Annotated in this window: 217 protein-coding genes, 4 pseudogenes and 1 riboswitch (2 of these 222 running past the window's edge); of the genes and pseudogenes, 124 read left to right on the forward strand and 97 right to left on the reverse strand. The window is 74.7% G+C overall.

Annotated features, from left to right (window positions below; all coding sequences use genetic code 11):
* Window positions 1-2723, forward strand: the 3' portion of a protein-coding gene (mobF, locus tag H6H00_RS15470) for a MobF family relaxase (RefSeq protein ID WP_255425776.1). The gene continues 1663 nt to the left of window position 1, outside the view; 2723 of the gene's 4386 nt are visible here — the last part of the coding sequence; its start codon lies beyond the left edge, outside the window; its stop codon occupies window positions 2721-2723.
* A 9-nt stretch (window positions 2724-2732) separates the two neighbouring features.
* Here mobF and H6H00_RS15475 read toward each other — a convergent pair whose 3' ends face one another.
* Together H6H00_RS15475 and H6H00_RS15480 are read right to left on the reverse strand one after the other, a co-directional pair.
* Window positions 2733-3161, reverse strand: coding sequence for a hypothetical protein (locus H6H00_RS15475; protein WP_185721930.1), 429 nt, complete (start codon window positions 3159-3161; stop codon window positions 2733-2735).
* Window positions 3162-3366: 205 nt separating this feature from the next.
* Entirely contained in the window at window positions 3367-4278 is a 912-nt protein-coding gene (locus H6H00_RS15480; protein ID WP_185721931.1) for a LysR family transcriptional regulator, read from the reverse strand.
* Window positions 4279-4371: 93 nt separating this feature from the next.
* Between H6H00_RS15480 and H6H00_RS15485 the strand changes: the two genes are divergently transcribed.
* The 3 genes from H6H00_RS15485 to H6H00_RS15495 all read left to right on the forward strand — a co-directional run bounded on the left by H6H00_RS15485 (window position 4372) and on the right by H6H00_RS15495 (window position 7917).
* On the forward strand, window positions 4372-5526 hold the full coding sequence (locus tag H6H00_RS15485) for a TDT family transporter (RefSeq protein ID WP_185721932.1): 1155 nt from the start codon (window positions 4372-4374) through the stop codon (window positions 5524-5526).
* Window positions 5527-5814: 288 nt separating this feature from the next.
* Window positions 5815-6456: a uracil-DNA glycosylase gene (locus H6H00_RS15490; protein WP_185721933.1), complete on the forward strand. Its 642-nt coding sequence runs from the start codon at window positions 5815-5817 to the stop codon at window positions 6454-6456.
* 261 nt (window positions 6457-6717) lie between these two features.
* Entirely contained in the window at window positions 6718-7917 is a 1200-nt protein-coding gene (locus H6H00_RS15495; protein WP_185721934.1) for an NAD(P)/FAD-dependent oxidoreductase, read from the forward strand.
* Between the two features lie 424 nt (window positions 7918-8341).
* On the opposite strand, the gene H6H00_RS15500 is transcribed toward H6H00_RS15495, so the two are convergent.
* The gene (locus tag H6H00_RS15500; RefSeq protein WP_185721935.1) at window positions 8342-9700 is read right to left on the reverse strand and encodes an MBL fold metallo-hydrolase; all 1359 of its coding nucleotides are present in this window, start codon (window positions 9698-9700) and stop codon (window positions 8342-8344) included.
* A gap of 93 nt (window positions 9701-9793) precedes the next feature.
* On the opposite strand from H6H00_RS15500, the gene H6H00_RS15505 reads away from it, so the two are divergent.
* The 5 genes from H6H00_RS15505 to H6H00_RS15525 all read left to right on the forward strand — a co-directional run bounded on the left by H6H00_RS15505 (window position 9794) and on the right by H6H00_RS15525 (window position 13827).
* A complete protein-coding gene (locus H6H00_RS15505; protein WP_185721936.1) occupies window positions 9794-10597 on the forward strand; it encodes a GntR family transcriptional regulator in 804 nt (267 codons plus the stop codon).
* A complete protein-coding gene (locus H6H00_RS15510; RefSeq protein ID WP_185721937.1) occupies window positions 10594-10935 on the forward strand; it encodes a rhodanese-like domain-containing protein in 342 nt (113 codons plus the stop codon). Before H6H00_RS15505 ends, H6H00_RS15510 begins: the two co-directional genes overlap by 4 nt.
* Window positions 10935-11783, forward strand: a complete 849-nt coding sequence (locus H6H00_RS15515) for a sulfite exporter TauE/SafE family protein (RefSeq protein ID WP_185721938.1) — start codon at window positions 10935-10937, stop codon at window positions 11781-11783. The genes H6H00_RS15510 and H6H00_RS15515 overlap by 1 nt, the downstream gene beginning before the upstream one ends.
* 45 nt (window positions 11784-11828) lie before the next feature.
* Window positions 11829-12419 (forward strand): rhodanese-like domain-containing protein, encoded by a 591-nt coding sequence (locus H6H00_RS15520; protein ID WP_185721939.1) that lies wholly within the window; start codon window positions 11829-11831, stop codon window positions 12417-12419.
* A gap of 499 nt (window positions 12420-12918) precedes the next feature.
* Complete coding sequence (locus tag H6H00_RS15525; RefSeq protein WP_185721940.1) at window positions 12919-13827, forward strand: DUF4394 domain-containing protein; 909 nt, start codon at window positions 12919-12921, stop codon at window positions 13825-13827.
* 470 nt (window positions 13828-14297) lie between these two features.
* Here H6H00_RS15525 and H6H00_RS15530 read toward each other — a convergent pair whose 3' ends face one another.
* Window positions 14298-15551: an IS110 family RNA-guided transposase gene (locus H6H00_RS15530; RefSeq protein WP_255425777.1), complete on the reverse strand. Its 1254-nt coding sequence runs from the start codon at window positions 15549-15551 to the stop codon at window positions 14298-14300.
* Between the two features lie 490 nt (window positions 15552-16041).
* Here H6H00_RS15530 and H6H00_RS15535 point away from each other — a divergent pair, with 490 nt between their 5' ends.
* Window positions 16042-16554, forward strand: a complete 513-nt coding sequence (locus H6H00_RS15535) for a hypothetical protein (protein WP_185721941.1) — start codon at window positions 16042-16044, stop codon at window positions 16552-16554.
* Window positions 16551-16892 carry a hypothetical protein gene (locus H6H00_RS15540; RefSeq protein ID WP_185721942.1) on the forward strand — a complete coding sequence of 114 codons (342 nt, stop codon included), beginning with the start codon at window positions 16551-16553 and terminating at the stop codon, window positions 16890-16892. The genes H6H00_RS15535 and H6H00_RS15540 overlap by 4 nt, the downstream gene beginning before the upstream one ends.
* Before the next feature lie 181 nt (window positions 16893-17073).
* On the opposite strand, the gene H6H00_RS15545 is transcribed toward H6H00_RS15540, so the two are convergent.
* Together H6H00_RS15545 and H6H00_RS15550 are read right to left on the reverse strand one after the other, a co-directional pair.
* Entirely contained in the window at window positions 17074-17787 is a 714-nt protein-coding gene (locus tag H6H00_RS15545; protein WP_185721943.1) for a MerR family transcriptional regulator, read from the reverse strand.
* 45 nt (window positions 17788-17832) lie between these two features.
* The gene (locus tag H6H00_RS15550) at window positions 17833-18534 is read right to left on the reverse strand and encodes an IclR family transcriptional regulator (protein ID WP_185722476.1); all 702 of its coding nucleotides are present in this window, start codon (window positions 18532-18534) and stop codon (window positions 17833-17835) included.
* Window positions 18535-18613: 79 nt separating this feature from the next.
* Between H6H00_RS15550 and H6H00_RS15555 the strand changes: the two genes are divergently transcribed.
* Together H6H00_RS15555 and H6H00_RS15560 are read left to right on the forward strand one after the other, a co-directional pair.
* Window positions 18614-19858: an alpha-amylase family protein gene (locus H6H00_RS15555; protein ID WP_185721944.1), complete on the forward strand. Its 1245-nt coding sequence runs from the start codon at window positions 18614-18616 to the stop codon at window positions 19856-19858.
* 36 nt (window positions 19859-19894) lie between these two features.
* A complete protein-coding gene (locus tag H6H00_RS15560; RefSeq protein ID WP_185721945.1) occupies window positions 19895-20104 on the forward strand; it encodes a dodecin in 210 nt (69 codons plus the stop codon).
* Between the two features lie 7 nt (window positions 20105-20111).
* Here H6H00_RS15560 and H6H00_RS15565 read toward each other — a convergent pair whose 3' ends face one another.
* Window positions 20112-20606, reverse strand: coding sequence for a hypothetical protein (locus H6H00_RS15565; RefSeq protein ID WP_185721946.1), 495 nt, complete (start codon window positions 20604-20606; stop codon window positions 20112-20114).
* A gap of 41 nt (window positions 20607-20647) precedes the next feature.
* On the reverse strand, window positions 20648-21088 hold the full coding sequence (locus tag H6H00_RS15570; RefSeq protein WP_185721947.1) for an ATP-binding protein: 441 nt from the start codon (window positions 21086-21088) through the stop codon (window positions 20648-20650).
* A gap of 198 nt (window positions 21089-21286) precedes the next feature.
* Between H6H00_RS15570 and H6H00_RS15575 the strand changes: the two genes are divergently transcribed.
* Window positions 21287-22108 carry a DedA family protein gene (locus H6H00_RS15575; RefSeq protein WP_185721948.1) on the forward strand — a complete coding sequence of 274 codons (822 nt, stop codon included), beginning with the start codon at window positions 21287-21289 and terminating at the stop codon, window positions 22106-22108.
* Here H6H00_RS15575 and H6H00_RS15580 read toward each other — a convergent pair.
* Window positions 22093-23076, reverse strand: coding sequence for an alpha/beta fold hydrolase (locus H6H00_RS15580; protein ID WP_255425779.1), 984 nt, complete (start codon window positions 23074-23076; stop codon window positions 22093-22095). The genes H6H00_RS15575 and H6H00_RS15580 overlap by 16 nt on opposite strands.
* Before the next feature lie 87 nt (window positions 23077-23163).
* On the opposite strand from H6H00_RS15580, the gene H6H00_RS15585 reads away from it, so the two are divergent.
* Window positions 23164-23694 (forward strand): pyridoxamine 5'-phosphate oxidase family protein, encoded by a 531-nt coding sequence (locus H6H00_RS15585; RefSeq protein WP_185721949.1) that lies wholly within the window; start codon window positions 23164-23166, stop codon window positions 23692-23694.
* An 11-nt stretch (window positions 23695-23705) separates the two neighbouring features.
* Here the strand turns inward: H6H00_RS15585 and H6H00_RS15590 are convergent, their stop codons facing one another.
* The 3 genes from H6H00_RS15590 to H6H00_RS15600 are packed head-to-tail and all read right to left on the reverse strand — an operon-like array spanning window position 23706 to window position 27566.
* Window positions 23706-25463, reverse strand: a complete 1758-nt coding sequence (locus H6H00_RS15590) for a helix-turn-helix domain-containing protein (protein ID WP_185721950.1) — start codon at window positions 25461-25463, stop codon at window positions 23706-23708.
* A 10-nt stretch (window positions 25464-25473) separates the two neighbouring features.
* The gene (locus H6H00_RS15595) at window positions 25474-26811 is read right to left on the reverse strand and encodes an MFS transporter (RefSeq protein ID WP_185721951.1); all 1338 of its coding nucleotides are present in this window, start codon (window positions 26809-26811) and stop codon (window positions 25474-25476) included.
* Between the two features lie 17 nt (window positions 26812-26828).
* A complete protein-coding gene (locus H6H00_RS15600) occupies window positions 26829-27566 on the reverse strand; it encodes a 3-hydroxybutyrate dehydrogenase (RefSeq protein WP_185721952.1) in 738 nt (245 codons plus the stop codon).
* 146 nt (window positions 27567-27712) lie between these two features.
* Between H6H00_RS15600 and H6H00_RS15605 the strand changes: the two genes are divergently transcribed.
* The gene (locus tag H6H00_RS15605; protein WP_185721953.1) at window positions 27713-27970 is read left to right on the forward strand and encodes a hypothetical protein; all 258 of its coding nucleotides are present in this window, start codon (window positions 27713-27715) and stop codon (window positions 27968-27970) included.
* A 139-nt stretch (window positions 27971-28109) separates the two neighbouring features.
* Window positions 28110-29108, forward strand: a complete 999-nt coding sequence (locus H6H00_RS15610; protein ID WP_185721954.1) for a cation diffusion facilitator family transporter — start codon at window positions 28110-28112, stop codon at window positions 29106-29108.
* Between the two features lie 1206 nt (window positions 29109-30314).
* On the opposite strand, the gene H6H00_RS15620 is transcribed toward H6H00_RS15610, so the two are convergent.
* Together H6H00_RS15620 and gltB are read right to left on the reverse strand one after the other, a co-directional pair.
* Window positions 30315-31766 carry a glutamate synthase subunit beta gene (locus H6H00_RS15620; RefSeq protein WP_185721955.1) on the reverse strand — a complete coding sequence of 484 codons (1452 nt, stop codon included), beginning with the start codon at window positions 31764-31766 and terminating at the stop codon, window positions 30315-30317.
* A gap of 44 nt (window positions 31767-31810) precedes the next feature.
* Window positions 31811-36361: a glutamate synthase large subunit gene (gene gltB, locus H6H00_RS15625; RefSeq protein WP_379539688.1), complete on the reverse strand. Its 4551-nt coding sequence runs from the start codon at window positions 36359-36361 to the stop codon at window positions 31811-31813.
* Between the two features lie 424 nt (window positions 36362-36785).
* Here gltB and H6H00_RS15630 point away from each other — a divergent pair, with 424 nt between their 5' ends.
* On the forward strand, window positions 36786-37496 hold the full coding sequence (locus H6H00_RS15630; protein ID WP_185721956.1) for a (2Fe-2S)-binding protein: 711 nt from the start codon (window positions 36786-36788) through the stop codon (window positions 37494-37496).
* Here H6H00_RS15630 and H6H00_RS15635 read toward each other — a convergent pair.
* From H6H00_RS15635 to H6H00_RS15645, 3 genes are read right to left on the reverse strand one after another with little or no spacing between them, the layout of a single operon-like run.
* Window positions 37493-37858, reverse strand: coding sequence for an Asp23/Gls24 family envelope stress response protein (locus H6H00_RS15635; protein ID WP_185721957.1), 366 nt, complete (start codon window positions 37856-37858; stop codon window positions 37493-37495). The genes H6H00_RS15630 and H6H00_RS15635 overlap by 4 nt on opposite strands.
* The gene (locus tag H6H00_RS15640) at window positions 37855-38439 is read right to left on the reverse strand and encodes an Asp23/Gls24 family envelope stress response protein (protein WP_255425781.1); all 585 of its coding nucleotides are present in this window, start codon (window positions 38437-38439) and stop codon (window positions 37855-37857) included. Before H6H00_RS15640 ends, H6H00_RS15635 begins: the two co-directional genes overlap by 4 nt.
* A complete protein-coding gene (locus H6H00_RS15645) occupies window positions 38430-39026 on the reverse strand; it encodes an RNA polymerase sigma factor (RefSeq protein ID WP_255425782.1) in 597 nt (198 codons plus the stop codon). The genes H6H00_RS15640 and H6H00_RS15645 overlap by 10 nt, the downstream gene beginning before the upstream one ends.
* Window positions 39027-39243: 217 nt before the next feature.
* Between H6H00_RS15645 and H6H00_RS15650 the strand changes: the two genes are divergently transcribed.
* From H6H00_RS15650 to H6H00_RS15690, 9 genes are all read left to right on the forward strand, one after another.
* Window positions 39244-39447: a CsbD family protein gene (locus tag H6H00_RS15650; RefSeq protein WP_185721959.1), complete on the forward strand. Its 204-nt coding sequence runs from the start codon at window positions 39244-39246 to the stop codon at window positions 39445-39447.
* A gap of 95 nt (window positions 39448-39542) precedes the next feature.
* Window positions 39543-39866 carry a hypothetical protein gene (locus tag H6H00_RS15655; RefSeq protein ID WP_185721960.1) on the forward strand — a complete coding sequence of 108 codons (324 nt, stop codon included), beginning with the start codon at window positions 39543-39545 and terminating at the stop codon, window positions 39864-39866.
* A gap of 130 nt (window positions 39867-39996) precedes the next feature.
* Complete coding sequence (gene tig, locus H6H00_RS15660) at window positions 39997-41490, forward strand: trigger factor (protein WP_185721961.1); 1494 nt, start codon at window positions 39997-39999, stop codon at window positions 41488-41490.
* Between the two features lie 168 nt (window positions 41491-41658).
* On the forward strand, window positions 41659-42291 hold the full coding sequence (locus H6H00_RS15665; RefSeq protein WP_185721962.1) for an ATP-dependent Clp protease proteolytic subunit: 633 nt from the start codon (window positions 41659-41661) through the stop codon (window positions 42289-42291).
* Entirely contained in the window at window positions 42288-42917 is a 630-nt protein-coding gene (locus H6H00_RS15670) for an ATP-dependent Clp protease proteolytic subunit (RefSeq protein ID WP_185721963.1), read from the forward strand. The genes H6H00_RS15665 and H6H00_RS15670 overlap by 4 nt, the downstream gene beginning before the upstream one ends.
* Before the next feature lie 177 nt (window positions 42918-43094).
* Window positions 43095-44378: an ATP-dependent Clp protease ATP-binding subunit ClpX gene (gene clpX, locus H6H00_RS15675; RefSeq protein ID WP_185721964.1), complete on the forward strand. Its 1284-nt coding sequence runs from the start codon at window positions 43095-43097 to the stop codon at window positions 44376-44378.
* Window positions 44379-44507: 129 nt separating this feature from the next.
* Window positions 44508-45905, forward strand: a complete 1398-nt coding sequence (locus tag H6H00_RS15680; protein WP_185721965.1) for an OFA family MFS transporter — start codon at window positions 44508-44510, stop codon at window positions 45903-45905.
* On the forward strand, window positions 45902-46042 hold the full coding sequence (locus H6H00_RS15685) for an MFS transporter small subunit (RefSeq protein ID WP_185721966.1): 141 nt from the start codon (window positions 45902-45904) through the stop codon (window positions 46040-46042). Before H6H00_RS15680 ends, H6H00_RS15685 begins: the two co-directional genes overlap by 4 nt.
* Window positions 46043-46057: 15 nt before the next feature.
* Complete coding sequence (locus H6H00_RS15690) at window positions 46058-46330, forward strand: DUF6457 domain-containing protein (RefSeq protein WP_221775885.1); 273 nt, start codon at window positions 46058-46060, stop codon at window positions 46328-46330.
* A 3-nt stretch (window positions 46331-46333) separates the two neighbouring features.
* Here the strand turns inward: H6H00_RS15690 and H6H00_RS15695 are convergent, their stop codons facing one another.
* Entirely contained in the window at window positions 46334-46756 is a 423-nt protein-coding gene (locus tag H6H00_RS15695) for a PPOX class F420-dependent oxidoreductase (protein ID WP_185721967.1), read from the reverse strand.
* 198 nt (window positions 46757-46954) lie between these two features.
* Here H6H00_RS15695 and H6H00_RS15700 point away from each other — a divergent pair, with 198 nt between their 5' ends.
* The 11 genes from H6H00_RS15700 to H6H00_RS15750 all read left to right on the forward strand — a co-directional run bounded on the left by H6H00_RS15700 (window position 46955) and on the right by H6H00_RS15750 (window position 57169).
* Window positions 46955-47692, forward strand: a complete 738-nt coding sequence (locus H6H00_RS15700; protein ID WP_185721968.1) for a hypothetical protein — start codon at window positions 46955-46957, stop codon at window positions 47690-47692.
* A gap of 36 nt (window positions 47693-47728) precedes the next feature.
* A complete protein-coding gene (locus tag H6H00_RS15705) occupies window positions 47729-50344 on the forward strand; it encodes a valine--tRNA ligase (RefSeq protein WP_185721969.1) in 2616 nt (871 codons plus the stop codon).
* Window positions 50341-51801 carry a bifunctional folylpolyglutamate synthase/dihydrofolate synthase gene (locus H6H00_RS15710; RefSeq protein ID WP_185721970.1) on the forward strand — a complete coding sequence of 487 codons (1461 nt, stop codon included), beginning with the start codon at window positions 50341-50343 and terminating at the stop codon, window positions 51799-51801. The genes H6H00_RS15705 and H6H00_RS15710 overlap by 4 nt, the downstream gene beginning before the upstream one ends.
* A complete protein-coding gene (locus tag H6H00_RS15715) occupies window positions 51798-52175 on the forward strand; it encodes a DUF4233 domain-containing protein (RefSeq protein ID WP_255425783.1) in 378 nt (125 codons plus the stop codon). The genes H6H00_RS15710 and H6H00_RS15715 overlap by 4 nt, the downstream gene beginning before the upstream one ends.
* Before the next feature lie 35 nt (window positions 52176-52210).
* Complete coding sequence (locus H6H00_RS15720) at window positions 52211-52765, forward strand: DM13 domain-containing protein (RefSeq protein WP_185721971.1); 555 nt, start codon at window positions 52211-52213, stop codon at window positions 52763-52765.
* Window positions 52766-52789: 24 nt separating this feature from the next.
* Complete coding sequence (ndk, locus tag H6H00_RS15725) at window positions 52790-53200, forward strand: nucleoside-diphosphate kinase (protein WP_185721972.1); 411 nt, start codon at window positions 52790-52792, stop codon at window positions 53198-53200.
* On the forward strand, window positions 53182-53697 hold the full coding sequence (locus tag H6H00_RS15730) for a GNAT family N-acetyltransferase (RefSeq protein ID WP_185721973.1): 516 nt from the start codon (window positions 53182-53184) through the stop codon (window positions 53695-53697). The genes ndk and H6H00_RS15730 overlap by 19 nt, the downstream gene beginning before the upstream one ends.
* 67 nt (window positions 53698-53764) lie before the next feature.
* Window positions 53765-54688, forward strand: a complete 924-nt coding sequence (locus tag H6H00_RS15735; RefSeq protein ID WP_185721974.1) for an ABC transporter ATP-binding protein — start codon at window positions 53765-53767, stop codon at window positions 54686-54688.
* Window positions 54688-55506, forward strand: coding sequence for an ABC transporter permease (locus H6H00_RS15740; protein WP_185721975.1), 819 nt, complete (start codon window positions 54688-54690; stop codon window positions 55504-55506). Before H6H00_RS15735 ends, H6H00_RS15740 begins: the two co-directional genes overlap by 1 nt.
* A gap of 56 nt (window positions 55507-55562) precedes the next feature.
* Window positions 55563-56309: an ABC transporter permease gene (locus H6H00_RS15745; protein ID WP_185722482.1), complete on the forward strand. Its 747-nt coding sequence runs from the start codon at window positions 55563-55565 to the stop codon at window positions 56307-56309.
* Between the two features lie 68 nt (window positions 56310-56377).
* Window positions 56378-57169, forward strand: a complete 792-nt coding sequence (locus tag H6H00_RS15750) for a TspO-related membrane protein (RefSeq protein ID WP_185721976.1) — start codon at window positions 56378-56380, stop codon at window positions 57167-57169.
* Between the two features lie 42 nt (window positions 57170-57211).
* Here the strand turns inward: H6H00_RS15750 and H6H00_RS15755 are convergent, their stop codons facing one another.
* Complete coding sequence (locus H6H00_RS15755) at window positions 57212-59320, reverse strand: hypothetical protein (protein ID WP_185721977.1); 2109 nt, start codon at window positions 59318-59320, stop codon at window positions 57212-57214.
* Between the two features lie 101 nt (window positions 59321-59421).
* Between H6H00_RS15755 and dapA the strand changes: the two genes are divergently transcribed.
* From dapA to H6H00_RS15770, 3 genes are all read left to right on the forward strand, one after another.
* Entirely contained in the window at window positions 59422-60297 is an 876-nt protein-coding gene (gene dapA / locus H6H00_RS15760) for a 4-hydroxy-tetrahydrodipicolinate synthase (RefSeq protein ID WP_185721978.1), read from the forward strand.
* A gap of 40 nt (window positions 60298-60337) precedes the next feature.
* A complete protein-coding gene (locus H6H00_RS15765) occupies window positions 60338-61006 on the forward strand; it encodes a maleylpyruvate isomerase family mycothiol-dependent enzyme (RefSeq protein WP_185721979.1) in 669 nt (222 codons plus the stop codon).
* A 447-nt stretch (window positions 61007-61453) separates the two neighbouring features.
* Entirely contained in the window at window positions 61454-62986 is a 1533-nt protein-coding gene (locus H6H00_RS15770; protein ID WP_185721980.1) for a DUF222 domain-containing protein, read from the forward strand.
* A gap of 16 nt (window positions 62987-63002) precedes the next feature.
* Here H6H00_RS15770 and H6H00_RS15775 read toward each other — a convergent pair whose 3' ends face one another.
* From H6H00_RS15775 to H6H00_RS15785, 3 genes are read right to left on the reverse strand one after another with little or no spacing between them, the layout of a single operon-like run.
* Window positions 63003-63881, reverse strand: coding sequence for an alpha/beta fold hydrolase (locus H6H00_RS15775; protein WP_185721981.1), 879 nt, complete (start codon window positions 63879-63881; stop codon window positions 63003-63005).
* A gap of 33 nt (window positions 63882-63914) precedes the next feature.
* Entirely contained in the window at window positions 63915-65453 is a 1539-nt protein-coding gene (locus H6H00_RS15780; RefSeq protein ID WP_185721982.1) for an AfsR/SARP family transcriptional regulator, read from the reverse strand.
* Between the two features lie 32 nt (window positions 65454-65485).
* Window positions 65486-66295 (reverse strand): class I SAM-dependent methyltransferase, encoded by an 810-nt coding sequence (locus H6H00_RS15785; protein ID WP_185721983.1) that lies wholly within the window; start codon window positions 66293-66295, stop codon window positions 65486-65488.
* A gap of 69 nt (window positions 66296-66364) precedes the next feature.
* Between H6H00_RS15785 and H6H00_RS15790 the strand changes: the two genes are divergently transcribed.
* From H6H00_RS15790 to H6H00_RS15835, 10 genes and pseudogenes are all read left to right on the forward strand, one after another.
* Window positions 66365-68308: a TIGR03960 family B12-binding radical SAM protein gene (locus H6H00_RS15790; RefSeq protein ID WP_185721984.1), complete on the forward strand. Its 1944-nt coding sequence runs from the start codon at window positions 66365-66367 to the stop codon at window positions 68306-68308.
* A complete protein-coding gene (locus tag H6H00_RS15795) occupies window positions 68301-68795 on the forward strand; it encodes a GNAT family N-acetyltransferase (protein WP_255425784.1) in 495 nt (164 codons plus the stop codon). The genes H6H00_RS15790 and H6H00_RS15795 overlap by 8 nt, the downstream gene beginning before the upstream one ends.
* 52 nt (window positions 68796-68847) lie before the next feature.
* Window positions 68848-69624, forward strand: coding sequence for a TIGR03936 family radical SAM-associated protein (locus tag H6H00_RS15800; RefSeq protein ID WP_185721985.1), 777 nt, complete (start codon window positions 68848-68850; stop codon window positions 69622-69624).
* A gap of 162 nt (window positions 69625-69786) precedes the next feature.
* A pseudogene (locus H6H00_RS33005) lies at window positions 69787-69918 on the forward strand (translation initiation factor IF-2 N-terminal domain-containing protein); the annotation flags it as partial.
* Window positions 69919-70240: 322 nt separating this feature from the next.
* The gene (locus H6H00_RS15810; RefSeq protein WP_221776062.1) at window positions 70241-73186 is read left to right on the forward strand and encodes an Rne/Rng family ribonuclease; all 2946 of its coding nucleotides are present in this window, start codon (window positions 70241-70243) and stop codon (window positions 73184-73186) included.
* Window positions 73187-73308: 122 nt separating this feature from the next.
* Complete coding sequence (gene rplU, locus H6H00_RS15815) at window positions 73309-73617, forward strand: 50S ribosomal protein L21 (RefSeq protein ID WP_141278010.1); 309 nt, start codon at window positions 73309-73311, stop codon at window positions 73615-73617.
* A gap of 13 nt (window positions 73618-73630) precedes the next feature.
* Window positions 73631-73888 (forward strand): 50S ribosomal protein L27, encoded by a 258-nt coding sequence (gene rpmA / locus H6H00_RS15820; RefSeq protein WP_185721987.1) that lies wholly within the window; start codon window positions 73631-73633, stop codon window positions 73886-73888.
* An 81-nt stretch (window positions 73889-73969) separates the two neighbouring features.
* Window positions 73970-75655, forward strand: coding sequence for a GTPase ObgE (gene obgE / locus H6H00_RS15825; protein ID WP_255425839.1), 1686 nt, complete (start codon window positions 73970-73972; stop codon window positions 75653-75655).
* A complete protein-coding gene (gene proB / locus H6H00_RS15830; protein WP_185721989.1) occupies window positions 75652-76764 on the forward strand; it encodes a glutamate 5-kinase in 1113 nt (370 codons plus the stop codon). The genes obgE and proB overlap by 4 nt, the downstream gene beginning before the upstream one ends.
* 62 nt (window positions 76765-76826) lie before the next feature.
* Window positions 76827-78116, forward strand: a complete 1290-nt coding sequence (locus tag H6H00_RS15835) for a methyltransferase domain-containing protein (RefSeq protein ID WP_185721990.1) — start codon at window positions 76827-76829, stop codon at window positions 78114-78116.
* Here the strand turns inward: H6H00_RS15835 and H6H00_RS15840 are convergent.
* The 3 genes from H6H00_RS15840 to H6H00_RS15850 are packed head-to-tail and all read right to left on the reverse strand — an operon-like array spanning window position 78059 to window position 81495.
* Window positions 78059-78490: a nitroreductase/quinone reductase family protein gene (locus H6H00_RS15840; protein WP_185721991.1), complete on the reverse strand. Its 432-nt coding sequence runs from the start codon at window positions 78488-78490 to the stop codon at window positions 78059-78061. The two genes, H6H00_RS15835 and H6H00_RS15840, sit on opposite strands and share 58 nt — an antisense overlap.
* 18 nt (window positions 78491-78508) lie before the next feature.
* Window positions 78509-79804, reverse strand: a complete 1296-nt coding sequence (locus H6H00_RS15845; protein ID WP_185721992.1) for an acyl-CoA dehydrogenase family protein — start codon at window positions 79802-79804, stop codon at window positions 78509-78511.
* 11 nt (window positions 79805-79815) lie between these two features.
* On the reverse strand, window positions 79816-81495 hold the full coding sequence (locus H6H00_RS15850; protein WP_185721993.1) for a PucR family transcriptional regulator: 1680 nt from the start codon (window positions 81493-81495) through the stop codon (window positions 79816-79818).
* Between the two features lie 115 nt (window positions 81496-81610).
* Here H6H00_RS15850 and H6H00_RS15855 point away from each other — a divergent pair, with 115 nt between their 5' ends.
* Together H6H00_RS15855 and H6H00_RS15860 are read left to right on the forward strand one after the other, a co-directional pair.
* Window positions 81611-82702 carry an LLM class flavin-dependent oxidoreductase gene (locus H6H00_RS15855; RefSeq protein WP_185721994.1) on the forward strand — a complete coding sequence of 364 codons (1092 nt, stop codon included), beginning with the start codon at window positions 81611-81613 and terminating at the stop codon, window positions 82700-82702.
* An 81-nt stretch (window positions 82703-82783) separates the two neighbouring features.
* The gene (locus tag H6H00_RS15860) at window positions 82784-83389 is read left to right on the forward strand and encodes a TetR/AcrR family transcriptional regulator (protein ID WP_185721995.1); all 606 of its coding nucleotides are present in this window, start codon (window positions 82784-82786) and stop codon (window positions 83387-83389) included.
* Here H6H00_RS15860 and H6H00_RS15865 read toward each other — a convergent pair.
* Genes H6H00_RS15865 through H6H00_RS15880 form a run of 4 tightly spaced genes read right to left on the reverse strand, consistent with a single transcriptional unit; the run spans window position 83367 to window position 87491 of the window.
* Window positions 83367-84101 (reverse strand): SDR family oxidoreductase, encoded by a 735-nt coding sequence (locus tag H6H00_RS15865; RefSeq protein ID WP_255425785.1) that lies wholly within the window; start codon window positions 84099-84101, stop codon window positions 83367-83369. The two genes, H6H00_RS15860 and H6H00_RS15865, sit on opposite strands and share 23 nt — an antisense overlap.
* Before the next feature lies 1 nt (window position 84102).
* The gene (locus tag H6H00_RS15870; protein ID WP_185721996.1) at window positions 84103-84912 is read right to left on the reverse strand and encodes an alpha/beta fold hydrolase; all 810 of its coding nucleotides are present in this window, start codon (window positions 84910-84912) and stop codon (window positions 84103-84105) included.
* A gap of 18 nt (window positions 84913-84930) precedes the next feature.
* Complete coding sequence (locus H6H00_RS15875) at window positions 84931-86466, reverse strand: long-chain-fatty-acid--CoA ligase (RefSeq protein WP_185721997.1); 1536 nt, start codon at window positions 86464-86466, stop codon at window positions 84931-84933.
* Window positions 86463-87491 carry an LLM class flavin-dependent oxidoreductase gene (locus tag H6H00_RS15880; protein WP_185721998.1) on the reverse strand — a complete coding sequence of 343 codons (1029 nt, stop codon included), beginning with the start codon at window positions 87489-87491 and terminating at the stop codon, window positions 86463-86465. The genes H6H00_RS15875 and H6H00_RS15880 overlap by 4 nt, the downstream gene beginning before the upstream one ends.
* Before the next feature lie 125 nt (window positions 87492-87616).
* Between H6H00_RS15880 and H6H00_RS15885 the strand changes: the two genes are divergently transcribed.
* Window positions 87617-88708, forward strand: a complete 1092-nt coding sequence (locus tag H6H00_RS15885; protein WP_185721999.1) for a phosphotransferase family protein — start codon at window positions 87617-87619, stop codon at window positions 88706-88708.
* A gap of 13 nt (window positions 88709-88721) precedes the next feature.
* Here H6H00_RS15885 and H6H00_RS15890 read toward each other — a convergent pair whose 3' ends face one another.
* The 3 genes from H6H00_RS15890 to H6H00_RS15900 all read right to left on the reverse strand — a co-directional run bounded on the left by H6H00_RS15890 (window position 88722) and on the right by H6H00_RS15900 (window position 92305).
* Window positions 88722-90866 carry a RecQ family ATP-dependent DNA helicase gene (locus tag H6H00_RS15890; protein WP_185722000.1) on the reverse strand — a complete coding sequence of 715 codons (2145 nt, stop codon included), beginning with the start codon at window positions 90864-90866 and terminating at the stop codon, window positions 88722-88724.
* Window positions 90867-90908: 42 nt separating this feature from the next.
* Complete coding sequence (locus tag H6H00_RS15895; RefSeq protein ID WP_185722001.1) at window positions 90909-91583, reverse strand: hemerythrin domain-containing protein; 675 nt, start codon at window positions 91581-91583, stop codon at window positions 90909-90911.
* Window positions 91584-91663: 80 nt separating this feature from the next.
* A complete protein-coding gene (locus H6H00_RS15900) occupies window positions 91664-92305 on the reverse strand; it encodes a hypothetical protein (protein ID WP_185722002.1) in 642 nt (213 codons plus the stop codon).
* A gap of 65 nt (window positions 92306-92370) precedes the next feature.
* Between H6H00_RS15900 and H6H00_RS15905 the strand changes: the two genes are divergently transcribed.
* From H6H00_RS15905 to H6H00_RS15915, 3 genes are read left to right on the forward strand one after another with little or no spacing between them, the layout of a single operon-like run.
* Window positions 92371-95154, forward strand: a complete 2784-nt coding sequence (locus H6H00_RS15905; RefSeq protein ID WP_185722003.1) for an ATP-binding protein — start codon at window positions 92371-92373, stop codon at window positions 95152-95154.
* A gap of 41 nt (window positions 95155-95195) precedes the next feature.
* Window positions 95196-96743 (forward strand): PEP-utilizing enzyme, encoded by a 1548-nt coding sequence (locus H6H00_RS15910; RefSeq protein ID WP_185722004.1) that lies wholly within the window; start codon window positions 95196-95198, stop codon window positions 96741-96743.
* A 54-nt stretch (window positions 96744-96797) separates the two neighbouring features.
* A complete protein-coding gene (locus H6H00_RS15915) occupies window positions 96798-97673 on the forward strand; it encodes an AAA family ATPase (protein ID WP_185722005.1) in 876 nt (291 codons plus the stop codon).
* On the opposite strand, the gene H6H00_RS15920 is transcribed toward H6H00_RS15915, so the two are convergent.
* The 4 genes from H6H00_RS15920 to H6H00_RS15935 are packed head-to-tail and all read right to left on the reverse strand — an operon-like array spanning window position 97670 to window position 99503.
* Window positions 97670-98131 carry a hypothetical protein gene (locus tag H6H00_RS15920; RefSeq protein ID WP_185722006.1) on the reverse strand — a complete coding sequence of 154 codons (462 nt, stop codon included), beginning with the start codon at window positions 98129-98131 and terminating at the stop codon, window positions 97670-97672. The genes H6H00_RS15915 and H6H00_RS15920 overlap by 4 nt on opposite strands.
* Window positions 98132-98140: 9 nt before the next feature.
* Entirely contained in the window at window positions 98141-98626 is a 486-nt protein-coding gene (locus H6H00_RS15925; RefSeq protein WP_185722007.1) for an SRPBCC domain-containing protein, read from the reverse strand.
* A complete protein-coding gene (locus tag H6H00_RS15930) occupies window positions 98623-98961 on the reverse strand; it encodes an ArsR/SmtB family transcription factor (RefSeq protein ID WP_185722008.1) in 339 nt (112 codons plus the stop codon). The genes H6H00_RS15925 and H6H00_RS15930 overlap by 4 nt, the downstream gene beginning before the upstream one ends.
* A 32-nt stretch (window positions 98962-98993) precedes the next feature.
* The gene (locus H6H00_RS15935) at window positions 98994-99503 is read right to left on the reverse strand and encodes an ester cyclase (RefSeq protein ID WP_255425786.1); all 510 of its coding nucleotides are present in this window, start codon (window positions 99501-99503) and stop codon (window positions 98994-98996) included.
* Between the two features lie 76 nt (window positions 99504-99579).
* On the opposite strand from H6H00_RS15935, the gene H6H00_RS15940 reads away from it, so the two are divergent.
* Window positions 99580-100230, forward strand: a complete 651-nt coding sequence (locus tag H6H00_RS15940; protein ID WP_185722009.1) for a TetR/AcrR family transcriptional regulator — start codon at window positions 99580-99582, stop codon at window positions 100228-100230.
* On the opposite strand, the gene H6H00_RS15945 is transcribed toward H6H00_RS15940, so the two are convergent.
* The 3 genes from H6H00_RS15945 to H6H00_RS15955 are packed head-to-tail and all read right to left on the reverse strand — an operon-like array spanning window position 100196 to window position 103343.
* Complete coding sequence (locus H6H00_RS15945) at window positions 100196-101668, reverse strand: DUF4153 domain-containing protein (RefSeq protein ID WP_185722010.1); 1473 nt, start codon at window positions 101666-101668, stop codon at window positions 100196-100198. The genes H6H00_RS15940 and H6H00_RS15945 overlap by 35 nt on opposite strands.
* Window positions 101665-102666, reverse strand: coding sequence for a HAMP domain-containing sensor histidine kinase (locus tag H6H00_RS15950; RefSeq protein ID WP_185722486.1), 1002 nt, complete (start codon window positions 102664-102666; stop codon window positions 101665-101667). Before H6H00_RS15950 ends, H6H00_RS15945 begins: the two co-directional genes overlap by 4 nt.
* Window positions 102666-103343 (reverse strand): response regulator transcription factor, encoded by a 678-nt coding sequence (locus H6H00_RS15955; protein ID WP_185722011.1) that lies wholly within the window; start codon window positions 103341-103343, stop codon window positions 102666-102668. The genes H6H00_RS15950 and H6H00_RS15955 overlap by 1 nt, the downstream gene beginning before the upstream one ends.
* A gap of 128 nt (window positions 103344-103471) precedes the next feature.
* Here H6H00_RS15955 and H6H00_RS15960 point away from each other — a divergent pair, with 128 nt between their 5' ends.
* The 13 genes from H6H00_RS15960 to H6H00_RS16020 all read left to right on the forward strand — a co-directional run bounded on the left by H6H00_RS15960 (window position 103472) and on the right by H6H00_RS16020 (window position 116181).
* Window positions 103472-103834, forward strand: a complete 363-nt coding sequence (locus H6H00_RS15960) for an SPW repeat domain-containing protein (RefSeq protein ID WP_185722012.1) — start codon at window positions 103472-103474, stop codon at window positions 103832-103834.
* Between the two features lie 79 nt (window positions 103835-103913).
* On the forward strand, window positions 103914-104483 hold the full coding sequence (locus H6H00_RS15965; protein WP_185722013.1) for a TetR/AcrR family transcriptional regulator: 570 nt from the start codon (window positions 103914-103916) through the stop codon (window positions 104481-104483).
* A gap of 37 nt (window positions 104484-104520) precedes the next feature.
* Window positions 104521-105954 carry a vWA domain-containing protein gene (locus H6H00_RS15970; protein ID WP_185722014.1) on the forward strand — a complete coding sequence of 478 codons (1434 nt, stop codon included), beginning with the start codon at window positions 104521-104523 and terminating at the stop codon, window positions 105952-105954.
* Window positions 105955-106000: 46 nt separating this feature from the next.
* Window positions 106001-107437 (forward strand): M20/M25/M40 family metallo-hydrolase, encoded by a 1437-nt coding sequence (locus H6H00_RS15975; protein ID WP_185722015.1) that lies wholly within the window; start codon window positions 106001-106003, stop codon window positions 107435-107437.
* A 101-nt stretch (window positions 107438-107538) separates the two neighbouring features.
* A complete protein-coding gene (locus H6H00_RS15980; RefSeq protein WP_255425787.1) occupies window positions 107539-108162 on the forward strand; it encodes an alpha-ketoglutarate-dependent dioxygenase AlkB in 624 nt (207 codons plus the stop codon).
* Window positions 108163-108176: 14 nt separating this feature from the next.
* Window positions 108177-108773: a nicotinate-nucleotide adenylyltransferase gene (nadD, locus tag H6H00_RS15985; protein WP_185722017.1), complete on the forward strand. Its 597-nt coding sequence runs from the start codon at window positions 108177-108179 to the stop codon at window positions 108771-108773.
* Window positions 108770-109579, forward strand: a complete 810-nt coding sequence (locus H6H00_RS15990; protein ID WP_185722018.1) for an ATP-binding protein — start codon at window positions 108770-108772, stop codon at window positions 109577-109579. The genes nadD and H6H00_RS15990 overlap by 4 nt, the downstream gene beginning before the upstream one ends.
* Before the next feature lie 95 nt (window positions 109580-109674).
* Window positions 109675-110061 (forward strand): ribosome silencing factor, encoded by a 387-nt coding sequence (rsfS, locus tag H6H00_RS15995; protein ID WP_185722019.1) that lies wholly within the window; start codon window positions 109675-109677, stop codon window positions 110059-110061.
* On the forward strand, window positions 110058-110684 hold the full coding sequence (locus H6H00_RS16000) for a histidine phosphatase family protein (protein WP_185722020.1): 627 nt from the start codon (window positions 110058-110060) through the stop codon (window positions 110682-110684). The genes rsfS and H6H00_RS16000 overlap by 4 nt, the downstream gene beginning before the upstream one ends.
* Entirely contained in the window at window positions 110681-111409 is a 729-nt protein-coding gene (gene octT, locus H6H00_RS16005; RefSeq protein ID WP_185722021.1) for a diglucosylglycerate octanoyltransferase, read from the forward strand. Before H6H00_RS16000 ends, octT begins: the two co-directional genes overlap by 4 nt.
* A 9-nt stretch (window positions 111410-111418) precedes the next feature.
* The gene (locus H6H00_RS16010; protein ID WP_185722022.1) at window positions 111419-112285 is read left to right on the forward strand and encodes a DegV family protein; all 867 of its coding nucleotides are present in this window, start codon (window positions 111419-111421) and stop codon (window positions 112283-112285) included.
* A 444-nt stretch (window positions 112286-112729) separates the two neighbouring features.
* Window positions 112730-113749 (forward strand): ComEA family DNA-binding protein, encoded by a 1020-nt coding sequence (locus tag H6H00_RS16015; RefSeq protein ID WP_185722023.1) that lies wholly within the window; start codon window positions 112730-112732, stop codon window positions 113747-113749.
* Window positions 113746-116181, forward strand: coding sequence for a ComEC/Rec2 family competence protein (locus tag H6H00_RS16020; protein WP_185722024.1), 2436 nt, complete (start codon window positions 113746-113748; stop codon window positions 116179-116181). Before H6H00_RS16015 ends, H6H00_RS16020 begins: the two co-directional genes overlap by 4 nt.
* On the opposite strand, the gene thrC is transcribed toward H6H00_RS16020, so the two are convergent.
* Window positions 116087-117367 (reverse strand): threonine synthase, encoded by a 1281-nt coding sequence (gene thrC / locus H6H00_RS16025; protein ID WP_439653257.1) that lies wholly within the window; start codon window positions 117365-117367, stop codon window positions 116087-116089. The two genes, H6H00_RS16020 and thrC, sit on opposite strands and share 95 nt — an antisense overlap.
* A riboswitch (SAM riboswitch) is annotated at window positions 117361-117497 on the reverse strand. (Overlaps the previous gene by 7 nt.)
* 103 nt (window positions 117498-117600) lie before the next feature.
* Between thrC and holA the strand changes: the two genes are divergently transcribed.
* Window positions 117601-118566 (forward strand): DNA polymerase III subunit delta, encoded by a 966-nt coding sequence (holA, locus tag H6H00_RS16030; RefSeq protein WP_255425840.1) that lies wholly within the window; start codon window positions 117601-117603, stop codon window positions 118564-118566.
* Between the two features lie 52 nt (window positions 118567-118618).
* On the opposite strand, the gene rpsT is transcribed toward holA, so the two are convergent.
* Window positions 118619-118882, reverse strand: coding sequence for a 30S ribosomal protein S20 (rpsT, locus tag H6H00_RS16035; RefSeq protein ID WP_185722026.1), 264 nt, complete (start codon window positions 118880-118882; stop codon window positions 118619-118621).
* Window positions 118883-119074: 192 nt separating this feature from the next.
* Between rpsT and H6H00_RS16040 the strand changes: the two genes are divergently transcribed.
* The 3 genes from H6H00_RS16040 to H6H00_RS16050 are packed head-to-tail and all read left to right on the forward strand — an operon-like array spanning window position 119075 to window position 122606.
* Window positions 119075-120817 carry a circularly permuted type 2 ATP-grasp protein gene (locus H6H00_RS16040; RefSeq protein ID WP_185722027.1) on the forward strand — a complete coding sequence of 581 codons (1743 nt, stop codon included), beginning with the start codon at window positions 119075-119077 and terminating at the stop codon, window positions 120815-120817.
* Window positions 120817-121761 (forward strand): alpha-E domain-containing protein, encoded by a 945-nt coding sequence (locus H6H00_RS16045; protein ID WP_185722488.1) that lies wholly within the window; start codon window positions 120817-120819, stop codon window positions 121759-121761. Before H6H00_RS16040 ends, H6H00_RS16045 begins: the two co-directional genes overlap by 1 nt.
* A gap of 2 nt (window positions 121762-121763) precedes the next feature.
* Complete coding sequence (locus H6H00_RS16050; RefSeq protein ID WP_185722028.1) at window positions 121764-122606, forward strand: transglutaminase family protein; 843 nt, start codon at window positions 121764-121766, stop codon at window positions 122604-122606.
* 9 nt (window positions 122607-122615) lie between these two features.
* Here the strand turns inward: H6H00_RS16050 and H6H00_RS16055 are convergent, their stop codons facing one another.
* Window positions 122616-124427 carry a diguanylate cyclase gene (locus H6H00_RS16055; protein WP_185722029.1) on the reverse strand — a complete coding sequence of 604 codons (1812 nt, stop codon included), beginning with the start codon at window positions 124425-124427 and terminating at the stop codon, window positions 122616-122618.
* 214 nt (window positions 124428-124641) lie between these two features.
* On the reverse strand, window positions 124642-125106 hold the full coding sequence (gene cynS, locus H6H00_RS16060; RefSeq protein ID WP_185722030.1) for a cyanase: 465 nt from the start codon (window positions 125104-125106) through the stop codon (window positions 124642-124644).
* Window positions 125107-125232: 126 nt separating this feature from the next.
* On the opposite strand from cynS, the gene lepA reads away from it, so the two are divergent.
* Together lepA and H6H00_RS16070 are read left to right on the forward strand one after the other, a co-directional pair.
* On the forward strand, window positions 125233-127089 hold the full coding sequence (gene lepA, locus H6H00_RS16065) for a translation elongation factor 4 (protein WP_185722031.1): 1857 nt from the start codon (window positions 125233-125235) through the stop codon (window positions 127087-127089).
* Window positions 127090-127094: 5 nt separating this feature from the next.
* Window positions 127095-127469, forward strand: a complete 375-nt coding sequence (locus H6H00_RS16070; RefSeq protein WP_185722032.1) for a hypothetical protein — start codon at window positions 127095-127097, stop codon at window positions 127467-127469.
* A gap of 4 nt (window positions 127470-127473) precedes the next feature.
* On the opposite strand, the gene H6H00_RS16075 is transcribed toward H6H00_RS16070, so the two are convergent.
* Window positions 127474-127902 (reverse strand): MarR family winged helix-turn-helix transcriptional regulator, encoded by a 429-nt coding sequence (locus tag H6H00_RS16075; protein ID WP_185722033.1) that lies wholly within the window; start codon window positions 127900-127902, stop codon window positions 127474-127476.
* Between the two features lie 137 nt (window positions 127903-128039).
* Window positions 128040-129005 (reverse strand): zinc-binding dehydrogenase, encoded by a 966-nt coding sequence (locus tag H6H00_RS16080; protein ID WP_185722034.1) that lies wholly within the window; start codon window positions 129003-129005, stop codon window positions 128040-128042.
* A 44-nt stretch (window positions 129006-129049) separates the two neighbouring features.
* Between H6H00_RS16080 and H6H00_RS16085 the strand changes: the two genes are divergently transcribed.
* Entirely contained in the window at window positions 129050-129214 is a 165-nt protein-coding gene (locus tag H6H00_RS16085; RefSeq protein WP_185722035.1) for a hypothetical protein, read from the forward strand.
* Here H6H00_RS16085 and H6H00_RS16090 read toward each other — a convergent pair.
* Together H6H00_RS16090 and H6H00_RS16095 are read right to left on the reverse strand one after the other, a co-directional pair.
* Entirely contained in the window at window positions 129201-129755 is a 555-nt protein-coding gene (locus H6H00_RS16090; protein ID WP_185722036.1) for a GNAT family N-acetyltransferase, read from the reverse strand. The two genes, H6H00_RS16085 and H6H00_RS16090, sit on opposite strands and share 14 nt — an antisense overlap.
* Window positions 129752-130558, reverse strand: a complete 807-nt coding sequence (locus tag H6H00_RS16095) for an NAD-dependent protein deacetylase (RefSeq protein ID WP_185722489.1) — start codon at window positions 130556-130558, stop codon at window positions 129752-129754. Before H6H00_RS16095 ends, H6H00_RS16090 begins: the two co-directional genes overlap by 4 nt.
* A 71-nt stretch (window positions 130559-130629) precedes the next feature.
* On the opposite strand from H6H00_RS16095, the gene H6H00_RS16100 reads away from it, so the two are divergent.
* On the forward strand, window positions 130630-131202 hold the full coding sequence (locus tag H6H00_RS16100; protein ID WP_185722037.1) for a TIGR03086 family metal-binding protein: 573 nt from the start codon (window positions 130630-130632) through the stop codon (window positions 131200-131202).
* Between the two features lie 9 nt (window positions 131203-131211).
* Here the strand turns inward: H6H00_RS16100 and H6H00_RS16105 are convergent, their stop codons facing one another.
* The 5 genes from H6H00_RS16105 to H6H00_RS16125 form a co-directional block, all read right to left on the reverse strand.
* Window positions 131212-131985: an enoyl-CoA hydratase-related protein gene (locus H6H00_RS16105; RefSeq protein ID WP_185722038.1), complete on the reverse strand. Its 774-nt coding sequence runs from the start codon at window positions 131983-131985 to the stop codon at window positions 131212-131214.
* Window positions 131982-133874 (reverse strand): ABC transporter ATP-binding protein, encoded by a 1893-nt coding sequence (locus H6H00_RS16110; protein ID WP_185722039.1) that lies wholly within the window; start codon window positions 133872-133874, stop codon window positions 131982-131984. The genes H6H00_RS16105 and H6H00_RS16110 overlap by 4 nt, the downstream gene beginning before the upstream one ends.
* A gap of 69 nt (window positions 133875-133943) precedes the next feature.
* Window positions 133944-134735 carry a helix-turn-helix domain-containing protein gene (locus tag H6H00_RS16115; protein WP_185722040.1) on the reverse strand — a complete coding sequence of 264 codons (792 nt, stop codon included), beginning with the start codon at window positions 134733-134735 and terminating at the stop codon, window positions 133944-133946.
* Window positions 134736-134835: 100 nt separating this feature from the next.
* Window positions 134836-135291, reverse strand: coding sequence for an OsmC family protein (locus H6H00_RS16120; protein WP_185722041.1), 456 nt, complete (start codon window positions 135289-135291; stop codon window positions 134836-134838).
* A gap of 198 nt (window positions 135292-135489) precedes the next feature.
* Window positions 135490-136599, reverse strand: a complete 1110-nt coding sequence (locus tag H6H00_RS16125) for an LLM class flavin-dependent oxidoreductase (protein ID WP_185722042.1) — start codon at window positions 136597-136599, stop codon at window positions 135490-135492.
* Window positions 136600-136793: 194 nt separating this feature from the next.
* On the opposite strand from H6H00_RS16125, the gene H6H00_RS16130 reads away from it, so the two are divergent.
* Both H6H00_RS16130 and H6H00_RS16135 read left to right on the forward strand, forming a co-directional pair.
* On the forward strand, window positions 136794-137534 hold the full coding sequence (locus H6H00_RS16130; protein WP_185722043.1) for an N-formylglutamate amidohydrolase: 741 nt from the start codon (window positions 136794-136796) through the stop codon (window positions 137532-137534).
* 155 nt (window positions 137535-137689) lie between these two features.
* Window positions 137690-139555 carry an FAD/NAD(P)-binding protein gene (locus H6H00_RS16135; protein ID WP_185722044.1) on the forward strand — a complete coding sequence of 622 codons (1866 nt, stop codon included), beginning with the start codon at window positions 137690-137692 and terminating at the stop codon, window positions 139553-139555.
* A gap of 98 nt (window positions 139556-139653) precedes the next feature.
* On the opposite strand, the gene H6H00_RS16140 is transcribed toward H6H00_RS16135, so the two are convergent.
* The 15 genes from H6H00_RS16140 to H6H00_RS16205 form a co-directional block, all read right to left on the reverse strand.
* Window positions 139654-139887: a hypothetical protein gene (locus H6H00_RS16140; RefSeq protein ID WP_185722045.1), complete on the reverse strand. Its 234-nt coding sequence runs from the start codon at window positions 139885-139887 to the stop codon at window positions 139654-139656.
* 114 nt (window positions 139888-140001) lie between these two features.
* Window positions 140002-141108, reverse strand: coding sequence for a YeiH family protein (locus H6H00_RS16145; protein WP_255425789.1), 1107 nt, complete (start codon window positions 141106-141108; stop codon window positions 140002-140004).
* Window positions 141105-141239 (reverse strand): hypothetical protein, encoded by a 135-nt coding sequence (locus H6H00_RS32325; protein ID WP_255425790.1) that lies wholly within the window; start codon window positions 141237-141239, stop codon window positions 141105-141107. The genes H6H00_RS16145 and H6H00_RS32325 overlap by 4 nt, the downstream gene beginning before the upstream one ends.
* Window positions 141226-142164 (reverse strand): sulfite exporter TauE/SafE family protein, encoded by a 939-nt coding sequence (locus tag H6H00_RS16150; protein WP_185722047.1) that lies wholly within the window; start codon window positions 142162-142164, stop codon window positions 141226-141228. The genes H6H00_RS32325 and H6H00_RS16150 overlap by 14 nt, the downstream gene beginning before the upstream one ends.
* A gap of 212 nt (window positions 142165-142376) precedes the next feature.
* On the reverse strand, window positions 142377-143273 hold the full coding sequence (locus tag H6H00_RS16155) for an ABC transporter permease (protein ID WP_185722048.1): 897 nt from the start codon (window positions 143271-143273) through the stop codon (window positions 142377-142379).
* Window positions 143257-144060: an ABC transporter ATP-binding protein gene (locus H6H00_RS16160; protein ID WP_185722049.1), complete on the reverse strand. Its 804-nt coding sequence runs from the start codon at window positions 144058-144060 to the stop codon at window positions 143257-143259. Before H6H00_RS16160 ends, H6H00_RS16155 begins: the two co-directional genes overlap by 17 nt.
* A 35-nt stretch (window positions 144061-144095) precedes the next feature.
* Complete coding sequence (locus tag H6H00_RS16165) at window positions 144096-145172, reverse strand: ABC transporter substrate-binding protein (RefSeq protein WP_185722050.1); 1077 nt, start codon at window positions 145170-145172, stop codon at window positions 144096-144098.
* Between the two features lie 454 nt (window positions 145173-145626).
* Window positions 145627-146391: a sirohydrochlorin chelatase gene (locus tag H6H00_RS16170; RefSeq protein ID WP_255425215.1), complete on the reverse strand. Its 765-nt coding sequence runs from the start codon at window positions 146389-146391 to the stop codon at window positions 145627-145629.
* Between the two features lie 2 nt (window positions 146392-146393).
* Window positions 146394-147656, reverse strand: coding sequence for a sulfate adenylyltransferase subunit 1 (locus H6H00_RS16175; protein WP_185716598.1), 1263 nt, complete (start codon window positions 147654-147656; stop codon window positions 146394-146396).
* On the reverse strand, window positions 147657-148559 hold the full coding sequence (cysD, locus tag H6H00_RS16180; RefSeq protein ID WP_185716599.1) for a sulfate adenylyltransferase subunit CysD: 903 nt from the start codon (window positions 148557-148559) through the stop codon (window positions 147657-147659). It abuts the gene before it with no gap.
* Window positions 148556-149260, reverse strand: a complete 705-nt coding sequence (locus H6H00_RS16185) for a phosphoadenylyl-sulfate reductase (protein ID WP_185716600.1) — start codon at window positions 149258-149260, stop codon at window positions 148556-148558. The genes cysD and H6H00_RS16185 overlap by 4 nt, the downstream gene beginning before the upstream one ends.
* Window positions 149257-149403 carry a PDDEXK family nuclease gene (locus H6H00_RS16190; RefSeq protein WP_170183721.1) on the reverse strand — a complete coding sequence of 49 codons (147 nt, stop codon included), beginning with the start codon at window positions 149401-149403 and terminating at the stop codon, window positions 149257-149259. Before H6H00_RS16190 ends, H6H00_RS16185 begins: the two co-directional genes overlap by 4 nt.
* Window positions 149404-149464: 61 nt before the next feature.
* Window positions 149465-151129, reverse strand: coding sequence for a nitrite/sulfite reductase (locus tag H6H00_RS16195; protein ID WP_185716601.1), 1665 nt, complete (start codon window positions 151127-151129; stop codon window positions 149465-149467).
* A 234-nt stretch (window positions 151130-151363) separates the two neighbouring features.
* On the reverse strand, window positions 151364-152584 hold the full coding sequence (locus tag H6H00_RS16200; protein ID WP_185716602.1) for a molybdopterin molybdotransferase MoeA: 1221 nt from the start codon (window positions 152582-152584) through the stop codon (window positions 151364-151366).
* Window positions 152584-154716, reverse strand: coding sequence for a molybdopterin-containing oxidoreductase family protein (locus H6H00_RS16205; RefSeq protein WP_185716603.1), 2133 nt, complete (start codon window positions 154714-154716; stop codon window positions 152584-152586). The genes H6H00_RS16200 and H6H00_RS16205 overlap by 1 nt, the downstream gene beginning before the upstream one ends.
* A 141-nt stretch (window positions 154717-154857) precedes the next feature.
* Here H6H00_RS16205 and H6H00_RS16210 point away from each other — a divergent pair, with 141 nt between their 5' ends.
* From H6H00_RS16210 to hemW, 3 genes are read left to right on the forward strand one after another with little or no spacing between them, the layout of a single operon-like run.
* The gene (locus tag H6H00_RS16210; RefSeq protein ID WP_185716604.1) at window positions 154858-155808 is read left to right on the forward strand and encodes an AraC-like ligand-binding domain-containing protein; all 951 of its coding nucleotides are present in this window, start codon (window positions 154858-154860) and stop codon (window positions 155806-155808) included.
* A complete protein-coding gene (locus tag H6H00_RS16215) occupies window positions 155805-156662 on the forward strand; it encodes an alpha/beta fold hydrolase (protein WP_185716605.1) in 858 nt (285 codons plus the stop codon). The genes H6H00_RS16210 and H6H00_RS16215 overlap by 4 nt, the downstream gene beginning before the upstream one ends.
* Window positions 156663-156702: 40 nt before the next feature.
* Window positions 156703-157845, forward strand: a complete 1143-nt coding sequence (gene hemW, locus H6H00_RS16220) for a radical SAM family heme chaperone HemW (RefSeq protein ID WP_255425216.1) — start codon at window positions 156703-156705, stop codon at window positions 157843-157845.
* A 95-nt stretch (window positions 157846-157940) separates the two neighbouring features.
* On the opposite strand, the pseudogene H6H00_RS32840 reads toward hemW, so the two are convergent.
* A pseudogene (locus H6H00_RS32840) lies at window positions 157941-158039 on the reverse strand (hypothetical protein); the annotation flags it as partial.
* 50 nt (window positions 158040-158089) lie between these two features.
* On the opposite strand from H6H00_RS32840, the gene H6H00_RS16230 reads away from it, so the two are divergent.
* Window positions 158090-158869 carry an esterase/lipase family protein gene (locus H6H00_RS16230; protein WP_185716607.1) on the forward strand — a complete coding sequence of 260 codons (780 nt, stop codon included), beginning with the start codon at window positions 158090-158092 and terminating at the stop codon, window positions 158867-158869.
* Here the strand turns inward: H6H00_RS16230 and H6H00_RS16235 are convergent.
* From H6H00_RS16235 to H6H00_RS16250, 4 genes are all read right to left on the reverse strand, one after another.
* Window positions 158859-159689 carry an ABC transporter permease gene (locus H6H00_RS16235; RefSeq protein WP_185716608.1) on the reverse strand — a complete coding sequence of 277 codons (831 nt, stop codon included), beginning with the start codon at window positions 159687-159689 and terminating at the stop codon, window positions 158859-158861. The two genes, H6H00_RS16230 and H6H00_RS16235, sit on opposite strands and share 11 nt — an antisense overlap.
* On the reverse strand, window positions 159686-160657 hold the full coding sequence (locus H6H00_RS16240; protein WP_185716609.1) for an ABC transporter ATP-binding protein: 972 nt from the start codon (window positions 160655-160657) through the stop codon (window positions 159686-159688). Before H6H00_RS16240 ends, H6H00_RS16235 begins: the two co-directional genes overlap by 4 nt.
* A gap of 2 nt (window positions 160658-160659) precedes the next feature.
* On the reverse strand, window positions 160660-161772 hold the full coding sequence (locus H6H00_RS16245) for a sigma-E factor regulatory protein RseB domain-containing protein (RefSeq protein WP_185716610.1): 1113 nt from the start codon (window positions 161770-161772) through the stop codon (window positions 160660-160662).
* A gap of 104 nt (window positions 161773-161876) precedes the next feature.
* Entirely contained in the window at window positions 161877-162497 is a 621-nt protein-coding gene (locus tag H6H00_RS16250; protein WP_185716611.1) for an ASCH domain-containing protein, read from the reverse strand.
* A 58-nt stretch (window positions 162498-162555) separates the two neighbouring features.
* On the opposite strand from H6H00_RS16250, the gene hrcA reads away from it, so the two are divergent.
* The 7 genes from hrcA (at window position 162556) to H6H00_RS16285 (ending at window position 170037) form a co-directional block, all read left to right on the forward strand.
* Window positions 162556-163575, forward strand: coding sequence for a heat-inducible transcriptional repressor HrcA (gene hrcA / locus H6H00_RS16255; protein WP_185716612.1), 1020 nt, complete (start codon window positions 162556-162558; stop codon window positions 163573-163575).
* 52 nt (window positions 163576-163627) lie between these two features.
* Window positions 163628-164779, forward strand: coding sequence for a molecular chaperone DnaJ (dnaJ, locus tag H6H00_RS16260; protein WP_185722491.1), 1152 nt, complete (start codon window positions 163628-163630; stop codon window positions 164777-164779).
* 10 nt (window positions 164780-164789) lie between these two features.
* A complete protein-coding gene (locus H6H00_RS16265; RefSeq protein ID WP_185716613.1) occupies window positions 164790-165542 on the forward strand; it encodes a 16S rRNA (uracil(1498)-N(3))-methyltransferase in 753 nt (250 codons plus the stop codon).
* Between the two features lie 266 nt (window positions 165543-165808).
* On the forward strand, window positions 165809-166645 hold the full coding sequence (locus H6H00_RS16270; RefSeq protein WP_255425218.1) for an alpha/beta hydrolase family protein: 837 nt from the start codon (window positions 165809-165811) through the stop codon (window positions 166643-166645).
* Window positions 166646-166661: 16 nt separating this feature from the next.
* Entirely contained in the window at window positions 166662-167195 is a 534-nt protein-coding gene (locus H6H00_RS16275) for an isochorismatase family protein (protein WP_185716615.1), read from the forward strand.
* A 129-nt stretch (window positions 167196-167324) separates the two neighbouring features.
* Complete coding sequence (locus H6H00_RS16280; protein WP_185722492.1) at window positions 167325-168341, forward strand: PhoH family protein; 1017 nt, start codon at window positions 167325-167327, stop codon at window positions 168339-168341.
* Between the two features lie 82 nt (window positions 168342-168423).
* Window positions 168424-170037, forward strand: coding sequence for an alpha/beta hydrolase (locus H6H00_RS16285; RefSeq protein ID WP_255425219.1), 1614 nt, complete (start codon window positions 168424-168426; stop codon window positions 170035-170037).
* On the opposite strand, the gene H6H00_RS16290 is transcribed toward H6H00_RS16285, so the two are convergent.
* Window positions 170025-171245 carry a D-arabinono-1,4-lactone oxidase gene (locus tag H6H00_RS16290; RefSeq protein WP_185716616.1) on the reverse strand — a complete coding sequence of 407 codons (1221 nt, stop codon included), beginning with the start codon at window positions 171243-171245 and terminating at the stop codon, window positions 170025-170027. The two genes, H6H00_RS16285 and H6H00_RS16290, sit on opposite strands and share 13 nt — an antisense overlap.
* Before the next feature lie 41 nt (window positions 171246-171286).
* On the opposite strand from H6H00_RS16290, the gene ybeY reads away from it, so the two are divergent.
* From ybeY to H6H00_RS16315, 5 genes are read left to right on the forward strand one after another with little or no spacing between them, the layout of a single operon-like run.
* Entirely contained in the window at window positions 171287-171823 is a 537-nt protein-coding gene (ybeY, locus tag H6H00_RS16295; RefSeq protein ID WP_185716617.1) for an rRNA maturation RNase YbeY, read from the forward strand.
* A 49-nt stretch (window positions 171824-171872) separates the two neighbouring features.
* Window positions 171873-173216, forward strand: a complete 1344-nt coding sequence (locus H6H00_RS16300; protein WP_185716618.1) for a hemolysin family protein — start codon at window positions 171873-171875, stop codon at window positions 173214-173216.
* A complete protein-coding gene (lhgD, locus tag H6H00_RS16305; RefSeq protein WP_185716619.1) occupies window positions 173213-174442 on the forward strand; it encodes an L-2-hydroxyglutarate dehydrogenase in 1230 nt (409 codons plus the stop codon). The genes H6H00_RS16300 and lhgD overlap by 4 nt, the downstream gene beginning before the upstream one ends.
* A complete protein-coding gene (gene era / locus H6H00_RS16310) occupies window positions 174439-175365 on the forward strand; it encodes a GTPase Era (protein ID WP_185716620.1) in 927 nt (308 codons plus the stop codon). The genes lhgD and era overlap by 4 nt, the downstream gene beginning before the upstream one ends.
* Before the next feature lie 41 nt (window positions 175366-175406).
* Window positions 175407-175790, forward strand: coding sequence for a PPOX class F420-dependent oxidoreductase (locus H6H00_RS16315; RefSeq protein ID WP_185716621.1), 384 nt, complete (start codon window positions 175407-175409; stop codon window positions 175788-175790).
* 3 nt (window positions 175791-175793) lie between these two features.
* Here the strand turns inward: H6H00_RS16315 and H6H00_RS16320 are convergent, their stop codons facing one another.
* Window positions 175794-176516, reverse strand: a complete 723-nt coding sequence (locus H6H00_RS16320; RefSeq protein WP_185716622.1) for a HugZ family pyridoxamine 5'-phosphate oxidase — start codon at window positions 176514-176516, stop codon at window positions 175794-175796.
* Between the two features lie 93 nt (window positions 176517-176609).
* Between H6H00_RS16320 and recO the strand changes: the two genes are divergently transcribed.
* The gene (gene recO, locus H6H00_RS16325) at window positions 176610-177383 is read left to right on the forward strand and encodes a DNA repair protein RecO (RefSeq protein WP_185716623.1); all 774 of its coding nucleotides are present in this window, start codon (window positions 176610-176612) and stop codon (window positions 177381-177383) included.
* Here the strand turns inward: recO and H6H00_RS16330 are convergent.
* Window positions 177380-177922 carry a TrmH family RNA methyltransferase gene (locus tag H6H00_RS16330; RefSeq protein WP_185716624.1) on the reverse strand — a complete coding sequence of 181 codons (543 nt, stop codon included), beginning with the start codon at window positions 177920-177922 and terminating at the stop codon, window positions 177380-177382. The genes recO and H6H00_RS16330 overlap by 4 nt on opposite strands.
* A complete protein-coding gene (locus H6H00_RS16335; protein WP_185716625.1) occupies window positions 177886-178503 on the reverse strand; it encodes a class I SAM-dependent methyltransferase in 618 nt (205 codons plus the stop codon). Before H6H00_RS16335 ends, H6H00_RS16330 begins: the two co-directional genes overlap by 37 nt.
* Here H6H00_RS16335 and H6H00_RS16340 point away from each other — a divergent pair.
* Together H6H00_RS16340 and H6H00_RS16345 are read left to right on the forward strand one after the other, a co-directional pair.
* Window positions 178492-179316, forward strand: coding sequence for an isoprenyl transferase (locus H6H00_RS16340; RefSeq protein WP_185716626.1), 825 nt, complete (start codon window positions 178492-178494; stop codon window positions 179314-179316). The two genes, H6H00_RS16335 and H6H00_RS16340, sit on opposite strands and share 12 nt — an antisense overlap.
* A complete protein-coding gene (locus tag H6H00_RS16345) occupies window positions 179313-179696 on the forward strand; it encodes a hypothetical protein (protein WP_185716627.1) in 384 nt (127 codons plus the stop codon). The genes H6H00_RS16340 and H6H00_RS16345 overlap by 4 nt, the downstream gene beginning before the upstream one ends.
* A 10-nt stretch (window positions 179697-179706) precedes the next feature.
* On the opposite strand, the gene H6H00_RS16350 is transcribed toward H6H00_RS16345, so the two are convergent.
* From H6H00_RS16350 to H6H00_RS16360, 3 genes are all read right to left on the reverse strand, one after another.
* Window positions 179707-180390, reverse strand: coding sequence for a hypothetical protein (locus tag H6H00_RS16350; protein WP_255425220.1), 684 nt, complete (start codon window positions 180388-180390; stop codon window positions 179707-179709).
* A gap of 87 nt (window positions 180391-180477) precedes the next feature.
* The gene (locus tag H6H00_RS16355) at window positions 180478-180900 is read right to left on the reverse strand and encodes a Fur family transcriptional regulator (RefSeq protein WP_185716628.1); all 423 of its coding nucleotides are present in this window, start codon (window positions 180898-180900) and stop codon (window positions 180478-180480) included.
* Window positions 180897-181262 carry an ArsR/SmtB family transcription factor gene (locus tag H6H00_RS16360; RefSeq protein WP_185716629.1) on the reverse strand — a complete coding sequence of 122 codons (366 nt, stop codon included), beginning with the start codon at window positions 181260-181262 and terminating at the stop codon, window positions 180897-180899. The genes H6H00_RS16355 and H6H00_RS16360 overlap by 4 nt, the downstream gene beginning before the upstream one ends.
* 91 nt (window positions 181263-181353) lie before the next feature.
* Here H6H00_RS16360 and H6H00_RS16365 point away from each other — a divergent pair, with 91 nt between their 5' ends.
* Both H6H00_RS16365 and H6H00_RS16370 read left to right on the forward strand, forming a co-directional pair.
* The gene (locus tag H6H00_RS16365; RefSeq protein WP_255425221.1) at window positions 181354-181680 is read left to right on the forward strand and encodes an antibiotic biosynthesis monooxygenase; all 327 of its coding nucleotides are present in this window, start codon (window positions 181354-181356) and stop codon (window positions 181678-181680) included.
* 58 nt (window positions 181681-181738) lie between these two features.
* Window positions 181739-183136, forward strand: a complete 1398-nt coding sequence (locus tag H6H00_RS16370) for a glycine--tRNA ligase (protein ID WP_185716631.1) — start codon at window positions 181739-181741, stop codon at window positions 183134-183136.
* Here the strand turns inward: H6H00_RS16370 and H6H00_RS16375 are convergent.
* From H6H00_RS16375 to H6H00_RS16385, 3 genes are all read right to left on the reverse strand, one after another.
* Window positions 183133-183318, reverse strand: a complete 186-nt coding sequence (locus H6H00_RS16375) for a hypothetical protein (RefSeq protein WP_185716632.1) — start codon at window positions 183316-183318, stop codon at window positions 183133-183135. The two genes, H6H00_RS16370 and H6H00_RS16375, sit on opposite strands and share 4 nt — an antisense overlap.
* A gap of 70 nt (window positions 183319-183388) precedes the next feature.
* Window positions 183389-184384 carry a hemolysin family protein gene (locus H6H00_RS16380; RefSeq protein WP_185716633.1) on the reverse strand — a complete coding sequence of 332 codons (996 nt, stop codon included), beginning with the start codon at window positions 184382-184384 and terminating at the stop codon, window positions 183389-183391.
* Window positions 184381-185730 (reverse strand): hemolysin family protein, encoded by a 1350-nt coding sequence (locus H6H00_RS16385; RefSeq protein ID WP_185716634.1) that lies wholly within the window; start codon window positions 185728-185730, stop codon window positions 184381-184383. The genes H6H00_RS16380 and H6H00_RS16385 overlap by 4 nt, the downstream gene beginning before the upstream one ends.
* Before the next feature lie 231 nt (window positions 185731-185961).
* Between H6H00_RS16385 and H6H00_RS16390 the strand changes: the two genes are divergently transcribed.
* The 5 genes and pseudogenes from H6H00_RS16390 (at window position 185962) to H6H00_RS16410 (ending at window position 189857) form a co-directional block, all read left to right on the forward strand.
* A complete protein-coding gene (locus H6H00_RS16390) occupies window positions 185962-186966 on the forward strand; it encodes an XdhC family protein (RefSeq protein WP_255425222.1) in 1005 nt (334 codons plus the stop codon).
* The gene (locus H6H00_RS16395; protein WP_185716636.1) at window positions 186963-187643 is read left to right on the forward strand and encodes a YdcF family protein; all 681 of its coding nucleotides are present in this window, start codon (window positions 186963-186965) and stop codon (window positions 187641-187643) included. Before H6H00_RS16390 ends, H6H00_RS16395 begins: the two co-directional genes overlap by 4 nt.
* 1 nt (window position 187644) lies before the next feature.
* A complete protein-coding gene (locus H6H00_RS16400; RefSeq protein ID WP_185716637.1) occupies window positions 187645-188898 on the forward strand; it encodes a deoxyguanosinetriphosphate triphosphohydrolase in 1254 nt (417 codons plus the stop codon).
* A gap of 17 nt (window positions 188899-188915) precedes the next feature.
* Window positions 188916-189110 (forward strand): annotated as a pseudogene (locus tag H6H00_RS32330) (YccF domain-containing protein); the annotation flags it as partial.
* Between the two features lie 180 nt (window positions 189111-189290).
* A complete protein-coding gene (locus tag H6H00_RS16410) occupies window positions 189291-189857 on the forward strand; it encodes a carboxymuconolactone decarboxylase family protein (RefSeq protein WP_185716639.1) in 567 nt (188 codons plus the stop codon).
* On the opposite strand, the gene sigJ is transcribed toward H6H00_RS16410, so the two are convergent.
* From sigJ to H6H00_RS16425, 3 genes are all read right to left on the reverse strand, one after another.
* The gene (gene sigJ / locus H6H00_RS16415) at window positions 189805-190683 is read right to left on the reverse strand and encodes an RNA polymerase sigma factor SigJ (protein ID WP_221775554.1); all 879 of its coding nucleotides are present in this window, start codon (window positions 190681-190683) and stop codon (window positions 189805-189807) included. The genes H6H00_RS16410 and sigJ overlap by 53 nt on opposite strands.
* Entirely contained in the window at window positions 190680-191396 is a 717-nt protein-coding gene (locus H6H00_RS16420; protein ID WP_185716640.1) for an HNH endonuclease family protein, read from the reverse strand. Before H6H00_RS16420 ends, sigJ begins: the two co-directional genes overlap by 4 nt.
* Before the next feature lie 122 nt (window positions 191397-191518).
* Window positions 191519-192838, reverse strand: coding sequence for a DEAD/DEAH box helicase (locus H6H00_RS16425; protein ID WP_185716641.1), 1320 nt, complete (start codon window positions 192836-192838; stop codon window positions 191519-191521).
* Between H6H00_RS16425 and H6H00_RS16430 the strand changes: the two genes are divergently transcribed.
* Window positions 192837-193016 (forward strand): hypothetical protein, encoded by a 180-nt coding sequence (locus H6H00_RS16430; protein ID WP_185716642.1) that lies wholly within the window; start codon window positions 192837-192839, stop codon window positions 193014-193016. The two genes, H6H00_RS16425 and H6H00_RS16430, sit on opposite strands and share 2 nt — an antisense overlap.
* A gap of 199 nt (window positions 193017-193215) precedes the next feature.
* Here the strand turns inward: H6H00_RS16430 and H6H00_RS16435 are convergent, their stop codons facing one another.
* Window positions 193216-194121 carry a serine protein kinase RIO gene (locus H6H00_RS16435; protein WP_185716643.1) on the reverse strand — a complete coding sequence of 302 codons (906 nt, stop codon included), beginning with the start codon at window positions 194119-194121 and terminating at the stop codon, window positions 193216-193218.
* Between the two features lie 206 nt (window positions 194122-194327).
* Between H6H00_RS16435 and H6H00_RS16440 the strand changes: the two genes are divergently transcribed.
* Together H6H00_RS16440 and H6H00_RS16445 are read left to right on the forward strand one after the other, a co-directional pair.
* Window positions 194328-195245, forward strand: coding sequence for an NADP-dependent oxidoreductase (locus tag H6H00_RS16440; RefSeq protein WP_185716644.1), 918 nt, complete (start codon window positions 194328-194330; stop codon window positions 195243-195245).
* 56 nt (window positions 195246-195301) lie between these two features.
* A complete protein-coding gene (locus H6H00_RS16445) occupies window positions 195302-195760 on the forward strand; it encodes an ester cyclase (protein WP_185716645.1) in 459 nt (152 codons plus the stop codon).
* A 16-nt stretch (window positions 195761-195776) separates the two neighbouring features.
* On the opposite strand, the gene yaaA is transcribed toward H6H00_RS16445, so the two are convergent.
* A complete protein-coding gene (gene yaaA / locus H6H00_RS16450; protein WP_185716646.1) occupies window positions 195777-196526 on the reverse strand; it encodes a peroxide stress protein YaaA in 750 nt (249 codons plus the stop codon).
* Between the two features lie 178 nt (window positions 196527-196704).
* Between yaaA and H6H00_RS16455 the strand changes: the two genes are divergently transcribed.
* Both H6H00_RS16455 and metX read left to right on the forward strand, forming a co-directional pair.
* Window positions 196705-197997: a bifunctional o-acetylhomoserine/o-acetylserine sulfhydrylase gene (locus tag H6H00_RS16455; RefSeq protein WP_185716647.1), complete on the forward strand. Its 1293-nt coding sequence runs from the start codon at window positions 196705-196707 to the stop codon at window positions 197995-197997.
* Between the two features lie 7 nt (window positions 197998-198004).
* On the forward strand, window positions 198005-199141 hold the full coding sequence (metX, locus tag H6H00_RS16460; RefSeq protein ID WP_185716648.1) for a homoserine O-acetyltransferase MetX: 1137 nt from the start codon (window positions 198005-198007) through the stop codon (window positions 199139-199141).
* Between the two features lie 6 nt (window positions 199142-199147).
* On the opposite strand, the gene H6H00_RS16465 is transcribed toward metX, so the two are convergent.
* On the reverse strand, window positions 199148-200503 hold the full coding sequence (locus tag H6H00_RS16465) for a serine/threonine-protein kinase (protein ID WP_185716649.1): 1356 nt from the start codon (window positions 200501-200503) through the stop codon (window positions 199148-199150).
* Window positions 200500-202599 carry a protein kinase domain-containing protein gene (locus tag H6H00_RS16470; RefSeq protein WP_185716650.1) on the reverse strand — a complete coding sequence of 700 codons (2100 nt, stop codon included), beginning with the start codon at window positions 202597-202599 and terminating at the stop codon, window positions 200500-200502. The genes H6H00_RS16465 and H6H00_RS16470 overlap by 4 nt, the downstream gene beginning before the upstream one ends.
* Before the next feature lie 142 nt (window positions 202600-202741).
* On the opposite strand from H6H00_RS16470, the gene H6H00_RS16475 reads away from it, so the two are divergent.
* Window positions 202742-204487 carry a proline--tRNA ligase gene (locus H6H00_RS16475; RefSeq protein WP_185716651.1) on the forward strand — a complete coding sequence of 582 codons (1746 nt, stop codon included), beginning with the start codon at window positions 202742-202744 and terminating at the stop codon, window positions 204485-204487.
* Between the two features lies 1 nt (window position 204488).
* Here the strand turns inward: H6H00_RS16475 and H6H00_RS16480 are convergent, their stop codons facing one another.
* Entirely contained in the window at window positions 204489-206345 is a 1857-nt protein-coding gene (locus H6H00_RS16480; RefSeq protein ID WP_185716652.1) for a serine/threonine-protein kinase, read from the reverse strand.
* Between the two features lie 205 nt (window positions 206346-206550).
* On the opposite strand from H6H00_RS16480, the gene H6H00_RS16485 reads away from it, so the two are divergent.
* The 3 genes from H6H00_RS16485 to H6H00_RS16495 are packed head-to-tail and all read left to right on the forward strand — an operon-like array spanning window position 206551 to window position 210232.
* The gene (locus H6H00_RS16485; RefSeq protein ID WP_185716653.1) at window positions 206551-208125 is read left to right on the forward strand and encodes an FAD/NAD(P)-binding protein; all 1575 of its coding nucleotides are present in this window, start codon (window positions 206551-206553) and stop codon (window positions 208123-208125) included.
* A gap of 9 nt (window positions 208126-208134) precedes the next feature.
* Window positions 208135-208554, forward strand: coding sequence for a hypothetical protein (locus H6H00_RS16490; protein WP_185716654.1), 420 nt, complete (start codon window positions 208135-208137; stop codon window positions 208552-208554).
* A 1-nt stretch (window position 208555) separates the two neighbouring features.
* Window positions 208556-210232, forward strand: a complete 1677-nt coding sequence (locus H6H00_RS16495) for an FHA domain-containing protein (protein ID WP_185716655.1) — start codon at window positions 208556-208558, stop codon at window positions 210230-210232.
* Window positions 210233-210548: 316 nt separating this feature from the next.
* Here H6H00_RS16495 and H6H00_RS32845 read toward each other — a convergent pair.
* Together H6H00_RS32845 and H6H00_RS16505 are read right to left on the reverse strand one after the other, a co-directional pair.
* Window positions 210549-211517 (reverse strand): annotated as a pseudogene (locus tag H6H00_RS32845) (DUF222 domain-containing protein); the annotation flags it as partial.
* Window positions 211518-212195: 678 nt separating this feature from the next.
* The gene (locus H6H00_RS16505) at window positions 212196-214244 is read right to left on the reverse strand and encodes a cation:proton antiporter (protein ID WP_185716656.1); all 2049 of its coding nucleotides are present in this window, start codon (window positions 214242-214244) and stop codon (window positions 212196-212198) included.
* Between the two features lie 84 nt (window positions 214245-214328).
* Between H6H00_RS16505 and H6H00_RS16510 the strand changes: the two genes are divergently transcribed.
* Complete coding sequence (locus H6H00_RS16510; protein ID WP_221775556.1) at window positions 214329-215159, forward strand: protein kinase domain-containing protein; 831 nt, start codon at window positions 214329-214331, stop codon at window positions 215157-215159.
* 30 nt (window positions 215160-215189) lie between these two features.
* Here the strand turns inward: H6H00_RS16510 and H6H00_RS32690 are convergent, their stop codons facing one another.
* The 3 genes from H6H00_RS32690 to H6H00_RS16525 form a co-directional block, all read right to left on the reverse strand.
* The gene (locus H6H00_RS32690; protein ID WP_304633109.1) at window positions 215190-216944 is read right to left on the reverse strand and encodes a serine/threonine-protein kinase; all 1755 of its coding nucleotides are present in this window, start codon (window positions 216942-216944) and stop codon (window positions 215190-215192) included.
* Between the two features lie 79 nt (window positions 216945-217023).
* On the reverse strand, window positions 217024-218412 hold the full coding sequence (locus H6H00_RS16520; RefSeq protein ID WP_185716659.1) for a hypothetical protein: 1389 nt from the start codon (window positions 218410-218412) through the stop codon (window positions 217024-217026).
* A gap of 53 nt (window positions 218413-218465) precedes the next feature.
* Window positions 218466-218876: a secondary thiamine-phosphate synthase enzyme YjbQ gene (locus H6H00_RS16525; RefSeq protein ID WP_185716660.1), complete on the reverse strand. Its 411-nt coding sequence runs from the start codon at window positions 218874-218876 to the stop codon at window positions 218466-218468.
* 29 nt (window positions 218877-218905) lie between these two features.
* Between H6H00_RS16525 and H6H00_RS16530 the strand changes: the two genes are divergently transcribed.
* Window positions 218906-219916 (forward strand): aminotransferase class V-fold PLP-dependent enzyme, encoded by a 1011-nt coding sequence (locus tag H6H00_RS16530; RefSeq protein ID WP_185716661.1) that lies wholly within the window; start codon window positions 218906-218908, stop codon window positions 219914-219916.
* A gap of 19 nt (window positions 219917-219935) precedes the next feature.
* Here the strand turns inward: H6H00_RS16530 and H6H00_RS16535 are convergent, their stop codons facing one another.
* Both H6H00_RS16535 and H6H00_RS16540 read right to left on the reverse strand, forming a co-directional pair.
* Window positions 219936-220376 carry a DUF4439 domain-containing protein gene (locus H6H00_RS16535; protein WP_185716662.1) on the reverse strand — a complete coding sequence of 147 codons (441 nt, stop codon included), beginning with the start codon at window positions 220374-220376 and terminating at the stop codon, window positions 219936-219938.
* A complete protein-coding gene (locus H6H00_RS16540; protein ID WP_221775557.1) occupies window positions 220373-220855 on the reverse strand; it encodes a hypothetical protein in 483 nt (160 codons plus the stop codon). The genes H6H00_RS16535 and H6H00_RS16540 overlap by 4 nt, the downstream gene beginning before the upstream one ends.
* A gap of 175 nt (window positions 220856-221030) precedes the next feature.
* Between H6H00_RS16540 and rimP the strand changes: the two genes are divergently transcribed.
* From rimP to rbfA, 6 genes are all read left to right on the forward strand, one after another.
* Window positions 221031-221609, forward strand: coding sequence for a ribosome maturation factor RimP (gene rimP / locus H6H00_RS16545; protein ID WP_185716663.1), 579 nt, complete (start codon window positions 221031-221033; stop codon window positions 221607-221609).
* Window positions 221606-222643, forward strand: a complete 1038-nt coding sequence (gene nusA / locus H6H00_RS16550) for a transcription termination factor NusA (RefSeq protein WP_185716664.1) — start codon at window positions 221606-221608, stop codon at window positions 222641-222643. Before rimP ends, nusA begins: the two co-directional genes overlap by 4 nt.
* 158 nt (window positions 222644-222801) lie before the next feature.
* Complete coding sequence (locus H6H00_RS16555; protein WP_379539693.1) at window positions 222802-223047, forward strand: YlxR family protein; 246 nt, start codon at window positions 222802-222804, stop codon at window positions 223045-223047.
* Between the two features lie 93 nt (window positions 223048-223140).
* Entirely contained in the window at window positions 223141-226173 is a 3033-nt protein-coding gene (gene infB, locus H6H00_RS16560; RefSeq protein WP_185716665.1) for a translation initiation factor IF-2, read from the forward strand.
* A gap of 57 nt (window positions 226174-226230) precedes the next feature.
* Window positions 226231-226527, forward strand: a complete 297-nt coding sequence (locus tag H6H00_RS16565) for a DUF503 domain-containing protein (protein ID WP_185716666.1) — start codon at window positions 226231-226233, stop codon at window positions 226525-226527.
* 9 nt (window positions 226528-226536) lie between these two features.
* Window positions 226537-226951 carry the 5' portion of a 30S ribosome-binding factor RbfA gene (gene rbfA / locus H6H00_RS16570; RefSeq protein ID WP_185716667.1) on the forward strand. Its footprint extends 44 nt past the window's final position, so 415 of the gene's 459 nt are visible here — the first part of the coding sequence; it begins with the start codon at window positions 226537-226539; its stop codon lies off the right edge, out of view.

Below are 226951 nucleotides of genomic sequence, written 5' to 3' on the forward strand. Positions count from 1 at the left end.
TCGTCGGCCCGGCCGGCACCGGGAAGTCGTTCGTCGTCGGCACGCTCGCGCGCGCCTGGACCGACCCGGAGCTGACCGGCGGTCCGCAGCGGCGGGTCTTCGGACTGGCGACGTCCCAGATGGCGACCGATGTGCTGGCGGGGGAGGGGCTCACCACCCGCAACGTCGCGCGTTGGCTCGCGACGCAGGACCGCTTCACCGCTGGTGCTGCCGAGAGCCGCGCGCTCGACGAGGACGCACCATGGCGGCTGCGGGAGGGCGACCTCGTCGTCGTCGACGAGTCGGCCATGACCGACACGCCGGCCCTGGCCGCGATCCACCGCCACGCCGCCGCCGCCGGCGCGAAGCTGCTGCTCGTCGGCGACCACCGCCAGCTCGCCGCCGTCGGCGCGGGTGGCGGGATGGAGCTGCTCGCCACGGCCGGCGCACGCTACGAACTCGCCGAGGCCCGCCGATTCACCGCGGAGTGGGAACGCGAGGCGTCGCTGCGGCTGCGGTCCGGCGACGACGGCGTGCTACGCGAGTACCACCAGCACGGCCGGCTCCGCGACGCCGGTACCCGCGAGCAGGCCGAGTCGGCCGCCGCCGGCGCGTGGCTCGCCGACACCCTCGCCGGGCATCGCTCCCTGCTGCTCGTCGACACCAACGAACAGGCCACGCGCCTCTCGGCCGAGCTGCGCGCGGAGCTCGTCCGCCTGGGCAAGGTCGACGAGCACGGCGTTCCGCTGGGGATGCAGGGCACGTACGCCGGGGTCGGTGACCTGGTCCAGGCCCGCCGCAACGGGTGGGACCTCGCCGGGCACGAGGGTAACCGTCGCGGCCCGATCAATCGCGAGACCTACCGCGTGCAGGCCGTCCGCGACGACGGCGCCCTCGAGGTCGCCCGAATCACCGGACACGGCGCCGACGGCGAGGTGCTGGGCGAGCCGATCGTCCTGCCTGCCGGCTACGTCAGTGAGCACCTCTCGCTCGGCTACGCGTCCACGGTGCACGCCGCGCAGGGCGTCACCGTCGACACCAGCCACAGCGTGATCACCTCCCGCACCGGTCCGGCGGCGCTCTACGTCGGCATGTCCCGCGGCCGCGACGCCAACACCGCGCACGTCGCCACCGTGACCGTTGTAGAGGACGCCGCGCAGGGCCGCGACGAGCACGCCCTGCACCGCGACCCCGTCGCCGTCCTGTCCGGCATCTTCGACGACTACGACCAGGCCATCGCGCGGTCCGCGCTCGCGACGGCGACCGAGTCCGCCGACGAGGCCGGCACCGTCCGCACCGCGGCCGAGCTGCTCGCCGACGCCGCGCAACTCGCGGCCACCGAGCGCACCGCGACGTGGCTCGACCAGCTTGCTGACGAGCAGATCATCACCCCCGAGCAGCGCGCGCGGATCGCCGCCGAGGACGGTGCCGCGTCCCTGACCCGCGTTCTGCGCCGCGCCGAGCTCGCCGGCCACGACCCGCACCAGGTCCTCCACGACGCCGTGGCCGACCGACCGCTCGACGGCGCCCGCAACACCACGAACGTGATCTACAGCCGGATCACCGACGGCAGGAGCTTCGACCCGGTGGGGGAGGCGTGGACCAGCTGGACCCCGCAGACGGACAACCGCGAGTGGGCGACCTACCTCGAAGCCCTAGCCGCCGACGCGGACCGCCGCGCCGCCGAACTGGGCCGCGAGGCGGCCGCGGAGCGGCCGGCCTGGGCGGTCGAGGCGCTCGGTCCGGTCCCGGCCGAGCCCGGCCCGGCGCGCGACGAGTGGGAGCAGCAAGCCGGACTTGTCGCGTCCTATCGGGAACTACGGCGCCACGACGACCACGCCGAGGCGCTCGGCCCGGCGCCCAAGCCGGGCCAGGTCGAGGCGTACGCCGCCTATCGGGCCGCGTGGCGTGCGCTGGGCCGCCCGGAGATCGAGCGCGAGGAGACGGAGATGTCCGATGGACAGCTCCGGATGCGCGTTCGGGCGTGGGAACGGGAGCAGGCGTGGGGGCCGCGGTACGTCGGCAACGAACTCGCCGGCACCCATCAGGCCGCAGCGACCCACCGCCAGAACGCCGCTCTCCGAGCCGCCGAGGCCGCCGCGACACCCGACGCCGAGCCGCGGTCTGAGCTGGAACGCGCCGCCGCCCAAGCCGCGGCGCTCGCCGACACGCTCGACGCCCGCGCCGCCGAGCTGCAGCAGCTCGACGACGCTCGCGCGCGGTGGCTTGTCCACACCGCATGGACCCGCGGGGCCGCCGACCGCTCCAAGGCCGAACTCGCGGTGCGGCATACCGACGACGCCGAGCCGGAGGAGCGAGTCACCGCCGAGGAATGGCTCGATGCGCACCGCGAGGCGACAGCCGAGGACGACGTGCACCGCGAGATCACCGAGGCTGACGTCGTCAACGATCACATGGACGAGCAGGCGCCGACCCGCGATGTCACCGAAACCGGTGTGTTGGACATCCGCGAGGCGGCTACAGCTGAACCTCCGCAGCGAGGTGAGGACGCCGTGCGGGTCCCGTCAGCGGCCGAGACCGCGGACTCGACCAAGCGCGCTCAGCGCACGCTGGCCGAGATCACCGCACGCGAGGCCGTCGACGCCCATGAGGTCGAGCAGCAGCGTGCCGAGGAACTCACCCGCTGGCACGCGGCCGATGAGGCAGCACGCGAGGAAAAGACGGCCGAGTACAGCGACGTCGACGACTACATGACCGGCCTCGACCGGGCGGACGTGCCGTGAGGTTGCCGCTCAGGCAGTTGCCTGCGGTGCCGGGACCTGGAGCGGTGCCGGCCCGCTGCGCCGCCACGCCCACCTCAACGTCGCCCGAATGCCCTCGCACCAGCCCGGCCGCGACGCCAGCAGATCGGGCCGGCGCACGTCGAGCTGCTCCGCGGCCAGGTACTCGGCCTCGATCCGCTCCTCGTACGCCAACGAAGTCAAGCGCGTGACTGGCGACCGGGCAGCGAATGGTCGGCCTGAGATGGGCCGCACGGTGGCGGTGGCGATCCATGCGCAGGTGACCGCCACTCCGGCGGGATACCAGTCATCGGTCACTCCCCGCTCACCCAGCTCGGTACACCGACGCTCGGCCGCGGCCCACACCGCGGCGAAGTCGCCCCGTGGAACGCGGAGATTCCCCACGGGGATTCGTGCGATGTCGTGCTCGGTCACCTCCATGCATCCTAGGGTGGCACGACACACCGACGCCTTGCGTCGTCCAAGACGGGCCGTCGGGCCCGTGGGCGTCCGCGAGCTGCGTCCGCCAGCGAGCTGGCCCCGGATCGCGGCCACCTCATTCCAGGACGAGGCGACCGGCCGGCCGGGGTATCCGCTGCCCGACGACGGTGGCCCGCGTTCGAACCGAAGTGGCGTGTTGGGGAGGTCAGCGGCCGTGGGTGGCGATGCGAAGCAGGTCACGGGCCGGGCCGGTGGGGGTGGAGCCGTCGGGCCAGACCGCGGACAGCGTCCTGTCGAGGGCGAGGCCGGGGACCGGGACGGCGACGAGGCGGCCGGTGGCCAGGTCGTCGTGGACGGCGAGGTCGGACAGGACCGCGGGACCGGCCCCGGCGAGCACGGCGCCCCGGATCGCGGAGGTGGAGGAGAGCTCGACCGCGGGCGGAGCCGGCGTGGCGGGGGCGACGGCCCGTTCGTAGGCCCTGCGGGTGCCGGAGCCGGCCTCGCGGGCGACCAGCGGGGTGGCGGCGAGGTCCCTGGGGCCGGGCGGCCGCCGGGTCCACGGGTGACCCGGCGGGACGACGACGACGAGCTCGTCGCGGGCGACGACCCGATGGGCGAGCCCGGCGGGGAGATCGGGGCCCTCGACGAAGCCCAGCTCGGTGCGGCCGTCGAGGACCTCAGTGACGACCTGCTCGCTGTTGTGGACGGCAAGGTGCACGGCGGTGCGGGGCAGGCCGGCTGCGGCCTGCTCGGTGGACAGAGCGACGAGCCAGCCGGGGAGCAGGTACTCCGCGACGGTGTAGCTGGCGGCGATCGTGAGGTGGTCGTCGCGGCGTTCGCGCAGGGAGTCGATGCCGGCGTCGAGTGCGGCGGCGGCGTGTAGGACCGGCGCGGCCCAGTCCACGACCAGCCGTCCGGCGTCGGTGAGGCGGCTGCCGCGGGGCCCGCGGTGCAGCAGCGCGACCCCGATGAGGCGTTCCACGGTGCGGATGCGGGCCGACACGGCCTGCTGGGTCAGCCCGAGCTCGCGTCCGGTCGCTCCGAGGCTGCCGGTGTGCGCCACGGTGGTCAGCAGTTCCAGCGAGCTCAGCTCGGGGACGTGCGGGGACAGCACCACGAAGAGATCCTAGGCCGGTCACAAAGCTGCTTTGGGTATGCCTCGGATCGGGACGGCTACCGGGTGGCCGGGGACGAGCCGATGCTCAATGCCATGACCACGTTCGTCCCCATACCGCCCACGGCCACCCCGCACCCGCTGCACCGGATCGGCCTGTTCGGCGACCTGGACCATCCCCGACAGGTCATCGCCCACCTCGGACCGAACTGGTACGCCTCGATCATGGGTACCGGGATCGTCGCCAACGCGGCGGTGACGTTGCCGCTGCAGTTCGTCGGCCTGCGCGCAGCGGCCACGGTGGTGTGGGGGATCGCCTCGGTCATGCTGGTCGCGCTCACTGCCGCCTGGGCGGCGCACTGGATCCGCCACCCCGGGACCGCGCGTGGTCACGCGGCGAACCCGGTGATGGCGCAGTTCTACGGCGCGCCGCCGATGGCGCTGCTGACCGTCGGCGCCGGCACGCTGCTGCTGGGCAAGGACATGCTGGGGGAGAGCCTGGCCGTGCACATCGACTGGGTGCTGTGGACGCTGGGCACCGTGGCGGGTCTGGCCAGCGCGGTGGTGATCCCGTTCCTGATGATCACCCGTCACGAGCTGGGGTCGGACTCGGTCTTCGGTGGCTGGCTGATGCCGGTGGTCCCGCCGATGGTCTCCGCGGCCACCGGTGCGCTGCTGATCCCCCACGTCGCGCCGGGGCAGGCCCGGCTGTCGCTGCTGCTGGCCTGCTACGCGATGTTCGGGCTCAGCCTGCTCGCCTCGCTGATGATCACCACGTTGATCCTCTACCGGCTGGCCGTGCACGGCACCGGCCCGGCCGCGACGGTGCCGACGATGTGGATCGTGCTGGGGTGGCTCGGGCAGTCGATCACGGCGGTGAACCTGCTCGGCGGGGTGGCGCACCTGGCCCTGCCCGTTCCGCTGTCCACGGCGCTGGAGGTGTTCGGGGTGGTCTACGGGGTGCCGGTGTTCGGGTTCACGCTGCTGTGGATCGCGCTGGCCGTCGCGGTCACCGTGCACACCGTTCGGGCGGGGATGCCGTTCTCGTTGACCTGGTGGTCGTTCACGTTCCCGGTGGGCACGGTCGTCACAGGTACCAGCGCGCTGGCCCTGCACACCGGGGATACGGTTCTGGCCGTGCTCGCCGTCCTGTTCTATGTCGGACTGCTCGGCGCGTGGGCCACCGTCGCGACCCGGACGGCCCGGGGCAGTGCCCGCGGAGGCCTGTTCCTGCCCCCGGCCCCGGCGTGACACGCCGACCTCGCTGTGCCGTCCCCGCCCTGCCTGCGCTGGTCGTCACCACCGATCGGCGCCCGGGTGAGCCGGGCTGGCCCCGCTCCGGGGAGCCGGTCGATCTACGCCCATCGACCGGTCCTGGTCGTGCGGCCCGGCGCCGCACGGTGCTCGCCGGTACGGTCCGCGGTCTCTCTCCGGCCCCTCAGCGACGGCCCGTGACGTCGGGCGTCCCGCCAGCGCGCCCGACATCGGGGGCCCTGATCCGCGGTCGGGCAGCCTGGGCCGGATCGCGCAGGAGGATCGGTGACAGACGAGGTGTCCGCGGTGGCGCGGGCGATCGTGTCCTGCACCCGGTGCCCGCGCCTGGTCGCCTGGCGGACCGAGACGGCCGGGCCGGCCGGGGTGGGTTCGCCGGTCGCGGGTTTCGGCGATCCGCAGGCCGGGGTGTTCCTGCTGGGTATGGCCACCGCCGCGGCCGGGGGCAACTGCACCGGCCGAGCGTTCACCGGCAACCGTTCGGCCCGCACGCTCGTCGCCGCCTTGCACCGGGCGGGCTTCGCGAACCAACCCACCTCCGAACACGTGGGCGACGGCCTGCGGCTGGACCGGGCATGGATGGCGTCCGCGGTGCGCTGCCCGCCGCCGGGCAACCGCCCGCTCGCCGCCGAACGGGACGCGTGCCTGGGGCACCTGCGGGCCGAGCTGGCCGCGCTGGGGCGGGTGCGGGTCGTGGTGTGCCTGGGTGTGTTCGCCTGGGACGCCGCGCTGCGCTGCGTGGACGCCGACCCGCGGCCGCGGTTCCGACACGGCCGCGAGCATGTCGGCCCCGATGGGCTGGTCGTACTGGGCTGCTACCACCCGAGCCCGCAGAACACCGCGACCGGCCTGCTGACCCCCCCGATGCTCGACGCGGTGCTGCACCGGGCGCGGGAACTGATGGTTTGAGGCCGCCGTGCGCGGCGTACGCCGCACCCACCGCCTGCTCGTTTCCCAGCTCTGCGCGCATCACCGCCCACCTCCATCAGGGAATACCGGCGTTCGGTCCTCGTTGACGACGACCTCCGCGTTGACCATCGGACCAGTAGGGCGGCCGCAGTTTGTCGTCGACCGCGGAGAACTGGCGGCGGCGACACCTGTGCGCCACGGGTTGTGATCCCAACCACTGAAAAGGTACGGTTATTTGACCGGACATATGGAGGATTCATCATGGCGGCTGTACATCACCGGATAGTGATCGTGGGCGGGGGGAGCGCGGGCATCACCGTGGCTGCTCGGCTCCGGCGGCGGGGCGAGGACGGTGTTGCGGTGATCGATCCCGCGGCGACGCACTACTACCAACCGTTGTGGACCCTCGTCGGCGGTGGCTGTGCACCGGTGGAGAGCAGTGCGAAGCCACAGGCCTCGGTGATGCCGAAGGGGGTGACCTGGATCCGGCAGGCCGCCGTCGCCGCGGATCCGGACGCGAAGGAGATCACGCTCGACGACGGGTCGACGGTCACCTACGACTACCTGGTGATGTGCCCGGGGATCCAACTGGACTGGTCGAAGATCACCGGTCTGGGGCAGACGCTGGGCCGCGACGGCGTGTCGAGCAACTACCTGTACGAGCTCGCGCCGGCGACGTGGCGGTTCATCCGCGAGGCCCGCTCGGGCACGGCGGTGTTCACGATGCCGTCGGGTCCGATCAAGTGCGCAGGGGCGCCGCAGAAGATCGCCTACCTGGCGGCGGACTACTGGCGCGAGCAGGGCGTTCTGTCGAAGATGGACGTCCATCTCGTGCTGCCGACGCCGGGCATGTTCGGGGTGAAGGAGTTCTCCGACGTCCTGGTCGGGGTCGCCCGGCGCTACGGGATCACGGTCCACCTGCAGAGCGAGGCGATCAGCGTCAACCCCGACGCGCGCGAGGTCACCATCGCGGACAAGGCAGCCGGGACCGAGTCGACGCTGGGCTACGAGGTGATGCACATGGTGCCGCCGCAGAGCGCCCCGGACTGGGTGAAGAAGACCGCGCTGGCCGACCCCGCGAACCCGGCCGGCTACGTCGAGATCGACAAGCACACGATGCAGCACACCCGGTTCCCCGAGGTGTTCGCCCTGGGGGACGCCGGTTCGAGCCCGAACTCGAAGACCGGAGCCGCGATCCGCAAGCAGGCCCCCGTGGTCGTGCAGAACCTGGTCGACGTAATGGCCGGCAAGGCTCCCAGCGCGCGCTACGAGGGGTACGCCTCGTGCCCGTTGACGACCTCACGTCACGCAATGCTCCTGGCGGAGTTCGACTACTCGATGAAGCCCACCCCGTCGATCCCCTACATCAACACGATCAAGGAGCGGCGGGACATGTGGTACCTCAAGCGCTACGGCCTGCCTGCCCTGTACTGGCAGGGAATGCTGCGCGGGGTCGCCTGACAGGTCGCCGCCCCGGTCGTGACTGGCCGGGGCGGCGTTGCGTTCACCGGCGTCGGAATGGTCCACTGGTGCCATGACCGCCGGAGCGTCGTGGAAGGCGCACACGTTCTGTGTGTGCCTGCTCGCGATGGACCAGCTGTCCATCGATGATCGGCTCTGTTGTCAGGACTCCCACACCCGCTGAGCGGGCCTACGGCCCTGCGGTGTGGCGCGTTCGTCCTGTCGACCTTCGAGCCGAGGATCCTCCATGATCTCGACGTCCATGTCTCCCCGCAGGCCCCGGCCCGTGACCGAGCGCCCACGCTCCGGCACAGACGCCGTCGAATCGGCGCCGCGTCGGTCCGTACGGTGGCGCCGGCTGATCGCCCGGATCAGCGCGGCGGCCGCCGCCGCACACACGGCCTCCGTGCCGTTCTGACCCGGCTCAGCCGGTGGCCAGCCCGCTGCTCACCGCACCGGCGTACTCGTCGTCGACGAACACCACGTCATAGCCTCCGCGGTCGAGCAGGCTTGCGGCGATGCTCGCCCGGAACCCGGCCGCGCAGTGCACCCACAGCTGACCTTCGGGAACGTCGTCGAGGCGCTCCAGCAGCGAGTGCATCGGGATGTGGACCGAGCCTGGGATGTGGCCGTGGGCGCGTTCGTCGTCGCGGCGCACATCGAGGACGACGACCCCGTCGCGGCCGCGGGCTTCGGCCACGTCGGCGAAGGTCACCTGTGGGTAGCGGCGCAGCTCGTCGGACCCGGCCAGGTCGCGGGGTGAGCCCAGCGCGGACCCGTCGGGCCGGTCGATCCCGATGCGCACCAACTGGCGCTGCGCGGCGGTGACCTGGCCGGCGTCCTCGCCGATCAGGGTCAGCGGGGTGCCCCAGGGGATGAGCCAGCCGAGGTAGGTGGCGAACTGCTGGCCCAGCGCGATGCCGATGCTGCCGGCGAGGTGCTCGGCGGCGTAGGCGGTGCGGTCGCGCAGGTCCACCACCCATTCCCCCGCGGCGATCCGCTTGCGCAGTTCCTCGGGGGACACCTCCTCGACCGGGGACAGGTCCGCCGGGCCGGGGCCCTGGCGGTTGCGGGCGCCCATGTGGGCGTAGTAGCGCGGGTAGGCGGTGAGCCCGGCGACCAGACGGGCGACGAAGGCGTCCTCGTCGGTCTCAGTGAGCGCGTCGTTGTGCCGGCGCTCGTCGCCCATCGTGCCGCTCGCGGCGCCGGTGGACGATCCCGAGGAGCAGAAGCTGCCGAACCCGTGGGTGGGGTAGACCGCGTCCTCGGCGCCGCTGATCTCGGAGAGCCGCCGCGCGGAGCGGAACTGCGCGCGGGTGAGCTCCTCGGTGCGGTCGGGGTCGACCAGGTCGGTGCGCCCCACGCTGCCGTAGAGCAGAGACCCGCCGGTGAACACCGCGGCGGGCCCGTCGCCGTCGTCCACCACGTAGGCCAGGTGGGTATCGGTGTGCCCGGGCGTGGCCACGACCCGCACCCGCAGCCGCCCCGCCGTGAGCTCGTCACCGTCGCGCACGGCGTGCCGGGCGAACGCGACGTCGTCGGCGGCCGCCACCACGTACCGGGCACCGGTGCGCTGCGCGAGGGCGAGACCACCGGTCACGTAGTCGTTGTGGATGTGGGTCTCCACCACCATCACGCACGTCAGACCACGTGTGTCGAGAAGCTCCGCGACGCGGTCGATGTCGCGCTGCGGGTCGACCACCACGGCGCTCACGCCATCGTGGGCGATGTAGCTCCGGTCTCCCAGCTCACTGGTCTCGATCACTTCGACCTGCGGACTCATGCGGACCCTCCTTGCTCTCGCGGCCACAATGACCGTACATTACGATGACAGTATCCGAGATGTGGGACAAGCGGACGTGACGAAGGATGGGACATGGCAGGCAAGCAGGACAGGGGACCCCGATCCCTGGACAGGGCGTCGGGACAGCCGCTGTGGATCCAGCTGCTCGCCGACCTGCGTCGCCGGCTTGACGCCGATGAGTTCACCGCGGCGTTCCCGGGCGAGCTGACACTCGGTGCCGAGTACGAGATCAGCAGGCACACCGTCCGCGAGGCACTGCGCGTGCTGCGCGAGGAAGGACGGGTCACCGCGGCCCGCGGCCGGGCGCCCCGGCTCGCCGAACCGGCCGAGATCCAGCAGCCCCTCGGCGCGCTCTACAGCCTGTTCGCCTCGGTGGAAGCCGCAGGACTGGCCCAACGCAGCATCGTCCGCACGCTCGATGTCCGGGCCGACGGGGTCATCGCCGCTCGACTCGGGCTGGAGGAGTCCACCCCGCTGGTCTACCTCGAACGTCTCCGGTTGGCCGGCGCCGACCCGCTCGCGGTGGATCGCGTGTGGCTCCCCGCATCGCTCGCCGCTCCCCTCCTGGATGCTGATTTCAGCCACACCGGCCTCTACCAGGAGTACCGCGAACGGTGCGAGATCACCGTCACCGGCGGCCAGGAGAGCATCCGTGCCGTCATGCCCAGTGATGCGGAGCGGCAGTTGCTCGGGATCGGCTCAGATATCGCGACCTTCTCGATCGAACGTCTCGGTTGCTCCTACGGGCAACCCGCCGAATGGCGTCACACCCTCGTACGCGGAGACCGGTTCGGCGTCACCGCGCAGTTCTCGGCCCGCAGCGGTTACCAGTTCGAGATGTCCGCTCCCCACCGATACGAAGGACACCAGCGATGAACACCTCTGACCAGATCCACCAGGTCGATCCGACCGAGGCGCGGCAACTCGCCGCCGACGGCGCGCTCCTGTTGGACGTTCGCGAGCCCGACGAATGGGCGGCCGGACACGCAGCCGACGCCACTCACATGCCGCTGGGAGACCTCGATCCGGACAGCGTGCCGCGCGACCGGATCGTGGTGGCGGTCTGCCGCTCCGGAAACCGCTCCGGGAAAGCCGCGGTCGCGCTCGCCGAGGCCGGCATCGACGTCCGCAACATGGCGGGCGGCATGAACGCCTGGGCCGAGGCGAACCTGCCGATCACCCGCGACGACGGACAACCGGGCACGGTCGCCTGATGCTCGCCGCGGTGCTCGGGCTGGTCATCGGCGTCGTCATCGGCGGGTTGGGCGGCGGCGGGGGAGTGCTCACCGTCCCCGCACTCGTCTACGTCCTCGGCCAGACCGCGCAGGATGCCACCACCAGCAGCGTCATCATCGTCGGCATCACCGCCGTCGTCGGCGTGCTGGCCCGGGCACGTGGCGGACTCATCAAGTGGCGCACCGGCCTGGCCTTCGGCGCTGTCGGCATCCCGGCGGCGGCGGCGGGAACTCTGCTCAACCAGCGCGTCGCCGAGCCCGCGTTGCTGTTGTCGTTTGCCGCATTGACCGTCCTCGCCGCGATCGCGATGATCCTCGACTCACGTCGGGCGCCGAATACCGGCCCAGCCGATTGCAGCGAAACCGACTCGGCGGGAGCACCCGAGCGACCGGGTAGCGCCGGGACAGCTGTCGACGTCGCCGTCGAACCCGCAACCCGGACGGCATCCCCCGCCATTGGGAACGCCGTCAAGATCATCCTGTGTGGGATCCTGATCGGCTTTCTCACCGGGTTCCTGGGCGTTGGCGGCGGGTTCTTGATGGTTCCCGCTCTGGTCATCGTCCTGCGCATGCCCATGACCTACGCCGTCGGCACCTCACTGCTGATCATCGCCATCAACTCCGCGGCGGCGTTCGCCACGCGAGCCGGCGTCGCCGAGTTCGACCCGGCCCTCCTCATCCCGTTCACCGCGGCCGCGGTGATCGGCAGCTTCGCCGGGAAGCTGGTGTCCGACCGCGTCTCGGGCACCACGCTGACCCGAGCCTTCGCCGTCATGCTGCTGCTGGTCGGAGCCTTCGTCGCCGTCGAGAGCGTGCTCTCCCTCTGAGCGGCCGCCGCTTCCACTTCACACACCCCGACCGATAGGAAATCTGTGCCTTCCACCCGCCCCCACCACGTCGATGCAGACACGGTTCGCACCTGGCTCAGCCAGCCCGAGACGGTGACCGTCATCGACGTCCGCGGCCCCGCGGAATTCGAGACGGTGCACATCCGCGGCTCCCACAACGTGCCGCTGCACATGGTCGGCGATCACACCGAGCAACTCGCCGCCCGGCTCGACCGGCCGATCGTTCTTGTGTGCCAGTCCGGCACGCGAGCCGCCCAGGCCCATCAGCGTCTCGCCGGAGTCGGCGCCGACCACCTCCACATCCTCGACGGTGGCATCGCGGGATACACCGCCGCCGGTGGCGAGGTCCGACGTGGCCGCGCCCGCTGGGCCCTGGAGCGCCAGGTCCGCCTCGTCGCCGGGACACTCGTACTCGCCGGCCTCACGGCCGGGCTCCGCGCACCGAAGGCGCGTCTCCTCGCCGCCGGAATCGGTGCCGGCCTCACATTCTCCGCCCTGACCGACACCTGCACGATGGGTCGGATCCTGTCCGCGCTGCCCCACAACCGCGGACCCAAGGACCGGACACTGCTCGAAGTGCTCTCGCAGTTGCCGACAGGACCAGCGGCGGCATGAAGCAAGCGCGTCAATCACGGTCCGCGGTGGTTGGCGCACTAGCGACGGACCTGAAGACTTCGCGGTGCACGACAGGGCCTCGATCGTCGAATCGATGATGGTCTGCCGGGCGTCGGGTCGGATCTCATGGCACAGCGGACCGAGACTCTTCTCAAGCACGCGCTCAAGGCCGCGCGGGCCGAGGACCTCTTGTTCGACGCCTCCGGCGGGGCCTGCCGGCCCTCAGAGCCCTGTGTCAACCCCCGTCGTGTGCTACTACCGGTGACTCCCAGGTGTGTGCACGGCCGGGCGGGCCTCACCAGTACCGGCGATCACCACGACGGTCAGGCCGGCGTCGAGGAGGGTGTCGACCATCTGCCCGTCGCCGCGGTCGATAGCGACACCCATGGTGTGACGCCTCGGGCAGCTCTCTCACCCGATCGTGAACGTTGCGGAGGTCGGAACCGTAGAAGGAGGTGGCGCACTAGCGCCCTGACTCATCGATACGCGAGGGAACATCATGCGTGCACCTCTTCGGTCCGGTCTGATCGCTCTGATCACCGGTGTCCTGCTCGCGGCCCCGGTCGCCGCCGCATCCGCCCAGGAGGACTCGGACCGCCGCGACTCCTCGCGCGATTCCTCCCGCGGCTCGTTCGACGATCGGCGTAACCGTCTCGACATCGTCGGGCTGGTCGATGGCACCAAGCTGGTCTCCTTCAGGTCGGACAGCACCCGGATCGGCGACAATCGGGACCGTCGAGGCGGTGGCAGCCTCGACGTTCGCGGGCTCTCCGGCGACACCCGCCTGGTCGGCATCGACTACCGGGTCCAGGACGGGCGGCTCTACGGCGTCGGCAACGCCGGTGGGGTGTACTCCATCGATGACCGCGGCCGGGCCCAGAAGGTCAAGCAGCTCACGGTCGCGTTGAACGGCAGTAACTTCGGGGTGGACTTCAACCCGGCCGCGAACGCGTTGCGGGTCATCAGCGACTCCGGCCAGAACCTGCGCCAGCCCTTCGCCGACCTGAACGCGGCCACCATCGCCGACGGTGGCCTCAACTACGGTGGCACCCCCGCTGCCGGGGTCGCCGGCGCGGCCTACACGAACAACGATCTCGACCCGAACACCGCCACCGTGTTGTTCGACCTCGACACCAACCGCGACCAGCTCGCCACCCAGAACCCGCCCAACAACGGCACGCTCGTCCCCACCGGCCCCCTCGGGGTAAACGCCGGAGCCGATGCCGGACTCGACATCTACAGCACCGTCCGCAACGGCACCACCGTCGACCTGATGGCCTTCGCCACCATCCGGGTCGGCAACCAGTACAGCCTCTACCGCATCTCCCTGTCCGACGGCCGCGCCAACCGGGTCGGCGGATTCGACCGCAATGTGACCGACATCGCCATCCCGCTCAACCAGCTCTGAATCCTGCGCACCCCCGAGGCACCCACCCGAGCACCCGACGGGCGGGTGCCTCGTGCGGTTGAAGTGTGGGTCCGACCGGTCCCTCCGAGCCGGTAACGCCCGCAACGTCGTCCTGTCCCGCTGGCGTGAGCGTCCCGGGGTCCTGCTTCTCCGGCTTGGCCGAGTAGGAGCGTCGCTGTCCGGGCCCGTCGGGTGCGGGGTCTCTCCTCGCGTCGGCGCTGCGACGGTGCCCGGGAACCCGGTGACGATCCAGGCCCTCCCGGCCGCTGCGCGGTCGCCTCCGGCGAGCCTGGACCGCCACCGGAACCCCGGGCAGGGACCCGTCGCGCCGACGCGAGGAGAGACCCAGCTGATCACCCGGCCGCAGGTGTGCCCGGTGTCGAGTTCAGAGCACCGGCCCTGGCGGGCCGGCTCCCTCCGGGGGCCGGGCGCCGCCCTGGACCCGGCCTCGCTTCAGAGAGCCGCCAGGGTCAGGCCGCGGTCACCTCCGTCGGCGAGGTGGCCTGGTGCAGGACGGCTTGGAGCGCGCGGTGGCGGGCGGGGTCGTAGGGCTGGTGGTCCTGCCAGCAGCGCCAGATCACGTGCAGCCAAGCCCGCGCGACGATCCGAACCGCGTGAGGGTGGTGGTGCCCGCGGGCCCGGGCCCGGTCGTAGAGGCCGGCGGCCCAGGGGTTGGCGTGCCGGGAGTCGGCGGCGAAGTCGCAGACCGCGTCGCGCAGCTGTTTGTCGGCCGACCACCGGAACGAGGTGATCTTCATCTTCCCGGACTGCCGCGTCGACGGGGTGGTCCCGGCGAGGGAGGCGAGGGATTCGGGGGTGGGGAACCGACCGCGACAGTCCCCGATCTCGGCCAGCAACCGGGCCGCGCGCAGCGCTTTCGCGCGCGGTAGGGACAGGAAGATGTGCGCGTCGGCGTGCTCGGACAGCAGCGCGGCGATGTGGGCGTCGAGGGTGTGGATCTGGGTGACGATCACGGTCAACGCGGCGACGAACGCGCCGGTCACCTGGGCGGCCGCGGCACCGGCCGGCCCAGTCGCGCCGGGCGCGGCCGCGCGCAGGTGGGCGTGCAGCGCGGCGGGGTCCTTGCGGCCGGTATAGCCGACGGAGCGTAGCCAGGTTGCCAACCGGGACGGGGTGAGCCAGTCGGTGTCGTCCTGGCAGGTGAACCGGCCCAAGAACCGCAGGCTGGTCACGGCGTCGAGGTCGGCGAACAGCCCGACCGGGCCGGGGTGGAAGAACCGCAGATGCGCCCGGAGCTGATTAGCCAGCCCGACCCGGTGGGCGAGCAGATCCTTCCGGGCCCGCACTGCTGATCGGAGCATGAGCGTGGCCGCGGTGTCGGGGACGAGCGGGCGCAGCCGGGCACGGTCGGTGCGCAGGGTGTCGGCCAGGACGAACGCGTCGAACCGGTCGTCCTTGTTCCCGGCCGAGCCGTAGCGTCCGCGCAGGTTGTGGACCTGGTTGGGGCTGATCACCACGACGGTGAGCCCGGCGTCGAGGAGAGTGTCGACGACCTGTCCGTCGCCGCGTTCGATCGCGATCTCGCCGACGCCGGCGCGGCGCAGCCGGCGGACGAGCTCGCGCAGCCCGGCGCCGGTGGCGTCGATGAGGAACTGCTCGGTGACCGTGCCCTTGTTGTTCACGATCGCGACGGCGTGGTCGGCGGTGGCCCAGTCCAGGCCGGCGGTGACGTCACCAGGCGGGAACTCCGGCAGAACGGTCACCGATGGCGCGGTCGCGCTGGGGGAGCGGGTCGGGGTGGGCGGCATGTCGTCCTTCGTGCAGCGGTTGCAGGCGCGCCCGTGGGGAAGGTGCTGGGTCGCGGCTCCCGCATCGCTCACTGTTAGGCGCTCACGGTGGCGCTCAGCCCTTGTCGACGGTCCGCGCGACCCAGGTGACCACCAGGTCCCGCGTTTCTAAGGGGGGACGTCGACTCGTCGCGTCGGCTTACCAGGGCGGTGACCGGGTGGCACCTCGGGTGCATCGACGACGAGATCGCCGCCGACACCTACCGATAGTGGCCCAGTGGGCTTACCACGGCCTGACTCCCGGTAAAGGGCACTCCGCTGCGCTCCGTGTCGCTGCGCGACGGCCTTCGGCCGCCCTTGACCGGCAGCCTCCACGGCCGTGGTTGGTCGCCTTACGGCGGCGGGGGAAACAACTCCCCGCCGCCCCAAGGGGACGGGCCACCAGGCCCAACCAGAGGAGGCCACGATGCCCGCACGTACCCGCCCGCCCGCCGAGCAGACCGCGCAGGCGCGGATGATCACTGCCTCCTCCGTCGTGACGAATCTCGTCGTCCGAGCTGCTGGACTCGTCCCTGCGCGGCTGGACCTGGCGCACGTCGGTACGCCGGAGCAGCAGCTGGGGCTCACTCTCGGCGGGGTGCTGATCTACATGCGGGCTGGGGCCACCGCCCGCGCCGCAGCGGACGGCTGGACGGGCGCGGCGGTGCTCGCGCAGTCGCTCCCGCCGGCCATCGCGGGACGGCGTCCGCTGTTGATCGGCCCGACGACCGTGGCCGCGATGGTGCGGCTGGCTGGGCTGCCGGAGGTCGGGGCGATCTTCGTGCCGTCCCGGGCCAGCGGCGCGGTCCCTGCGATGCTGCGGCTGCAGATGGGGCCCGTCACGTGGGAGATCTGCGACGCGACGGCGTATACGTCGATGCTGCGCGCGTGGCGGCAGGCCGCGCAGCTGCTCGGCGACAACCCGACCGAGGACGAGTGACCGACGCTGTGGACTACCCGGCCCGGCTGCAGTGCAGCCGGGCCGAGGCGCGTCATCATCGGCGCATGGGTGTGTTGTGGACGGTCGGAGTGCTTCCGGCCGGGGTGGAGAACGTGCAGCCGCTGGCGAGTGGCGTGGAGGAGAGCTGGGCGGCCGCGATCGACGAGGCATCCGGCGCTCTCGTCGTGGCCGCCGCCGATCGCGGCCGCGCGGAGTACCGGGTCTCCGTGGCCGGCGCTGAGATGATGGTGATTCCCGGACTGACCGAGGACGGCGAGGTCGACCTGTCCAGCCTCCAGGACACGCTGACGTCGATTACGCGCGGCTACGGCGACTGATCGCTCGTGGGATCAAATGTGGTGCGAAACAGCGGAGGCGAGCGTGAACGGAGACGCCCATAGACGGGTCGCGTGCGGCTGTCGTCGCAGGTGGAGGCCCTGGTCTACAACGATCGGATACCTTCCAAACTAGCTACGCGGGTTCGATTCCCGTCGCCCGCTCCACGTCCCCGCGGCACCGTCAGCGCAGGAGCTCGCCCGCCCGCCGCAGCACGTCGAGCTGGGCGGGGTTGTAGAGCTCCCGCATCGCCCGCTGCGCGGTCTGCTCGACGAAGCGCGCGCCGCGCGGGGAGTCGGAGTGCGGGGCGGTCAGGCCGGGGTGGTCGGCGTGCAGCCTGCGGATGTAGGGGGCCAGGCGCTCGGCCAGGTCCCGGCGGGTCGGCTCGTCGGCGTCGGCGGGGAGGTCGTCGAGCTCGCGGGCCACGGGATCGACGGGGAGGTCCTCCAGCACGTCGGCCCAGGCCTGCATGCGCTGCGGCCCGAGCACCCGGCTCAGCACGACGACGAACGAGCGGTCGGCGTCGGTCAGCCCGGCCGTGGCGGCCGGGGCGAGCTCGGGCGGGAGGTCCAGCGGCGCCGACCGGTCCAGGATGAGCGCGAGCTCGGCCCGGGCGCGCTGGAGCCGGTCGACGGTGGCGGCGAGCTCGGCGTCGAGCGCGCGCAGGGCGTCGGCCGGGTGGCCGTCGTCGCCCATCTCGGCGATCTGGGGCAGGGAGAACCCGAGGTCGGTGAGGCGCCTGATCCGCAGCAGCCGGACGAGGTGGGCCACGCCGTACTGCTTGTAGCCGTTGGCGCGCCGCTCGGGCTCCGCGAGCAGCCCGACCTCGTGGTAGTGCCGGACCGCCCGCACGCTCGTGCCGGCGAGCTCGGCGATCTCGCGGGTGCTCCAGGCCACGGGGCCAACGTAGGACCACGGGGACGCCACCGGGGCCGGGGGTCGTCAGCGGAGCATGCGCGTGATGCCCAGCGCGGCGGTGCGGACGGCGGGGGCGAGGCGCGCGGTGTCGAGGCGGTGGGCCCAGCCGGTGATGGACACCGCCGCCACCGCGTACCCGTCGCCGTCGAGGACCGGGGCGGCGACGCAGGCGATGCCGACCGTCGACTCCTCGTGCTCCTCGGCGATGCCGCGCTCGGCGATGCGCGCGAGGTCGCGGGCCAGGTGCCCGGGCGCGACGACGGTGCGGGGCGTGCGCCGGACCAGCCCGGCGTCGACGACGGCGGCGAGCCGCCCCGGCGGGGCGAACGCGAGCAGCGCCTTCCCGACCCCGGTGCAGTACGCCGGCATCCGCCCGCCGACGCGCGACGGCACGGACGGGCCCTGCCTGCTGTCGATCTTCTGGACGTAGACGACCTCGACGCCGTCGGGCACCGCGAGGTGGACGGTCTCGTGGGTGGCCTCGAACAGGTCGGCGAGGAACGGTGCGGCGGTCTCGCGCAGCCCGCGCTGGCGCGGGGCGAGTGCGCCCAGCTCGAACAGGCGCATGCCGAGCCGGATGCCTGTGGGGGTCCGCTCGACGACGTCCCACGCGGCGAGCTCCGCGATCAGTCGGTGCGCGGTGGGCTTGGGGATCCCGGTGCGGCGGGTGAGCTCGGCGAGGGTGACCTCGGTGTCGCCCGGGCCGAACGCGGCGAGCAGCGTCATCGTCCGGCCGATGACGGAGTTCGGCTCGCCGGGGGGCACGGCCCGAGTCTCGCACCCGGCCCGGTGGGAGGCTCACCGCATGCAGGACAAGTGGATCGACCACGCGATCTGGTGGCACGCGTACCCGCTCGGGTTCGTCGGCGCCGAGCGCGACGCGCTGCCCGACGGCGCCGCCCCCGTGCACCGGCTCGCCCGGTTCGAGCCGTGGCTCGACCACCTCGTCGGGCTGGGCTGCTCAGGCCTCGCGCTGGGGCCGGTGTTCGCCTCGGAGACCCACGGCTACGACACCGTCGACCTCCTCCGCATCGACCCCCGCCTCGGCGACGACGGCGACTTCGACGCGCTCGTCGCCGCCGCCAGGGAGCGGGGCGTCCGGATCCTGCTCGACGGCGTGTTCAACCACGTCGGGCGCGGGTTCGAGCGGTTCCGGGCGGCGCAGGACGGCGACGCCGAGGCCCGGCGCTGGTTCCGCTGGGACGGCGACCGGCCCGCCGACTTCGAGGGCCACAGCCGGCTCGTCGAGCTCAACCACGACGAGCCCGCGGTGCAGCGGCACGTCACCGAGGTCATGACGCACTGGCTCGGCCGCGGCGCCGACGGCTGGCGGCTCGACGCGGCCTACCGCGTGCCGCCGTCGTTCTGGCGGGCGGTGCTGCCCCCGGTGCGCGAGCGCTTCCCCGAGGCGTGGTTCGTCGGCGAGGTGATCCACGGGGACTACCCGGCGTACGTCGCGGAGTCCGGGCTCGACTCCGTCACGCAGTACGAGCTGTGGAAGGCGGTCTGGAGCGCTCTCAACGACCGCAACCTGTTCGAGCTGGCCCACGCGCTGGAGCGGCACTCGACCGCGGTGGAGTCGTTCGCGCCGCTGACGTTCCTGGGCAACCACGACGTCACGCGGCTGGCCAGCCGGCTCGACGTGCCCGAGCACATCGGGCTCGCGGTCGCCGTGCTGATGACCGTCGGGGGAGTGCCGAGCGTCTACGCGGGCGACGAGCAGGCGTTCACCGGCGTCAAGGAGGACCGCGAGTTCGGCGACGACGCCGTGCGCCCGCCGTTCCCGGACACCCCCGACGACCTGGCCCCGTTCGGCGCCCCGGTCCAGGAGGTGCACCAGCGGCTGATCGGGCTGCGCCGCCGCCACCCGTGGCTGGTGCGGGCGCGCACCACCGTCGAGCACCTGACGAACACCACGATCGCCTTCCGGTCCTCCGGCGGGCCGGGGGAGGAGCTGGTCACGCTGCTGTCCGTCGACGACGCGCCGCAGCGCCTGCCCGGCGTGGACGAGGTGCTGGCGCCGCACTCGTGGCGGGTGCTCGGGGCCTGAGGTTTGGCGGACGCACCCGGCCGGGAACGGAAGGGCATGTCTGACCACGTGTACCGAGTGACCGAGATCGTCGGAACGTCCCCCGACGGCGTCGACACGGCGATCCGCAACGGCGTCAAGCGAGCAGCCACGACCCTGCGCGGGCTGGACTGGTTCGAGGTGACCGAGGTGCGGGGCCACATCGTCGACGGCGAGGTGGAGTACTTCCAGGTCGGCCTGAAGGTGGGGTTCAAGCTCGAGGACTGACCCCCGGTCAGCTCCACTCGAGGACGAGCGAGCCGCCGACGGGCAGCGCGTGCCAGTCGGGGGCGATCCCGTCCAGCACGTCGACGACGGCGTCCAGCGCGGCCGGGTCGACGCCGGCGCCCGCCTCGTCCGTCCACGCCCGGACGCCGGGCGGGACGGGGCGGTCGGCGTGGCGGATCTCCCACGCCGACTGCGCCGCCCGCGTGAAGGCCTCCGACCGCCGCATGTCGACGCCGTCGGTGCGCCGGGCGTTCCGGCGGGCCCACTTCTTCGTGTAGGGCTCGTCGACGGGGCGGAACGTGCCCGCGTCGCCGCCCGCGACGAGCGAACCGAAGATGCCGTCGCGCAGCCGGAAGTGCCGCTCGACGACGAAGTGCACCAGGTCGTGCGGGACGTGCGCGTGGTAGCCGGGGGCGGGGTCCATCCGCACGCGGTCACCGACCGGCCGGACCGCCGTCACCGCGTAGCGGCGCTGCCCGGTGCGGGTGAAGGTGACCTGCATGCCCCCGACGATAGGTTCCCGCGGGAGCGCCGACGACCGGTTTACCCCGGTCCGGTCCCCGCCGTCGTGACCGGCAGCGGCCGGCTGACCAGGACCACCTCGGTGCCCGCCGCGCCGGGGCGCACGTCGACGTCGGCCATGCACCCGCGCATCACCAGGAGACCGCGGCCGCGGTAGCCCGGGTCGCGGGGAGGTCGCCAGCGGCCCTCGTCGCGGACGACGAACCGCACGCGCTGCCGCCCGCCGTCGACGATCCGCTCGCCGGTGACCTCGACGTCGCCCGCCGCGACCCCGCCGTAGCCGTGCTCGACGGAGTTGGCGACCGCCTCGTGCACGGCCAGCACCACGTCGTCGGTCTCGTCGTCGGGCCAGCCGAGCCCGGCGAGCCAGTCGCGGATCCGCCTGCGCACGTCCCGGGCCGCGGCCGGCACCCCGACCAGGCGGACCTGCAGGGGAGTCGTGTGGAGGCGTCCGGGTCCCATCGACGCGGAGTGTGCCAAGGATCCCGGCACTACGCCGGACGGGGGATCGACGGATGCGCCGGTCCACACTGCGGAACCGCGACGGCTCCGGCGTAACCCCGGCGGGCCGGTGGGCGACGCCAGTGGTGGGGCGTCGCCGACGTCTGTCACTCTGGACCCCGAACGGGTTGCGGAGCACGAACCGGAAGGGACGGCCGAGTGGACGTCGTGGCTGTCCTGCAGGCCGTCGTGCACAGCGCGTGGCTGCTGCCGGTGCTCGCCCTGATGATCGCCGCCGACGGCCCGCTGCCGATGCTGCCGAGCGAGACCCTGCTGATGACGGCCGCGGCCGTCGCCTTCACCGAGGGGGACGTCGCCCTGCTGGTCGGGCTGTTCCTGGCCGCGGTGCTCGGGTCCGTGGCGGGCGACCTGCTCGTCTACGGGCTGGGGCGCACGTCGAACAAGCTCATCGCGGGCTCCTCGGAGGGCAGCTGCTCGGCGTGGGTGCGGCGGCACCTGCTGAAGCGGCCGGGGGCGGTGCTCGTCGGCGCCCGGTTCGTGCCCGGCGGGCGGCTCGTGAGCACCGCGGCCGCGGGCCGGTTCGGGCTGCCGCTGCGCCGGTTCGTGCCGTGGTCGCTGGCCAGCTCGGCCGCGTGGGCCGCCTACATGCTGGTGGTCGGGCGGGTGCTGGAGCCGATCACGGGCGGCAACCCGCTGCTCTGCGTGGCCGGGGCCGGGGTGCTCGCGGTGCTCACCGCCGGGGTGTTCGCGCTGGCGCGGCGGGTCACCCGGGGGCGGGTCCTGCCTGCCGACGTGGATCGACCGGTGTCGGCAGAGGCTCCCCGTTCCGCCGACACCGGTCATGAGCCTCAACGGCTCCCGGTGCGCGGGGATTCGGCCCTTTCTCGCTCTCCGTCGAGCGGGGCATCACGATCGGTGACCGGTCGAGTGGCTGTTGCCCGATCAACGGTCTCCGTCGAGCGACGGACGGCGGCCGACAGGCGCCCCGTCCGCGCGCCGCTCCCTCACGTGGGGGAGTAGCGGTCCGGATCCGTGGCGAAGGCCACGAGGGCGGCGTCCACCTCCGCGGCCCGTTCCTGCTGGGTCCAGTGCCCGCACCCGGGCAGGAGCCGCGCCTCGCGCAGGTCGGTGCAGGTGCGGCGCAGGGTCGCGGTGAGCGCGTCGAGGCCGATGCCGGCGACGACGGTGTCGCGGTCGCCCGCCAGGTACAGCGCGGGCGGGGTGATCGGGGCGCCGTGCCAGGCCGCCGTCAGCGCGTGGTTGCGGTCGAGGTTGCGGTACCAGTTCAGACCGCCGGTGAAGCCGTGGCGCGCGAACTCCGCGACGTAGACGTCGAGGTCGTCGTCGGTGAGCCAGTCCGGAAGCTCCGGGCGGTCGTCGAGGGTGTCGAGGAACCCGCCCCCCGGCGGCACGACGAGCGGTCCGGCGCCGCCGATCCCGGTGAGGATGCGGCGCAGGGAGCGGCGGGGGTCGGCGGCCAGCTCGGCGTCGGCGGGGCCCGGTTCCTGGAACCACAGCTGGTAGAACCGCTCGCCGAAGCGGCGGGCCATCAGCGGCGTCGGCGGGCCCGCGGTGCGCGGGAGGTGGGGGACCGACAGCGCGGCGACCCCGCGCACCCGGTCCGGGCGCAGCAGCGCGGTGTGCCAGGCGACGGGGGCGCCCCAGTCGTGGCCGACGACCACCGCCCGCTCCGCCCCCACCGCGTCCAGCACGCCCACGGCGTCGCCGACGAGGTGCAGGATCGAGTAGTCCTCGACCGCGGCCGGGGCGTCGCTGCGCCCGTAGCCGCGCTGGTCCGGTGCCACGACGCGGAACCCGGCGGCACCCAGCGCGGCGAGCTGGTGGCGCCAGGAGTACCAGCACTCCGGGAACCCGTGCAGGAGCAGGACGACCGGGCCGTCGGCGGGGCCGGACTCGGCCAGGTGCAGGTCGATCCCGTTGACGGCGACGGTGCGGTGGGTGATCTCCGTGATCTCCGTGGTGTCCACGGCGCCGAACCTACGCCCGGGAGCCCGGTCGACCGAGCGGGTGAGCCGCCCCGATGAGTCCGGGACGTCCACGTCGTCTCCTACGGTATGGACACACGGAACCTCGCGGACCGCTACGCGCTGCCGGCCCTGGACTGGTCCTCGGTCACCGACCGTCTCGGCGCCGGCTTCGGGCAGGCACCCGGTGCGGGTGGCCCCGACCGGCACACGACCTGGCTCACCACCCTCGATCCCGACGGAGGCCCGCACGTCACCGCGGTCGGTGCGCTGTGGGTCGACGGCTGCCTGTGGTTCGAGACCGGCGAGACCACGCGCAAGGGCCGCAACCTGGCGCGCGATCCGCGGTGCACGGCCGCGATCTCCACGCGGGAGTTCGACCTGGTGGTCGCGGGCACCGCCGAGGTGGTGACCGAACGCGACACGGTCGCCCGGTTGGCCGCGGCCTGGGCCGAGGACGGCTGGCCGTGCGAGGTCGACGAGTCCGGCACGGCCCTCACCGCGCCGTTCAGCGCACCGTCGGCCGGTGGGCCGCCGTGGGCGGTCTACCGCCTGACCGCCCGGTCGGCGCACGCCGTCGCCACGGTCGAGCCGGGGGGCGCCACGCGCTGGACGTTCTGACCCGGCGGGCCCTACGGGGTGCGCAGGCGGCGCAGGTGCAGGGCGAGCTGGATCTCCAGGGCCCTGGCCGGCCCGGACCAGTCGGCGCCGAGCAGGACGGCGACGCGCTCCAGGCGCTGGGTGACGGTGTTGACGTGCACGTGCAGCTCGCCCGCCGCCCGCCGCGGGCTGGCCCCGGCGGCGAAGTACGCCTCCAGGGTGCCGAGCAGGTCGCTGCCGCGCCGCGCGTCGTAGTCGACGACGGGTCCGAGCATGTCGTGCACGTAGTCGCCGACGTCGGCCGGCTCCCCGACGAGCCCGGCGAACCCGATCTCGCGCGCCGATCCCGCCCGCCGCCCGAGCGCCACGAGCGCCCCCGCGGTGCGCCGGGCCCGCTCGTGGACCTCGCGCAGGCCGCCCCCGGGCACCACCGGGCCCGCGGTGCCGATCGTCGGGCCGTCGCCGAGGCGGCGCGCGAGGGCCGCCGCCACGGCGGACGGGTCGGTGCCGGGCACGACGGCCACGAGGTCGTCGCCGTGCGGCCCGGCCAGCCCGCCGCCGTCGCCCGCGACCACCGCGAGACCGCGCACCGGACCGCGGCACACCGCCACCACGTGCGGGACGCCGAGCTGCAGCCCCAGCAGCCGGCCGCGCTCCACCAGCGCGGGGTCGGGCTCGCCGCCGTCGCGGGCGAGGAGCTCGGTGAGCAGGTCGGTGCGCACGCGCTGGTCGGACTCCGCCGCGCGCAACCGGAACAGCAGCACCAGCGCGGTGACCATCGCCGCGCGCTCCACGGTGCGGACCTGCCCGCGGTCGAGCTCGTCGACCCCGCCGAGCACCAGCGTGCCCAGCCGCTGCCCGGCCGCGCTGACGGCCACCGCCCACCCGTCGCCCGCGCGCGTCAGCCGGCCGGACCCCTCGGCCGCGACGGGGCGCGGGACCGGCCCGTCGCCGTAGGTGGCGAGGCAGTGGTCGTCGACGTCGAACACGGCCACCCGGCAGGCGAGCAGCTCGCCGAGGGTGGCGGCGATGTCGTCGACCCCGCCGCCGGACAGCACCACCTGGGAGAACCGGTCGTGCGCCGTGGCGGCCTGCTCGATCCCGGCGTGGGCGGCGGACAGGGCGGCGAGGGCGTCGGCGGTCTCGGCGACGCGGCGGGCCTGCACGAGCGACACCGCGGCCAGCGCCGCGAGCGAGCCGAGCAGCGCCACCTCGTCGCGCCGGAACACGCGGCGGGCGCGGTGCGAGGCGAACAGCACCCCGACGAAGTCGCCGTCGACGAGCAGCGGCGTCCCGCAGATCGCGACGAGACCCTCCTCGCCGACCGCGCCGTCGATCTCGGGGGTGTGGTCGTAGCGCTCGTCGGCGGGGTAGTCGGCGGTCCAGTACGGGCGCCGCGTCTGGGCGACGAGCCCGCCGAGCCCGGCCCCGAGCGGGAGCCGCAGGGTCTGGAACCGCGCCGACACCGACCCCGCCGTCGCCCGCATGAACGTGTCGCCGAGATCGGGGTCGAACAGCGTCAGGTAGGCGACGTCGGTGCCGAGCAGGCTGCGGGCCCGGCGCACGATGGCGTCGAGGACGCCGCGCGGGTCGGCGACCGAGGCGAGGTCCCTGGCGGTCTCGACGAGCGCCGAGAGCTCCGCCTCCCGGCGGCGGTGCTCGTCGATCCCGGCCCGGATCCGCAGCGCGAGCTCGCGGGCCTCGGGATGCTGCTGCGCCTGCTCGGAGATGCGGTCGGCGGACGCATCCTCGGCGAGCAGGCGCAGCAGGTCGAGCGCGGTCTGCGGCACGCGGGAGAACTTAGCGCGACACGGCCTTCGGCAGCGCCGGGTCGTCGGCGAGGTCGCGGTGGCGCGTCTCGGAGTAGGTGGCCACCGCGAGGATCGTCAGCACCGCCGACGCCGCGACGTACACCGCGACCGGGTACCCGCTGCCGTACGCCGTGATCAGCGCGACCGCGATCAGCGGGGCGAGACCACCGGCGAGGATCGACGCGAGCTGGTAGCCGATCGACACGCCCGAGTAGCGCACCTTCGTGCCGAACAGCTCGGACAGGAACGCCGCCTGCGGCCCGTACATGGCGCCGTGGAAGACCAGCCCGCCGACGACGGCGAGCACGGCAGCGCCGAAGCTGCGCGTGTCGAGCAGCGCGATGAACGCGAACGCCCACACCCCGACGCCGACGGCCCCGAGCAGGTAGATCGGCTTGCGGCCGAACCGGTCGCTCAGCGCACCCCAGATCGGGATGGTCACGAAGTGCACCGCCGCACCGATCAGCACCGCGCCGAGCACGAAGCTCGTCGAGAGGTCGAGCTGCGTCGTCGCGTAGGTGCTGACGACGATCGTGAAGATGTAGTACGAGACGTTCTCGGCGAACCGCGCGCCCATCGCCGTCAGCACCTCGCGCGGGTAGCTGCGCAGCACCTCGAGGATCGGCATGGCGTCGGCGGCGCCGTCGGCGGCCCGCTGCTTCGCGAGCTCCTGCGCCTCGCGGAAGACCGGCGACTCCTCGACCGACAGGCGGATGTAGAGCCCGATCAGCACGAGGACGGCGGAGAGCAGGAACGGGATGCGCCATCCCCAGGACAGGAAGTCGGCCTCGCTCTGGAACGCCGCGAGCAGCGCCAGGATGCCGTTGGCGAGCAGCTGCCCGCCCGGGGCGCCGGCCTGCGGCCAGCTCGCCCAGAACCCGCGGCGCTTCGGGTCGCCGTGCTCGGAGACGATGAGCACCGCCCCGCCCCACTCGCCGCCGAGCGCGAAGCCCTGCACGAGCCGCAGCAGCACGAGGATGATCGGCGCCGCGATGCCGATGGTGGCGTAGCCGGGCAGCAGCCCGATGAGGAACGTCGCGACGCCCATCATCAGCAGGCTGACGACGAGCAGCGTCTTGCGGCCGATCTTGTCGCCGTAGTGGCCGAACACCAGCCCGCCGACCGGGCGGGCGATGAAGCCGACGGCGAACGTGCCGAGCGAGAGCAGCACGCCCGTCGCCGGGTCGTTGCCGGGGAAGAAGACGGTGGGGAAGACGAGCGCCGCGGCGACGCCGTAGAGGAAGAAGTCGTACCACTCGACCGTGGTGCCGGCCATGCTCGCGCCGACGACCTTGACGATGGAGCTGCGTGGCTGGGTCTCAGCCATGGGGCAACCCTTTCTGACTAGTGGGCGGTCCAGCCGCCGTCCATGAGCAGGGAGGTACCGGAGATCGAGCCGGACGCCGGGCCGTAGAGCACGGCGGCGAGCTCGGCGACCTCCGCGGGTTCGACGAGCCGCTTCACCGCCACGGGGGTGAGCATGATCCGTTCCAGGACCTCGGACTCGTCGATGCCGTGCGTGCGCGCCTGGTCGGCGATCTGCTTCTCGACCAGCGGTGTGCGCACGTAGGCGGGGTTGAGGCAGTTGCTGGTGACGCCGTGCGCCGCGCCCTCCAGCGCGATCACCTTCGACAGTCCCTCCAGCCCGTGCTTGGCGCTGACGTAGGCCGACTTGAACGGGCTCGCGCGCACCCCGTGCACGCTGGAGACGTTGACGATCCGCCCCCAGCCGCGCTCGTACATGTGCGGCAGGACCAGCCGGGAGAGCCGGAACGGCGCCTCCAGCATCACGCGCAGGATGAACCCGAACCGCTCGGGGTCGAACTCGTGCACGGGCGCGACGTGCTGGATGCCCGCGTTGTTGACGAGCACGTCCACCGCCGACGGCAGCGCGTCGACGGCGTCGAGGTCGGAGAGGTCGCACACGACGCGCTCCACCCCGTCGAGCGCCTGGAGGCCCGCCTCGTCGCGGTCGACCGCGATGACGTGAGCCCCGTCGTCGACGAGGCGGCGCGTGATCGCCGCCCCGATCCCGGACGCCGCACCCGTGACCAGCGCCGTCCGTCCCGCCAGAATCGTCATGGGCCGAGACGTTAGGGGAGTGTGAGGCGCATCGCCGTGTGTCGTCGGCCCATATCCGCGTGCACTCGCATGTGCGAGGAGGCCACCAGCCGATTCCGTCTCAGGATGAGAACGTGCCGGTGATCACGGCCGGTGATACTTCCGCCATGAAGAGCGATGTGTGGGAGGCCGAGGTCGGGATCGACCACGCCGCGTGGCTCGCCACGGAGAGCCGCACCGCGGGTCTGGCTCGGGAGTACCGGCCGATCGACATCGGGGAGGGGCGGATCCGCTACAGCTACCTCGCCCTCGGGGCCGCCCGTGAGCTGGGCGAGGAGGAGGACGGCTACCTCACCGACGACGCCGAGGGTCTGCGCGTCTGGATCGGGGACGACGCCTTCGAGCTGGAGCTGACCGACGGCTGAGACTTCGCGGCCCGGGCGGTCATCGTGCGCGTGATACGTGAGATACCGAACCAATCGATGTCGAACGGAAGGCGCACGATGACCCCCACCCCGGTCGTCGGACGGCTCGCGGGGGCGCTGAGCGCGTAGCGTTCCCGCCGTGCCGGAGCAGGAGAAGACCGGGGGCGGCGAGAGCACGCTCACCGTGCTCGTCGCGCTGGGGGCGAACGCACTGATCGGCGTGCTCAAGCTGGTGGCCGGCGTGCTCACCGGCTCCGCGGCGATGCTCGCGGAGGCGGCGCACTCCGTCGCCGACACCGCGACCGAGGGGCTGCTGCTCACGGCGCTGCGCCGCTCGGAGAAGCCCGCCGACCGCCGTCATCCCTTCGGCTACGGCAAGGAGCGGTTCTTCTGGGCGCTCATCGCCGCCGTCAGCATCTTCGTCTCCGGCGCGGTGTTCGCGATCTACGAGGGACTCTCGACGATGCTCGGCGAGGGCGAGGAGCAGACCCTCGTCTGGGTCGCCTACGCCGTCCTCGGCGGGTCCTTCCTGCTGGAGGGCGTCTCGTGGCTGCAGGCGGTCAGGCAGGTCCGGAACGAGTCGCGCGCCCACGACCAGGGCTTCGTGCAGTTCCTGCGCACCACCGACGACCCCACCGTCAAGACGGTGTTCTTCGAGGACAGCGCCGCCCTGGTCGGTCTGCTGCTGGCGCTGGGCGGGATCGGGCTGCACCAGATCACCGGGTCGAGCTTCTGGGACGGGCTGGCGTCGCTGCTGATCGGGGTGCTGCTCTCCGGCGTCGCCTACGTACTGGGGGCCACGAACAAGGGCCTGCTGATCGGCCGGCAGGCCGACCCCCGGCTCGTGTACGCGGTGCGCGACCACCTCGCCGCGCGGCCGGAGGTCGAGAAGGTCGTCGACCTGCTCACGATGACGCTCGGCACCGACCGCGTGCTGGTCTGCGCCCGCGTCGACTTCGACGACGCGCTGGGCGCGGCCGACCTCGAGCGCGCGTGCGTGGAGATCGACGACTCCCTGCGCGAGCGGTTCCCGCAGCTCGACGAGATCTTCCTGGAACCGGTGCCCCGCACCGACGAGCGGCTGCGGGCGCGGGTGCTGGACCGCTACGGCGCGGGCATCGCCGCCCCGCCCACCTGACCCCGGCCCGTCGGTGATCGGCGCGTGCCGCACGGTGCGGCCCTCGGGAGGGCGCTGGGGTGCGGCCGGCACCGATCACGGTCCGGTCGGGGTGTCGCGCGGCGGCACGGGCGGAAGGCGTCGGGATGGACGGAGCCGGTACCGCTCCCGGTCCCGTGATCGTCGTTCACCGCACGGTGCTGCCCGGGACCACGGTGTGCGGGAGGGAAGGATCGTGGGCGGGAGGGAACCGCGGGCGGTCCCGTTCCGTCCAACCCGCCGTGAACCTGTGCCGACCGTTCCGCGGAACCCGGGCCGTCGCCTTCGGGATCCTCACCCCGACGATGCTGCGCGGCCCGCGCTTCCGTCGCCTGTTCCGCGACGTCTACGGCTGCGCCGACGTCGAGGTCGATCTCGCGCTGCGCTCCGAGGCCGCGTACCTGCTCGTCGAGGGCACCGGGTTGCTCGGCGGGTACTCCGCGGCCGAGCTGCTGGGTGCCTCCTGCGGACCGGAGGACGCCCCCGCCGAGGTCGTCAGCCCGACGCGGATGCGGTCGCGGCCCGGCCTGCTCGTGCGGGAGGAGGCGGTCCCGCCCGGCGAGCGGTGGCGGGTGGGGGAGGTGCGGGTGACGTCGCCGCTGCACACCGCCTTCCGCCTGGCCTGCAGGCTCCCGCTCGTCGAGGCGGTGGTGGCGGTCGACGCGCTGGCGCACCGGTTCTCGCTGGACCCGTGGGACGTGGCCCGCTTCGGCCACCACCACCTCGGCGCGCCCGGGAGCGGGCGGCTCCCCGACGTCGCGCGGCTCGCCCACCCGCTCGCGGAGTCCCCGATGGAGACGCGGATCCGGCTGGCCATCGCGTTCGACGGGCTTCCGCCACCGGTCCTGCAGCACCCCGCGGGCGCCTACGACCTCGACACGCCCTACCCCGACGTGCTGCTCGCGGGAGTACGACGGTCGGGAGCACCGCACGCCCGAGCGCGCGCGACGGGACCTCGCCCGCCAGGCGTATCTGTCGTCGGCCGGCTGGACGGTGCTCCGCTTCGGAGCCGCTGACGTGCTCCACCGGCCGCGGACGGTGGCGGCCGCGGTGCGGCGGGCCCTCGCCGCCCGCTCCTCCATGCCCCGACGATCGCCGCGGTCCGCACGGCAGCGCCCCGACGCGGGCGCTGGGGTGCGGCCGGAGCCGATCACCGGCCGCACCCCCGGGGGAGGTGCGGCCGGTGACTCAGACGAGCGGGCGGTCGGTGGGGTCGATCGGGCGGGGCAGGACGTCGCGCCCGGTGAGGTAGGCGTCGACCCCGGCGGCCGCGGACCGACCCTCCGCGATCGCCCACACGATCAGCGACTGGCCGCGGCCCATGTCGCCGGCCGAGAACACGCCGTCGACGCTGGTCATGAAGCTGCTGTCGCGCGCGACGTTGCCGCGCTCGTCGAGCTCCACGCCCAGCTCGGAGAGCAGCTTGCCCTTCTCCGGGCCGACGAAGCCCATCGCGAGCAGCACCAGCTGGGCCGGGAGCTCCCGCTCGGTGCCGGGCACCTCGTCGAAGCCCTTCTCACCGCGCGTCACCTCGACGATGCGGATGGCCTGGAGCTTGCCGTCCGCGTCGCCGACGAACTCGGTGGTGTTGACCGAGAACAGGCGGTCGCCGCCCTCCTCGTGCGCCGAGGTGACCCGGTAGACCATCGGGTACGTCGGCCAGGGCATGCCCTCGTCGCGCTTCTCCGGCGGCGTCGGCATGATCTCCAGCTGCGTGACCGACAGCGCGCCCTGGCGGTGGCTGGTGCCGAGGCAGTCGGCGCCGGTGTCCCCGCCGCCGATGATCACGACGTGCTTGCCCTCCGCGGTGATCTCCGGCGCGTCGATGTCGCCCTGCTGCACGTGGTTGGCCCACGGCAGGAACTCCATCGCCTGGTACACGCCCTCGACCTCGCGGCCCTTCGCGGGCAGGTCGCGCCACGCGGTGGCCCCGCCGGCGAGCACGACGGCGTCGAAGTCCGCGCGCAGCTGCTCCACCGTGACGTCCACGCCGACGTCGACCGAGGCGCGGAACAGCGTGCCCTCGGCCTTCATCTGCTCCAGGCGCCGGTCGAGCCGGGACTTCTCCATCTTGAACTCGGGGATGCCGTAGCGCAGCAGCCCGCCGATGCGGTCGGACCGCTCGAACACCACGACGTCGTGACCGACGCGGGTGAGCTGCTGCGCGGCCGCCAGCCCGGCCGGCCCGGACCCGACGACGGCGACCTTCTTGCCCGTCTTCGTCTGCGCGGGCTGCGGCGGGACCCAGCCCTCGTCCCACGCCCGGTCGACGATCTCGATCTCGACCTGCTTGATCGTGACCGCGTCGTCGTTGATCGCCAGCACGCAGGCCGCCTCGCACGGGGCGGGGCAGAGCGTGCCGGTGAACTCCGGGAAGTTGTTCGTGGCGTGCAGCCGCTCGGTGGCCTCACGCCAGTCCTTGCGGTAGACGAGGTCGTTCCACTCCGGGATGAGGTTGCCCAGCGGGCAGCCCTGGTGGCAGAACGGGATGCCGCAGTTCATGCAGCGCCCGGCCTGCTTCTCCAGCTTGCCGCGCTCGAAGTCCTCGTAGACCTCGCGCCAGTCGCTCAGGCGCAGGTCGACCGGGCGGCGCGTGGGCCCCTCCCGCTTGGTGGTGAGGAATCCCTTCGGGTCACCCATGTGCGGCCTCCCCCGGTGTGATGGTGGCTTCGTCGACGTTCGACCTACCCATGTGCCGCCTCCATGATGGCTTCGTCGACGTTGCGGCCGTCGCGCTCGGCGGCCTCGCGGGCCTGCAGCACGCGCTTGAAGTCGCGCGGCATGATCTTGCCGAAGCGGCCGACGCTGTCGTCCCAGTCGGTGAGCAGGGCCTTCGCGACGGCGGAGTCGGTCTCGGCGTAGTGCCGTTCCACGGTCTCGCGCAGGAACGCGCGGTCGTCGTCGTCGAGGGGGTCGATGTCGACCATCTCGGGGTTGACGCGGTGGGTCGGCAGGTCGAGCACGTAGGCGACGCCGCCGGACATGCCCGCGGCGAAGTTCCGCCCGATCCGCCCGAGCACCACGACGCGGCCGCCGGTCATGTACTCGCAGGCGTGGTCGCCCACGCCCTCGACGACGGCCAGCGCACCGGAGTTCCGGACGCAGAACCGCTCGCCGACGATGCCGCGGACGAAGATCTCGCCCGAGGTGGCCCCGTAGAGGATCACGTTGCCGGCGATGATGTTGTCCTCGGCGACGAACGGCGCCGTCGGGTCGGGCCGCAGGGTCAGGCGACCGCCGGACAGGCCCTTGCCGAAGAAGTCGTTGGTGTCGCCGACCAGCCGCAGCGTGATGCCCTTCGGCACGAACGCGCCGAAGCTCTGGCCGGCCGAGCCGGTGAGCGTGACGTCGATCGTGTCGTCGGGCAGGCCCTCGCCGCCCCACTGCTTCGTGAGGTGGTGGCCGAGCATCGTGCCGACCGTGCGGTTGACGTTGCGCACCGGCAGGTCGAGCCGGACCTTGTCGCCGGAGCGCAGCGCACCCTCGCACAGCTGGATCAGGGTGTTGTCGAGCGCCTTGTCCAGACCGTGGTCCTGCGCGGTGGTGTTGTGCCGCGGTGCGCCCGCGGGCAGCTCCGGGACCTCGAAGATCGGGGACAGGTCGATGCCCTCGGTCTTCCAGTGCCGCACGGCGTCGTCGGTGTCGAGCAGCTCCGCGTGGCCCACGGCCTCGGCCAGCGTGCGGAAGCCCAGCGCCGCCAGGTACTCGCGCACCTCCTGCGCGACGAACCGCATGAAGTTGACGACGTACTCCGGCCGCCCGTCGAAGCGCTTGCGCAGCACGGGGTTCTGGGTGGCGACGCCGACCGGACAGGTGTCCAGGTGACAGACGCGCATCATGATGCAGCCGCTGACGACGAGCGGGGCGGTGGCGAAGCCGAACTCCTCCGCGCCCAGCAGCGCCGCGATCATGACGTCGCGGCCGGTCTTGAGCTGCCCGTCGGCCTGCACGACGATGCGGTCGCGCAGGTTGTTGCGCAGCAGCGTCTGCTGGGTCTCGGCCAGGCCGAGCTCCCACGGGCCGCCCGCGTGCTTGATCGAGCTCAGCGGTGACGCGCCGGTGCCGCCGTCGTGCCCCGAGATGAGCACGACGTCGGAGTAGGCCTTCGCCACGCCCGCCGCGACCGTGCCGACGCCGACCTGGCTGACCAGCTTCACGTGGATGCGGGCCGTCGGGTTGGCGTTCTTCAGGTCGTGGATGAGCTGCTTGATGTCCTCGATGGAGTAGATGTCGTGGTGCGGCGGCGGCGAGATCAGCCCGACGCCCGGCGTGGAGTACCGGGTCTTCGCGATCCACGGGTAGACCTTGCCGCCGGGCAGCTGCCCGCCCTCGCCGGGCTTGGCGCCCTGCGCGATCTTGATCTGGATGTCGTCGGAGTTGACGAGGTACTCGCTCGTGACGCCGAAGCGCCCGGACGCCACCTGCTTGATCGCCGAGCGCCGCGAGTCGCCGTTGGCGTCGGGCGTCCAGCGGTCGGAGTCCTCGCCCCCCTCACCGGTGTTGGACTTGCCGCCGAGGCGGTTCATCGCGATGGCGAGCGTCTCGTGCATCTCCTGGCTGATCGAGCCGTAGGAGATGGCGCCGGTGGCGAAGCGGGTCACGATGGAGTCGACGGACTCGACCTCCTCGATCGGCACCGCCGGCCGCACGCCCTCCCGGAACGCGAACAGCCCGCGCAGCGTGTTGAGCCGCCCGGCCTGCTCGTCGACGGCCCGGGTGTAGTCCTTGAAGACCTCGTACTTCCCGGCCCGCGTGGAGTGCTGCAGCTTGAAGACGGTCTGCGGGTTGAACAGGTGCAGCTCGCCCTCGCGGCGCCACTGGTACTCGCCGCCGACCTCCAGCGCCCGGTGCGAGGCGCGCACCTCGTCGGACGGGAAGGCGTGCCGGTGGTGGCGCAGGACCTCCTCGGCGAGCACGTCGTAGCCGACGCCGCCCAGGCGCGACGTGGTGCCGCAGAAGCACTCGTCGACGATCTCCTTGCCCAGCCCGATGGCCTCGAAGATCTGCGCCCCGGTGTAGGAGGCGACGGTGGAGACGCCGATCTTCGACATCGTCTTGCGGACGCCCTTGCCGAGCGCCTTGACGAGGTTCTTCGCCGCGGTGGCGGGGTCGACGCCGGGGATGTCGCCGCGCTCGGCGAGGTCCTCGACGGTGGCCATCGCCAGGTACGGGTTGACCGCGGCCGCGCCGTAGCCGATGAGCAGCGCGATGTGGTGCACCTCGCGGGCGTCGCCGGACTCGACGACGAGCCCGACCCGGCTGCGGGTCTTCTCGCGCACCAGGTGGTGGTGGACCGCGCCGGTGAGCAGCAGCGACGGGATCGGGGCGTGCGTGGCGTCGACGCCACGGTTGGACAGCACGATCAGGCGTGCGCCGTCCTCGATGGCCTCGGACACCTCGCGGCAGATCTCGTTGAGCCGCCTGCGCAGCCCCTCGCCGCCCTCGGCCGCCTTGAACACGCCCTTCGCCGTGACGCACGCGAAGCCCGGCAGCTCGCCGTCGTCGTTGATGTGGACGATCTTCGCGAGGTCGTCGTTGCCCAGCACCGGGAACGGCAGCACGATCGTGCGGCAGTTGGCCGGGGTGGCGTCGAGCAGGTTCTGCTCCGGTCCGAGCTGGCTCTGCAGCGAGGTGACGAGCTCCTCGCGGATGGCGTCCAGCGGCGGGTTGGTGACCTGGGCGAACAGCTGGGTGAAGTAGTCGAACAGCAGCCGCGGGCGCTCCGACATCGCCGCGATCGGCGCGTCGTTGCCCATCGAGCCGATCGGCTCCGCACCGGCCGAGGCCATCGGCTTGAGCAGGAGGTTGAGCTCCTCCTCGGTGTAGCCGAAGGACTGCTGGCGGTGGGTGAGCGCCGCGTGGCTCGGGACCTCGCGGTCGCGCGCGGGCAGGTCGGCCAGGTGGATCAGGCCGGCGTGCAGCCAGTCGGCGTAGGGGTGCTCGGCGGACAGGGCGCCCTTGATCTCGGCGTCGTCGACGAGCTTGCCCGCCGCGGTGTCGACCAGGAACATCCGGCCCGGCTCGAGCCGGCCCTTGCGCACGACGTTGGCGGGGGCGACGTCGAGGACGCCCACCTCCGACGCCAGCACGACGGTGCCGTCGTCGGTGACCCAGTAGCGCGCGGGGCGCAGGCCGTTGCGGTCGAGGACCGCCCCGATCAGCGTGCCGTCGGTGAACGCGACGAGCGCGGGACCGTCCCACGGCTCCATCAGCGTGGAGTGGAACTCGTAGAAGGCCCGGCGGGCCGGGTCCATCTCGTCGTGGTTCTCCCACGCCTCGGGGATCATCATCAGCACCGCGTGCGGCAGGCTGCGCCCGCCCAGGTGCAGCAGCTCGAGCACCTCGTCGAACGTGGCGGAGTCGCTCGCGTCCGGGGTGACGACGGGGGACAGGCGGGACAGGTCCCCGGGGATCACCTCCGACCGGAGCAGCGCCTCGCGCGAGGCCATCCAGTTGCGGTTGCCGCGCAGGGTGTTGATCTCCCCGTTGTGCGCGACGTAGCGGTAGGGGTGCGCGAGCGGCCAGGCCGGGAACGTGTTCGTCGAGAAGCGGGAGTGCACGACGGCCAGCGCCGAGGTGACGCGCTCGTCGGACAGGTCCGGGTAGAACGCCTCGACCTGGGGCTCGGCCAGCATCCCCTTGTAGACGATCGTGCGCGGCGACAGCGACGGGAAGTAGGTGCCCGTGCCGTGCTCGGCCCGCTTGCGCAGGCAGAACGTGAGGCGCTCGAGCTCGATGCCCGACTCGTCGTTCGCGCCCGCCAGGAACAGCTGGCGGAAGGCCGGCATCGCGGCCCGGGCGGTGGGGCCGATGTCGGCGCCGTCGGGGTCGACGGGGAGCGCGCGCCACCCGAGGACGGTGAGGCCCTCCTCGGCGGCGAGGCGGTCGATCTCCGCGACGGCCGCGTCGGCCTCGGCCTCGTCGGTGGGCAGGAACGCGGTGCCGACGGCGTAGGCGCCCTCGGCGGGGAGCGGGAAGTCCACGACCTCCCGGAAGAAGGCGTCCGGCAGCTGGATGAGGATGCCCGCGCCGTCGCCGGTGTTGGCCTCGGCGCCGCGCGCGCCCCGGTGCTCCAGGCGCAGCAGGGCCGTGAGGGCCTTGCGCACGATGGAGTGGTCGCGGCGGCCGGCCAGGTCGGCGACCATGGCGACGCCGCAGGCGTCGTGCTCGAAATCCGGGGCGTAGAGCCCCTCCGAGGTGACCGCTGTGCCGGTTCGCTTCGTGATGGCAGCCAACAGTGCCTCCTGTCGTCTCGGTGCACCCCGACACTGACACCCAGGATCTGTGGGCGATCGGGACGACGTGATGGTGGGGGTTGACGATATCCGACGCGCCCGTCGGGACGCGGGTTGCTGGTCCGAACGGGTGCATCTGGGTGCACCGAACCCGGTGGTGGTGGTGACCGGTTCCGGCACGACGACCGGTCACCTGGTGGGGAGTCGGCCGGGACGTCTCGTGGCGCGCAGGCACGCGGCGATGGGTGCACTTGCGCGCCGAACAGCGTCGCACGCGATGGCTCGCGTCCGCCAGTGCTGCGGACGTGAGCACGGTGACCAGGGCGGGAGCCGACGTCGGGGGGTCCGGGCAGGTAGCGTGTACGCCGCCCGCGGAACGGCCGTCCGGGTGTGTCGCGACGCCCGTCCGGGGGACACTGGTCCGGTGGAGACCGACGTGCGGGACGTGCTCGCCGACGTGGGCCGGCTCAGCCCGTTCTTCCTCGTCCGGACCGGCCCGGACGCCGGGGGACCCGGCCGGCGCCCCCTGCGCGACCTCTACACCGACCCGGAGCCGCTGCGGGCCCGCATCGCCCACGTCCGGACGGTGCTGCACAGCGACGACCGGGTGGCGGCGTCGATCGCGTTCCAGGGCATCGCCGCACTGGTCCTGTCGCCGCCGCTGGCCGCGGTGGCGGTGCACGGCGTGCTGCCCCACCTCGGTCCCGACGTGCTGCACTGGCGCCCCGTCGAGGGCGGCCCGTGGGAGCTGTGGTGCCCCGACCCGACCGGCACCGCCGTCGCGGACGGGGCCGCCGCGCTGGCCGGGGCCCTGTTCGAGGACCACCTGCGGCCGCTGGTCGCCGCGGTCCGGGCCCAGGTGGCGGTCTCCGAGCGCGTGCTGTGGGGGAGCGTGGCGTCGTCGGTGGCGAGCGGGAAGCGGCTGATCGGCGCGCAGCGGCCGCAGGCGGCGGACGCGGCGGCCCGGGTCGCGGAGCGGCTGCTCGACACCGGCCCGCTCGCCGGCACCGGTGAGCGGCGCGCCCCGACCGGGCCCGACCACGGGTGGACCTTCCGCCGCCGGTCCTGCTGCCTGTACTACCGCGTGCGCGACGGGGGGCTGTGCGGCGACTGCGTGCTGAACCGGGACGGCTAGTCGAGCAGCACCTCGGCCACGACGACGCTGACGACGGCGTCGAGCCCGGTGTAGGCGGCCACCTCGGCGGCCACCTCGCGCTGCACGGACTGGGCCACGTCGCGGCAGTTGTGGCCCAGCCGGGTGGCGAGGGTGATCGTGACCTCGACGGAGCCGCCGTGCACCTGGGCGTGCACGCCGTCGGCGGGCAGCGCGCCGGTGTCGCGGTCGGGGTGCAGGACGGAGTCGGCGAGGCCGAGCAGGGCCTGTGTGAGGTCGGCGCGCAGGGCGACGACCCCGGGGACGCGGCGGGCGCGGTGCGCCGCCACCCGGGCCACGACGGCGTCGCCGACGTGCACGCGGACCTCCGGTGCCCCGCTCACCACTCGCCCCCGAACACGTCCACGACCTCGATGTCGACCCGGCGCACCGGCACGCCGAGCGCCTGCTCGCCCGACGCCGCGACCATCTGCCGCACGCGGGCCGTCACCGAAGCGAGGTCGACGCCGAACCGGGCGGTGACGGTGATCCGCACGTCCGCGGCGTGCCCGGGCTCGCCGGAGAACGTGTCGGTGACCTGCTCGATCCGGCAGCTGCGCGCCCGCACCCCGGCCATACCGTCGACGGTGTGCCGCAGCACCGACGCCGCGGCGGCGCGGGAGAGCCGGGCCGGGCCGTGCGGGGACGGCAGCGTGAGGACGTCGTGCGGGCGCAGCTCGGTGCGGACGGCGACCATCACCCGGTCCAGCACCGACGGCGGCGGCTCCGGCCGGTCCTGCGCCATCCGCTGCACCAGTGCGCCGAGGCCGCGGGCGTCGGCGGCGGCCGCGGTGCAGTGCGGGCAGTCGCGCTCGTGCGCGTCGGCGGGCTCGCCCGCGACGGCACGCTCCCACACCGCGGCGGCGTCGCGCCCGCAGGCGAGGCGGCCGTCGGGGTCGGGTCCGGGGGACGGGTTCAGCGCCACGACCGCATCGCCTCCGCCAGCTTCGTGCGGGCCCGGTGGATGCGCCCGCGCACGGCGTCCTCGGTGGCCCCGGTGATCGCGGCGATCTCCGCGTAGCCCTGGCCCTCCATCTCGCGCAGCACCCAGGCGACGCGCAGGTCGTCGGGCAGCGTGGCGATCGCGCGGTGCAGCGCGGCCATCCCCGCGTCGCGCTCGGCCGCGCGCTCGGGGGAGTCGTGCGCGGGGGCCGGGGCCTCGATCTCCTCGACCGGCAGCGGGCGGCGCTTGCGCAGCATGCCCAGGCACCGGTTGGTGACGACGCGGTACATCCACGTCGAGAACGCGGACTCGCCGCGGAAGCGCCCGATCCGCCGCCACGCGTCGAGCAGGGCCTCCTGCAGCGCGTCCTCGGCCTCGGCCGGGTCGCCCATCACGCGGACGGCCAGTCGGTAGAGCGCGTCCTGGTGGCGCCGGGCGAGCATCTCGAAGGCCCGCGCGTCGCCCTCCTGGGCGCGCACCACGAGCGTCTGCTCGTCGAGCTCGTCGGGCACCGGGACGTCCTCCCGCACCTCGGGGACGACGACCGCGAGGCCGACCGGGGTGGTCACCTGAACCGCGCTCCGATCCGTGGCCGTGCGATCCGTGGCTGTGAGATCCGTGGCTGTGCTGATCCGTGCGTGTGACATTCGTGCCTGCGCGATCGGTGGCCGTGTGACGCGCCTCACCGTGAGGACGGCGGCCGGCGCGACGTCTCACCACCAGTGGGACACGGTAGCCGTCCGGAGAGCCGGCCGCGCGCGACGTCCCCCGACAGGAGGGAGCACCATGAGCTTCGTCGACAAGGCCAAGCACAAGGCCGAAGAGGTCATCGGTGAGGTCAAGGAGAAGGTCGGCGAGCTGACCGGCAACGAGAAGCTCCAGGCCGAGGGCCAGAAGGACCAGCTCAGCGGCAACGTGAAGCAGACCGGCGACTCCGTCAAGGACGCCGCGTCGAACCTGGGCGACAAGCTCAAGGGCGACCGGAGCTGAGCCGCCGCGACGGCCCGACGAGCGGCCCGCCACTGCACGTGGCGGGCCGCTCCGCCGTGTACCCGGACGGGTCCGGTCCGGGCTACCGTGACGCCGTGCCCCCGCCGCCCGACGCCGTCGCCGCCACGGCCCGCGCCGTCGCCGACGCCGTGGCCGCCCACCCCGCCGTCGCCCGGCTCGACGGCGGCCCGTGGGGCACCGTCACCTCGCACCTGCCCGGGCGCGGCCGCGTCGACGGCGTCCGGCTCGGCGTCGGCGACGAGCCCGTCGAGGTCGCGGTCGTCGCCCGCCTGGGTCTCCCGCTGCCGCAGCTGGCCGACGAGCTGGCCGCCGCCGTGCGCGGGGTGCTGGGCCCGGTGCCCGTCGACGTCACGTTCTCCGACGTCGTGCCCGCGCTCGCCGCCGCCCCCGCGCTGTAGCGGCCGGGCGAAGGTCCGGACACCGCCTCACCTAGACTCGCTCGGAATGCCGTCGGCACGGCGTCGTACGTGCCGCAATCGCGTCTGTGTTCCGCAGAATGAGGAGTATCCCCACCGTGAAGAGCCGATCGTGAAGAGCACCGTTGAGCGCCTGAGCCCGACGCGGGTCCGGATCGCCGTCGAGGTGCCCTTCGACGAGCTCAAGCCGGACTTCGACCGCGCGTACAAGAAGATCGCGCAGCAGGTCTCCGTGCCCGGGTTCCGCAAGGGCAAGGTCCCCGCGCGGATCATCGAGGCCCGCCTCGGCCGCGGTGTCGTCCTCGACGAGGTCGTCAACGCCGCTGTCCCGACCAAGTACTCCGAGGCCGTCTCCGCCGCCGAGGAGAAGGTCACGCCCATCGGGCGCCCGGACATCGAGGTCACCGAGATCGCCGACGGCGAGCACCTCTCGTTCACCGCCGAGGTCGACGTCCGCCCCGAGCTGACGCTGCCCGACCTCGACGGCCTGACGGTCACCGTCGACGACGTCGAGGTCACCGACGCCGACGTCGACGAGCAGCTGGAGAACCTGCGCGCGCGCTTCGGCACGCTCGCCGGCGTCGACCGGGCCGCGGCCACCGACGACTTCGTGCTCATCGACCTCTCCGCCACCGTCGACGGCGTCGCCGTCGAGGAGGCCACCACCAGCGGGTTCTCCTACCAGGTGGGTCAGGGCGGCCTGATCGACGGCCTCGACGAGGCCGTGCGCGGCATGTCGGCCGACGACGAGAAGACCTTCAGCACGAAGCTCGTGGCCGGCGAGTACGCCGACAAGGACGCCGAGGTCACCGTCAAGGTCACCGCGGTCAAGGAGCGCACGCTCCCCGACGCCGACGACGAGTTCGCGCAGCTGGCCAGCGAGTTCGACACGCTCGACGAGCTCACCGCCGACCTGCGCGAGCGCATGGCCCGCGTCAAGCGCATGGAGCAGGTCTCGCAGGCCCGCGACAAGGTGCTCGACGCGCTCGTCGACGGCACCGAGGTGCCGCTGCCGGAGAGCATCGTCGCCGCCGAGGTCGAGTCCACCACGCACGACGCGATCCACGGCTTCGACCACGACGAGGACAAGTTCGCCGCGCAGCTCGAGAGCGACGGCAGCAGCCGCGAGCAGTTCGACGCCGAGACGCGCGAGGAGGCCGAGAAGTCGGTCCGCACCCGCCTCGTGCTCGACGCCCTCGCCGACGCCGAGCAGGTGAGCGTCAACGACCAGGAGCTCACCGAGCGCATCGTCTACCAGGCCCAGCAGTACCGGATGCCGCCCGAGGAGTTCGTGCGCCGCATCCAGGAGGCCGGGCAGCTCGGCGCGATCTACGCCGACGTGCGCCGCACCAAGGCCCTCATCACCGCGGTCCGCGCGGCCACCGTCACCGACGCCTCGGGCGCCACGATCGACCTCTCCGACCTGCTCGGCGACGAGGACGACGGCATCGAGGTCACCGAGGTGCCCGGCGAGGTCGTCGAGACCGAGGACGCGGCTGCGGACACGGAGACGGACGCGGCCACGGACACGGACGCGGACACGGACGCGGCCACGGACGAGGCCGCCGCCGAGCCCACCGACGAGAAGACGCCCAGCGGCTCCTGAGCCGGGCAACACGCCCAGAGCGAACAACCGGTCCGAACGCGGCGGGCACGACGCCCGTCCGCGTAGGGTCGGCCAGGACGAACACGCGAGCTGATCAGCAGAAGGCAGGGTGAAGTGAGGACCCACGAAACCGGTTCGCGTACCGCGGACCGTCTCCTCGGAGCCGACATGCGACGCGGCGGAGCGCCGGCGTCGCTGACGCTGTCGGACTCGGTGTACGAGCGGTTGCTGCAGCAGCGGATCATCGTGCTCGGCCAGCAGGTCGACGACGACATCGCCAACCGCATCGCCGCGCAGATGCTGCTGCTGTCGGCGGAGGACCCCACCGCCGACATCCAGCTCTACATCAACTCCCCGGGCGGCTCGGTGTCGGCCGGCATGGCCATCTTCGACACCATGGAGTTCGTGCCCTGCGACGTCGCGACGTTCGCGATGGGGCTGGCGGCGTCGATGGGGCAGTTCCTGCTCTCGGCCGGGGCGCGGGGCAAGCGCTACGCCCTGCCGCACGCGCGGATCATGATGCACCAGCCGTCGTCCGGCGTCGGTGGTCAGGAGTCCGACATCGTGATCCAGGCCGAGCAGTCCCGGCTGCTCAAGCGCGAGCTGGCCGAGCTGATCGCCGAGCACACCGGCCAGACGGTCGAGAAGGTCACGGCCGACTCGGAGCGCGACCGCTGGTTCCGCGCCCCCGAGGCCAAGGAGTACGGCTTCGTCGACCACGTCATCACGCGCGCCGGGCAGCTGCCCGACGGCAACGAGAGCATCGGCAACGAGTCCAACGGGAACGGGAGCGCGAAGTGAGCCAGTTCCACTCGCCGCAGTCGCGGTACGTGCTGCCGTCCTTCGTGGAGCGCACGAGCTACGGGGTCAAGGAGTCGAACCCGTACAACAAGCTGTTCGAGGAGCGCATCATCTTCCTCGGCGTGCAGATCGACGACGCGTCGGCCAACGACGTCATGGCGCAGCTGCTGTGCCTGGAGTCGGCCGACCCCGACCGCGAGATCAGCATGTACATCAACTCGCCCGGCGGGTCGTTCACGTCGCTGATGGCCATCTACGACACCATGCAGTTCATCCGCCCCGACATCCAGACGGTCTGCCTCGGGCAGGCCGCGTCGGCCGCGGCCGTGCTGCTGGCCGCCGGCACCCCGGGGCGTCGCCTCGCGGTGCAGAACGCCCGGGTCCTGATCCACCAGCCCGCCACGGAGGGCACCTACGGCCAGGTCTCGGACCTCGAGATCCAGGCCGCGGAGATCTCCCGGGTGCGCAAGCTGATGGAGGCCACGCTCGCCAAGCACACCGGCAAGAGCGAGGAGCAGGTCCGCCTCGACGTCGAGCGGGACAAGATCCTCACGGCCGTCGAGGCCAAGGAGTACGGGATCGTCGACGAGATCATCCAGAGCCGGAAGCTCTCCGCCGTCTCCTAGTGCGGATCGGCTGCACCACCTGCGTCGGTACCGGGTTCCTACGCCCGGTACCGACCGTCCGCCGACACGTCGCCGAATCGGAGCACCGTGATGCTCCCCCGGGGACGGGTCGGGCGGGTACCGTCACGAGGGCGTGTCCGACCCAGGGCGCGCCAGATGGGACTGGGGTCTGCACTCATGGCACGCATCGGTGATGGCGGTGACCTGCTCAAGTGCTCGTTCTGCGGCAAGAGCCAGAAGCAGGTCAAGAAACTGATCGCCGGACCTGGCGTCTACATCTGCGACGAGTGCATCGATCTCTGCAACGAGATCATCGAGGAAGAGCTGGCCGAGGCCGGTGAGGTGAAGCTCGACGAGCTCCCGAAGCCCGCCGAGATCCACGACTTCCTCGACCAGTACGTGGTGGGCCAGAGCCGCACGAAGCGCACGCTCTCCGTGGCGGTCTACAACCACTACAAGCGGATCCAGGCGGGCGACAAGGGCCGCGGGCCCGACGGCGACGGCGTGGAGCTGTCGAAGTCCAACATCCTCATGCTCGGCCCCACGGGCTGCGGCAAGACCTACCTGGCGCAGACGCTCGCGAAGCTGCTGAACGTCCCGTTCGCCATCGCCGACGCCACCGCCCTCACCGAGGCCGGGTACGTCGGCGAGGACGTCGAGAACATCCTCCTGAAGCTCATCCAGGCGGCCGACTACGACGTCAAGCGGGCCGAGACCGGCATCATCTACATCGACGAGGTCGACAAAATCGCCCGCAAGAGCGAGAACCCGTCGATCACGCGCGACGTGTCCGGCGAGGGTGTGCAGCAGGCGCTGCTGAAGATCCTCGAGGGCACCACCGCGAGCGTCCCGCCGCAGGGCGGCCGTAAGCACCCGCACCAGGAGTTCATCCAGATCGACACGACGAACGTGCTGTTCATCGTGGCCGGGGCCTTCGCGGGCCTGGAGAAGATCATCGGTGATCGGGTCGGGCGCCGCGGTCTGGGCTTCGGGGCGGAGATCCGCTCGAAGAACGACCTGGAGTCCGCCGAGAGCTTCGGCGACACCATGCCCGAGGACCTCATCAAGTTCGGCCTCATCCCCGAGTTCATCGGCCGCCTCCCCGTCGTCGCCTCGGTGACGTCGCTCGACAAGGAGGCCCTGGTCAAGATCCTGACCGAGCCGCGCAACGCGCTGGTGAAGCAGTACTACAAGCTGTTCGAGATGGACGGCGTGGAGCTCGAGTTCACCGACGACGCGCTGGAGGCGGTGGCCGACCAGGCCATCCTGCGCGGCACCGGGGCCCGCGGGCTGCGCGCGATCATGGAGGAGGTCCTCCTCCCCGTCATGTACGACATCCCGAGCCGCGACGACGTCGCCAAGGTCGTCGTCACCGAGCAGACGGTGCGCAGCAACGTCAACCCGACGATCGTGCCGCGCACCCCGGCCCGCCGCGAGCCGCGCCGCGACCGCTCCGCGTAACCGCCCGACCGCACCGCGCGACACGCCGGCCCCGATCCGTCGGGGCCGGCGTCCTGCGGTTGCGGGGGCGGGTACCCCGACTTACGTTCACCCCCGGTTCAGCGGTGACGCACGACTAAGGGGTAGACGATGGCAGCAGGGTTCCTGCAACGCGAACGGATCGTCGCCCCACCGGGGTGGAGTCGCTGGCTGATCCCGCCGGCGGCACTCTCGATCCACCTGGCGATCGGCCAGGCGTACGCGTGGAGCGTGTTCAAGACGCCGCTGGCCGACACCATCCTGGCCGGCAACCCGAGCGCGGGCGTGCTCAGCGCGCTGCCGTTCACCCTCGGCATCATCATGCTGGGGCTCTCGGCCGCGCTGTTCGGCACGAAGGTCGACGCCAACGGGCCGCGCTGGGCGATGGTCGTGGCGACCTCGTGCTTCGTCGCCGGGTTCCTCATCTCCGCGCTCGGGATGTTCCTGGGCCAGTTCTGGCTCGTCGTCGTCGGGTACGGGTTCGTCGGCGGCATCGGCCTGGGCGTCGGGTACATCTCGCCGGTGTCCACGCTGATCAAGTGGTTCCCGGACCGGCCCGGCCTGTCCACCGGCATCGCGATCATGGGCTTCGGCGGTGGCGCGCTCATCGCGACCCCGCTGACGACGTCGCTGCTCGGGGCGTTCGGCGGCTCCGGCGAGGGTGCGCAGGCCGGTGGCGTCGGGCAGACGTTCCTCGTCATGGGCCTGATCTACGCGGTGTTCATGTCGGTGGGCTGGATCCTGATCCGGGTCCCCGCACCGGACTGGAAGCCGGAGGGCTGGGAGCCCTCGCAGCAGAAGACCGGCTCGCTGATCAGCACCGCGAACGTGTCGGCGGCCAACGCGATCAAGACGCCGCAGTTCTGGCTGCTCTGGGTCGTGCTGTGCTTCAACGTCACCGCCGGCATCGGCATCCTGGAGCGCGCGTCACCGATCTTCCAGGACTTCTTCCGCGACTCCAGCCCCGCCGAGACCATCGCCGCGTCGGCGGCCGGGTTCGTCGCGATCCTGTCGCTGGCCAACGCGCTCGGCCGGATCCTGTGGTCGTCGCTGTCGGACGTGCTGGGCCGTAAGAACATGTACCGGATCTACCTGGGCGTCGGCGCGCTGCTCTACCTGCTGATCACGCTGACGACGAACTCGAACCGGGTCGTCTTCCTGATCAGCGCCCTGTTCATCCTGTCGTTCTACGGCGCCGGCTTCGCGACCGTGCCCGCCTACCTGCGCGACCTGTTCGGCACCTACCAGGTCGGCGCGATCCACGGCCGGCTGCTCACCGCGTGGTCCACGGCCGGCGTGCTCGGCCCGGTGATCGTCAACGCGATCGCCGATGCGCAGATCGCCGCGGGCGTCGAGGGCCCGGGGCGCTACACGCTCGCGTTCTCGATCATGATCGGGCTGCTGGTGATCGCGTTCGTCTGCAACGAGCTGATTAAGCCGGTCGACCCGAAGCACCACGAACCCGCGGCCGAGGACAGGGCCACCACCACGGCAGGAGCACAGGCATGACCACCCTCGGCTCGGCGGGCAGTCGCACCCCGCTGTTCTACGTCCTGATCGTCCTGGCCTGGCTGTGGGTGGCGGTGCCGTTCGCTTACGGCCTGTTCCAGCTGCTCGTCAAGATCCCGGCGCTGTTCGCCGGGTGAGCTACGGTCGGCACCGTGAGTGGAAGCCCTGATGCGAACGCCCTGTCCGAGTGGGTCACCGCGGTGTCCCGGGAGCTGGGCCTGGAGGGCGCGGTCGACTCCGTCGGGATCGTCGACCTCGTCCTGGACCTGACGGCCGACGTCGCCCACGGCGTCAGCCGTCCGGGGGCCCCGGTCACCGCGTTCCTGATCGGGGTGGCCGCGGGCCGGGCCGAGGACCCGGCGGTCGCCGCCCGCGACCACGCCGCGCGGATCTCCGAGCTGGCCGCGGGGTGGGGGAAGTCCTGACGGTCAGGCCGTCATGTCCAGCTGGGCGATGACCTTCGTCGGGACCAGCCGCACGAGCAGCTCACCGGGCACGCCGTTGCGCCGGCCGAACTCCTCCGCGCGGTCGGCGCCCATGTAGCGCCCGCCGATCTCGGTGGCGCTGCGCAGCAGCTCGGCCGGGTGATCCGACGTGTGCGCGACGCCCTGGACCTGGACGAACCCGAACGGCGGCACCTCGGAGTCGACGCAGATCACCAGGCGGGGGTCGCGGGCGATCGCCCGCCCCTTCGCCGTCGCGGCGCCGGTGTTGAACAGCAGGTCGTCGCCCTCGACGACGAACCAGATCGGCGCCACCAGCGGGCGGCCGTCGGCGGCGACGAAGCCGAGCTTGCCGGTGCGGGTGCCGTCCGAGAGGAACGCGCGGATCTCGGGGGTCAGTTCGCTCATGCCGCGAGCCTAGGGTCGGCCGCGCGGGGTGCGGTGTGCCCGGTGCCCGCCGCGCCGGAACGGTCGTCACGCAGCACGGACCGCCCGGTCACGAGCCGTGGCGACGAGTCGGCGGCGCGGCACCGGTCCCGGACGCGGGCGCGCAGCCCCGACGGTCGTTAGGCTTGCTCCCGAGAGCTGTGGCGGAGGGAGACGGGCATGCGCACGGTCAGCGGGATCGCCCGTCGGATCCAGGTGCTGGGGCGCTCGTTCCGGCCCGCGGTGGTGCCCGTCGCGGCGGTGCGGCCGCTCGCGGCCGGGCGCACCCCGCTGCTGTCGGACCGCATCGGCGACCAGCGGCGCGCGGGCGTGGTGCTCGACCAGATGGACGGCACCACCTGCGGCAGCGCGGTGCTCGTCGCGCTCGCGGCGTGGGCCGACCCGGAGGAGATGCGCCGCCTCGACGGGCCGTCGGGCGCGCCGGGGGGCCTGGCCGCGGTGGGGGAGCGCGGCACCGCCACCGCCCCCGCGGTGAGCCCGGGGTTCTCCGCGCGCTACGACGCCCGGCAGAAGCAGGTGCACCGCGAGTCGGCCGGGCTCTGGCCGCGGGCGTTCGGCACCCCGCCCTGGGGGATCGTGCGCTGGCTGCGGCGCAACGTGCCCGCCGCCGGCCCGTACCGCGTGCGGCTCGTCGACGACCGGGACGCGCGGGACGTCGCCGGCGTCGTCGACGCGGTCGGGGTGGCGCTGCGGGCCGGGCGCCCGGTCCCGCTGCTCGTGGGCGCGGCGATCCCGCGGCACTACGTCATGGCGATCGGCCTGCACGAGGGCGGCTGGAAGGTCTACGAGCCCACCAGCGGCCAGGTCCGGGCGCTGGACCCGGCCCGGATCGGCGCCCGCACGCTGGGCCGGACCCTGGGCTTCGACCGCCTGCACGCCGCCTTCCTGCCCTCCTGAACAAGCCGGTCGACGGCGGCTCGTAGACTTGGTGGGGTGACCGACACCCTCCCTCCGCGCACGGCCGACCTCCCCGCCCAGTGGAACCCGGGCGAGGTAGAGGGCGGCATGTACCAGGGCTGGGTCGACGCCGGGTACTTCACCGCCGACGCGGCGAGCGACAAGCCGCCGTTCTGCATCGTCATCCCGCCGCCCAACGTCACCGGCAGCCTGCACATCGGGCACGCGTTCGAGCACACGCTGATCGACATCCTGGTCCGGCGCCGCCGCATGCAGGGCTACGAGACGCTCTGGCTGCCCGGCATGGACCACGCCTCGATCGCCGTGCACGCGCTGGTGGAGAAGGCGCTCGCCGCCGAGGGCACCAGCCGCCGCGAGCTGGGCCGGGAGGCGTTCATCGAGCGCACCTGGGAGTGGAAGGCCGAGCACGGCGGCGCGATCCTGTCGCAGATGCGGCGGCTCGGCGACAGCGTCGACTGGAGCCGTGAGCGCTTCACGATGGACGAGCGCTCCAACCGCGCCGTCCTCACCATCTTCAAGCGCCTGTTCGACGAGGGCCTGATCTACCGCGCGGAGCGGCTGGTCAACTGGTCCCCGGAGATGCGCAGCGTGCTCTCCGACGTGGAGGTCGAGCACCGCGAGGTCGAGGGCGAGCTCGTCTCCATGCGCTACGGCGACGGCGACGCCGCGATCGTCGTCGCCACCACCCGCGTCGAGACGATGCTGGGCGACACGGCCGTCGCCGTGCACCCCGACGACGAGCGCTACGCCCACCTCGTCGGCACCGAGATCGAGCTGCCGCTGGTCGGGCGCATGATCAAGATCGTCGCCGACGAGCACGTCGACCCGGAGTTCGGGACGGGTGCGGTCAAGGTGACCCCGGCCCACGACCCCAACGACTTCGAGATCGGCCGCCGCCACGGCCTGCCGATGCCGACGATCATGGACGAGTCCGGGCGGATCACCGGCACGGGCACCGAGTTCGACGGCATGGACCGGTTCACCGCGCGGGTCAAGGTCCGCGAGGCGCTGGCCGCGCAGGGCCGGATCGTCGCCGAGAAGCGGCCCTACCTGCACAGCGTCGGGCACTCCAGCCGCGGCACCAAGGAGCCGATCGAGCCGCGCCTGTCGCTGCAGTGGTGGGTGAAGGTCGGGCCGCTCGCGCAGGTCGCGGGCGACGCCGTGCGCGACGGCTCCGTCGCGGTCCACCCGAAGGAGATGGAGGCCCGCTGGTTCGGCTGGGTCGACAACATGCACGACTGGTGCATCTCCCGGCAGCTGTGGTGGGGCCACCGCATCCCGGTCTGGTACGGCCCCGACGGAGAGGTCGTCTGCGTCGGCCCCGACGAGCAGCCGCCCGCGGGCTACACCCAGGACGAGGACGTCCTCGACACCTGGTTCTCCTCGGGCCTGTGGCCGTTCTCCACGCTGGGCTGGCCGGACGCGACGCCGGACCTGGAGAAGTTCTACCCGACGTCCGTGCTGGTCACGGGCTACGACATCCTCTTCTTCTGGGTCGCCCGGATGATGATGATGGGCCACTACGCGATGGGCGAGCGGCCGTTCGACACCATCGCCCTGCACGGCATGGTCCGCGACGCGCACGGCAAGAAGATGTCGAAGTCGGCAGGCAACACCGTCGACCCGGTGGCGTGGATGGACGCCTACGGCACCGACGCCGTGCGGTTCGCCCTGGCCCGCGGGGCCAACCCGGGCACCGACATGCCGATCGGTGACGAGGCCGTCCTCGCCGCCCGCAGCTTCGGCACGAAGCTGTGGAACGCCACGCGCCTGGCGATCGGCAACCACGCCTCGCCCGCGCTGCCGCTGCCCGCGGAGCCCACCGACGCCGACGCCTGGATCCTCGGGCGGCTGGCGCAGGTCCGCGAGCAGGTCGACGCGCTGCTGGAGGACTTCCAGTTCGCCAAGGCCACCGAGGCGCTCTACCACTTCACGTGGGACGAGTTCTGCGCGTGGTACCTGGAGCTGGCCAAGCCGCAGCTGGCCGACGAGGCCACCGCCGACGGCACCCGCGCCGTCCTCGGCCACGTCCTCGACGCCCTGCTGCGCCTGCTGCACCCGGTGATCCCGTTCATCACCGAGGCGCTGTGGCAGGCCCTGACCGGGGGCGAGTCGGTCGTCGTCGCCGACTGGCCCGTCGACGCGGGCCGCCCGGTCGACGCCGGCGCCGCCGCCCGGATCGCGGCGCTGCAGAGGCTGGCCACCGAGGTGCGCCGGTTCCGCACCGAGCAGCGGGTGCCCGACGCGCGCCGCGTCGCCGCCCGCCTGGTCGGGCTGGACGAGGCCGGGCTCGGGGCGCACCGCGCGGCGCTGGCGTCGCTGGTCCGCCTCGACGCCCCGGGCGAGGACTTCACGGCCACCGCCACGCTGGAGGTCGCGCTCGGCGGCGGCACCGTCCACGTCGAGCTCGACACCTCCGGCGCCATCGACGTCGCCGCCGAGCGGGCCCGCCTGGGCCGCGACCTCGCCGCAGCCCAGAAGGAGCTCGACGCCGCCGACAAGAAGCTCGGCAACCCGAAGTTCGTCGGGGGCGCGCCGGAGAAGGTGGTCGAGGGGATCCGCGCCCGGCGGGCCACGGCCGTCGCCGACATCGAGCGGGTCACCGCGCGCCTGGCCGCGCTCCCCTCATGACGGGTCCCGAGGGCGACGGCGCGATCCCCGAGCCCGAGGACGCGGTGATCTCGCACGTCCTCGACGCCATCCGCGGCGGCGACACCCCGGACGTCATCCCGGCCACGTCGAGCGTGGCGAGCTTCGCCGAGTTCCTCGCGGTCGAGGCCGAGCTCGACCGGCGCTGGCCCGAGACGGTCATGGAGCCGTCGACGGAGCGGATCGCGGCACTGGTCGACGTGCTCGGTGAACCGCACCGCGGCTACCCGATCGTGCACCTGACCGGCACCAACGGGAAGACGTCGACGGCCCGGATGGTCGACGCCCTGCTCACCGAGATCGGCCTGCGCACCGGCCGCTACACCAGCCCGCACCTGCAGCGGGCCACCGAGCGCATCAACATCGACAACCGGCCGGTCACGCCGGAGCGCTACGTGGGCGTCTACCGCGACGTCGAGCCGTTCCTGGAGATCGTCGACGCGAAGCACGGGACGCTGAGCAAGTTCGAGGTCCTCACCGCGATGGGGTTCGCCGCCTTCGCCGACGCGCCCGTCGAGGCCGGGATCGTCGAGGTCGGGCTGGGCGGGCGCTGGGACGCCACCAACGTCGCCGACGCCACCGTCGCCGTCATCACGCCGATCGGGCTCGACCACGCCGAGTTCCTCGGCACCGACGTCCTCGGCATCGCCCGGGAGAAGGCCGGCATCATCAAGCCGGGCTCGGTCGCCGTCCTCGCCACCCAGGACAAGGACGTGGCGGCGGTGCTGCTGGAGCGCTGCGTCGAGGTCGACGCGCAGGTGGCCCGCGAGGGCGCCGAGTTCGGGGTGGCCGAGCGGGAGATCGCGGTCGGCGGGCAGCGGCTCGCGCTGCGCGGCCTGTCCGGCATGTACGACGACATCTTCCTGCCCCTGCACGGCGAGCACCAGGCGTCCAACGCCGCCATCGCCCTCGCCGCGGCCGAGGCGCTGATCGGCGCCGGGCCCAAGCAGCCGCTGGATGCCGACGCCGTGCGCGCCGCGTTCGCCGGGGTGTCCTCGCCCGGACGGCTGGAGCGGGTCGCGGCCGGGCAGGGCGTGCCGACGGTGCTCGTCGACGCCGCCCACAACCCGCACGGCGCCCGGGCGCTGGCCGCCGCGCTGATGAGCGAGTTCCGGTTCACCCGGCTCGTCGGCGTCGTCGGGGCGATGCGCGACAAGGACGTCCGCGGCATCCTCGCCGAGCTCGAGCCGGTGCTGCACGAGGTCGTCGTCACGGCCAACTCCTCGCCGCGCGCGATGGACGCCGACGAGCTGGGAGCGCTGGCCACCGAGGTGTTCGGACCCGAGCGCGTCAGCGTCGAGCCGGTGCTGCGGGCGGCGATCGAGCAGGCGGGGGAGCTGGCCGAGGAGGCGGGCGAGTCCGGGGTCGGCGTGATCGTCACCGGCTCCGTCGTCACGGCGGGCGAGGCGCGCACGATCTTCGGCCGGGAGCCGTCGTGACCGCCCCGGATCCGATGAAGGGGATCCGGGGGGTGTTCGCGGCCACCCTGGTCCTCGAGTCGATCGTGGTGCTGCTCGCGCTGCTGGTGCTGCCCAAGTTCGGCGACGGCGCCACCCCGCTCGGCGTCGGGCTGATCGCCGCGGTGGCCGTCGGGATGATCGTCGCGTCCGGGCTCCAGCGACGGCCGTGGGGGCTCGCGGTCGCCCTCGCGCTGCAGGTCGCGGTGCTGCTGTGCGGGTTCCTCGTGCCCGCTCTGGCGATCATGGGGATCGTGTTCGTGCTGGTGTGGGCCGGGCTGCTGTTCCTGCGCCGCGACGTCGCGCTGCGGATGGAGCGCGGCGAGCTGCCCAGCCAGCAGGTTCCCGAGTCGTAAGGGACGGACGGCTCGGTTCCGGGCATCATCGTCGCGTGACCCTCCTCCGTCGTCCCGCCGTCCTGATCGGACTCGGCGTCGCCGCCGTGCTCGCCGTCGTCGCGCTGTCGGTGTTCCAGCCGTGGAAGCTGTTCGTCGACCGGACGGTGGACGAGGCGCTGCCGACGGCGGCCGCCCCCGTCTCCGTCGCGGTGCCGGCCGAGCCGGTCGCGGCCGGGCCGGTCGCGGCCGGGCCCGTCGAGCTCGCCCGCGGGGAGCTGATCAGCCACGAGCACGCGAGCTCCGGTTCGGTGGTGGTCCTGGAGCTGCCCGACGGCTCGCGCGTCCTGCGGCTGGAGGACCTCGACACCAGCGACGGCCCGCTGCTGAAGGTCTGGCTCACCGACGCCCCCGTGATCGAGGGCCGCGCCGGCTGGCACGTCTTCGACGACGGCGAGCACGTCGACCTCGGCGAGCTGAAGGGCAACATCGGCAGCTCCAACTACCCGATCCCGGCCGGCGTCGACCTCGCGCAGCTGACCAGCGTCAGCATCTGGTGCGACCGGTTCGACGTCTCCTTCGCCGCGGCGGCCCTGGCCCCGGTGGCCTGACCGGTCGCCGATACCCTCGACCGCGTGACTGAACGCACCCTGGTCCTCGTCAAGCCCGACGGCGTCTCGCGCAAGCTCATCGGGGAGGTCCTCGCCCGCATCGAGCGCAAGGGCCTCGACATCGTCGCCCTCGAGCTGCGCACCGTCGACCGCGAGACGGCCGCCCAGCACTACGCCGAGCACGACGGCAAGCCCTTCTTCGAGTCCCTCCTGGAGTTCATCACCTCCGGCCCGGTGCTCTCCGCCGTGGTCGAGGGCCCGCGCGCGATCGCGGCGTGGCGCCAGCTCGCGGGCGGCACCGACCCCGTCGAGAAGGCCACCCCCGGCACGATCCGCGGCGACTTCGGACTGGAGACGCAGTTCAACCTCGTGCACGGCTCCGACTCGCCGGAGAGCTCGGCCCGCGAGATCAAGCTGTGGTTCCCGAACCTCTGATCGAGGTCGTCCCCCAGGCGCCGCCGGTGGCCGCGCTGCACCGCCTCTGGCTGGCGGTCAGCCGCGCCGGCGGCGCCGTCGCGTTCGTGCCCGACTCGCCGGAGCAGGAGATCCGCGCGGCCGCGCAGCACGCCGTCGACGAGGTCGCCGCCGGTCGCCTGCACCTGCTCGCGATCCGCGAGGGCGACGAGCTGACGGGCACGGTGTTCCTACGGCCCGGACCGGGTCCGCGGGTCGCGCACCGGGCGGAGGTGGTGCGGCTCATGGTCGACCCGTCCCGGCAGGGCCGCGGCCGGGGCACCGCGCTGCTGACGGCGGCCGTCGCCCACGCCCGCGCGCTCGGCCTGGAGCAGCTGCTGCTCTCCGCCCGCGGCGGGACACCCCTGCCCGCGTTCTACGCCGCGCGCGGCTGGACCGCGGCCGGTGTCTGGCGGGACGCCCTGCACCTGGGCCCGGACGACCGGCGCGACGAGCACTGGTTCCAGCTGCGCCTGTGAGCACCGGCCCGGGACGGCGCCGGAACGTCCACGCGCTCTGTCGGGGGTGCGGGTTACCGTGCCTCCCATGGGGGACGGACTGGTCCAGGCCCGCGGCCTGAGGAAGCGCTTCGGGGAGTTCGAGGCCGTGCGCGGCGTCGACGTCGACGTCGCACCGGGGGAGGTGTTCGGCTTCCTCGGGCCCAACGGCGCCGGCAAGTCGTCCACGATGCGGATGATCGCGTGCGTGTCGCCGCGCACCGGCGGCACGCTGCAGGTGCTCGGCATGGACCCCGACGTCGACGGGCCGCGGATCCGCGCCCGCATCGGCGTCGTCCCGCAGCTCGACAACCTCGACGCCGAGCTCACCGTGCGGCAGAACCTGCAGGTCTACGGCCGCTACTTCGGGCTGTCGAAGGCGCACGTGCGCGCGAAGGCCACGGAGCTGATGGAGTTCGCCCAGCTCACCGACCGCGCCGACGACCCCGTCGAGCCGCTGTCGGGCGGCATGAAGCGCCGCCTCACGATCGCGCGGGCGCTGGTCAACGACCCCGAGCTGCTGCTGCTCGACGAGCCCACCACCGGGCTCGACCCGCAGGCCCGGCACCTGCTGTGGGAGCGGCTGTACCGCCTCAAGCGCGAGGGCGTCACGCAGATCATCACCACCCACTACATGGACGAGGCCGAGCAGCTGTGCGACCGGCTCGTCGTCATGGACGGCGGGGTGATCGCCGCGGAGGGGTCGCCCGCGGAGCTGATCGACCGGTACGCCACCCGCGACGTGCTGGAGCTGCGCTTCGCCCCGGAGGACCGGCCGCCTGCGGAGGCGTTCGCGCGGCTGGCCGACCGCGTCGAGGAGCTGCCCGACCGGCTGCTGCTCTACGCGGCCGACGGCGAGCACGTCCACACCGAGGTCACCCGCGCCGGGCACCGGCCGCTGTCGGCGCTGGTGCGGCGCTCCACGCTGGAGGACGTGTTCCTCCGGCTCACCGGCCGGACGCTGGTCGACTGATGGCCGCGATCCCCACCGCCACCCGCTCCGCGGGCCGCGCGCCGACGCCGGTCGGGGGCGTGCTGCTCGTCGTCGAGCACTTCTGGACCTGGTACCGGCGCAACTGGCGGGCCACCGCGGTCTCCTCCATCCTGCAGCCGCTGCTGTTCCTGCTGGCGTTCGGCGTGGGCTTCGGGTCGCTGGTGGGCGACTCCGGGGCCACGGGCGGCGCGCCCTACCTCGTGTGGCTGGCCCCCGCGCTGCTGGCGGTGTCGGCGGTGCAGAGCGCGGCGTTCGAGTCGACCTACCCGGTGCTGTCCGGGTTCAAGTGGCAGCGGGTCTACCACGCGATGGCGGCCGGGCCGATCACGCCGGGCCAGGTCGCGCTCGGCCAGCTGGGCTGGACCACCGCGAAGATCACCGGGTCCGGGGCCGTCTACATCGGGGTGATCGCGGTGTTCGGCGGCGTCGCGCGGCCCACCATCGTGCTGTCGCTGCTGGCCGCGGCGCTCACCGGGGCCGCCGTCGCGGCGCTGGTCACGGCGTTCGCGGCCACCGTCGAGAGCGAGGGGGCGGCGTTCAACTCGCTGTTCCGGTTCGTCGTCGTCCCGATGACGCTGTTCTCGGGCACGTTCTTCCCCGTCGACCGGCTGCCCGAGTGGATCCGGCCGGTCGCGTGGATCTCACCGCTGTGGCACGGCACCGAGCTGGCCCGTGACGCCGCGCTCGGGATCTGGCGCCCGCTCGCCGTGCTCGGCCACGTCGCGGTGCTGGCGGCGCTGCTCGCCGTGGGCACCGCGCTGTCGGTGCGGTTCTTCCGCCGGAGGCTGGCGCTGTGACGATCTTCGCGGGGATCGGCTTCCTTCCGCGCGGCGGCTACGCGGGCCGGTCCCGGATGCTGCTGGAGCGCTCCGCGCTGATCTCGCGCCGGGGCTGGCTGGTGTTCGTCTCCGGGTTCTTCGAGCCGGTGTTCTACCTCGTCGCGATGGGCCAGGGCCTCGGCTCGCTGGTGGGCGCCCTGCCCGGGCCCGACGGCGCGCCGATCAGCTACGCCGCGTTCATCGCGCCGGGGCTGCTGGCGGCGTCGGCGATGAACGGGGCGGTGTTCGACTCCACGTTCAACGTCTTCTTCAAGCTCAAGTACGCGAAGCTCTACGACGCGATGCTCGCCACGCCGCTCGGCCCGGTCGACATCGCGCTCGGCGAGATCGGCTGGGCGCTGATCCGGGGCGGGCTCTACGCGCTGGGCTTCCTGTCGGTGATGGCCGGGTTCGGGCTGCTCACCTCGCCGTGGGCGCTGCTGGCCCTGCCCGCGGCGCTGGTCGTCGCGTTCGCGTTCGCCGCGGTGGGGATGGCGGCCACGTCGTTCATGCGGTCCTGGCAGGACTTCGACCTGGTCACCCTCGCGATCCTGCCGATGTTCCTGTTCTCCACCACGTTCTTCCCGCTCTCGGTGTACCCGCCGGTGCTGCAGACGGTGGTGCAGTGCCTGCCGCTCTACCACGCCGTCGAGCTGATGCGCGGCCTCACGACCGGGGCGGTGCACGTGGGGATGCTCGGCAACCTGGCCTACTTCGCGGTGATGATCGTGCTGGGGGTGGCGGTGGCGTCGCGGCGGTTGGACGCGCTGTTGTTGCGCTGATGTCGCGGGGTTGCAACCGTCGGGCGACTCGGGTGGCCCGGGCCCGCCGAGGGGCCGATGATGTGGCCATGACCGTCACGTCCCGGCGCTCCGCCACCGCCGACCTCGTCCGTGGATCCGTCGTCGCGGTGCTCGCGGTCGTGCAGATCGTCGTGTCCGGGCTCGGGGGCTCCGGCGCCGTGGGGGAGTCGGTCGGCGTCGTGGCGCGCGACTACGCCACGCCGCTGCTCGCGGCCGGCTGGGCGTTCGTGATCTGGGGGCCGATCTACGTCGGGTTCCTGGCCTACGCGGTCTACCAGCTCCTGCCCTCGCAGCGCGGCCGCGAGGTGCACCGGCGCACCGGGTGGTGGCTCGTCGCGTCCGCCGTGCTGAACCCGGCCTGGATCCTCGCGTTCGGGGCGCGGCTGATCCCCGTCGCGGAGCTGATGATCGTGGGCCTGCTGATCTGCCTGGCCACCGTGTTCGGGCGGCTGAGCCGCGAGCCCGCGTCCGGGGTGCTGGAGCGGATCGTGTTCCGCGGGCCCGTCGCCCTCTACACCGGCTGGGTGTCACTGGCCACCGTGCTCGGCACCGCCGCCACCGGCGTGTGGGCGGGCCTGCCCGGCACCGGGGCGCTCCCGGCCATCGCCGCGGTCGTCGTGCTGCTGGCCGCGGCCGGGATCCTGATGTGGGTGGTCCTGTCGGGCACCGCGGTCGTCGGGTACGCCGCGGCCGCCGTGTGGGCCCTGGTCGGGATCGTGCTCGGCGACGCGCCCGTCGCCGTCGCGGGGGCCGGGGTGCTCGCGATCGTCGCGGTCGTCGGGGCCACCGCGCGCCGCATCACCACCGCGGGCAACCCGGTGCGGGCCGCCTTCGGCTGAGCCCGGCCGGGGCGGGTCGATCCGTCGGGGCAGGTCGATCCGTCAGGGCAGGTCGATCCGCAGCAGCACCCCGTCGACCGACTCGACGAGCCCGCCCTCGACGGTGAACGGCGCGTCGAGCCGGGGGTCCTGCGCCACCACGGTGACGGCCCCGGCGTCGTCGACCCGCAGCACCACCCCGTCGGCGACGACGACCGCGCGGCCGTCCGCGCCCAGCCCGACCACGGCCCGGTCCAGGGCCAGCCGCTCCGGGGCCACGCCCTTCGCGAGCTGCACCGGGACCGGGGAGCCCGGGCCGGCCGCGGGGTCGATCACGGGGCCGAGCACCCGGTCCCTCTCGAGGGCCAGCAGCCGCCCGCCCGCGAGGACCCAGCCGCGGCCGTCGGCGCGCACGACCCCGGCCGCCACGTCCCCGTCCAGCACCCGGACCGGGGCGCCGCCGTCGATCCGGTACGCCCCGGCCGCGGTGGCCAGCAGCGGCGGGCGCCCGCCCAGGTCGGGGACCAGCGCGGCGCCCTCGCGCGGGGCGGGGTGCCGCACCGGCGCGGACCGCACCTGCTCCCCGCCGGGGAGCGCGTGCACCAGCGTCAGCAGCTCGCCGTCCGGGCCCGCGACCTCCAGCCACCACGCGCCGCCCCCGCCGTCGGGCCAGACCTGCCCGAGGTGGCCGTCGCGGCGCGGCCCGAGGGTGACCGGCCCGCCCGGGCCGACCACCGCGAGGTCGCCGTCGATCCGCCCGCTCGCCCACCGCCCGTCGACGCCGAGGGGCACGCCGAGCGCGTCGCCGCCGGTGTTGGCGACCGGCACGAGCCCGACGGGCGGGCCCGCCGCGGGCGGGTCGGCGACGCAGCCGGCGGGGACGGGCGGGAGGTCGGCGAGCGCGGTGGCGGCGTCCGGGAGCCGCCACAGCGCGTCCGCCGTGCCGAGCACGATCGCGCCGTCCGGCAGCGCGACCAGGGCGTACGGGGTCCCCGGGAGCGGCGACGGCACCGCCCGCACGCCCCCGGCGGGATCGACGCGCGCGAGCCGCCCGTCGACGGCGAGCCAGATCCCGCCGTCGGCGTCGACCGCGGTCGGGCCGGGGGAGGTCAGCGCGCTCGTCCGGGCGCCCGCGTTGAGCCCGCACGTCGGGTCCGCCGCGCCGGCCAGCACCTGGGCGGCGATCCCGGTCGAGGTGGGCGCGAGGCGTTCGAGACGGGGTCCGGCGGCGAACCGCAGCGCCGCCCCGCCTGCCGTCGGGAGCACGTCGGGCAGGTCGACGCCGTCGGCGCCGTCGGGGTCGCGGATCGTGACGACCGGCAGGTAGACCGCGGGGACCTGGTGCGCCCCGCCGTACGCCCCGAGGTCGAGGCGGCGCACGGTGCCCCGGGGGTCGGCGCGGGCGTGCAGCCACACCGACCCGTCGGCGCCCACCCGGCTGACCGGTCCGACGTCGTCGACCCGCACCCGGGTCGGGTCCCCGGGCGCCGTCCCGGTGACGAGCAGGGCGTCGCCGCCGACCAGGCGCGCGACCCGCCCGCCCGCGACGCCCAGCACCACGTCACCGTCGGTCCGGGCGACGACCCGCGCGCGCCCGGACGCGTCGGGGGCGACCAGGCCGTCGGCGCCGAACACGACGGGCACCCCGTCGAGCTCCCCGAGCCCGGACCCCGCGACGGTCACCGACGCGGGCAGCGTCGGCTCGCCCGAGCGCAGCGGCCGGTCGGGGTCGAGCACCGCGATGCGCACGAACGGCCCGTCGACGACGCGGGGCGGGACCCGCGGCACGCCCGGGAGCACCGCCGTGCCGACGGCCGCGACGAGCGCGCACGCGAGCATTGCGCGGCCCGGCGGGCGGGCGACGAGGGCGAGCACGGCCAGGCCGGCCATCCCGGCGACGACCGGTCCCGGCACCGCGGCGACGCCCCAGGCGGCCACGGCCACCGCGACGGCGCTGACCGTCGCCGCCCCGGACGCGGCGAGGAGCACCCGCCCCGCCGCGGGCCGCGACACGGCGGCGGCCGCGACGACGGCGAGCGCCACGACCGCGACCGTCACCGACGGGCCGAGCACCTCCCAGCCCGCCCACGGCCCGCGCCACCAGGGCAGCGCGAGCGCGGCCGCGCCGACCAGGGCGAACGCCGCGGCGACGAGGAGCGCGCGACCGCTCATCGGGCACCCCCTCGGACCGGACCGGCGACCGCACCGGCCGTCCTACCGGAGTCCGATCACGAGCGGGTAACGTCCCGGGCCTATCCACCCCAGGAGGGCTGATGATCACCGGAAGCCTGGTCGCACTGGTCACCCCGATGCGGGAGGACGGCGCGGTCGACCACGAGGCGCTCGCGAAGGTCGTCGACCGTGCGATCGAGGGCGGCACGGCCGCCATCGTGTCGGTCGGGACGACGGGCGAGTCGGCGACGCTCGACGTCGCCGAGCACACCGACGTCATCCGCCGCACGATCGACGTCGCGGCGGGACGCGTGCCGGTGATCGCCGGCACGGGCGCGAACTCCACCGCGGAGGCGATCCACCTCACGAGCGCGGCGAAGCGGGCCGGTGCCGACGGGGCGCTGCTCGTCACGCCGTACTACAACAAGCCGCCGCAGGAGGGCCTGTACCGGCACTTCCGGGCGATCGCCGAGGCCGTGGACATCCCGCAGTACCTCTACAACGTGCCCGGCCGCACCGCCGTCGACATGCTGCCGTCCACGGTGGAGCGGCTCGCGTCGGTGCACAACATCGTGGGGCTCAAGGAGGCGCTCGGCGACCTCGACCGCGTGCGCGATCTCGTCGCCCTCGAGCTGCCCGACTTCGCCCTCTACTCCGGCGACGACGGCACGGCCCGCGCCAGCATCCTCGCCGGCTTCCACGGCGACATCTCGGTGACGGCCAACGTGGCCCCGGAGATGATGGCGCGGATGTGCGCGGCCGCGCTCGCCGGCGACGCGGAGCTCGCCGCCCTGATCGACGGCGACCTCGCCGGGCTGCACCGGGCCCTGTTCGCCGAGCCCAACCCGATCCCGGTGAAGTGGGCGCTGGCCGAGCTGGGCCTCATCCCGCCGGGCATCCGGCTGCCGCTGGTGCCGCTCGACGAGGTGCACCACGACGACGTCCGCGCGGCGCTGCGGTCCGCGGGGCTGCTGTAGCCGGCCCGACCCGGCCGCCGCGCCGTGCGATCATGGCGCGGTGAGTCGGCAGCCGGATCCCGTCGAGGAGTGGTCGCGCGCGCAGCGGCGCGTGATCGAGCTGGTGTCCCCGCTGGACGCGGAGCAGGCGCGGGTGCGCGTGCCGTCGTGTCCGGACTGGACGGTGCGCGACCTGTTCTCGCACATGGTCGGTCTCGGGTCCGACGTCGTCGCGGGCGACGAGCCGGACGACCACAACGAGGCCTGGACCACCCGCCAGGTGGAGCGGCGGCGCGACCACGACATCGCCGAGCTCGTCGCCGAGTGGGAGGCGACGGCCGCGCCGCTGGTGGCGTGGATGGGCGAGAACGGCCCCCGGCCGCTCGGCGACGTGATCATCCACGAGCAGGACCTGCGGGGCGCCCTGGAGGTGCCGGGCGGGCAGGACAGCGCCGGCGTCGCGATCATCCGCGACCGGTTCGCCGACCGCTTCGCCGCCGCACTGCCCGACGGCGCCTCGCTGGCCCTGTCCGGTGAGCGGTGGACGTGGGGCGACCCCGCCTCCGCCGACACGGTGCTGCGGGCCTCCGACTTCGACCTCGCCCGCGCCCTGGTCACCCGCCGCTCCGCCGCGCAGCTGCGTGCGTGGACGGTCCGGGGTGACGTCGAGCCCTACCTCGACGCGTTCGCGCTGCTCGGACCCCTGCCCGCGGCCGACCTGGTGGTGTGAGCGGCGGGGCGTCCCGCCCTCGACGCTGCCGGTCGGCCCGCGGCGTCGAGGGGTGACACCGGTCGGCGCGACAGCGCGGCCCGCCCGCGCGTCCACCGGGCCCGAGGTCGTCGATGATCCCGGTGCGGTCCGACCGGCACCCTCGGCCGCCCTCCGGACGGCCCGGCACCGTCCCGGCCGTCCGGCTGCCTCGACACGGCATCGCCCACGCGGGCCCGAGCGCTGGTCGGCCACGACGGGTCCGGGACGGGCGCGGGTGCACAGGGTCGAGCGCGGCACCCCCGACCGGGGTGTGCGGACCCGGTCCGACGGCCACGCCCGGACCACCCCGGTCGGCGGCTGCGCCCCGTCGGGCCCGGTGTCGGCCGGGACGGGCACCGCGTCGGGGACCGGACTCGAATCGAACAGATGTTCGCATCGAGGCACAATTCTTGGTAGAATCGCAGCATGCCCACGAAGCGTTCCGCAGTGCCTTCCGAGGCGCTGCTCATCGAGCGGATCGCGTGGCTGGAGGAACGGAAGGCGGCCATCGCCGCCGAGCAGTCCGATGCCGTTCTGGCATTCGCGACAGCACACGCCGAATCGCAGACCGCGGCCGGTGAGGTCGACCCGGAGGCGCTCGAACGCAGCATTGCCGCCCAGATCGGGTTGGCCTGTCGGGTGTCGCCCACCGAGGGCCGGCGGCGGGTCCGGATCGCGCGGGACCTGCACGCCGGGCACGCCCGGGTCCGGGAGCTGTTCGCCGCGGGTCGGCTGAGCGAGTACCAGACCGCGACCATCGTGGCCGCCACCACGCACCTCTCACCCGCCGAACGGGCGGAGGTCGACCGAGAGCTGGCCGAGCGGCGGGTCGAGACCCTCGGCGTGCGCCGGATCCACGACCTCACCCGGTCCCTCGCCGCCCAGGTCGCCCCGGAGAAGTTCACCACCCGCTGCCGGGCCGCCCGCACCGGCCGCCGCGTGTCGGTCCGGCCCGCCGCGGACGGCATGGCCGATCTGACCGCCCACCTGCCCGTCGAGGAGGCCGTGGCCTGTTACGCCGCCCTCGCCGCCGCGGTGAACGACGCCGCCGTTCGGCCCGAACCGGTCACCCGGGGGCGCGGTCAGATCCTGGCCGACACCCTCGTCGAACGCCTCACCGGACAGGCCACCGCCCGGGACGTGAACATCGAGATCCAGGTGCTGGTCCCGGTCGAGGCTCTGATCGATCCGGACAGCCCGCTGCCCGCGCAGATCGCCGGCCACGGCCCCGTCCCGGTCGAGCTCCTCACCACCGGCGGTGGCCGGAGGACCTGGCGACGGCTGATCACCCGCGACGGAGTGGTGATCGGCGGGGACTCCCGCAGTCGGCTGTTCACCGGGCGGTTGGCCGCGTTGATCCGGGCCCGGGACGGCCATCGCTGCCGCGAACCGTACTGCGGCTCCCCGATCGCCACATCGACCACATCCACCGCTGGAAGGACGGCGGCCGTACCGAGTTCACCAATGGTCGCGGTCTGTGCGCATTCCACAACCTGGTACGAGAAACGCGGGGATGGAAAGCGGAGGTCACGGAAAGGGGAATCGTCACGACGACCCCAGCCGGGAGTTCGTACATCTCCGATATCGGAACCCGGGCGAGAGTTCCGGCCCGCGAAGTTCGAGCAGCGGCGCTCGTCGGTGTGTAGGTGTCCGCCGCGACCCAGATCGAGACCGATCCTGCGCTCGAAGGAAGTGCTGCGGGCGGATCGGGGTGCACGCGCAGAACGTCGGCCGGCCCCGCGGCCGAGATCGGAAACGAGCGCCCGGTTCCCGCGGCTGCCGGCCGCAGGTCCGCGGCAGAGCCGTGCGGTCCGACCGGATCACACCGAGCGAGCGGGCCGACCGGACCTCCGTCACCGCCGGTCCGGCTGGCGCCGCGCCGACCTCGGCGTCGTCCCGTGGGAGGCGGCGGTCAGGCCGCGTCCGTGTCCGACGCAGCCGCCGCCCCGGGCGCGATGACCGCGCCGCGCCCGGCCTACGACGTCGTCCGGTCCTGAGCGCGCGCCGCCGTCCGCTCGATGCCGTCCAGCACCGTCGGCCAGACCCAGCGGGCCAGGTCGTGGCCCATCCGCGGCACCTCCAGCAGCTCCGCACCGGGGATCGCGGCGGCGGTCGCGCGCCCGCCGGAGGGCACGATGACCCGGTCGCGCTCGCCGTGCAGCACGAGCGCGGGCATCGTGAGGCGGGCCAGGTCGGCGGTGCGGTCGCGCTCGCCGACGCACGCGGCGAGCTGGCGGCTGCTGCCGTCCCCGGTCTCCCGGGACATCGAGCGGCGCATCGTCACGCGCACGTCCTCGTCGTCCTGCGCGCTGCGGTCGGCGGACCCGATCCGGCGGAACGCCGCCACCATCCCCTCGACCGGGTCGGCCGACGGCGGGCGCAGGAAGTCGGGGATGCGGGTCCAGTGGACCTTGCCGGTGCGGCCGTCGCCGGGCCGTCCCATGATCGAGACGAGCGAGCGGGTGAGGTGCGGGTGCCGGATCGCCACCTCCTGCGCCACCATCGAGCCCAGCGACGCCCCGACGACGTGCGCGCCCCGCGGGTCGACGTGCGCGATCAGGCCCGCGGCGTCGTCGGCCATGTCGCCGAGCGTGTAGACGGGGCTCGCGCGGCGGCGCAGGAACTCCCACGCGGTGATGCCGGGCCCGCGGACGTGGGTGGACCGGCCGACGTCGCGGTTGTCGAAGCGCACGACGTGGAAGCCGCGGGCGACGAGATCGGCGCAGAAGTCGTCGCGCCACCAGTCCATCGACAGGTTCAGGCCCATGATCAGCAGGACGGTGGGGTGCTCCGGGTCGCCCAGGGACTCGTAGCAGAGCTCGACGTCCCCGACCCGCACGAATCGCTCGTTCATCGCGCGGACGTTCGACGCCGGGCGCGCGCCGGTTCAGCTCCGCAGGAGGGCCGGGTTGTCGAACCGCCCCGCCCGCGCCCGCTGCTCGCGGACGGCGTCCCGGTCACCGAGCCGAGCCCGGTGCCGCGCGGCGCGGACGGCGAACTCGCCCAGCCCGACCCGGTCGGCGCGCTCGGCCAGCACCCGGCACTCCGCGACGGCCGCGGGCTCGTCGAACGACGCGGTGACCGCGCACAGGGTGTCGCGGACGTGCAGCTCGATCCAGCAGCACACGTCGGCGTCGGCGACGAGGGTGTCGCAGGTGGAGCGCAGGGCGGCGGCGGCGCCCGCGGGGTCGCCGAGCCGGGCCCGCGCCGACGCGAGGCCGCGGCCGGTGAGCGCGACCCAGCAGGCGTCGCCGAGGACCTCGGCCAGGGTGCGCGCGTCGGCGAACACCGTCTCGGCCTCGGCGGTGCGGCCCGCCCGGAGCAGGAGCTCGCCGTGCAGGAACTCCACCCACGGGCGCATCGCGGTCCAGTCCAGCTCGGCCACCATGGTCCGGGCCCGCGCGACGTCGGCCTCGGCCTGCTCGTCCTCGTCGCGCTGCAGCCGGGCCCGGCCGCGCATGGCCAGGGCCGCCGCGGTGGCGCGGGGCCGGTCGCCGGTCTCGGTGAGCGCGACCGCCCGGTCCAGCTCGCGCACCGCCCCGCCCGAGGCGAGCGTGTCGACGAGCGCGAACCCGCGCCCGTAGGCCACCCCCGCCTCCTGCTCGGGCCGCCCGGCCGCGGCGGCCTCGGCCCGGGTGAGCTGAGCCAGCGCGCCCTGTTGGTCGCCGGTGGCGGTCGCGACGAACCCCAGCTCCCGGCGGGCGAGCGCGGCGACGTCGGCCAGTCCCTCCCGGGTGGCGATGCGGTCGGCCTCGCGCAGCGCCGCGGCCGCCCCGCGGTCGGTGCTGGCGACGGCGTGCACGTACCCGCGGCCGTAGTGGGCGAGCGCCTCGGCGAGCACGGCGTCGTCGCCGAGCGCCCGGGCGCGGCGCACCGCCCCGGCGAGGATCGCGGTGCCGTCGCGCGGCGCGCCCGCGTCCATCACCTGCTCACCCACCCGGACCAGGTCGCGGACCGCACCCCGGCCTGCCGGGGAGAAGGTCCGTGCGCGGTGCGCCCGCTGCAGCCGCGTCCCGGCGGCGGCGAGGTCGAGCCGGCGCCCGTGCAGCCACGCCGCGAACTCCGGCACGTCGGGCTCCGCGCCCTCGAGCAGCGGCAGGGTGGCCTCGGCGACCGGCCAGCCGACGGGGGCCCGCCCGGCGAGCACGTCGAGCACGTCGACGCGCACCCCGTCGGCGACGGTGCAGGTCAGGGGGTCGCCGCCGAGGCGGACCGCGTCGCCGAGCGCGCGCCGGGCCTGGCTGAGCGTCCAGCGCAGCGCCGCCTGCGGGTCGGCGGCGTCGGGGAACAGGAGGTCGATCACGCGGCTGCGGGGGACCGGGCCGGTGGAGCACAGCAGCAGCGCGAGCAGCGCCCACGGCTTGCGCCCGCGCGGCGGCGCCGCCCCGTCGAGGCGGGGCGGCCCCAGCAGCCGCACGACCGTCACGCGCCCATCCTCCCGCCCGTCGGGGCCCGCCGTCAGGTCCGAACGGAGGTGACCAGCAGGTACTCCGCGTCCCACACCCCGCCGGTGCGCGTCTGCTCGAGCATCCGCAGGAACGCGGCGTCGAGCTCGGCCGCGCGGTCGGCGTCCAGGCCGCGGTAGACGGCGATCGTGGGTCCGTAGTGCGTCTTCCACCACTCGCGGAAGGCCACCGCCGAGTCGGCGACGGCGAACGTCGTGGTGCGCCGCTCCGCCCGCAGCTCGCGCACGCCGTCACCGAGCAGCGTCCGGACGTGCTCCTCGCTGCCCCACAGCGGCGCGGGCGACGCACCGGGGGGAGGAGCGGGGGCGAACGGCTTCATCGTCGCGAACAGGCGCCCGACGAAGCCCTCCGGCGTCCAGCTGAGCAGCCCGATCGTGCCGCCGGGCCGGCAGACGCGCAGCAGCTCGCCCGCCGCGCGCTCGTGGAACGGCGCGAACATGACGCCGACGCAGGACAGCACGGTGTCGAACTCGCCGGTCTCGAACGGCAGCGCATGGGCGTCGGCCTCGACCCACTGCAGGTGCGCGCCGCGGGCGGCGGCGATCTCCGCGCCCGCGTCGAGCAGCTCCGGGGTCAGGTCGGAGGCGACGACGTCGGCCCCGGTCAGCGCCGCGGGGATGGCGGCGTTGCCGGTGCCCGCGCCGACGTCGAGGACGCGCTGCCCCGCGGTGACGCCCGCCGCCTCCACGAGCGTCGCCCCGAGGTCGGGGATGAGGTCGGCGGCGACCGCCGGGTAGTCGCCCGACGCCCAGAGGGCGCGGTGCCGGGAGCCGAGGGTGGACAGGTCCGTCGATGTGGTCATGCGCCCACCGTGCGGGGCGGGCGTGTGCGGGAGCGTGTGCGCCGGGAGCGGGGGCTACCCTGGGGCAGCGTGACTGCCGCGTCCGTGTTCCCTGACCTCGAAGCGCTGCTCCCGCGCGTCTCCAAGCCCGTCCAGTACGTGGGCGGTGAGCTGAACGCGCAGCTCAAGGACTGGGACGCGGCCGACGTCCGGTGGGCGCTGATGTATCCCGACGCGTACGAGGTGGGGCTGCCCAACCAGGGCGTCCAGATCCTCTACGAGGTCCTCAACGAGCGCGTCGACGCCCTCGCCGAGCGCTGCTACTCCGTGTGGCCCGACCTCGAGGCCCTCATGCGGGAGCACGGCGTGCCCGCGTTCACCGTCGACGGGCACCGCCCGCTCGGGGCGTTCGACCTGCTCGGCATCAGCTTCTCCACCGAGCTCGGCTACACGAACCTGCTCACCTCGCTCGACCTCGCCGGGATCCCGCTGCACGCCGCCGACCGCGACGAGACCCACCCGGTCGTCGTCGCGGGCGGGCACGCCGCGTTCAACCCCGAGCCGATCTCGCGGTTCGTCGACGTGGCGGCGATCGGCGACGGCGAGGAGGTCGTCGGCGACATCACCGACGTCGTCCGCGACTGGAAGGCCGAGGGCCGCCCGGGCGGGCGCCGCGAGCTGCTGCTGCGCCTGGCCGCCACCGACGGCTGCTACGTCCCGAGCCTCTACGACGTCGCCTACGGCGAGGACGGCGCGATCGCGTCGGTCACGCCCGTCGACGAGCGGGTGCCGCGGACGGTCACCAAGCGCACCACCACCGAGCTCGACGAGTGGCCCTACCCGAAGGCGCCGCTGGTGCCGCTGGCCGAGACCGTGCACGAGCGGGCGTCGGTCGAGATCTTCCGCGGCTGCACCCGCGGCTGCCGCTTCTGCCAGGCCGGGATGATCACCCGCCCGGTGCGGGAGCGGTCGCTGGAGGGCATCGGCAAGATGGTCGACGCCTCGGTGCGCGCGTCCGGGTTCGACGAGGTGGGCCTGCTGTCGCTGTCCTCCGCCGACCACTCCGAGATCGCCGAAATCACCAAGGGCCTGGCCGACCGCTACGAGGGCACCAACACCTCGCTCTCGCTCCCCTCGACGCGGGTCGACGCGTTCAACATCGACCTCGCCAACGAGATCTCCCGCAACGGCCGCCGCTCCGGGCTGACGTTCGCCCCCGAGGGCGGCTCCGAGCGCATCCGCCGCGTGATCAACAAGATGGTGTCGGAGGAGGACCTGATCCGCACCGTCTCCGAGGCGTTCGCGCAGGGCTGGCGCCAGGTGAAGCTGTACTTCATGTGCGGGCTGCCCACCGAGGAGGACGAGGACGTCCTGGAGATCGCGGGCATGGCGCACCGCGTGATCAAGGCCGGGCGCATCGCGTCGGGTCGCAACGACGTCCGCTGCACGATCTCCATCGGCGGGTTCGTGCCCAAGCCGCACACCCCGTTCCAGTGGGCCGCGCAGGCCCATCCCGACGTCGTCGACGACCGGCTGCGCAAGCTCCGGGCCGCCGTCAACAGCGACCGCAAGCTCGGCCGCAACATCGGCATGCGCTACCACGACGGGCAGCCGTCGCTGGTGGAGGGCCTGCTGGCCCGCGGCGACCGGCGCGTCGGCGCCGTCATCGAGCGGGTGTGGCGCGCGGGCGGCCGGTTCGACGGCTGGAGCGAGCACTTCTCCTACGAGCGCTGGATGACCGCGGCCGCGGCCGAGCTGGAGCCCCTCGGCGTCTCCGTCGACTGGTACACCACCCGCGAGCGCGGGCAGGCCGAGGTCCTGCCGTGGGACCACCTGGACTCCGGCCTGGAGCGCGACTGGCTCTGGGACGACTGGCAGGACGCGCTGTCCGGCCGCGAGCAGGACGACTGCCGGTGGACGCCGTGCTTCGACTGCGGCGTGTGCCCCTCGACCGGCACCGACATCGAGGTCGGGCCGAGCGGCACCACCCTGCTCCCGCTGACCGTGGTCAATCCCCTCACCCAGAGTGGCTGACGGCCCCGACTTCACCGTCCGCGTCGCCGACGAGCGCGACGTCGACGCGCTCGCCCGGCTGCGCCGCGCGTGGCTGGAGGAGCGGGCCGGGCGCCCCGTCGACGACCCGGCGTTCGAGGCGTCGTTCGCGCAGTGGTGGCGCACGGAGCTGCCGCGGCGCACGTTCTGGATCGCCGAGACCGGCACCGAGCGGGCCGGGTACACCGCGGTGGGCTCGCTCAACGTCGTCGAGATCGCGCACATGCCGCGGCCCGGGGCGCGCGGGGGAGCGATCGGGCACGTCGGCAACGCGTTCGTGATCGCCGCGTGGGCCGACCGCGGGGTGCCGCGCGCCCTGCTCGGTCACGCCGTCGCGCACGCCCGGCAGCGCCGCTACCGGCGGCTCGTGCTGGCCCCGACGCCGGGCAGCGCGCCGTTCTACCGGCGGGCCGGGTTCGCGCCCGCCGGGGAGTCGCTCCTGGTCCTGGACCCGGCCGTCCCGGCCTGACGGCCCGCCTCCTGCCCGGCCGGTCCGTCGGCGGCTGACCTATCCTCGGCCAATGGCCCGAGTGAAGGCGGGGGAGGCGGCGAACCCGGCCCCTCCCACGGTGCAGCGGATCCGCGTCCGGTTCGCCAAGCGCGGGCGGCTGCGGTTCCTCTCGCACCGCGACGTCGCGCGCAGCGTCGAGCGGGCCGTCCGCCGTGCCGGGGTCCCCGTCGCGCACTCGCACGGCTTCAGCCCGCACCCTCGCCTGTCCTGGGTCGGTGCGGCCCCCACCGGCACGGCCAGCGAGGCCGAGTACTTCGAGGTCGGCCTGACCTCGCCCGTGGAACCGTCGGCGCTGGTCAGCGCGCTGGACGCAGCCCTGCCCGACGGCATCGACATCCTCGACGCGGTCGTCGCCGAGGCCCCGTCGCTGGCCGACCGGATCGACGCCAGCCGCTGGGTCGTCGAGCTGCCCGGGGTGTCCGTCGCCGACCTGAGCGCCGCGGTCGAGGCGCTGCTGGCCCTCGACACCCTGGTCGTCGACCGCGTGATGCCCTCGGGGCGCCGCCAGATCGACGTCCGGGCCGCGGTGGCCTCGGCCTCCGCGACCGCGCCGGACTCCCGCGCGAGTCACACGTCCGCGGGGGGAGACTGTGCGATACTGACGGCGGTCGTACGGCAGACGACACCCGCTGTTCGACCCGATGACGTGTTGGGTGCACTCGACGTTGTCGCAGGCCTCAGGCCTCCGGTGCCCGCCAAGGCCACCAGGACGGCTCAGGGACTGCTCGACGACCGGGGTGAGCTCGCCGATCCGCTCGGACCGCCCCGGGTCACCACCCAGGTCTGAGCGGTACGGACGCCCACGTCGTCGAGCAGACCAGGATTGCTGCCCGCGCACCGCGCGGGGAGAGACGTACGCGGCCCCTGAGCGGCCGCCTCCCTCACCGGAGGCGCCCGGGGGCGAAGGAGCTCGATGTCTGACATCGCCACACCCGAACTGCCCGACAAGATGCGGGTGCACGCGCTCGCCCGGCTGCTGGGGCGCACCAGCAGGGAGGTGCTGGCCGCGCTCGCCGATCTCGACATCGCCGCCCGCAGCCCCCAGTCCAGCATCGACCGCAAGGCCGCGGAGCTGGTGGTGTCGGCGCTGCAGGGCGACGCCCACCCGGCCGCGGACGCCGCCGCCCCGGTCACCCCGGCGCCGGTCGAGGCCGCCCCCGTCGAGGCCCCCGTCGAGGCCGTGCCGGTGGAGGTCGCCGCGCCCCGCACCCGGCGCCGCCGGGCGACCCGCGCCGCCGCCCCGGCCGGTGCCACCCCGGCCGAGGCCGCTCCCGAGACGGCCGCTCCCGAGGCCGCCACCCCCCCAGGCCGCCACCCCCGAGGCCGCCACCCCCGAGGCCGCCACCCCCGAGACGGCCCCCGCCGGCACCCCGGCCGAGCCGGCCGCCGACCTGGCCGCCGCCGTGGCCGCCGCCGACCTCTCCGCCCCCGAGCTCCCCCTCTCCTTCGGGTCCGAGCCGGCCGCCCGGAGCGCCGCCGACGCCCCGCTGGCCCCCCTGTTCGCGCCGCCCGCGCCGCTGTTCCAGGCCCCCGCCCGGCCCACCCGTGGCCGTCGTCGCGCCGCCGAGGAGCCCGCGGAGCCCGCCGTCGAGGAGACGGCCGGGTCGGCCCCGGAGCAGGAGGCCCCCGCCGCGGCCGTCCCCGCCTCGCCCGGTGCACCCGCCGAGCCCGAGACCGCCGCTGCGGCGTCGACGGAGGCCCCGACCGGCGGGCCCGACGCCGACGGCTCCGACGACTCCGACGACGACGGGTCGCGCCGCCGCCGCCGCCGTGGCCGCCGCGGCCGCGGTCGCGGCCGGGGCGCCGACGACGAGTCCGACGACGAGACCACCGACTCCGACTCCTCCGACGCCGCGGCGACCGCCGACGGCCCGGACGAGTCCGACGCGTCCGGCGACGACGCCGCGCAGGACGGCGACGCCGCGGACTCCGGTCCCGACGAGGACTCCGGCGACGAGGAGGGCTCCGGCTCGCGCCGCCGCCGTCGGCGCCGCCGCCGCGGGTCGGGCGACGACGCGGGCGACGAGACCGACCCGCCCGGCACCGTCACCCGCATCCGCGCGCCGCGCGAGCGCTCCGAGCGGTCCTCCGACGACTCCGACGGCGACGGCGTGCAGGGCGTCCGCGGGTCCACCCGCCTGGAGGCCAAGCGCCAGCGCCGCCGCGACGGCCGCGACGCCGGTCGCCGCCGCGTCCCGATCCTGTCCGAGGCCGAGTTCCTGGCCCGCCGCGAGGCCGTCGACCGCGTGATGGTGGCCCGGGAGCGCGGCGACCGCGTCGAGATCGGGGTGCTGGAGGACGACGTCCTCGTCGAGCACTTCGTCGCCGACGGCGGCGGGCGCGACGGCGGCACCGGCCGCTCCATGGTCGGCAACATCTACCTCGGCCGCGTGCAGAACGTGCTGCCGTCGATGGAGGCCGCGTTCGTCGACATCGGCCGCGGCCGCAACGCCGTGCTCTACGCCGGTGAGGTCGACTGGGACGCCGCCGGACTCGGCGGCAAGGCCCGGAAGATCGAGCAGGCCCTGCACAGCGGCGACCCGGTCCTCGTCCAGGTCACGAAGGACCCGGTCGGGCACAAGGGTGCGCGGCTGACCACGCAGATCAGCCTGGCCGGCCGGTTCCTGGTCTACGTGCCCAGCGGCGGCGCCGCCGGGATCAGCCGCAAGCTGCCCGACGTCGAGCGCAAGCGGCTCAAGGACATGCTCAAGGAGATCGTCCCCAGCGAGGCCGGGGTGATCATCCGCACCGCGTCGGAGGGCGTCAGCCACGAGGCGCTCGAGCGCGACGTCCGCCGCCTGCAGGCGCAGTGGGAGGTCATCGACGCCAAGGCGAAGGCCACCGGCCCGAACAAGCCCAAGGCGCCGGTGCTGCTCTACGAGGAGCCCGACCTGCTGATCAAGGTCGTCCGCGACCAGTTCAACGAGGACTTCTCCAAGCTCGTCGTCCAGGGCGACGACGCCTGGGACACCCTGCACAACTACATCGGCCACGTCGCGCCCGAGCTGGTCGACCGGATGCACCGGCACGTCGGCCCGAAGGACGCGTTCGCCGAGTACCGCATCGACGAGCAGCTGCTCAAGGCGCTCGACCGCAAGGTCTGGCTGCCGTCGGGCGGCACGCTGGTGATCGACCGCACCGAGGCCATGACGGTCATCGACGTCAACACCGGCAAGTACACCGGCTCCGGGGGCAACCTGGAGGAGACGGTCACCCGCAACAACCTGGAGTCGGCCGAGGAGATCGTGCGCCAGCTCCGGCTGCGCGACATCGGCGGCATCATCGTCATCGACTTCATCGACATGGTGCTCGAGTCCAACCGCGACCTCGTGCTGCGCCGCCTCACCGAGTGCCTCTCCCGCGACCGCACCCGTCACCAGGTCGCCGAGGTCACCTCGCTCGGCCTGGTCCAGATGACGCGCAAGCGCGTCGGCGGCGGGCTGCTGGAGCACTTCTCCACCACCTGCGAGCACTGCCGCGGCCGGGGCGTCCTCGTCGACGCCGACCCGGTCCCGGAGAAGCAGCCCGACACCGGCCGCGACCAGGCCCGGCCCGGCGAGGGCCGGCGCACCCGAGGGGGCCGCGGCCGTCGGGACGGGGAGGACCGCAACGGGTCCGACCGCAACGGGGAGGACCGCAACGGGAGCGACCGCAACGGGTCCGACCGCAACGGCGGCGACGCGCACGGCGGCGACGCCGACGGCCGGGACCGCAACGGGCACGCCGCCGTCGACACCGGTCGCAACGGGCACGGCCCCGGCGAGGCCGCCGGGACCGTCGAGGTCGCCGAGACCCCGGCCGTCGTCGACGTGGGGGCGCCCGCGGTGGTCGCCGAGGCGGAGTCCGCCGCGGTCGTCGCGGGCGGTGTCGAGGACGCCGTCGAGGAGGCCGTGGTCGAGCGGGACGTCGCGCGGACCCGGCCCGTCGCCGGGCCCGTCCTCACCGACGTCGACCCCGGCGTGGGTGGCGAGGGCGACGGCCACCAGGCCCGCCCGGCCCGCCGCCGCGGCCGCGTCACCCGCACCGCGGGGGCGCCCACGGCGACCGAGGGCGACAGCCCGGCCGCGGTGGTCCTCACGGTGCCCGCGCCCGAGACCGCCCCGGCCCCGGTGTCCCAGACGCCGGTGTCCCAGACGCCGGTGTCCCAGACGCCGACGTCCCAGACGCCGGTGTCCGGGACGCCCGCGGCGCAGCCCGCCCTCGTGCCGGACCCGGCCCTGGCCGCGGTGCCCCCGCAGCCCGAGCCGGCACCCGCCACGACCCGGGTGCGCCGCACCCGGCGTGCGGCGTCGCGCCCGGCGGGTCCGCCGCCCGCCGTCGACCCGACGGGTGGGGGAGACCCGGTTTGACCCCCGCTCCAGCCCTTCCGTACCCTGGGACCCCTGCGCCGCACTCCGTGAACCCTGCGAGTGGCGGCCCGCGAGGAGGAAACTCTCCGCTTCGTCCCCCGAGCTTCAGGAGCAGTGCGTCCATGTACGCGATCGTCAAGACCGGCGGCAAGCAGTACAAGGTGGCCGTCGACGACGTGGTCACCGTTGAGAAGATCAACGGGAAGCCCGGCGCCGAGATCACCCTCCCGGCCCTGCTCCTGGTGGACGGCGACGACGTCACCAGCGCGGCCGACGCGCTGGCCGGTGTCACGGTGGCCGCGAAGGTCGTCGAGCACGCCAAGGGCCCGAAGATCCGCATCCACAAGTTCAAGAACAAGACCGGTTACCACAAGCGCCAGGGGCACCGTCAGCCCCTGACGCGCGTGCAGATCACCGGCATCTCGAAGTAGGGGAGACGCAGCCATGGCTCACAAGAAGGGTGCGTCCAGCTCCCGCAACGGGCGCGACTCGAACGCCCAGTACCTCGGCGTCAAGCGGTTCGGCGGCCAGGTCGTCAAGGCGGGCGAGATCCTCATCCGCCAGCGCGGCACCAAGTTCCACCCCGGCATCGACGTGGGCCGGGGCGGCGACGACACGCTGTTCGCGCTCGCCGAGGGCGCCGTCGAGTTCGGCTACCGCCGCGGCCGCAAGGTCATCAACATCGTGCCGGTCTCGGTCTGAGGCTGCACGACCAGATACATCTCGACGACGGCGGGCCGCCCTTGAGGGTGGTCCGCCGTTCGTCGTGCGAGGGAGAAACAGCTGATGTCGAGGTTCGTGGACCGCGTGGTGCTGCACGCCACGGCGGGGGCGGGCGGCAACGGCTGCGCCTCGGTGCACCGCGAGAAGTTCAAGCCGCTGGGCGGCCCGGACGGCGGTAACGGGGGGCGCGGCGGATCGATCGTGCTCGTCGTCGACCCCGGGGTGCACACCCTGCTCGACTTCCACCACCGCCCGCACGCGCTCGGCCGCAACGGCAAGCAGGGCCAGGGCGGGTTCAAGATGGGCGCCAACGCCGAGGACATCGAGCTCCTCGTGCCCGACGGCACCGTCGTGTTCTCCCCGGACGGCGAGATCGTCGCCGACCTCACCGGCCCGGGCACGCGGTTCGTCGCGGCCGAGGGAGGCCGGGGCGGGCTGGGCAACGCCGCGCTGTCGTCCAACGCGCGCAAGGCGCCCGGCTTCGCCCTGCTCGGGGAGCCCGGCGAGCAGCGCGACCTCGTGCTCGAGCTGCGCTCGATGGCCGACGTCGGCCTGGTCGGCTTCCCGTCGGCGGGCAAGTCGTCGCTGGTCGCGGCCCTGTCGGCGGCCCGGCCCAAGATCGCCGACTACCCGTTCACCACGCTGGTGCCGCAGCTCGGCGTCGTCACGGCGGGGGCCGAGGTCTTCACCGTCGCCGACGTGCCCGGCCTCATCCCGGGCGCCTCGCAGGGCCGCGGCCTGGGCCTGGACTTCCTGCGCCACATCGAGCGCTGCTCGGTGCTCGTGCACGTCGTCGACTGCGCCACGTTCGAGCCCGGCCGCGACCCGGCCGCCGACATCGAGGCCCTCGAGGCCGAGCTCGCGCAGTACACGCCCGCGCTCGGCGGCGAGCTGGCCGACCGGCCGCGGCTGATCGCGCTCAACAAGATCGACGTCCCGGACGCGGCCGACATGGCCGAGATCGTGGCCGCCGACCTGAAGGAGCGCTTCGGCTGGCGCGTCCTGGCGATCTCGACGGCCACGCACGCCGGCCTGCGCGAGCTGACGTTCGCGATGGCCGAGGAGGTCGCGGCCTACCGCGCAGCGCAGCCCGTCGTCGAGGCCACCCGGATCGTGCTGCGGCCCACCGCCGTCGACGACTCCGGCTTCACGATCGAGCCCGACCCGGAGATCGAGGGCGGGTTCCTCGTGCTCGGGGCCCGGCCGGAGCGCTGGATCCGCCAGACGTCCTTCGACAACGACGAGGCCGTCGGCTACCTCGCCGACCGCCTCGCCCGCCTCGGCGTCGAGGACGCGCTGGCCCGGGCCGGCGCGCACCGGGGGTCTCCGGTCACGATCGGCGACGTCACGTTCGACTGGGAGCCCAGCACGCCTGCCGGTGTCGCGGTGCTCATGTCCGGGCGCGGCACCGACCGCCGACTGGAGACCGACGACCGGATCCCCGCCTCGGAGCGGAAGGTGGCCCGCAACGCGCGCCGCCTGCACCGCACCGACGAGGAGCTGGCCCAGGAGCGCGCCGAGGCGGAGGCGGCCGACGAGCTCGACCGCCTCGCCGCCGCGGCGCGGGAGGACGCGTGGGAGGAGGGGGTCTGGGACGACGCCGCCCTTGATCCCGCAGCCCCCCGACCCCGCAGCCCCCGACCCCGCTGCCCCCGACCACGCTGCGCGGTGAGCGGCTCCGCCGCCCGTGCGCGGAAAGGCGTGCTCCGGCCGCCTCTTCCGCGCACGACCCGGAGGGAACGGTGAGCGGGGCCCGTGAGGCGCTCGGCGCGGCGCGGCGGGTCGTCGTCAAGGTCGGGTCGTCGTCGCTCACCTCGCTGTCCGGCGGGCTCGACCCGGCCCGGCTCGACTCCCTGGTCGACGCCCTCGCCGCGCGCCGGGCGACCGGCAGCCAGGTCGTGCTGGTGTCCTCGGGCGCGATCGCGGCGGGCCTCGCGCCGCTGGGGCTGACGAAGCGCCCGCGCGACCTCGCCACCCAGCAGGCCGCGGCCGCGGTCGGCCAGCTGCTGCTCGCGCAGGCCTACGGCGCCTCGTTCGCCCGGCACGGGCGGGCGATCGGGCAGGTGCTGCTCACCGCCGACGACATGATCCGCCGCGCCCACTACCGCAACGCCCAGCGCACGCTGGAACGGCTGCTCGGCCTCGACGTGCTCCCGGTGGTGAACGAGAACGACACCGTCGCCACCGACGAGATCCGCGTCGGCGACAACGACCGGCTCGCCGCGCTGGTCGCGCACCTCATCGGCGCCGACGCGCTCGTGCTCCTGTCCGACGTCGACGGCCTCTACGACGGCGACCCCCGCCGCCCGGGCTCCGTCCTCGTCCCCGAGGTCGGTGCGCCCGACGAGCTGGGAGCGGTCCGGATCGCGGCGCCCGGGCAGGGCAGCCTGGGGCGCGGCGGGATGGCCACGAAGATCACGGCGGCGGCGATGGCGTCGGCGTCGGGGATCCCGGTGCTGCTCGCGGCGGCCGAGGACGTCGCCGACGCACTGGACCCGGCCGGGCCGAAGGTGGGCACCGCGTTCCGGCCGTCCGGGCGGCGGATGTCGGCGCGCCGGTTCTGGCTGCTCCACGCCGCCGACGTGCGCGGGCGCCTGGACCTCGACGAGGGCGCGGTCGCCGCGGTGATCGGGCGGCGCCGCTCCCTGCTCGCCGCCGGCATCCACGGGATCTCGGGCGACTTCGTGGCCGGCGACGTCGTCGACCTCGTCGGGCCGGACGGGGCGGTCGTGGCGCGGGGGGTCGTCGGCTTCGACGCCGCGGAGCTGCCCGCCCTGATCGGCCGCCGCAGCCGCGACCTCCCCGCGGAGCTGCGCCGCGAGGTCGTGCACGCCGACGACCTCGTCCCGGTGTAACCCGGAGCCGTCCGGGCCGGTCCGGGTTGTCCGCCGGCAGGGGTCCGGCCACACTCGGCGGGGTGTCCGATGTCGACCGTGCCCGCGCCGCGCTGGTCGACGGGCTCGTCGCGACCGGCCGGATCCGGTCCGCGGCCGTCGAGGACGCCTTCCGGGCCGTGCCGCGGCACCTGTTCCTCCCCGACGCCGCGCCCGCGACGGCCTACGCCGACGACGCGGTCGCGGTGCAGCGCGTCGGCGGGGTGCCGACCAGCTCGGCCTCGCAGCCGTCGATGGTGGCGGTCATGCTCGAGCAGCTGGACCTGCGGCCGGGGCAGCGGGTGCTGGAGATCGGGGCCGGTACCGGGTGGAACGCCGCGCTGACGGCGCGGATCGTCGGCGCGTCCGGGCAGGTCACGACGGTCGACATCGACCCGCACCTGGTCGACTCCGCCGGGCGGCACCTCGCCGCGGCCGGCGTCACGGGCGTGCGGCTGCGGTGCGGCGACGGCGTCGCGGGGGAGCCCGACGGGGCCCCGTACGACCGGATCGTGCTCACCGTCGGCAGCGACGACGTGTGGCCGGCGTGGGTCGCGCAGCTCGCACCGGGCGGGCGGCTGCTCCTGCCGCTGGCGGTGCGCGGCAGCCAGCTCTCGGCGGCCCTCGACCTCGGCCCGGACGGCGTCCTGCGCAGCCACTCCCTGCGCAGCTGCGGGTTCATCCGGATGCGCGGCCCCGGAGCCGTCGACGACCGGCCGGTGGCGCTGCCCGGCGGCGGTGCGCTGTGGACGGTCCCCGGCGGTCCCGGCGCCGACCCGGCCGCGGTCGCGGCGGCGCTGGCCGATCCCCGGGAGGCGGCCGCGTCGCCGGTCGGGCTGGGCCCCGCCGACGTCCGGGACGGGTTCGGGCTCTGGCTCGCCCTCACCGAGCCGGGGGCGGGCCGCCTGCTGGCCGATCCGGGCGGTGAGCTGCCCGCGGGTCTCGGAGCGGGGTCCGCCGTGCCGGTGCTGGTGACCCCGCCGGATGCGGCCGCACCGGGTCTCGCGGCCGCCGTCCCCGGTCCCCGGGCGCGGGTGCCGGCCCCGCAGCCCGGGGGCGAGCCGGGGCGGGGACCGGCGGGCGGCGAGGTGCGGGTGTTCGGGCCCGGGGGCGCCGAGCTCGGCCGCCGGCTGCACCGCGCGCTGGACGCGTGGGCCGCGGCCGGGGCGCCCGGCGGGCCGGACTGGGCGCTGACGGTCGTCCCCGACGGCGTCCCGGCGCCGGCTGCGGGCGCGGTCACGGTCCGGACCCCGCACGCCCGCCTGCTGCTGGAGCCTCAGGCGCGGGGTTCGAGCACCACCAGCGGGATCTCACGGTCCGTGCGCTTCTGGTAGCCCGCGTAGTTGGCGTACTTCCCGGCGATCTGCGGCCACATCCGGGCCCGCTCCTGCGCCGTGACGATCCGCGCGGTCATCGGGGTGCGCGGACCGCCCTGGATCGACACCTCGACCTCCGGGCGGTCGCGCAGGTTGAGGAACCAGGCGGGGTGGGTGTCGTCGCCGCCGCGCGAGGCGACGACCACCGGGTGCCCGTCCTCGTGCAGCGGGGCCGTCAGCATCACCGACCGCGGCTGCCCGCTGCGCCGGCCGATCGTCGTCAGCTCCAGCACGGGCATGCCCATCGCGTCGTAGCCGACGCGTCCGCCGCTGAGCTTCAGCAGCGCTCGGTGGGCGGTGTTCATGGCCTTGAGCACGAAGTCGGCGGGCATGGGCCGAGTGTGTCACCCCTACAGCGCCGCCACCTCGTGCTCCAGGCGCGCGGCGAGGTGGCGGCGGGCGGCCTCGGTGCGGGTGGGCAGGTGCCCCGACCCGAACAGCGGCTCCCCGGGCTCGACGTCGCGGAGCACCTGACGGGCGAGCGTCTGCCGGTGCACCTCGGTCGGGCCGTCGGCGGTGGCCATGACCTGGGCGTCGACCATCATCGCCGAGAACGGCATCTCGTTGGAGATCCCCAGCGCGCCGTGCAGGTGCATCGCCCGCTGCACGACGTCGTGGTAGACGCGCGGCATCGCGACCTTGACCGCCGCGATGTCCTTGCGGACGGCCCGGTAGTCCTGGTGGCGGTCGATCAGCCAGGCCGTGCGCAGCAGCAGGAGCCGGAACCCCTCGATGTCGATCCAGCTCTCCGCGATCTTGTCCTGGGTGGACTGCATGTCGGCGAGGCGGCCGTGCCGGGTGGTGCGCGAGACCGCGCGCTCGGTCATGAGGTCGAACGCGCGGCGCATCTGCGCGATGGTGCGCATCCCGTGGTGGATGCGGCCGCCGCCGAGGCGGGTCTGGGCGATCGCGAACGCCTCGCCGGGCTCACCCAGCAGGTTCTCCGCGGGCACCCGCACGCCGGTGAAGCGCAGGTAGCCGTGGCTGGAGTGCTCGGGCGACTCGGTGCCGATCCCGGCGTCGCGCAGGTTCTCCAGCCCGGGCGTCCCGGCCGGGACGATGAACATCGACATGCTGCGGTGCGGCCCGGCCTCGGGGTCGGTCACGACCATGACCAGCAGGAACGCGGCGTGGCGGGCGTTGGAGGAGAACCACTTCTCGCCGTCGATGACCCACTCGTCGCCGTCGCGGACCGCGCGGGTGGTGAACAGCGTCGGGTCGGCCCCGGCGTGCGGCTCTGTCATCGAGTAGCAGGAGGAGATCTCGCCGTCGAGCAGCGGCTGCAGGTAGCGGGCCTTCTGCTCGGCGGTGCCGTAGCGCGCGAGGATCTCGGCGTTGCCGGAGTCGGGGGCCTGGCAGCCGAACACCGACGGCGCCCAGCGCGAGCGGCCGAGCAGCTCGTTGAGCAGCGCCAGCCGCACCTGTCCGTAGCCCTGCCCGCCCAGCTCCGGGCGCAGGTGGCAGGCCCACAGCCGGCGCTCGCGCACCTGCGCCTGCAGCGGCCGGACCAGCCGCCACGCGCGCTCGTCGGACTTGTCGTACGGGTCGCCCAGCACGAGGTCGAGCGGCTCGACCTCGTCCCGGACGAACGCGTCGACCCAGTCCAGCTCCGCCTGGAAGGCGGGCTCGGTCTCGAAGTCCCACATGCCGGGCGACGCTAGGAGCGGTACCCGCGGGGGACAACCGGGTCGCGGGTCGCGGTTGTCGAGGTCTCCACACCGCCGACGAGCCCCTCCACCTGGAACGCGAGCTGCGCCGCGAGCAGGGTGTCGAAGCGGCGGACGTCCATCCCGGTGACGTGCTCGATGCGGCCGAGCCGGTAGCGGACGGTGTTCTCGTGCACGCCCAGCGCCGCGGCCGTCGCGCGGACCTGCGCGCCGCAGTCCAGGTAGCTGCGCAGGGTCTCGACGAGGCCGCCGCCCCCCGCGTCGTCGCTGCGGCGCAGCGGGCCGAGGCACTGCTCGGCGAACCGCAGCGCGACGTCGGTGCGGTCGCCGTTGACCACCAGCCGCAGGGTCGACAGCTCGGTGACCGCGACGACGTCGGCGCGCCCGCCCAGCGCGTCGACGATCCGGTCGACCTCCCGGGTCTCGGCCAGCGCGGGCGGGTAGTCGCCGACGTCGTGGCACACCCCCGAGACGACGGCCCGCCGGACGCCCGTGTGCCGGGCCACCGCGTCGAGGGCGGCGCGCAGACCGGCGTGCACCCCGCGCAGCGCGGGCGGGCCGGGATCGGCGGGCAGCCGGACCAGCACGACGACGTCGTCGGGCCCGGCGTGCGCGGGCGGGGGGTCGTCGAGCAGGGGTCCGAGCGCGGCGACGACGGCGGCGCGGCAGGCCCCGGCGGACCGGTCGGGTGCCACCGGCAGCCGCACGACGAGGTGCGGCCGCTGCAGGTCCAGGCCCACGTGGGTGGTGAGGCGGCGCAGGTCGTCGACGCTGCGGGCGCCGAGCAGGAGATCGGCGAGCACGTCGTCGTGCGCCTGGGCCGAGGCCCGGATCCGGCGGGTCTCGCCGAGCAGCTGCAACGACAGCAGCGCGGCGGCGTGCTCGGCGAGCGGGGTCTCGGCCGGGCCGAGCGCGCGGCCCATCTCGATCACGTCGAGGTAGCCCGCCACGCGCCCCTCGGCCAGCAGCACCGCGACGAGGTGGCGGCGCACCAGCGGGGGGCGGGGGAGCAGCACCACCGACGGACGGTCGGGGCCGAGCGCGTCCAGGGCGGCCCGGACGGCGGGGGCGTCGAGCGCGGCCGGGGCGAGGGCGGGGGCGTCGGTCAGCCGCAGCGCGGGAGGCGCGGCCCAGGTCCGCACGCGCAGGTCCGGACCGAGCAGGGCGACGGGCCGGGCGAGCAGCTCGGCCAGCTCGGCGACGACCTCGTCGATCTCCGCCCCGGCGAGCACCGCCCGGGACAGCCGGCACCGCGACGGGCGGTCGGGGGCGGTGCGGACGGGCCGGGGCCGGCCGAGTGCCGCCTCGGCCAGGGCGACGACCTGGCCCGCCACCGCCTCGTCGACCGGACCCGGACCGGCGGGCTCCAGCTCGAGGACCCCCCGCAGCTCGCCGTCGACCAGCAGCGGGAGGGCGAGCGCCGCGGCGGCGCCGCGCGCCGGGCGGGCGCTGCGCAGCACCGCGTCGACCAGCGGGGACCCGGGTGCGGGGTCGCCGGCGCCGGGCGAGGCCGCGACCGGGCGGAGCCCGCCGTCGGGGCCGACGACGTGCAGCGCGCAGCGGGCCAGCCGCAGCCGGTCGCGCGCCGAGTCGAGGAGGAAGGCCAGCGACGCGCAGGCCGCCCCGCCGACGACGGGATCGGCGTGGTCCGGGGCGAGTGGGCTCGGCATCGCGTCCCGTCACCTCCGTCGGTGTCCTTGCCCTGTGTGAGCTGCGCCATTACCGTGACAGCCCTAACGATCGTTAGGCAAGACCTGGAGACGATCCCACGGAAGGGACACCCACATGGACGTCGGTGTACTGCTGGTCTTCCAGAACTGGCACGAGAACCTCAGCGACGGCGAGATGTTCCGTCAGGAGACCGAGCTCGGGGTGCTGGCCGAGGAGTACGGCTTCGACTCCGTCTGGGCCGCCGAGCACCACTTCGACGACTACTCGATGTGCCCGGACAACCTGCAGCTCATGAGCTACCTCGCGGCGCGGACCAGCCGCATCAAGCTCGGCACCGGCGCGGTGATCCTGCCGTGGAACAACCCGCTGCGGGTCGTCGAGAAGGTCACGATGCTCGACATCCTGTCGAACGGCCGCACGCTGTTCGGGATGGGCCGCGGCCTCGCGAAGATGGAGTACGAGGGCTTCGGCGTCGACATGAACACCTCGCGCGGCCGGTTCGACGAGGCCGCCGAGCTGATCATCCGCGGCCTGGAGAACGGCTACGTCGAGAACGACGGCCCGATCTACGTGCAGCCGCGCGTCGACGTCCGCCCCGGACCGGAGCCCGGCACGCAGTGGGCCGACCGGATCTACGGCGTCGCGATGTCGCCGGACTCGGTGCCCGCGGTCGCGAAGGTCGGCGCCCGGATGATGACGTTCATGCAGTACCCGGCCGAGATGCACGTGCCGGCGATCGAGCGCTACCGCGAGGTGTACCGCGAGACCCACCACCGCGAGCCGGGCCCGGTCCTCACGCAGGACTTCATCTACTGCCACGAGGACTCCGACGTCGCCGAGCAGACGGCGCGGGAGTACCTGAGCCGCTACTTCCTCTCGGTCATCAAGCACTACGACTTCGCGGGCTCGCACTGGCGCGAGACCAAGGGGTACGAGGCCTACCAGTCCGGCGCCGACATGATCCGCGAGGCCGGGATGGAGGCGGCGGGCGCGGGGTACGCCGACACGCAGATCTGGGGCACCCCCGAGCAGATCGTCGAGAAGTACCGCGAGCGCGTCGCGCTGTTCGGCGACCACCAGCCCAACGTGGCGCCGTCGTTCGCCGGGCTGCCGTTCGACAAGGTCCGGGCGAGCATGAAGCTGTTCGCCGAGAAGGTCGTCCCGGAGCTGCACAAGATGGGCGTGAAGACCGCCGTCCCGGCCTGACGGGCCCCCCGGGACGGGTGGCGGTGCGCCCGCCCGTCCCGGGGTGGGATCCTGAGCGCGGCCCGACCGGAAGGACCCCAGATGACGGCCGCCGAGCAGCGGGAGGTGCCGCCGGTCCGCCGCGGCGCCCGGCGGGCCGAGCTCGTGGCGCTGGCCAGCCGCCTGTTCCGCGAGCGCGGGTACCACGGCGTGGGCATGCGGACGCTCGCCGAGGCCGCCGACATGCAGGCCGCCTCGCTCTACCACCACTTCCGCAACAAGGAGGAGCTGCTCCTCGAGGCGATCTTCGTCGTCGACCGCGACCTCATCGAGGACCAGCTCCCGATCCTCGACGGGCCCGGCACGCACCGCGCACGCCTGGCCCGCCTCGTCCGCGCGCACGTCCGGCACATCGCGGCGAACCGCGACGCCTGGTGGGTCGCCTCGCGCGAGCTGCGGGCGCTGTCGCCGGAGAAGCTCGACACCGTGCAGGTCTACCGCCGCCGCTACCAGCACCGCATCGCCGAGCACCTCGCCGACGGGGTGCGCGCGGGCGAGTTCGACTGCCCGGACCCGCGCCTGGGGACGCTCGCGATCCTCGACATGCTCAACGGGCTGAACGAGTGGTACGACCCCGCCGGCCGGTTGACGATCGGGGAGATCGCCGACCGCTACGCCGAGCTGATCATCCGCCAGCTCGGTCCCTGACCCGCCGCGCCGGCGCGCCGAACGAGGCGAGCAGCCCGCCGTCGACCGCGACGGTCGACCCCGTCATGTACGACGACCCGGCCACCGACCACACGACGTCGGCGATCTCCGCGGCCCGGCCGGGGCGGCCCAGCGGGATGCCCGCGACGATCCGCTCCCGCGCCGCGGCCGGGATGCCGTCGGTCATGTCGGTCTCGACGAACCCCGGCACGACCAGGTTGACGCGGATCCCGTCGCGGGCGAGCTCGATCGCGAGCGTCTGCGTCAGCCCGGACAGCCCGGCCTTGGCCGAGCCGTAGGCGACGTCGCCCGCGAAGCCCCGCAGCCCGACGACCGCGCCGATGTTGACCACCGCCGAGCCCGCGACCAGCAGCGGGCGCGCCGCCCGGACCACGGTGAACGCCCCGGTCAGGTTCGTGGCGAGGACCTCGTTCCACGCCGCGTCGCCCACCTGCTCGACCAGCCCGCCGCGGTGCACGCCCGCGGAGTTGACGAGCACGTCGACGGGGCCGTCGAGCTGCTCGAACGCCGCGGCCACCGACGCGGGGTCCGCGACGTCGACCGCCAGCGCCAGCACCCGCCCGGCCGGCCGGTCGGAGCCCGCGGCGGACCGGGCGAGGACGACCACCCGGTCGCCCCCGGCGAGCGCGCGGTCGACGACCGCGCGCCCGATCCCGCGGGACCCGCCCGTGACCACCCAGGTGCGGGCCACCTCAGCCCGCGAGCCCGCCGAGGAAGGCCAGCAGCTCCGCGCGGTAGGTGTCGCCGTCCTCCAGGAAGGGCGCGTGCCCGCAGCCGCCGAACTCGACGAGCCGGGCGTCGCGGAACAGGGTGCGCGAGGCGGCGACCCCGTCGAAGGAGACGAAGCCGTCCTCGCGCCCGCACAGCAGCAGCACCGGGCAGGCGAGCGTGGGCAGGACGTCGCGCTGGTCGATGCCGGCCAGGTCGCGCAGGGTGAGGTCGGCCTTCGGCCCGGACTCCATGAACTGCAGCCACATCGACTCGACGACGTCGGCGCCGACCGGCTTGACGCACACCGCCCCCGCCACCGCCCGGAACGTCGACGCCCGGTCCGCGGCCAGCCCCGCGAGGACGCCCTCGACGTCGGCCGGTGTGCCGCCGTAGGGCCAGCCCTCGGCCGAGGTGTAGCGCGGGGTGGCGCCGCCGGTGAGCACCAGCCCGGCGAGGTTCGACCCGAGCCGGGCCGCGGCCTCGGTGGCGACCGCACCCCCGAGCGACCAGCCGTTGAGCACGGGGGACCGGAGCCCCAGGTGCTCGACGATCGCGACGACGTCGGAGGCGATCGCCGCGATCGAGGTGTCGGTGAAGTCCTTGTCCGAGCGCCCGCACGCCCGGTGGTCGAGCGTGACGACCGCGTGGCCCGCGGCCAGCAGCGCGGGGAGCGTGGTGTCCCAGCAGCGCGACGTCACGCCCCAGCCGTGCACGAGGACCACCGGGCGGCCCGCGCCCGCGTGGTGCTCGTAGTAGACCCGCTTGCCGTCCTCCACCTCGAGGAACGCCATGTCAGTACCCCTTCTCCGTCATGTCCGTCCGGCGTACCGGCTGCGCAGCCGCCGCTTGTCCGTCTTGCCGACGCTCGTGCGCGGCAGCGCGTCCACCACCACGACGTCCTCGGGCAGCCACCAGCGCGGCACCCGCTCCGCCAGGCGCTCCAGCAGCTGCGCGCCCGTGGCCCGCGCGCCGTCGCGCAGCACCGCGACCGCGAGCGGGCGCTCCTGCCAGCGCCGGTGCGGCACCGCGACGACCGCGGCGTCGGCGACGTCCGGGTCGGCCAGCAGCGCCTGCTCCAGGGCCACCGAGCTGATCCACTCGCCGCCGCTCTTGATGAGGTCCTTGACCCGGTCCACCACGCGCAGCCGGCCCTCGGCGTCGATCGTCGCGACGTCGCCGGTGCGCAGCCACCCGTCGGCGAAGCGGTCCGGTGCCTCCCCGAGGTAGTAGGACGTGGCCACCCACGGGCCGCGGACGTGCAGCTCCCCGGCCGCCGTCCCGTCCCACGGGAGCTCGCGCCCGGCGTCGTCGACGATCCGCCAGCGCAGGCCGGGCAGCAGCCTGCCCTGGGTCTGCGCGTTGCGGTGCCTCTCCTGCGCGTCGCCGATCTCGGCGGGCGGGCGCGTGAACGTCGCCATCGGAGAGATCTCGGTCATGCCCCAGCCCTGGAACACCGGGACGCCGAGCTCGTCGAGGTCGCGGATCAGGTCGAGCGAGGGGGTGGAGCCGCCGAGCACGAGGGCCCGCAGGCTCGACAGGTCGCCGCCGTGGGCCCGGACGTGCGCCACCAGGTCGACGGCGACGGTCGGCACCATCCCGACGTAGGTCACGCGCTCGCGCTCGACGATCTCCGCGATCCGCTCGACGCCCGGGTGCGGGCCGGGGAGGACCTGCGCGGCCCCGGCCATCGTCGCGGCGAACGGCACGCCCCAGCCGTTGGCGTGGAACAGCGGCACGACGTGCAGCACGGTGTCGCGGGCGGAGATCGCGTGGCCGTCGGCGAGGCAGGCGGCGAAGGTGTGCAGGCTCAGGCCGCGGTGGGTGTAGCCGACGCCCTTGGGCCGGCCGGTGGTGCCCGAGGTGTAGCAGAGCACGGCGAGGTCGTGCTCCGAGCGCGGCGGCGGCTCGGTGAGCTCCGGACCGGCCGCGACCAGCGCCTCGTAGGCGTCGCCGGAGTCGAGCACGCCGAGCTCGGGGTGCACGCCGTCGAGCAGGTGGGCCAGGTCGGCGTCGGCGATGATCAGCCGGTCGTCGGCGTGCCCCGCGATGTAGGCGATCTCCTCGGCCGACAGCCGCAGGTTGAGCGTGTGCAGCACGGCCCCGGCCAGCGGCACCGCGGCGTAGAGCTCCAGGTGGCGGTGGTGGTTCCAGCACAGGCTCGCCACCCGGTCGCCGGGCCGCACCCCGAGCGCGCGCAGCGCCCCGGCGAGCCGGGCCACCCGCCCCGCGTACGCGCCGTAGTCGTACCGGACGACCTCGACCCCGTCGTCGTAGCCGACGATCGGGCGCCGCGGGTGGTGGCGCCGCGCGCGCTCCAGGAAGTCGGTGACGAGCAGCTCGCTCACGCCGCCAGCCGCTCCCGCACCGCCGGCATCACCTTGTCGGCCAGGTAGGCGATGCGCTCGGACCCGCTGTCGACGGGCTCGCCGGGCAGCTGCGCCCAGAAGTGCACGTCCTTGATCTGCGGGCAGCCGCGCAGCAGGTCGGTCAGCTCCGTCACGGCGGCCTCGGCGTCCATCAGCCGGTACGCGCCCGCCTCGACGATCTGCGCGGGGTCGGTGAAGCGCGGCACGTCGTCGGGCGGGCCGAACGCGCCCCAGGAGATGTACTCGTTGAGCTGGTAGAGCGCGTGGCGCCCGATCCGCGACCAGACCTCCTCCGGGTCCTCCGCGATGATCGACCACTGGCCCGCGTAGATCCGGGCGTCCGCGACGTTCCCGCCGGCGCGCTCGACGGCCGCCAGGTACTCGGCCTGGTGGGCGTTCTGGGTGCTGAGGAAGCCGTCGCCGATCCGGGCCGCGCGCTCGATCGCGACGTCGGCCATGGCCCCGACGAGCAGCTGCGGCGTGCGCTCCGGGACGGGGGTGACCGCGACCGGGGGCAGCCGGTAGCGCTTGCCCTCGAAGCCCTCCGCCGACCCGGACCAGGCCCGGCGGATGATCTCGACGCCCTCCTCCAGCAGGCTCGGCCGGTTCCGGACCTGCTGCCCGAACGCCTCGAACTCGCGCACCCAGTAGCCCTGGCCGACGCCGAGGTCGAAGCGCCCGCCGGACAGCAGCGACAGCGTCGCGGCGTCCTCGGCCAGGCGCACCGGGTTGTGCAGCGGCGACACGATGAGGTTGGTGCCCACGCGCATCCGCGTGGTCCGCTGCAGGATCGCCGACGCGAGGACGAACGGCGACGGGCTGTAGCCGTCGGCGCAGAAGTGGTGCTCGGTGAGCCACGCGGAGCCCAGTCCGCGCTGCTCGGCCCAGCCGATCTGGTCGAGCACCTCGGCGTAGAACGTGCTGAACGGGCGGTCGGGGTCGGGGTTGCGGAAGTCGTACCAGAGCCCGAAGGTGGGCCCGGCCTCCGAGCTCTGATCGGTCATGCCCCGCAGCGTGGACGGCGGTGTGGCGGCTGTCACGTCCGCGCCCGCCCGGTCGTTGTCGACTCCACCAACGCCGATCCGCTCGGGTCCCCGCGCCCCGGCCCGCCGGCACTACGGTTCCGGGCGTGACCCCGCGGCCCGCCCCGGACGACGTCGACCTCGCCGCCGTCGTGCGGTGGGCCGCCGCGCACGGGCTGCCCGCCGGGCCCGTCACCGACGTGCGGCGCGTCGGCGGCGGCACCCAGAACATCGTGCTGCGGATGGACTGGGCGGGCCGCGACCTCGTGCTGCGCCGCCCGCCCGAGCACCCCCGCCCGTCGAGCAACTCCGTGCTGCGCCGCGAGATGCGGGTGCTGGCCGCGCTCGCCGGGTCCGACGTGCCGCACCCCGGGTTCGTCCTGGGCTGCGACGACGAGTCGGTCCTGGGCGGGGTGGTGTTCTACCTGATGGAGGGGGTGGCGGGCTTCCACCCCGGCGACGCGGTGCAGGGCCCGTGCCGGACCGACGCCGCCGCCCGGCACGCCGCCGCCCTCGACACCGCCGCCGCGCTCGCCCGGCTCGCCGCCGTCGACCACGAGGCGATCGGGCTCGGCGACCTCGGGCGCCCCGAGGGCTTCCTCGCCCGGCAGGTGCCCCGCTGGGTCGAGCACCTCGCGTCCTACGACCGGCTCCCCGGCTACCCCGGCTCGACGCTCCCGCACGTCGACGCGCTGGCGCGCTGGCTCACCGACCACCGCCCGCCCGACGCCCGGCCCGGGATCGTGCACGGCGACTACCACCTCAACAACGTGCTGCTCGCCCCCGACGCGGCCCGCGTGGCCGCGATCGTCGACTGGGAGATGTGCACCATCGGCGACCCGCTGCTCGACCTGGGCTGGCTGCTCGTGACCTGGCCGGACGGGGCGGCAGGATCGGACGGGGCAGGATCGGACGGGGCGGGATCGGACGGGGCCGCCCCGATCGCCGGGGGGGCGCTCGCCGCGCTCGGCGGCCTCCCGACCCCGGCCGAGCTGGCCGCGCACTACGCCGCCCGCAGCGACCGCGACCTGTCGGCCCTGGACTGGTACACCGCGCTCGCCGGGTTCAAGCTCGCGATCGTCATCGAGGGCACCCACGCCCGCGCGCTCGCCGGGCAGGCCGACGCCGACACCGGAGCACTGCTGCACCGGCACGCCGTCGGGCTGCTGGAGCGGGCGGCGGCGGTGGCGGGGGTCTGAGACCCAGCCCGACTCAGCCGGACTGGGCGAGGGCGAACGGCAGCACCGATCCCGCCCCGGCGCGGCGCAGCAGGCGGGCGGCGACCGTCATCGTCCAGCCGGAGTCGATCACGTCGTCGACGAGCAGGACCGGGCCGTCGGGCAGGGTGAACGTCGGCTCCTCGAACGCGTTCCACACCGCGGCCAGGCGCTGCGCGGAGTTGGCGTGCGCCTCCGGCCGCGGCCCGGCGGGCACCAGCGTGCCGAGCAGCGGGATCCGGCCGATGTCGGAGAGGCGCCGGGCCAGGTGGTCGAGCTGGTGCGGGCGGGTGCGCGACCCGATCCCGACGACCCCGACCGGCCGTTCCTCCCAGCCCCACCCGGCCAGCACGCGCACGACCGCGTCGAGGACGTCCTTGGGCACCGGCCGGTCGGTGGTGCTCACCGGCTCGCCGGTCTCGGGGTCGAGGTCGGGGCCGAACTCGTCGTCGGGGACCGCCTCCGGGTCGAGCAGCGCCCGCAGCCGGGTGCCCCAGCCGATGTCGGAGAGCCGGCCGATGACCCGGCCCGGTTCGGCCAGCTCGCCCGCCGGGATCTTGCCGGATGCGGGGACGTCGAGGTCCTTCATGCCCGACGGCCACTGCTTGCGCGGCGCCACCTCGACGCCGGGGCGCGCGATCCGCTCCGCCGCGGCCTCGGCGGCCCCGGAGTCGACGTCGGTGCTCCAGACCGTGCCCGCGCAGACGTCGCAGCGCCCGCACGGCTCGGCACCCGGGTCGTCGAGCTGCTCGCGCAGGAAGACCAGCCGGCAGCGGTCGGTGTCGAGGTAGCCGAGCATGGCCTGCTGCTCGGCCTTCCGCGCGTCGGCGATGCGGCGGTGGCGCTCGGCGTCGTAGACCCAGTCCTCGCCGGTGGCGACCCACCCGCCCTTGACGCGTTTGGCCGCACCGTCGGAGTCGAGGACCTTGAGCAGCATCTCCAGCCGGGTGCGCGAGAGGTCGACGCGCGTCTCGATCGCGGCGGTGGACAGGGGCTCGGGCCCGAGCACCCGCAGCGTCTGGCGCACCACCGGCTCCGGCGGGAACGCCAGCGAGGCGAAGTAGCGCCAGATGTCCTGGTCCTCGTGGCCGGGCAGCAGCACCACCTCGGCGCGGTCGACGGCGCGCCCGGCGCGGCCGATCTGCTGGTAGTAGGCCACCGGCGACGCGGGCGCGCCCAGGTGCACGACGAACCCGAGATCGGGCTTGTCGAACCCCATCCCCAGCGCGGAGGTGGCGACGAGCGCCTTGACCCGGTTGGCCAGCAGGTCGCCCTCCGCCGCGAGGCGCTCCTCCGGGGGCGTCTTGCCGGTGTAGGAGGCGACGGGGTGGCCGCGCTCGCGCAGGAACTCCGCGACCTCCTCGGCCGCCTGGATCGTGAGCGTGTAGACGATGCCCGCCCCGGGCAGCGCGTCCATCTGCGCGGCGAGCCAGCCCAGCCGGTCGGCCGCCGTGCGCAGCTTCACGACCGACAGGCGCAGGCTCTCGCGGTCGAGCGAGCCGCGCAGCACCAGCGGCTCACCCGCCGACAGGCCCAGCTGCTCGGTGACGTCGACGACCACGCGGTCGTTGGCCGTGGCCGTCGTGGCGAGCACCGGGATGCCGTCGGGCAGCTCGGCGATCAGGGCGCGCAGGCGGCGGTAGTCGGGCCGGAAGTCGTGGCCCCAGTCGGACACGCAGTGCGCCTCGTCGACGACGAGCATCCCGGCCGACGCGGTGAGCCGGGGGAGCACGCGGTCGCGGAAGTCGGGGTTGTTGAGCCGCTCGGGGCTGACCAGCAGCACGTCGACCTCCCCGGCCGCGACGGCGTCGTAGGTGCGCTCCCAGTCGGCGGTGTTGGCCGAGTTGACCGTGGCCGCGCGGATCCCGGCGCGGGCCGCGGCGTCGATCTGGTTGCGCATCAGCGCGAGCAGCGGCGACACGATGACGGTGGCCCCGGCGCCGTCCTGGCGCAGCAGCGCGGTGGCGACGAAGTACACCGCCGACTTGCCCCACCCGGTGCGCTGCACGACCAGCGCCCGCTTGCGCAGCGCCACCAGCGCGTGGATCGCCGTCCACTGGTCCTCGCGCAGCCGGGCGTCCGGACCGGCCAGCGTGGTGAGCACCTTCTCGGCGCGCTCCCGCAGGTGTTCGCTGTTCATGCCCCCATCGTGGACTCCGCCCCCGACAGTTCCCGGCCGGGGTCAGCCGAACACGAGCCGCTCGCGGCGGCGGTGCAGCGGCACCAGCACCCACGCGAGCACCGCCATCAGGGCCCGCTCCGCCCGTCCGGCCGGCCCGAACACCGTGCGGTGCTCGTCGTCGACGGCGACGGCGAGGAACCGCGGCAGCATGAACGCCAGCCCCGCCCCGCCCCGGCCGGCGGCCTTCTCGACCCGCGCCCACTCCGCGGCGGGCACGTGCCGCTCCACGGCGGGGAACACCTCCGCCTCCTCCGCCTCGACGTGCTCGACGACGTGGTCGCGCAGCGTCGTCAGCGCGGCGGTCAGCGCCCGGCCGACCACCCCGCGCTCGGCCGGCGGCGCCTCCTCCAGCGCCGCCACGGCCACCCGCAGCCGCTCCAGCATCGGGTCCATGGCGCGGTGGTCCGCACTGAGCACGCCGAGGTCGACGTACGCGCCCGCGAACCGGTCGACCAGCGGCCACGCCGTGCCGTCCTCGACGAGGTGGTGGTGGCGGATCTCCACGCACAGCGACCGGACCCAGTCACCGATCGCGAACGCCCGGCGGTCGGAGCACGCCACCGACCGCTCGGAGATGCCGCGGGCCACCTGCGTCAGCCGGAGGAGGTCGGTGACGATCATGCGGTGGGCCAGCCGCATGCCGACGAGGTTCGGCGCGGTCCGTGTCGTGGTCATGGTGCGAGCCTGCCGGGGGGTGCTTGCCGCCGACTTGGTGCCGACTTGGCGCGGGCGGGCCAGCGCCCCGCGGACGGCGGTCACGGGCGGCGGGCCAGCAGCAGGCCGGACGCCAGCAGCCACAGGCCGATCAGGACGCTGCCGGAGAACAGGACCGCGAACGCCTCGACGCCGGTGGCCACCAGCAGCGGTGCCGCCAGCCCGAACGCCGCCCCGCCGACGACCGCGGCCCCGGCGAGGACGCGGCCGCCACCGAGGGCCCGGGTGCGCGCGGCGAGCACCGCCAGCACGGCGATCGACAGGCCCACCGCCAGGTTGGAGAACAGGCCGATGCGCTGGTGCAGCTCCAGCAGCGGCGTCGGCCCGCCGTGCGACGCGGCGTGCGCCTCGCCGCCGGCCAGCAGGTGCGGCACCATCTCGACGACGCCCAGCGCCGCCGCGCCGCACACCGCCAGCGCGGCCGCCCGCACCGCGGACGGCCACGCGGCCCCGCGGGTCCGCACCACGCCGGACAGCCCGGCCAGCAGCACGACGAGCCCGGCCAGCAGGGCGAGGTGGGCGGGCGTCCACCCGGGGTCGGCCAGCTGCGCGACCGGGTCGCCCTTCGGGTGCAGCAGGCCGCCGACGGCGATCAGGGCGCCGGCCACGGCCACGGCGACGGGTGGCCCCGCGGTGACGGCGGGGGCGGTACGGGGGGTGGTCTCGGGCTTCTCGATGCTCATGGCGAGGAGCATCGCGCCGCGCCGCGGGGCGCCCATCGGCAGAAATGCGTAGCTACGCTGTCGCCGTGATCGCCAGCGACCCGGCCGGGCTCGTCGGCCGCCTGCGCGAGTTCGACCGGCTCATCGCCCTGCTCGACGACGCCGTCGCGCGCCGGGGCGGGGGAGCGGTGTCGATCACCGGGGAGCCCGGGATCGGCAAGTCCGCCCTGGTCGGCGCCGTGACGGGGCACGCGCGGGCGTCGGGGTGGGCGGTGCTGGAGGGGCGCGGCCACGACCTGGAGAGCCTGCTCGCGTTCGGCCCGCTCGCCGCGGCGCTCGGCGGCCACCTGCACCGCATGCCCCGGGCGCGCCGGCTGGCCTACACCGAGGGCCTGCGCTCGCTGGGCACGGTCGTCGAGGGCCTCGGCACCGACGGGCCCCCGGACGCCGTGACGCCCACCGACCGGTCGCGCGTCTTCCAGGCCGTGGCGCTGCTGCTCGGCCGGATCGCGGCCGACGCGCCGGTGCTGCTCGTCGTCGACGACCTGCACTGGGCCGACCCGGCGACGGTCGACGTCCTGCGCTACCTCAGCGGTGACCTCGACGCGCTGGGCGTGGTCCTGCTGGTGGCGCTGCGTCCGGCCACGCCGCGCCCCGACGTCCGGGGCCTGGTCTCGGTGCTGGCGCGCTCGCCGCGCCACGAGGCGGTGACGCTGCGCAGGCTGGACGGCGCGGCCGTCGCCGCGCTCGCCGCGGACCTGCTCGGCGGGCCCGTGGCCCGGCCGCTCGTCGCGATGCTGGAGCGGCGCTCGGCCGGCACCCCGCTGGTGGTGCAGGCACTGGTCCAGGACCTGCGGGCCCGCGGCGCCCTCAGGCAGAGGCCGGACGGGTGGGCCGGCACCGAGCCCGACCCGGACACCCCGGCCCACCTGCTGGAGCTGTTCGGCGCCGGCCTCGACCGGCTGCCGCCGGACCGCAGGCAGGTGCTGGAGCTCGTCGCACTCGGCGGCGAGCCGGTGCCGCACGCGCGGCTCGCGGCGCTCGCCGGCGACGACGGGCTCACCACCCGGGTCGACGACCTGCGCGCCGCCGGCCTGCTCGTCGAGGAGCGGGTGCACGGCCGCGTCCGGTACGCCCCCGCGCACCCGCTGGTGGCCGACGCCGCGCTGGCCCGGCTCGGGCAGGCCGCGCGGGCGGCGCTGCACGCCCGGTACGTCGCGGTGCTGGAGGCCGAGGGGGCGGCGCCCCCCGACGTGCTGGCCCGCCACCACCTCGGGGCGCGCGACGTCGTCGGGACCGGGCGGGCCCGCGCGGCGCTGGCCGACGCCGGGATCGCCGCGCTGCGGCGGGCCGCCCCGGACACCGCGCTGCGCTGGCTCACCGCCGCCGTCGACATGGCCGAGGGCGACCCGGCGGTGCTCGGCCCGCTGCTGTTCGACCTCGGGATCGCCCGGCAGCAGTGCGGGGACGCGGCGGGCGCGCTGGCCGCCCTGCGGGACGCCGCGACGCAGCTGAACCGGGCCGGGGACCCGCGGGGCGCCGCCACCGCGGCGACGGTGACCGCCCGGCTCTCCTGGCTCCGTGACGACATCGCCGGAGCGCGGCGCTCCAGTGCGCTCACCCTGGAACTGGCCGCGACCGCCGACCCGGCCACCCGGGCCGCGACGGCCCAGGCCCACGCGCTGCAGCTGGTCTGCCTGGGTGACGACCCCGCCGTCGCGCTCGCCGTCCTCGACGGCACGGACGTCGCCGCCGTACCGGACGCCGGCGCCCGCGCACGCCTGGCCGGGTTCGAGCGCTACGTACGCATGGTGGCCGGGCACGGGCCCGCCGACGGCGCACTCGCCGCCCTGCGCCCGGTCGCGCCCCGCTGCCCCGACCAGCGGCTGGAGCTGGCGTGCAGCAACGCCCGGCTGGAGCTGACGGTGCTGCTGGGCCGGTGGACGGAGCTGGACGCGGAGCTGGCCGCCGCGCAGGAGCTCGGTGAGCGCGGCGTGGGACCGCTGCGCTCGTGGCGCTCCCCGCTGGCGGAGTTCCACCGGCGGTTCGCCACCGGTGACTGGCCGGGAGCCGACGACCTGCTCACCGAGCTGGCCGACTCCCCGTGGGGCGCCCACCGGCCCGTCGAGCTGCACGCGCTGCGGACCTGGATGGCACTGCACCGCGGCGACGTCCCGGGGCCGGACGGGATCGTCGGGCCCCCGGGCCCCGACGGCGCACCGCTGGAGCCGCGGGGCCCGGAGCGCGACCTCCACCGGACGCTGCGCGTGCTCGCCGGTGCGTCGTCCGGGCCGGGGGGCGGCTACCTGGTGATGTTCGAGTGGTGGCGGCTCCTCGCCTGCGTGCGGGCGTCGGCCGGCCGCCGCGCCCTGCTGGCGACGGCCACCGACCTCGACCGGCTCGGGGGGCCGGGCAGCGCACCCGCGGCGCTGGCGGCGCGGGCCAGAGCGCTGGGGTCCGCGGAACGCGGTGAGGCCGCGCGGCACGCGGCGCTCGCCGCCGCGGCCTTCGACGCCCTCGGGATGCCGGTCGACGCGGCCACGGCCCGGATCGAGGCGGCCGAGCGGGGCGGTGGCCGCGACGGGCTCGCGGCGGACCTCGTCCTGCTCGACCGGCTCGGGGCCCGGCCGCTCGCCGCCCGCGCCCGGGACCTGCTGGGCCGCCCGGCGGGGGCGCCCCGCGGCCCGGTGCTGACGCCGCGGGAGCGCGAGGTGGCCGAGCTGGTGACCGACGGTCTGTCCAACGCCGCCATCGCCGAGCGGCTCGTCGTCAGCGTGCGCACGGTGACCAGCCACCTCGACCACGTCTACACGAAGCTGGGCATCGGGTCGCGGACGGAGCTGGCCCGGGAGATCCGGTCTACGCAGTAGTGCCGATGCCGCCCCCGCCGCCGCCCCGCCAGGCTCGCCCCATGCCGCACACCGACGCAGTGACCGTCCCGCCCGGATCCTGGGCCCGTGACGCCGACCACCAGACCGGTCCGATGGTGCCCCTGTGGGCCTCGGTCTGGTGCGAGCCCTACACGCGGGGGTTCGCCGAGGCGTTCGCCCGCTGGGGCTACCTCGGCGAGGGCATCGCCGCCGTCCCGATCGGCGGGTGGTGCTTCGTCGGGTTCCGGCCGCTCGCCGACCCCGGCCTGGTGCCGGTCCGGATCGCCCGCGCGGCCGAGGCCGCGGCCGCCGACGAGCACCTGCGCGCGGCCCGCGACTGGGCCGAGGTCACCGGTCCGGGCTTCGAGCGACAGCTGCGGCGCCTGGCCGCCGAGGCCGGTCCGGGCCGTCCGGAGGGGGCGGGCCGGCTGGAGGGGGCGGCCCGGCTCGTCCGGGAGCTCGTCCGCGTCCGGTTCGCGACCACGTCCGGCGTCCAGGAGCTCGTGGTGGAGTGGGTGCTGCGGGCGGGGGAGCGCCACGGCTGGAGCGCGGAACGGGCGCTGGCGCTGGCGGCCGGGCCGGCCCGGCTCGTCACGGACCTGCGGGACGTGCTGGCCGCGGTCGGGGCGTCCCCGGCGCTGGCCGCCCGGCTCGACGCGGGCGAGCGCCCGACGCTCGACGACCTGCGCGCCGACCCGGGCGTCGCCGCGGCCGTCGCCGCCCACCTCGACCGCCGCGGCGACACGCTCCTGCAGCTCGACCTCGCCGGTCCGACGCTCGCCGAGCAGCCGGAGCACCTGACGGGGGCGGTGGCCGCCGCGTGGGCGCAGTACCGCCGCCCGCCCGTCGACCGCTCGGCGGAGGAGGCCCTGCTCGACGCCGACGACCGCGCGGCGCTGGAGCGGGCGCGGGTCGCCTACCCGCAGCGCGACGACGGCGGCGACCTCCTGACGCGCGGGCTGGGCCTGCTGCGCCGGGTCGCCCTCGACGCCGGCGCCGCGCTCGGCCTGCCCGCCCCGTCCGACGCGCTGCTGCTCACCGCCGAGGAGCTGGCCGGTGCGCTCCGCCGCGGGCACGCCGACGCCGGCCTGGTCGAGCAGCGCCGCGCGGCGCACCAGCACGCGCTCGCGCACCCGCCGCCGCTGACCGTCGGCGACCCGCCCGCCCCGCCGCCCGACCCGTCGGGGCTGCCCGCCCCGGCGGCGCGCGCGATGCAGCGCCTGGGTGGGTTCGTCGCCCTGATGACCGGGTCGCCCGCGCCGGACGGGCCCGGGACCGTGACGGGCGCACCGGCGTCGGCCGGCCGGTACACCGGCGTCGCGCGGGTGGTGCGCACCGTCGACGAGGCCTGCGAACTCGAGACCGGCGAGGTGCTGGTCTGCCCGGTCACCGCCCCGGCGTGGAACCTGGCGATGGGCCGGGCGGGTGCCCTGGTCTGCGACATCGGCGGCCAGCTCTCGCACGCCGCGATCACCGCCCGGGAGCTCGGCATCCCCGCGGTCGTGGGCTGCCGCACCGCCACGGCCGTCCTGCGCACCGGGGACCTCGTCACCGTCGACGGCGCCGCGGGCACCGTGCACCGCGGCTGAGGGGTTCGCGACACAGCCCGGGCGCTCCGGCGGCCCGCAGTGCAGGATGGGCGCGTGAGTGCTCCCCAGTCGCCGCTGTTCGGGTCGGTGGCCGATGTGGCCGAGCGGTTGGCCGGGGTCGGCTACCTCGCCTCCACGGCCGTCGCCACCACCGTCTACCTCGCCGACCGGCTCGGCAAGCCGCTGCTCGTCGAGGGGCCGGCGGGGGTCGGCAAGACCGAGCTGGCCAAGGCCGTCGCGCAGGCCACGGGATCGGGCCTGGTGCGGCTGCAGTGCTACGAGGGCATCGACGAGGCCCGCGCGCTCTACGAGTGGAACCACGCCAAGCAGCTCCTGCGCATCACCGCGGGCCAGGGGACGGAGTCCTGGGACGCCACCCGCGACGACGTGTTCTCCGAGGAGTTCCTGCTGCCCCGCCCGCTGCTCACGGCGATCCGGCGCAGCGACCCGACGGTCCTGCTGATCGACGAGATGGACAAGGCCGACGTCGAGGTCGAGGGGCTGCTGCTGGAGGTGCTGTCGGACTTCCAGGTGACGGTGCCGGAGATGGGCACGATCAGCGCCACCCGCCGGCCGTTCGTGCTGCTCACCTCGAACTCCACGCGCGAGCTCTCCGAGGCGCTCAAGCGCCGCTGCCTGTTCCTGCACCTCGACTTCCCCGACGCCGACCTGGAGCGCCGCATCGTCGCCTCCCGGGTGCCGGAGCTGACCGAGGCGCTGGTCGACGCGCTGGTCCGCACGGTGCGCGTGCTGCGGACCCTGGAGCTGCGCAAGTCGCCGAGCGTCGCCGAGACGATCGACTGGGGTCGCACCCTGCTCGCGCTGGGCCTCGACACCCTCGACGACGACGCCGTGCGCGCCACCCTCGGCGTGGTCCTCAAGCACCAGTCCGACACGGTGAAGGCCGCCGCCGAACTGCGCCTGAACTAGTAGAACTGCACGTTCGCGCCGGTCCGAAGACATCGGGCGGAACGGCCCGCGCGGGCAGGCTCATCCGCATGACGAACTCGATCCTCATCCTGATGCTCACGGGATTCGCGCTGGTGGCGCTGATGGCCGTGGTCGTGACGCTCACCGACCGCACCGGTCGTGGTCGGCGGCGGGAGATCGCCGCCGACCGCCGCCAGGCGTGGGAGCGGTCGGTGCAGCCGATCGCCGGGTGACGGTGCCGGCTCCTGCCGCTCGTCCTGCACCTGGACCTCGATGCGCGCGGCCACCGCGGCCGGGTGCCACAGCTCGTCGAACGGGCCCATGAGCGAGTAGCCGCCCGAGCCGCCCCGGCGGCGGACGCGGCGCGCCAGCAGGGCCAGTCCGGCGACGGGCCCGGCGACCGCGGCGAGGGCGAGCACCACCGCCACGATCTCGGACCCCGCCACGATCCCGGACACGGGACCAGGCTAGCGGCCCGACCCGACGGCGGTCCGCTCCACGAACGCGGCGAGCTGCCCGGCGACCGACCCCCAGCCCTCGGCGAACCCGAGCTCCGCGTGCCGGGCCCGGTCGGCCGGGTTCCCGTGCCGGACGAGGATCCGGTAGTCGGTGCCGTCCGGGTGCTCGCCCAGCGTGATCTCGGCCGTCATGGGCACCGGGGCGGGGAGGGCGGGTCGCCAGGCGCTGTCGATCGCGTTCGTGAACACGATCCGCTCCCCGTCGTCGACGACGAGGAAGACCGCCTCCATGTGCGGGTCGAACCGCTGCCCGTCCTCGCTCATCTGCGTCACGAACGCGCCGCCGGGCCGGACCTCCAGGCGCTCGACGCGGCACACCGTCGGGGCCGGGATCCACCACTGCTCCAGGCGGGACGGATCGGTCCACGCGCTCCACACGGCGTCGCGCGGGGCGCGGATGACGCGCTGCAGGGTCAGGTCGAGATCGGGGTTCATCGTCGTTCCTCCGTGGGGTCGGTGAGGAGCTGCTCGAGCCGGTCGGTGCGGCCCTCCCAGATGCGGCGCTGCTCGGCGAGCCAGTCGTCGACGAGCGCGAGCCGGCCGGGGCGCAGCGTGCAGGTGCGCACCCGGCCGTGCTTGGCCGTGCTGATCAGGCCGGTGGTCTCCAGCACCCGCAGGTGCTTCATGAACGACGGCAGGGTCATCGGGAACCCGCCGGCGAGGTCGCCGACGCTCGACGGGCCGCGGCCCAGGCGCCTGACGACGTCGCGCCGCGTCGGGTCGGCGAGCGCGACGAGCACGCCGTCGAGCTCGGTCGAATACTGTGCCACGAGGCTAAGTGTTGCACGTGAGAACAGTCAGCTCAAGGGCTCACTGTTCGTCGGGCCCGCCGCGTCGCCAGCAGCATGCGGACGAGGTAGGCGGGGGACGGGGGCGACCAGCCGAGCTGCCGCGACGTGCCCAGGTCGTCGCGGTTCGCCCAGTGCTCCACGACCTTCCCGTCCACGACGCGGAACCAGTGCGTCTGGGTGGTCGCGAAGGACCGGCCGGTGGCCGGGAACGCCTGCTCCGGGCGGCCGTCGGCGCCGTAGCCGACGAACGTGCCGGTCTGGCGCCCGGACATGGTCGTGCGCACGACGACCAGGTCGCCGTCGACCGCCGTCTCGTGGACCTCCCAGGCCAGGTCGTCGAAGATCCCGCGCATCCACTCCGCGGTCGCGTGGAAGGCCGCGGGCCCCCGGCCGCGGCAGGCGGGCGGCTCGGCGACGGCCTCGCGGTTGACGGCGTCGGGATGCACCACCTCCGCGAACTCGGCGAGCGACCCGCGGGCCATCAGGTGGATCGAGCGGACGGCGGCGTCGGTACTGGTCACGGTCGCTCCCGGGGTTACGATGGAACCTGCTTCAATCCATTTGAACGCAGTTCCACACGATGAGCAAGGAGTGCGCGTGGCCCGTCGCTACTCCTCGACCCTGCGCGCCGAGCAGACCGCGCAGGCCCGCCGGCGCATCCTCGACGCCGCGCACGCCGCGTTCACCGGCAACGGCTACGCGGGCACCACGCTGGCGGGTGTCGCGGAGGCGGCGGGGGTGAGCGTCCAGACCGTCTACAACGCGGTCGGTGGGAAGCCGGCGCTGCTCAAGGCGGTCTACGACGTGGCGCTCGCCGGTGACGACGAGCCGGTGCCGATGGCGCAGCGCCCCGCGGTGCGGGCGATGCTCGCCGCCGCCGACGGCCGCGAGTGCCTGGCCCTCTACGCGGCGGCGGCCCGCGCGATCGGCGAGCGCACCCAGCCGGTCCTCACGGTGCTGCTGACCGCGGGCGAGGCCGACCTGCAGGCGTTGGCCGACACCGTCGAGGACGAGCGGGCCGCGGGCACGCGGGCCGTCGCCGGACATCTGGCGCAGCGGTTCGGGCTGCGCGACGGGCTCGCCGTCGAGGACGCCGCGGCCGTGCTGTGGGCCCTCACCGCCCCCGACCTCGCCGACCGCCTGGTCCGCCGTCGCGGCTGGGGCTGGGACCGGTTCGAGGCCTGGCTGGGGCGGACGATGGCCGACGCCGTGTTCAGTACGGCGACACGCAGCCCCGCGACGGGGTGACCCCCGCCAGCACGCCCTCGGCCCGCGCCCGGCTGACGTTCGCCGACCGCCAGTCGCCCCCGGACCCCGTGCGCGCCGCGATCGGGCCGAGCGCGCAGGTCCGCAGCGGCTCGGGCAGCCCGGCCAGCGCCGGCACCGCGTCGGCCGAGAGCTCCGCGAGGTAGGCGACGTCGACCTGCCCGGTCGCCGCGTACCGCGCCACGTTCTGCTCGGCGACGAAGCGCTCCGGGTCGAGCCCGGCCAGCGCCACCAGCGCGACCGCCCCGGCGACGACCATCCCGCGCAGCGGCCGCCGCGGGCGCCGGGCCAGCACCGTGCCGAGCACGAGCAGGAACCCGAGCCCGAGCCACAGCTCGCAGGCCAGGACGAGCAGCCGCAGCACCGTGAACCCGTAGGCCTCCTGGTAGAGCCACATCCGGCTCAGCGCCGACGCGACGATCACCAGCGACAGCACGGCGAGCGCCCCGAGCAGGCCGCGCCGCCCGGCCCGCCGCGGCGCCCAGCGGGCCCCCAGGACGATCACGCCGAGCGCGAGGACCGTCACCGCGAGGAGCTGCCAGAAGCCGCTGCGGGCGTACTCGGCGTAGGTGAGCCCGGTCGTGCCGAGCACGTGGGCGTCGGAGCCGAAGAGCGTGGCGAACTGCACCGCGACGAACACCGCGAACAGCCCCACCAGCGACCCGACGGGCAGGGCCCACTCCACCGGCCGCAGCCGCGACGGCGGCACGAGCCGCGGCTGCGGCGGGTCCGGCGGGGCGACGAGCAGGAAGCAGGCGCCGACCGTGCCCGCCGCGCCCAGCCCGGACAGCCAGAGCACCCGCGCGACGCCGTCGACGTCCCAGGCGGGGAGCAGCCCGTCGACGAGACCGGAGAACGCGGCGTCGGCCGAGGCGAGCAGCGCCCCGAAGACCGCGACCAGCCCGGTCCCGACGACCGCGGAGAGCGCCAGCCGCAGGTCGACGCGCGCCACGGACAGGCCGCGACCGGCCCAGCGCAGGCCCCGCAGCGCCGCCACCGGCAGCACCAGCGCACCGGTGACGACGCCGCGGAAGGAGCGCCCGCCGACGGCGAGCGACCCCGCCGCGCACGCCGCCGGCAGGCAGATCGAGACCAGCCACTCCGCGTCGCGGACGGCGGCCACCCCGGCGAGCGCGACGGCGAGCAGCCCCCACGCGGCGTCGACGGGGTGCGGCGGGCGGCGGATCACCCAGGTCGTCGCGGCCAGCACCAGCGCGGCGACGACCCAGCCGACCCCGGGGGCGTCCTCGGGCACCGCGACCGCGAGCCCCGCCCCTCCGGCGACCGCGGCCCCCAGCACCGCCCGCGGTGCGGGCGCGGACGGGCCGGCCCAGCGCACCGGGAACAGGGGAGGGGTCGGGGGCAGCAGGCCCTCCGGCGGCGCGGCGGGCGCCTTCGTCAGGTCGACGGGCGCGCTCACGCCGGCACCGTCGCACCGGAACCGGGCAGGGTCACGCGGATGCGGCACCCGGGGCCGGAGGGGGCGACCGCGATCCGGCCCCCGTGCAGGTCGACGACCCAGCGGGCGATGGCCAGCCCCAGCCCCGTCCCGCCGCCCACGGCCCGCTCGCCGCGGATGAACCGCCCGAACACCCGCTCCCGGTCCTCCGGGGCGATCCCCGGGCCCTCGTCGCGCACCTCGATCACGATGTCCCCTCCCTCGCGCCGTCCGCTGACGTGCACCTCGCTGCCGGGCGGTCCGTGCCGCGCCGCGTTGTCGAGCAGGTTGACCAGCACCTGGTGCAGCCGTTCCGGGTCGGCGTGCACCGTCGTCCCCTCCGGGACGTCCACGCGGAACGCGATCCCGCGCCCGGCCATCCGCGCGGTCACCCCGGCCTCGGCCACCGCGTCGGCGAGCAGGGGCTCGAGCTCGCCGTCGCGGCACGCCAGCACGGAGGTGCCGGCGTCGATCCGCGACAGGTCGAGCAGCTCGGTGACCAGCCGCCCCAGCCGCTGCGTCTGGGCGAGCGCGGTGTCGAGCGCGGCGGGCTCGGCCACCCCGTCGACGACGTTCTCCAGCACCGCCTGCAGCGCCGCGATCGGCGTGCGCAGCTCGTGGGAGACGTTCGCGATCAGCTCGCGCCGCTGCTGGTCGGCGGCCTCCAGGTCGGTCGCCATCCGGTTGAACGCGGCGGCGAGCTGGCCCACCTCGTCGCGGGAGGTGGCGCGGACGCGCCGGGAGTAGTCGCCCGACGCCATCGCGCGCGCCGCCTCGATCATCTCGCGGACCGGGCGCGTCATCCCGTTGCCGAGGACCTGCGCGGTGAGCAGCACCAGCGCGATCGTGACCAGCGTCGTGGAGATCGGCGGCTGCCAGCGGAACTCGAACCACAGGTACGCCAGGCCGACCCCGCCGGAGGCGAGCAGCAGGATGCTGATCTTCAGCTTGATCGACCGCACCCGGTCCAGCGGGCGCATCACGCGGGCACCTCGCACGCGTAGCCGACGCCGTGCACGGTCCGGATGAGGTCGGCGCCGAGCTTGCGGCGCAGCGCCTTGACGTGCGAGTCGACGGTCCGGGCGCCCGCGCCGTCCGACCAGCCCCACACCGTCGCCAGCAGCGCCTCCCGCGAGACGACGGTGCGCGGGCGCCCGGCCAGGTGCACGAGCAGGTCGAACTCCAGCGGCGTCAGGTGCGCGGCGGTCCCGGCCCGGCTGACGTGCCGGGTCGCGGTGTCGATCTCCAGCTCGCCCAGCACGATGCGGGTCTCCGCGCGCTCCCGGGCCCGGTCCACGCGGCGCAGCAGCGCGTGCACCCGCGCGGCCAGCTCACGGATGGAGAACGGCTTGGTCAGGTAGTCGTCGGCGCCGACGGCGAGCCCGACGAGCAGGTCGGTCTCGGCGTCGCGCGCGGTGAGCATCAGCACCGGGATCGGGCGCCGGGCCTGGATGCGGCGGCACACCTCGAGCCCGTCGAAGCCGGGGAGCATGACGTCGAGCACGACGAGGTCCGGCTCGACGGCCTCGAACGCCGCCATGGCCGACGGCCCGTCCCGCGCCACGTCGACCGCGAACCCCTCGGACCGCAGCCGCGCCGCCACGGACGCGGCGATCGTCGGCTCGTCGTCGACGACCAGAACCCTGCGCTGAGCCATGGCAGGGAACCTACTGACGATCCGTGGAGGGGTCCCGGAGCCGATGTGGAGATCCTGTGGAGGCGTCTTGACCGGGCGGCCAATCAAGGCGTAGAACGGAGGCATCCTCACGAGGGAAGGTGATCGCGATGACCCCGAGGTCATGGCAGCGGTGGCAGGACTGGGCGGTAGTGGTGATCGGCGTGCTCACGGCGTTGACGCCGGTCGTGGCGGCGACCAGCACCGCCGCGGTGTGGACGCTGGTCGTGTTCGGCGTCCTCGTCGCGGCCACCGGGCTCTGGTCGCTGGCCCGGCCGGGTTCGGCGGCCAGCGAGTACGTCCACGTGGCACTCGGCGTGCTGCTGTTCATCTCGCCCTGGGTGTTCGCGTACACCGCGTTCGCCGGGGCGGCGTGGACGTCCTGGGTGGCCGGTGTGCTGGTCGTCGGCGCGGGGCTCGCCGCCCTGCCCGCGGCCACCGCGCAGCACCGCGGGCTGGCCGGGCAGCACTGACCGCAGGACCGACGGGGCCGTGGCGCGCGTGCGCCGCGGCCCCGTCGCCGGATCCGGGGGTGCCCGTCAGGATGTACCCGTGACCGACGAGCCGGGGGCACGCGACCGGATACTGGCCGCGGCCGAGGAGCTGTTCGCCCGCGACGGCTTCGACGCCACCCCGACCTCCCGCATCGCGGAGCGGGCCGGGGTCCCCAAGGGCCTCGTGCACTACTACTTCCGGCGCAAGCCCGACCTGCTGACCGCGCTGGTCGGGCGGCTGCCGTCGGACGTCGTCGACCCGGCCGAGGTCGTGGTCGCCGGCGACGTCGCCGCGAGCCTGCACCGCCTCGTCGACGCCCTCGACCGCGCGCTCGACGCCTCCGCCGTGCTCTCCCACCTGCTCTGGCGCGAGGCCGACACCCATCCCGCGGTGCTCGCCGAGCTGGAGGACCGCTTCGACCGGCTCGTCGGGGTGATCCGGGCGGTCGTCTCGGCGGCCCGCCCGGCCGGCGCCCCGCCCGCCGACGTCGACAGCGCGGCCCAGCTCCTCGCGGCCGCCGTCAGCCACCGGCACTCGGTGGCCCGGCACGCCGACGACGGCCAGGACGCCATGCACCGCGAGCTGCGGTTCCTCGCCGCCGCGCTGGCCGCCGGGGCGGGCGCCTGACCTGGCCCCCACCCCCTCGCCGGGGCAGGATGGGGTGATGGACACCGCGGTGCGCATCGCCCACGACCACGGCCTGCCCGGCCACCTGGTCGACTTCGTGGCCGCCCTGCGCCGGCACGGCGTGGCCGTCGGGCCGGGGGAGACGGTCGACGCCGCGCGCGTGCTCGGCGCGCTGGACCTGATGCACCGCGAGCACCTGCGCGAGGGACTCGCGGCGGCGCTGCTGCGCCGCTCCGGGCAGCGCCAGGTGTTCGACACCCTCTTCGAGCTGTACTTCCCGGCCGCGCTCGGTGCCGGCAGCGGCGAGGTCGAGGTGCCGCGCGTCGACGACGCCGAGGACGGCCCCGTCGACGTCGACGCGCTGCGCGACATCCTGGCCGACCTGCTGCGCGACGGCGACACCGACGCGCTCGCGGAGCTGGCCCGCGCCGTCGTCGACGCGCTGGGCAACTCCGGAGCGCAGGGCAACGGGATCCGCGGGGCGGGCGGGCAGCCAAGCTGGTCGGCCTACCAGGCGCTGCGGATGCTCTCCCCGGAGACGCTGCTGGCCCGGATCATGGACGAGCTGCGGGCCGGCGGCGGCGAGGAGGGCGGCTTCGCCGACGAGGTGCTGCGCCGCGAGATCCGCGACCGGATCGCCGCGTTCCGGCAGATGATCACCGACGAGGTGCGCCGCCGGACGGCGGAGACGCGCGGCCGCGAGCAGGTGGCGAAGACGGCGGTGCCCAAGCAGACCGAGCAGGTCGAGTTCCTCTCCGCCCACGCGGAGCAGCTCACGGCGCTGCGCCGCACCGTGCACCCGCTCGCGCGGCGGCTCGCGAGCCGGCTCGCCGTGCGCCGCAAGCACGCGAAGCGCGGCACCCTGGACATGCGCCGCACGCTGCGCCGCTCGATGTCCACCGGCGGGGTCCCGATGCGCCCGGCGTACCGGACGCGCCGCCCCGGCCGCCCCGAGCTGGTGATCCTGTGCGACGTCTCCGGCTCCGTCGCCGGGTTCAGCCACTTCACGCTGCTGCTGGTGCAGGCCCTGCGCGAGCAGTTCTCCAAGGTGCGCGTGTTCGCCTTCGTCGAGCGCGCCGACGAGGTGACGCACCTGTTCGAGCCCGGGGCCGAGCTGTCCGGGGTCATGCAGCGGGTGCTGCGGGAGGCCGAGCTCGTCGCGTTCGACGGCCACAGCGACTACGGCAGCTCCTTCGGCGGCTTCGCCGAGCACTGGGGGGAGGCGATCACGTCGAAGACGTCGCTGCTGGTCCTCGGCGACGGCCGCACCAACTACCGCGACCCCAACCTCACGGTGCTCCGGCGGCTGGTCGGCGCGGCCCGGCACGCGCACTGGCTCAACCCCGAGCCGCGGCGGCAGTGGGGCAGCGGCGACTCCGCCGCCCTGCGCTACGCCGACGTCCTCCCCATGCACGAGTGCCGCACGGCCGCCCAGCTGGCCGATGTGGTGGAGGCCCTGCTCCCGATCTGACCGGAGGATTTGACGACCGTGATCGCGGTCGGCAGGGTCGCCCCGCATGGGGACCCGCGCGAAGCTCATCGCCGCCGTCGCACTCGTCGGGCTCGCGGCCTCGGTGGTGGCGATCGTGGCCTCCGCCCCGGACTGCGACGACGCCGCGCCCGCCGACGCCGCGGCGCTGGTCGACTGCGTCACCGTGGACGACGTCCGGGCCCACCAGCGCGCCCTGCAGGACATCGCCGACGCGAACGGCGGCAACCGCGCGTCGGGGACGCCGGGGTACGACGCCTCGGTCGCCTACGTCGCCGAGCAGGCCCGCGCGGCCGGGCTGACGGTCACGACGCGGGACTTCGAGTTCCCGTTCTTCCAGGTCGAGAGCGAGTCGCTGGCGCGAGGCGGGCAGGACTACGTCGCGGGCACCGACTTCGCGACGATGGCGTTCTCCGGCAGCGGCGACGTCAGCGGCACCGCGGTGCCCGTCGACCTGCAGATCCCGCCGGCCGGGTCGTCCACCAGCGGCTGCGAGCCCGCCGACTTCGACGACTTCCCCCCGGGCGCGATCGCGCTCCTGCAGCGCGGCACCTGCCCGTTCGGGGTCAAGGCGGCCAACGCGGCCGACGCGGGGGCGCGCGGTGCGGTGATCGTCAACTCCGGGGAGACGCCGGAGAACTCCGCGGTGCTGCAGGGCACCCTCGGCGGGCCGGTCGCGATCCCCGTCGTCGGGGCGACCTCCGCGCTGGCCGACGAGCTGGCCGAGGCCCGCGTCACGCTCGCGACCGTCACGGTGAACGAGACCCGCTCGTCCACCAACGTCCTCGCCGAGACCACCGGCGGCACGGGGGACCGCGTGCTGATGGTCGGCGCCCACCTCGACTCGGTGCCCGAGGGGCCCGGCATCAACGACAACGGCAGCGGCAGCGCCGCGATCCTCGCCGTCGCGCAGCGGATGGCGGCCGCGTCGACCGAGCGCACCGTGCGGTTCGCCTGGTGGGGATCGGAGGAGCTGGGCCTGCTCGGCGCCACCGACTACGTCGCGACGCTGCCCGGCCCCGAGGCCGAGCGGATCGACGCCTACCTCAACTTCGACATGGTCGGCTCGCCCAACGCCGTCCGCTTCGTCTACGACGGCGACGACTCCGACGCCGAGGGCGCCCCCGCCGGCCCCGACGGCTCGGCGGGGATCGAGGACGTGTTCGAGGCCTTCTACGACGGGCGCGGGCTCGCCCACGAGGGCACCGACTTCGACGGCCGCTCCGACTACGGGCCGTTCATCGAGGCCGGCATCCCGGCGGGCGGGCTGTTCACCGGGGCGGAGGACGTGAAGACGCCGGAGCAGGCGGCCGCCTACGGCGGGGAGGCCGGGGCGGCGTACGACCCCTGCTACCACGCGGCGTGCGACACCTACGACAACGTCGACGTCGACGTGCTCGACCAGAACACCGACGCGATCGCCGACGCCGTCTTCCGCCTGGCCACGGCCCCGCCCGGCACCTGACCGGTCCGACGCCGCCCCCGGTGCCCTCCGCGCCCGCACCGGATCCCGGTCATGGCGAGAGGTGCTCGAACTGATGTTCGATGTCGGGTACCGTCGCAGGCGTGGACCTCGCCTGGCAGCCCTCGCTCCTCGACGGACCCGCGATCGAGGTCGACGCCGGGTTCCCCGCGCTGCGCCGCCGCGAGCTGGGCGACGGCGCCTGGGTCGACCACGCACCCGCCTGGCTGCACGGCGCCGACGCCCTGTTCGCCGATCTCCTGGCCACCACGCCGTGGGGTGCGCAGCGCCAGGTCCGGATGTACGACCGCGTGCTCCCCGAGCCGCGGCTGACGCACCGCTGGGAGTCCGGCGAGGCCCCGGACCCGTTGCGCGCGATGGCGGCGCGGCTGGGGGAGCGCTACGGCGTCGCGTTCACGCAGGTCGGCGTCAACCTCTACCGCGACGGGGCCGACAGCGTCGCCTGGCACGGCGACCGGGTGGCGCGCGAGCTGCCGTCGTCGACCGTCGCGCTCGTGTCGCTGGGCGCGGTGCGCCCGTTCCGGCTGCGCCCGTCCCCGCTGGGCCGTCCCCACGGCGGCGGGGCGTCGGTCGGGTTCCTCCCCGGCCCGGGCGACCTGCTGGTCATGGGCGGGTCGTGCCAGCGCACCTGGCAGCACGCCGTGCCGAAGTGCGCGGTCGCGGGCCCGCGGATCAGCATCCAGTTCCGCCACGCCCACCAGCGCTGATTACCCTTCGGCGGGTGCAGCGGAAGATCGGTGTGATGGGTGGGACGTTCGACCCGATCCACCACGGCCACCTCGTGGCCGCCAGCGAGGTCGCCGACCGCTTCGGCCTGGACGAGGTCGTCTTCGTCCCCACCGGGCAGCCGTGGCAGAAGGGCGCTCGGCCGGTCAGCGCCGCCGAGGAGCGCTACCTGATGACGGTGGTCGCCACCGCGTCGAACCCGCGGTTCACCGTGAGCCGCGTCGACATCGACCGCGGCGGGCCGACCTACACCAAGGACACGCTCACCGACCTGCGGGCCGCGATGCCCGACGCGTCGCTGTACTTCATCACCGGCGCCGACGCGCTCGGGGCGATCCTGTCCTGGCGCGACGTCGAGGACCTGTTCGCCCTCGCGCACTTCGTCGGCGTCACCCGGCCCGGCTACGAGCTGGAGGACGACCACCTGCCCGACGGCGCCGTCACCCTCGTCGAGGTGCCCGCAATGGCCATCTCGTCCACCGACTGCCGGCGCCGGGTCGCGGAGGGGCACCCTGTCTGGTACCTGGTACCGGACGGCGTGGTGCAGTACATCGCGAAGCGGGGGCTCTACCGGGAGGGGGATCCGGCGTGACGAAGCCGATCATCGGCACGGCGGCCGGGCTGGCCAAGCTGGCGGCCGAGGCGGGGCGCGACGCGCTCGGCGCCGTCACCGAGGCACGGGGGAAGCGGTTCCCGCTCGTCGTCGTGACGGGGGCGGCCGGCTCGGGCAAGACCGTGCTGGCCCAGCACCTGCAGCGGTCGCGGCTGCGCAGCTACACGCCGTCGGCGGCGCGGTCGGAGCAGGAGGAGCACATCGACCAGCCGCTGTGGCGCGGCCGCGGCGTGCGGTTCCGGGTCGTGCCCGGGCACGGCGAGGGCGGCGTCCGGTATGCCTCGCTGGCCCGGCTGCTGCACACCGAGCCCGTCGTCGGCGTCGTGCACGTCGTCGCCAACGGGTTCCGCAGCCGGCGCGACGACGGCGCCGAGCCGGCCACCGCGGCGCTGTCGCTCGACGACCTGCTCGCCCAGCAGCGCCTGCAGGAGCAGGCGGAGCTGGAGGAGACGCTGACCCACCTCAAGATGGCGATCTCGGCCCACCGCAGGCCGCGCTGGCTGGTGCTGGCGCTGGCCAAGAGCGACCTCTACGCGGCCGACCTGCCCGATCTGCGGGAGACGCACGGGCCCGGCGGCTCGTCGTCGACGGCGCAGAGCATCGACGCGCTGCGCTCGTTCGTCGGCACCGGGGGCCTGCGCTGGGAGGCGCTGCCCGTCGCGACCTGGCTGGAGGACTACCGCTGGCACGACGAGGTGCGCCCCACCGGCATCGACGTCGCGCAGCGCGACGAGCTGCTCCGGGTGTTCCGCGAGCGCATCTCCGCGCTCGTCGGCCACGTCTGACGGGTGGGACGGCGCCCGGCGTCCGGGCTCGTCGGCCCCGCCTGGGACACTGGGGTCCTAGGCCGGGTGGATCCACCCGCAGGAGAGGGGACCGGGTGACCGCCACCGACCAGGCGCTCGACATGGCACGCGTGGCCGTCGGGGCCGCAGCCGACAAGCTGGCCCAGGACATCGTCGTGCTCGACGTGTCCGAGCAGCTCGTGATCACCGACTGCTTCGTGATCGCCTCGGCGCCCAACGAGCGGCAGGTGCAGGCGATTGTCGACGAGGTCGAGGAGAAGCTGCGGCTGCACGGCGCCAAGCCGACGCGCCGCGAGGGCACGCGCGAGGGCCGCTGGGTGCTGCTCGACTTCGTCGACGTCGTCGTGCACGTCCAGCACACCGAGGAGCGCGGCTTCTACGGCCTCGACCGGCTGTGGAAGGACTGTCCGCGGATCGACTTCCCCGAAGCGGCCGCCCCCACCGGCGCCGGAGCGGAGTGACGCTCCGTCAGCTCGTGCTCCTGCGGCACGGGCAGACCGACCACAACGCCACCGGCCGGATGCAGGGTCACCACGACTCCCACCTCACGCCGGAGGGCTTCGCGCAGGCCGAGGTGGTCGCGCCCGAGGTCGCCCGGCTCAAGCCCGCGCGGCTGATCAGCTCCGACCTGCGCCGGGCCGCCGACACGGCCGGGGTGGTGGCCGCCGCGTGCGGCCTGTCCGTCGAGATCGACCCGCGGCTGCGCGAGACGCACCTGGGCGACTGGCAGGGCCGCACCGTCGAGGAGATCGAGGCGCAGTGGCCCGGCGCGATCGCCACCTGGCGCCAGGACCCGTCGTGGGCGCCGCCCGGGGGCGAGTCGCGGATCGAGGTCGTGCGCCGCACCACCCCCGTCGTCGACGAGCTGGACGACTCGATGGCCGACGGCCCCGAGTCGTCGACGGCGGTGCTGGTCGCGCACGGCGGCATGATCGCCGGACTGGTCTGCGGGCTGCTGGCCATGCCGATCGAGTCCTGGCCCGCGATCGGCGGCATCGGCAACTGCCGGTGGGCCGCCCTCGCGCGCCGCGCCGACCACCCGCGCTGGCGGCTCGTCGGCTACAACGTGGGCACCGAGGGGTGAGCCCTCGGCTGCTGGTGTTCGGCGACTCGCTGAGCTTCCACGGCCCGGACCGCGCCGAACCCGCCGACGAGCCCCGCCTGTGGCCCAACCTCGCCGCGACGGAGCTGGGCGGGCACGCCGACCTCGTCGCCGGCATCGGCTGGACGGCCCGGCACGCCTGGCACGCGCTGACGACCGATCCGCGCGTGTGGGCGCTGCTGCCGCGCGTCGACGCGCTGGTGCTCGCGATCGGCGGGATGGACACGCTCCCGTCGCCGCTGCCGACGGCGCTGCGCGAGCTCATCCCCGTGCTGCGCCCGGAGGCGCTGCGCCGCCGGGTCCGCTCCGGCTACCTGCGCGCCCAGCCGCGGCTCGCGCGCGCGTTCGCGCGGACGCTGCCCGGCGGCGGGCCGGTCGCCCTGCCGCCGCACCTCACCGTCGCCCACCTGGAGCGCTGCCGGCGGGCGGTGCTGGCGATCCGGCCGGGCATCCCCGTGATCGCGACCGTGCCGCCGGTCCACCGCGCCGCCGTCTACGGCCCGGTGCACCCGGGCCGGCCCGCCGCCGAGCGGGCGGTGCGCGCGTGGGCGGGACCGGCCGGGGTGGCGCTGATCGACCTGCGGGCGGTCGTCGGCGACCACGTCCTCGGCGGGCACGGCAACCCCGACGGCATGCACTGGGGCTGGGACGGCCACGCCGCGGTCGGTCGGGCCTGCGCGGAGACCGTGCGCGCGCTCTTGCCCTAGTGTCCTGTCGTGTCCGTTTCCGTGGTGACCGACTCCACCGCCTACCTGCCGCCCGGGGTCGCGGCGGCGCGCGGGGTGCGGGTGGTGCCCCTGGAGGTGCGGCTCGGTGCGCGCACCGGGCGCGAGGGCGTCGACATCGACACCGCGACGCTGTCGGCCGCGCTCGCCGACCACCGCGTCGACGTGCAGACCTCCCGGCCCACCCCGGCCCAGTTCGCCGCCTGCTACCGCGAGGCCCTCGACGCGGGCGCGCGGTCGGTGGTGTCGGTGCACCTGTCGCGGGAGCTGTCCGGGACCTGGGAGGCGGCCCGGATGGCGGCCGAGGAGGTCGGCCCGGACCGGGTGCGGGTCGTCGACTCGCGGGCGGCCGCGATGGGGCTCGGGTACGCCGTGCTGGCCGCCGTCGACGCCGCGGAGGCGGGCCGGTCCGGGGCCGAGGTCGAGGCGGCCGCGGCCGACGTCGCCGCGCGCTGCCGGGTGTTCTTCTCCGTCGACACGCTCGACCGCCTGCGCCGCGGCGGCCGCATCGGCGCCGCCGCCGCGTTCCTGGGCACGGCGCTCGCGGTCAAGCCGCTGCTGCACGTCGTGCAGGGGCGGATCGTGCCGCTGGAGAAGGTGCGGACGACCGCCCGCGCGGCCCAGCGGCTCGTCGACCTCGCGGTGCGCGCGGCGGGCGACGGCCCCGTCGACCTCGCGGTGCACCACCTCGGCGCCGCCGCCCGCGCGGAGGAGGTGGCGGCCCGGCTGCGCGAGCGGGTGCCGGCCGTCGCCCGGCTGCTGGTGTCGGAGGTCGGGGCGGTGATCGGCGCGCACGTCGGGCTCGGGCTGCTCGGTGTGGTCGTGGTGCCGCAGGACCCGCCCCGCGGCGGTCCCTGACGCCCCGCGCCCGGCGGTGTCCCCCACCGGCCGGCGCGCCGGGCCCCGTCGCACGAGCCCGTGTGATCGGCCGGAGGGTGGGCGACGGCGGCGTCGGACCGGGTTCGCGGCCCCGATCCTGCGTCGCGTGAGCGGAACCGGGTCGCTGTTCCGGGGCCGACGGGGAGCAACACGGTTCCGTTCGGCTGTGGGCGGGCGGGCCGGGCGCTCGCACCGGCTGCAGGCCCGCGCGCCGAGCCACCACGCCTCCCCGCGGAGATCCCCGCCGGCCGGTTCCACGCCGCGGCGGATCCGCCCCGGCGGGCACACGCCGGGGCCTCCATCGTGGCGGCGCGGGGCGACAGCGGGCGGCGTCCGTGGGCAGGTTGTCCACATCGCGGGTCGGCCGTCCACAGCGGAGCGACTCGTCGGTCCGACGGGCCCGAGCGGTCCTAGCGTCGGGGCGTGGCCAGACGCGAACCCTCCGGTGGCCGGCTGGCCTCGGCGCTCGGGCCGCCGGTCCGGCCCGAGCGCATGCCGCCGGACGGCACGTGGCCGCCGGTCCTGCGCGAGCCGACCTCGCGCGGGCTGGACCCACCGACGGTGCCGTTGCCGCTCGCGGGCCGGTACCCGCCGTCCGGTGCGCTCGGCGCGGGTCGGCCACCAGGCGGCCGCGCGGGTGCCGTCGACCTCCCGGCCCCCGACGACGTCCCGTCCACCGGCCAGCGGGACGACCCGTGGACCGGGCCGGACGGCGCCGGGGCGGCTCCGTCCGGCCGGTCGGGTGTGCGCTCGCGGATCCTGTCGGCGCTGGTCCCGGCCGCGTGGCGCGGGGCCCGGGTCGATCCCGGCCGCCCGGGGGCGAAGGCGCTGGCGCTGGTCGCCGCCCTGGCCGCGGTGGTCGCGGCGGTGGGAGTGTGGACGGACCGGCCGCGCACCGAACCGGTCGCCGCGCTCCCGGCCGTCGTGGTCACCGACGCCCCGGACTCCCCGGGCACCGCGAGCGCTCCGGCCGGCGCGGCACCGGCGGAACCGGCCGGGCCGCTGGTGCTCAGCGTCTCGGGGAAGGTCGCGCGGCCCGGCCTGATCGAGCTGCCCGACGGCTCCCGCGTCGCCGACGCCCTGGAGGCCGCGGGCGGCGCCCTGCCCGGCACCGACCTGTCCTCGCTCAACCTGGCCCGCCGCGTCGTCGACGGGGAGCAGATCGCGGTCGGGGTGCCTCCCGCCGCGGACGCCGCACCCGTGTCGGGCGGCACCGCAGGCCCGGCCGCGGGGGAGGGCGCGGCCACCGGCGGTCCGGTCGACCTCAACACCGCCACGGAGTCCCAGCTCGACTCCCTGCCCGGCGTCGGGCCGGTCACCGCGCAGCGGATCCTGGAGTGGCGCGAGCGCAACGGGCGGTTCACCCGCGTCGAGCAGCTGCGCGAGATCGAGGGGATCGGCGAGCGGCGCTTCGCCCAGCTCCGCGAGCTGGTGGTCGTGTGAGCCCGCCGGAGCCCGGCCGCCGCCCGCCCGACCTGCGGCTGGTCCCCGCCGCGCTGGCGGCCTGGGCGGTCGTGCTCGTCGGGCTGGGTCCGGGCCCCGTCGCGGCGTCCGTGGTCGCCGGGCTCGCGGCGGTCGCGGGCGGGGTGGGTCTGCGCCGCCGGTCGTCGGGGCTGCTCGCCGTCGCGGCGTGCGCGGCCGCGGCCGGGCTGGTCGTGGCCGCGCACGGCGTGCTGGTCGAGCAGCACCCGCTCCGTGCGGCGGCGCAGGCGGGGGCGGCCGCCACGCTGCGGGTCGTCACCACCGACGATCCGCGTCCGGTCCGGGCCGCGGTGCCGGGCTCGCCGCAGGTGCTGGTCGAGGCCGGGCTCGAGCACGCCGACGCGACCGGCGGCAGCTGGGACACCGGGGGCCGGGTGCTGCTCGTCGCGCCCGCCGACGGCTGGGCGGGCCTGCTGCCCGGCCAGGCCCTGACGGCGCAGGGCCTGCTGGCGCCCGCCGGGCGCAGCGACCTCACCGTCGCGGTGCTGCGGGTCCGCGGCGCCCCGGCCGACGTCACCGTCCCGCCCTGGTGGCAGACCGGGGCCGGGGCGCTGCGCGCGGGCCTGCGCGACGCCGCGGCCACGCTCCCGGACGCCCCGGGCGGGCTGCTGCCGGGCCTCGCGGTGGGCGACACGACCCGGATGCCCACGGAGGTCGAGGACGACTTCCGGGCCTCCGGCCTCACCCACCTCACGGCGGTGTCCGGGGCGAACCTCGCGATCGTGGCGGGGGCGGTGCTCGCCCTGCTGCGGCTGTTCCGGACCGATCCGCGCTGGTCCGCGGCGGCGGGCGGGCTGGCGGTGCTCGGGTTCGTCGTGCTGGCCCGGCCCTCGCCGAGCGTGGTGCGGGCCGCGGCGATGGGTGCCGTCGTGCTGCTCGCCCTCGCGCTGGGCCGCGGCCGGTCGGCGGTGCCCGCGCTCGCCGTCGCGGTGCTCGCGCTGCTGCTGGCCGACCCCGCGCTGGCCGTCGACCCGGGGTTCGCGCTGTCGGTGCTGGCCACCGGCGCACTCGTCCTGGTCGCGCCCGGCTGGGCCGCCGCGCTGCGCCGCCGCCGGCTGCCGACGTGGGCCGCGGAGGCGCTCGTCGTGCCCGCGGCCGCCTTCCTGGCCACGGCGCCGGTCGTGGCGGGGCTGTCCGGACAGGTCGCCCCGGTCGCGGTGCTGGCCAACCTGCTCGCCGTGCCGGCCGTCGCCCCCGCGACGGTGCTCGGGGTGCTGGCCGCCCTCGTCTCGCCCGTCAGCCCGGCGGTGGCGCAGCTGTGCGCCTGGCTGGCCTGGCCGTTCGCGGGCTGGCTGGTGGAGGTGGCCGACCGGGCCGCCGCCGTCCCGGACGCCGCGCTGCCCTGGCCCGACGGCGTCCTCGGCGGCCTGCTGCTGACGCTCGTCCTGCTCGTGCTGGTGGTGTTCTGGCGGGCCCCGCGCGGCCGGGCGGTGCTGCTCGCCGTCCTGCTCGGGCTGGCACTCGTGCTCGTGCCGACCCGGGTCGTCCCGCCGGGCTGGCCGCCCGCGGGCTGGGCGGTGGTGGCCTGCGACGTCGGGCAGGGCGACGCGATCGTCCTCGCCACCGCGGAGCCGGGGCGGGCGGTGCTGGTCGACGCCGGGCCGGACACCGGGCCCGTCGACGCCTGCCTCGACCGCCTCGGGGTGCGGAGTCTGGCCCTGGTCGTGCTCAGCCACCTGCACGCCGACCACATCGGTGGTCTCGACGGTGCACTGCGGGGGCGCTCGACCGGCGGGGTGGCGGTCGGGCCGGTGCGGGCCCCGCGCGGCGGGCTGGCCGCCGTCGCGGAGTCGGCGGCCGAGCACGGGGCACCGGTCGTCGGGCTCGTCGCCGGGCAGCGCCTGGAGTGGCCGGGCCTGACGCTCGACGTGCTCGCCCCGCGACACCCGGACCCGTTCGTCGACCCCGACGACGGCACCGCCGTCAACGACGGGTCGGTGGTGCTGCGCGCGAGCACCCCGGCCGGCACGGTCCTGCTCACCGGCGACGTCGAGCTGGCCGCGCAGGCCGACCTGGTGTCCGCGGGGGTCGACCTGCGCGCCGAGATCCTCAAGATGCCGCACCACGGCAGCCGCTACACCAGCGTCGAGTTCCTCAACGCCGTCGCCCCGCGCGCGGTGCTGGTGAGCGTGGGCCAGGGCAACAGCTACCGCCATCCCGATCCCGGACTCGTCGGCGCGCTGGAGCGGGCCGGGATCGTGGTGGCGCGCACGGACCGGTCGGGGGACGTCGCCGTGCTCGGTTCCGACGAGCTGGTCCGGCGCGGGGACCCCCTGCCGGCCCGGCGCCGGAGGCGGGTCAGCGTCCGGCGAGGGCCTCGCGCACCGCCGCGCTCGTGGCGGGCACGGTGGCGGTCGGGCCGATCTGGCCGGCCACGGCGTCGAGGGTCTTGAGGCCGTCGCCGGTGATCAGCAGGACGGTCTCGGCGTCGGGGTCGAGCTTGCCCTCGGCGAGCAGCTTGCGGGTCGTCGCCACGGTGACGCCGCCCGCGGTCTCGGCGAAGACGCCCTCGGTGCGGGCCAGCAGCCGGATGCCCTCCACGACCTCCTCGTCGCTGACGTGGCCGACCGCGCCGCCGGTGCGGCGGACCGTGTCGAGGACGTAGGGGCCGTCGGCGGGGTTGCCGATCGCGAGCGAGCGGGCGATGGTGTCGGGCCGCACCGGCTGGATCCAGTCGTTGCCGTCGGCGAACGCCTTCGCCACGGGGGAGCAGCCGGTGGCCTGGGCGCCGAACACCGTGTAGGGGGTGGGTTCCACCAGCCCGAGCGTGCCGAACTCCTGGAAGCCCTTGTCGACCTTCGTCAGCTGCGACCCCGACGCCACCGGGATCACGATCTGCTCCGGCAGGCGCCAGCCGAGCTGCTCGGCGACCTCGTAGCCCAGGGTCTTGGAGCCCTCGGCGTAGTACGGGCGCACGTTGACGTTGACGAACGCCCAGTCCTCGTGCTCGGCCGCGAGCTCGGTGGCCAGGCGGTTGACGTCGTCGTAGTTGCCGTCGACGGCGAGCAGCGTGCCGTCGTACACCGCGGTGGTGAGCACCTTCGCCTGCTCGAGCGACTTCGGGATCAGGACGACGGAGTCCCACCCGGCGCGGGCGGCCGCGGCGGCGACGGCGTTGGCGAGGTTGCCGGTGGAGGGGCAGCACAGGACGGTGAACCCCAGCTCGCGGGCCGCGGCGAGCGCGACGGCGACCACGCGGTCCTTGAACGAGTGCGTCGGGTTGCCGGTGTCGTCCTTGACCCACAGGTTGCGGATGCCCAGCGCGGCGCCGAGCCGGTCGGCCTTGATCAGGCGGGTGAGGCCGGGCTCGGTGTTGGGGTGCTCCTGCACGGCGGACGGCACGGGCAGCAGGCCGCGGTAGCGCCAGATGGAGCGGGGGCCCGCCTCGATGGAGGCCCGGGTGACGTCACCGAACTCGTAGGCGATCTCGAGGGGGCCGAAGCACTGGGGGCACGCGAACTCCGCGGCGAGCGGGATCTGGTGGCCGCACTCCCGACAGGACAGGGCGCGTGCGGGGCCCAGGTCGAAGGACGTGGGCGTGGTGATGTCGGCAAGCAGCGACATTGAAGAACTCCTCATCTTCCCCGCACCGTGCGGGTCGGAATTGGCACCGTGATCGAGCACGCCGTCCGATGGATCGGACGCTGGACGTGTCTCGCCGGTTGCCGGGGCTTCAACGGGCCGTTCCCTCTGCCCCTCTGGATGAGCCATGTTCAGTTGTGCCGGTCACGTTACGACATCCGGACGCCCGATCCCAAGCCCTGCCCGCCATGTGGGAGCCGGGTCACGGGATGTCGGGGCCGTGCGCGACGATGGCGGGCGTGGCTCCCGCACCGGTCCGGCTCGTCCTCGGCGAGGAGGAGCTGCTGGTCGAACGGGCGGTCCAGGACGTCGCGGCCGAGGTGCGCGCGGCCGAACCCGGGGCCGAGCTGCGCCGCTACCGGGCCACCGAGCTGTCGCCGGTCGACCTGGCCGACGCGCTGAGCCCGTCGCTGTTCGCCGAGGCCCGCATCGTGGTCGTCGCCTCCGCGCACGAGGCGGGCAAGGAACTGGCGACGGCGGTGCTCGAGCAGGCGGCCGACGTCGCCGAGGGCATCACCCTGGTCGTCACGCACGCCGGCGGCGCCCGCAACAAGGCCCTCGCCGACACCTTGAAGGCGAAGGGGGCCGCGGTCACCCGGTGCGACAAGGTCACCCGCCACGAGGAGCGGGCCGACTTCGTCCGCTCCGAGATCCGCCGGGCGGGCGGGAAGATCGCCCCCGACGCGGTGGGCGTGCTCATCGAGGCCGTCGGCTCCGACCTGCGGGAGCTCGCGTCGGCCGCGGGCCAGCTGGTGGCCGACACCGGTGGCGTCGTCGACGAGAAGGCGGTGCGCCGCTACCACCGCGGCCGGGCCGAGACCACCGGGTTCGCCGTGGCCGACAAGGTGGTGGCCGGTGACCGCGCGGGGGCGCTGGAGGCGCTGCGCTGGGCACTCGTGCTGGGCGTGCCGCCGGTGCTGGTCTCCGACGCGCTGTCCGACGCGGTGCGCACGCTGGCGAAGGTCGGGTCGGCCGGGCGCGGCGACCCCAACCGGCTCGCCGGGGCGCTGGGCATGCCGCCGTGGAAGGTGCGCCGGGCCCAGGGGCAGGTGCGGTCCTGGCGGCCCGAGGCCATCGCCGACGCCGTGGCCCTCACCGCGCAGCTCAACGCCGACGTCAAGGGCGCCTCCCCGGAGCCCGCCTACGCCCTGGAGCGCGCGGTCCTGCTGCTCTGCGCCGCGCGCGGCATCCGCTGACACGACGAACGGCGCCGCCCCGAGGGGCGACGCCGTTCGCGACGTGCGGTGATCAGGCGGCGGAGCTGACCTTCTTGGCCATCGCCGACTTGCGGTTGGCCGCCTGGTTCTTGTGGATGACGCCCTTGCTGGCGGCCTTGTCCAGCGCCTTGCTGGCGGCCCGCTGCAGCTCGACGGCCTTCTCGGTCTCCCCCGCGGCCGCGGCCTCGCGGAAGCGGCGCACCGCGGTGCGGACGGCGGACTTGACCGACTTGTTGCGCTGGCGCGCCTTCTCGTTGGTCTTGACCCGCTTGATCTGGGACTTGATGTTCGCCACGCGATTCGCCTCGAGCTCTCTGCCGCTGATGTCTGTCTACGCTGTGGATCTGCCCAGGCGGCATAGACACAACTGAACACGCCGGGCACTCGATCGTCCATGCTACAGCCGGGAGGGGGCCGGCCCGACAGCGGCCCGCGTTACCTGGCCGTTGCACGCCGCAGTGGCTCTCGCCCGCCACCGTGGGTGAGGATGACGCCCGACGGCCGCCCCCCGCGGCCGGTGGCGAGGAGGACCGTGACCCGAGCACCCGAGCGCCGCCGGACCGAGCCCGACAGCCCGGATCCGGCCGAGGAGGGCTCCGCGCTCTTCGACGGCTACCTGGAACCCGACCGACCCTACGCCGGGGCGTTCGACGAGATGTTCCACGCCGACGGCCGGGTCCGGTCGCACTACCGCGCCCTGCACGACGCGATCGCGCCCACGGCGGCCGCCGACCTCGCCGTGCGGTCCGAGGCGCTGGACCGCGCCTACGTCGACCAGGGCATCACGTTCTCGCTGTCGGGCCAGGAGCGCCCGTTCCCGCTCGACATCGTGCCGCGCGTGATCAGCGCGGGGGAGTGGGGACGGCTGCAGAAGGGGATCGTGCAGCGCGTCCAGGCGCTGGAGGCGTTCCTCGCCGACATCTACGGCGACGCCGAGATCGTCCGCGACGAGGTGCTGCCCCGGCGGCTGATCACCAGCTGCGAGCACTACCACCGCGCCGCGCACGCGCTGAACCCGCCGAACGGCGTGCGCATCCACGTCGCCGGGATCGACCTGGTCCGCGACGAGGCCGGCACGTTCCGGGTGCTGGAGGACAACCTCCGCAACCCCTCCGGCGTGTCCTACGTGATGGAGAACCGCCGCACGATGGCGCGGGTGTTCCCCGACCTGTTCAGCCGCCAGCGGGTGCGCGCGGTCGGCGACTACTCCACCCACCTGCTGCGGGCCCTGCGCTCGGCGGCCGCGGCCAACGAGGCCGACCCGACGGTCGTCGTGCTCACCCCGGGGGTGTTCAACTCCGCCTACTTCGAGCACTCGCTGCTCGCGCGGCAGATGGGCGTCGAGCTCGTCGAGGGGCGCGACCTGTTCTGCCGCGACAACGTCGTCTACATGCGCACGACCGAGGGCGAGCAGCAGGTCGACGTCATCTACCGCCGCATCGACGACGAGTTCCTCGACCCGCTGCAGTTCAAGCCGGGCTCGGTGCTCGGCGTCGCGGGCGTGATGAACGCGGCGCGCGCGGGCAACGTGGTGATCGCGAACGCCGTGGGCAACGGGGTCGGCGACGACAAGCTCGTCTACACCTACGTGCCCGAGATGATCTCCTACTACCTGGGCGAGAAACCGCTGCTGCCCAACGTCGACACCTTCCGCTGCTGGCTCGACGACGAGTGCGGGCACGTCCTCGACCGCCTCGACGAGCTGGTCCTCAAGCCCGTCGAGGGCTCCGGCGGGTACGGGATCCTGTTCGGCCCCAACGCCTCGCGGGCCCAGCTCGCGGCCGCGCGCAAGGACATCCGCGCCGACCCGCGCGGCTGGATCGCGCAGCCGGTCGTGCAGCTCTCGACCGTGCCGACGAAGGTCGACGACCGGCTGGTGCCGCGCCACGTCGACCTGCGGCCGTTCGCGGTCAACGACGGCGACGGCGTGTTCGTGCTCCCCGGCGGCCTGACCCGCGTCGCGCTGCCGAAGGGGAGCCTGGTCGTCAACTCCAGCCAGGGCGGGGGCAGCAAGGACACCTGGGTCCTCGCCGCGCAGCGCTCGCCCGAGGCCGAGCGGGAGCTGGGCCAGCGCGGGCTGGCGATGGCCTCGCCCGCCGGGTCGCCCGCCGCCGAGCACGGCCCCGAGTTGACGATCGGCCAGCAGCAGCAACAACAACAGCAACAGCAGGGGGAGGACGCGTCGGGGATGGAAGGGTCGACGAAGGAGACCCGGGGCGGGTGGGGCTAGTGCTCGCCCGCAACGCGGAGTCGCTGTACTGGATCGGCCGCTACGTCGAGCGCGCCGACGACACGGCCCGGATCCTCGACGTCTCGGTCCACCAGCTCCTGGAGGACGCCACCGTCGACGCCGACACCACCGCCCGCACGCTGCTCGCGGTGCTCGGCGTCGAGGCGCCGGAGGGCGACCCGCTCGACGCGTGGTCGCTCACCGAGCTCGTCGGGTACTCGGCCGACCAGGCCGGGTCGATCGTCGCGTCGGTGTCGAGCGCGCGGGAGAACGCCCGCGGGGCGCGCGAGGTCGTCTCGTCGGAGATGTGGGAGTGCCTCAACGCCACCTGGAACGCCCTGCCGGAGCGCCAGCGCTACGCCCGGTGGGTCGGCCCGCACGCCTTCTTCTCCTACGTCGAGGACCGCGCGGCGATGTTCTCCGGGCTGGCGGCCTCGACGATGAGCCGCGACGACAGCTGGCGGTTCTACCTGCTCGGCCGCTCCGTGGAGCGCGTCGACATGGTCGTCCGGCTGCTGCTCTCGCGGGTGTCGGACCGCATGTCGTCCCCCGGCTGGCTGACGGTCCTGCGGAGCGCGGGGGCCGCCGACACCTACCTGCGCACCTACCGCGGGGCCCTCGACGCCACGCGCGTCGTGCAGTTCCTGCTGATGGACAAGCTGTTCCCGCGGTCGGTGTTCCACGCGCTGCGCCAGGCCGAGACGTGCCTGGCCGACCTGGACAACCGCCCGACGTCCCGGATCGGGGCCAAGGCCGAGGCGCTGCGCCTGCTCGGGCGGGCCCGCTCGGAGCTGGAGTTCCTGCGACCCGAGGAGCTCCTCGACGACCTGCCGGCCCAGCTCATGGGCCTGCAGGAGACCATCCGCGACGTCGGCGAGGCCGTGTCGCTGCAGTACTTCCACGCCGCGCCCTGGGTCGCGTGGACCGCACCGGAGGTGTCGTAGACATGGGTTGGCGCATCCGGGTCGTGCACGAGACGGGCTACCGCTACGCCGCGCCCGTCCACGAGTCCTACAACGAGGTGCGGCTCACCCCGCGCAGCGACAACCGGCAGAACGTGATCGTCAGCCGGGTCGAGACCGTCCCCCCGACGCGGTCCTACCGCTACTCCGACTACTGGGGCACCACCGTCACCGCGTTCGACCTGCACGCCCCGCACACCGAGCTGGCCGTCACCGCCACCTCGGTCGTCGAGACCGCCGACGCCGTCGCGCCCGCGCGGTCGGCCACGTGGGAGGAGCTGGCCGGGGAACCGGTGCGCGACCGGTTCACCGAGACGCTCGAGTTCACCGACTACGTCGTGCGCAACCGCGACCTGGGCCGGGCGGCGAAGGCGCTCAAGCGCGGCAAGGACCCGGCCGACGCCGTGCTGGCCGCGTGCCGCTGGGTGCGCGAGCACCTGACCTACCAGGCCGGCACCACCGGCGTGCACACCAACGCGGTCGAGGCGTGGGAGACGCGCAAGGGGGTGTGCCAGGACTTCGCGCACCTCACGCTGCTGCTGCTGCGCGAGATGGGCATCCCGGCCCGCTACGTGTCCGGGTACCTGCTGCCGCGCGCGGAGACCGAGGTGCGGCAGACCGTCACCGGGGAGAGCCACGCCTGGATCGAGGCCTGGACCGGCGGGTGGTGGGGCTACGACCCCACCAACGACATCGAGATCGCGCACCGCCACGTGTGGGTCGCGGTGGGCCGCGACTACTCCGACGTCCCGCCGCTCAAGGGCATCTACTCCGGCGGCACGGCGGCGGCGCTGGACGTCAGCGTCGACATGACGCGGCTGGCCTGACGCCGGGCGTCAGAGGGAGGCGACCTTCCGGAGCCGGCCGGTGCGCTCGACGGGACCCGCCGGCATGTCGCCGGTGGGCACCGCCCCGATGACGACGGAGTTGCCGCCCTGGTGCTTGGCCCGGTACATCGCGGCGTCGGCCCCGGCGAGCGCGGCGGACGGGTCGGCGTCGAGCGGGGCCCGCACCACCCCGACCGACATCGTGACGCCCGCGGCGACGTCCTCGGGCAGCGCGGCGACGGACTCGGCGGCGCGGACGAGCGCGGCGCGCGCCACCGGCAGCGGCGTGGCCGGCATGACGACGACGAACTCGTCGCCGCCGTAGCGCGCGACCATGTCGGGGGCCCGCAGCGCGGTGCGCAGGCACGACGCGACGGCGCGCAGGACGCGGTCGCCCGCCGCGTGCGACCGGGCGTCGTTGACGTCCTTGAACCGGTCGAGGTCGATCAGCGCCACGATGCACGGCTGGCTCGTCGGGGCCGCGATCTCCTCGGCGAGGCGCAGGTCCAGCGCACGGCGGTTGGGCAGGCCGGTGAGCGGGTCCTGCAGCGCCTGCGCGGCCACGGCGCCGTGCTCGCGGGTGAGGCGGTGGTGCTCGGAGTGGCTGCGCAGCGCCACCAGCCGGGCTTCGCGCAGCGCCCACAGCTCGTCCTCGAGCGCGGCGGCGTAGTGCTCCAGGCCGGGGGAGCGGGGCACGCCCCCGCGGGCGGCCCCCTCGACCTTCGCGAACTCGCGGTGCAGGGCCAGCGCGAGCAGCGGCTCGGGGCCGTCGCGGTCGGCCAGCTCGGCGCGCAGCGGCTCCAGCGCCCGCACGGCGTCGTGCGGCCGGCCGGCCGTCATGTGGCAGCGGGAGGCGGCGATCGCCAGCAGGATGCGGTCGTCGAGGAGGAAGGCCGCGCGGCCGAGGTGGGCGAGGCGCGAGAGGTGCTGCGGACCGGGGTGGTGCATCGCGTACGCGGTGCCCACGACGATGCACTCGTCGACGGGGGGCAGGCCGGCGCCGACGTGCCGGTCGCGCGCGTCGGTCCACAGCCGCTCCGCGATGTGCGCGATCTGGGCGGCGGCGACGAACCGGGTGGCGGCCGCGGCGTCGCGCCCGCCGCGCTCCAGGCGCAGGGCCCAGGACAGCTGCAGCCGCACGCGGTTGAGCTGGTGGATGAGCCGGTCGATCGGGCCGCTGCCGGACTCCGCGACGGTGACGGCGCGCTGCGACACCTCGTCGGCCAGCTCGTGCGCGCCCAGCTTCAGCAGGACCAGCAGCAGCCCGTTGAGCGTGCGCGACATCCGCGCGCTGCGCACGACCCCCTGCTCGCCGGGGCCGGGCGGCGCGACGTCGGCGAGGATCGCCAGTGCCGCGGCCGTGTCGGGTAGCGCGGCGTCGCCGTGGTCGAAGATGACGGCCCGGTGCGCCCGCAGCACGGCGACCTCGGCGAGCCAGCACGCGTCGCCGCTGAGCTCGGCCAGCTCGCCGTAGGCGTTCAGCAGGCCGTCGATCTCGACGAGGTTGGCCGCGTCCTCGTCCATGACGCGCACCAGCACCGCCATCCGCAGCAGCTCGGCGACCAGCGCCGAGGGACCGCGACCGCGGGCGTGGGCGAGCAGCCCGTCGATGCCCCGGCGGGCGGCCGCCCGGCCGGCGGGCGGGGCCTTCTGCTGCCAGACGAACATGCCGCGCGCGCGGGCCTCGAGGGCCTGGTCGTCGAGCAGGTGGGCCACGGCGGGGCAGTCGCACTCGGGGGCGCCGGCGATCAGGCTGCAGCCCGGGAAGTCGGCGCGCCCGGACCCGGGTACCGGCTGGGGCCGCACACCCGGAGAGGTCATGGTCGCGCCCCCTCGATGACCGGCCGGGAACCGCTCGTCCGCACCGGGCTGGGGCCCCGGCGTGCTCTGGGGGCGAGTTCCCGGCGGCCTCACTCCCGAGTGACGCGGCCATGGTCGCACGTGCAGGCGCACATGCAACAGGCCGGTCGGGTCATCCACGACAATGTCGTGCGCAGCGTGATCGGCGGGCTACGAGCCGTGTCGGAACACCGGTTCACCAGCTCCGGTACGGCAGGAACTTCCCGTTCAGGGTGATCACGACGCGGTCGCCCTTCGGGTCCTCGACCCGGCGGAGGTCCATCTCGAAGTCGATGGCCGAGACGATGCCGTCGCCGAACTCCTCCCGGACGAGCTCGCTGATCGTGCGGCCGTAGACCTGCACCATCTCCTGGAGCCGGTATACGATCGGCTCCGAGGTGTCGACGACGTGCGCCCCGCGCACGGGCGGCAGCTCCAGCGCCTCGACGACCGGCGCGTCGAGTTCGAGCGCCGAGCCGAGCGCGGCGGCCTGCTCGGCGGTGAGCGGGTGCTGGCCCAGCAGCGCGGCGGTGGTCCACTCGGTGGACCGGTCGATCGCCCTCCCGAGGTCGGCCCAGGCGAGGCCGGTGCGGCGCTTGGCGGCGAGCACGGCGGTGGCGGCCTGGAGGCGGTCGAGCGGCGGGATCGGCGTGATGCTCATGGAGCCGGAGTCTCCGCGGCCGCACCGCGCATCGGCAACCGGGGATCGCGAGCGGACCCGGGTGGCCGACCGGGCCCCCGCGCCGTGGGACGATGGACGGGAACCCGCAGCTGAATGGAACCGTGAGTGGCCTCGTACGCCGACAAGACCTTCACCCCGCCGGAGCTGATCCGGAACTTCTGCATCATCGCCCACATCGACCACGGCAAGTCGACGCTGGCCGACCGCATGCTGCAGATCACCGGCGTGGTGGAGGAGCGCGCGATGCGTGCGCAGTACCTCGACCGCATGGACATCGAGCGGGAGCGCGGCATCACGATCAAGGCGCAGAACGTGCGCCTGCCGTGGAAGGTCGCCCAGCCGGACGGCACCGTCGCCGAGCACGTCCTGCACATGATCGACACCCCCGGCCACGTCGACTTCACCTACGAGGTGAGCCGGGCGCTGGAGGCGTGCGAGGGCGCGGTGCTGCTCGTCGACGCCGCGCAGGGCATCGAGGCGCAGACCCTGGCCAACCTCTACCTGGCCATGGAGAAGGACCTCACGATCATCCCGGTCCTCAACAAGATCGACCTGCCGGCCGCCGACCCCGACCGCTACGCCAAGGAGATCGCGCACATCGTCGGCTGCGACCCCGACGACGTGCTGCGCGTGTCGGCGAAGACGGGCCTCGGGGTCCGCGAGCTGCTCGACGAGGTCGTCCGGGTCACCCCGGCCCCGGTCGGCGAGGCCGACGCCCCGGCCCGCGCGATGATCTTCGACTCGGTCTACGACACGTACCGCGGCGTCATCACCTACATCCGCGTCGTCGACGGGAAGATCACCCCGCGCGAGCGGATCAGGATGATGTCGACGGGCGCCACGCACGAGATCCTGGAGATCGGCGTCGTCTCGCCGGAGCCCAAGCCGACCGTCGGGCTCGGCGTCGGCGAGGTGGGCTACCTGATCACCGGCGTGAAGGACGTCCGCCAGTCGAAGGTCGGCGACACCGTCACCTCGCTGCGCAAGGGCGCCACGGAACCGCTCACGGGCTACCGCGAGCCGCGGCCGATGGTCTACTCCGGGCTCTACCCCGTCGACGGCTCGCAGTACCCGGAGCTGCGCGAGGCCCTGGACAAGCTCCAGCTCAACGACGCCGCGCTCACCTACGAGCCGGAGACGTCCGCGGCGCTGGGCTTCGGCTTCCGCTGCGGCTTCCTCGGCCTGCTGCACCTGGAGATCACTCGCGACCGGCTCGAGCGCGAGGCCGGGCTCGACCTGATCTCCACCGCGCCCAACGTCGTCTACCGGGTGGTGAAGGACGACGCCACCGAGATGACGGTGACGAACCCGTCGGACTGGCCGACCGGCAAGGTCGCGCAGATCTTCGAGCCCGTCGTCAAGGTGACGATCCTGGCGCCGTCGGAGTTCATCGGCGCGATCATGGAGCTGTGCCAGACCCGGCGCGGCAACCTGGGCGGCATGGACTACCTGTCCGAGACCCGCGTCGAGCTGCGCTACACGATGCCGCTCGCCGAGATCATCTTCGACTTCTTCGACGCCCTGAAGTCGCGCACCCGCGGCTACGCCAGCCTCGACTACGAGGAGGCGGGCGAGCAGGAGTCGGAGCTGGTCAAGGTCGACATCATGCTGCAGGGGGAGCCGGTCGACGCGTTCTCGGCGATCCGGCACAAGGACGACGCCTACTCCTACGGCACCCTGATGACCACGAAGCTGCGCGAGCTGATCCCGCGCCAGCAGTTCGAGGTGCCCATCCAGGCGGCGATCGGGTCGCGGATCATCGCGCGGGAGAACATCCGCGCGATCCGCAAGGACGTCCTCGCCAAGTGCTACGGCGGCGACATCACCCGCAAGCGCAAGCTGCTGGAGAAGCAGAAGGAGGGCAAGAAGCGCATGAAGACCATCGGCCGGGTCGAGGTGCCGCAGGAGGCCTTCGTCGCCGCTCTGTCCACCGACTCCACCGCGGACAAGCCGAAGAAGTAGGGGCCGTGACGTTCCGGGACCCCAACGCCGTGGGCGCCGTGGTGCTCGTGGCGGTGTTCGTCGTCGGGCTGCTGGCGGGGCTCGCGAAGCAGCGGGTCGCGCTGCTGCTGGTGGGGCTCGTCGCCGTCGTCGTGCTGGGGCTCGTGGTCGCCGGCGTCACCGGGCTCGACCCGGCCGGCCCGCGCGACGCCGTGGCCGCGCGGCTGACCGCCGTCTACGCGGCGGTGGTGCCGCCCGCGATCGCGTTCGTCGCGGGCTGGCTGGTGACCCGCGGCACGTGGTTCCGCCGGGCACTGACCGCGGGGGTGGCGGTGCTGGTGCTGGCGGCGTTCCCCTACGCGGCGGCCGGGGCGGCCACCGCGGGGGCGCTCGTCCCCTAGGGCGTCAGCCGGGGCGCTGGATGGCCAGGGGCTGGGTGGCGAGGGCCTCGAGCAGCTCGGCGAGCTGGGCGCGCTCGGGGGTGTGGGAGGCCCCCAGCGCGTCGCCCGCGCCGCGCTCGACGCGGCCGCAGACCCGCTCGACCACCGCGCGCCCGTCGCCGGCCAGATGGACCAGCACCCGGCGCCGGTCGATCGGGTCGGTGCGCCGGAACGCGAGCTGGCCGGCGACCAGCCGGTCGACGACGCGGGTGGCCGTGGGGGCCGGGAGCGCGGTGTGCGAGGCGATCTCACCCATGCTCCGGCCGCCGCCGCGGGCGAGCATGAGGAGCACCCGCCAGCCGTCGCGGCTGACCCCTTCCGCCGAGGTGGCCGGGGACAGCGCGGTGGCGACCGCGCGGTCCAACCGGTCCAGCAGCTCGACCAGACCTGTCACTGGTGGCGCCGGGGCGTACACCGTCCCCGGCGCCATTCGACTTCGTGGCTCAGACACGGTGACAGACTGTACGTCCAGTTCCGGTGCACGTGCAGCCGAGTGTGCAGAATGCCTCCATTCGGCCCTGTGCCCCGGTGTCAGCGCGTGAACACGATCTTGCCCGATGTGGAGCCGTCGAGCATCGCCCGGAAGCCCTCCTCGGCCTTCTCCATCGGCAGCTCCAGGCCGATCTCCGGGCTGATGCCGGCGTTCGCGATGAACGACAGCATGTCGGCCAGCTCCTCGCGCGTGCCCATCGTCGAGCCGACGACGCGCAGCTGCAGGAAGAACAGTCGCTGCAGGTCGGCGGGGGGGTTGGGGCCGCTGGTGGAGCCGGAGATGACGATGATGCCGCCGGGCTTGAGCGCGCGCATCGAGTGCGACCAGGTGGCCTCGCCGACGGTCTCGAACACGGCGTCGACCTTGCCGGGCAGGCGCTCGCCGGACGGGAACACCGCGTGCGCGCCGAGCCGCTCGGCGACCGCGCGCTTGTCCTCCGTGCGTCCGGTCACCCAGACCTCCATCCCGGCCGCCCGGCCGAGCTGGATCAGGGCGGTGGACACCCCGCCGGACGCGCCCTGCACCAGCATCCGCTGCCCCGGGCGCAGCCCGGACTTGGTGAAGATCATGCGGTAGGCGGTGAGCCACGCGGTGCCCATGCAGGCGGCCTGGACGAGCGAGAGTCCCTCGGGCTTGGGGATCGCGTTGCGCGCGGGGACGATCACGGTGTCGGCGAAGCTGCCCTGGTGCTTCTCGGTGAGCAGCGTGCGCTTCGGGTCGAGCGTCTCGTCGCCGGACCAGTCGGGGTCGCCGATCACGGAGTGCAGGACGACCTCGCTGCCGTCGGGCAGCGTGCCCGCGCCGTCGCAGCCGAGGATCATCGGGAACTGGTCCGGCTTGATCCCGACGCCGCGCAGCGTCCAGATGTCGTGCATGTTGAGACTGGCGGCCCGGACACGGACCGTGACCCAGCCTTCGGGGGCCTCGGGCTCCGGGCGCTCACCCACGGTGAGCGAGGAGAGCGGAGCATCGGCGTTGGGCTCTGCTGCGTAGACGGCGAACATGGGTGCGAACCTAGCGGTGAGGGCGCGTCGGTACCGTGTGGGACGTGACACGTGCGGTGGCCGACTGGTACGACGCGGTGGAGCTGTGGGTCACCCAGCTCGCGTTCCCGCTGCAGGTCGTCCTCGCGGTGGTCGTGGTGCTCCCGCTGTGCCTGCTCGTGGCGGTCGCACTCGATCGGGTGTCGGAGCGGCTGGTCAGCCGCCGCTGAGCGGCGGCAGCCCGCGGTCGCGGCGCAGCAGCGCGTAGAGCGACACGTCGTGGAACGCGCCGTCCTCGTGGAAGTGGTCGTGCAGCGTGCCCTCCAGCCGGAACCCCAGCCGCTCCAGCATCGCCGTCGACGCCGTGTTCTCCGCGTCGGTGTGCGCCTCGACCTTGTTCAGCGCCAACGCGTCGAAGCCCCACGCGAGCACGGCCCGCAGCGCCTCGGACATGATCCCGCGGCCCCACAGGTGCCGCGCGAGGTCGTAGCCCAGGCCCGCGCGGTGCGCCTCGCGGGTGACATGGTGGAAGCCGGGCAGCCCGACCACGGTGTCGTCGCCGCGCAGGGTGAGTCCCCAGTGGACGCTGCCGGTGGCGTCGTGGTCGTCGGCCAGCCGCGCGATCAGGGCGTCGGCCTGGTCGGGGGAGGTCAGGTGGGGGTCGTTGTGCTTCTGCGCGTCGGCGTCGCCGCGGAACCGGTAGAGCGCCGGGGCGTCGGACGGGCGGAGCTCCCTGAGCACCAGCCGCTCGGTCTCCAGGCGGGGGATCATGCCGCCGCGGTGACCAGTGCGGGCAGCACGTCGGAGCATCCGGCGTCGACGAGGACGGTGGCGAACTCGTCGCCGCGGGTCGTGCCCCGGTTGACGATGACGACCGGCACGCCGAGCTTGTGCGCGTGCCGGACGAACCGCAGCCCGGACATGACGGTGAGGGAGGACCCCGCGACCAGCAGCGCCCCGCCCGACGGCGCCATCGCGTCGACGAGGGCGTAGGCGCGGGTGACGCGGTCGCGGGGCACGTTCTCCCCGAAGAACACGACGTCGGGCTTGAGGACGCCGCCGCACGCGGTGCACCAGGCCAGCTCGAACCCGTCGACGAGGGCGGGGTCGAGCTCGGCGTCGCCGTCCGGGCGGATCTCCACGGCGGCGTCGGCGAAGCCGGGGTTGAGCGCGGCGAACCGCTCCTGCAGCGCCGCCCGCGGCGTGCGGCGGGTGCAGCCGAGGCACACGACGGTGTCGATGCGGCCGTGCAGGTCGATGACCGCGCGGTGCCCGGCGTCGGAGTGCAGGCCGTCGACGTTCTGGGTGATCAGCCCGTGCAGCACGCCCGCGCCCTCGAGCGCGGCCAGCGCCCGGTGCCCGGCGTTGGGCGCGGCGTGCGCCATCCGGGCCCAGCCGACGTGGCTGCGGGCCCAGTACCGGCGCTGGGCGTCCTCGCCGGTGACGAACTCCTGGTAGGTCATCGGGGTGCGGTCGGGCGAGCCGGGGCCGCGGTAGTCGGGGATGCCGGAGTCGGTGGACAGCCCCGCGCCGGTCAGCGCCACCAGCGGGCGGTCGGCCAGCACGTCGAACATGTCCACGGATCCAGCGTAACCGTGTCGGGTTCGTCCAAGACGCCGTCGGCGGTCCGCGGCAGGATCGTCCCATGGCGAACGACATGAGCAGCACCATCGACCTGGCCGTCGCCGCGATCCGCGGCGCCGACCCCGCCCGCTTCGGCGACCCCACGCCGTGCCCGGAGTTCACGGTGGCCGCCCTGATCGACCACATGGCGTCGGGCATGCTGCTCGCCGAGCGCTCGGCGAAGCGCGAGGTCCACGCGTGGGACCCCGACAGCTCCCCGGTGCTCGGCGGTGTCGACGAGAAGGACTGGGCGCAGGCGTGCGCCGCGCAGGCGGCCGCCACCGCCGCCGCGTGGGACGACCCGGCGGCGTGGGAGGGCGACACGCACATGGCGCAGACCCCGATGCCCGCCGCGATGATCGGCTCCCTGATGACCGCCGAGTTCGCGCTGCACGCCTGGGACCTCGCCGTCGCCACCGGCCAGCCGCTCGACGTGACGCCGGAGATCGGGCAGGCGGTGCTCGACGGCGTCACGCCCGTGGCGCAGATGGGCCGCGACGGCGGCTGGTTCGGCGCCGAGGTGCCGGTGCCGGACGGGGCGAGCGCGTGGGAGAGGGCCCTCGCGGCGTCCGGCCGGGACCCGGCGCGCGCCTGACGGCCGTCGTCAGTCGGCCGCGGCCCAGGCGGGCCTGCGCTTCTCCGCGAACGCCCGCATGCCCTCCTGGCCCTCCTCGCCCGCGAAGAAGCCGGCGGAGAGCTCCTGCATCTCGGCGAACTGGTCCGCCATCCCCGACGGGCGCTCCGCTCGCAGCATCCGCTTGGTGGCGGCAAGCGCGCCGGGGGCGCCGAGGCGCAGCATCTCCGCGTAGCGGGCGACCTCGGCGTCGAGGCCGTCGGCGGGCACCGCGGAGTTGACCAGCCCGACGGTCACGGCGCGCGCGGCGTCGAACGTCTCGCCGGTGAGGAACAGCTCGTGCGCGGCGCGGGGCAGCAGCCGCGGCAGCACCGTCACCGAGATGACGGCGGGCACGACGCCGATCCGGACCTCGCTGAACGCGAACGTGGCGTCGGCGGCGGCCACGGCGATGTCGCACGCCGAGACCAGGCCGACCCCGCCCGCGCGGGCCGGCCCGGCGATGCGGGCGACGACCGGCTTCGGGGAGTTCCAGACCGTGGTGAGGATCGCCGGCACCTCGTTGACGCCCTGGTCCGAGGCGCCCGCGCCGCGGGTCTCCTTGAGGTCCATGCCGGAGCAGAACACCCGCCCGGTGTGGCTCAGCACGATCACGCGGGCCGCGTCGTCGGACAGGGCGGCGTCGAGGTGGGCCAGCAGCTCGCGGCGCAGCTGCGCCGACAGCGCGTTGCGGTTGGCGGGGGAGTCCAGGGTGATCGTCGCGATCCCGGCCTCGACGTCGAGGTGCACCAACTCTGAGGTCATGTCGGGACGGTATCGGCATAGGCGCGGGCCTGGAGCGAGAACAGCTCGTGGTACGTGCCACGCCGGGCCATGAGGTCGTCGTGGCGGCCGTGCTCGACCAGCCGGCCGTGCTCCAGCACGAGGATCTGGTCGGCGAAGCGGACGTTGGCCAGGCGGTGGGTGACGAGCACGGTGATCCGCTCCGTGCCCGTGCCGGTGCGACCGTGCAGGGTGTCGAACACGGCGTGCTCGGCCCGGGCGTCGAGCGCGGCGGTGGGCTCGTCGGCGACGACGAACGGGGCGTCCCGGTAGAGGCCGCGGGCCACCGCCATCCGCTGCCACTGCCCGCCGGACAGGTCGCGGCCGGTCTGGAACTGCGTGGACAGCACCGTCGGCCAGCCCGCGGGCAGCGACCCGACCACGACGTCGGCGCCCGAGTGCAGGGCGGCGTCGTCGCGGGCGGCGCCGGTGGGGTCGGCGCGGTCGAGCCGGCCGATGCGCACATTGTTCTCCGCCGACATCGGCCAGTGCACGGGCTCCTGCAGCACGACGGCGATCCGGGACAGGGCGTCGGCGGCGCGGCCGACCTCCACCCCGTCCCACTGCACCGAGCCCCGCTCCGGCACGTAGAGCCCGACCATCAGCTTGGCCAGCGTCGACTTGCCCGACCCGTTCTCGCCGACGAGCGCGACGACCTCGCCGCGGCGCACGGTGACGCTCACCCCGTCGACGGCGGGCGCGTCGGCGCCGGGGTAGCGGAACGTGACCTCGGAGAGCGTGACGACGTGCGGGCCGTCGTCCAGCGTGGCGTCGGCCGGGGCGCGGCGGCGGGTGGCGGCGTCGGCGAGGCACGCGCGGTAGAGCTCGACGTAGTACCCGGAGTCGACGAGCTGGTTGCTCTCGGAGACCGTGGCCGAGACCGCCTGCGCCGCCATCCGCATCGCCAGCGCGGCCGCCCCGGCGAGCGCGAGCGGGATCGCGCCGGCGTAGACGAGCCCGCCGAGCAGCGCGTACGCGAGCGCGGTGCCGACGCCGGACAGCGTGCGCCCGAGCAGCTGGATGCGGGTCTGCCGGTACCCCAGGCGCACCGCCTCCGCGGTGAGCTGCCCCGCGATCCGCCGGTGCTCGGCCAGCAGGACGTCCTCGGTGGTGAACGCCCGCAGCTCGGCGGCGTTGGCGCGGGTGGTGATGACGTCGCCGGTGACGTCGAGCCGGCGCCACCGGGAGATCATCCGCACGAACGACGCGTAGCTCTCCCGCGCCGACTGCAGGCTGGCCCACGCCTGCGGTGCCGCCGCGAGCAGCACCACCGGGGCCAGCAGCGGGTGCAGGACCCCGGCGGTGACCACCGCGGCCGCCATCGAGACCAGGGAGGCGAGCAGGTCGCCGGTGATCCGGACGCCCATCCGGATCCGGCCGATGCTCTGCTGGGCGACGCGGTCGACCAGCTCGGTGAAGTCGGCGTCGTCGAAGGCGACGAGGTCCAGCGCGAGCACGGCGGCGTGCAGGTCGTCCTGGGCCCGCTGCTCGACGCGCGGCACGAGCGCGGCCTGCACCGTGGCGACCGCCGCGTCGAGGAGCCCGCGCGCGGAGTACGCCAGCGCGACCAGGCCGAGCGCGGGCAGCGTCGCCACCACCCGTTCCGGGGTCGGCCCCTGTTCGAGCAGCGAGGTGAAGACGTTGGCGGTGGCGAGCAGCCCGAACGCGGTGACCGCCCCGGCCAGGAGCTGCACGGCGCCGGTCAGCAGCGTCAGCCCCGGCGAGGTCCGCCAGGACCACCGGACGAGCTGGGCCGCCGTGCGCGGCGTGGCCCGGAGCATCGCCCGCACCCCCGACTGCGCGACCGACGCCGCCCCCGCGGCCCACGGCGGGGGCTTGACGTCGTCGATCCCGATCAGCGGTTCCGTCATCCCCGAGACCCCCCACGCAGCCGAACGCTCCATCGTCCACGACGGAGGCGATGATCGGCAGGGTCCGGCTCAGGAGAAGCGGGACCGCAGGTAGGCCGCGGTGGCGTCGTCGGCGGGGAAGAACGACTCGATCGCGACCTCGTCGAGCGTGACGTCCAGCGGGGCGCCGAGCACGGCGATGGTGCTGAACAGCGTCAGCTCCCCGTCGGGATGGCGCAGCCGCAGCGGCAGCACGATCCGGTCCCGCGGCTGGGCGGTCGGATCCAGCCCCTGGTCGCGGCAGTAGCCGACCAGCTCGCCGAGCAGGGCGCGCAGCCCGGTCGTGGCCGAGCGCTCCGCCTGCCGCCGCACGCGGGACACGAGGTGCGCCGCGTAGTCCTCCAGGTCGTCGACGTGGCGGGCGAGGCCCTTCGGGTGCAGGCTCGCCCGCAGCACGTTCACCGGCGGGGTGAGCAGCGCCGGATCGACGAGGTCGACGAGCAGGCCGACCGCGGAGTTGGCGGCCAGCATGTTCCAGGCGCCGTCGACGAGCAGCGCCGGGTAGGGCGCGTGCCCGTCGAGGATCCGCTGCAGCGAGCCCCGGACCTCGCTCAGCTCGGCGTCGTCGAGGCCGTGGTGGGTGTAGGCCGGGGCGTAGCCGGCGGCGATCATCAGCTCGTTGCGCCCGCGCAGCGGGACGTCGAGCTCCTCGGACAGGTGCAGCACCATCTCCCGGCTCGGCCGCGACCGCCCGGTCTCCAGGAAGCTGAGGTGCCGTGCCGACACGTCGGCGGCGATGCCCAGGTCGAGCTGGGTGAGGCGGCGGCGCTGCCGCCAGTCGCGCAGCAGGGAGCCGAACGCGCTCGCGGTGGCGGTGGTCATGGGAGCGACGGTAGCGAGCGGCGCGTCGCCGTTCGATGACCTCGCAGGTCATGCGCCGGCCCCGCCGACGCAGGCCGTCGGCGGGGCCGGTGTGCGGGCGTCAGGAGGGCGTGACCTGCGTCCAGTCGTTGGTGATCTTCACGCCGGCGCGGGCGAACAGCACGCTGACCGGGCAGCGGCGGGCGGTCTCGTCGCGCAGCGTCGCGAACGTGTCGGCGTCGGCGTCGGTGGTGATCTGCGCGGTGATCCGCAGGTCCTGGAACGTGGCGTCCGCGGTGCCCCTGCCCGTGGTCATGACGGTGGGGTCGAAGTCGGCCGAGACGTCGAACTTCACGGCGTCGATGGTGATGCCGAGCTCCTGCGCCACGATCGCCGAGGTGACCTGGTTGCACGAGCTGAGCGAGGCGAGGGTGAAGGCCAGCGGGCTGGGGTGCTGGTCCTTGCCGCCGAACGCCTCGTAGGCGTCGGTCTCGATGACGTAGTCGGCGCCCTTGACGGCGACGGTCTGCGCGACGCCGGTACCGGCACCGCTCACGGCGAAGTTGACGAGAGGCATGACTGTGCTCCTGGAGGTGGTGCGGAGAAGAGGGGGGAAGGGGTCGACCGGATCAGCGACAGCTGGAGGAACCCAGGCGCATCAGGTCGACGTGCAGGCGGCGCACGAGACCCGGATCGATCGTCACGGTTGCACAGTCAACCGGGTGCGCCCGACCTGCGCCACCCACGGATGGGATGGCGCACGTCGGGCGAACCGTCAGGCGGGCACGGCCGAACGCTGCGCGTCCCGGCGCGCCACCTCCGCGCGCACCAGCGGGATCACCTCGCGGCCGAACTCCTTCGCGTCCTCGAGCAGGTCGTAGCCCCGCGCGGAGAGGATGCGGACGCCGAGGTCGTAGTAGTCGAGCAGGGCCGCGGCGACCGTCTCCGGCGTGCCGACGAGGGCGGTGGAGTTGCCCGCGCCGCCCGTCGCCTGCGCGGTGACCGTCCACAGCGCCCGGTCGTGCCGCTCGCCCTGCGCGGCCACGGCGAGCAGCCGCTGCGAGCCCGCGTTCTCCGGGTCGGTGAGCTTGTGGCGGCGGGTGAGCTGCGCCGTGCCGCCGTCGGTCCGGTCCTGAATCCGCGCGACGGTGGCGTAGGCCTTCTCCCAGGCCTCCTCCTCGGTGCGGCCGAGGATCGGGCGGAACGCCACCTGGAACCGCGGCGCCTCCCGGCCCGCGGCGTGCGCGAGGTCGGTGATCGTGGCGATCTGCTCCGCGGTGCCGGCCAGCGGCTCGCCCCACAGCGCGTAGACGTCGGCCTCCTCCGCGCCCACCCGGTAGGCGGCCGGCGACGAGCCGCCGAAGGACACCAGCGGCCGCGGCTGCTGGAACGGCTCGACGTCGAGCACGAAGTCGTCGAAGGAGTAGTGCTCGCCGTGGAAGTCGAACGGCTCCCGCGACGTCCACGCCTTCTTGTAGATCTGGATCGCCTCGCGGGTGCGGGCGTAGCGCTGGTCCTTGGGCAGGGTGTCGCCCTCGCGCTGCTGCTCGTGGTCGTTGCCGCCGGTGATGACGTGCAGCGTGAGCCGGCCGCGGCTGATCTGGTCGAGCGTGGCGACCGTCTTCGCGGCGAACGTCGGGTAGGAGACGTTCGGGCGGTGGGCCAGCAGCAGCTGCAGCCGCTCGGTGTTGCAGGCGATCAGCGCGGCGGCCTGCGCGGGGTCGGGGCTGCCGGAGCCGTAGGCGGTGAGGACGCGGTCCCAGCCGGTGTCCTCGTGCGCCCTGGCCAGGGCGAGGGTGTAGTCGCGGTCGAAGGCGGGTCCGGTGCGGACGTCGGTCTCGGAGCCGTTGTTGGTGGCGCCGATGCCGAGGAACTCGACGGGCATGGGGGTCCTTCCGTGGTGGGGGTGGGCGGCCTGTCAGCAGGAGCCCGGACACCCCGCCGACCACACGCGACCGAGGTCGACGTGCCGTCGGGTCACCAGCGGGACCCGGATGAGCATGACCTCCACTCCAGCACCGAGTCCGGGGACCGTCAACCGGTCGGGCCGTGTGACGATCGCGGTGTGAGCGACCGCCCGTGCCCGGCCACCGGGCGTGCGAGGTGAGCCCGGTCGTGCTGCACGTGCCGCACGCGGGCACCGAGGTCCCGGACTGGACCCGCCCGCACCTGCTCCTCGACGACGCCGCGCTCGCCGCCGAGATCGCGGCGCTCACCGACCACCGCACCGACGCGATCGCCGCGGCCGCCGCCGCCCGCGCCCGGGTGCGGCCGGTCGTCCTGGTGAACCCGGTGTCGCGGTTCGTCGTCGACGTCGAGCGGTTCCCCGACGAGCGCGAGGAGATGGCGGCCGTCGGGATGGCCGCGGTCTACACGCACGGCACGCAGGGGCAGCGGATCCGCGCCGACGACCCGGCGCACCGCGACGCCCTGCTCGCCGCGTTCTACGCGCCGTGGGCGCAGCGGATGGAGGCGGTCGTGGCGGACCGGATCGCGGCCACCGGCCGGTGCGTGCTGCTCGACGTGCACTCCTACGCGACCGACCCGCTGCCCTACGAGCTGCACGCCGACGGCCCGCGCCCGCGCGTCTGCCTCGGCACCGACCCCGGGCACACCCCGCCGTGGCTGGTCGACGCGGCGCGGACGGCGTTCGGGGACGGGGTCGCCCTCGACACCCCGTTCTCCGGCGCCTACGTGCCGCTCTCGCGCCACGGCGTCGACGCGCGGGTGAGCGCGCTGATGGTCGAGATCCGCCGCGACGTCCCCGACGACGACGTCGTCCCGGCCCTGGCCGCCCTGATCGACGCGGCCGGGGCGTGACGCGGGCCCGCACCGCTGGCCGTGCGGGGGATCCCGCCGTACCGTCGGGGGCATGGGTACCCCGCTCGCGCGCCGCCGGCACGTGGACCTCTGCCGCACGAGCGCCGCGCTGTAGGGGGCGGATCCGTCCGCACCCCTCCGAGCCCGAGGACCCCATGACCTCCTCCATCGCGATCGTCGGTGCCGGCCCCCGCGGAGCCGGCATCCTGGAGCGCCTCGCCGCGAGCGCCCCCGAACTGCACCCGGACGGCCTCGACGTCCACCTGATCGACCCCTACCCGGCGGGCGCAGGCCGGATCTGGCGGCACGCGCAGTCACCGCTGCTGGCCATGAACTCGATGGCCGCCGACGTCACGATGTTCACCGACGACACCGTGGTCTGCGACGGGCCGATCGTGCCGGGGCCCTCGCTGTGGGACTGGGTGCAGACCGGCCCGGAGGTCGATCCGGACCTGGTCGACGAGCTCGCGTCGGTCACCGCCTCCACCTTCCCGAGCCGCCGCCTGCAGAGCGCCTACCTGGCGTGGGTGCTGCGGCGCGTCGTCGACGGGCTGCCCGACGGGATGCGCGCGCACGTGCACCGCACCCGCGCCACCGGCCTCACCGAGGACGGGCCCGTCCAGATCGTGCACCTCGACGGCGAGCCGCCGCTGCGCGTCGACGCCGTGGTGCTCGCGTCCGGCCACCTCGACGCCGTCCCCACCGCCGACGAGGTCGCCCTCGCCGCCCGCGCCGCCGACGAGGGACTGCGCTACCTGCCGCCCGAGCAGACCACCGACTCCGACCTGTCCGTGCTCGCGCCGGGCGAGACCGTGATCGTGCGCGGGATGGGGCTCGCGTTCGTCGACCTCGTCGTGCTGCTGTTCGAGGGCCGCGGCGGCCGGTTCACCGACGACGGCGGGTACGTGCCGTCGGGGGAGGAGCCGCGACTGGTCGTCGGCTCGCCGCGCGGCTCGACCTACCACTCCAAGACCCACTACGGCCTCAAGGCGGGCCGCCCGCCGCTGCCGCGGTTCTTCGGGCCCGCCGCGGTCGACCCGCTGATCGCGGCCGGTGAGGTCGACCTGCGCGAGCAGGCGTGGCCGCTGATGGCCAAGGAGATCGCCTGGGGCTGGTACCACGAGCTGTTCCTCGGCCACCCCGACGCCGTCACCGTCCCGTGGGCCGAGTTCGCCGACGCCTACACCGCGCTCGGCTGGGGGACGCCGGAGATGCACGCGCTGCTCGCCGCCGCCGTGCCGGACCCGGTCGACCGCATCGACTTCGCCGCGCTCGACCGGCCCCTCGACGGGCTCACCGCCCCCGATCTCGCGTCGCTGCAGCCGCTGGTCCGCGCGCGGATCGAGGAGGACCTGCGCCAGCACGTCGACGACCGGCACACCCCGCACCTGGGCGCGTTCGTCGCGATGCTGTCGGTCTACGGCGAGACCACGCGGCTGGCCGGGTCGCTGTCGGCGCGCTCGCGGGCGTCGGACATGGGGTGGTGGCAGAGCTTCTTCAACTCCGTGGCCAGCGGCCCGCCCGGGTTCCGGGTGCGCCAGCTGCTCGCGCTCTCGCGCGCCGGGATGATCGACTTCCTGGGCGCCGGGATGTGGGTCGACGTCGTGGACGGGGCGTTCACCGCGGGCAGCGCGACCCTGGCCGGGGCCGACCCGGTCCGGGCCACCGCGCTCGTCGACGCCCGCCTGCCCGACCCCAGCGCCGCGCGCACGGTCGACCCGCTGCTCGCCGACCTGGTGCGCCGCGGAGGGGTCAGCGAGGACGTCCTGATCGACGCCGACGGCACCGTCCTGCGCAACACCGGCCTGATCCGCGTGCGACCCGAGGACGGCGCGCTGGTCGACGCGGGCGGGACGGTGCACCCGCGCCGGTTCGCGGTGGGCCCGCACACCACGGTGAAGGTGGCGGGCGCGTTCACCCGGCCCGGCATGAACGCCCAGAGCCTGCGCTACAACGACGCCGTGGCCCGGGCCGTCCTGCGCAGCCTCCCCGCCGCCCGGTCGGCGACGCGCGCGGCCTGAGGGCCGAGCGGGGTCGGTGCGCAGCGCTCCCGGGGCACCGTCCGGTCGCCCCCGGCGGACGCGTGCGCGTCCGCCCGGGGACGCCGGGACCCGGCGGATCAGCCCAGCGGGGGGTGCCGGTGCAGGGCGCTGCGCGCCATGGCGAGCTCGTGCGCCATCTCGGCGGCGATGAGCTCGGCGTGCAGGTCGATGTTCTCCCCGGCCTGGTTGCCGTGCAGCGCGAGGGCGCGGTGACGCCGGACGAGGTCCTCCAGGGAGGTCAGCAGCCGGTCGGCGATGCGGCGGCGCTGCTCGTCACGGGTGGGGGCCGGGGTGAGGGTGGTCTCGGACATGGGGTGCTCCTGGGGTGGGTGTCGGACGGACCGGGGCATTCGGCCGGGTCCGACACCGGGCACTCGCGTCGTGGCCGTGGTCGACGGCGCGCCGCCGGGTGAGCATCGCGACCCCTACCCGGCCGAGAACCCGGAGAACAGCAGGACCGCGAGACCCAGGCCGACCAGCAGGTTCACCGCGGTGGCGCTCGCGAACACCCCGACCGGCCGCCAGCCCGCGTCCTTCAGCGGGGCGACGCGGAACTCCAGCCCGATCGAGACGAACGCCAGGATCAGGAAGATCGTCCGGAGGTCGTTGACCGTGGAGATGGAGGGCCGGGCGACGTCGGAGCCGACCGCGCCGATGTAGACCGTCGCGATGATCGACGCGGCCAGGAAGCCGAGCACGAACTTCGGGAACCGCTCCCACAGCTCGCGGGCCTTCGGCCGGGCCGAGTCGGCCGTGCGCTCGACCGAGAAGGCGAAGTACGCCGTGAGCGCGACGGCGACGATCCCGAGCAGCGCGTTCTGCGTGGTCTTGACGATCGTGGCGATCTGCAGCGCCTCCTCCCCGACGATCGCCCCGGCCGCCGACACCGCGGCGGTGGTGTCGATGTTGCCGCCGATCCACGCGCCGGCCACCGGGGTCTCCAGCCCGAGCCAGCCGACGGCCGCGGGCAGCAGGAAGATCGACGGCAGCGCGAAGATGATCACCATGCTGGCCGTGTAGGCCAGCTGCTCCTTCTTCGCCTGCACCGCGCCCGCGGCGGCGATGGCCGCGCTCACGCCGCAGATGGAGACCGCGGAGGCGAGCAGGGCGCGCAGCTTGTCGTCGAGGCCGAGCCGCCCGCCCAGCCACCAGGTGAAGCCGAACACGACGCTGATCAGCACCACGGCCTGGACGATCGCCGGGCCGGCCGCGCTGACGATCACCGCGAAGTTGATCGACGCGCCGAGCAGGACCAGGCCGGTCTTGATGAAGAACTCGGTGCGGAAGCCGCCGGCGAGCTTCTCGCGGACGCCGAGCTGGGTGAGCACGACGTTGCCCAGCAGGCCGAGCACGATCGCGTACACGGGGTACTCGATCGCGCCCGCGACCTCGCCGAACGCGGTGCCCTCGGTCAGGTCGGGGACGATCTGCTCGAGGTACCGGACGATCGCGCCCAGCACCACCACGACCGCGACGCCGCCGACCGCCCAGCCGACCCCGGAACGGGTCCCGGTCTCCTCCGTGGTGCTCACGGGACCAGCCATCCGGGGATCACGCCGGTGAGCACCAGCGCCAGGACGACCAGGCCGACGATCGTGGCCAGCCAGTCCTCGTTCAGCGCGGTGCGCCGCTCGGCGCGCACGCCGTCGTCAGGAGCGCTCACTGTCGATCACCTCTCCCGAGGGCGAGACGGGCTGGTCGGTCGTCGGGTCGCCGACGACCTCCCGGGGCCCGGTGCGGAACTTCGACACCGCGATGGCCACCGCGGCGATCCAGACGCCCACCACGACCAGGTAGACGGTGGTGCTGGCCCAGCCGGTGACGTCCAGGGCGCGCAGGATCGTGCGCGTGTTGGTGAGCACGATGATGCCGCCGACCGCCGTGCCGAGGATCGGTGCGGGGATCGTGGTGACCAGCCAGGCGGCCAGCGGAGCGGCGAGGACGCCGCCGATCAGCAGACCGCCGATCGTCGCGGGGTCGAGCACCTCGGAGCCGAGCCCGATGAGGAAGCCGACGCTCGCGGCCACGGCGACCAGGAACTCCGAGGTGTCGACGGAGCCGATCACGGTGCGCGGCGCCGTCCTGCCCGCGGTGAGCAGGGCGGGCGTGGCCACCGGCCCCCAGCCGCCGCCCCCGGAGGCGTCGACGAAGCCGGCGACCAGCCCCAGCGGGGAGAGGAACGTCGAGCGGTGGGGCGACACCCGCTGCGTGGCCACCCGCGGCGGCCGGATCGAGAAGCGCAGCAGGATGTAGACGCCCAGCGCGAGCAGGATGCCGGACATGTACGGCGCGGCGTCGTCGGTGGCCAGCGCGGACAGCACGGTGGCGCCGGCGAACGCGCCGATCGCGCCGGGCACGCCCAGGCGCAGGACGAGCTTCCAGTCGACGTTGCCGAAGCGCCAGTGCGAGGCGCCCGCGGCGAGCGTGGTGCCGACCTCGGCGAGGTGCACCGACGCGCTGGCCGTGGCCGGGTTGACGCCGGCGATGAGCAGGAGGGAGGTGGACGTGACGCCGTAGGCCATGCCGAGGGCGCCGTCGACGAGCTGGGCTCCGAAGCCCACGAGGGCGAAGACGATCAGGGTGCGCATGACGGTGGAGCTCCAGAACGGGGGAGGACGACGAGGGGGCGGACCCGGACGGACCGGTGGTCAGCGACAGCGCTCGTCGAAGGCGTGCATGCGCCGGGAGGGCCAGAACGGCTCCAGGTCCCGGTGCGACGTCATCACTCCATCGTGCGCGGCGGACCCCGACGGGACAACAGGGCGTCCGCCCGTCGGGATCCGTACCGAATGTCCGTACCTCATACGGTCGCGGCCAGGCCCCGGGTCCGCAGGACGCGCCGTTCCAGCGGCTTGAAGACCAGCAGCTCGATCCCCACCCCGACGATGAGGATCAGCACGATCGCCGAGATCACCCCGGCGATGTTGTTCACGTCGCTGCCCTGCTTGAGGTACGCGCCCAGGCCGACGCCCAGCTGCGGGGAGGTGGCGATGATCTCCGCGGCCATCAGCGAGCGCCAGGCGAACGCCCAGCCCTGCTTGCAGCCCTGCAGGTACCCCGGCAGCGCCGCGGGGAGCAGGATCAGCCGGGCCGACGCGAGCCGCCCCGCGCCCATGACGTCACCGACCCGGCCCAGGATCGGCGGCACCTGGTCGATGCCGGAGACCAGACCGTTGGCGATCGACGGCACGGACCCGAGGAGCACGACGAAGTAGATCGTGGCGTCGGTGAGCCCGAACCACAGGACGGCGGCCGGTACCCAGGCCACCGACGGCAGGCTCTGCATGCCCGACAGCAGCGGGCCGATCGCGGTGCGCACGAACGGGACCTTCGCCACCAGGAGCCCGAGCGGCGTCGCGATCGCGACGGCCACGAGGAAGCCGATGATCGCGCGCCCGACCGAGGTCCAGGTGATCGACCAGATCGAGCCGTCGACGACGATCCGGCTGAACTGCTCGGCGACGGCGAGCGGGGCCGGCAGCTTGAACTCCGGGAACATCGCCGACGCCCACAGCGCCTGCCACGCCACGATGACGACGACGAGCGTCAGTACCGGAGGCACCGAGGTGGCCAGTGCCCGGCGCCACAGCGGGGTGCGGGTGACGGTCGGGGTGTCGAGCGCGTCGAGCCCCGCGACCGCCGCGGCGTCGGCGGCGTCGGCCTTCGCCAGCCGGACGGTGTCAGGCGGCGCGGCCATGGGTCGAGATCACCTCCCGCAGGTGGTCGGTGATCTCGCCGGTCAGGGCCCGGCGGTCGGCGGTCCCGGCGAGGTCCCACTCCTGCACGACCGTGCCCGGGCGCGAGGACAGCAGCACCACGCGCTGGCCCAGCCGCACCGCCTCCCGGACGTCGTGGGTGACGAAGACGACCGCGGTGCCGGTGGCCCGCCACACCCGCTCCAGCTCGCCCTGCAGGACGTCGCGGGTGATGGCGTCGAGCGCGGCGAACGGCTCGTCCATCAGCATCAGCCTGCTGCCCTGCCCGGAGCCGTCCGACGTGGTGTCGACCGAGGTGGCCGCGAGCGCGCGGGCCAGTGCCACGCGCTGGCGCATGCCGCCGGACAGCTCGTGCGGGCGCTTCTTGGCCTGCCCGTCGAGCCGGACCAGCTCGAGGAGCTCCTGCGCGGTGTCGCGCCGGGCGGTGCGGCCCACCCCGGCCAGGCGCAGGGGCAGCTCGACGTTGCGCACCGCGGTGAGCCACGGCAGCAGCGCGGGCTCCTGGAACATGACCGCCGGCCGGTCGGTCGCGACGTCCACCGTGCCGCGGGTCGGCCGGTCCAGCCCGGCGAGCATGTTGAGCAGCGTCGTCTTGCCGCAGCCCGACGCCCCGAGCAGGCAGAGGAACTCGCCCGGCTCGACCCGCAGGTCGACGCCGGTGAGCGCGGTGACGGCGCTCGCGCCCGTACCGAAGACCTTCGTGACCCCCGTGAGCTGCGCGGCGGGTCGGGTGGGGGCTTCCTGGGTGCGGTCCAGAATGGCGGTCATCTCGTCCTCGGTGTGGTGGGCGTGGAGCGTCGGACTCAGGGGGTGTCGAGCCCGGCGGCGTCGACGGGCGGCTGCCCGGCGGCCTCCAGTTCGGCGTTGAGCGGTGCGACGTCGACGAAGCCGGACAGGTCGGTCAGCGTGTCGGTGATGCCGGCGTCGAGGCTGTCCTGGGCGAGCTGCGGGAACGTGGCGGCGAGCGGGTCGGTGGAGAACGCGAGCTCGCTGAACGCGCGCTCGATCACCGGGTCGGCGAGCCGGTTGCCGGTGATCTCCTCGATCCCGTCGTTGACGATCGCCTTGGCGCGCGTCGGGTCGGTGGTGGCGAGCTCGGTGGCGGCGATGTGCCCGCGGATCAGGGCGCGGACGGTGTCGGGGTAGGACTGCAGGAACTCGGTGGAGACCAGCAGCACGGTGGTGGGGAACTGCCCGCCCTCCCACAGCTCGCGCTCGTCGAGCAGCACGCTCGCCCCGGCGTCGAGGACCAGGCGGGAGCTCCACGGCTCGGGCAGCCACGCCCCGTCGACCTCGCCCGCCCGGAAGGCGTCGAGCGTGCGCGGGTTCTCCAGGTTCGCGATCTGGACCTGGTCGGGGTTCGCGCCGACGGTGAGGCCCTGCTCCTCGAGCCACACCTTCAGTGCGATGTCCTGGGTGTTGCCGAGCTGCGGGGTGGCGATGGTGGCGCCGCGCAGCTGCTCGGGCGAGGTGATGTCGGGCCGGACGACGAGCTGGGCGCCGCCGTCGGTGGCGCCGGCGACCAGGCGCACCGCGGCGCCGTCGGACTGGGCGAACGCGTTGATCGCGGGGCCGGAGCCGATGAACGTCGCGTCGATGGAGCCGCCGAACAGCGCGTTGACGGCCTCGCCGCCGGCGTTGAAGTTCTGGACGGTCAGGGCGGTGTCGCCGAGCTCGTTCGCGAACAGACCCTCCTTGTCGCCGATGATCGCGGCGGCGTGGGTGACGTTCGGGAAGTAGCCCAGCCGCAGCTCGGCGGCGGTGCCGCCGGCCGCGGGCGCGGCCCCGGAGTCGGGTGCGGGCTCCGCGCGGGAGCAGCCGGCCAGTGCGAGCGCGGCGGTGAGGGCGAGGATCAGGGAGCGGGTCAACGGGCGTGCCATCGGGGGGTGGTCCTTCTTCAGGGGGCGCGGCAGGCCGTCGGGTTCGGCGCGCGCCGGGACGAGAGGGTGTGCGGACGCGAGGGGGTCCGCGGGTGGATCAGGTGCTCAGCGACAGAACTCGTCGAACGCGTGGCCGCGCCGGGACGGCCAGAACCGCTCGAGGTCGGTGGCGAGGGGGGACACCGCGGCCGCGGACATGCGCGTCACGCACGGCTCGGTCGGCATCACCGGTCCATCGTGAGCGGTGGGACCGCGCGGTACAAGGGAGGCATCCGGCATGCAGGATCCGCCGCGGAATGTCCGGTCATAGCCTCCCGGACCCCTTCGCGGCGCGCTGACCTGCGCCGACGCGTCGACCGTCCCGCCGTGGGGTCCGATGTTGCTCCGAACGGGCGAACGCGGGCGCCGCATACGTCCGGACGTGAGACGGGACACCGTCCCGGTGGGCGGGTGCTCAGCCGACGAGCCGCCCCGCCGGGACGACGCCCGACGCGGCCGCCCAGCGGTCGACGACCACGGCGGCGACGGCGGGGTGGTCGGCCAGCGGTGCGGCGACCACCGCCGCCGGGTCGGCGGCGAGCGCGTCGCGGGCCATGCGGTCGGGGAGCAGACCCGGCGCGAGGATCCACGGCGCCACCGCCACCCGGCGGGCGCCTCCGGCCCGCAGCGCCGTGACCGCGTCCGCCACGGTGGGCGTCGTGGCCGTGGCGAACGCCGCGCCGGCCCCGGCCCAGCCGAACCGCGCGGCCCAGCGCTGCGCGATCCGGTGCACCGCGGCGTTCGCCGGGGCGTGCGACGAGCCGATCGCGGCCACCACGACCCCGAGGTCCGGGTCGTCCAAGGGCCCGGCGACGGCGGCGAGCCGGTCGAGCGCGGCGTCCTCCAGGCGGGTGTCGCCGCCGAGCACCGCGGAGGTGGTGATCGCGAGGCGGGGATGGCGGCGGGCCGCCTCCGCGACCGCCCCCGGCACGTCGACGCGGGCGTGGAAGGCGTGCCCGAGCAGCAGCGGCACCACGACGGCCCGGTCGTACCCGGCGTCGACCGCGGCGAGGACGTCGGGGAGCCGGGGGGCGGAGAGGTCGAGGAAGCTCAGCCGCACGTCGAGGTCGGGACGGCGGCGGCGCACCGCGTCCATCAGGGCCGCGACGGTGGCCGCGGACCGGGGGTCGCGGCTGCCGTGCGCGACCGCGACGAGCGCGGCGTCGCCGGCCCCGGACACCGCTAGCCGGCCAGGGTCAGCGGGGACCCGACCAGGCCCGCCGCCAACGTGTTGCCGGTCGGGGGGTCGATGAGCAGGAAGCTGCCCCCGGTCCGGATGTCGGCGTAGTCGTCGACGGGCAGGGGATCGGCCGTGCGCAGGCTGACCCGGGCGATGTCGTTGATCGCGAGGGTCTCGGGGGCGTCGACGTAGGCCACGGCGTCGGTGTCGAGCCGGTCGCCCAGCGCCCCGACGATCACCTGCGTGGTGCGCGCCCCGTGCTTGAGCAGCAGCCGCGCCCCGGCGCGCAGCGGCTTGTCCGACAGCCAGCACAGCGTGGCGTCCAGCTCGGTCGTCACGCGCGGGGGCGCGTCGGCGGCGGCCAGTACGTCGCCGCGGGCGATGTCGATGTCGTCGGTGAGCCGGACGGTGACGCTGCGGCCCGCGCCCGCCGTGGCCAGCGGGCCGTCGGCGGTGTCGACCGAGGCCACCGTGGTGCGGTGCCCGCCCGGCAGGACCACGACCTCGTCGCCGGGGCGGACGGTGCCGGAGGCGACCTGGCCCGCGTAGCCGCGGTAGTCGCTCGCGTGCTCACGGATGACGTACTGCACCGGCAGCCGGAACGGCGCGCCGGCCTCGGGCGGGGTGACCGGGACCGACTCCAGGTGCCCGAGCAGCGTCGGGCCGTCGTACCAGGGGGTGTGCGCGGAGCGCTCGACGACGTTGTCGCCGACCAGCGCGGACACCGGGATCGTGACGACGGCGTCGTCGGCGAAGCCCAGCGAGCGGGCGAGCCCGGCGAAGTCCTTGGCGATGGCGGTGAGCGCGGCCTCGTCGTAGTCGATCAGGTCGATCTTGTTGATGGCCAGCACCAGGCGCGGCACGTGCAGCAGCGCGAGGACCGCGGCGTGCCGCCGGGTCTGCTCCACCACGCCGTGGCGGGCGTCGACCAGCAGCACGGCGAGTTCGGCCGTGGACGCGCCGGTGACGGTGTTGCGGGTGTACTGCACGTGGCCCGGGGTGTCGGCCAGCACGAACTCGCGTGTGGGAGTGGAGAAGTAGCGGTAGGCCACGTCGATCGTGATGCCCTGCTCGCGCTCGGCGCGCAGGCCGTCGACCAGCAGCGACAGGTCGGGCGTGGACAGGCCCTTGTCGACCGACGCGCGCTGCACGGCCTCGATCTGGTCGGCCAGCACGGACTTGGTGTCGTAGAGCAGCCGGCCGACCAGCGTCGACTTGCCGTCGTCGACGGAGCCCGCCGTCGCGAACCGCAGCAGATCCTTCACTTAGAAATACCCCTCGCGCTTGCGGTCTTCCATGGCGGCCTCGGACATCCGGTCGTCGGCGCGTGTGGCCCCGCGCTCGGTGAGCCGGCTGGCCGTGACCTCGGCGATGATCTCGTCGAGGGTGGTGGCGGTGGACTCGACGGCGCCGGTGCAGGAGCCGTCGCCGACGGTGCGGTAGCGCACCGTCCGCTCCTCCAGCGCCTCGGCGCCGCGCGGGCCGCCCCACGGGCCCTCGGCGAGCCACATGCCGTCGCGCCGGAACACCTCGCGGCGGTGCGAGAAGTAGATCGACGGCAGCTCGATCCCCTCGCGCTGGATGTAGCGCCAGACGTCGAGCTCGGTCCAGTTGCTGATCGGGAACACGCGGACGTGCTCCCCGGGGGCGTGCCGGCCGTTGTAGAGGTTCCACAGCTCGGGGCGCTGCGAACGCGGGTCCCAGCGGCCGAAGCCGTCGCGCAGGGACATGATCCGTTCCTTGGCCCTGGCGCGCTCCTCGTCGCGGCGCCCGCCGCCGAACACCGCGTCGTAGCGCTTCTCGACGATCGAGTCGAGCAGCGGCACGGTCTGCAGCGGGTTGCGGGTGCCGTCGGGGCGCTCGGTGAGGCGCCCGTCGTCGATCCAGTCCTGGACGTGCGCCACCTCCAGCCGCAGCCCCTTCTCCGCGACGATCCGGTCGCGGAACTCGATGACCTCGGCGTAGTTGTGGCCGGTGTCGACGTGCAGCAGCGGGAACGGCACCGGGGCGGGCGCGAACGCCTTGACCGCCAGGTGCACCAGCAGCGTGGAGTCCTTGCCGCCGGAGAACAGGATCACCGGGCGGTCGAACTCGCCCGCGACCTCGCGGAAGATGTGGATCGCCTCGGACTCCAGCGCGTCCAGGGCGTCCATCACGGGAGCCGTCATGCCGGGTGCAACCCACATTCGATCTTGGCGGTGCCGGCCCACCGGCCGGATCGGGGGTCGGCGCCGGGCGCCGGTTTCGCGGTGCACGGCGCACAGCCGATGCTCGGGTAGCCCTCGGCGACGAGCGGGTTGACCAGCACCCCGTGCTCGGCGATGTAGGCGTCCATGTCCTCGTCGCTCCACGGCGCGATCGGGTTGATCTTCACGAGCCCGAACTTCTCGTCGAACTGGATCAGCGGCGTGTTCGCCCGGGTGGGCGCCTCGACGCGGCGCACGCCGGTGACCCACGCGTCGTAGCCGGCCAGGGTCTCCTGCAGGGGCTCGACCTTGCGCATCGCGCAGCACGCCCCGGGGTCGCGGGCGAACAGGTCCTTGCCGAACTCCAGGTCCTGCTGGGCGACCGACCGGCGCGCCTGCGCGTTCACGATGCGCACGTCGTAGGTGTGCTCCACGGCGTCGCGGGTGCCGATGGTCTCGGCGAAGTGGTAGCCGGTCTCCAGGAACAGCACGTCGACGCCCGGGGCGGCCGTCGCGGCGAGGTCGACGAGCACGGCGTCCTGCATGTTCGACGCGACGATCAGCCGCTCGCCGAACGTCTCCGCCGCCCAGGCCAGCACCTGCTGCGCCGTGGCGTCCGGTCCGAGGTCGGCGGCGCCGCGCTCGGCGAGCCCCCGCAGGTCGGTCTCCGTGGCCAGGCTCATGAGGGCACTCCGATCCCGATCATCTTCAGCGTGAACGTGCGCAGGCAGGACCCGCAGTACCAGGCCCCGTGGGCGGCCTCGGCGGGCCGCAGGTCCTCGTCACCGCAGTACGGGCAGTAGAAGGGAACGGCGCGCTCGCTCATTCCGCGCCTCCGGCGCCCGTGAGCGGAAAGGCGCGCCGGAGCAGCCGTTTCCGCGCACGGGTCACTTGAGGTCGTCCTCGTCCGCGCGCAGCACCCACTGCGCGAAGCGCTCGCCCTCGGTGCGCTGCGCGGCGAAGCGCCGCACGACCCGGTCGACGTAGTCGCCCAGCTCGGCGCTGGTGACCTTGAGCCCGCGCAGCTTGCGGCCGAAGCCGGAGTCGAGCCCGAGCCCGCCGCCCAGGTGCACCTGGAAGCCCTCGACCTGCTCGCCCGCCGCGTCGGTGACGATCTGGCCCTTGAGCCCGATGTCGGCGACCTGGGTGCGGGCGCAGGAGTTGGGGCAGCCGTTGAGGTGGATGGAGATGGGGTGCTCCGGCACGACGTCGGCGAGGCGCTTCTCCAGCTCCTCGACCAGCCGGATCGCCCGCTCCTTGGTCTCCACGATCGCGAGCTTGCAGAACTCGATGCCGGTGCAGGCCATCGTCGCGCGCCGCCACGGCGACGGGTCGGCCTGCAGGCCGAGCGTGTTGAGCTCGGCGACCAGCGCGTCGACGCGGTCGTCGGCGACGTCGAGGACGACGATCTTCTGCTGCGCGGTGAGCCGGACGCGGCCCGACCCCGCCTTCTCGACGGCGTCGGCCAGCGCGACCAGGACGGTGCCGGAGACGCGGCCGGACGCCGGGGCCACGCCGACGTAGTTGCGGCCGTCGACCTGCCGGTGCACGCCGACGTGGTCGATCGGGCGCTCCGGCGTGGGCGGCGCGTCCCCGTCGATGAGCTTCCGGCCCAGGTACTCGTCCTCCAGCACCCGGCGGAACTCCTCGACGCCCCAGTCGGCGACGAGGAACTTGATGCGGGCGCGGTGGCGCAGCCGGCGGTAGCCGTAGTCGCGGAACACCGAGATGATCCCGGCCCACACGTCGGGGACCTCGTCGAGCGGCACCCACGCGCCGAGCCGCTGGGCGATCTTCGGGTTGGTGGACAGCCCGCCGCCGACCCAGACGTCGAATCCGGGGCCGTGCTCCGGGTGCACCGAGCCGATGAACGACACGTCGTTGATCTCGTGCGCGACGTCCTGCTGCCAGGAGATCGCCGACTTGAACTTGCGCGGCAGGTTCGAGAACTCGGGGTTGCCGACGTACCTCGCCACGATCGCGTCGATGGCGGGCTGCGGGTCGAGCACCTCGTCGGCCGACACCCCGGCGACGGGGGAGCCGAGCACGACGCGCGGGGTGTCGCCGCACGCCTCGGTGGTGACCATGCCCAGGCCCTCGAGCTTCGCCCAGATCGCCGGCATGTCGACGACGTCGATCCAGTGGTACTGGATGTTCTGCCGGTCGGTGACGTCGGCGGTGTCGCGGGCGTGGTCCTGGCTGATCTCGCCGAGCGCGCGGAGCTGCTCGGTGGTCAGCGCCCCGCCGTCGAGCCGGACGCGCAGCATGAAGTACGAGTCGTCGAGCTCCTCGGGCTCCAGCGCCGCGGTGCGGCCGCCGTCGATCCCGGGACGGCGCTGGGTGTAGAGGCCCCACCAGCGCATCCGGCCGCGCAGGTCGGCGGGGTCGATCGAGTCGAAGCCGCGCTTGGCGTAGACGTTCTCGATGCGCGCACGGACGTTGAGCCCGTCGTCGTCCTTCTTGGTGCGCTCGTTCGGGTTCAGCGGCTCGCGGTGGCCCAGCTTCCACTGGCCCTCCCCGCGCTTGCGCTTCACAGGTGTGGTGGGGGGCACGGCGGGAGCCTCCGGGCTGGGTGCAGTACGCGCAGGGTGTGGTGGTGCGGCGCGTCGGGAACGGATCGGGGACGGGCGTGGTTCAGCGCGCGGCGCGACAGATCGCGCTGCAGACGCGCTGCAGGTCGACGTGGCGGCGAGCCACGAGACGCAGCGCCAGAGCCCGGATCACCCGCTCAGGGTGCCACTTGTCCGGCCACCGGCACCATCGGCGTCCGCATGCTGGGAGGCGGCTCACACGGCGAGGCGCCCGCCGCCCTCCGCCACCGGCCCGGCCCCGGCCCAGCCGGGCTGGTCGACGGGCTGCACCAGTACGGCGTCGCCGGCCTCGTGGCCCGCGCAGCCGGCGTCGATCCGCAGGACGGCGTCGGCCCGCGCCAGCGCCGACTGGGACCCGGCGCCGCGCGACAGCGGCACGGCGGTGCCGTCCCCGGGCAGGGCGACCAGGACGTACTCCTCGACACCCGGCCGGCTCGGGACCGCACCGCACAGCCGGGCCGGGACCGACGGGCGCCGTTCGGGGTTCCTGCCCTGCAGGTCGGCCAGCAGCGGGAGGGCGAACAGCTCGACCGACAGCGCGGCCGCCGCGGGGTAGCCGGGCACGCCGACGACGGGCACGACCACGCGGCCGCCCGCGCCGTGGAGCGTGCCGAGCAGCACCGGGTGCCCGGGCCGGATGGCGACGCCGTGCACGACGACCGACCCGAGCCCGCGGACCACGCCCGCGGTGTGGTCGTCGCGGCCCGCGCTGGACCCGGCGAGCACCAGCACGAGGTCGGAGTCCCGCGCGGCGGAGCGGACGGTGTCGCGGATCCGCTCGGGGAGGTCGGGCTGGATGCCGGTGACGCGCACGTCGGCGCCCCATGCGCGCAGCGTCGCGGCCAGCATGATCGAGTTGGTGTCGAGCAGCTCGCCCGGCCCCAGGTCGGCACCCAGCGGGCGCACCTCGTCGCCGGTCGGGACGACCGTGACGACCGGGCGCCGCCGCACCTCGACCGTGCGCAGGCCGCCGGTGGCCGCGGCGGCGAGGTCGGCGGGCCGCAGCACCCGCCCGGCCGGGACGACCTCCGCCCCGGCCCGTACCGCCTCCCCGACCGGGCGCACGTGCTGCCCGGCCGGGACCGGGCCGGGCAGCCCGACCGTGCCGTCGGGCCGTCGGCGCAGGTGCTCCCGCATCACGACGGCGTCGCGTCCGGGCGGTATCGGGTCACCGGTGTCGACGACCTCGAACCCGTCCGCCGCGACCGTGCCGCCTGCCGTGTCCGCGGCCGTGACCGCGATCCCGTCCATCGCCGAGCAGGGCACGGCGGGGGCGGAGAGCCGGGCGAGCACCGGCCCGGCCGTGACGCGGCCCGCCGCGTCCGGGACGGGCACGGGCTCGCTCCCGACCAGCGGCGGGCCGCCCAGGGCGGCCCGCCACAGCGCGGTCGCGGTCCCGACCGACGGACCTCCCATCAGACGACCTCGACCTCGACGCGGGTGTCGGAGAAGGTCGGCGCATTGCCCAGGTCGGCGAACCGGAACGGGTTGACGGCGTTGACCGTCGACTGGTCCTTCGCGTTCTTGCGCCACACGCCCATCGGCGACAGCGCCACGCCCGGCGCGATGTCCTCGCTGACCTGGGCCAGCGCGATGTACTGGCCGCGGTCGTTGTAGACCCGGACGTACTGCCCGTCGGAGATGCCGCGCTCCTCGGCGTCCTGCGGGTGCAGGATCACCGACTGCTCGCCCTGGACGCGCTTCTGCTTGTCCTGGTCGCCCGCGCTGGAGTTGACGAACGCGTGCGACTTCGGGGAGATCAGGTTGAGCCGGTAGCCGCCGTCGGCCGTCTCCCGCGGCGGGACGTAGTGCGGGACCGGGTCGACGTGCTCGCCGGGCTGGTGGTCGTTGCTGCCCTGGCGGAACAGCGGCACGACGAAGTTGTTCTCGATCGACGACTTGAACTCGGTCTTGCCCGACGGCGTCGGGAAGTTGCCCTCCGCGTGCGGGGCGTACTCGTCGGGGCCGGGCAGGTTGAGCCGGGCCCAGCCGGACTCGCGCAGCGACTCCAGGGTGATGCCCTCCATCGCCGGGGCGTCCCAGTCGTAGGCCTCCGCCATCATCTCGTCGTCGGTGCGGGTGAAGCAGGGCTCGGTGTAGCCCATGCGCGCCGCGAGCCTGCGGAACAGCTCGGTGTTGGGGATCGCCTCGCCCAGCGGCTCGATCGCCGGCTCGTTGTAGGTGATGTAGAAGTGGCCCCAGCTGAACATGAGGTCCTTCTGCTCGAGCTGGGTGGTGGCGGGCAGGACGATGTCGGCGTAGCGCGCGGTGTCGGTCAGGACGTGGTCGCTGACCACCGTGAACAGGTCCTCGCGGGCCAGGCCCTCGGCCATCTTGTCCTGCTCGGGGCACACGACGAGCGGGTTGGAGTTGTAGACCATCAGCGCGTTGATCGGCGGGTCCAGCTGCATCTCGCCGTTCAGCGCGCGACCGAGCAGGTACTGGTTGACCACGCGCGTGCCCGGCGTCTGCAGCTCGGGGTGCATGTGCGCGCCCCAGTTGACCGGGTGCGCCCACAGCGGCAGCTGCAGCAGCCCGCCGCCGACGTTCTTCCAGGCGCCGACGAGCGCGGGCAGGCAGGCGATGGAGCGGACGGTCTGGCCGCCGCCCGCGTGCCGCTCGATGGCGACGCCGATGCGGATCATCGACGGCGCGGACGTGGCGTACTCCCTGGCCAGCGTGCGGATGTCCTCGGCCGGGATCCCGGTCTGCTCCGACGCCCACTCCGGGGTGTGCTCCCGGACCCGCTCCGCCAGCTCCTCGTAGCCCACGGTGTGGTCGCGGATGTAGTCCTCGTCGGTGAGGCCCTCGCTGATGATCACGTGCATCATCGCCAGCGCGAGCGCGCCGTCGGTGCCGGGCCGGATCGGGATGTGCCAGTCGGCGCGCTTCGCGGTGCGGTGCTTCATCGGGTCGATGACGACGACCTTCGCGCCGCGCCTCTGCGCCTCGGCGACGAACGGCCACAGGTGCAGGTTCGTCGAGACCATGTTGCAGGCCCAGATGATGATGTAGCGGGAGTGCACGAGGCTCTCCGGGTCGACGCCCGCGGTGGCGCCGATCGTCATCGTGTACGCCGTGCACGCGCCGGAGTCGCAGTACGTGCGCTCGGAGACGGTGGCGCCCATCTTGTTGAAGAACGGGTCGCCGACGTTGAGGCCGTTGAGGATGCCCTGGGTGCCCAGGTAGCTCACCGGCATCACGGACTCGGGCCCGTGCTCGTCGATCGTAGCCCGGAAGCGGCTCACGATCTCGGTGAGCGCCTCGTCCCAGGTGATCTGCTCGAACCGGCCGCTGCCCTTCGGGCCGACGCGGCGCATCGGGTGCAGCAGGCGCTCGGGGTTGTAGACCTTGTCCGGGTAGTTGTTCACCTTGACGCAGAGGCCGCCGTTGGTGAACGGGTGGTCGGGGTCGCCCCGCACCTCCGTGGCCTTCCCGTTCTCCACGGTCACGAGCATCGCGCAGGTGTCCGGGCAGTCGTGCGGGCACGCGGCCCGCACCGTGGTGGTGGTGACGTCGGTGAGGGGGATGTCCTCGATCGCGGTCATCGCTGCATCCTGGGACGCCCCGGCGCCCGGCGTTTGGCCCTGTGTGACGAACGTGTTGTCGTTCAGTGACACATCGGCGGAGGCGTTGACCCCCGTCGGGGGCCCTCCTAGGGTCGACGGAACCGAACAGCCGAGGCGCACATGGACTCACCCTCCACCGCGGCGACCACCACCGCCGCCACCGACCGCCTGGACGTCTGGCGGGACCTGATCCGCGACAACTTCGTCGCGCTCGACATCCACGCCGACCGGCACGCCGACTTCGCCGGCTCGGTCCGCTGCGGAGGGCTGGGGCACCTCAAGGTCGCCTCCGTCTCGTCCGAGCCGCAGGGCTGCAGCCGCACCCCGGGCCTGGCCCGCCGCGACGACGACGTCTACCTGCAGGTCGGCCTCATCGCCGCGGGAGGGGCGCGGGTGACGCAGGACGGGCGGGAGGCCGTGCTGCACCCCGGCGACTTCGCCGTCTACGAGACCGACCGGCCCTTCCACTGGGGTCTGCACGGCGAGTGGGAGCTGCTGGTGTTCACCTGGCCGCGGGCCAGCATCGCCCTCGACCCCGCCGCGTCGCAGCAGCTCACCGCCCGTCGGCTGAGCGGGGGCACCGGGCTGGGGGCGATCGTCGGGCGGGTGCTGCGCGACCTGGTCGCGGGCCCGCCGGAGCTGAGCCCCGCGGGCGGCGTGCGGCTGGCGTCGGAGGTGGCGGAGCTCGTCGCGACCGTCGCAGGGGAGCAGGTGCGCCCCGCCGAGCCCACCCGCTCCGCCGACGACCTGCTGCGCCGCATCGACGCCTACATCGTCGAGCACCTCGCCGACCCCGACCTCGGGCCGGCGGGCATCGCGGCGGCGCACTTCGTCTCCACCCGCCACCTGCACCGGCTCTTCGCCCACCGCGGCGGCACGGTGTCCCAGCAGATCCAGCGCCTGCGCCTGGAGCGATGCCGGCGCGACCTGTTCGACCCGCGCTCCGCCGCCCGCTCCATCACCGACGTCTCCCGCCGCTGGGGCTTCGCCGACCTCGCGACGTTCAGCCGGGCCTTCCGCGCCGCCTACGGCATGTCACCCAGCGACTGGCGGGCCGGCCGGCCGGGGTGACGCCCCTCGTCCCCGGCCGCGCACGGCTCCCCGACGGCCGTGCCCTGGCCACCCTGGAGGGCGGCGCGGGCGGGCCGCTGGTCGTGTTCGAGTCCGGCGCGGGGATCTGCCTGCCGGTGTGGCGGCCGGTGCAGCGGATCGTCGCCGCGCACACCCGCACGCTGTCCTACGACCGGGCCGGCTACGGGACGAGCGACGACGGGCCGCGCCCCCGGACCGTCCCGGCGCTCGTCGCGGACCTGCGCGGGCTGCTCGACGCCGTCAGCCCCGGCACCCCGGTCGTGCTGGCCGGGGTCAGCTTCGCAGCGGTGCTGCTGCGGGCGCTCGCCGCCGTCGCGCCGGACCGCGTCGCCGGGATGGTGCTCGCCGACCCGACGACGAGTGCACTCGTCCCGCCGTCGATGATGCCGTTCGTCCGGACGTCGTTCGCGCTGATCGCAGGCCTGTCCCGGGTCGGGGCGCACGGCCCGCTCGCTCGCGCCGCCCTCGGGCCCGGCCTCGCGGCGCTCGTCCCGGGGGACGGGCGCGACGGGCTGCTCGCGGCGGTCGCGGAGGGCCGCAACTGGCGCGCCGGGAACGCCGAGGTGCGCGACGCCGACCCGCGGATGCGGGTGCTGCCGCGGCTGGAGCGGGCCGGCCTGCCCGACGTCCCGGTGACGACCGTCGTGGGGTCGCGGCCCGACCGGGGCGAGCGCCGCCGTCGCGCCGCGCAGGTCGCGTTCACCGCCGCGGAGGCGGCCCGCCACCCCCACGGCCGGGCCGTCGCGTCGCCGGGCAGCAGCCACTTCGTGCCGTGGCAGGAACCGGAGCTGCTGGCCCGCGAGATCGTCGACCTGGTGCACGGGCTGCGGTAGCCGGGCGGCCCGACCGGGGACGGTGGCACACTCGGGAGTCGTGCCGCCTCCGTTCGGGATCTACGTCCACGTGCCGTTCTGCGCGGCGCGCTGCGGCTACTGCGACTTCAACACCTACACCGCCTCCGAGCTCGACGGGTCCGGCGCGTCCCCGGACGGCTGGCTCGCCGCCGTGCGCAGCGAGCTGGAGATCGCCGCGGCCGCGGTGGGGGAGCGGGCCGTCGACACCGTGTTCGTCGGCGGCGGCACGCCGTCGCTGATCGGGGCGGAGCGCCTCGGCGAGGTGCTGGGGGCGGTCCGGGACGCGTTCGGGCTGGCGCCCGGCGCCGAGGTCACGACCGAGTCCAACCCGGAGTCGACGTCGCCGGAGTTCTTCGCCGGGCTGGTCGCGGCCGGGTTCACCCGGGTGTCGCTGGGCATGCAGTCCGCCGCGCCGCACGTGCTGCGCGTGCTGGACCGCCGGCACACCCCCGGCCGGGCCGTCGAGGCGGCGCGGGAGGCGCGGGCCGCCGGGCTCGCGCACGTCAACCTCGACCTCATCTACGCCACCCCCGGCGAGACCGACGACGACCTGCGCGCCTCACTGGACGCCGTCCTCGACGCGGGGGTCGACCACGTCTCGGCGTACGCGCTGATCGTCGAGGACGGCACCGCGCTGGCCCGCCGGGTCGCCCGCGGCGAGCTGCCCGCCCCCGACGACGACGTGGCGGCCGCCCGCTACGAGCTGATCGACGACCGTCTCTCCGCCGCCGGCCTGGGCTGGTACGAGGTGTCGAACTGGGCGTCCGCCCCGGAGGCGCAGTGCCGCCACAACCTCGGCTACTGGCTCGACGGCGACTGGTGGGGACTCGGCCCGGGGGCCCACTCGCACCTGGCGGGGTCGCGCTGGTGGAACGTCAAGCACCCCGCCCGGTACGCCGCCGCCGTGGCGGAGGGGTCGGCCGAGGCCGGCCGCGAGGAGCTCACGGACCCCGAGCGGCACACCGAGCGCGTGATGCTGCGCCTGCGCCTGCGCTCGGGCCTGCCCCTGGACCTCCTCGACGCCCCCGGCCGCGCCGCCGCCGACCGCGCCGCCGCCGACGGCCTGCTCGAGCTGGACGGCGGCGTCGCGGTCCTGACCCGCCGCGGCCGGCTGCTGGCCGACGGCGTCGTGCACGCCCTGCTCGCCGCGGCCCCGGTGTGACCCGTACGCGAACGGCGAACACCCCGTACGCCGACGGCGAACTCGCCGGGTGGGAGCGGCAGACTCGCGGGGCAGGAGGGTCTCCCCCCGGCGAGTTCGCCGCTCCCCGCCGCGAGTTCGCCGCTCCCCGCCACGAGTTCGCCGCTCCCCGCCGCGAGTTCGCCGCTCCCCGCCACGAGTTCGCCGCTCCCCGGGGCGAGTTCGCCGTCGACGCACGCCTTCTCGGCGTGAGGGGTACGGGGGCGTGAGCCCGCGGAGGCGGGTGCTGGTGCTCGTGGCGGCGCTGCTCGTCGTGCTGGGGGCGGTGGGGGTCGCGGTCGGGGTGCTGTCCGGGCGCGGGCCCGCGGTCGACCCGGACTCCCGGCCCGCCCAGGACGTGCCCGGGCCGGTGCTGCTCGTGCCGGGCTACGGCGGGAACTCCGCGGCGCTGGGCGCGCTCGCGGAGCGCATCGCCGCGACCGGCCGCGCGGCGCGGGTCCTGCAGCTCCCCGGCGACGGCACCGGTGACCTGTCGGCGCAGGTCCGCGTGCTCGACGACGCCGTCGACGCCGAGCTGGCCGCGGGCGCGCCGTCCGTCGACGTCGTCGGGTACTCGGCGGGCGGGGTCGTCACGGGGCTGTGGGTCGCCCGCGACGACGGCGCGGCGAAGGCCCGGCGCGTCGTGACGCTCGGCTCGCCCCTGGGCGGCACCTCGCTGGCCGGGGCGGGGGCCGCCGCCCTCCCGGACGCCTGCCCTCCCGCCTGCCGCCAGATCGCGCCGGGCAGCGCCGAGCTGGCGGAGCTGGCCGCGGCCCGGGTCGGGACGCTGGTGCCGTGGCTGTCGGTGTGGTCCGCCGACGACGAGGTCGTCACCCCGCCCGACACCGCGCGGCTGCCCGGCGCCACGAACGTGCAGCTCCAGGACGTGTGCGCGGGGGCCGTCGTCGGGCACGGGGAGCTGCCCACCGACGCGCGGGTGGCCGGGCTGGTGCTCGACGCGCTGGGCCCCGGCCCCGTCGAGGTGGCGGGCTGCCCTAGCTCGTGACGTCCTTCGTCGCGAAGTTCGCCCACGCCGCCCCGAACGCGACGGCGACGTAGGCGAGCTGCACCCCGATCCCCTCGCGCACCGCCGACCAGGCGATCGGGTCGCGGTAGAGGTCGATCCAGGCGAGCCAGTGGGTGGTCGGCAGGAACCGCTCGATCGCGTCGGCGGCCTCCAGGGGGAGCAGGGCCGCGCTCGTCACCACCACGGCGAGGACGCCCAGCGCCGCGGCGAGCGGGGAGTCGGTGAGCGTGGAGAAGAACAGCCCGATCGCGCCGATCGCGAGCATGCAGACCGCGAGGTAGCCGACGGTGAGCAGCGTGCGCCCGGCCAGCTGCGCGGGGCTGAGCACCGTGCCGGACAGCGACGTGACCGCACCCGCCCCGCCCGCCGCGGCGTCGGGGCCGAACCCGAACGCCGCCACCCCGACGACGTACGCCGTCACTGTCACGAACAGCACCGCGAGCAGCACGAACGCCGCCGTCGACACGAGCTTCGCGACCAGCAGCCGCAGCCGCCCGACGGGCCGGACCAGCAGGTAGCGCAGCATGCCCGCGTTCGCCTCGCCCGCCACGGTGTCGCCGGAGACGACGGCGACGGTGATCGGCAGGAACACCGGCAGCACGATCGCGAGCGCCGCGGCCGGGAACAGCTGCCCGTTGCTCACCACCGCGGACAGGAACGCCCCGCCCTGCCCCGGCGCGGGTGCGATCCCGGTGCCCGCGAGCAGGGCCGCGATCAGGGCGGGCAGGGCGCAGAGCAGCGCCCAGCACAGCCACACGCGGCGGCGCCGGAACATCAGCGACAGCTCGACCCCGATCACCGCACGCCTCCGCGGACCGGGACGGCGTCCCCCTGGTGCGGCGGGCCGGCCCGGTCGGCGCGGCCCGGGTCCACCCGGTCCGCGCCGGGCCCGGTCAGCTCCAGCACCACCTGCTCCAGGCTGCGCCGCTGGGCCGCCAGCTCCGCGACCGCGACGCCCGAGGAGACCAGGTGGGCGTTGAGCGCGGCCGGGTCGTCGGCGCGCACCGTCACCGTGTCGCCGGAGCGCGCGACGACTGCGCGGCCCAGCACGTCCACCGCCCGCGCCGGGTCGCGGGTGCGCAGCACGACCAGGCCGGTGGGGGTGCGCAGCGCGGCGAGGTCCTCGGTGAGCACCAGCCGCCCGGCGTCCATCACCCCGACCCGCGTGCACAGCGCCTCCACCTCCGTCAGCAGGTGCGAGGAGAGCACGACGGTCGTCCCGGCGGCGTTCAGCGCGGTGAGCAGCTCGCGCATCTCGCCGATCCCGCGGGGGTCGAGGCCGTTGGTGGGCTCGTCGAGCAGCAGCAGTTCGGGGGAGCGCAGCAGCGCGGCGGCGATGCCGAGACGCTGGCGCATGCCCAGGGAGTAGGCGCGGACGGGCCGCCGGTCGACGCCGCCGAGCCCGACCCGCTCCAGCGCCTCCTCGACGCGCCTGCGCCGGTCGCGGCGCCGCCCGCCGGAGCCCGCGGCGTCGAGCAGGCGCAGGTTGGCGCGCCCGGACAGGTGCGCCCACGACGCCGGGTTCTCCACCAGCGCGCCGACGCGCGGGAGCACCGACGCGGCGTGCCGCGGCATGGCGGCGCCGAGCAGCTCGACCGACCCGGCGGTGGGGTGGACGAGGCCGAGCAGCATCCGCACGAGCGTGGTCTTGCCGGAGCCGTTGGGCCCGAGCAGGCCGAAGCGGACGCCGGGAGGGACGTGCAGGTCGACGCCGTCGACGGCGGTGACGCGGCCGTAGCGCTTGGTCAGGCCGGTGGTGCGGATCATGGCTACTGCCGCCTTCGGTCGGGGAGCTCCAGCAGCGCCTGCTGGAGCTGGTCGGCGGCGACGGTGCCGATGAGCAGGGTCCCGCGCCTGCCGCGGGCCAGCACGCCGAGCGTCAGCAGCGGGGTGCCGAGTACGACGGCCCGCCCGCGCCCGGCCTCCACCGCGGTGGCCCCCGCCAGCGCGGCCCCGTCGACGGCGCGGTCGGCGATCTCACGGCTCACCGGGAACAGCGCGAACCCGGCGGGCCCGGTGCCGTAGAGCCCGACGCCGGGCAGCTCCGAGCCGGGGGTCGCGGTGAGCGGGACGCGGGCGCGGCCGGCGAGGACCTCCGGCGGCTCCGGGGCGTCGAGCTGGCGCAGGGCCCCGGCGATCTCGGCGGCGTCGGCGCTGACGAACCCCGCGCCGGGCGGGAGGCCGGGGAGCAGGTCCGCGTCGTCGGGGGCGCGGGTGTCGACCTCGGTGAACGCCGTGGTGAGCAGCGGCTCCCCGTCCCGCGGGGCCACGTCGACCCGCAGGGGAAGGCCGGTGTCGGCGTCGGCCCACACGTCGACGCGGCCGATGGTGGTGTCCGGGTCGGACGGCACGAGCCGCAGCCCGGCCGCGGTCCGCCCGGCGACGCGGCGGGGCGGGACCGTCGTCACCGGGTCGCCCGGGGCGAGGCGCAGCAGCCGCCGGGCCAGCTCGGGCGGCAGCAGGTCGGCGGCCCGCGGCAGGCGCAGCGGGGCGGTGCCGGTGATGCCGGTGAGCTGGTCGGCGTCGAAGTCCCAGCCGTACTCGCGCCCGTCGAGGCGGTAGGTGCCGCGCTCGCCGACCGCGGTCAGCTCGTCGACCCGGAACCGCTCCGGCGACGCGACGAACGCCCGGATCCGCGTGGTGCCGGTGAGCAGCGCGACGGCCGACTCCAGCTGCGGGAGCTGCGGCAGCCCGAGCCGCGCGCTGCTCTCGGCGTAGCCGACGTAGGGGCCGGCCGACGCGGCGAGGACCCGCTCGCGCAGGGCGTCGGGCGGCTCGTCGGCGACGGCCCCGACCGGCCGCGGCAGCACCCCGGCGCCCACGAGCGCGGCGGCCCCGGCGCCGACGAGCAGCCAGCGGCGGGAGAAGCGGGGGACGGCCACGTACGCCCACACTGCCACCGCCGGCGTGTGGTCGCGGTTCTGCGCCGGTGCGTCCCGGGTCGGCGGGCGGCGCCGTCAGGCCGAGGCGGCCCGGACGAGCACGGTCATCCGCGCCGGCCCCGCAGGTCGTCGGGCGGGCCGACGTCCATCGGTTCCGCCGCCCGGCGCACGTGCAGGTACGCGCGGCCCCGCGGCGAGAGGCGGTAGCCGACCGGCAGGCTCTCGGTCAGCCCCAGCTCCTTGAGCCTGCGGACGTCCCGCTTGAACGGCGCCGTCTCCCGGCCCAGGCGCGCGGCGAGGTCGGGGGCGCGGACGCCGGGGTGCGCGGCGACGAGGGCGAGGACCTCGGCGGTCCACGGCCTGCCCCGGTCCATCCGGGCCAGCCGGGCGTCGATCGCGGCCCGGTCCTCGGCGGACAGGTCGGCCGCGGACCGCAGCGCGACCCGCGGATCGTCCCCGCCGGGCCGCAGCACGACGCGGAACAGGGTCCCGTCGCGGCGCGCGTTCTCCTCCCGCAGCCGCTCCAGCGACGCGTACCCGGCCCGGTGGGCGTCCTCGGGCGTGAGCTGCGCCTCGTCCACCACGTCGACGGCGAGCACCTCGACCAGCCCGACGGCCGTGCGGAGCATCGTCCCGGGGCGCACGCGGGCGCGTGACCAGCGGCGGAAGGCCTGGGTGACGGTGCCGGCCACGATCGCGTCGAGCACCGATCGACGGATCAGCACGGGCTCCATCCCACATCTAGACTGGAGCGAACGCCAGTACCCACCGGGGAGGTGCCGCATGAACGCCGAAGAGCGGCGGTTCGCCGTGCTCCGCGCGATCGTGGCCGACTACGTGTCCACGCAGGAGCCGGTCGGCTCCAAGATGATCGTGGAGCGGCACAACCTCGGGGTGTCGAGCGCCACGGTGCGCAACGACATGGCCGTGCTGGAGGAGGACGGGCTCATCGCCCAGCCGCACACCAGCGCGGGCCGGGTGCCCACCGACAAGGGCTACCGGCTCTTCGTCGACCGGTTGACGCAGGTCAAGCCGTTGAGCGCGGCCGAGCGCCGGGCCGTCACCGCGTTCCTGGACGGCGCGGTCGACCTCGACGACGTGATGCGGCGCAGCGTGCGGCTGCTCGCGCAGCTCACCCGGCAGGTCGCCGTCGTGCAGTACCCCACGCTGACGCGCTCCACCGTGCGGCACTGCGAGGTCGTCTCGCTCACCCCGGCCCGGCTGATGCTGGTGCTGATCACCGACTCCGGGCGCGTCGACCAGCGGGTCGTCGACCTCGGCCAGGTCCTCACCGACGACGACGTCGCCCGGATCCGGGCCCTGCTCGGCGCCTCGCTCACCGGGCGCGCGCTCGCGGCGGCGTCCGTCGCCGTCGCCGACCTCCCCGGCACGGCCCCCTCCGACCTGCGCGACGTCGTCACGACGATCGCGACGGTGCTCATCGAGACGCTCGTCGAGCACCCGGAGGAGCGGCTGGTGCTCGGCGGGACCGGCAACCTCACCCGCAACGTCGCCGACTTCCCCGGGTCCCTGCGCACCGTGCTGGAGGCGCTGGAGGAGCAGGTCGTCGTGCTCAAGCTGCTCGCCTCGGCGCAGGACCCGGGCACGGTCACCGTCCGGATCGGGGAGGAGAACGAGGCCGAGGAGATGCGCGACACCTCGGTGCTGTCCATCGGCTACGGGACGGGCACGGTACTGGGCGGAATGGGTGTGGTCGGACCCACCCGGATGGACTACCCCGGGAGCATCGCGGCGGTGCATGCCGTCGCCCGTTACGTGGGTGAGATCCTGGCGGGACGCTAGTTCGACGTTTCGTTCGCACGACCTATCGAGAAGGACCATGGGGAACACGCACGTGGCACGGGACTACTACGCGATTCTGGGTGTCTCGAGCGACGCCGGAACCGACGAGATCAAGCGGGCCTACCGCAGGCTCGCCCGCGAGCTGCACCCCGACGTCAACCCGGACCCGGGGGCGCAGGAGCGCTTCGCCGAGGTCGGGGCGGCCTACGAGGTGCTGTCCGATCCGGAGAAGCGGCGCATCGTCGACCTCGGCGGCGACCCCCTGGGCAACGGCGGTGGGGGCGGCGGCGCGGGCGACTTCGGGGCGTTCGGCTTCGGCGACATCATGGACGCCTTCTTCGGCGGCCAGGGCGGCGGCGGGCGGGGCCGCGGGCCGCGCAGCCGCGTGCAGCCCGGCGCCGACGCGCTGATCCGGATGCAGCTGACGCTCGAGGAGTGCGCGGTCGGCGTCACCCGCGACCTCGCCGTCGAGACGGCCCTGCTGTGCACCGAGTGCACGGGGTCCGGCTGCGCGCCCGGCAGCGCGCCCACCCGCTGCGACATCTGCGCGGGCCGCGGCGAGGTGCAGAGCGTGCAGCGCTCGTTCCTGGGTCAAGTCGTCACGTCGCGGGTGTGCCCGAACTGCCGCGGGTTCGGCGAGGTCATCCCGGACCCGTGCCACCAGTGCGGCGGCGACGGGCGGGTGCGCTCGCGCCGCACCGTCGGTGTCCGCATCCCCGCCGGCGTGGCCGACGGCATGCGCGTGCGGCTGGCCGGGCAGGGCGAGGTCGGCTCGGGCGGCGGCCCGGCCGGCGACCTGTACGTCGAGGTCGACGAGGAGCCGCACGAGCTGTTCACGCGCGACGGCGCCGACCTGCACTGCACCGTCAAGCTCCCGATGACCGCGGCCGCGCTGGGCACCGCGCTCCCGCTGCCGACCCTCGACGGGACCCACGAGATCACCATCGAGCCCGGCACCCAGACCGGCGCCGTGCGCACGCTGCGCGGCAAGGGCATGCCCCGGCTGCGCTCCACCGGCCGCGTCGACGGGCACGGCGACCTCATGGTCCACGTCGACGTCGTGGTGCCGACCAACCTCACCAAGGAGCAGAGCGAGCTGCTGCGCCAGCTCGCCGCGCTGCGCGGCGAGGAGCAGCCCGGGGTCGGCTCGGGCCGCAACGGCCACGGCCTGTTCGGGCGGTTGCGCGACTCGTTCGGCCGATGAGCCCGACCCGGTGAGCACCGCCCCGCTCTTCCTGGTCGACGCGCTGCCGGCCGACGGGGTCGTCGTGCTCGACGGCGCCGAGGGGCGGCACGCCTCGACGGTCAGGCGGATCCGGGTCGGGGAGGTCGTGCAGCTCGCCGACGGCGTCGGGGGGCTGGCCCACGGCGTCGTCGACGGGGTGGGGCGCGACCGCGTCGACGTGCGGATCACCGCGCGGCGGGTGTCCGCCGCGCCCGCGCCGCGGGTGCTGCTCGCGCAGGCGCTGGTCAAGGGCGACCGCGGGGAGCTGGCCGTCGAGCTTTCCACCGAGGCGGGCGTCGACGGGGTGCTGCCCTGGCGCGCGGCGCGCTGCGTCGCCCGCTGGGAGGACGGACCGCGCGGCGACAAGGCGCTCGCCCGCTGGCGCAGCACCGCCCGCGAGGCGGCGAAGCAGGCGCGGCGGCCGTGGCTGCCGGTCGTCGAGGATCCGGTCGGGACGCCGGCGCTGCTCCGGCGCGTCGCGGACGTCGCCTGCACGCTCGTGCTGCACGAGGCGGCCACCGCGACGCTGGCCTCCGTGCCGCTCCCGCCCGACGGTGACGTGCTGCTCGTCGTCGGCCCGGAGGGCGGGATCACCGACGACGAGCTGGGCGCGCTCGTCGCGGCGGGGGCCCGGCCCGTCCGGCTCGGCCCGGAGGTGCTGCGCGCCTCGACCGCCGCCGCCGTGGCCCTGGGTGCGCTCGGGGTCCTCACCGGCCGCTGGACCCCTCTCCACCCGGGCTGATCCGGACGGCTCGACACGCCGACGCCACGCCACGGATCCGGGCCGGGGACTGGGGCGCGCCGGTCCGGCGGACTATCGTCTGCCGCGTCCGGTCGCCGTGTGCGCCCGGCCCGCAGCCGCGGGTGCTCGCACCCGTGGGCCGCCGGGGGGTCCCCCCCACCCGGCGGGGTCGCGCCGCGGTGGGTGTCCCCCCACGTCCACCGCGGCGCGACGTCCGGGCCGAACTCCCGGCGTCCCACCGGCGAACGCCTGCCATGATCGCGTCCGTGCCCCGCCGCCGACTGCTCTCCGGTCTCGCCCTGCTGCTGCCCGCGCTGGCCGCCTGCTCCACCGGGCCGGTGCCGGGGGAGGGGACCGGTGAGCCGCTGCGCCTGGACTACGGCCCCGACCCCAGCCAGTTCGGCGAGCTGACGCTGCCGGCGGGCGACGGCCCGGCCCCGGTCGTGATGGTCGTGCACGGCGGGTTCTGGCGGAGCTCCTTCGGCCTGGAGCTGGGCCGCCCGCTGGCGGTCGACCTGGCGAACCACGGGTTCGCCGCCTGGAACGTCGAGTACCGCCGCGTCGGGAACGGGGGCGGCTGGACGGCCACCTTCGACGACGTCGCCGCCGCGCTGGACCGCCTGGCCGACGCCGACCCGCGGCTGGACCTGGAGCGGGTCGTCGCCGTCGGGCACTCCGCGGGCGGGCACCTCGTCGCGTGGCTGGCGGCGCGGCCGGGCCTGCCCGCCGGGGCACCCGGGGCGGGGCCGGCGGTGCGGCTGCGCGGGGCCGTCAGCCAGGCCGGGGTGCTCGACCTGGTCGACGCCGTGGAGCAGGGCGTCGGCGGGGCGGCGGTGACCGACCTGATGGGCGGCGGGCCGCGGGAGGTCCCCGACCGGTACGCGGTGGGGTCGCCGGTCGCGCGGGTGCCGATCGGGGTGCCGGTCGTGTGCGTGCACGGCACCGCCGACGGCAACGTGCCGATCCGGCAGAGCGAGCGGTTCACGGCGGCGTCGGGCGACGAGCTCGTGACGCTGCCCGGCGTGGACCACTTCGCCGTCATCGACCCCTCGACCGACGCGTGGCGCGCCTGCCGCGACGCGGCTACCCGGCTGGCCGGTTGACGCCTACGGTGGGCCCGTGCTGATCTCCTCCGACGCGTCGGCGCTGCTGCTGGTGGACCTCCAGGAGCGGCTGATGCCCGCGATCCACGACGGACCGGCGGTCGTCGCGAACGCCCGCAGGCTGGCCGAGGGGGCCGGGCTGCTCGACGTGCCGGTCTGCGCGACCGAGCAGAACCCGGCCGGGCTCGGGCCGACGGTGCCCGATCTCGCCGACCTCCCGCAGCTCGTGCTGCCGAAGACGTCGTTCGGGGCCGTCGCGGAGGCGGGGTTCGCCACGCTGCTGCCGCCCGGGACCGAGGAGATCGTCGTCGCGGGGTGCGAGGCGCACGTGTGCGTGCTGCAGACCGTGCTCGGCCTGCTCGCGAAGCGGCACCGCGTGCTGCTCGTGGCCGATGCGATCGGCTCGCGCAACCCGGTCAACCGCGACCTCGCGATCGACCGGATGCGCCGCCACGGGGCCGAGGTCGTCAGCACCGAGATGGTGCTGTTCGAATGGCTGCGCGACTCGACCCACCCCCGGTTCCGCGAGGTGCAGAAGCTGATCCGGTAGCGGCGCGGGGCGAACTCCGGGCGCTCCGGGCGGTGATGGCGGTAGCATCGGGTCGACAGATCGAGCTCGACGAGGCAGAGAGCAGGGCCCTTGACCGAACCGGATCCGGTGCAGTCCGTCCAGTCCCGCATGGCCGTTCCGGACGCCGCTCTGCTCGCCCTGCTGGGCCGCCGCGACGAGAGCCTGCGCGCCGCGGAGGAGTTCCTCGACGCCGACGTCCACGTGCGCGGCAACGAGCTCACCCTCTCCGGCGCCCCGGCCGACGTCGCGTTCGCGGAGCGCGTCTTCACCGAGCTGATCACGCTGGCCGAGCGCGGGCAGCAGGTCGCCCCCGACGCCGTGCGCCGGACGGTCGAGATGCTCGACAGCGGCGCCGAGACGCTGGGGGAGTCGCCCGCCGAGGTGCTCTCGCTCGACATCCTGTCCCGCCGCGGCAAGACCATCCGCCCCAAGACGCTCAACCAGAAGCGCTACGTCGACGCGATCGACTCGCACACGATCGTCTTCGGCATCGGCCCGGCCGGTACCGGCAAGACGTACCTGGCGATGGCGAAGGCCGTGCAGGCGCTGCAGCTCAAGACGGTCAACCGGATCATCCTGACGCGTCCGGCCGTCGAGGCGGGGGAGCGGCTGGGCTACCTGCCCGGCACGCTGTTCGAGAAGATCGACCCGTACCTGCGCCCGCTCTACGACGCGCTGCACGACATGATCGACCCGGAGTCGATCCCGAAGCTGATGGCCGCCGGCACGATCGAGGTGGCGCCGCTGGCGTACATGCGCGGCCGCACGCTCAACGACGCGTTCATCATCCTCGACGAGGCGCAGAACACCACGCCCGAGCAGATGAAGATGTTCCTGACGCGGCTGGGCTTCGGCTCGAAGATCGTCGTCACCGGCGACGTCACGCAGGTCGACCTGCCCGGCGGCGGCACCCGGTCCGGGCTGCACGTGGTGCGGGAGATCCTCGACGGCGTCGACGACGTGCACTTCTCGCAGCTCTCCAGCCAGGACGTGGTGCGGCACCGGCTGGTGGCCGACATCGTCGACGCCTACTCCCGCTGGGACGCCGAGACGGCCCGGCCGGACCTGCGCTCCGCGGCCCCCCGCAACGGACCTCCCCAGGACCGGCGCGCCCGGCGCCGCTGAGCGCGGCCCACCCGGCCGGATCTAGCCGATCGGGCGTGGCGTGTCCGTGGTGGCGCGCCCGCCCGGGCGCCAGGATGGCCGGGTGACGTTCCTCCGCCGTGCCGTGCCCGCCGTCGTGATGGCGGGGGCGCTGATGGTCCCCGCGGCCCTGCCCGCCGCGGCCCAGCCGGCGTCGGCCCGGCCGGGCGTCACCGCGCCGGCCGCGGTGTCGCCGTCGGTGCCCGCGCTCAACCCGTACTTCGAGCAGCAGCTCGCGTGGGGGCCGTGCGCGGAGTTCGCGCGCACCGCCACCGACCGCGAGGCGTACGCGAACCCGCGGTACGACTGCGCCTACCTCGACGTGCCGCTCGACTACGGCGACCCCGACCTGGCGACCGCGCGGATCGCGATGCTGCGGCAGAAGGCGCTGGACCCGGCCGCGCGGATCGGGTCGCTGTTCGTCGACCCGGGCGGTCCCGGCGGGTCGGGCGTGAGCTTCCTGCCCGCGCTGGCCGGGCTGATCGGCGACGGCGAGGTGGCGCAGAAGTTCGACCTCATCGGCTTCGACCCGCGCGGCGTCGGGGTGAGCGAGCCGGCGATCGACTGCTCCACCACCGAGGAGGTCGACGCCGAGCGCGCCGACCTCGACCTCGACACCTCCCCGGAGGGCGTCGCGCAGACGGAGCAGGAGTTCCAGGAGTTCGCCGACCGCTGCGCCGAGCGCGTCGGGATCGACGTGCTGGCCAACGTCGGCACCCGCGACGTCGCCCGGGACCTGCACCTCGCGCACGAGGTCGTCGGCGACGACCTGCTGACCTACGTCGGCTACTCCTACGGCACCTCGATCGGGGCGGAGTTCGCGCGGCAGTTCCCGGAGGAGGTGCGCGCGCTCGTCCTCGACGGGGCGGTGGACCCCTCGCTCGGCCCGGTGGAGTCGCGCACCACGCAGGCGCGCGGGTTCCAGCGCGCGTTCGACAACTTCGCGGCGTACTGCGCGGCGCAGCCGGAGTGCCCGCTCGGCACCGACGCCGCGGCCGCGTCGGCCCGGGTCCAGGAGCTGCTGACGCCGCTGATCGACGCCCCCGTCCCGACCTCCGACGCCACGCGCACCCTCGGCTACGCCGACGCGATCACCGGGCTGATCCAGGCGCTCTACGCCGAGTCGCTGTGGCCCCCGCTGCTCGACGGGCTCGCGAAGGTCGCCCGCGGGGACGGCACCACGCTGCTGATCCTCGCCGACATCTACTACGACCGGGCCCCGGACGGCTCCTACGGCAACCTGCTGGAGGCGTTCCCGGCGATCAGCTGCATGGACGGGGACCGGCTCACCGACCGGGCCGTCGCGCGCGAGATCAACGACACCAACCTGGCGCTCGCGCCGTTCCTCGACGCCGGGTTCGGCTCGTCGGACGTGCTGGAGCTGTGCTCGTTCTGGCCGGTGCCCCCGACCAGCGAGGCCGGGCCGGTGGACGCGCCGGGCCTGCCGACGGTGCTGGTGGCGTCCTCGACGGGCGACCCCGCCACGCCCTACGAGGACGGGGTGTCGCTCGCGGGGCAGCTCGCGGCGCGGCTGCTGACGGTGGAGAACGACAGCCACACCGTCGTGCTGCAGGGGGCCAACGCCTGCGCCGACGCCGCCACCACCCGCTACCTGGTGGACCTGGCGCTGCCCGCGGCGGACCTCACCTGCGCCCGCGAGGCCGCTCAGGGGAGGTAGGTCTCCAGCACCGCGTTGCGGAACTTCCCCGTCGGGTCGGCGTCGCGGGCCAGCGCGGCGAACGCGGGCAGCCGCTCCCACAGCTCGCGGACCCGTCCGGGCGGGGTCGTGAAGACCTTGCCCCAGTGCGGGCGGGCGTCGAACGGGTCCAGCGCCGCCTCCACGGCCGCGACGGCGGGCGCGACCGCGTCGGCGTCGGGAACCCAGGTGAAGTGGATCGCCACCGAGTCGCGCCCGTGCGCGGCGCTGAGCCACAGGTCGTCGGCGGCGACGCTGCGGACCTCGGAGACGAGCAGCACCGGCGCGACGACGTCGGCCACCTCCTCGACCGCCCGCAGGGCCGCGACGGCGTCGGCGCGGGGGACCAGGTACTCCGACTGCAGCTCCGCCCCGCTGCTCGGCCGGAACCCGGCGCGGAAGTGCGGCAGCCGCTCGTGGGACGGGCCGGGGCGCCCGAGCTGGTCGGTGCAGTTGCCGGTGGGCTCCCCGCGGGTCATGTGCCGGGCGCCGTCGGCGGGGCGCCCGCCCATCCAGTGCTCCTCCGGCGGGCCGTCGGCGACCAGCCGCTTGAGCCAGACCTGGTCGAACGCCGGCTGGTCCCAGTGGGTGAAGGCGCTGACGCTGTAGGCGCCGGCCAGCAGCTCGGGCAGCAGGTCGAAGCCGTGGAACGGGACGTCGACCACCACCCACTGCGCCAGGTCGAACGCCGGCACCGTCTCCAGCGTGAGCGACGTGACGATCCCCAGCGCGCCCAGCGCCACCACCGACGCGGGATCGGCGACGGTGTCGAGGGTGCCGTCGGCCCGGACCAGCTCGGCGGAGCGGACCCGCGTCGCGAGCACCCCGTTGCGGTCGCCGGAGCCGTGGGTGCCGGTGGCGCACGCCCCCGCGACGGAGATGTGCGGCAGCGAACCGAGGTTGGGCAGCGCCCGCCCGGCCGCGTGCAGCCGGCGCGTCAGCTCGGCGAAGGGCATCCCGGCCGGGACGGTGACGAGGTCGCCGTCGATGCGCGTGCCGTCCGGCATCGCCGAGAGCTCGACCAGGTCACCCGGGGTGTCGGCGATCCGGGAGAACGAGTGGCCGGTGCCCAGCGCCCGCACCCGGTCCGACCCGGCGACCAGCTCCTGGAGCCGTTCGACCGAGGTCGGGCGGTGCACCTCCCGGGCGGAGAAGACGACGTTGCCTGCCCAGTTCTGCGCGCGCGTCACCGGGCCGAAGCTACCCGGGGGCACCGACTACCCTGGGCCGCGTGTCCATCGAGGTCAGCAACGAGTCCGGCGTCGCGATGGACGAGTCGCTCATCGCCTCGGTGGCGCGGTTCGCCCTCGACGCCATGCGGGTGAGCCCCGCCGTGGAGCTGGCGATCACCGCGGTCAGCGTGGACGCCATGAGCGAGCTGCACGAGCGGTGGATGGAGGAGCCCGGCCCCACCGACGTCATGTCGTTCCCGATGGACGAGCTCCTCGACGAGTCCCGCCGACCCGACGCCCCCGACCTGGGCCCGGCCCTGCTCGGCGACATCGTGCTGTGCCCGGAGTTCGCGAAGGGCAACGCGCGCAAGGCCGGCCACCCGCTCGCCGACGAGCTGCACCTGCTCACCGTGCACGGCGTGCTGCACCTGCTCGGCTACGACCACGCCGACGCCGAGGAGGAGCGGGAGATGTTCGGCCTGCAGGCCCGGCTGCTGGCCACCTGGCGCAGCTCGCGCGCCGAGGCCGCCGCCCGCGAGGCCCAGCGCCGCACCGACTCCGCCGTGCTCGGCGCCGCGGGACTCGAGGACAGCTGACCGTGCCACCCCAGACCGTGCCACCCGTGACCGTGCCACCTGGAGCACCGTGAACTGGAGCCTGATCGTCGCCGCGGTCGTGCTGGTCCCGCTGGCCGGCCTGTTCGCCGCCGCCGACGCCGCACTGGTGTCGGTGTCGCGGGCCCGCGTCGACTCGCTGGTGCGGATGGGCCGCCCCGGCGCCCGCGCGCTCGCCGCCGTCGTCGCCGACCGCCCGCGGCACGTCAACCTGCTGCTGCTGCTGCGGCTGGGCGCCGAGACCGCGGCCACGGTGCTGCTCACCGTCGCGCTCGTCGAGTCCACGCTGTTCGAGGAGACCGCGCCGGTGTGGCCCGCCGCGCTGCTCGCCGGCGCGATCATGCTGGTGGTGTCCTACGTGCTCGTCGGCGTCGGGCCGCGCACCCTGGGCCGCCAGCACCCGTACCGGATCGCGCTGCTCGTCGCCGCGCCGATCCGGGCGCTGGCCCGGCTCCTCGGGCCGCTCACGACGCTGCTGATCCTGGTCGGCAACGCGATCACCCCCGGCCAGGGCTTCCGGCAGGGCCCGTTCTCCTCCGAGGTGGAGCTGCGCGAGCTCGTCGACATGGCCAGCACCACCGGCGTCGTCGACGAGGACGAGCGCCAGATGATCCACTCGGTGTTCGAGCTGGGCGACACCCTCGTCCGCGAGGTCATGGTGCCGCGCCCGGACGTCGTGTGGACCGAGCGCGACACCCCCGTCGAGAAGGTCGTGCGGCTCGCGCTCAAGAGCGGCTACTCGCGGATCCCGGTGCTCGGGGAGACGATCGACGACATCGTCGGCGTCGCCTACCTCAAGGACCTGGTCGCCGCGTCGCACGCGGGGGAGACGTCGCTGGCGGCCGTCATGCGGCCTCCGGCGTTCGTGCCCGACAGCAAGCGCGTCGACGAGCTCCTCAAGGAGATGCAGGCGCAGCGCAAGCACATGGCGATCGTCGTCGACGAGTACGGCGGCACCGCGGGCGTCGTCACGATCGAGGACATCCTCGAGGAGATCGTCGGCGAGATCGCCGACGAGTACGACGTCGAGGAGGTGCCCGACGTCCAGCCGCTGGACGGGGGGCGCCTGCGGCTGGCGGCCCGGCTGCCCGTCGACGACCTCGCCGACCTGTTCCCCGGCATCGACGCCGACGACAACGACCTGACCGAGGCGGTCGAGGCCGCCGACGTCGAGACGGTCGGCGGCCTGCTGGCCCAGCGCCTGGGCCGCGTGCCGCTGCCCGGCGCGGTGGCCGAGGTCGCCGGCCTGCGGCTGTTGGCCGAGGGCGGCAAGGACGCCCGCGGTCGCATCCGCATCACCACGGTGCTCGTCGAGCAGCTCGACCGGGCCGACGAGCCCACCGACACCCCCACGAGCTTGGAGTCCACCGCATGACCACCCCCACCTTCGACGTCGTCGTGGTCGGCGGCGGGATCGTCGGCCTCGCCACCGCGCACGCCGTCGCCCGCACCGGCCGGTCCGTGGCTGTCGTGGAGCGCGAGCCCCGCCTGGCGAACCACCAGACCGGCAACAACTCCAACGTCATCCACTCCGGGCTGTACTACGCCCCGGGCGGGCTCAAGGCGCGCCTGGCCGTCGCGGGCTGCGCGGAGACCGTCGCGTTCTGCCGCGAGCACGACCTGCCCCACCGGGTGTGCGGCAAGCTCGTCGTGGCCACCGAGCCCGAGGAGCTGCCCCGCATGGCGGAGCTGGTGCGCCGGGGCGCGGCCAACGGCGTCGAGGTCACCGAGCTCGACCAGGCCGGGATGCGCGTCCACGAGCCGAACGTCCGCGGGATCGCGGCGCTGCACGTGCCCTCCACGGGCATCACCGACTACCGGCTGATCGCGGAGAAGCTCGGGGAGCTCGTCGTCAAGGAGGGCGGGCAGGTCCACCTGGGCCGCGCCGTCACCCAGATCGTCCGCCGGGCCGCCGACGTCGTCGTGCGCACCGAGCAGGGCGACCTGCTCGGCACCCAGGTCGTCGTGTGCGGCGGGCTGCGCTGCGACGAGCTGGCCGTCGCCTCCGGCGCCGACCCCGGCATCCGGATCATCCCGTTCCGCGGCGAGTACTCCGGGTTCTCCGACCGGGCCGCCGCGCTGGTCAAGGGCCTGATCTACCCGGTGCCGGACCCGGCGTTCCCGTTCCTCGGGGTGCACGCCACCCGCGGCATCGACGGCCACGTGCACGCCGGCCCGAACGCCGTGCTCGCGCTGGCCCGCGAGGGCTACTCCTGGGGCACGATCAAGCCCAAGGAGTTCCTCTCGACGATCGCCTACCCCGGCATGCTGCGGATCGCGCGGACGCACTGGCGCTACGGCTTCGGCGAGATGCACCGGTCGCTGTCGAAGAAGGCGATGGTCAAGCAGATCCAGCGGATGCTGCCCGACGTGCAGGCCTCCGACCTCTCGCCCGCGGGCGCCGGGGTGCGGGCGCAGGCGGTCAAGCGCGACGGCACGCTCGTCGACGACTTCCTGTTCGTCGACCAGGGCAGCGGCGCGGGCTCGGTCCTGCACGTGCTCAACGCGCCGAGCCCCGCCGCCACCGCGGCGCTGCCGATCGGCCGCGAGATCCTGGAGCGCCTCACCGGCGAGCGCATCGCCCCGCTCACGGCGTCGTGACCGGTTTCGCGTCGGTCCCCGACGGCTACCGCTCCGGGTTCGCCTGCTTCGTCGGCCGCCCCAACGCGGGCAAGTCGACGCTGACGAACGCGCTGATCGGGCAGAAGATCGCGATCACCTCGAGCCGCCCGCAGACCACGCGGCACGCCATCCGCGGCATCCTGCACCGCCCCGACGCCCAGCTGATCGTCATCGACACCCCTGGCCTGCACAAGCCGCGCACGCTGCTGGGCAGCCGGCTCAACGACGTCGTCCGGGAGACGTGGGCCGAGGTCGACGTCATCGGGTTCTGCGTGCCGGCCGACGTGCCGGTGGGGCGCGGGGACGAGTTCATCGTCAACGAGCTCCGCGGCGTGGCGAACCGGACCCCGGTGATCGGGGTGGTCACCAAGACCGACCTGGCCGAGCCCGAGCAGGTCATGGCCCGCCTCACCGAGCTCTCGAAGCTCATGGACTTCGCCGAGATCGTGCCGTGCTCGGCGGTCGACGGGTACCAGACCTCGCTGGTCGCCGACCTGCTGGTGAAGCGGCTGCCCGAGGGCATGCCGCTCTACCCCGACGGCGACCTCACCGACGAGCCCGAGGAGATCCTGGTCGCGGAGCTGATCCGCGAGGCGTCATTGGAGGGCGTGCGCGACGAGCTGCCGCACTCCATCGCCGTCGTCATCGAGGAGATGGCCCCGCGCGACCGCCACCCCAAGGCCGAGCCGATGCTCAACATCACCGCCAACATCTACGTCGAGCGGTCGAGCCAGAAGGGCATCGTCATCGGCAAGGGCGGCGACCGGCTGCGCCAGGTCGGCACCGACTCGCGCCGCCAGATCGAGGCGCTGCTGGGCACGAAGGTGTTCCTCGACCTGCACGTGAAGATCGCGAAGGACTGGCAGCGCGACCCGCGCCAGCTGCGCAAGCTGGGCTTCTGATCCCTTGACCTGAACCGCGGTGCAGGGTGCAGGCTCGCGGCATGGGATTCCACGACTTCGAGATCGCGTACCTGCGCACGCAGCGCCTCGGCCGGCTCGCCACCGCGAAGCCGGACGGGACGCTGCAGAACAGCCCCGTCGGGTTCACCTACAACGCCGAGCTCGGCACGATCGACATCGGTGGCTTCGACAACGCCGCGAGCCGCAAGTACCGCAACGTCGCCGACAACGGGCGGGCCGCCTTCGTCGTCGACGACCTGGCCTCGGTCGACCCGTGGCGGGTGCGCTGCCTGGAGGTCCGGGGCCGGGCGGAGACCGTGGGCGACCTGATCCGGCTGCACCCGAAGCGGATCATCAGCTTCGGGATCGACCAGCCCGACGTGGAGCCGCACGCCCTGCGGCCGCACGCCCGGGACGTGGGCTGAGGGTCAGGCCGACGTCGCCCGCGCCGCCCGCACCATCTCGACCATCGCCGCCCGGACCTCGTCGGGGGTGTCGACGCGGCGGGGGAAGGGCAGGCGCAGCGGGGCGCCGTCGGCGAGGACCGTGAAGCCGTAGCGGTCGCACCCGGTCATCCGCGCCTCCGCGGTGTCGGGGCGGCCGCCGTCGACGCGGCAGAACGTGACGAGTGCGTCGGCGTGGTCGTCGTTCATGTGCTCGACGATCCGGGCCACGTGGGGGACGAGCGGGTCGGGCTCGGCCGCCGTGTAGTCCTCCGCGCGCACCCAGCTCATGTGGGCGAACCCGCCGACGAACCGGACGGCCGTGACCTCCATCCGGTAGATCCGGAAGCCGTGGTCGGTGGACAGCACGGCCCCGCCGTGGACGGCCCGGTACACCTCCAGCGCGTCGGCGCGCTCGGCCTCGGGGGGCTGGGCGACGGGCCCGATCAGCGTGACCCGGGACAGGGCGAGGGGGTCGCCCGGGTCCTGCTGCGCCACCAGCAGCGAGGCGCGGGGGTCGGAGGTGAGGTTGCCGGTGTGCTCGGCGAGGTCGCTGAGCAGCAGCAGCGGGCGCCCGGCCGCGTCGACGGCGTGGCTGACGACGGACCCGAACGGGAACCCGCCCCGCCCGATCGTCGACAGCGCCCCGGTGTGGACCCCCGCGGCGAGGGTGCGGCCGAGCTCGGCGTCGGTCGGTTCGGTCTGCACAGGAGCCAGCCTCCGGGGATGGGTGGGGGTGAGGCGACCCTCACCCGGCCGGTCGTCCCTGTCAAGCTCCCGCGGCCGCCGTAGGCTGGGCGGGTGAGCCTGTACCGCGACACCGGTGTGGTGCTGCGCGTGCAGAAGCTCGGCGAGGCCGACCGGATCGTCACCCTGCTCACCCGCCGCCACGGCAAGATCCGCGCGGTCGCGAAGGGGGTGCGGCGCACGACGTCGCGCTGGGGGGCGCGGCTGGAGCCGTTCAACCACGTCGACGTGCAGTGCTGGACCGGGTCCAACCCGAACAAGCCGGGTCTCGACATCGTCACGCAGGCCCAGACCGTCGACGCGTTCGGCGGCGGCATCGTCGCCGACTACTCCCGGTACACGGCGGGCTGCGCGATCCTGGAGACCGCCGACCGGCTCGTCGCGGAGGAGGGGGAGCCGGCGATCCGGGTGTACCTGCTGGTGGTGGGCGCGATCCGAGCCCTGTCGGCCCGCGAGCGCGACCAGTCCCTGGTCCTCGACGCGTTCTTCCTCCGGGCCATGACGCACGCCGGCTGGGCCCCCGCGATCACCGAGTGCGCCCGCTGCGCCGAGCCCGGCCCGCACGCCGCGTTCAACATCGCCGCGGGCGGGGCGGTGTGCCCGCGCTGCCGCCCGCCCGGCTCGGTGCTGCCGTCGCCGGAGACCTACCGGCTGCTCGACGCCCTGCTGCACGGCGACTGGGACACCGCCGACGCCGCGGGCCCCGCCACCCGCCGCGACACCAGCGGCCTGGTCGCCGCGCACCTGCAGTGGCACCTGGAGCGCCAGCTCCGCTCGCTGCCGTTCGTGGAGCGGCGCGCCGCACTGGCCCCGCCCGCCGGCTCCTAGAGGTCGTCGGGCTCCGCGCCCGCCCACTCCTGCCGCCGCACCTCGTAGGCGGCGATGCTGACCGCGGAGGCGACGTTGAACGAGCCCACCTTGCCCAGCTGCGGGATGTAGCCCAGCGCGTCGCAGGCGGCGATCATCTCAGCTGACATCCCGCGCGCCTCGTTGCCGACGGCCACGCACACGTCGCGGCACAGGTCGAGCTCGTGCAGCGGCTTCGCGGTGTCGGTGAGCTCGAGGCCGACGACGTGGTAGCCGTCGGCGTGGGCGGCGTCGACGGCCTCGCGGACCGTGGCGCAGCCGCGGACCTGCAGGTACCGGTCGGTGCCCATCGCGAGCTTCTGCGCCTTGGGCGTCGTGGGGTCGGCGGAGCGGCCGATCAGGTACAGGTGGTCGACGCCGAGCACGGCGGCCGAGCGGACGATCGCGCCCACGTTGAACGGGCTCTCCACGTCCTGCAGCATCAGCCCGACCTGCATGGTCGCGCGGCGCCGCCACGTCCGGTTCAGCCGCTTGAGGGCGGTGCCTCCGAGCTGCTGCATCCCACCTCCAGCACGCGATATCCCTGGACCGACACGAGACGACTCGTGGGCCATCCCTGCGCGTTCAGCCAGTCGGCGAACGAGTCCGACCCCAGGTGCTTGTGCACCACCAGGTACGCCCGCCCCTCGGGCGCCAGCCGCGGCAGCCACCGCGTCATCAGCCCGTGCAGGACGCCCTTGCCCGAGCGGATCGGCGGGTTGGAGTAGATCCCGGCGAACGCGACGTCGTCGGGGACCTCCTCCGGGCGGCCCACCTGCACGTTGCCCAGGTCGGCCGCGTTGCGCCGGGCCAGCGCCAGCGCCCGGTCGTTGACGTCGACGGCCCACACCGGCAGCCGCCTGCGGCGCGTCGCCAGCGTCAGCGCGATCGGGCCGTAACCGCAGCCCAGGTCGAGCAGCGGGCCGCGCCGCGGCGGCATCGGGGCGTGCTCGAGCAGGATCCGGGTGCCGCGGTCGAGGCGGGAGCCGGAGAAGACGCCGCTGTCGGTGGCGAGCGTGAGGTCGACGTCGGGCAGCACCACGCGGACGGTGTCCGGGCGGCTCGGCGTCGACGGGTCCGCCGAGAAGTAATGCTCCTGCACGCCCCGCAGTATCCCCTCCGTAGGGTGCGGGTCGTGGTCTCACCCCCGCCCCCGCACCCGTCGGGCGCCCGCCCCCCGGCGATCCCGCGCGAGCTCGTGCCGCACCACGTCGCGCTCGTCATGGACGGCAACGGCCGCTGGGCCAACGCGCGGGGGCTGCCGCGGATCGAGGGCCACCGCCGCGGCGAGGCGTCGCTGATGGACGTCGCGCGCGGCTGCATCGACATCGGCGTCCGCTGGCTCTCGGCGTACGCGTTCTCCACCGAGAACTGGAAGCGCAGCCCCGACGAGGTGCGCTTCCTCATGGGCTTCAACCGCGACGTCATCCGGCGCCGCGTCGACGAGATGCACGAGATGGGCGTCCGCGTGCGCTGGGCGGGGCGCCGGCCGCGGCTGTGGCGCAGCGTCATCAGGGAGCTGGAGGTCGCCGAGGAGAAGACCCGCGGCAACGACGTCCTCAACCTGACGATGTGCGTCAACTACGGCGGCCGCGCCGAGATCGCCGACGCCGTGCAGAAGATCGCCCAGCTCGTCGCCGACGGGCGGATCAGGCCCGGCAAGGTCGACGAGCGGCTGATCGCCCGGTACCTCGACGAGCCCGACATGCCCGACGTCGACCTGTTCGTGCGCAGCTCGGGGGAGCAGCGGACGTCGAACTTCCTGCTGTGGCAGTCGGCGTACGCGGAGATGGTCTTCCTCGACACCCTGTTCCCCGACTTCGACCGCCGCCACCTCTGGCAGGCCGTCGAGATCTACGCCCGGCGCGACCGCCGCTTCGGCGGCGCGCTCGACACCCCGGAGACCGCGTCATGAGTCTGGCCGTCGCGCAGAAGGCGCTGGAGAACTACCACGACGTCACCGTCGACGAGGACGGCTCGCTCACCTTCGCCCACGGCGGCGTCCTGTGCGTCGTGCAGGGGATGGACCTGGAGGAGGGCCTGCCCGTCCTCAACCTCATGTGCGTGGTGGCCTGGGACCTGCCCCTGGAGCAGGACATCCCCACCCGCATCGCGCTCGGTGCGGGCGAGGGCCTGTTCGGCACGCCGAAGGTGATCCGCGGCGAGCAGGGGTGGGACGTGACGCTGCGCTACGCCTTCCCCGCCTCGGGACTGGAGGAGAAGGCGATGGGCACGCTGCTGATGCTGGTGGTGGGCAGCGCGTCCACCCTGCGGGCGGAGCTGGTGGGGGCCTAGACCCCGGTGCTCAGACCTCGGCGAGGTGCACGAGCGGCAGCGAGCTGAGCTGCAGGGTGCTCATCTCGCGCGCGAGGCCGAGGACCTTGTTCTGGGCCTCCTGCATCCGGCCGTCGATGTAGCCGGAGAGCGAGTAGGCGATGCGGCCGAGCAGGCGCACGGTGGTGTCGTCGACGATCGGGCGCGGGGCCGAGACGACCGCGACCCCCATCAGCGTGCCGTCGTTGGCCTGCGCGGCGCCGATCGTGAACGCCTCGCGCGGGTTGACGTGGCGCGACGCGTAGTGGTCGCGCAGCTTCTTGAGCATGGAGTGGAAGTCGGCCGCGGTGATCTCGGTGCCGGGCAGCTCCAGCTCCTTGACGTCGTCGTCGGAGAGGATGCCGATGCGACCGGAGAAGCAGCGGACGTAGCCGATGAGGGCACCGGTCCACAGCGCCTCGATCAGCGCGTCGTCGGTCTGGACCTGCACCGGGCCCGCGTCGGGGCCACCGAGTGCGGTCACCAGGTGCTCGCAGCAGCGCAGCACGTACTGCAGGTCCTCGAACACCGCGGCGAGCTGGGCCAGCTCCTCGGACTCCGGCGCGTCGAACTTGCGCACCGCGTTCGGTGACGCGGTGGCCGCGGCCTCCTCGGGGGAGACCCCGCCGGCCGCCCCGTTCGCCGCCTCGTCGCCGTTCGTTCCGGGCTCACCCATGAAGAAGTCTCCTAGCCATCGACCGTGCAGGAGCCGGACGTTAACGCGGCTCCCGTGATCCGGATGACTCGGTTTGAGACGCACGTCTCACGTGGTCGCCGAGCACTCCCGGCACAGTCCGAAGATCTCCGCGGTGTGGCTGAGCTCGGAGAACCCGTGCTGCTCGGCGATGCGCTGGGCCCAGGTCTCGACGGCGGGGCCCTCGATCTCCACGGTGGCCCCGCAGCGGCGGCAGACCAGGTGGTGGTGGTGCTCGGCGGAGGCGCAGCGGCGGTAGACAGCCTCGCCCGTCCCGGTGCGCAGGACGTCGACCTCGCCGGCGTCGGCGAGCGACTGCAGCGTCCGGTACACGGTGGTCAGCCCGATGCCGTCGCCGACGCGGCGCAGCTCCTCGTGGATGTCCTGGGCGGAGCGGAAGTCGTCGAGCCGGTCGAGCAGGGCGGAGACGGCGGCCCGCTGGCGGGTGGCGCGCAGCACTCGTGTGGCCGGGGCCTGCTGGGCCTGGTTCATCGCCCCTCCTCCGCGTGCGCGACGGCGTCGACGACGATGTGCGCGAGGTGGTCGTCGACGAGGGAGTAGACGACCTCGCGGCCGTGCCGCTCGCCGTGCACCACCCCGGCGGACTTGAGCACCCGCAGGTGCTGGCTGATCAGGGGCTGGGTGACGCCGAGCGCGTCGACGAGGTCGTGCACGCAGCGCGGGGACTCCTGGAGCTGCAGCACGATCGCGATGCGCACGGGGGCGGCCAGCGCGCGCAGCAGGTCGCCCGCGGCCTCGAGGGTGCGGGGGGTGCGCACGGGGGCGGGCGCGGCCCGCCCGCCCGCGTGGTCGGACTGGTCAGCGTGCTCGGACTGCTCGGCCACGATCGACATCCGTCTTCCCCATCCTGCGGCCCGCCAGTCGGTATCGAGTATCGATGTCACCGGCCGCGACCCCATGGTAGGCCGTCTAGGGTTCGCGTCCGTGCTGCTCCTGTGCCGCTTCGCGGTCGACCCCGCCGACGCCCCCGCCTTCCTCGCCCGCGGCACCCGCGCCCTGGAGCTGCTCACGGCCGCGGAGGGGGCGCTGGACGGCCGGCTGGGCCGCGCCGTCGACGACCCGGGGCGCTGGGTGCTGGCCGTCCGGTTCGCGAGCGTCGACGCCTACCGGCGCGCCCTGTCCCCGTTCCCGGTGCGCGAGCACGTGGTGCCGCTGCTGTCCGAGGCGCTGGCCGACGAGCCCGCGACCTACGAGACGCTGGTCGACGCCGCGGCCGGTACGGCGACGGAGTTCCCCAGCCTCCTGGCGTGAGCGGCCGGTCGCTACCCTGGGTGCTTCGTTCGTTCCCCTCGCTCAGGAGTACCGCCCCGTGGCCAGCTCGCCCAGTTCCGCCAAGATCGAGACCATCGTGTCGCTCGCCAAGCGTCGCGGCTTCGTCTTCGCCTCCGGCGAGATCTACGGCGGTACGCGGTCGGCGTGGGACTACGGCCCGCTCGGCGTCGAGCTCAAGGAGAACATCAAGAAGCAGTGGTGGCGCTTCATGGTCACCGGCCGCGACGACGTCGTGGGCCTCGACTCGTCGGTGATCCTGCCCCGCCAGGTGTGGGTCGCGTCCGGGCACGTCGGCGTGTTCACCGACCCGCTGGTCGAGTGCCAGAGCTGCCACAAGCGCTTCCGCGCCGACCAGCTCGCCGAGGAGTACGTCGAGCGCACCGGCAAGGCCGCCACCGAGGACGACCTGTCCGACGTCCCGTGCCCCAACTGCGGCACCCGCGGCCAGTACACCGAGCCGCGCGACTTCAACATGATGCTCAAGACGCACCTCGGTCCGGTCGAGACCGAGGAGGGCCTGCACTACCTGCGGCCCGAGACCGCGCAGGGCATCTTCGTCAACTTCCTCAACGTGCAGACGACCTCGCGCAAGAAGCCGCCATTCGGCATCGGCCAGATGGGCAAGAGCTTCCGCAACGAGATCACCCCCGGCAACTTCATCTTCCGCACGCGCGAGTTCGAGCAGATGGAGATGGAGTACTTCGTCGAGCCCGGCACCGACGAGGAGCTGCACCAGTACTGGATCGACCAGCGCACCGACTGGTACGTCGACCTCGGCATCGCGCGGGAGAACCTGCGGCACTACGAGCACCCGAAGGAGAAGCTCTCCCACTACTCCAAGCGCACCGTCGACGTGGAGTACCGCTTCAACTTCCAGGGCCAGGAGTGGGGCGAGCTCGAGGGCGTCGCCAACCGCACCGACTTCGACCTCACGACGCACTCCAACCACTCCGGCGTCGACCTGTCGTTCTACGACCAGGCGTCGGGCACGCGGTACCGGCCGTACGTGATCGAGCCGGCTGCGGGCGTCGGCCGGTCGATGATGGCGTTCCTCATCGAGGCCTACACCGAGGACGAGGCGCCCAACGCGAAGGGCGGCGTCGACAAGCGCGTCGTGCTGCGGCTGGACCGCAGGCTCGCGCCGGTCAAGGCCGCGGTGCTCCCGCTGAGCCGCAACGCCGACCTCTCGCCCAAGGCCCGCGACCTCGCGGCGCAGCTGCGGAAGAACTGGAACATCGAGTTCGACGACGCGGGCGCCATCGGCCGCCGCTACCGCCGCCAGGACGAGATCGGCACCCCGTTCTGCATCACGGTCGACTTCGACACGCTCAACGACGAGGCCGTGACGATCCGCGAGCGCGACTCGATGGCCCAGGAGCGCGTGGCCCTGGACCAGGTCGAGGGCTACCTCGCCGGGCGCCTGCTCGGCTGCTAGCGCCGGTAGGCGAGGAGCTGCACGCCCAGCTCGGCCTCGGTGCGCCGGAGCTGGGCGAGCTGCTCGTCGGTCAGCGGTGCGTAGGGGGACTCCGGCTCGTAGGCGACGAGCGGGCAGCCCAGCTGCGCCTCCAGGGTCCGGACCCTGGCCAGCGCGGTGTCGTCGAGGTGCGCAGGATTCATGGCGCAGAGCGTAGGACCCCCCGGCCGGGGCGGCGAGCGGATCGCCGTCCCGACCGGGTGAGCGGGCCCGTCAGACGGGGGCGGGCAGCAGGCGGTCGAGCAGGTCCTGCATGGTGACCAGGCCGAGCAGCTCGCCGCCGGACTCCACGAGCGCGAGGTGGTTGCGCTCCTCGCGCATCGCCCGCAGCGCGTCGTGGATGGCGGTGTCGGCCGAGAGGGTGGCCACCGGCCGCATCAGGTCGGCCGCGGTGGTGCCGGCCGGGCCCGCGAGCGCGTCGCGGACGTGCACCACGCCCACCGGCTCCCCGTCGCGGTCCACGACGAGCCGCAGGTGCCCGCTGGTGCGGGAGGCCTCGCGGATCGCCTCGACGTCGGCGTCGGCCGGGACCCAGGAGACCTCGGCCCGCGGACGCACGATGTCGCGCAGCGGGGCGCGGTCGACGTCGAGTGCGGAGAGGATCTGGTCGCGCTGCTCGGAGTCCAGCGCCCCGGTGCTGGCCGAGTGGTCGACCAGCTCGCGCAGGTCGTCGGGGTTGCGGCCCTCGCCCAGCTCGTCGACCGGCTCCACGCCCACGCGGCGCAGGAACCAGTTGGCCATGCCGTTGAGCGCGAGCAGCAGCGGCCGGGTGAGGACCATGAACCCGCGCATCGGCAGCGCGAGCAGCGTGGCCGAGCGCTCCGGGTGCGCGATGGCCCACGACTTCGGCGCCATCTCGCCCACGACGAGGTGCAGGAACGTGACGACGATCAGCGAGAGCACGAACGCGAGCACCCCGGCGACGCCCTCGTTCAGCCCACCGAACAGCGGGGCCAGCAGCGACTCGACGGCCGGCTTGCTCACGGCGCCGAGGCCGAGCACGCACAGCGTGATGCCCAGCTGCGAGCCCGCGAGCAGCAGCGACAGGTCCTTGGCGCTGGCCAGCGCCGCCCTGGCCGCGGCGCTGGTCTCCGCGGCCTCCTCCAGCCGGTAGCGGCGGGCCGCCACGAGCGCGAACTCGATCGCCACGAAGAACGCGCTCAGGGCGACCAGCGCGACCGTGATCCACAGGGACACCGCGACGCTCATGCCGACACCTCCTCGTCCACGTTCCCGGCGACCGGGACGAACGCCAGCCGCACGGTGGCCGGCACGCGCCGCTCCACCGTGCAGACGGTGGCGGTCAGGCGCCGCTCACCGGCCTCCAGCTCGACGGTGTCGCCGACCTCGGGCAGCTTCTGCAGCCGGTCGATGACCAGCCCGCCGATGGTGTGGAACTCCCCACCGGGCAGGTCGGCGTCGACGAGGCGCTCCACCTCGTCGATGTTGTACGTGCCGGGCACGGTCCACTCGCCGTCGCCGACGCGGATGGCGTCGCGACCCGCGGGGTCGTGCTCGTCGGTGATCTCGCCGATCAGCTCCTCGGCGATGTCCTCCATCGTGATGACGCCGGCCAGGCCGCCGTACTCGTCGACGACGCAGGCGAACTCGTCGTCGGCCTCGCGCAGCCGCTCCAGCACCGCGGGCAGCGGCAGCGACGCCGGCACCATGACGGCGGTGCGGGCGGCGTCGGCCACCCGCACGGCGGTGAGGTCGCGGCCCTCCAGGGCGAGGACGTCGCGCAGGCAGATGACGCCCACGACGTCGTCGGCGCCGTCGCCGAGCACCGGCAGCCGGGAGTGCCCCGACGCCATGATCTCGACGAGCCGGGCCACGGTCTGGTCGGCCTGCACCGAGGTGACGCGCGGTCGGGGGATCATCGCGGCGCGGGCCGTGCGGTCGGTGAAGTCGAGCACGCGGTCGAGCAGCACCGACAGCTCCTCGTCGATCTCCCCGGCGTCGCGGGACTCGTCGACGATGGCCTCCAGGTCGCGCAGCGTCGCCGAGTGCTCGACGTCGTGCACCGGCTCGATCCGCAGCGCCCTGAGCAGCAGGTTCGACGCCGCGTCGAAGATGCGGATGAGCCAGCCGAACAGGCGCAGGTAGACCGCGGTGGACAGCGCGAGCGCGCGGGCCACCGGCTCGGGCCGGGAGATGGCGAGGTTCTTCGGGAACAGCTCACCGAAGACCATCTGCACGACGGTGGCGAACAGCAGCGCGAGGACGGTGCCGACCGCGATGCCGACGCCCTGGGGGACCCCGACGCCGCCGAGCAGCGTGCCGATGCTGGAGCCGATCAGCGGCTCGGCCACGTAGCCGACCAGCAGACCGGTGACGGTGATGCCCAGCTGCGCGCCGGAGAGCATGAACGAGGTGCGGTCGGTGATGCCCAGTGCCCGCTTCGCACCGGCGTCACCCGCCGCTGCGCGGGACTTGAGCCGGGAGCGGTCGACGGCCATGTAGCCGAATTCCTGGGCCACGAAGTAGCCGGTCAGCGCGGTGATCGCGAGGACCACGACGACGCCGAGGAGGAGGGATGCAACGGTGCTGATCATGTGAACCGCCCTGCGAGGACGGTGCACGTACTGTCGGACGGATCCATGGTTCCTGTCTTCGGGGATGGGCGATTCGCCCGGTTCAACGTCGCGTTCGCGGTGGTGGTTCCCGGTACCGCGCGCGATCACACCCACGGTACGGCCCCCGGCATCCGTCGCCGCCATCGCATGACGCCCGATCCGGGTGCGGCGCGCCGTGGCGAGCGGCCGGTTGTGGCTACGCTGGTCGGCGTGACCGCTTCCCTGCGTGACCTCGGCTCGTCCCTGCGTCGCCTCGCCGGCTCGGGGGTCGGCGTGGTCCGGGTGCTCGACCGCCACGGCTTCGGCACCGTCGAGAGCGGACAGATGGTCGTCGGCACGGCCGCGGGCGAGAGCGCGGGCGTGCTCTACCGCGGGGCGCTCGACGACTCCGCGCTGCCGCTGGTCGCCGCCTCGGCCGACGGCCCGCAGACCCGCGAGGCGCACGTCGCCGAGTCCGCCGCGATCGACGCCGGGCTGGCCTGCGCGGGCGGCGCCACGCTGCTGGGGCACCCGCTGCCCGTCGGGCACGCCGAGGTGCTCGGGGCCGCGCTGGAGAACGGTGAGCCCGCGGCACTGGTCTCCACCGCCGACGGCGCCACCGCGATCGTGCTCACCGGACCCGAGCTGACGACCGTCACCGGCGCCCTGGGCTCCGACGCGCTCGACGAGTCGGCCGCCACCGCCGCCCGCACCCTGCTGCGCCGCGGCGCCACCGTCACCGAGCAGATCCCCACCGAGGCCGGCGACCTGCTGCTCGACCTGTGGGTCCCGGTGCCGTCGGTGCTGGTCGTGGGCGCCGGGGCGATCGGCGACGCGCTCGCCGCGCAGGCCGCGCTGCTGGGCTGGACGTCGCGGTCGGAGTCCGACCTCGACGCCACCGTCGCCGCGGTCGAGGCCTTCACCGCGGCCGACGTCCTCGTGCTGCTCGACCACGACCCTGCCTTCGACGCCGCGCTGCTCGCCGGCCTGCGCCACGGCCGCGGCTTCCTCGGCGCACTGGGCTCGCGGCGCACGCAGGCGGCGCGCCGCGAGCGGCTGCTCGCCTCGGGCGTCACCGAGGAGGAGCTGGCCGCGGTGCACGGTCCCGTCGGCCTCGACATCGGCGCCCGCACCCCCGCCGAGACGGCCGTGTCGATCGTCGCGCAGGTCGTCGCGGCCCGGGCCGGCCGGGGCGGTACCGCGCTCGCCGCGTCCCCGGGCCGGATCGGCGCATGAGCGTCCCCGGCCCCGAGGCGCCGACGGTCCGCCTGGGCCGCCCGGAGCGCCGGCGCGTGGGCTGGTTCTCCCGGCTCGTGGCCGGGGCGCTGCTGCTGGCCGTGCTCATCGTCGGGGGCACGGCGTTCCGGGTGTGGCAGGTGGCGCGCGTCGACGACCGCCGCGCCGTCGACGCCGTGATCGTGCTCGGGGCCGCCCAGTACGACGGCGAGCCCAGCTCGATCTTCTCCTGGCGGCTGCGGCACGCGCAGGTGCTCTACGAGGAGGGCGTCGCTCCGCTCATCGTCACCACCGGCGGGTCCGCCGAGGGCGACGAGTTCACCGAGGCCGCGGCCGGGCGGGCCTACCTGATCGACCGCGGCGTCCCGGCGTCGGCGATCGTCGCGGTGGGGGAGGGCTCCGACACCCTGGGCAGCCTGGAGGCGGTGGCCGACCGCGCCGAGGCCGACGGCTGGAGCAGCGCGCTCGTCGTCAGCGACCCGTGGCACTCGCTGCGCGCCCGCACGATGGCCCGTGACGCCGGGCTCGACGCCTGGAGCTCGCCCACCCGCAGCGGACCCGCGGTGCAGACCCGCGAGACGCAGTTCCGCTACATCCTGCGCGAGACCGCGGCGCTGCTGTTCTACCGGCTGACGCACGCCTCGGTCGACACCGGCTCGGACTCCGGCCTCGGCTGACTTGTACACGGACCACGACCGCGAACGCCGGCTCCCCGAGCCGCCCAAGACCGGCAGCGAGCGCCGCACGCCGTTCTCCCGGGACCGCGCCCGCGTGCTGCACTCCGCCGCGCTGCGCCGCCTGGCCGGGAAGACGCAGGTCGTGGGGCCGGGGGAGGGCGCCGAGATCAGCGGGGTGCCGCGCACCCGCCTCACGCACTCCCTGGAGGTCGCGCAGATCGGGCGGGGGATCGCCGAGGAGCTGGGCTGCGACCCCGACGTCGTCGACACCGCCGGGCTCGCCCACGACATCGGGCACCCGCCGTTCGGGCACAACGGCGAGGTCGCGCTCGACGCGTGGGGCGCGTCCTGCGGCGGGTTCGAGGGCAACGCGCAGACGCTGCGGATCCTCACCCGGCTCGAACCCAAGATCGACCACGGCGACGTCTCGGCCGGGCTCAACCTCACCCGGGCCACGCTCGACGCGTCGGCGAAGTACCCGTGGGAGCGCCGCCCCGGATCCCCCAAGTACGGCGCCTACGCCGACGACGCCGCGGTGCTCGCCTGGGTGCGCGAGGGCGCGCCCGACGGGCGGCGCAGCATCGAGGCGCAGGTCATGGACTGGTCCGACGACGTCGCCTACTCGGTCCACGACGTCGAGGACGGGATCCTGTCCGGCCGCATCGACCTCGCGGCGCTCGGCTCGGCGCACGAGCGCTCGGCGCTGGGGGTCACCGCCGTCACGGTGTTCGGCGCCGACGCCGACGCCCTTGAGGAGGCCGGGGACGTGCTGCTCGCCCTGCCCGTCGTCGATGCGGTGCGCGGGTTCACCCCGGCCACGGCGACCTCGTCGGCGCACATCGCGCTGAAGCGGCTCACCAGCATCCTCGTCGGGCGGTTCGTCCTCGCCGCCGTCGACGCCACCCGTGCGGCGCACGGCGACGGCCCGCTCGTCCGCTACGCCGCCGACCTCGTCGTTCCGCCGCACGCGGCCGCGGAGGTGGCGCTGCTCAAGTCGGTGGCCCTGCGCTACGTGATGAGCGACCCGCAGCGCCTGGTGATGCAGACGGGCCAGCGCGCGCTGCTCGCCGAGCTGGCCGACGCCCTGCTCGCCGGGGCCCCCGCCACGCTCGACCCGGTGTTCGCCGAGGACTGGGCGGCGGCCCCGGACGACGCCGCCCGCCGGCGCGTCGTCGTCGACCAGGTGGCGGTGCTCACCGACCAGCAGGCGTACGCGCGGCACGCGGCGCTCGTCGCGGAGCACTCCCCTCGGTAACGGGCATGGTGGACATCGTGCGCACCCTCGGAAACGTCCTGTGGTTCCTGCTCGCCGGCTGGTGGCCGGCGATCCTCCACGCCGTCGCCGGGGTGATCGCCTGCGTGCTGGTCGTCACGATCCCGTTCGGCATCGCGTCGTTCCGGCTCGCCGGGTACGCGCTGTGGCCCTTCGGCCGCCGCGTCGAGGTGCACCGCGGGGCCGGCCTCGCGCTCGTCCCGCTGGGCACCCGGGTCGTCGACGCCGACCGCGCCGACGTCCCCGGGTACCGGGTGGCCGCCTGAGCCGGGCCGCGGGATCCGCCGGCCGGCGGATCCGCTGTGATCCGCGTCATCCTCCGTCACGTCCCGGTGCCCGTCCCCGTCCGACGGGTACCGACGAAGGAGGTCGACATGGGACGGATTCCCGCGGTGTCCGAGGGTGACGCCGGAGTGCTCGGGCGGCTGGTCTACCGGGTCGCACGACGGCGGTTCGGGGCGGTGCCCGAGCCGGTCGCGGTCGCGCGGCACCACCGCGGCCTGTTCTGGGCGGGGCTGGTGTCGGAGCTGGCCTACGAGCGGGCCGCGCGCGTGCTGCCGGTGCGGCTGCGCGACCTGGCCGTGTACCGGGTGGCGACGGTGGTCGGCTGCTCGTGGTGCGTCGACTTCGGCACGATGCTGCAGCGCCTGGAGGGCCTCGACGTCGAGCGGCTGCGGCACGTCGACGACTACGCCACCCACCCGCTGTTCACCGCCGACGAGCGGCTGGCGCTGGCCTACGCCGACGCCGTGACGGCGCTGCCGACGACCGTCACCGACGACCAGGTGGCCGCGCTGGAGGCGGCGCTGGGCCGGGCCGGGCTGATCGAGCTGACGCACGCGATCGCGCTGGAGAACATGCGGGCGCGCAGCAACCACGCGCTCGGGATCACCGACCAGGGGTTCGACGCGGCGTGCGCCGTGCGATCTTCGCGGGGTTGAGCACCCCGTAGACGCCGACGACCCGCCCGCCGTCGACCGAGAGGACGGTGACGGCGGCCGGGTCCCCGGTGACCAGCCCGAGCTCGCCGTTGACGGACACGACCTCGCCGCGGAGCATCCCCGGCCCGTAGCGGGCCAGCAGGCCGAGCAGCAGCCGCGCGACCTTGTCGGCACCGTGCACGGGGCGGCGGGCGGCGGCCACCTCGCCGCCGCCGTCGTTGACGAGCACGACGTCCGGGTGCAGCACCGCCAGCAGCGCGGGGAGATCGGCCCGGGCCATCGCGTCGGCGAACGCGGCCAGCACCTCCTGCTGCTCCCCGGTGCGCGCCCGCGCCGGGGCCGGGGTGCCCTCGACGATCCTCCGGGCGCGGGCCGCGTGCTGGCGGGCCGTCGCCTCCGGGCAGTCCAGCACCCCGGCGATCTCGCCGTAGGGCAGGGCCAGCGCCTCGTGCAGCACGAACGCCACCCGCTGCGGGGCGGTGAGGCGCTCCAGCACCACCATCGCCGCCATCCGCACGTCCTCGTGCCGGACGACGGCGAGCAGCGGGTCGTCCGGGTCGTCGCCGGTGACGATCGGCTCGGGCAGCCACGGCCCCGCGTAGCGCTCGCGGCGGGCGGCGGACGAGCGCAGCCGGTCCAGGCACAGCCGCCCGACGACCGTCGTCAGCCAGGCCCGCAGGTCGTCCGGCGCGGTCTGCCGGGCGGCGTAGCGCAGCCAGGCCTCCTGCACGGCGTCCTCCGCGTCGGCGAGCCGGCCGGTGATCCGGTAGCCCGCCCGCAGCAGGTGGGGCCGGTGCTCCTCGAACGCTGCGGGATCCGCGATCACCGGGCCAGCGTAGAGACCGGCAGCGGCTCGCCGGGGCAGTCCTCGAGCACCCGGGCGATCGCCTCGGACTCCGCCGCGGTGACCCACAGCCCGTAGGTCGCCTTCACCGCCACCTGCCGCGCGACGTACGCGCACCGGTAGCCCCGCGACGGCGGCAGCCAGGTCGCCGCGTCGCCGTCGCCCTTGGAGCCGTTGGTCGGGCCGTCGACGGCGAGCAGGTTGAGCGGGTCGTTGGCGAGCAGCTCGCGGGTGTCCTCGTCGAGCTGCTGCGCACCGGTCTGCCAGGCGTTCGACAGCGCGACGACGTGGTCGATCTGGACGTCCGCGCTGGTCGCCTCGCCGCGCAGGAACGGCACCCCGTCACCGGTGTAGGGATCGAGCAGGGCGCCGGAGAGGACCACGCAGTCGCGGGTGCCCGGCTTGAACTCCACGGAGGTCAGGTCGCGGGCCAGTACCTGGTTGCGCTGGTCGCAGCCGTCGCGGTCGACGTCGGCCCAGCGCTGGCCGAACTGCTCGCGCTCGTAGCCGGTCTTCGGGGCCCGCCCCTTCACCGGCAGGGCGGCGAGCGCGGTGGCGGCGTCCCCGGTCGGGGCGGGGGCGGAGGTGGAGGGCAGGGTCGGGAAGTCGTACTCGGAGAGGTCGGGGAGCTCGAACCCGGCACACCCGGAGAGCAGCAGGACGGACAGGAGAACGGGGAGCAGGGACCGGCGCACCGGACCCAGGATGGCGGATCCGGCATCCCGGGCCCCGGCGCCGCGCCGTCCGTTCGGCGCACGCACGACGACGGCGCGGCACCCCCGTCCGGGGATGCCGCGCCGTCGTGGTCGAACGTGGGTCAGGCGGCCGAGCGCCGTCCGCCCGAACGCGGGCGACCGGCGGCACCGCTGCGCCCGCCGGAGCCGCGCGGGGCACCGGCGCCGCCGGCCCCGCCGCGCGAGCGGCGGCCGTTGCCGCGGGGCTGCTGCGCCGGCTTCGGCGGCTCGATGATCGGCACCCCGGACGGGATGCGCGCACCGGTCACCTCGGCCAGCGCGGCGTCGCCGGGGGCGACGTCGGTGTGCGTGGCCTTCACGCCGGCGAGCCGGGTGAGCCGCTCGACGTCGCGGCGCTCCTGCGGCGTGACCATCGTGACGACGACACCGGAGTCCCCGGCCCGGGCGGTGCGACCCGCGCGGTGCAGGTAGTCCTTCGGGTCCGCCGGCGGGTCGACGTGCACGACGAGCGACACGTCGTCGACGTGGATGCCGCGGGCGGCGACGTCGGTGGCGACCAGCACGGGCGTCTGCCCGTCCTTGAAGTCGGCGATCGCGCGGTTGCGGGCGTTCTGCGCCTTGCCGCCGTGCAGCGCTCCGGCGTTGATGCCGTCGCGGCGCAGCGTCTTGACCAGCCGGTCGACGCCGTGCTTGGTGCGCACGAACAGGATGGTGCGCCCGTCGCGGGCCGCGATCTCGGTGATCACGCGCGGCTTGGTGGACAGGTCCACGTGCAGCACGTGGTGGTCCATCGTCTCCACCTGCGCGGTGGAGGAGGCGATCGACCGCGTCACCGGGTCGGTCAGGTACTGGCGCACCAGGGTGCCGACCTCGCCGTCGAGCGTGGCGGAGAACAGCAGCCGCTGGCCGTCGGCCGGGGTGAGGTCGAGGATCTTGCGGACCTGCGGCAGGAAGCCCATGTCGGCCATGCGGTCGGCCTCGTCGATCGCGGTGATCTCGACGCCGGACAGGTCGCAGGTGCGCTGCGTGGTGTGGTCGGTGAGCCGGCCCGGGGTGGCGACCAGCAGGTCGATGCCGCGGTTGAGCTCGGCGACCTGCCGGTTGAACGACATCCCGCCGACGACCGAGGTGGTGGTGAGCCCGAGCGCCCTGGCGAACGGGGTGAGCGCATCGACGACCTGCGTCGCCAGCTCACGGGTGGGCACCAGGACCAGGCCGCGCGGGCGACGGGCCTGCGAGCGGCCACCGGCGAGCCGGGACAGCAGCGCGAGGCCGAAGGCCAGCGTCTTGCCGGAGCCGGTCTGGCCGCGGCCGAGCAGGTCGCGCCCGGCGATGGTGTCCGGCAGCGTGGCGGCCTGGATCGGGAACGGCTCGGTGAAGCCCTCCGCGGCCAGGGCCTTGACGACCGGCTCGGGCAGGCCGAGCTGGGCGAACGTGGGCATGCCGGACTCCGGCACGGTCCACAGCACCTCGGGCGGGGCCGGGGTGCTCGGCGCGGTGGGGCGCGCCGGTCCGCGGGAGCGGCCCGACGTGGGACGCCCGCCGCCACCGGAGCGGCGCGGGCGCGAGCTCGCCGACGAGAAGTTCGCACGGCGAGAAGAACTGGGGGAAGACAAGTAGGAAAACCTCCGGGACGTGGCACGTCAGCACGGAGAGGCAGCGCCGAGATGGCGGCGGCTGAGATCTCGAGGGACGAGCCCGGGCGCAGACGTTGCGCCCTGAATGGGTACTGCGGGTGCGCCCTGGTGGGGACGGCCGGAAGAGACGGGCCGGGCGCTCGTGATCGAGTCTAGCCGCCCGGCCCGCCGACCTCCGACCGCTACGCCTGTGACGTTCCCATCCCGAGCGCGACGAGCAGCTCCGGCAGCAGCGTGTCGGGCTGTCCGACCTCGGGCGGCAGCCCCTTCGCGGTGAACCACTCGCCGATCCGCCGCACGTCGCGGGCCAGGAAGTCGGGCCCCTGCGGGTTGCCCACGACGTCCACGACCTGCGGCAGGTCGATCAGCACGAGCCGCCCGCGGTGGACGAGGACGTTGTAGGCGGACAGGTCGCCGTGGGTCAGGCCGTGGCGGGCCAGCCCGAGCAGCGCGTCGACGAGCTGGTGCCACAGATCACAGAGCTCGTCCGGGTCGGGGCGGCACTGCGCGAGCCGCGGGGCGGCGGTGCCGTCCGGGTCGCCCACGAACTCCATGAGCAGCTCCGTGCCCGCGCACTGCACCGGGTAGGGGACGGCGACGCCGTTGCTCCACAGCAGCGACAGCGCGGCGAACTCCGCCCCCGCCCACTGCGCGGCGAGCAGGTCGCGGCCGAACGCGGTGCGCCCGGCCATCGCGCGGGTCTCCCGCGAGCGCCGGACGCGCCGGCCCTCCAGGTAGCCCGCGTCGCGGTGGAACATGCGGTGCTCGGCGGTGCGGTAGCGCTTGACCGCCATGACCGCACGACGGTCGGTGCCGGGCACCGCGCGTTCCAGCAGCCCGACGTCGGCCTCCTTGCCGGACTTGAGCGCGCCGAGCTCGGTGTCGACCGCGGCGTGCTCGGTGACCACCCAGCGCGGCACCGGGTCGGGGCCGTGCTCGGCGCCGTCCCATGTGGACCAGCGGTCGCCGTCGGGCGGGCCGTCGATCTCGGCGCCGGCCCGCTCGTCGAACGCGGAGGGGTCGGTGCGGTGCCGGGGACGGGGTTCGTCGTCGTCGAAACGGCGGCGCTTGCGGATGGGCTCGTACAACGGGGGTCTCCTCGAGAGGGCGCCCCGGCGCGAGTCAGCGCGGGGCGGGGATCGGACGGGCGCGCAGCACGTCCGGGACGGTCGTGGACATCACGCACACCTCCTCACCTCTCGGGTCGCGCACAGCGTCGCGCACCCGCCGGCCCGCGCACCACCGATTAACCGGCGGAGCGGTTGGGACGGCGCGGGACCGGGCACGCTCGGGCATGAAGGCATATGTGTTCACGCAGTACGGCGGCCCCGAGAACCAGGAGATCCAGGAGCTCCCGACCCCCGAGCCGGGCCCGTCGGAGGTGCGCATCGCGGTGCGCGCGGCCGGGGTGAACCCGGTCGACTGGAAGATCCGCCAGGGGCACATGCGCGAGTTCCTGCCCCGCGACATGCCCGCGGTGCTCGGCTCCGAGGCGGCGGGCGTCGTGGAGGCCGTCGGGCAGGACGTCGACGGGTTCGCCGTCGGCGACGAGGTGTTCGGCAGCACCGCGTCGAACTCGGGCGCCTACGCGGAGCAGGCGCTGCTCAGCGCGGCCGCGACGGCGCGGAAGCCCGCGGGGCTGCCGTTCGCCAGCGCCGCCGTGCTCCCGGTGGCCGGGGCCACCGCGTACGACGGCATCACCCAGCTGGAGCTGGACGCCGGTGCGACGCTGCTGATCAACGGCATCGGCGGGGGAGTCGGGGTGGTGGCGGCCCAGCTCGCCCGCGACCGCGAGATCACCGTCGTCGGCACGGCGTCGGAGGACAAGCGTGAGCTCGTCGAGTCCCTCGGCGCGATCCTCGTGCCCTCCGGCGACGGCGTGGCCGAGCGCGTGCGGCAGATCCTGCCCGACGGCGTCGACGCGATCCTCGACCTGGTGGGCGGCGACTCGCTGCGCGCGGTCGCCGACCTGTGCGCCGACCGCTCGCGGATCGTCACCGCGGCCGACCCGGGCACCGCGGAGGAGGTCGGCGGCGTGCCGATCGAGCGCGACCGCACCTCCACCGTCCTCGACGCCGTGGTGGCGCTCGTGGCGCAGGGCAAGATCGACCCGCACGTCAACGAGACGTTCCCCCTCGACGACGCGGGCTCCGCGCTCGCCTCCGTCGAGGCCGGGCACGCCCGCGGCAAGGTCGTGCTGGAGATCGGCTGATGTGAGTGATCTCCGGTCGGGGTGTGGGCCCGGGGGCCGCCCGGGTACGCGGCGGTATGTCGAAAGAGCAGAACGTCGCCACGCAGGAGAAGGCCGCTGCACACATCAACGCCGGCGAGATCGACGCCGCGATGGACACCCTGTTCGCGATCGACGCAGTCGACCACGACCCCGCTCCGGGGCAGGGTCCGGGACGGGAGGGCTTCCGCGGCTTCTTCCGGACCCTGACCACGGGGTTCCCGGACGCCCACCTCGAGCCGCAGACGATGGTCGTCGACGACGACAGCGTCGCGTTCGCCTACACCCTCACCGGCACGCACCGGGGTGAGTTCAACGGCGTCGCGGCGACCGGGAAGCGCATCGAGGTCCGTGGCCTCCAGATCGGGCGCTTCGTCGACGGGCAGATCGTGGAGCGGTGGGGCGCCACCGACGAGGCGGGCATCATGCAGCAGATTGGTGCCGCCCCGGGAGCGGACGAGGGCCTGGTGGACAAGCTCAAGAGCGCGTTCAACTGACCCCGGCGTCCGGGTCTCAGGCCGGCACGACCACGTGCAGCGCCGAGGGACCCGGGCGTTCGACGCGCATCCCGGCGCGGCGGGCGATCGTCGCCACCGCGGCCGCGTCGGCGGGCTCCGCGCGGGTGCCGGCGAGCAGCCGGGCCAGCCGCCCCTTGTGCGCCTTGTTGAAGTGGCTGATCACCGTGCGCGTCCCGTCCGGGCGCTCGGCGAGCACGTCGACGTCGACCGCGCCCGGCACGCGTGCGAGCGCGGCGTAGGAGCCCGAGCGCAGGTCGACGACCAGCTCGCCGTCGGCGACGGCGCGCAGCACCGGTTCCAGCAGCGGCCGCCACGCGGCGGCCAGGGTGCCGCGGCCGGGCAGCGCCGACCCGGCGGAGAGCCGGTAGGCCGGGATCGGGTCGTCGGCGCGCACGAGCCCGAACAGCGCCGAGCCGACGGCGAGGCGCTCGCGGGCCCGCCCGGCCGCGGCCCCGCGCAGCGAGCGCATGTCGAGCGCGTCGTAGAGGACGCCGGTGTAGCGGCGCAGCGCCGGCATCGTGGGGGCGGTCCGCAGCGCGGCGTTGCGCGCGATCTCGTCGTCCTGCTTCGGGGACAGGCCCAGCGCCGAGCGGGAGGCGTCCACATCGGAGGCGAGGGCGACCAGCGCGTCGACGAGGTCGGTGCGCAGCGGGTCGAGCTCCCGGTGGCTCAGGGCCGCCACGTCCAGCGGGGGGCCGTCGCCCCCGTCGATCTTGGTCTCCGACGGGGGGAGCAGCACGAGCACGACCCGAACGGTAGCCGGAGGGGTCGTTGTGCCCTGGTTGCGACCCCGTTACGGTCAGCGTCGTGACCCCCCTCGTGACCCGCCGGCATGTGGACTACATGCGCGTCACGAGCGCGGCCTGTCGACCCGGCCGCTGACCGACGCCGCACGCCCTTCCTCTCGTTCTCTGGAGACACGCATGTCCGAATCCTGGTCCTTCGAGACCAAGCAGGTCCACGCCGGTGCCGCCCCCGATCCCACGACGGGCGCGCGGGCCACCCCGATCTACCAGACCACCGCCTACCAGTTCCGCGACACCGACCACGCCGCCGCGCTGTTCGGGCTGGCCGAGTTCGGCAACATCTACACGCGGATCATGAACCCGACGCAGGACGTGCTGGAGCAGCGGATCGCCGCGCTCGAGGGCGGTGCGGCGGCCGTCGCCACGGCGTCCGGCCAGTCGGCCACCACGCTGGCGATCCTCAACATCGCCGAGTCCGGCGACCACATCGTCTCCAGCGCCGCGCTCTACGGCGGCACCTACAACCTGTTCCACTACACGCTGCCCAAGCTCGGCATCGAGGTCTCCTTCGTCGACCCCGACGACCTCGACGGCTGGCGCGGCGCCGTCCGGGAGAACACCAAGCTGTTCTTCGGCGAGACCGTGGGCAACCCGCGCAACAACGTGCTCGACATCCGCGCCGTCGCCGACGTCGCCCACGAGCTGGGCCTGCCCCTGCTCGTCGACAACACGGTGCCCACGCCGTTCCTGCTGCGCCCGATCGAGCACGGCGCCGACATCGTGATCCACTCGGCCACCAAGTTCCTCGGCGGGCACGGCACCGCGATCGGCGGCGTCGTCGTCGACTCGGGGACGTTCCCGTGGACCGAGCACTCCGAGCGCTTCCCCGGCCTCACCACGCCCGACCCCAGCTACCACGGCGCCGTGTTCACCGACGCCGTCGGCCCGATCGCCTACGCCATCAAGCTGCGCGTGCAGCTGCTGCGCGACATCGGCCCGGCCATCGCGCCGCTGAACAGCTTCCTGATCATCCAGGGCATCGAGACGCTGTCGCTGCGCATGGAGCGCCACACGTCCAACGCGCAGGCGCTGGCCGAGTGGCTGGAGGCGCGTGACGAGGTCGAGACCGTGTACTACGCGGGCCTGCCGTCGAGCCCGTTCCACGCCGCCGCGCAGAAGTACCTGCCGCGCGGTGCGGGCGCGATCGTGGCGTTCGACATCGTCGGGGGCGTCGAGGCGGGCAAGAGGTTCGTCGACGCGCTCGAGCTGCACAGCCACCTCGCCAACATCGGCGACGTGCGCAGCCTGGTGATCCACCCGGCCAGCACCACCCACAGCCAGCTCACCCCCGAGGAGCAGGCCGCCACCGGCGTGACCCCGGGCCTCGTCCGCCTGTCGGTGGGCCTGGAGCACGTCGAGGACCTCAAGGCCGACCTCGACGCGGGCTTCCGCGCGGCGAAGGGCGCATGATCGACGGGTGACGACGACTCTCGACCCCTCTCCCGCCACCGGTGCGTGGCGGGAGGGGGATCCCCCCGGCCGGCGCCGCTGGACCGCGCCCTTCCCGCTCCGCGTCGAGTCCGGCGCGGAGCTGCCGGACGTCCGGCTCGCCTACGAGACGTGGGGCGAGCTCGACGCCGACCGGTCCAACGCGGTGCTCGTGCTGCACGCCCTCACCGGCGACAGCCACCTCACCGGCCCGGCCGGTCCGGGGCACCCGACGCCCGGGTGGTGGGACACCCTCGTCGGTCCCGGGCGCCCGCTCGACCCGCAGCGGTGGTTCGTCGTCGCCCCCAACGTCCTGGGCGGCTGCCAGGGCAGCACGGGGCCGTCCACGACGTCCCCGGACGGGCGGCCGTGGGGGAGCCGGTTCCCGGTGCTGACCCCGCGCGACTCCGTGGCCGCGGAGACCGTGCTGGCCGACGAGCTGGGCGTCGGGGAGTGGGCGTGCGTGGTCGGCGGCTCGATGGGGGCGATGCGCGCGCTGGAGTGGGCCGCGACCGAGCCCGACCGCGTCCGGCGCCTCGGCCTGCTCGCCGGGCCCGCCGCGACCTCGGCCGACCAGATCGGGTGGGCGGCACCGCAGATCGCGGCGATCCGGGCCGACCCGGGCTGGCGCGGGGGCGACTTCTACGACGCCGCCCCCGGCGAGGGCCCGCACCTCGGCCTGGGCATCGCCCGGCGGATCGCGCACCTGAGCTACCGCAGCGGGTTCGAGCTGGCGGAGCGCTTCGGCCGGGACCCGCAGGACGGTGAGGACCCCTGGCGCGGCGGCCGCTACGCGGTGGAGAGCTACCTCGACCACCACGCGGCCAAGCTCGTCCGCCGCTTCGACGCCGGGTCCTACGTGCGGCTGACCGAGATGATGAACGCCCACGACGTCGGCCGCGGCCGCGGTGGCGTCGCTGCGGGGCTGGCCCGGGTCCGGGCGACGACGATGGTCGGCGGGGTCAGCTCCGACCGGCTCTACCCGCCCGCGCAGCAGGCCGAGCTGGCCGACGGGATCCCGGGCTCCGGCCCGGCCCGGATCATCGAGTCCCCCTACGGCCACGACGGGTTCCTCATCGAGGCCGACGCCGTCGGGGCGATGATCGCGGAGCTGCTGGAGACCTGACGGGGTTCAGCGCGCCCCGGCGAGCGCGACCACCACGGTGGCCGCGATGAGCAGCGCGGCCAGCACCGCGAGCAGGACGATCCACCGCCGCTCGTCGCGCGGGCCACCGGGCGCGGCCGGCGCCGGACGGGGGTTGCCGGTCGCCGGGGGCGCGTCGGTCGGGGGCGGGGCGAACGTCGTGACGGGCCCGGGTGCGGCGGGCCGCGAGGGCCGGTCGGGCACCGGCATCCGCTCGGTCCGCGGTTCCGCCGCGGGGGCGTCGACCGGGGTCGTGGGCGCCTCCTCGTCCGGGGTGTCCCCGTCCGCGGTGTCCCCGTCCCCCTCCGCCGTGTCCGCTCCGGCCTCGTCGACCGGTACCTCGGACGTCGCGACCGCGGTGCCGCTCTCCGCGGTGCGGCTCTCCGTGTCGTCGGCCTCCGTGTCGTCGGCCTCCGGGGGGTCGGTCCCCGGGTCGTCCGCGTCGTCGGGGACGGACAGGTCCGGGGCGGTGGGAGCGGGCGCGGTGGGCGCGGGTGCCGGGAGCGGCGCCGCGTCCAGGGCAGCGACGAGCTCGTCGGCGAAGTCGCGGGCGGTGTCCGGTCGGGCGTCCGGGTCCTTGGCCAGCACCCGGGCCAGCACCGCGTCGACGGCGGGGGAGAGCTCCGGGCGGTGCGTCGACGGGGGCAGCGGGTCCTCCCGGACGTGCGCGAGGAGCACCGCGAGCTCGTGGTCGCGCTCGAACGGGAGGTGGCCGGTCAGGCACTGGTAGACCAGGCCGCCGAACGCGTAGACGTCGGTCCGGCGGTCCAGCGGCCGGCCCGCGATCTGCTCGGGCGCGATGAAGTCGACCGAGCCCAGCACCTGCCCGGTCGCGGTCAGCGGCGGTCCGGCGGTGGCGCGCTTGGTGATCCCGAAGTCGCTGAGGTAGTAGTGGTCGCCGCCCCGGGGGCCGGTGGAGAACAGCACGTTGGCCGGCTTGATGTCGCGGTGCACCAGCCCGGCGTCGTGGGCGACCCCGAGCGCCCCCGCGAGCTGGTCGACCAGCACCCGCAGCCGGTCGTGGTGCAGCGGTTCGCCCGCCGCGAGCAGGTCGCGCAGGTCCCCCTGCTCGACGAAGCGCATGACGAGGAACAGCAGGCCGTCGGCCTCGCCGGCGTCGTAGACGGGGACGATGTGCGGGTGCTCCAGCTCCGCGACGATCTGGGACTCGCGCGCGAACCGGGTGCGGAAGGTCGGGGTGGACGCGAACTCGGGGTCGAGGACCTTCAGGGCGACGCGCCGGTGCAGGTGCAAGTGCTCGGCGAGGTAGACCGTGCTCATCCCGCCGCGACCGATCCGCCGGATCACGCGGTAGCCGGCGATCCGCGTCGGGTCGGGACTCACGTCGCGGCGGTGTCGAGGACCATGATCTCCCCGGCGTTGAGCAGCGACACATAGGCCCGGGACCCGTCGGGCAGCACCGAGATGCTCGACGGCCCGTCGCCCGTCGGGATGGTGGCGGAGACGGTGTTGGTGGCGGCGTTGACGACCGTCACGGTGTCGTCGTCGACGTTGGCGGTGTAGAAGAACCGGCCGTCGGGCGAGTACGCGATGTCCTGCGGCTTCAGGCCGACCGGCACGGTCGCCACCACGGTGGAGGTCGCGGTGTCGATCACCGACACCTCGTTGCTGTCGTAGTTGACGACGGACAGGCGGGTGCCGTCCGGGGACACGGCGATGCTGTGCGGGGAGACCCCGACCGGGATCTCCGCGGTGATCGCGCTGGTGGCGGTGTCGATCACGGACACGACGCCGGACTCGTGGTTGGCGGTGTAGAACACGCGCCCGTCGCGCCCGAAGGCCACCCAGTGCGGGTTGGGGGCCACGTCGATCTCCTGGCGGACCGACCCCGCGGCGAGGTCGATCACGTCGACGCGGCCGTCGTCGTGGCTCGGGACGTAGAGCAGGCTCCCGTCCGGGTTCGTCGACGAGGCGAACGGCCGCTTCCCGACGGGCACGGTCTCGACGATCGCGTTGGTCGCGGTGTCGAGCACGGAGACGAAGTTGATCGTGAAGTCGTCGTTGTAGATGCTCAGGTAGGCCTGCGAGCCGTCGGGGGAGAACGACACGAACCGGGGCGGCCCGGCCGGGACCGGGATCGTCGCGGTGATGCTGTTGATGGTCGTGTCGAACACGGTCACGACGCCCGCGTTGCGGTTGCAGATGTAGGCGAACCGGCCGTTGGGCGTCACGTGGACGTAGCCGGGGGTGGTGCCGCCGGGGAACGTGCCGAGCACCGACGGGATCGCGACGGCGGGCAGGATCTCCGCCGCCTCGACCGGGGGCACCGGCGCGGCCACGGGGCCGGCGTCCGTCGCCGCGGCGGACCCGGGGCCGAAGACCCGGACCACCGTGAGGACCAGCGCGACCAGCGACACCACGACGAGCGCGCTCAGGCCGATCAGCAGGGGGCTGCGGCGCGGGCGGGCGGGGGCGGGGTCGTCGACGGGCAGCGGCTGGGAGGACCGGTGCCGCCCGTCGGCGGAGGCGAGCCCCAGCGACTCCACGGGCAGCATCCGGCCGGGCCCCGACGGGGCGGGTGCCGCCTCCCGGACGGTCGGCGCGGCGGTCGGGGCGGGCGGACGCGGGTGCACGACGGTGGCCGCCTCGCCCGTGGCCCCCGCCGCGACGGCCGCGCGGGCCGCGGCGGCGAACTCGCCCGCCGAGGCGAACCGGTCGTCGGGCCGCTTGGCCATGCCCCGGGCGACGACCTCGTCGAGCGCGGGCAGGACGGTCCGGCTGACCGTGCTGGGCAGCGGCGGATCGGTGAACAGGTGGGCGTACATCAGCGCGGGCAGGTCCTCGCCGCTGAACGGCCGGGTCGCGGTGAGGCACTCGTAGAGCAGGCAGGCCAGCGAGTAGACGTCCGCGCGGCAGTCGACCGGCTGGTTGGAGAAGCGCTCGGGCGCCATGTAGTCGAGCGTGCCGATGGTCGCCCCGGTCATCGTCAGCGAGGTGCGGGCCGTCCCGATGGACCGGGCGATCCCGAAGTCGACGACGTAGACGAAGTCGTTCGCCGTGACGAGCACGTTGGACGGCTTGACGTCGCGGTGCACCAGCCCGTCGGCGTGCGCGGCGTCGAGGGCCTCGGCGATCTGCCCGATGAGGTGCACCGCGCGGGTCGGGGGGAGCGCCCCGTCCTCGGCGAGGATCTGGCCGATGTCGCGGCCGTCGACCAGGCGCATGTCGATGAACAGCCGCCCGTCGATCTCGCCGAAGTCGTGGATCGGGATCACGTGCGGCTCGCGCAGCCGGGCGGCGACGTGGGACTCCCGGCGGAACCGGCGCGTGTACTCCGCGTCGCCGGAGAACAGCTCCGGGAGCAGCTTGAGCGCCACCTCGCGGTCCCGGCGGGTGTCGTGGGCGCGGTACACCTCGCCCATCCCGCCGGACCCGAGGAGGTCCTGCACGACGTACTGGCCGAACTGTCGGGTGGTCATCGGCGCTCCGCACTCGGGCTGGTCGCTGTCCGTTCGCTGTGTCGCGCGTGCGAGGGGAAAGGTTACGGCGGCGCGGCCCCCGGTGGGTCAAGGCGAGATACCGGAACGACGGGACCGGGGGAGCGTCGCTACGCTGCTCCGGGTGCTGACCAGGATGTCGTCGTTGTTCCTCCGGACCCTGCGCGATGACCCCGCCGACGCGGAGGTACCGAGCCACAAGCTGCTCGTCCGCGCCGGCTACGTGCGCCGCGTCGCCCCGGGGATCTACACCTGGCTGCCGCTGGGGCTGAAGGTGCTGCGTGCGGTCGAGCAGATCGTGCGCGAGGAGATGGACGCCATCGGCGCCCAGGAGATCCAGCTGCCCGCGCTGCTGCCCCGCGAGCCCTACGAGGCCACCGGCCGCTGGACCGAGTACGGCCCGAACCTGTTCCGGCTCAAGGACCGGCGGGGCAACGACTACCTCCTCGGCCCCACGCACGAGGAGCTGTTCACGCAGGTCGTGAAGGGCGAGTACTCCTCCTACAAGGACTACCCGGTCACGCTGTACCAGATCCAGAACAAGTACCGCGACGAGGCGCGGCCCCGGGCGGGCATCCTGCGCGGGCGCGAGTTCCTCATGAAGGACTCCTACTCCTTCGACCTCGCCGACGAGGGCCTGTCGGCGTCCTACGCCGCGCACCGCGCCGCGTACGTGAAGATCTTCGACCGGCTCGGGCTGGAGTACGTCGTCGTCGCGGCGACGTCCGGGGCGATGGGCGGGTCGGCGTCGGAGGAGTTCCTGGCCGTCGCGCCCACCGGCGAGGACACGTTCGTCCAGAGCCCGGGCGGCTACGCGGCCAACGTCGAGGCCGTCACCACGACGGCGCCCCCGGAGATCCCGCTCGACGGGCTGCCCGAGGCGCAGGCGCACCACACCCCGAACACCCCGACGATCGAGTCGCTCGTCGACTTCCTCAACGGCGCCGGGCTGGGCCGCACCTTCACCGCGGCCGACACCCTGAAGAACGTGCTGGTCAAGACGCGCAACCCCGGTGAGCAGGAGTGGACGCTGCTCGGCGTCGGCGTGCCCGGCGACCGCGAGGTCGACATGAAGCGGCTGGAGGCCGCGCTGGAGCCCGCTGAGGTGGTGCTGCTCACCGACACCGACTTCGCGAGGAACGACTTCCTCGTGAAGGGCTACATCGGCCCGGTGGCGCTGGCCGCCAACGGGGTGCGCTACCTCGTCGACCCCCGCGTCGTCACCGGCACCGCGTGGGTCACCGGCGCCGACAAGGCCGACCACCACGTCGTCGACCTCGTCGCGGGCCGCGACTTCACCCCCGACGGCACGATCGAGGCCGCCGAGGTCCGCGAGGGCGACCCGGCCCCCGACGGCTCCGGGCCGCTCTCCGCCGCCCGCGGCATCGAGATCGGGCACGTGTTCCAGCTCGGCCGCAAGTACGCCGACGCCGCGCAGCTCGACGCGCTGGGCCCGGACTCCAAGCCCGTCCGCATCACGATGGGGTCCTACGGCATCGGCGTCTCGCGGCTCGTCGCGGTGATCGCCGAGCAGAACCACGACGACTCGGGCCTGTTGTGGCCGGCCGCCGTCTCGCCGTACGACGTGCACGTCGTCGTCGCGGGCAAGACCGAGGAGATCGCCACCGGCGGGGCCGCGCTGGCCGCCGACCTGGAGGCCGCCGGGCTGCGCGTGCTGCTCGACGACCGCAAGGCCTCACCGGGCGTCAAGTTCGCCGACGCGGAGCTGGTCGGCGTGCCGACGATCGTGGTCGCCGGTCGCGGGCTGGCGAACGGCGTGATCGAGGTCAAGGACCGCCGCAGCGGCGAGCGCGTCGAGATCGCGCTGGCCGACGCGGTCGCCCACCTGACGGGGCGGGCGACCGCCTAGCTCAGCGTTCGGCGACGAAGTCGACCGTGTTCCACCAGGCGTAGAGCGCGGCGGCGTCGGCCGAGCTCTGCGCCACGTAACCGATGGCCAGCGCGGCCTCGTCGGTCCAGAGCAGGTACGCGGTGCCCGTGTCGGCGTCGGTGAAGCAGGCCACCTGCCCGCCGAGCGCCCCGCTCTGCCGGGAGAAGACCGCGCGGTTGGACGCGCCGGCCGCGTTGCACTGCTCGATCGTGCCGGTCTCGCCCGGGATCCCCTCGACGTCGGCCAGGCTGGTGAACGTCGAGTCCATCTCCTCCACCGAGGCGTACCGGGCGAAGGTGGCGCTGGTCGGCCCGGTGCCGGAGGTGGGCGGGCCGGCGCACACGACGAACGCGGTCGTGCCCTCGAGCTGGTCGGGCTCGCAGTTGGCGGCGGAGTAGCCGGCCGGCAGCTCGGACAGGAGCAGCGTCGTCTCCGGGGTCGACGGGGCCGTCGTCGGGGCGACGGTCGTCGGCGGGACGGTGGTCGGCGGCGCCGCGACCGTCGAGGGCGGGGTGGGGGTGGTGCCGCTGCCGTTGCCCGTCGTCACGAAGAACACGATCGCGCCGCCGATCAGGGCCAGCGCGGCGACCACGGAGATCGCGATGAGGGCCGTGCGGTCCTTCTTCGGCGGGGGCTGATGCTGCGGGTAGGACGGGTACGACGGGTTCGACGGGTGCTGGCCGCCGCCCCAGTTCGGCTGCCCGTACGCGGTCTGCTGGCCGTACCCCGGCTGGCCGTACCCCTCCTGGCCGTACCCCTGCTGGCCGTACGCGGGCTGCTGCCCGTACGCCGGCTGGGCGCCGTACGCGGGCTGCTGGGCGCCCCACGGGTTGCTCGGGTTCGACGGGCTCGAGGGGTATTGCGGGTTCGACGGGTTCGAGGGCGCGTTCCACGTGGGCGGGATGACGGCGGTGGCCGGCTTGACCAGGTCGGGCCGGGACCCGCCGCCGAAGGCCACCGTGGCCCCCGAGGTGTTCGGGTCGGTGCCCCAGCCGCCGATCTCGGCGCGGGCCGCCGCGGCGAGCGCGCCCGCGCTGGCCGGGCGCTGCGCGGGGTCCTTGGCCATGCCCTGGGCGACGACCTTGTCGAGCCCGCTGGGCAGGTCCGGCCGGGTCGTGCTGGGGCGCGGCGGCGGGGCGTTGAGGTGGGCGTTCATCAGCGTCGCCATGTCGCCCTCGAAGGGCGGGCGCCCGGTGAGCGACTGGTGCAGCACGCAGGCCAGCGCGTAGACGTCGGCCTTCGGGTCGCCCTCGACACCGGCGAAGCGCTCGGGCGCGATGTAGGCCAGCGAGCCGGGCATCGTGCCCGCGCGGGTCAGCGCCGGGTCCTCGCCGACACCCTCCTGGGCCCGGGCGATGCCGAAGTCGAACAGGTAGGCGAACACCTCGCGGTCGACGGTCGGGCCGTGCACGCCCGCGAGCAGGACGTTGGACGGCTTGACGTCGCGGTGCACCAGCCCCTCGGCGTGCGCGGCGTCCAGCGCGGCGGCGATCTGCGAGACCACCGACACCGCGGCGACCGGCGGCATCGGGCCGTGCGTCTTGAGCCAGGTGGCGAGGTCGGTGCCCTCGACGAGGCGCATGTCCAGGTACAGCCGGCCATCGATCTCGCCGAAGCGGTGGATCGGGACGATGTGCGGCTCGCGCAGCCGGGCCGCCGAGCGGCACTCGCGCCGGAACCGCTCCTGGTACTCCTGGTCCTCCGCCAGGTGGGGCGGCAGCACCTTGAGCGCGACGGTGCGGTCGGTGTCGGTGTCGTGGGCGCGGTACACCTCGCCCATGCCGCCCCGCCCGAGGAGCTCCTCGATCCGGTACGGCCCGAACGTCGAGTCCAGCACGTCGATCTCCCCATCCTCTGCCGGTCCGTCCGGCCGACCATAGACCCGCGTCGATCGTCGATCATGTCGCCGGCGCTGTCGCGGGTGCTACCACTCCGGTGCACCGAATGGGTAACACCCGTTGTCGGGACCGGTCCCCGTGACGGCAGGATGTGATCCGCTCGTCGGCCGGGGCGGTCGGCGGGTCGACGAGGGGGAGCGGGCGATGCGCGAGGACACGATCCGGCTGCCCGGTCCGGCCGTCGCGGCGGACCCGGCACCGGAGGCGGTGCGGCCCGGTGACCTCACCCCGGAGCTGATCGCCACCGACTGGTGGTCCGACGACGCCGTCGCGCGGGCCGGGATCCCGGTCGTCGACGTGCCGTTCGTGTCCGTCGGCGGCGGCATCGGGTCCTTCGTGACGGTCGACTACCTGCGGATCTGCGGCGTCCCGACGTCCGCGATCCGGGTGCTCACGCAGCTGGAGAGCCCGTGGGAGAGCTACGAGTACCTCACGCGCGTCTCCCAGATCCCGCGCGGTGAGCGGCTGCGCAGCGACTCCGCGTCGTGCCCGGACAACATCTGGGGCTTCCCCAGCTACGCGGTGCGCGAGGCGCTCGCCACGAAGTCGCCGAGGCCGCTGTGGAACGTGCTCGTCGAGCCGATCCTCGCCGACTACTACACGCCCAAGGCCGGTCAGGCCTTCGAGTCGATGGAGCGCGAGCACGACCGCATCGACTACGCCTCGATGGTGGCGAAGGGGCAGGTCCGGATGGTGCGCCGGCGCATCGGCGGCGGCTACTTCACGATCCTCACCCCGGCCGAGGGCACCAGCCCGACGCGGCGCGTGGCCTACCGCAGCCGGTACGTGCACGTCGCCGTCGGCTACCCGGGCCTGAAGTTCCTGCCCGACCTCATGGAGTACCGCGAGCGCCACCGCGACTACGGCAGCGTCGTCAACGCCTACGAGCCGCACGAGCAGATCTACCAGCGGCTGCACGCCGCCCCGGGCACCGTGCTGGTGCGCGGCGGCGGGATCGTCGCGTCGCGGGTGCTGCAGCGGCTGATCGACGACCGCGACGCCCGCGGCCTGCAGACGCAGATCCTGCACGTGTTCCGCACGTTCGTGACCAAGGCGCACGGCCCGCACGTCTGGATGCGCCGCCGCGGCGGTGACGGCTGGGCCTACCAGGGCTTCAACTACCCGAAGTCGGTGTGGGGCGGGCAGCTCAAGGCGCGCGTGCGCAAGCTGGAGGGCCAGGACCGGGCCGACCTCTACAAGCAGTTCGGCGGCACCAACACCCCGATCCGCCGCAACTGGCGCGAGCAGCAGGGCCGCGGCCGTCGCGAGCGCTGGTACCACGCGTTCCAGGGCGAGATCACCGGTCTGACGCCGGGGCCGTCCGGCACCGTCCAGGTCGCCCTGTCGACCCAGCAGGGGCCGCAGAACGTGCAGGTCACCGCCGTCATCGACTGCACGGGTCTGGAGGCCGACATCCGTGAGCACCGCGTACTGGCCGACCTGCTCGACCACGGCGGCGCCGGCCGCAACCCGCTGGGCCGACTCGACGTCGAGCGGTCCTTCGAGGTCCGCGGCACGCGCAGCGAGCCGGGCCGGATGTACGCCTCCGGCAGCGCCACCAACGGCGGCTACTTCCCGGGCGTCGACACGTTCCTGGGCCTGCAGATCGCGGCGCAGGAGATCGCCGACGACCTCGAGGGGCTCGGTTTCTGCGCCCGGCTCGGTCCCGTCCGCTCCACCCGGCAGTGGTGGCAGTGGGCCCGCGGCCGGAAGATCTGAGGGGCCGTCGTGCTGCCCACGCTGAACGGTCGCATCCAGACCCGTGTGCTCGTCCTGCTCGTCGTCGGCGGGCTGTGGACGCTGGTGATCAGCCCGCTGGTCGGCCAGCCCTACGCGGTCACCTACGTCGTGCTGCTCGCCGTGATCGTGCTCGGCGTCGGCTGGGAGCTGCTCTACCACCTGATCCAGCAGTTCCGCTGGGAGAAGGACTGGCCGACGCTGTTCGGCCTGCTCACGGCGATCAACGAGGGTGCGCTGCTGTGGCTGCTGATCTCCCTGCACGCCGTGCCCGGGTTGCCGCGCGAGGTGCCGTTCGGGGCGTTCCTCGGGCAGTTCCTCACCACGTGGATCATCGTGTGGATCGTGGTGAACGGACCGATGCGCGTCCCGTTCGTCCACTGGCGGTTCCGGGGCGGGAGGCTGATCTGACGTGAACGCCGCCGTCGACGGCGGGCGCGCCGTCGTGCTGGTGGGCGACGGCCTGGTCGCCCGCTTCCCGGGGATCCTCTGCGTCGCCCGCTGCCCGGAGCCCGAGCCGCTGGCCCGCCTGCTCGCGCACTGCCGCGCCGTGGCCGGTCCCGAGCCCGGCCGCGCCCTCGCCCGCCGCCTCGCCGGGTGGCTCGGCGGCCCCGACGCCCCGCCCGACTCCCTCGTCTTCGGCACGGTCGCGGGGGCCGGGGAGTCGTGCGCGGTGTTCCTGTCCGGCGGGGTCGGCGCACAGGTCGGCGACGTGGTGCTGTCCGGGGCGGACGCCGCCGCCTGGACCGACCGGCTCGTCCCGCCCGGCCCACTGCGCCTCGCGCTCGACGGGGCCGGCGCCGCACCCGCCCCGCACGCGGTGCTGCTCGACCTGCGCCAGGGCGTCGTCGGGGGTGGGGGAGTGGAGCTGCTCACCGCCGCCGCCCCGGCCCCCGCCCCCGCGCCGCCCCACAACATCAACGCCCACCCCACCCTGATCGGGATGGAGGCGGTGGACGCGGGCACCGACCCGGAGGTGCGGAAGGTGCCCGCCGCCGCTCCCCCCGCGACCGAGCCCCGTGGTGGCCCGTCCGCCGGCGCGCGGCCCGCCACCGCGCCCGGTGCCCCGCCTCCCGCCGCCCTGCCTGCCACCGCGCCCTTGGGGGCGGCGTCCTCCGGTGCTCCGTCTGCGACAGGGCCCGCCACCGCCCCGTCCGCCGAACCGCCTGCCGCCGGGTCGTTCCGCGCCGACGCATCGCCCGCGTCGGCGCCCGACGCACCACCCGCCGCGGCGCCGTCCCCGGACGGGCCGTCCCCCACCGTGCCGGCCGCCGCCGGTGCGGAGGAGTCGTCCCCGCGCCCCTCGTGGCCGCCCCCCGCCGTCGAGCTCGGGAAGGGGGCCGCCGGTCCCCGGTCGGCCGCTGCGCCGTCGGCCCCGGGCCCCGCCGACCCGGCCGACAGGTCGGGCGACCGTGGCGCAGCGGGTCCGGAGGACCGGGACGGCGCCGGCCGGTCGTCCCGAGCGCGGCCCGCGCCCCGTCGCGCCGAAGCGATCCTCGGCGTGGAGCCCGCGGAACCGCCGCGCCCGCCCCTGGAGGCGGGTGAGCCGGTCGGCACCGGCACCCGGTCGCTGTCGGGCGGGCCGGCCACCGCGGCCCCCACCGGGCCGAAGCCGGGTGAGGCGCGCGGCCACCTGTGCTCGCGCGGGCACCTCAACGACCCCCGCTCGCACTTCTGCGTGCTGTGCGGGATCCGGATGAACGAGCGCACCGGCGTCCTGGTCATCGGCTCGCGCCCCCCGCTCGGCCTGCTCGTGTTCGACGACGGCGCCACCTACACCGTCGACGCCGAGTACCTGGTGGGCCGCATGCCGGAGTCCGACGACCGCGTCCGTTCCGGCGCGCTGCGCTCGATCGTCGTCGAGGACCGTTCCGGTGCCGTGTCCCGCGTGCACGCCGAGGTGCGCGTCGACAACTGGGACGTCGTCCTCGTCGACTCCGGTTCGCGCAACGGCACGTTCGTCGCCTCCCCGGGTGATCCGGCCTGGACCCCGCTCCCGCCCGGCCGGTCCCGCCGGCTGGAGCCGGGCATGCGGGTACGGCTGGGTGGCCGCACGTTCGTCTTTGAGTCGCCGTCCGGGGTGCGCTGAGCCTCCACGCGACGAGGTGGGCGGGCGGATTCCGGCGCGGGGTCTGTGCCGGGTCGATCCATCGTGGTGGGACGAACTCCGGTAGTCCGTCGCGGATCCGGACGGTCCAGTCGGTGTGGTGGATCTGGCGGTGGTGGGCTTTGCAGAGCATGACCAGGTTGTTGAGTTCGGTGGGTCCTTCGTGTCCCCAGTGGTCGACGTGGTGGATGTCGCACCAGGACGGTGGTCGGTCGCAGCCGGGGTGGGCGCAGCCGCGGTCTCTGACGGTGATGGCTTTGCGGAGCCCGTCGGGGATGGTGCGCTTCTCCCGGCCCACGTCCAGTGGTTGGCTGTCGCCGTTCATGACGATGGGGACGACGCCGGCGTCGCAGGCCAGGGTGCGCAGCGTGGCGGGGGTGATGGTGCCGCCGAACTCCAGCATCGCCCCGCGCGCTCGGTCCTCGAGGTCCTCGAGTCGGATGATCACGGTGAGGTGGGGGCGGCGGCCGCCGGTCTCGGGGAGGTCGTCGCCGTGGTCGAGGACGTACCCGCAGACGTCGGCGAGCGCTTCGGCCTGTCGCTGGGCCGCGGTCCGGTCGTCGTCGGCGGTCAACGGCCTGGCCTTGGCGTCGATGACCGCGGCGATGGCGTCGTAGAGGGCGGGGTCTTCGAACCGGCCCTTGATCGACCCGCCTGCGCCGCCGCGGTGGCGGGTCAGGCGGAGCTCGTTGGCCGGGGGCGGGGTGTCGTCGGGCTCCGGCCCGTCCTGGTCCAGTCGGTCGATCAGCAGGGTGCCGAAGCTGAGCAGTTGTCCGGGCTTGGCCTGCTGGGCGTAGTCGGCGAGCTGTGCCTCGGCGCCGGTCCACTCCGCGGTGCTGAGCCGTTCGGCAGCCCGGGTGCCCAGGACGCGGTGGATGACTTCGACGTGTCGCCACCCGATCGTTCCTTCGCCGAGGGCGGCGGCGGTGGCGGGCATCCGCGCGGGGAGTTGTTCCCCGCTGAGAGTGGTGCGTCCGTGGACGTCGGTGGCCGCGGAGGTGAAGGACCGGGCCTGCCGCTGGTCCCAGGCCAGCAGGTCTGACAGTGCGGCCGCGGTGTTCGGATAGCCGCGGGACAGGAAGGTGCCCCGGTCGTCGAGAACGGCCACCGCGGCGCTGGAGATGGCCTCGACCCGCCGCGTGACGCCTTCGCAGAGGGTCAGTAGGGAGATGAGGTCGTTCTCGGAGGCGTGGGTGGTGGCGGCGGCGAGGTCGTCGAGTGCGGCAGCGAGGTGCTGGTGCGCGTCTTGGAGGGTGTCGCCGGCCATGACCTGATTGTACTAGAACATGCGTTCGAATCGAAGCGGATTGTCGCAGCTCAGGGACCGTTCGGCGCATGGCTGGGCGCTTCGGATGGTGGTCTGTCCGCCATTCTTCGGCGTGGTGCGCTGGCGCCGGTCGGGCGTTGGGTCGTCTGGGGTGAGCTACCGGATGACGTGGTGGGGTGGGCGGCCGTCCCCGACCGACGTGCCCGACCCGGGCTCGGGGGCTCGGTCGGGTGGGGCGAGACGTCCGGTGGTCCCGAACCGCGACCCCCACCGCCCGGATCGACCCCGTGCGTGACCGGTTGGCGTCCTGGCCCGCAGTAGACCGGACCACGGCCGAGACCGGCACCGAGCTGTGCGTCCGAGACGTCCTTTAAAACGGTTACGGGCCATCACGATGGATCGGCAGAGACCGATCCACCGAACACACCGTCGCCGAACCCGCCCGGCGCCACCAGCAAATCCTCGGCGCCGCACCGCCGAACCCGCCCGGCGCCACGCGCAAACTCCGCGGCGCCGCATCGCCGAACTCGCTCAGCGCCACCGGCAAACTTGCCGAGCGTCTGCGGCAACTCGCCGGCCCGCAACGGCAAACTCGCTGGGCGTGGTCGGCAAACTCGCCGGGCGGCAACGGCAAACTCGCCGGGCGGCGTCGGCAAACTCGCCGGGGTGGGGGCGGGGTCAGGGGTGGCGGGCGTCGGTGGGGGTGACGGTGATGCGGGACAGGGACTGGTCCAGGTCGTCGTCCCGGTCCGCCCCCGACGGCCGCACCCGCAGCACCACCGCGTGCTCCCCGAGGTCGACGGGCGGGTCGGCGGAGTCGGGCAGCACCACCACCGCGGCCTGCGCGATCTCGCCGGCCCGTGCGGGCCGGGCCGTGACGCCGCGGCGGGTCAGGGCGTCGGCGGCGGCCCCGGTCCGGCGCGACCCCCCGCGCCCGTCGGCGGAGTCGACCGCCACCTCGTCGGAGCCGCGCAGGGCCAGGTGCGCGGCGATCCGCAGGGCCGCGCGCCCGCCCGCCGCGCCGTCGACGAGGGCCAGCGGGGTGCCGGTCGAGGCCTCGCCGGCCCCGAACCGGGCCACGACCACCGTGGTCTCGGGGACCGCGGCCAGCGCCGCGACGGCGGTGTCGGCGTCCCCGGTGAGCAGCACGAGATCGGCGCCGAGGGTGCCGGCGAGCGCGGCCGGATCGAGGCCGAACCGGGCCACCACCGACGCGGGCGTGCCGCAGGCCTCCAGCTCACGGGCCAGGGTGCGCAGCTCGTCACCGGCCGCGGCGATCATGCCGAGCTCGGCGCCCAGCCCGCTGGCCACCTCCAGCTCCACCTGCGCGGGCAGCAGCCGGCACAGGACGACGCGGGCGGGGTGCTCGCGCCCGGTGAGGTCGCGGGCGAGCTCGGCGACGCGCCGCCCGTCCGCCGGGTCGTCGACGACGGCGAGCACCGTGAACGCGTCGACCTCGCCCAGCTCGGCGCGCTCCGCCGCCGCCAGCTCGCGGGCCAGCACGCGGTCGGGGTAGACGAGCTTCATCAGCGGGCCGGTCATGGCCGTCGTCACCAGCGCCATGATCACCATGAGGGTGAACATCGCGGGGCTGAGCACGCCGAGCTGCAGCCCCACCTGCAGGATCACGATCTCGGTCAGCCCGCGGGTGTTCATCAGCACGCCCAGCGCGGTCGACTGCCGCCGCGGCATCCCCTGCGCCCGCGCCGCCACCGAGGCGCCGAGGAACTTGCCGGCGATCGCGGCCACGAGGATCAGCCCGAGCTGCCAGATCCCGGCCGGCCCGACCGCGCCGACGTCGACCTGCAGCCCGGCGACGACGAAGAACACCGGCAACAGCAGGAGCAGGCTGACCTGCTCGAGGCGCTCCAGGATCTCCCGCGTCAGCGCGGCGGCCTCGCGGCGCGGCATGACCGCCCCGAACAGGAACGCGCCGAAGATCGCGTGCACCCCGATGATCTCGGTGATCCAGGCCGACGCGAGCAGCCCGGCCAGGACGACCGCGAGGATGTCGGGGGTCAGCCGCCCGGCCCGGGCGTGCCAGCCGACCAGCCGGGCGAGCAGCGGGCGGACCCCGAAGAACATGACGAGCGCGAACAGCAGCGTCCAGCCCATGATCACCAGTGCGCCGCCGGCGCTGCCCCCCGCCGCCACCGCGACGACGACGGCGAGCAGCGTCCACCCGATGACGTCGTCGATCGCGGCGCAGGCCAGCGCCAGCACCCCGGTCGGCGTCCGCTGCATGCCCCGCTCGGTGAGGATGCGGGCGAGCACCGGCAGCGCGGTGATCGACATCGCCACGCCCATGAACAGCGCGAACGGCAGGAGCGGGACGGACTCCGCGTGGTAGGGGTGCAGGACCAGCGCGACCCCGACGCCGAGCGCGAACGGCAGCACGACCGAGCCCGCCGCGACCGCACCGGCGGCCCGGCGGCGCCCGCGGATCAGCGAGAGGTCGACCTCCAGCCCGACGATGAACATGAACAGCGCCAGGCCGAGCTGCGCGATCACCGACAGGAACGGGCGGACGTCGGGCGGGAACAGCACCTGGTCCAGGTCGCCGGGGAACGCCCCCAGCAGCGTCGGCCCGAGCGCGATGCCCGCGACGATCTCGCCGATCACCGCGGGCTGCCCGACGCGCCGGAACAACCGGCCCGTCAGCCGGGCCGCGACCACCACGATCGCGACGTCGAGCAGGACGTAGGCGATCACGTGCTTCATGTCCATCCGGGCGCCCTCCCTCGAGGCGCGCGTATGTTATCGACCACCCGCCGGGAGCCCGCCCGGCGCGACGACCAGGCGAGGAGCGGCGTGGACGCTGCGCTGACGGCCCCCTCCGCGGTGGCCGACTACGAGATCGTGCGGTTGCTCGGCGAGGGCAACCACGGCCGCTACTACCTGGCCCGCCCGCCCGCGCGCCTCGGGCTGGCCGAGGAGTTCGTCGCGCTGAAGGTGTTCGGCGACCGCGTGGGGGAGCAGGCCTACGAGCGCGGCGTGCGGGAGCTGCGCGCGTTCGCCGCGGTCCGCTCGCCGTACCTGGTGCGGGTCTTCGACGCCGTGCTGGAGGACAGCTTCGTCTACGCGATGGAGTACTTCCCGCTCGGTTCGCTCGCCGCCCCGGCCGGGGCCGTCGACCGCGCCACGACGCTGCTCGCCCTGGAGCACGCCGCCCGTGCCGCGCACGCGCTGCACGAGGCCGGGCTCGCGCACGGCGACGTCAAGCCGGCCAACGTCCTGCTCGCCGGGGACGCGGGCGGGCCGCCGGCCGGCGGGCGCCTGTCCGACCTCGGGCTCGCCCGGCACCTCAGCCCCGGCACGACGCTGACCGGCATGGGCCGCGCCAGCTCCGTCGAGTTCACCGATCCCGACCTGCTCGCCGGTGCCCGCCCCTCGCGCCGCACCGAGGTGTGGGCGCTGGGCGCCACGGTCCACCGCGCGCTCGCCGGCACCGGCCTGTTCGGCGACCTCCCCGACACGCAGCCGCTGCTGGCGATCCGCAAGGTCCTGTCCGGGCAGCCGGTGGTGCACCCGGGCCTCGCCCCCGCCGACGCCGACCTCGTGCGGGCCTGCCTCGCGGAGGGGTCCGCGCGACTGGCCACCGCCGAGCAGGTCGCCGACCGGCTGGCCGACCTGCCCCGGTGAACCGGGCCCGCGCGGACCGTCGCGGGCCGCTCAGAGGAACCCGCCGAACGACCACCAGTCGTAGAGGACGGCGGCGTCGCCGTCGGACCGGGTGACGACGGCCCGGGTGCGGGTGCGGGGATCGGTCCAGTCGATCGTGGCACCCGTCGCGGCCTCGGCGTAGCAGGCGAGCGCCCCGGTCTCGCGGTTGCGGGACCAGCTCCCGGCCGTGGCGGTCCCGTCGCGGCAGGTGGTGATGTCGCCCTCGGGGAGCGCGCGGGCGGTGGCGTCGGCGGCGTGGTCGGCCGCGAGCTGCGCCTCGGCGGCGTAGTGCAGGAACGTCGCCGTGCCCGGGCCGTTCGCAGGCCCGTCCGTGCAGGTCAGGGCGGCGTCGACGGCCGGGGACTCGCGGTCGGGCGCGGGCGCGCAGTTCGCCGCGGAGAACCCGATCGGCAGGACGGCCAGCAGCGACTGCTGCGCGGGCGTCAGGTCGGCGGGGGGCTGCGGGGGGTCGGTGGCGCGGGGGAGCAGCAGCACCGCCGCCACGACCGCCGCGACCACCAGCACCGCACCGCCCGCCACGAACGGCCACGGCGACCGGCGCGGGGCCGCGGCGGGTGCGGCGGGCGGGCGGTACGCCGGGAGCGGGGCGTTCGACGTCGCCGCGTGCCGGAGGGGGGTCTCGCGTCCCAGGGGGGTCGTCGCGTCCGGACCCCACCCGGGACCCGGACGGGCGGGCGCGGGACGGTCCGGCGGGCGCGGCGGCGGGGCCGGCCGGTCGGTCGGGGCGGGCCGCGGCTGGTCCGCCCGCGCCCGGCGGGCCGCGCGCTCGAGCGCCGCGCGGTCGATCAGCTGGGCGTGGTCGGAGGGCAGGTCGGGCGGTGCGGCCGGGACGATCGTCGGCTGGTCGGGGGCGACGCCGGGCCGGGCCGGTTCGGGGCGCGCCGGTTCGGGACGGGACAGGTCGGCGACCGTCACCGACCCGTCGAGCGCCTTGCGCGCGGCCACGGCGAGCGCCCCGGCCGACGGGAAGCGCTGCGCCGGGTCCTTCGCCATGCCGCGCGCCACGACGTCGTCGATCGTGGCGGGCGCGGCGACCCGGTGCTGCGACGGCCGGGGCGGTGGGGTGCGCAGGTGCGCCCGCATCAGCGCGGGCAGCCCCTCCACCGGGAACGGCTTCTCCCCGGTCAGGCACTCGTGCAGCACGCAGGCCAGCGCGTAGACGTCGGCGCGCCCGTCGACCGGCTGCTCCAGGAACCGCTCCGGGGCCATGTAGTCCAGCGTGCCGACGGCCGTGCCCGCCCGCGTGATCCCGGCCCCGGTGGTGTCGCTGCTCAGCGAGCGCGCGATGCCGAAGTCGACGAGGTAGGCGAAGTCGTCGCCGTCCTCGTTCGCGGCGAGGAGCACGTTGGACGGCTTGACGTCGCGGTGGATCAGCCCGGACCGGTGCGCGCTGTCCAGCGCCCGCGCGACCTGCGAGAGCACCCCGACCGCCCGGGCCGGGGACAGCCGCCCGGACCGCTCCAGCAGCTCCGCGAGGTCCTCGCCCTCGACCAGGCGCATGTCGAGGTAGAGCCGGCCGTCGATCTCGCCCCAGTTGTGGATGGGGATGACGTGCGGATCGGTCAGGCGCGCCGTCACCCGCGACTCGCGCAGGAACCGCTGCCGGAACTCCGCGTCCTCGCCCAGGTCGGCGTGCAGGAGCTTCAGGGCGACCGTGCGGTCCTGCGCCACGTGGTAGGCGCGGTGGACCTCGCCCATCCCGCCGCTCCCGAGCAGCCCGTCGAGCCGGTACGGCCCGAACATCTCCGCCACGACCCTCCCGCTCCCCTCGTCGGTGGGACCGAGTATCGACGGTGCCGCCGCACGGCGCCCGCCTCGGGGGTCAGATCGAGGGCAGGCGGGCGCTGGCCAGCACGGCGTCGAGGTCGGCGCGGTCGGCGAGCGGGGGAGCGTCGGCCGGGCCGCCCGCGGTGTCACCGTTGACGACGAGGACGGCCGTGCCGGGCGAGCCGTCGGGTCCGGTGGTGGGCAGGGCGAGCAGGAGCACGGTGCCCTCGGTGGCGAGGCAGCCGTCGTCGGTGGGGGTGCGGGAGGTGGCCTCGACGAGCTGGCCCGCGACCCCGCCGGCCTCGAACGGGCGGGGTGCGGACACCTGGACGTCGGGCGTGGCGCCGTCGGCGGAGAGGTAGAACGACGAGCCGGTCTCGCGCGCGAACGACGTCGCGACCGCGTCGGCGGGCCGCGCACCCGGCACGAACGCGCTCGCGACGACCCCGCGGAAGTACTGGTTGCCGTCGCACTCGTAGCCGGGGGCGTCGGCGCGCCCCTCCAGCGGGGCGCCGAGGACGGAGCCGACGTTCGGCGAGTCGGTCCACTCCGGTGGCACCGCGTAGGTGAGGGTCGCGGTGGTGATGGTCCGGAAGTCGGCGGGGACGCGCTGCTCGGTGGTCCGGTTCAGGAGCAGGTAGCCGCCGACGCCCAGCACGGCGAGCAGCAGCACCCCGACGGAGACCAGCGCGACGAGGCGGCCGCGGCGCGGCGGCGGGGGAGGCGGCGGGGCCCAGCCGCCCCACGGCTGCGGCTGCTGCCCCCAGGCCTGCTGTCCCCACGGCTGCTGTCCCCACGGCTGCTGACCCGGTACCTGCTGACCGGGAGCGTGCTGACCGGGTGCGTGCTGTCCCGGCTGATGTCCCCAGGCCTGCGGGCCGGGATCCGGTGGGCCCCACGGCGTCCCGACCTGCGTCGGCGGGTTCCCCCACTGCGGCGACGGGCCGGTGCCCACCGGGGGCTGCTGCCCGGTCGGCCATCCGGGCGCGGACGCGGCGCCCGGGGGCTGACCGGGCCCCCACGGACCACCGGGTCCCCACTGCTGGCCGGGTCCCCACTGCTGGCCGGGTCCCCACTGCTGGTCGGGTCCCCACTGCTGGTCGGGTCCCCACTGCTGGTCGGCGGACCAGCCGAGCCGGGTCTCCGGGGCCGCGGGCGGGTGCGGGCCGGACGGGTGCCGGCCGGACGGGTCACCGGCCCACGGCGAACCCGCCTGTCCGGGCGGCCACCCACCGGCGACGGTCGGGTCGGCGGGCCCGGCCGGGGTGGGGTCCGCGGCGGGCGCCCCCTCCTCGGACCAGTCGCGGCCCCGGGCCGCGAACGGCGGGTCCTGGGGCGGCGCGGCGAACGAGGTGACGTCCGGATCGGGTGCGGCGGACCGGGCCCCGTCGTCCGCACCAGCATCCGGACCGTCGTCCGGCGAGCCCCCCTGCGGCGTCGTCACGGTTCGCGACTCTAGGACACCGCCGCTGCGCCGATCGGCCCACCCGTGCCCGGTCAGCCCGCCAGGAACGACAGGCGCACCGACCGGACGGGGTTGTCGCCGTTGGTGTCGACCAGGCAGACCGACTGCCAGGTGCCCAGCGTCGGGCGCCCGCCGAGCACCGGGACCGTGATCGACGGGGCGACGATCCCGGGCAGCACGTGGTCGCGCCCGTGACCCGCGCTCCCGTGGCGGTGGCCCCACCGGTCGTCGGCGGGCAGGAGGGCGCGCAGGGCCGTGAGCAGGTCGGTGTCGCTGCCCGCCCCGGTCTCGATCACCGCGATCCCCGCGGTGGCGTGCGGCACCCACACGCTGAGCAGGCCGTCGCCGCCGTCGCCGGAGGCGAGGAACGCGTCGATCTCGGCGGTCAGGTCGACGACGGTCTCGCGGTCGCCGGTCCGGATCTGGATCACTTCGCTGCGCATGGGCCCAGCGTCGCACTAGCGTCGGCCGGGTGCGCAGCGCCTTCGACCGCTCCTTCGACGTCCCGCACGGCTACCTCAACACCGCGAGCATCGGCGTGCCGCCGGTCGACGTCGCCGACGCCGTGGCCGCGGCGGTGCTGGGGTGGCGCACCGGGTCCGCCCGGCCCGGCGACTTCGACGCGCCCGTCGCGACCGCGCGGGAAGCCTGGGCGCGGCTGGTCGGGGTGCCGGTCGGGCGGGTGGCGCTCGGGGCGACGGTGTCCGGGCTCGTGTCGCTGGTGGCCGCCGCGCTGCCGCGGCCGTCGCGGGTGCTCGTCGCCGCGGGGGAGTTCACGAGCGTCAGCTGGCCGTTCGCCGCGCGCGGCCACGACCTGACCGAGGTCCCCCTCGACGAGGTGGGGGCGCGGGCGGCCGAGTTCGACGCCGTCGCCGTCGCGGTGGTGCAGTCGGCCGACGGACGGATCGTCGACCTCGACGCCCTGCGCGCGGCCCGCGCGTCCGGCACCCGCGTCGTCCTGGACGCGACGCAGGCCACCGGCTGGCTCGACGCCGACCTCGGCTGGGCCGACGCCGTCACCGGCGGCGCGTACAAGTGGCTGCTCAGCCCGCGCGGGGCGGCCTGGCTCGCCGTCCACCCGGAGTGGGACCTGCCCGCCGAGCAGGCGGGCTGGTTCGCCGGTGCCGACGTCTGGGACAGCGTCTACGGCCTCCCGCTGCGCCTGGCCCCCGACGCGCGGGCGCTGGACACGTCACCGGCCTGGTTCAGCCACGTCGGCGCGGCCGTCGCGCTGCCGTGGCTGGTCGGGCTCGACCGCGCCGCGGTGCACGCCCACTGCACCGGCCTGGCCGACGCCCTGCGCGCCGGGCTGGGGATGGAGCCGGCCGGGTCGGCGATCGTCGCGGTCCGGACGCCGGGCGCGCAGGAGCGGCTGGCCGCCGCCGGGATCGCGTGTGCGGCGCGCGCCGGAGCCGCCCGCCTCGCGTTCCACCTCTACACGGACCGGGCCGACGTCGACCGCGCGCTGGACGCCCTCACCTGAGCGGCGCCGCGCGGGCGGGTCAGAGGCCGGGGAAGTCCGGGATCGCCGGCGGGCTGCCGACCACCACCCGCCACCGGGCGCACCGCAGCGTGCCCTGGGTGAGGGCGTCGAGCGCCGCGCTGCGCAGCGGGCGGTCCCCGGTGCGCTCCAGCACCGACCGCCACGCGCCGAGCGCGTCGGTCTCCGCGACGACCGCCAGCGCCGCCGCCGACGCGGCGTCGACGACCGGTTCGGGCGGCGCGTAGGACGGCTGGGCCGACACCGCGCGCGCCCCGAGCTGCGACAGGGTCGTCTCCACGGCCGCCCGCAGCCTGCGGTGCGCCGCGGCGTCGTCGCGCGCCTGCGCCCGGTTCTGCGGGCCCAGGAACGCCACCGCCAGGCCGTAGGCCCACAGCGCGGCGTGCTCCGCGGCGAGCGCGGCCTGCAGGGCGTCGGTGGAGTCCTCGTCGATCTGGCTCATCCCAGCACCGCCCCGTAGGTGGCGCAGCAGGCCGAGATGGACGCGACGAGCCCGACGCGCTCGGCGGGCAGGCCGAGCGCCGCCTCGGCCGCGGCCCGCGCCGACGCCGTGACGGCGGCGCGGAGCTCGGCCAGCTCGGCCGCGGTCGGGGCCGCGGACGGGTCGGCGGGGGAGGGCGTCGCGGCGGCGGCCGCGCCCGGCTCCGGGGCCCCGGCCAGGCGGGCGATCTCGGCGTCGAGTGCGGCGGCGTGCGCCGTGCGGGCGGCCTGCAGCGGGTCGACGCGGGCGGCCAGGTCGGGCTCGGCGGCCACGACGGCGGCGGCGAGCAGCGCGTCGGCCCGGGCCGCGTCGGCGAGGGCGATCAGCGGGTCCGGCCCGTCGTCGACGCCGACGGCGGCGCACCCGGCGAGCGGCGACAGCGCGACCGGAGCCAGCACCAGCGCCGCGAGCACGCGACGGCGCGACGGCCCTCCTGGCACGACCCCTCCTCGGTGCCCCGCCGGTCCGTCGGCCGGGACGGGCGCCCATCCTGCCAGGCACCCCCTCGGCCCCCGCTGCCGGAGCGCGCGTGGCCGGAGCACCCCGTGCGGCGCGCTACGCTGGCTGGCCCGTCCGGCCGCCCGCCCCGGCACCACCGACACCCCAGGAGAACGCATGTCCACCCACCGCCCGGCGCAGCAGGGCACCCCGCTGCACGGCGTGCTGGAGCCCGTCGTCACCGCGGCGGGGTTCGTGCTCGACGAGCTCGACGTGCACACCGTGGGCCGGCGGCACACCGTCCGGCTGGTGGTGGACTCCGACTCGGGGGTGGGCCTCGACGAGATCGCCCGGGTCTCTCGCGCGGCGTCGGCGGAGCTGGAGCTGCACGAGGACCTGATCCCCGGCTCCTACACCCTCGAGGTGACCTCGCCGGGCGTCGACCGGCCGCTGACGCTGCCCCGGCACTGGCGGCGCAACCGGCTCCGGCAGGTGCTCGTGCGGCTCGCCGACGGGAGCACCCTGACGGGCCGGGTCGGCGACGCGGCCGAGGACGCGGTCACGCTCCTGGTCGAGGGGAAGCTCCGGGAGCTGCGCCTCGCCGACGTCGCGCACGCGGCGGTGCAGGTGGAGTTCCGCAAGCCGCCCGCGGCGGAGCTGAGCGCCCTGGGCGCGGCCCCGGCCGACGAGGACCCCGACGACGACCCCGACGACGCAGCCGAGTTCGACACAACTGAAGACGAGGACCACTCATGAACGTCGACATCGCCGCCCTGCGCGCGATCGAGCGCGACAAGGACATCCCGTTCGAGACGGTGATCGAGGCCATCGAGACGGCCCTGCTCACCGCCTACCGGCACACCGACGGCCACGAGGCGCACGCCCGCGTCGACATCGACCGCAAGTCCGGCCTGGTCCGCGTGATGGCGCAGGAGCTGGGCGAGGGCGGCGTCGTCGACCGGGAGTGGGACGACACCCCCGAGGGCTTCGGCCGCATCGCCGCCACCACCGCGCGCCAGGTCATCCTGCAGCGGCTGCGCGACGCCGAGCACGAGCGCACCTACGGGGAGTTCGCCACGAAGGAGGGCGAGATCGTCGCGGGCATCGTGCAGCGCGACGCGCGCGCCAACGCCCGCGGCGTCGTCATCGTCTCCCTGGGCGGCCAGACCGAGGGCGTGCTGCCCGCGGCCGAGCAGGTGCCCGGCGAGACCTACGCGCACGGCGAGCGGATCCGCTGCTACGTCGTCGGCGTGACGCGCGGGATGCGCGGCACCCAGATCACGCTGAGCCGCACGCACCCCAACCTCGTCCGCAAGCTCTTCGCGTTCGAGGTCCCGGAGCTGGTCGACGGCACGGTGGAGATCGTCGCCGTGGCCCGCGAGGCCGGGCACCGGTCCAAGATCGCGGTGCGGTCGACCGTCGCCGGGGTCAACCCCAAGGGCAGCTGCATCGGCCCGATGGGCCAGCGGGTGCGGGGCGTGATGAGCGAGCTCGCCGGCGAGAAGATCGACATCATCGACTGGGACGAGGACCCCGCGACGTTCGTGGGCAACGCGCTGTCCCCGTCGAAGGTGGTGTCGGTCACCGTGATCGACGCCGCCACGCGCTCGGCGCGCGTCGTCGTCCCGGACTTCCAGCTCTCCCTGGCCATCGGCAAGGAGGGCCAGAACGCCCGGCTGGCGGCCCGTCTGACCGGGTGGCGCATCGACATCCGCAGCGACGCCGACCCGCGCGGTGCGGTCGACGCGCCGCAGGAGCCGGCCGGCTCGGAGTCGGAGTCGGTCGGCTGACCGCCTCCCGTCGTGGCGACCACCCCCCGGGGTGTGGGCTACACTCAGCAACGGTCCCCGTTCCGGGCCCGGTTCCCGCTCGACGCACCCCTCCGGTGCGCACCTGCGTCGGATGTCGGACACGGGCGGAGGCCGACGATCTGCTGCGGGTCGTCGTGGTGGACGGGGTCCTCACCCCGGACCCACGTCGACGGTTCCCCGGCCGAGGTGCCTGGCTGCACCCCGACCCGGAGTGCCTCCACCGCGCCGAGCGGCGCTCGGCGTTCCCGCGGGCGCTGCGCGTCCCGGGGAAGCTGGACACCGCCGAGGTCCGGGCGCATCTCCACCGCGCCCGGGAAGGAACGTCTGGGGTCCGGGACACACCCGGATCCGTCATCGAGGAGAGCAAGGTCGACCCGTCATGAGCCAGTCGTGAAGATCGCACCATGAACGTGCTTCGACACTAGGTTCGAGGTCGAGCGGGACCAGCCGCCGGCCTCCGAGTAACAAGGAGTGCAGTGGCAGGCAAGGCCCGTGTGCACGAGCTCGCTAAAGAGCTCGGCATCTCCAGCAAGCAGGTCCTCAGCAAGCTGCAGGACCTCGGCGAGTACGTGAAGTCGCCGTCCTCCACCGTCGAGGCGCCGGTCGCCCGCAAGCTGCGGGAGTCCGTGTCCGGCGGCAACGGCGGGGGTCGCCCGCGCGGCGGCTCGTCCGCCCCGTCCGCCGTTCCCGGCCCGCCCCGTTCCGGTGGCGTGCCCGGACCCCGTCCCGGCCCGCGCCCCGCGGCCCCGGCGGCACCCGCCGCCCCCGCGGCGCCCGCCGAGCCCGCGGCCCCGGCCCGTCCGGCGGCCGAGCGCACCGAGGCCCCGGCGCAGCGTCCGAGCAGCCCCGGCGGCGGCAGCGGCCCGCGTCCCGGACCCCGTCCGGGCCCGGCCGCGACGCCCGAGCCGATCCGGTCCGAGCCCGCGGTCGCGGAGCGCACGCCGGCCCCGCCGGCCGCGCGTCCCGGCCCGCAGTCGCGCCCGGAGCAGGCCCGTCCCGAGCAGCAGCCGGCCGCGGCCGACGCCGGTTCCGCCGTCGTCCCGCCGAAGCCGTCCGGTCCGCGTCCGGGCCCGCGCACGCCGCGCGTCGGCAACAACCCGTTCGGCGTCGGCTCCGGGGCCCCGCCCCGGCCGGCTGCGCCGCGTCCCGGCCCGCCCGCCCAGCCGGGCGGCAGCGCTCCGGCCGGACCGGCCCCGCAGGGCGACCGGCCGGCTCCCGGCCAGGGCGCCCCGCGTCCCGGCGGCCCCGGTCAGGGCGGCCCCCGTCCGGGCGGTCCCCGTCCCGGCGGTCCGCGTCCCCCCAACCCGGGCAACATGCCCCCGCGCCCGAACCCCGGCATGATGCCGGCGCGTCCGGCCGGTGGGCGTCCCGCGCCCGGTGGGCGCGGCGGTCCCGGCGGTCCCGGTGGACGTCCCGGTGGCCCGGGCGGTCGTCCGGGCGGTCCCGGTGGTCGTCCCGGCGGTGGCGGCGGTTTCCGTCCCGGTGGCGGCGGTCCCGGTGGTCCCGGTGGCGCTCCCGCCGGCGGTGGCTTCCGCGGCGGTCCCGGTGGCGGCGGTGGCCGTCCCGGCGGCCCGCGCGGTCGCGGCGGTGCCGCGGGCGCCTTCGGCCGTCCCGGTGGTCCGGTGCGCAAGGGCCGCAAGTCGAAGCGCGCGAAGCGCCAGGAGTTCGAGTCCATGCAGGCCCCGTCGGCCGGCGGCGTCCGCCTGCCCCGGGGCAACGGCGAGACGATCAAGCTCGCCCGTGGCGCGTCGCTGACCGACTTCGCCGACAAGATCGGCGCCAACCCGGCGTCGCTCGTGCAGGTGCTGTTCCACCTCGGTGAGATGGTCACCAACACGCAGTCGGTGTCCGACGAGATCCTCGAGCTGCTCGGCAGCGAGATGAACTACGTCGTGCAGGTCGTCAGCCCCGAGGAGGAGGACCGCGAGCTGCTCGACAGCTTCTCCATCTCCTACGGCGAGGACGCGGGCGGCGAGGACGACCTGGTCGTCCGGCCGCCGGTCGTCACCGTCATGGGTCACGTCGACCACGGAAAGACGCGCCTGCTCGACACGATCCGCAAGGCGAACGTGATGGGCGGCGAGGCCGGTGGCATCACCCAGCACATCGGCGCCTACCAGGTGATGGCCGAGCTGGACGGCTACGAGCGCCCGATCACCTTCATCGACACCCCGGGTCACGAGGCGTTCACCGCCATGCGTGCCCGAGGCGCGAAGTCCACGGACATCGCGGTGATCGTGGTCGCCGCCGACGACGGCGTCATGCCGCAGACGGTGGAGGCGATCAACCACGCCCAGGCGGCCGACGTGCCGGTGGTCGTGGCGGTCAACAAGATCGACAAGGAGGGCGCGAACCCGGACAAGATCCGGCAGCAGCTCACCGAGTACAACCTGGTGGCCGAGGAGTACGGCGGCGACACGATGTTCGTCGACATCTCCGCCAAGCAGGGCACCAACATCGACCAGCTGCTCGAGGCGATCCTGCTCACCGCCGACGCCGCGCTCGACCTGCGGGCCAACCCGAACATGGAGGCCCAGGGCGTCGCGATCGAGGCCCACCTCGACCGCGGTCGCGGTCCGGTGGCCACGGTCCTGGTGCAGCGCGGCACGCTGCGCGTCGGCGACTCGATCGTCGCGGGCGACGCCTCCGGGCGCGTCCGGCGGATGTTCGACGAGCACGGCGAGGACATCACCGAGGCCTACCCGTCGCGCCCCGTCGCGGTGGTCGGCTTCACCTCGGTGCCCGGTGCCGGCGACACGTTCCTCGTCGTCGACGAGGACCGCGTGGCCCGGCAGATCGCCGACCGTCGTCGCGCCCGCGAGCGCAACGCCGAGCTGGCGAGCCGTCGCAAGCGCGTGTCGCTGGAGGACCTCGACGCCGCGCTGAAGGAGACCAACCAGCTCAACCTGATCATCAAGGGCGACAACTCGGGAACCGTCGAGGCTCTCGAGGACGCGCTCATGAAGATCGAGGTCGGCGACGACGTCGAGCTGCGCGTGATCCACCGCGGTGTCGGTGGCATCACCGAGGGCGACGTCAACCTCGCCATCGCCGACAACGTCATCGTCCTGGGCTTCAACGTCCGGGCCGAGGGCAAGGCGACCGAGCTGGCCAACCGCGAGGGCGTGGAGATCCGGTACTACTCCGTGATCTACCAGGCCATCGACGAGATCGAGCAGGCGCTCAAGGGCCTGCTCAAGCCCGAGTACGAGGAGGTCGTCCTCGGCCACGCGGAGGTCCGCCAGGTCTTCCGCTCCTCGCGCTTCGGCTCGATCGCCGGTTGCCTGGTGATGGACGGGATCATCCGCCGCAACGCCAAGGCGCGGTTGCTGCGCGACAGCGTCGTGGTGGCGGAGAACCTCACCGTCAACTCGCTGCGCCGGGTCAAGGACGACGTCGTCGAGGTCCGCGAGGGCTTCGAGTGCGGTCTGACGCTCGGCAACTTCAACGACGTCAAGGACGGCGACATGATCGAGACCTACGAGCTGCGCGAGAAGCCGCGCGCGTAGTTCCGGTCACCCGGGGGTGCGGTTCCTCCGCACCCCCCGGTTCCCGTCGGAGGTGTCGTGTACGTCGGTGTCGTCGAGTTCGACGTCCTGCTCGGGGACGTGCACTCGCTGAAGGAGAAGCGGTCGCTGGTGCGGCCCGTCGTGGCCGAGCTGCGGCGCAGGTTCGAGGTGGCGGCCGCGGAGGCCGGCCACCGGGACCTGCACCGGCGGGCGCTGATCGGTGTGTCCTGCGTGGCCGCGGACCACGACCAGGTGGTCGTGGTGCTCGACCGGTGCGAGCGGCTCGTGGCCGCCCGGCCGGAGTTCGAACTGCTCTCGGCCCGGCACCGGATGCTGGGGCCAGAGGACGAGTAGGAGTAAGAGATGGTGGACCAGGCGCGCGCCCGTCGGCTCGCGAAGCGGATCTCGCAGATCGTGGCCGGTGCGCTGGAGAGCGAGATCAAGGACCCGCGGCTGAAGATGGTGACGATCACCGACACCCGCGTCACGGGCGACCTGCAGGAGGCCACGGTCTTCTACACCGTCCTCGGCGAGACCGTCGACGAGGACCCCGACACCGCGGGCGTCGCGGCCGCGCTGGCCAGCGCCACGGGCGTGCTGCGCTCCAAGGTCGGGGCGGGCACCGGGGTGCGGCGCACCCCGTCGCTGACGTTCGTCGCCGACGTCGTGCCCGACGAGTCCCGCCGCATGGAGGAGCTGCTCGCCCGCACCCGGGAGTCCGACGCCGAGGTGGCGCGCCTCGCCGCCACCGCCCAGCCGGCCGGCGACCCCGACCCGT

Source organism: Pseudonocardia petroleophila (assembly GCF_014235185.1).
Classification (GTDB): domain Bacteria; phylum Actinomycetota; class Actinomycetes; order Mycobacteriales; family Pseudonocardiaceae; genus Pseudonocardia; species Pseudonocardia petroleophila.

Excerpts from the sequence above, each read along its gene's own strand:
- H6H00_RS15475 (WP_185721930.1), bottom strand. The coding sequence starts at position 3,161 with ATGGAGGTGACCGAGCACGACATCGCACGAATCCCCGTGGGGAATCTC.
- H6H00_RS15485 (WP_185721932.1), top strand. The coding sequence starts at position 4,372 with ATGACCACGTTCGTCCCCATACCGCCCACGGCCACCCCGCACCCGCTG.
- H6H00_RS15495 (WP_185721934.1), top strand. The coding sequence starts at position 6,718 with ATGGCGGCTGTACATCACCGGATAGTGATCGTGGGCGGGGGGAGCGCG.
- H6H00_RS15500 (WP_185721935.1), bottom strand. The coding sequence starts at position 9,700 with ATGAGTCCGCAGGTCGAAGTGATCGAGACCAGTGAGCTGGGAGACCGG.
- H6H00_RS15505 (WP_185721936.1), top strand. The coding sequence starts at position 9,794 with ATGGCAGGCAAGCAGGACAGGGGACCCCGATCCCTGGACAGGGCGTCG.
- H6H00_RS15510 (WP_185721937.1), top strand. The coding sequence starts at position 10,594 with ATGAACACCTCTGACCAGATCCACCAGGTCGATCCGACCGAGGCGCGG.
- H6H00_RS15515 (WP_185721938.1), top strand. The coding sequence starts at position 10,935 with ATGCTCGCCGCGGTGCTCGGGCTGGTCATCGGCGTCGTCATCGGCGGG.
- H6H00_RS15525 (WP_185721940.1), top strand. The coding sequence starts at position 12,919 with ATGCGTGCACCTCTTCGGTCCGGTCTGATCGCTCTGATCACCGGTGTC.
- H6H00_RS15535 (WP_185721941.1), top strand. The coding sequence starts at position 16,042 with ATGCCCGCACGTACCCGCCCGCCCGCCGAGCAGACCGCGCAGGCGCGG.
- H6H00_RS15550 (WP_185722476.1), bottom strand. The coding sequence starts at position 18,534 with ATGACGCTGCTCGCCGCGTTCGGCCCGGGCGACACCGAGGTCACCCTC.
- H6H00_RS15555 (WP_185721944.1), top strand. The coding sequence starts at position 18,614 with ATGCAGGACAAGTGGATCGACCACGCGATCTGGTGGCACGCGTACCCG.
- H6H00_RS15560 (WP_185721945.1), top strand. The coding sequence starts at position 19,895 with ATGTCTGACCACGTGTACCGAGTGACCGAGATCGTCGGAACGTCCCCC.
- H6H00_RS15565 (WP_185721946.1), bottom strand. The coding sequence starts at position 20,606 with ATGCAGGTCACCTTCACCCGCACCGGGCAGCGCCGCTACGCGGTGACG.
- H6H00_RS15570 (WP_185721947.1), bottom strand. The coding sequence starts at position 21,088 with ATGGGACCCGGACGCCTCCACACGACTCCCCTGCAGGTCCGCCTGGTC.
- H6H00_RS15585 (WP_185721949.1), top strand. The coding sequence starts at position 23,164 with ATGGACACACGGAACCTCGCGGACCGCTACGCGCTGCCGGCCCTGGAC.
- H6H00_RS15595 (WP_185721951.1), bottom strand. The coding sequence starts at position 26,811 with ATGGCTGAGACCCAGCCACGCAGCTCCATCGTCAAGGTCGTCGGCGCG.
- H6H00_RS15600 (WP_185721952.1), bottom strand. The coding sequence starts at position 27,566 with ATGACGATTCTGGCGGGACGGACGGCGCTGGTCACGGGTGCGGCGTCC.
- H6H00_RS15605 (WP_185721953.1), top strand. The coding sequence starts at position 27,713 with ATGAAGAGCGATGTGTGGGAGGCCGAGGTCGGGATCGACCACGCCGCG.
- H6H00_RS15620 (WP_185721955.1), bottom strand. The coding sequence starts at position 31,766 with ATGGGTGACCCGAAGGGATTCCTCACCACCAAGCGGGAGGGGCCCACG.
- H6H00_RS15650 (WP_185721959.1), top strand. The coding sequence starts at position 39,244 with ATGAGCTTCGTCGACAAGGCCAAGCACAAGGCCGAAGAGGTCATCGGT.
- H6H00_RS15665 (WP_185721962.1), top strand. The coding sequence starts at position 41,659 with ATGCGACGCGGCGGAGCGCCGGCGTCGCTGACGCTGTCGGACTCGGTG.
- clpX (WP_185721964.1), top strand. The coding sequence starts at position 43,095 with ATGGCACGCATCGGTGATGGCGGTGACCTGCTCAAGTGCTCGTTCTGC.
- H6H00_RS15680 (WP_185721965.1), top strand. The coding sequence starts at position 44,508 with ATGGCAGCAGGGTTCCTGCAACGCGAACGGATCGTCGCCCCACCGGGG.
- H6H00_RS15685 (WP_185721966.1), top strand. The coding sequence starts at position 45,902 with ATGACCACCCTCGGCTCGGCGGGCAGTCGCACCCCGCTGTTCTACGTC.
- H6H00_RS15695 (WP_185721967.1), bottom strand. The coding sequence starts at position 46,756 with ATGAGCGAACTGACCCCCGAGATCCGCGCGTTCCTCTCGGACGGCACC.
- H6H00_RS15700 (WP_185721968.1), top strand. The coding sequence starts at position 46,955 with ATGCGCACGGTCAGCGGGATCGCCCGTCGGATCCAGGTGCTGGGGCGC.
- H6H00_RS15710 (WP_185721970.1), top strand. The coding sequence starts at position 50,341 with ATGACGGGTCCCGAGGGCGACGGCGCGATCCCCGAGCCCGAGGACGCG.
- H6H00_RS15735 (WP_185721974.1), top strand. The coding sequence starts at position 53,765 with ATGGGGGACGGACTGGTCCAGGCCCGCGGCCTGAGGAAGCGCTTCGGG.
- H6H00_RS15740 (WP_185721975.1), top strand. The coding sequence starts at position 54,688 with ATGGCCGCGATCCCCACCGCCACCCGCTCCGCGGGCCGCGCGCCGACG.
- H6H00_RS15745 (WP_185722482.1), top strand. The coding sequence starts at position 55,563 with ATGCTGCTGGAGCGCTCCGCGCTGATCTCGCGCCGGGGCTGGCTGGTG.
- H6H00_RS15750 (WP_185721976.1), top strand. The coding sequence starts at position 56,378 with ATGACCGTCACGTCCCGGCGCTCCGCCACCGCCGACCTCGTCCGTGGA.
- H6H00_RS15755 (WP_185721977.1), bottom strand. The coding sequence starts at position 59,320 with ATGAGCGGTCGCGCGCTCCTCGTCGCCGCGGCGTTCGCCCTGGTCGGC.
- dapA (WP_185721978.1), top strand. The coding sequence starts at position 59,422 with ATGATCACCGGAAGCCTGGTCGCACTGGTCACCCCGATGCGGGAGGAC.
- H6H00_RS15770 (WP_185721980.1), top strand. The coding sequence starts at position 61,454 with ATGCCCACGAAGCGTTCCGCAGTGCCTTCCGAGGCGCTGCTCATCGAG.
- H6H00_RS15775 (WP_185721981.1), bottom strand. The coding sequence starts at position 63,881 with ATGAACGAGCGATTCGTGCGGGTCGGGGACGTCGAGCTCTGCTACGAG.
- H6H00_RS15785 (WP_185721983.1), bottom strand. The coding sequence starts at position 66,295 with ATGACCACATCGACGGACCTGTCCACCCTCGGCTCCCGGCACCGCGCC.
- H6H00_RS15800 (WP_185721985.1), top strand. The coding sequence starts at position 68,848 with ATGGCCCGAGTGAAGGCGGGGGAGGCGGCGAACCCGGCCCCTCCCACG.
- rplU (WP_141278010.1), top strand. The coding sequence starts at position 73,309 with ATGTACGCGATCGTCAAGACCGGCGGCAAGCAGTACAAGGTGGCCGTC.
- rpmA (WP_185721987.1), top strand. The coding sequence starts at position 73,631 with ATGGCTCACAAGAAGGGTGCGTCCAGCTCCCGCAACGGGCGCGACTCG.
- H6H00_RS15840 (WP_185721991.1), bottom strand. The coding sequence starts at position 78,490 with ATGCCCGCCGACTTCGTGCTCAAGGCCATGAACACCGCCCACCGAGCG.
- H6H00_RS15845 (WP_185721992.1), bottom strand. The coding sequence starts at position 79,804 with ATGTGGGACTTCGAGACCGAGCCCGCCTTCCAGGCGGAGCTGGACTGG.
- H6H00_RS15850 (WP_185721993.1), bottom strand. The coding sequence starts at position 81,495 with ATGCCGAGCCCACTCGCCCCGGACCACGCCGATCCCGTCGTCGGCGGG.
- H6H00_RS15855 (WP_185721994.1), top strand. The coding sequence starts at position 81,611 with ATGGACGTCGGTGTACTGCTGGTCTTCCAGAACTGGCACGAGAACCTC.
- H6H00_RS15860 (WP_185721995.1), top strand. The coding sequence starts at position 82,784 with ATGACGGCCGCCGAGCAGCGGGAGGTGCCGCCGGTCCGCCGCGGCGCC.
- H6H00_RS15870 (WP_185721996.1), bottom strand. The coding sequence starts at position 84,912 with ATGGCGTTCCTCGAGGTGGAGGACGGCAAGCGGGTCTACTACGAGCAC.
- H6H00_RS15880 (WP_185721998.1), bottom strand. The coding sequence starts at position 87,491 with ATGACCGATCAGAGCTCGGAGGCCGGGCCCACCTTCGGGCTCTGGTAC.
- H6H00_RS15890 (WP_185722000.1), bottom strand. The coding sequence starts at position 90,866 with ATGAACAGCGAACACCTGCGGGAGCGCGCCGAGAAGGTGCTCACCACG.
- H6H00_RS15895 (WP_185722001.1), bottom strand. The coding sequence starts at position 91,583 with ATGACCACGACACGGACCGCGCCGAACCTCGTCGGCATGCGGCTGGCC.
- H6H00_RS15900 (WP_185722002.1), bottom strand. The coding sequence starts at position 92,305 with ATGAGCATCGAGAAGCCCGAGACCACCCCCCGTACCGCCCCCGCCGTC.
- H6H00_RS15910 (WP_185722004.1), top strand. The coding sequence starts at position 95,196 with ATGCCGCACACCGACGCAGTGACCGTCCCGCCCGGATCCTGGGCCCGT.
- H6H00_RS15925 (WP_185722007.1), bottom strand. The coding sequence starts at position 98,626 with ATGAACCCCGATCTCGACCTGACCCTGCAGCGCGTCATCCGCGCCCCG.
- H6H00_RS15950 (WP_185722486.1), bottom strand. The coding sequence starts at position 102,666 with ATGCGCCCGCTGGACCGGGTGCGGTCGATCAAGCTGAAGATCAGCATC.
- H6H00_RS15955 (WP_185722011.1), bottom strand. The coding sequence starts at position 103,343 with ATGGCTCAGCGCAGGGTTCTGGTCGTCGACGACGAGCCGACGATCGCC.
- H6H00_RS15960 (WP_185722012.1), top strand. The coding sequence starts at position 103,472 with ATGACCCCGAGGTCATGGCAGCGGTGGCAGGACTGGGCGGTAGTGGTG.
- H6H00_RS15970 (WP_185722014.1), top strand. The coding sequence starts at position 104,521 with ATGGACACCGCGGTGCGCATCGCCCACGACCACGGCCTGCCCGGCCAC.
- H6H00_RS15975 (WP_185722015.1), top strand. The coding sequence starts at position 106,001 with ATGGGGACCCGCGCGAAGCTCATCGCCGCCGTCGCACTCGTCGGGCTC.
- thrC (WP_439653257.1), bottom strand. The coding sequence starts at position 117,367 with ATGAGGAGTTCTTCAATGTCGCTGCTTGCCGACATCACCACGCCCACG.
- holA (WP_255425840.1), top strand. The coding sequence starts at position 117,601 with ATGGCGGGCGTGGCTCCCGCACCGGTCCGGCTCGTCCTCGGCGAGGAG.
- H6H00_RS16040 (WP_185722027.1), top strand. The coding sequence starts at position 119,075 with ATGACGCCCGACGGCCGCCCCCCGCGGCCGGTGGCGAGGAGGACCGTG.
- H6H00_RS16050 (WP_185722028.1), top strand. The coding sequence starts at position 121,764 with ATGGGTTGGCGCATCCGGGTCGTGCACGAGACGGGCTACCGCTACGCC.
- H6H00_RS16055 (WP_185722029.1), bottom strand. The coding sequence starts at position 124,427 with ATGACCTCTCCGGGTGTGCGGCCCCAGCCGGTACCCGGGTCCGGGCGC.
- cynS (WP_185722030.1), bottom strand. The coding sequence starts at position 125,106 with ATGAGCATCACGCCGATCCCGCCGCTCGACCGCCTCCAGGCCGCCACC.
- H6H00_RS16080 (WP_185722034.1), bottom strand. The coding sequence starts at position 129,005 with ATGTTCGCCGTCTACGCAGCAGAGCCCAACGCCGATGCTCCGCTCTCC.
- H6H00_RS16090 (WP_185722036.1), bottom strand. The coding sequence starts at position 129,755 with ATGATCCCCCGCCTGGAGACCGAGCGGCTGGTGCTCAGGGAGCTCCGC.
- H6H00_RS16095 (WP_185722489.1), bottom strand. The coding sequence starts at position 130,558 with ATGTTCGACGTGCTGGCCGACCGCCCGCTGGTGGCGCTGACCGGCGCG.
- H6H00_RS16100 (WP_185722037.1), top strand. The coding sequence starts at position 130,630 with ATGGCGAACGACATGAGCAGCACCATCGACCTGGCCGTCGCCGCGATC.
- H6H00_RS16105 (WP_185722038.1), bottom strand. The coding sequence starts at position 131,985 with ATGACCTCAGAGTTGGTGCACCTCGACGTCGAGGCCGGGATCGCGACG.
- H6H00_RS16110 (WP_185722039.1), bottom strand. The coding sequence starts at position 133,874 with ATGACGGAACCGCTGATCGGGATCGACGACGTCAAGCCCCCGCCGTGG.
- H6H00_RS16115 (WP_185722040.1), bottom strand. The coding sequence starts at position 134,735 with ATGACCACCGCCACCGCGAGCGCGTTCGGCTCCCTGCTGCGCGACTGG.
- H6H00_RS16120 (WP_185722041.1), bottom strand. The coding sequence starts at position 135,291 with ATGCCTCTCGTCAACTTCGCCGTGAGCGGTGCCGGTACCGGCGTCGCG.
- H6H00_RS16125 (WP_185722042.1), bottom strand. The coding sequence starts at position 136,599 with ATGCCCGTCGAGTTCCTCGGCATCGGCGCCACCAACAACGGCTCCGAG.
- H6H00_RS16135 (WP_185722044.1), top strand. The coding sequence starts at position 137,690 with ATGACCTCCTCCATCGCGATCGTCGGTGCCGGCCCCCGCGGAGCCGGC.
- H6H00_RS16140 (WP_185722045.1), bottom strand. The coding sequence starts at position 139,887 with ATGTCCGAGACCACCCTCACCCCGGCCCCCACCCGTGACGAGCAGCGC.
- H6H00_RS16150 (WP_185722047.1), bottom strand. The coding sequence starts at position 142,164 with ATGCGCACCCTGATCGTCTTCGCCCTCGTGGGCTTCGGAGCCCAGCTC.
- H6H00_RS16155 (WP_185722048.1), bottom strand. The coding sequence starts at position 143,273 with ATGGCCGCGCCGCCTGACACCGTCCGGCTGGCGAAGGCCGACGCCGCC.
- H6H00_RS16160 (WP_185722049.1), bottom strand. The coding sequence starts at position 144,060 with ATGACCGCCATTCTGGACCGCACCCAGGAAGCCCCCACCCGACCCGCC.
- H6H00_RS16165 (WP_185722050.1), bottom strand. The coding sequence starts at position 145,172 with ATGGCACGCCCGTTGACCCGCTCCCTGATCCTCGCCCTCACCGCCGCG.
- cysD (WP_185716599.1), bottom strand. The coding sequence starts at position 148,559 with ATGACGGCTCCCGTGATGGACGCCCTGGACGCGCTGGAGTCCGAGGCG.
- H6H00_RS16185 (WP_185716600.1), bottom strand. The coding sequence starts at position 149,260 with ATGAGCCTGGCCACGGAGACCGACCTGCGGGGGCTCGCCGAGCGCGGC.
- H6H00_RS16190 (WP_170183721.1), bottom strand. The coding sequence starts at position 149,403 with ATGAGCGAGCGCGCCGTTCCCTTCTACTGCCCGTACTGCGGTGACGAG.
- H6H00_RS16200 (WP_185716602.1), bottom strand. The coding sequence starts at position 152,584 with ATGGGAGGTCCGTCGGTCGGGACCGCGACCGCGCTGTGGCGGGCCGCC.
- H6H00_RS16205 (WP_185716603.1), bottom strand. The coding sequence starts at position 154,716 with ATGACCGCGATCGAGGACATCCCCCTCACCGACGTCACCACCACCACG.
- H6H00_RS16210 (WP_185716604.1), top strand. The coding sequence starts at position 154,858 with ATGGACTCACCCTCCACCGCGGCGACCACCACCGCCGCCACCGACCGC.
- H6H00_RS16240 (WP_185716609.1), bottom strand. The coding sequence starts at position 160,657 with ATGATCCGCACCACCGGCCTGACCAAGCGCTACGGCCGCGTCACCGCC.
- hrcA (WP_185716612.1), top strand. The coding sequence starts at position 162,556 with ATGAACGCCGAAGAGCGGCGGTTCGCCGTGCTCCGCGCGATCGTGGCC.
- H6H00_RS16280 (WP_185722492.1), top strand. The coding sequence starts at position 167,325 with ATGGCCGTTCCGGACGCCGCTCTGCTCGCCCTGCTGGGCCGCCGCGAC.
- lhgD (WP_185716619.1), top strand. The coding sequence starts at position 173,213 with ATGACCACCCCCACCTTCGACGTCGTCGTGGTCGGCGGCGGGATCGTC.
- H6H00_RS16315 (WP_185716621.1), top strand. The coding sequence starts at position 175,407 with ATGGGATTCCACGACTTCGAGATCGCGTACCTGCGCACGCAGCGCCTC.
- H6H00_RS16330 (WP_185716624.1), bottom strand. The coding sequence starts at position 177,922 with ATGCAGCAGCTCGGAGGCACCGCCCTCAAGCGGCTGAACCGGACGTGG.
- H6H00_RS16340 (WP_185716626.1), top strand. The coding sequence starts at position 178,492 with ATGCTCCTGCACGCCCCGCAGTATCCCCTCCGTAGGGTGCGGGTCGTG.
- H6H00_RS16345 (WP_185716627.1), top strand. The coding sequence starts at position 179,313 with ATGAGTCTGGCCGTCGCGCAGAAGGCGCTGGAGAACTACCACGACGTC.
- H6H00_RS16350 (WP_255425220.1), bottom strand. The coding sequence starts at position 180,390 with ATGGGTGAGCCCGGAACGAACGGCGACGAGGCGGCGAACGGGGCGGCC.
- H6H00_RS16355 (WP_185716628.1), bottom strand. The coding sequence starts at position 180,900 with ATGAACCAGGCCCAGCAGGCCCCGGCCACACGAGTGCTGCGCGCCACC.
- H6H00_RS16360 (WP_185716629.1), bottom strand. The coding sequence starts at position 181,262 with ATGTCGATCGTGGCCGAGCAGTCCGAGCACGCTGACCAGTCCGACCAC.
- H6H00_RS16375 (WP_185716632.1), bottom strand. The coding sequence starts at position 183,318 with ATGAATCCTGCGCACCTCGACGACACCGCGCTGGCCAGGGTCCGGACC.
- H6H00_RS16380 (WP_185716633.1), bottom strand. The coding sequence starts at position 184,384 with ATGAGCGTCGCGGTGTCCCTGTGGATCACGGTCGCGCTGGTCGCCCTG.
- H6H00_RS16385 (WP_185716634.1), bottom strand. The coding sequence starts at position 185,730 with ATGATCAGCACCGTTGCATCCCTCCTCCTCGGCGTCGTCGTGGTCCTC.
- H6H00_RS16395 (WP_185716636.1), top strand. The coding sequence starts at position 186,963 with ATGAGCGTCCCCGGCCCCGAGGCGCCGACGGTCCGCCTGGGCCGCCCG.
- H6H00_RS16410 (WP_185716639.1), top strand. The coding sequence starts at position 189,291 with ATGGGACGGATTCCCGCGGTGTCCGAGGGTGACGCCGGAGTGCTCGGG.
- H6H00_RS16430 (WP_185716642.1), top strand. The coding sequence starts at position 192,837 with ATGCCGGACTCCGGCACGGTCCACAGCACCTCGGGCGGGGCCGGGGTG.
- H6H00_RS16425 (WP_185716641.1), bottom strand. The coding sequence starts at position 192,838 with ATGCCCACGTTCGCCCAGCTCGGCCTGCCCGAGCCGGTCGTCAAGGCC.
- H6H00_RS16440 (WP_185716644.1), top strand. The coding sequence starts at position 194,328 with ATGAAGGCATATGTGTTCACGCAGTACGGCGGCCCCGAGAACCAGGAG.
- H6H00_RS16445 (WP_185716645.1), top strand. The coding sequence starts at position 195,302 with ATGTCGAAAGAGCAGAACGTCGCCACGCAGGAGAAGGCCGCTGCACAC.
- H6H00_RS16455 (WP_185716647.1), top strand. The coding sequence starts at position 196,705 with ATGTCCGAATCCTGGTCCTTCGAGACCAAGCAGGTCCACGCCGGTGCC.
- H6H00_RS16470 (WP_185716650.1), bottom strand. The coding sequence starts at position 202,599 with ATGACCACCCGACAGTTCGGCCAGTACGTCGTGCAGGACCTCCTCGGG.
- H6H00_RS16485 (WP_185716653.1), top strand. The coding sequence starts at position 206,551 with ATGCGCGAGGACACGATCCGGCTGCCCGGTCCGGCCGTCGCGGCGGAC.
- H6H00_RS16505 (WP_185716656.1), bottom strand. The coding sequence starts at position 214,244 with ATGGACATGAAGCACGTGATCGCCTACGTCCTGCTCGACGTCGCGATC.
- H6H00_RS32690 (WP_304633109.1), bottom strand. The coding sequence starts at position 216,944 with ATGTTCGGGCCGTACCGGCTCGACGGGCTGCTCGGGAGCGGCGGGATG.
- H6H00_RS16525 (WP_185716660.1), bottom strand. The coding sequence starts at position 218,876 with ATGCGCAGCGAAGTGATCCAGATCCGGACCGGCGACCGCGAGACCGTC.
- H6H00_RS16535 (WP_185716662.1), bottom strand. The coding sequence starts at position 220,376 with ATGAGCCAGATCGACGAGGACTCCACCGACGCCCTGCAGGCCGCGCTC.
- rimP (WP_185716663.1), top strand. The coding sequence starts at position 221,031 with ATGTCCACCCACCGCCCGGCGCAGCAGGGCACCCCGCTGCACGGCGTG.
- nusA (WP_185716664.1), top strand. The coding sequence starts at position 221,606 with ATGAACGTCGACATCGCCGCCCTGCGCGCGATCGAGCGCGACAAGGAC.